The organism is Nostoc sp., assembly GCF_036917435.1.
Lineage (GTDB): Bacteria > Cyanobacteriota > Cyanobacteriia > Cyanobacteriales > Nostocaceae > Nostoc.
This window is the reverse complement of sequence record NZ_JBALDM010000056.1, coordinates 1-190,652: the sequence shown is the minus strand read 5'-3', so window position 1 is coordinate 190,652 and position 190,652 is coordinate 1. Positions and strand designations below refer to the sequence as shown.

148 protein-coding genes, 1 tRNA gene and 4 pseudogenes are annotated in these 190,652 nt (G+C 40.4%); 74 read left to right on the top strand and 79 right to left on the bottom strand.

What is annotated here, in order from left to right; translation table 11 throughout:
* Positions 1–506: 506 nt before the first annotated feature.
* Positions 507–725 carry a hypothetical protein gene (locus tag V7K98_RS27350; RefSeq protein WP_335027699.1) on the top strand — a complete coding sequence of 73 codons (219 nt, stop codon included), beginning with the start codon at positions 507–509 and terminating at the stop codon, positions 723–725.
* A gap of 49 nt (positions 726–774) precedes the next feature.
* Here V7K98_RS27350 and ribD read toward each other — a convergent pair whose 3' ends face one another.
* Together ribD and V7K98_RS27340 are read right to left on the bottom strand one after the other, a co-directional pair.
* Complete coding sequence (ribD, locus tag V7K98_RS27345) at positions 775–1,980, bottom strand: bifunctional diaminohydroxyphosphoribosylaminopyrimidine deaminase/5-amino-6-(5-phosphoribosylamino)uracil reductase RibD (protein ID WP_335027716.1); 1,206 nt, start codon at positions 1,978–1,980, stop codon at positions 775–777.
* A 180-nt stretch (positions 1,981–2,160) separates the two neighbouring features.
* On the bottom strand, positions 2,161–2,760 hold the full coding sequence (locus V7K98_RS27340; RefSeq protein ID WP_335027714.1) for an MBL fold metallo-hydrolase: 600 nt from the start codon (positions 2,758–2,760) through the stop codon (positions 2,161–2,163).
* A gap of 251 nt (positions 2,761–3,011) precedes the next feature.
* Here V7K98_RS27340 and V7K98_RS27335 point away from each other — a divergent pair, with 251 nt between their 5' ends.
* From V7K98_RS27335 to V7K98_RS27325, 3 genes are all read left to right on the top strand, one after another.
* Positions 3,012–4,208, top strand: coding sequence for a pyridoxal phosphate-dependent aminotransferase (locus V7K98_RS27335; protein ID WP_335027697.1), 1,197 nt, complete (start codon positions 3,012–3,014; stop codon positions 4,206–4,208).
* Positions 4,209–4,867: 659 nt separating this feature from the next.
* Positions 4,868–5,809: a ferritin-like domain-containing protein gene (locus V7K98_RS27330; RefSeq protein ID WP_335027695.1), complete on the top strand. Its 942-nt coding sequence runs from the start codon at positions 4,868–4,870 to the stop codon at positions 5,807–5,809.
* A 900-nt stretch (positions 5,810–6,709) separates the two neighbouring features.
* Positions 6,710–8,599, top strand: a complete 1,890-nt coding sequence (locus V7K98_RS27325) for an iron uptake porin (protein WP_335027693.1) — start codon at positions 6,710–6,712, stop codon at positions 8,597–8,599.
* Positions 8,600–8,839: 240 nt separating this feature from the next.
* Here the strand turns inward: V7K98_RS27325 and V7K98_RS27320 are convergent, their stop codons facing one another.
* From V7K98_RS27320 to fni, 8 genes are all read right to left on the bottom strand, one after another.
* Complete coding sequence (locus tag V7K98_RS27320; protein WP_335027691.1) at positions 8,840–9,766, bottom strand: GUN4 domain-containing protein; 927 nt, start codon at positions 9,764–9,766, stop codon at positions 8,840–8,842.
* Between the two features lie 20 nt (positions 9,767–9,786).
* Entirely contained in the window at positions 9,787–10,668 is an 882-nt protein-coding gene (locus V7K98_RS27315; RefSeq protein WP_335027689.1) for a hypothetical protein, read from the bottom strand.
* A gap of 176 nt (positions 10,669–10,844) precedes the next feature.
* Positions 10,845–12,455, bottom strand: a complete 1,611-nt coding sequence (locus V7K98_RS27310) for an NAD(P)/FAD-dependent oxidoreductase (RefSeq protein WP_335027687.1) — start codon at positions 12,453–12,455, stop codon at positions 10,845–10,847.
* A gap of 337 nt (positions 12,456–12,792) precedes the next feature.
* A complete protein-coding gene (locus V7K98_RS27305; RefSeq protein WP_442940449.1) occupies positions 12,793–13,824 on the bottom strand; it encodes a S66 peptidase family protein in 1,032 nt (343 codons plus the stop codon).
* A gap of 73 nt (positions 13,825–13,897) precedes the next feature.
* Positions 13,898–16,339 carry a dynamin-like GTPase family protein gene (locus V7K98_RS27300; RefSeq protein WP_335027686.1) on the bottom strand — a complete coding sequence of 814 codons (2,442 nt, stop codon included), beginning with the start codon at positions 16,337–16,339 and terminating at the stop codon, positions 13,898–13,900.
* Positions 16,340–16,649: 310 nt separating this feature from the next.
* Positions 16,650–18,485, bottom strand: a complete 1,836-nt coding sequence (gene sppA, locus V7K98_RS27295; RefSeq protein ID WP_335027684.1) for a signal peptide peptidase SppA — start codon at positions 18,483–18,485, stop codon at positions 16,650–16,652.
* Positions 18,485–18,610: a hypothetical protein gene (locus V7K98_RS27290; RefSeq protein WP_335027682.1), complete on the bottom strand. Its 126-nt coding sequence runs from the start codon at positions 18,608–18,610 to the stop codon at positions 18,485–18,487. Before V7K98_RS27290 ends, sppA begins: the two co-directional genes overlap by 1 nt.
* Before the next feature lie 35 nt (positions 18,611–18,645).
* Positions 18,646–19,695, bottom strand: coding sequence for a type 2 isopentenyl-diphosphate Delta-isomerase (fni, locus tag V7K98_RS27285; protein WP_335027680.1), 1,050 nt, complete (start codon positions 19,693–19,695; stop codon positions 18,646–18,648).
* 153 nt (positions 19,696–19,848) lie between these two features.
* Between fni and V7K98_RS27280 the strand changes: the two genes are divergently transcribed.
* Together V7K98_RS27280 and V7K98_RS27275 are read left to right on the top strand one after the other, a co-directional pair.
* Complete coding sequence (locus V7K98_RS27280; RefSeq protein ID WP_335027678.1) at positions 19,849–20,436, top strand: Uma2 family endonuclease; 588 nt, start codon at positions 19,849–19,851, stop codon at positions 20,434–20,436.
* Between the two features lie 313 nt (positions 20,437–20,749).
* The gene (locus V7K98_RS27275) at positions 20,750–21,226 is read left to right on the top strand and encodes a hypothetical protein (RefSeq protein ID WP_335027676.1); all 477 of its coding nucleotides are present in this window, start codon (positions 20,750–20,752) and stop codon (positions 21,224–21,226) included.
* Here V7K98_RS27275 and V7K98_RS27270 read toward each other — a convergent pair.
* Positions 21,161–22,675, bottom strand: a complete 1,515-nt coding sequence (locus tag V7K98_RS27270) for a phenylacetate--CoA ligase family protein (RefSeq protein ID WP_335027674.1) — start codon at positions 22,673–22,675, stop codon at positions 21,161–21,163. The genes V7K98_RS27275 and V7K98_RS27270 overlap by 66 nt on opposite strands.
* Before the next feature lie 189 nt (positions 22,676–22,864).
* On the opposite strand from V7K98_RS27270, the gene V7K98_RS27265 reads away from it, so the two are divergent.
* The 3 genes from V7K98_RS27265 to V7K98_RS27255 all read left to right on the top strand — a co-directional run bounded on the left by V7K98_RS27265 (position 22,865) and on the right by V7K98_RS27255 (position 31,025).
* Positions 22,865–24,565, top strand: coding sequence for a serine/threonine-protein kinase (locus V7K98_RS27265; RefSeq protein WP_335027672.1), 1,701 nt, complete (start codon positions 22,865–22,867; stop codon positions 24,563–24,565).
* A 26-nt stretch (positions 24,566–24,591) separates the two neighbouring features.
* The gene (locus tag V7K98_RS27260) at positions 24,592–26,742 is read left to right on the top strand and encodes a serine/threonine-protein kinase (protein ID WP_335027670.1); all 2,151 of its coding nucleotides are present in this window, start codon (positions 24,592–24,594) and stop codon (positions 26,740–26,742) included.
* Positions 26,743–27,350: 608 nt separating this feature from the next.
* On the top strand, positions 27,351–31,025 hold the full coding sequence (locus tag V7K98_RS27255) for a DUF4347 domain-containing protein (protein ID WP_335027668.1): 3,675 nt from the start codon (positions 27,351–27,353) through the stop codon (positions 31,023–31,025).
* A gap of 145 nt (positions 31,026–31,170) precedes the next feature.
* On the opposite strand, the gene V7K98_RS27250 is transcribed toward V7K98_RS27255, so the two are convergent.
* On the bottom strand, positions 31,171–32,373 hold the full coding sequence (locus V7K98_RS27250; RefSeq protein ID WP_335027666.1) for a phosphoglycerate kinase: 1,203 nt from the start codon (positions 32,371–32,373) through the stop codon (positions 31,171–31,173).
* A gap of 89 nt (positions 32,374–32,462) precedes the next feature.
* Here V7K98_RS27250 and V7K98_RS27245 point away from each other — a divergent pair, with 89 nt between their 5' ends.
* Entirely contained in the window at positions 32,463–32,870 is a 408-nt protein-coding gene (locus tag V7K98_RS27245; RefSeq protein ID WP_335027710.1) for a universal stress protein, read from the top strand.
* A 329-nt stretch (positions 32,871–33,199) separates the two neighbouring features.
* Here V7K98_RS27245 and V7K98_RS27240 read toward each other — a convergent pair whose 3' ends face one another.
* Both V7K98_RS27240 and V7K98_RS27235 read right to left on the bottom strand, forming a co-directional pair.
* Positions 33,200–33,910 (bottom strand): GDYXXLXY domain-containing protein, encoded by a 711-nt coding sequence (locus V7K98_RS27240; protein WP_335027663.1) that lies wholly within the window; start codon positions 33,908–33,910, stop codon positions 33,200–33,202.
* 281 nt (positions 33,911–34,191) lie between these two features.
* Positions 34,192–35,613, bottom strand: coding sequence for a DUF2157 domain-containing protein (locus tag V7K98_RS27235; RefSeq protein WP_335027661.1), 1,422 nt, complete (start codon positions 35,611–35,613; stop codon positions 34,192–34,194).
* Positions 35,614–35,832: 219 nt separating this feature from the next.
* On the opposite strand from V7K98_RS27235, the gene V7K98_RS27230 reads away from it, so the two are divergent.
* Both V7K98_RS27230 and V7K98_RS27225 read left to right on the top strand, forming a co-directional pair.
* Positions 35,833–36,792 carry an RsmB/NOP family class I SAM-dependent RNA methyltransferase gene (locus tag V7K98_RS27230; RefSeq protein WP_335027659.1) on the top strand — a complete coding sequence of 320 codons (960 nt, stop codon included), beginning with the start codon at positions 35,833–35,835 and terminating at the stop codon, positions 36,790–36,792.
* A 415-nt stretch (positions 36,793–37,207) separates the two neighbouring features.
* Positions 37,208–37,651: an NUDIX hydrolase gene (locus tag V7K98_RS27225; protein WP_335027657.1), complete on the top strand. Its 444-nt coding sequence runs from the start codon at positions 37,208–37,210 to the stop codon at positions 37,649–37,651.
* Between the two features lie 475 nt (positions 37,652–38,126).
* On the opposite strand, the gene V7K98_RS27220 is transcribed toward V7K98_RS27225, so the two are convergent.
* The 4 genes from V7K98_RS27220 to V7K98_RS27205 form a co-directional block, all read right to left on the bottom strand.
* Positions 38,127–38,918, bottom strand: a complete 792-nt coding sequence (locus V7K98_RS27220; protein WP_335027655.1) for a GH25 family lysozyme — start codon at positions 38,916–38,918, stop codon at positions 38,127–38,129.
* Between the two features lie 101 nt (positions 38,919–39,019).
* Entirely contained in the window at positions 39,020–39,661 is a 642-nt protein-coding gene (locus tag V7K98_RS27215) for a DUF4232 domain-containing protein (protein ID WP_335027653.1), read from the bottom strand.
* 289 nt (positions 39,662–39,950) lie between these two features.
* On the bottom strand, positions 39,951–40,907 hold the full coding sequence (gene pip / locus V7K98_RS27210; RefSeq protein ID WP_335027651.1) for a prolyl aminopeptidase: 957 nt from the start codon (positions 40,905–40,907) through the stop codon (positions 39,951–39,953).
* Between the two features lie 122 nt (positions 40,908–41,029).
* Positions 41,030–42,709, bottom strand: coding sequence for a mechanosensitive ion channel family protein (locus V7K98_RS27205; protein WP_442940448.1), 1,680 nt, complete (start codon positions 42,707–42,709; stop codon positions 41,030–41,032).
* Positions 42,710–43,100: 391 nt separating this feature from the next.
* Here V7K98_RS27205 and ahcY point away from each other — a divergent pair, with 391 nt between their 5' ends.
* The 3 genes from ahcY to V7K98_RS27190 all read left to right on the top strand — a co-directional run bounded on the left by ahcY (position 43,101) and on the right by V7K98_RS27190 (position 45,274).
* Positions 43,101–44,378: an adenosylhomocysteinase gene (gene ahcY / locus V7K98_RS27200; protein WP_335027649.1), complete on the top strand. Its 1,278-nt coding sequence runs from the start codon at positions 43,101–43,103 to the stop codon at positions 44,376–44,378.
* Positions 44,379–44,534: 156 nt separating this feature from the next.
* The gene (locus V7K98_RS27195) at positions 44,535–44,954 is read left to right on the top strand and encodes a XisH family protein (protein WP_335027647.1); all 420 of its coding nucleotides are present in this window, start codon (positions 44,535–44,537) and stop codon (positions 44,952–44,954) included.
* The gene (locus tag V7K98_RS27190; protein ID WP_335027645.1) at positions 44,942–45,274 is read left to right on the top strand and encodes a XisI protein; all 333 of its coding nucleotides are present in this window, start codon (positions 44,942–44,944) and stop codon (positions 45,272–45,274) included. Before V7K98_RS27195 ends, V7K98_RS27190 begins: the two co-directional genes overlap by 13 nt.
* A gap of 213 nt (positions 45,275–45,487) precedes the next feature.
* Here V7K98_RS27190 and V7K98_RS27185 read toward each other — a convergent pair whose 3' ends face one another.
* Positions 45,488–46,483, bottom strand: coding sequence for a hypothetical protein (locus tag V7K98_RS27185; protein WP_335027643.1), 996 nt, complete (start codon positions 46,481–46,483; stop codon positions 45,488–45,490).
* Between the two features lie 107 nt (positions 46,484–46,590).
* Between V7K98_RS27185 and V7K98_RS27180 the strand changes: the two are divergent.
* The 3 genes and pseudogenes from V7K98_RS27180 to V7K98_RS27170 all read left to right on the top strand — a co-directional run bounded on the left by V7K98_RS27180 (position 46,591) and on the right by V7K98_RS27170 (position 47,841).
* Positions 46,591–47,026 (top strand): annotated as a pseudogene (locus V7K98_RS27180) (XisI protein).
* Positions 47,027–47,218: 192 nt separating this feature from the next.
* Positions 47,219–47,458, top strand: coding sequence for a type II toxin-antitoxin system Phd/YefM family antitoxin (locus tag V7K98_RS27175; protein WP_335027640.1), 240 nt, complete (start codon positions 47,219–47,221; stop codon positions 47,456–47,458).
* Entirely contained in the window at positions 47,455–47,841 is a 387-nt protein-coding gene (locus V7K98_RS27170) for a type II toxin-antitoxin system VapC family toxin (protein WP_335027638.1), read from the top strand. Before V7K98_RS27175 ends, V7K98_RS27170 begins: the two co-directional genes overlap by 4 nt.
* Before the next feature lie 190 nt (positions 47,842–48,031).
* Here the strand turns inward: V7K98_RS27170 and V7K98_RS27165 are convergent, their stop codons facing one another.
* On the bottom strand, positions 48,032–49,300 hold the full coding sequence (locus tag V7K98_RS27165; protein WP_335027636.1) for a bifunctional sterol desaturase/short chain dehydrogenase: 1,269 nt from the start codon (positions 49,298–49,300) through the stop codon (positions 48,032–48,034).
* Between the two features lie 264 nt (positions 49,301–49,564).
* Here V7K98_RS27165 and V7K98_RS27160 point away from each other — a divergent pair, with 264 nt between their 5' ends.
* From V7K98_RS27160 to V7K98_RS27135, 6 genes are all read left to right on the top strand, one after another.
* Positions 49,565–49,816 (top strand): hypothetical protein, encoded by a 252-nt coding sequence (locus tag V7K98_RS27160; RefSeq protein ID WP_335027634.1) that lies wholly within the window; start codon positions 49,565–49,567, stop codon positions 49,814–49,816.
* A gap of 272 nt (positions 49,817–50,088) precedes the next feature.
* A complete protein-coding gene (locus tag V7K98_RS27155; RefSeq protein WP_335027632.1) occupies positions 50,089–50,676 on the top strand; it encodes a LemA family protein in 588 nt (195 codons plus the stop codon).
* A gap of 6 nt (positions 50,677–50,682) precedes the next feature.
* Entirely contained in the window at positions 50,683–52,605 is a 1,923-nt protein-coding gene (locus V7K98_RS27150) for a M48 family metallopeptidase (RefSeq protein WP_335027630.1), read from the top strand.
* Positions 52,606–53,050: 445 nt separating this feature from the next.
* On the top strand, positions 53,051–53,770 hold the full coding sequence (locus tag V7K98_RS27145) for a hypothetical protein (protein ID WP_335027628.1): 720 nt from the start codon (positions 53,051–53,053) through the stop codon (positions 53,768–53,770).
* Positions 53,771–54,056: 286 nt separating this feature from the next.
* The gene (locus V7K98_RS27140) at positions 54,057–54,824 is read left to right on the top strand and encodes a DUF1350 family protein (RefSeq protein WP_335027626.1); all 768 of its coding nucleotides are present in this window, start codon (positions 54,057–54,059) and stop codon (positions 54,822–54,824) included.
* A gap of 278 nt (positions 54,825–55,102) precedes the next feature.
* A complete protein-coding gene (locus tag V7K98_RS27135) occupies positions 55,103–56,239 on the top strand; it encodes a SpoIIE family protein phosphatase (RefSeq protein ID WP_335027624.1) in 1,137 nt (378 codons plus the stop codon).
* On the opposite strand, the gene V7K98_RS27130 is transcribed toward V7K98_RS27135, so the two are convergent.
* The 3 genes from V7K98_RS27130 to aat all read right to left on the bottom strand — a co-directional run bounded on the left by V7K98_RS27130 (position 56,240) and on the right by aat (position 59,003).
* The gene (locus V7K98_RS27130; RefSeq protein ID WP_442940450.1) at positions 56,240–56,569 is read right to left on the bottom strand and encodes an STAS domain-containing protein; all 330 of its coding nucleotides are present in this window, start codon (positions 56,567–56,569) and stop codon (positions 56,240–56,242) included. It lies immediately after the preceding gene.
* Between the two features lie 945 nt (positions 56,570–57,514).
* Positions 57,515–58,168, bottom strand: coding sequence for a nucleotide exchange factor GrpE (grpE, locus tag V7K98_RS27125; RefSeq protein WP_335027622.1), 654 nt, complete (start codon positions 58,166–58,168; stop codon positions 57,515–57,517).
* Positions 58,169–58,415: 247 nt separating this feature from the next.
* Positions 58,416–59,003 carry a leucyl/phenylalanyl-tRNA--protein transferase gene (gene aat, locus V7K98_RS27120; protein WP_335027620.1) on the bottom strand — a complete coding sequence of 196 codons (588 nt, stop codon included), beginning with the start codon at positions 59,001–59,003 and terminating at the stop codon, positions 58,416–58,418.
* 112 nt (positions 59,004–59,115) lie between these two features.
* Here aat and V7K98_RS27115 point away from each other — a divergent pair, with 112 nt between their 5' ends.
* Entirely contained in the window at positions 59,116–59,445 is a 330-nt protein-coding gene (locus V7K98_RS27115; RefSeq protein ID WP_335027618.1) for a hypothetical protein, read from the top strand.
* A gap of 69 nt (positions 59,446–59,514) precedes the next feature.
* Here V7K98_RS27115 and rpsN read toward each other — a convergent pair whose 3' ends face one another.
* From rpsN to V7K98_RS27090, 5 genes are all read right to left on the bottom strand, one after another.
* Positions 59,515–59,817: a 30S ribosomal protein S14 gene (gene rpsN, locus V7K98_RS27110; protein WP_012410383.1), complete on the bottom strand. Its 303-nt coding sequence runs from the start codon at positions 59,815–59,817 to the stop codon at positions 59,515–59,517.
* Between the two features lie 76 nt (positions 59,818–59,893).
* On the bottom strand, positions 59,894–60,565 hold the full coding sequence (gene nth, locus V7K98_RS27105) for an endonuclease III (protein WP_335027616.1): 672 nt from the start codon (positions 60,563–60,565) through the stop codon (positions 59,894–59,896).
* A gap of 30 nt (positions 60,566–60,595) precedes the next feature.
* On the bottom strand, positions 60,596–61,696 hold the full coding sequence (rseP, locus tag V7K98_RS27100) for an RIP metalloprotease RseP (RefSeq protein ID WP_335027614.1): 1,101 nt from the start codon (positions 61,694–61,696) through the stop codon (positions 60,596–60,598).
* A 103-nt stretch (positions 61,697–61,799) separates the two neighbouring features.
* Complete coding sequence (gene serS, locus V7K98_RS27095) at positions 61,800–63,080, bottom strand: serine--tRNA ligase (RefSeq protein ID WP_335027612.1); 1,281 nt, start codon at positions 63,078–63,080, stop codon at positions 61,800–61,802.
* 109 nt (positions 63,081–63,189) lie between these two features.
* Positions 63,190–63,768 (bottom strand): DUF3611 family protein, encoded by a 579-nt coding sequence (locus tag V7K98_RS27090; RefSeq protein WP_335027610.1) that lies wholly within the window; start codon positions 63,766–63,768, stop codon positions 63,190–63,192.
* 690 nt (positions 63,769–64,458) lie between these two features.
* Between V7K98_RS27090 and V7K98_RS27085 the strand changes: the two genes are divergently transcribed.
* Both V7K98_RS27085 and V7K98_RS27080 read left to right on the top strand, forming a co-directional pair.
* Positions 64,459–64,806, top strand: a complete 348-nt coding sequence (locus V7K98_RS27085; protein WP_335027608.1) for a PadR family transcriptional regulator — start codon at positions 64,459–64,461, stop codon at positions 64,804–64,806.
* 52 nt (positions 64,807–64,858) lie between these two features.
* Entirely contained in the window at positions 64,859–65,389 is a 531-nt protein-coding gene (locus tag V7K98_RS27080; protein WP_335027606.1) for a cofactor assembly of complex C subunit B, read from the top strand.
* A gap of 439 nt (positions 65,390–65,828) precedes the next feature.
* Here V7K98_RS27080 and V7K98_RS27075 read toward each other — a convergent pair whose 3' ends face one another.
* Positions 65,829–66,146 (bottom strand): DUF3155 domain-containing protein, encoded by a 318-nt coding sequence (locus V7K98_RS27075; protein WP_335027604.1) that lies wholly within the window; start codon positions 66,144–66,146, stop codon positions 65,829–65,831.
* Between the two features lie 286 nt (positions 66,147–66,432).
* Between V7K98_RS27075 and V7K98_RS27070 the strand changes: the two genes are divergently transcribed.
* Positions 66,433–67,776, top strand: a complete 1,344-nt coding sequence (locus tag V7K98_RS27070) for a GAF domain-containing sensor histidine kinase (RefSeq protein WP_335027601.1) — start codon at positions 66,433–66,435, stop codon at positions 67,774–67,776.
* 42 nt (positions 67,777–67,818) lie between these two features.
* Here V7K98_RS27070 and V7K98_RS27065 read toward each other — a convergent pair whose 3' ends face one another.
* The 7 genes from V7K98_RS27065 to V7K98_RS27035 all read right to left on the bottom strand — a co-directional run bounded on the left by V7K98_RS27065 (position 67,819) and on the right by V7K98_RS27035 (position 76,162).
* Complete coding sequence (locus V7K98_RS27065; protein WP_335027599.1) at positions 67,819–69,060, bottom strand: S-layer homology domain-containing protein; 1,242 nt, start codon at positions 69,058–69,060, stop codon at positions 67,819–67,821.
* Positions 69,061–69,431: 371 nt separating this feature from the next.
* Positions 69,432–70,145, bottom strand: coding sequence for a conjugal transfer protein TrbI (locus tag V7K98_RS27060; RefSeq protein ID WP_335027597.1), 714 nt, complete (start codon positions 70,143–70,145; stop codon positions 69,432–69,434).
* 772 nt (positions 70,146–70,917) lie between these two features.
* A complete protein-coding gene (locus V7K98_RS27055; protein ID WP_335027595.1) occupies positions 70,918–71,448 on the bottom strand; it encodes a cysteine hydrolase in 531 nt (176 codons plus the stop codon).
* A 178-nt stretch (positions 71,449–71,626) separates the two neighbouring features.
* Positions 71,627–72,820, bottom strand: coding sequence for a Fic family protein (locus V7K98_RS27050; protein WP_335027593.1), 1,194 nt, complete (start codon positions 72,818–72,820; stop codon positions 71,627–71,629).
* Between the two features lie 154 nt (positions 72,821–72,974).
* On the bottom strand, positions 72,975–73,970 hold the full coding sequence (locus tag V7K98_RS27045; protein WP_335027591.1) for a 2-dehydropantoate 2-reductase: 996 nt from the start codon (positions 73,968–73,970) through the stop codon (positions 72,975–72,977).
* A 50-nt stretch (positions 73,971–74,020) separates the two neighbouring features.
* Entirely contained in the window at positions 74,021–74,890 is an 870-nt protein-coding gene (locus V7K98_RS27040; RefSeq protein WP_335027589.1) for an inositol monophosphatase family protein, read from the bottom strand.
* A 330-nt stretch (positions 74,891–75,220) separates the two neighbouring features.
* On the bottom strand, positions 75,221–76,162 hold the full coding sequence (locus V7K98_RS27035; protein ID WP_335027587.1) for an N-acetylmuramoyl-L-alanine amidase: 942 nt from the start codon (positions 76,160–76,162) through the stop codon (positions 75,221–75,223).
* Positions 76,163–76,738: 576 nt separating this feature from the next.
* Here V7K98_RS27035 and bchH point away from each other — a divergent pair.
* Entirely contained in the window at positions 76,739–80,467 is a 3,729-nt protein-coding gene (gene bchH / locus V7K98_RS27030; RefSeq protein WP_335027585.1) for a magnesium chelatase subunit H, read from the top strand.
* A 684-nt stretch (positions 80,468–81,151) separates the two neighbouring features.
* Positions 81,152–82,009: a lysophospholipid acyltransferase family protein gene (locus V7K98_RS27025; RefSeq protein WP_335027583.1), complete on the top strand. Its 858-nt coding sequence runs from the start codon at positions 81,152–81,154 to the stop codon at positions 82,007–82,009.
* A 47-nt stretch (positions 82,010–82,056) separates the two neighbouring features.
* Here the strand turns inward: V7K98_RS27025 and V7K98_RS27020 are convergent, their stop codons facing one another.
* From V7K98_RS27020 to V7K98_RS26980, 9 genes are all read right to left on the bottom strand, one after another.
* Positions 82,057–82,317, bottom strand: coding sequence for a MoaD/ThiS family protein (locus tag V7K98_RS27020; protein WP_335027581.1), 261 nt, complete (start codon positions 82,315–82,317; stop codon positions 82,057–82,059).
* Positions 82,318–82,624: 307 nt separating this feature from the next.
* The gene (locus V7K98_RS27015) at positions 82,625–85,744 is read right to left on the bottom strand and encodes an MFS transporter (protein WP_335027579.1); all 3,120 of its coding nucleotides are present in this window, start codon (positions 85,742–85,744) and stop codon (positions 82,625–82,627) included.
* A gap of 405 nt (positions 85,745–86,149) precedes the next feature.
* On the bottom strand, positions 86,150–88,207 hold the full coding sequence (locus V7K98_RS27010) for a serine/threonine-protein kinase (protein WP_335027577.1): 2,058 nt from the start codon (positions 88,205–88,207) through the stop codon (positions 86,150–86,152).
* 446 nt (positions 88,208–88,653) lie between these two features.
* Positions 88,654–89,814, bottom strand: a complete 1,161-nt coding sequence (locus tag V7K98_RS27005) for a serine/threonine-protein kinase (RefSeq protein WP_335027575.1) — start codon at positions 89,812–89,814, stop codon at positions 88,654–88,656.
* A 294-nt stretch (positions 89,815–90,108) separates the two neighbouring features.
* On the bottom strand, positions 90,109–92,343 hold the full coding sequence (locus tag V7K98_RS27000; RefSeq protein ID WP_335027572.1) for a glycoside hydrolase: 2,235 nt from the start codon (positions 92,341–92,343) through the stop codon (positions 90,109–90,111).
* 102 nt (positions 92,344–92,445) lie between these two features.
* On the bottom strand, positions 92,446–92,676 hold the full coding sequence (locus tag V7K98_RS26995) for a NifU family protein (protein WP_012408256.1): 231 nt from the start codon (positions 92,674–92,676) through the stop codon (positions 92,446–92,448).
* A 301-nt stretch (positions 92,677–92,977) separates the two neighbouring features.
* Positions 92,978–93,121, bottom strand: coding sequence for a hypothetical protein (locus tag V7K98_RS26990; protein ID WP_335027570.1), 144 nt, complete (start codon positions 93,119–93,121; stop codon positions 92,978–92,980).
* Positions 93,118–94,884 carry a sensor histidine kinase gene (locus V7K98_RS26985; RefSeq protein ID WP_335027568.1) on the bottom strand — a complete coding sequence of 589 codons (1,767 nt, stop codon included), beginning with the start codon at positions 94,882–94,884 and terminating at the stop codon, positions 93,118–93,120. The genes V7K98_RS26990 and V7K98_RS26985 overlap by 4 nt, the downstream gene beginning before the upstream one ends.
* A gap of 184 nt (positions 94,885–95,068) precedes the next feature.
* Entirely contained in the window at positions 95,069–95,305 is a 237-nt protein-coding gene (locus V7K98_RS26980; protein ID WP_335027566.1) for a hypothetical protein, read from the bottom strand.
* A gap of 556 nt (positions 95,306–95,861) precedes the next feature.
* Here V7K98_RS26980 and lepA point away from each other — a divergent pair.
* Positions 95,862–97,673 (top strand): translation elongation factor 4, encoded by a 1,812-nt coding sequence (gene lepA, locus V7K98_RS26975; RefSeq protein ID WP_335027564.1) that lies wholly within the window; start codon positions 95,862–95,864, stop codon positions 97,671–97,673.
* Positions 97,674–97,902: 229 nt separating this feature from the next.
* Here the strand turns inward: lepA and V7K98_RS26970 are convergent, their stop codons facing one another.
* A complete protein-coding gene (locus V7K98_RS26970) occupies positions 97,903–98,451 on the bottom strand; it encodes a phosphate-starvation-inducible PsiE family protein (protein ID WP_335027562.1) in 549 nt (182 codons plus the stop codon).
* A 145-nt stretch (positions 98,452–98,596) separates the two neighbouring features.
* Positions 98,597–99,508, bottom strand: coding sequence for a tetratricopeptide repeat protein (locus tag V7K98_RS26965; protein ID WP_335027559.1), 912 nt, complete (start codon positions 99,506–99,508; stop codon positions 98,597–98,599).
* Between the two features lie 243 nt (positions 99,509–99,751).
* On the opposite strand from V7K98_RS26965, the pseudogene V7K98_RS26960 reads away from it, so the two are divergent.
* Positions 99,752–99,967 (top strand): annotated as a pseudogene (locus tag V7K98_RS26960) (elongation factor G); the annotation flags it as partial.
* A gap of 539 nt (positions 99,968–100,506) precedes the next feature.
* Here the strand turns inward: V7K98_RS26960 and V7K98_RS26955 are convergent.
* The 3 genes from V7K98_RS26955 to murJ all read right to left on the bottom strand — a co-directional run bounded on the left by V7K98_RS26955 (position 100,507) and on the right by murJ (position 103,259).
* Positions 100,507–100,791, bottom strand: coding sequence for a hypothetical protein (locus V7K98_RS26955; protein ID WP_335027557.1), 285 nt, complete (start codon positions 100,789–100,791; stop codon positions 100,507–100,509).
* A 222-nt stretch (positions 100,792–101,013) separates the two neighbouring features.
* The gene (locus V7K98_RS26950) at positions 101,014–101,526 is read right to left on the bottom strand and encodes an outer membrane beta-barrel protein (RefSeq protein ID WP_335027555.1); all 513 of its coding nucleotides are present in this window, start codon (positions 101,524–101,526) and stop codon (positions 101,014–101,016) included.
* 128 nt (positions 101,527–101,654) lie between these two features.
* The gene (murJ, locus tag V7K98_RS26945; protein WP_335027553.1) at positions 101,655–103,259 is read right to left on the bottom strand and encodes a murein biosynthesis integral membrane protein MurJ; all 1,605 of its coding nucleotides are present in this window, start codon (positions 103,257–103,259) and stop codon (positions 101,655–101,657) included.
* A 425-nt stretch (positions 103,260–103,684) separates the two neighbouring features.
* Between murJ and V7K98_RS26940 the strand changes: the two genes are divergently transcribed.
* Together V7K98_RS26940 and gntT are read left to right on the top strand one after the other, a co-directional pair.
* Positions 103,685–106,681 carry a GAF domain-containing sensor histidine kinase gene (locus tag V7K98_RS26940; protein WP_335027551.1) on the top strand — a complete coding sequence of 999 codons (2,997 nt, stop codon included), beginning with the start codon at positions 103,685–103,687 and terminating at the stop codon, positions 106,679–106,681.
* Positions 106,682–106,986: 305 nt separating this feature from the next.
* Positions 106,987–108,336 carry a guanitoxin biosynthesis MATE family efflux transporter GntT gene (gntT, locus tag V7K98_RS26935; RefSeq protein WP_335027549.1) on the top strand — a complete coding sequence of 450 codons (1,350 nt, stop codon included), beginning with the start codon at positions 106,987–106,989 and terminating at the stop codon, positions 108,334–108,336.
* 375 nt (positions 108,337–108,711) lie between these two features.
* Here gntT and V7K98_RS26930 read toward each other — a convergent pair whose 3' ends face one another.
* Positions 108,712–108,963: a hypothetical protein gene (locus V7K98_RS26930; protein WP_335027546.1), complete on the bottom strand. Its 252-nt coding sequence runs from the start codon at positions 108,961–108,963 to the stop codon at positions 108,712–108,714.
* 401 nt (positions 108,964–109,364) lie between these two features.
* On the opposite strand from V7K98_RS26930, the gene V7K98_RS26925 reads away from it, so the two are divergent.
* The 6 genes from V7K98_RS26925 (at position 109,365) to V7K98_RS26900 (ending at position 116,248) form a co-directional block, all read left to right on the top strand.
* A complete protein-coding gene (locus tag V7K98_RS26925) occupies positions 109,365–109,961 on the top strand; it encodes a sigma-70 family RNA polymerase sigma factor (protein WP_335027544.1) in 597 nt (198 codons plus the stop codon).
* Positions 109,958–110,305 (top strand): hypothetical protein, encoded by a 348-nt coding sequence (locus tag V7K98_RS26920; RefSeq protein ID WP_335027542.1) that lies wholly within the window; start codon positions 109,958–109,960, stop codon positions 110,303–110,305. The genes V7K98_RS26925 and V7K98_RS26920 overlap by 4 nt, the downstream gene beginning before the upstream one ends.
* A 12-nt stretch (positions 110,306–110,317) precedes the next feature.
* Positions 110,318–110,788, top strand: a complete 471-nt coding sequence (locus V7K98_RS26915; RefSeq protein WP_335027540.1) for a Spy/CpxP family protein refolding chaperone — start codon at positions 110,318–110,320, stop codon at positions 110,786–110,788.
* Positions 110,789–110,792: 4 nt separating this feature from the next.
* Positions 110,793–112,325, top strand: a complete 1,533-nt coding sequence (locus V7K98_RS26910) for a DUF1800 domain-containing protein (protein ID WP_335027538.1) — start codon at positions 110,793–110,795, stop codon at positions 112,323–112,325.
* A 118-nt stretch (positions 112,326–112,443) separates the two neighbouring features.
* Complete coding sequence (locus V7K98_RS26905; protein WP_335027536.1) at positions 112,444–113,676, top strand: DUF1501 domain-containing protein; 1,233 nt, start codon at positions 112,444–112,446, stop codon at positions 113,674–113,676.
* An 880-nt stretch (positions 113,677–114,556) separates the two neighbouring features.
* Positions 114,557–116,248, top strand: a complete 1,692-nt coding sequence (locus tag V7K98_RS26900) for a M3 family oligoendopeptidase (protein WP_335027534.1) — start codon at positions 114,557–114,559, stop codon at positions 116,246–116,248.
* A gap of 533 nt (positions 116,249–116,781) precedes the next feature.
* On the opposite strand, the gene V7K98_RS26895 is transcribed toward V7K98_RS26900, so the two are convergent.
* From V7K98_RS26895 to V7K98_RS26885, 3 genes are all read right to left on the bottom strand, one after another.
* On the bottom strand, positions 116,782–118,293 hold the full coding sequence (locus tag V7K98_RS26895) for an acyl-CoA synthetase (RefSeq protein ID WP_335027532.1): 1,512 nt from the start codon (positions 118,291–118,293) through the stop codon (positions 116,782–116,784).
* Positions 118,294–118,365: 72 nt separating this feature from the next.
* Positions 118,366–119,346 carry a magnesium transporter CorA family protein gene (locus V7K98_RS26890; protein WP_335027530.1) on the bottom strand — a complete coding sequence of 327 codons (981 nt, stop codon included), beginning with the start codon at positions 119,344–119,346 and terminating at the stop codon, positions 118,366–118,368.
* Positions 119,347–119,360: 14 nt separating this feature from the next.
* Positions 119,361–121,421 carry a tetratricopeptide repeat protein gene (locus V7K98_RS26885; protein ID WP_335027527.1) on the bottom strand — a complete coding sequence of 687 codons (2,061 nt, stop codon included), beginning with the start codon at positions 121,419–121,421 and terminating at the stop codon, positions 119,361–119,363.
* A gap of 346 nt (positions 121,422–121,767) precedes the next feature.
* Between V7K98_RS26885 and V7K98_RS26880 the strand changes: the two genes are divergently transcribed.
* Positions 121,768–122,643 carry a hypothetical protein gene (locus V7K98_RS26880; protein WP_335027525.1) on the top strand — a complete coding sequence of 292 codons (876 nt, stop codon included), beginning with the start codon at positions 121,768–121,770 and terminating at the stop codon, positions 122,641–122,643.
* 32 nt (positions 122,644–122,675) lie between these two features.
* Here V7K98_RS26880 and V7K98_RS26875 read toward each other — a convergent pair whose 3' ends face one another.
* Together V7K98_RS26875 and V7K98_RS26870 are read right to left on the bottom strand one after the other, a co-directional pair.
* On the bottom strand, positions 122,676–124,502 hold the full coding sequence (locus V7K98_RS26875; protein WP_335027523.1) for an aspartate kinase: 1,827 nt from the start codon (positions 124,500–124,502) through the stop codon (positions 122,676–122,678).
* A gap of 122 nt (positions 124,503–124,624) precedes the next feature.
* The gene (locus tag V7K98_RS26870; protein WP_335027521.1) at positions 124,625–125,194 is read right to left on the bottom strand and encodes a Uma2 family endonuclease; all 570 of its coding nucleotides are present in this window, start codon (positions 125,192–125,194) and stop codon (positions 124,625–124,627) included.
* Positions 125,195–125,383: 189 nt separating this feature from the next.
* Between V7K98_RS26870 and V7K98_RS26865 the strand changes: the two genes are divergently transcribed.
* The 3 genes from V7K98_RS26865 (at position 125,384) to V7K98_RS26855 (ending at position 128,447) form a co-directional block, all read left to right on the top strand.
* A complete protein-coding gene (locus tag V7K98_RS26865) occupies positions 125,384–126,703 on the top strand; it encodes a proton extrusion protein PcxA (protein ID WP_335027519.1) in 1,320 nt (439 codons plus the stop codon).
* Between the two features lie 153 nt (positions 126,704–126,856).
* The gene (locus V7K98_RS26860; RefSeq protein WP_335027517.1) at positions 126,857–127,321 is read left to right on the top strand and encodes a hypothetical protein; all 465 of its coding nucleotides are present in this window, start codon (positions 126,857–126,859) and stop codon (positions 127,319–127,321) included.
* Positions 127,322–127,541: 220 nt separating this feature from the next.
* Positions 127,542–128,447, top strand: a complete 906-nt coding sequence (locus V7K98_RS26855; RefSeq protein WP_335027704.1) for a polyphosphate kinase 2 family protein — start codon at positions 127,542–127,544, stop codon at positions 128,445–128,447.
* 81 nt (positions 128,448–128,528) lie between these two features.
* On the opposite strand, the gene V7K98_RS26850 is transcribed toward V7K98_RS26855, so the two are convergent.
* The gene (locus V7K98_RS26850) at positions 128,529–130,166 is read right to left on the bottom strand and encodes an alpha/beta hydrolase (protein ID WP_335027702.1); all 1,638 of its coding nucleotides are present in this window, start codon (positions 130,164–130,166) and stop codon (positions 128,529–128,531) included.
* 669 nt (positions 130,167–130,835) lie between these two features.
* Between V7K98_RS26850 and V7K98_RS26845 the strand changes: the two genes are divergently transcribed.
* The 6 genes from V7K98_RS26845 (at position 130,836) to panP (ending at position 137,620) form a co-directional block, all read left to right on the top strand.
* Positions 130,836–131,714, top strand: a complete 879-nt coding sequence (locus tag V7K98_RS26845; RefSeq protein ID WP_335027515.1) for a condensation domain-containing protein — start codon at positions 130,836–130,838, stop codon at positions 131,712–131,714.
* 52 nt (positions 131,715–131,766) lie between these two features.
* Positions 131,767–132,642: a 3-hydroxyacyl-CoA dehydrogenase family protein gene (locus V7K98_RS26840; RefSeq protein WP_335027513.1), complete on the top strand. Its 876-nt coding sequence runs from the start codon at positions 131,767–131,769 to the stop codon at positions 132,640–132,642.
* A gap of 19 nt (positions 132,643–132,661) precedes the next feature.
* Positions 132,662–132,913 (top strand): acyl carrier protein, encoded by a 252-nt coding sequence (locus V7K98_RS26835; protein ID WP_335027511.1) that lies wholly within the window; start codon positions 132,662–132,664, stop codon positions 132,911–132,913.
* A 188-nt stretch (positions 132,914–133,101) separates the two neighbouring features.
* On the top strand, positions 133,102–134,286 hold the full coding sequence (locus V7K98_RS26830) for an acyl-CoA dehydrogenase family protein (protein WP_335027509.1): 1,185 nt from the start codon (positions 133,102–133,104) through the stop codon (positions 134,284–134,286).
* 3 nt (positions 134,287–134,289) lie between these two features.
* Complete coding sequence (locus tag V7K98_RS26825) at positions 134,290–135,360, top strand: HAD-IIIC family phosphatase (RefSeq protein WP_335027507.1); 1,071 nt, start codon at positions 134,290–134,292, stop codon at positions 135,358–135,360.
* Between the two features lie 604 nt (positions 135,361–135,964).
* A complete protein-coding gene (gene panP, locus V7K98_RS26820; RefSeq protein ID WP_335027505.1) occupies positions 135,965–137,620 on the top strand; it encodes a pyridoxal-dependent aspartate 1-decarboxylase PanP in 1,656 nt (551 codons plus the stop codon).
* Positions 137,621–137,730: 110 nt separating this feature from the next.
* Here panP and V7K98_RS26815 read toward each other — a convergent pair whose 3' ends face one another.
* Complete coding sequence (locus tag V7K98_RS26815; RefSeq protein ID WP_335027503.1) at positions 137,731–139,374, bottom strand: acetolactate synthase large subunit; 1,644 nt, start codon at positions 139,372–139,374, stop codon at positions 137,731–137,733.
* Between the two features lie 129 nt (positions 139,375–139,503).
* On the bottom strand, positions 139,504–140,871 hold the full coding sequence (locus tag V7K98_RS26810; RefSeq protein WP_335027501.1) for an NAD-dependent succinate-semialdehyde dehydrogenase: 1,368 nt from the start codon (positions 140,869–140,871) through the stop codon (positions 139,504–139,506).
* Positions 140,872–141,089: 218 nt separating this feature from the next.
* On the opposite strand from V7K98_RS26810, the gene V7K98_RS26805 reads away from it, so the two are divergent.
* Positions 141,090–141,719 (top strand): Uma2 family endonuclease, encoded by a 630-nt coding sequence (locus V7K98_RS26805; protein ID WP_335027499.1) that lies wholly within the window; start codon positions 141,090–141,092, stop codon positions 141,717–141,719.
* A gap of 100 nt (positions 141,720–141,819) precedes the next feature.
* Here V7K98_RS26805 and V7K98_RS26800 read toward each other — a convergent pair whose 3' ends face one another.
* Together V7K98_RS26800 and V7K98_RS26795 are read right to left on the bottom strand one after the other, a co-directional pair.
* On the bottom strand, positions 141,820–143,460 hold the full coding sequence (locus tag V7K98_RS26800; protein WP_335027497.1) for an adenylate/guanylate cyclase domain-containing protein: 1,641 nt from the start codon (positions 143,458–143,460) through the stop codon (positions 141,820–141,822).
* A 177-nt stretch (positions 143,461–143,637) separates the two neighbouring features.
* Positions 143,638–143,793 (bottom strand): annotated as a pseudogene (locus V7K98_RS26795) (transposase); the annotation flags it as partial.
* Between the two features lie 408 nt (positions 143,794–144,201).
* Here V7K98_RS26795 and V7K98_RS26790 point away from each other — a divergent pair.
* From V7K98_RS26790 to V7K98_RS26780, 3 genes and pseudogenes are all read left to right on the top strand, one after another.
* Positions 144,202–145,323 (top strand): fatty acid desaturase, encoded by a 1,122-nt coding sequence (locus V7K98_RS26790; RefSeq protein ID WP_335027495.1) that lies wholly within the window; start codon positions 144,202–144,204, stop codon positions 145,321–145,323.
* Positions 145,319–145,597 (top strand): annotated as a pseudogene (locus tag V7K98_RS26785) (alpha-glucosidase C-terminal domain-containing protein); the annotation flags it as partial. The gene V7K98_RS26790 and the pseudogene V7K98_RS26785, both read left to right, overlap by 5 nt.
* Before the next feature lie 295 nt (positions 145,598–145,892).
* Positions 145,893–146,948, top strand: a complete 1,056-nt coding sequence (locus V7K98_RS26780) for a 3-deoxy-7-phosphoheptulonate synthase (RefSeq protein ID WP_335027493.1) — start codon at positions 145,893–145,895, stop codon at positions 146,946–146,948.
* Between the two features lie 464 nt (positions 146,949–147,412).
* Here the strand turns inward: V7K98_RS26780 and V7K98_RS26775 are convergent, their stop codons facing one another.
* Entirely contained in the window at positions 147,413–147,916 is a 504-nt protein-coding gene (locus V7K98_RS26775; protein ID WP_335027491.1) for a 2TM domain-containing protein, read from the bottom strand.
* Between the two features lie 327 nt (positions 147,917–148,243).
* Here V7K98_RS26775 and V7K98_RS26770 point away from each other — a divergent pair, with 327 nt between their 5' ends.
* Together V7K98_RS26770 and V7K98_RS26765 are read left to right on the top strand one after the other, a co-directional pair.
* Positions 148,244–148,960 carry an ROK family protein gene (locus V7K98_RS26770; protein WP_335027489.1) on the top strand — a complete coding sequence of 239 codons (717 nt, stop codon included), beginning with the start codon at positions 148,244–148,246 and terminating at the stop codon, positions 148,958–148,960.
* 573 nt (positions 148,961–149,533) lie between these two features.
* Complete coding sequence (locus V7K98_RS26765; protein WP_335027487.1) at positions 149,534–150,088, top strand: peptidoglycan-binding domain-containing protein; 555 nt, start codon at positions 149,534–149,536, stop codon at positions 150,086–150,088.
* Positions 150,089–150,649: 561 nt separating this feature from the next.
* On the opposite strand, the gene V7K98_RS26760 is transcribed toward V7K98_RS26765, so the two are convergent.
* A tRNA-His gene (locus tag V7K98_RS26760) sits at positions 150,650–150,722 on the bottom strand.
* 124 nt (positions 150,723–150,846) lie between these two features.
* Between V7K98_RS26760 and V7K98_RS26755 the strand changes: the two genes are divergently transcribed.
* The 3 genes from V7K98_RS26755 (at position 150,847) to cobA (V7K98_RS26745) (ending at position 153,007) form a co-directional block, all read left to right on the top strand.
* Positions 150,847–151,230 (top strand): DUF4359 domain-containing protein, encoded by a 384-nt coding sequence (locus tag V7K98_RS26755; RefSeq protein WP_335027485.1) that lies wholly within the window; start codon positions 150,847–150,849, stop codon positions 151,228–151,230.
* 263 nt (positions 151,231–151,493) lie between these two features.
* Positions 151,494–152,231: a sirohydrochlorin chelatase gene (locus V7K98_RS26750; RefSeq protein WP_335027483.1), complete on the top strand. Its 738-nt coding sequence runs from the start codon at positions 151,494–151,496 to the stop codon at positions 152,229–152,231.
* Entirely contained in the window at positions 152,228–153,007 is a 780-nt protein-coding gene (gene cobA / locus V7K98_RS26745; RefSeq protein ID WP_335027481.1) for a uroporphyrinogen-III C-methyltransferase, read from the top strand. The genes V7K98_RS26750 and cobA (V7K98_RS26745) overlap by 4 nt, the downstream gene beginning before the upstream one ends.
* A 30-nt stretch (positions 153,008–153,037) precedes the next feature.
* On the opposite strand, the gene V7K98_RS26740 is transcribed toward cobA (V7K98_RS26745), so the two are convergent.
* Positions 153,038–153,661: a hypothetical protein gene (locus V7K98_RS26740; RefSeq protein WP_335027479.1), complete on the bottom strand. Its 624-nt coding sequence runs from the start codon at positions 153,659–153,661 to the stop codon at positions 153,038–153,040.
* Between the two features lie 264 nt (positions 153,662–153,925).
* Here V7K98_RS26740 and V7K98_RS26735 point away from each other — a divergent pair, with 264 nt between their 5' ends.
* The 7 genes from V7K98_RS26735 to V7K98_RS26705 all read left to right on the top strand — a co-directional run bounded on the left by V7K98_RS26735 (position 153,926) and on the right by V7K98_RS26705 (position 162,665).
* Positions 153,926–154,888 (top strand): homogentisate phytyltransferase, encoded by a 963-nt coding sequence (locus V7K98_RS26735; protein ID WP_335027477.1) that lies wholly within the window; start codon positions 153,926–153,928, stop codon positions 154,886–154,888.
* 3 nt (positions 154,889–154,891) lie between these two features.
* Complete coding sequence (locus tag V7K98_RS26730; RefSeq protein WP_335027475.1) at positions 154,892–155,365, top strand: tetratricopeptide repeat protein; 474 nt, start codon at positions 154,892–154,894, stop codon at positions 155,363–155,365.
* Between the two features lie 475 nt (positions 155,366–155,840).
* Positions 155,841–157,976: an ATP-binding protein gene (locus V7K98_RS26725; protein WP_335027472.1), complete on the top strand. Its 2,136-nt coding sequence runs from the start codon at positions 155,841–155,843 to the stop codon at positions 157,974–157,976.
* A gap of 265 nt (positions 157,977–158,241) precedes the next feature.
* Positions 158,242–159,471, top strand: coding sequence for a tetratricopeptide repeat protein (locus V7K98_RS26720; protein ID WP_335027470.1), 1,230 nt, complete (start codon positions 158,242–158,244; stop codon positions 159,469–159,471).
* A gap of 103 nt (positions 159,472–159,574) precedes the next feature.
* Entirely contained in the window at positions 159,575–161,164 is a 1,590-nt protein-coding gene (gene cobA, locus V7K98_RS26715; RefSeq protein ID WP_335027468.1) for a uroporphyrinogen-III C-methyltransferase, read from the top strand.
* Between the two features lie 67 nt (positions 161,165–161,231).
* Positions 161,232–161,828: a dephospho-CoA kinase gene (gene coaE, locus V7K98_RS26710; protein WP_335027466.1), complete on the top strand. Its 597-nt coding sequence runs from the start codon at positions 161,232–161,234 to the stop codon at positions 161,826–161,828.
* Positions 161,829–162,326: 498 nt separating this feature from the next.
* The gene (locus tag V7K98_RS26705) at positions 162,327–162,665 is read left to right on the top strand and encodes a hypothetical protein (protein ID WP_335027463.1); all 339 of its coding nucleotides are present in this window, start codon (positions 162,327–162,329) and stop codon (positions 162,663–162,665) included.
* A gap of 71 nt (positions 162,666–162,736) precedes the next feature.
* On the opposite strand, the gene V7K98_RS26700 is transcribed toward V7K98_RS26705, so the two are convergent.
* The 4 genes from V7K98_RS26700 to V7K98_RS26685 form a co-directional block, all read right to left on the bottom strand.
* Positions 162,737–164,140 (bottom strand): hypothetical protein, encoded by a 1,404-nt coding sequence (locus tag V7K98_RS26700; RefSeq protein ID WP_335027461.1) that lies wholly within the window; start codon positions 164,138–164,140, stop codon positions 162,737–162,739.
* 434 nt (positions 164,141–164,574) lie between these two features.
* Complete coding sequence (locus V7K98_RS26695) at positions 164,575–164,940, bottom strand: DOPA 4,5-dioxygenase family protein (protein ID WP_335027459.1); 366 nt, start codon at positions 164,938–164,940, stop codon at positions 164,575–164,577.
* Between the two features lie 224 nt (positions 164,941–165,164).
* On the bottom strand, positions 165,165–165,701 hold the full coding sequence (locus tag V7K98_RS26690) for a universal stress protein (RefSeq protein WP_335027700.1): 537 nt from the start codon (positions 165,699–165,701) through the stop codon (positions 165,165–165,167).
* A gap of 484 nt (positions 165,702–166,185) precedes the next feature.
* The gene (locus tag V7K98_RS26685) at positions 166,186–167,064 is read right to left on the bottom strand and encodes an aspartoacylase (RefSeq protein ID WP_335027457.1); all 879 of its coding nucleotides are present in this window, start codon (positions 167,062–167,064) and stop codon (positions 166,186–166,188) included.
* A gap of 192 nt (positions 167,065–167,256) precedes the next feature.
* On the opposite strand from V7K98_RS26685, the gene V7K98_RS26680 reads away from it, so the two are divergent.
* Together V7K98_RS26680 and V7K98_RS26675 are read left to right on the top strand one after the other, a co-directional pair.
* The gene (locus tag V7K98_RS26680) at positions 167,257–168,438 is read left to right on the top strand and encodes an AGE family epimerase/isomerase (protein WP_335027455.1); all 1,182 of its coding nucleotides are present in this window, start codon (positions 167,257–167,259) and stop codon (positions 168,436–168,438) included.
* Between the two features lie 167 nt (positions 168,439–168,605).
* Positions 168,606–169,193, top strand: a complete 588-nt coding sequence (locus V7K98_RS26675) for a Uma2 family endonuclease (protein ID WP_335027453.1) — start codon at positions 168,606–168,608, stop codon at positions 169,191–169,193.
* Between the two features lie 351 nt (positions 169,194–169,544).
* Here the strand turns inward: V7K98_RS26675 and V7K98_RS26670 are convergent, their stop codons facing one another.
* From V7K98_RS26670 to V7K98_RS26650, 5 genes are all read right to left on the bottom strand, one after another.
* Positions 169,545–169,925, bottom strand: coding sequence for a type II toxin-antitoxin system HicB family antitoxin (locus V7K98_RS26670; RefSeq protein WP_335027451.1), 381 nt, complete (start codon positions 169,923–169,925; stop codon positions 169,545–169,547).
* A 53-nt stretch (positions 169,926–169,978) separates the two neighbouring features.
* Complete coding sequence (locus V7K98_RS26665; RefSeq protein ID WP_335027449.1) at positions 169,979–170,167, bottom strand: type II toxin-antitoxin system HicA family toxin; 189 nt, start codon at positions 170,165–170,167, stop codon at positions 169,979–169,981.
* Between the two features lie 115 nt (positions 170,168–170,282).
* On the bottom strand, positions 170,283–171,605 hold the full coding sequence (locus V7K98_RS26660) for an ATP-binding protein (RefSeq protein ID WP_335027447.1): 1,323 nt from the start codon (positions 171,603–171,605) through the stop codon (positions 170,283–170,285).
* Positions 171,606–171,706: 101 nt separating this feature from the next.
* Positions 171,707–172,996, bottom strand: a complete 1,290-nt coding sequence (locus tag V7K98_RS26655; RefSeq protein ID WP_335027445.1) for a tellurite resistance TerB C-terminal domain-containing protein — start codon at positions 172,994–172,996, stop codon at positions 171,707–171,709.
* A 142-nt stretch (positions 172,997–173,138) separates the two neighbouring features.
* On the bottom strand, positions 173,139–174,503 hold the full coding sequence (locus V7K98_RS26650; RefSeq protein WP_335027443.1) for an ATP-binding protein: 1,365 nt from the start codon (positions 174,501–174,503) through the stop codon (positions 173,139–173,141).
* Between the two features lie 98 nt (positions 174,504–174,601).
* On the opposite strand from V7K98_RS26650, the gene V7K98_RS26645 reads away from it, so the two are divergent.
* The gene (locus V7K98_RS26645) at positions 174,602–174,922 is read left to right on the top strand and encodes a TMEM14 family protein (protein ID WP_335027441.1); all 321 of its coding nucleotides are present in this window, start codon (positions 174,602–174,604) and stop codon (positions 174,920–174,922) included.
* Between the two features lie 182 nt (positions 174,923–175,104).
* Here the strand turns inward: V7K98_RS26645 and V7K98_RS26640 are convergent, their stop codons facing one another.
* From V7K98_RS26640 to V7K98_RS26630, 3 genes are all read right to left on the bottom strand, one after another.
* Positions 175,105–175,374 (bottom strand): hypothetical protein, encoded by a 270-nt coding sequence (locus V7K98_RS26640; RefSeq protein WP_335027439.1) that lies wholly within the window; start codon positions 175,372–175,374, stop codon positions 175,105–175,107.
* A 34-nt stretch (positions 175,375–175,408) separates the two neighbouring features.
* Entirely contained in the window at positions 175,409–176,272 is an 864-nt protein-coding gene (locus tag V7K98_RS26635; RefSeq protein WP_335027437.1) for a fructosamine kinase family protein, read from the bottom strand.
* Positions 176,273–176,401: 129 nt separating this feature from the next.
* Positions 176,402–177,682 carry a M16 family metallopeptidase gene (locus V7K98_RS26630; RefSeq protein WP_335027435.1) on the bottom strand — a complete coding sequence of 427 codons (1,281 nt, stop codon included), beginning with the start codon at positions 177,680–177,682 and terminating at the stop codon, positions 176,402–176,404.
* Positions 177,683–178,189: 507 nt separating this feature from the next.
* On the opposite strand from V7K98_RS26630, the gene V7K98_RS26625 reads away from it, so the two are divergent.
* The 3 genes from V7K98_RS26625 (at position 178,190) to V7K98_RS26615 (ending at position 183,441) form a co-directional block, all read left to right on the top strand.
* Complete coding sequence (locus tag V7K98_RS26625) at positions 178,190–178,468, top strand: GlsB/YeaQ/YmgE family stress response membrane protein (protein WP_334857385.1); 279 nt, start codon at positions 178,190–178,192, stop codon at positions 178,466–178,468.
* 58 nt (positions 178,469–178,526) lie between these two features.
* The gene (locus V7K98_RS26620; protein ID WP_335027433.1) at positions 178,527–179,432 is read left to right on the top strand and encodes a general stress protein; all 906 of its coding nucleotides are present in this window, start codon (positions 178,527–178,529) and stop codon (positions 179,430–179,432) included.
* 373 nt (positions 179,433–179,805) lie between these two features.
* On the top strand, positions 179,806–183,441 hold the full coding sequence (locus V7K98_RS26615; RefSeq protein ID WP_335027431.1) for a response regulator: 3,636 nt from the start codon (positions 179,806–179,808) through the stop codon (positions 183,439–183,441).
* Here the strand turns inward: V7K98_RS26615 and V7K98_RS26610 are convergent.
* Positions 183,438–184,127 (bottom strand): Uma2 family endonuclease, encoded by a 690-nt coding sequence (locus V7K98_RS26610; protein WP_335027429.1) that lies wholly within the window; start codon positions 184,125–184,127, stop codon positions 183,438–183,440. The two genes, V7K98_RS26615 and V7K98_RS26610, sit on opposite strands and share 4 nt — an antisense overlap.
* 464 nt (positions 184,128–184,591) lie before the next feature.
* Positions 184,592–185,608, bottom strand: coding sequence for a ribose-phosphate pyrophosphokinase (locus tag V7K98_RS26605; RefSeq protein ID WP_335027427.1), 1,017 nt, complete (start codon positions 185,606–185,608; stop codon positions 184,592–184,594).
* Between the two features lie 686 nt (positions 185,609–186,294).
* Between V7K98_RS26605 and V7K98_RS26600 the strand changes: the two genes are divergently transcribed.
* Positions 186,295–188,244: an amino acid transporter gene (locus V7K98_RS26600; protein ID WP_335027425.1), complete on the top strand. Its 1,950-nt coding sequence runs from the start codon at positions 186,295–186,297 to the stop codon at positions 188,242–188,244.
* A gap of 52 nt (positions 188,245–188,296) precedes the next feature.
* Here the strand turns inward: V7K98_RS26600 and V7K98_RS26595 are convergent, their stop codons facing one another.
* A complete protein-coding gene (locus V7K98_RS26595) occupies positions 188,297–189,835 on the bottom strand; it encodes a glycosyltransferase family 39 protein (protein ID WP_335027423.1) in 1,539 nt (512 codons plus the stop codon).
* 218 nt (positions 189,836–190,053) lie between these two features.
* On the opposite strand from V7K98_RS26595, the gene V7K98_RS26590 reads away from it, so the two are divergent.
* Positions 190,054–190,404 (top strand): histidine triad nucleotide-binding protein, encoded by a 351-nt coding sequence (locus V7K98_RS26590; protein ID WP_335027421.1) that lies wholly within the window; start codon positions 190,054–190,056, stop codon positions 190,402–190,404.
* Positions 190,405–190,652: the final 248 nt, after the last annotated feature.

Here is a 190,652-nt window from a genome sequence, read left to right as displayed (position 1 = left end):
AGTTTTAACATCTCAGACAAGACAGGGCTCATAGATAGCGTTAGCTATAAATACTGTCAAATCATCCACAAAAAAGATGGTTTTATGTACCAAGCATAGACACCTTTTGGGGTTAAAACCCCTTGGGTGTGTTTTCCTCCCCGCTTTAAAAAGACGGGGTTCCCAACACTACAAGATATTTTCTTATGGAAAAAGTTTTTACCAAAAAGCTAGGGTTTTGCCGGATAAAGAAAACCAAGTTCTTAATTTTGGATAAAGTCGAGCTAAGAGCCTAATTAAATAGGTAGACTCAAGACGCAGAAAAATCTGTATTTGCCATAACCAATTCCCAAATATAAATTAGGTTTTAAAAACTGAGTTTCAAATTCTTAATCTTCATAAAGTTATAAATACCATTATTAAGTTTTTAATAATACTTGTCTCAGTTTCTACATTAATCTCGTAAATTGCGATCGGAATTGTGTAATCTAAAGACAGCTAATAGCTCATTATTCAATCGAGGTCTGATGACTCCTACAATCATGCGTCAGCTTTGGTCAGTGGTTGAAACCGCCCAAGCCAAGCTCCTCTTACAACTGGATGATGCTAGCTTGGTGCAGTGGTTAGTGAAACAAACCGAAACGCAAGTTTTGTTAGATACTAACGAAACTGACTTTCTTTGCCACTACATTCAATCTCGGCTAGCTCTTATACGTGATATTGCCCATGAACGTCAGTGTTCATAATAGCAGAATCACTATAAATTGATTGATAGTCAAGTGTTATTACTATTGGCTATTGGCTATTGGCTATTGACTTTTGGGGAAAATAACCTTCTACTAAGCAGTCAGAGCCGACTACACGCCAACGAACCCGTTCTAGAGACAACGCCTCAGTCATGGTAGTAAAACCTAAATCGCCCACAGGTGTGGGAGCAATGCTACCACCAATGATTTTCGGCGCAATAAATGCCAGAACTTTTTGCACTGCTCCTTGAGCGATCGCACTAGCAGCTAAAGTACCGCCACATTCCCACAATACGCTACAAAAACCCCGCTCATACAAGTACGCCATTGCCCGATCTGGTGTAAGGGATGTTAATTCCACGACTTCCACCCCAAGTTTTCGCAACAGTTCTTGGAAATCGGGGTTAGCACCCTTTTCTGTCAACACCAAAGTTGGAGCATCCGCAGTTCGCCACAGATGGGCACTTTCCGGCAAGTTAAGATTGCGACTCATCACCACCCGCAGGGGATTATGTGCCTCTAAATTATGGCTAGTTAAATAAGGATTATCTTGTCTGACTGTATTACCACCGACAATTATTGCATCGCAACCCGCCCGCAGTTGATGTACTTCACTGCGGGCCTCTTGACTTGTCACCCAGGCGCTATGACCAGAGGTAGTAGCAATTTTGCCGTCTAAAGTCATGGCATATTTTAAAATTCCCAAGGGTCGTTTGTAGAGAATGCGATGGACAAAAGCTTCATTTAGCTGATAACAAGCTGATTCTTCTACTCCTACCAACACTTCAATCCCCGCCGCCCGTAAACGGGCGATACCACCTCCAGCTACCAATGGATTGGGATCAACCATACCCACTACCACTTTTGCTACTCCAGCTTCGATCAAGCCTTCCGAACAAGGAGGAGTGCGTCCGTAGTGATTGCAAGGTTCAAGTGACACATAGATTGTTGCACCACGAGCGCCAACGCCTGCTGCTTGCAAAGCAAACACTTCTGCGTGAGGCTCACCTGCACGAGGATGAAACCCCTCGCCAACAATTTCGCCATCCTTGACAATCACCGCTCCCACTAACGGATTTGGCGAAGTCCGTCCTAAAGCGCGGCGAGCAAGTTCCAAACACCGCAGCATCATGCGAGAGTCAAAATCAGTTCCGATTTTTTCTTTTATAACTGCTGACTCCACTAAATGTATATTTTCCTGAGTGTAATTTGGTAAGGATGCATCAGCTTGAGCGACCACTGGGGAATTATCCATAATTTTAGGCAACACTGTAAATATTCTGCACGCGATCGCGCAGCCTTTCCACAGAAGAATCGCACTTTGCTCCTGATAATTAACAAGAGAGGGAAAGGAAAAAGCCCAACTTTTCAAGACATACTCGCGTTCCGAGGGCAAAACAGTCTTTCCTTTCCCCTTCTTCTGACTCTCACCCATTTACAGCGTCGCCACAAGTTCCTTTAAGCGATCGCGTCCATCACGAAAGACGGGCCAACCATCCCCCACCAGTACTGCTTCTACTTTACTCAGTTCTGCCAATCTGCGAACAGAGGCAACAGCCTCCTCTCGATTCAGCAGCTTGTCATCTGGCAATATAGTTAAGCTACCGGCTTTGCGTGCCCTGACTAAATCTCCTGTAATCAAAGTTGTCTCCTCCAGTAACAGAGCCAATTCACCGGGAGTTTTCGAGCCTTGGAGTTCAATTACTTTTAACCCAGGTACGAACTCTTCACCATCAGACAGCCAGCGATCGCAAGCTATGGGAAAAGTGTCTTTTTCTGCCATAGGGCCAGCTATCTTAGCATAAGTTTGATCGGCAATTTCTTTACTTGCCCTGACATGCTCAGAATTCGTCAACACAATCCAAACCACACCACCAAGGGATTTCAAATGATTCCAATCATGGTTTGATAGGGCCACTGGGTCAATCAAGATGTTTCCATCTGGGCGAATCCAAGCAATCCCATTGAAATCAATATTTCTTGCCGGATTGAAATTAGACCAGCTATAGAGATCGGGACGGTGCAAAGATTTCATGATGATTCTGGATTGGTACTTCAGTAATTGACTATTAATATCAATAATTAAGTATAGGGCATTGGGCATTGGGCACTGGTTAATTCTTCTCCCTCATCTTCCCCTGCTCCCTCATCTCCTTCATCTCCCTACTCCCCACTCCTTCCTTTTGAGTTTGGAATTTGAGTATACTACGATAAATCTATCTGTATTATGGATTTTATTGAATTAAAAAAAATTCTTGTATAACCGCAATAGAGATCAACGGAGGTATGGGAGTGCGTGAGATTAGGCGTAAGAAAATATCAGCGAAGGCAGACCAGTTTAGCGAGTCGGTGATTCGGGAAATGACGCGGGTGGCATTGCAACATGGTGCAGTAAATTTGGCTCAAGGGTTCCCTGATTTTCCCTGTCCCTTGGAGTTGAAGCAGGCAGCAAAGGATGCAATAGAGGCAGATGTCAACCAGTATGCCATTACTTGGGGCGATCGCCCATTTCGTCAGGCGATCGCTAATAAAGTTCGTTGGTATCTGGGCTTAGATATCGATCCTGAAACTCAAATCACCGTCACCTGTGGCTCCACAGAAGCAATGGCATCTGTAATGCTGGCAACAGTCGATCCTGGTGAGGAAGTAATTGTATTTGAGCCATATTACGAAAATTACAGCCCCGATGCGATTTTAGCTGGTGCTATACCTCGGTATGTGACACTCCATCCTCCCCATTGGACATTTGATGAAGCACAGTTGCGTCAAGCTTTCAATGCCAATACCAAAGCTATTATTATCAACACACCCCACAACCCTACGGGCAAAGTTTTTACCCGTGAAGAACTCACTCTAATTGCTGAACTTTGTCAAAAGTGGGATGTGTTAGCGTTCACAGATGAAATTTACGAACATATTCTCTATGATGGTACTCAACATATTGCCCTAGCGACCCTTCCCGGTATGGAAGAACGCACCATTACCATCAACGGACTATCTAAAACTTACAGCGTCACTGGATGGCGAGTTGGCTACATTTTAGCAAACCCCGAATTAACTAGAGCCATTCGCAAAGTTCATGATTTTCTCACCGTTGGCGCACCTGCACCATTGCAACGAGCCGGAGTTGCCGCCATGCAACTACCACCATCTTATTATCAAGAACTAGCCAAACTTTATCACCAGAAGCGAGACAGCATCTTACAGATTCTCGATCGAGTTGGCATTCCCTACTTCCTTCCCAAAGGAGCCTATTATGTTCTTGCAGATATTTCCAAATTTGGCTACAAAACAGATGTTGAATTCACTTACCATCTAATTAAAAATATTGGTGTTGCTGTAGTTCCAGGTTCCAGCTTTTTCAGCCAACCAGAAAAAGGCCATTCATTGATCAGATTTTGCTTCAGCAAAACACCTGAGACATTACAAACAGCGAGCGATCGCTTACTCAAACTCCAAGCCACCCTACAACCCTTGTTCTAACAATTTCGCCACATTTTCTGCAATTCTCTCTTCTAACTTTGTAAAGTCGTTTTAGAGGTTGTTTTAAACCCAAACTTTCTCTAAGTAAGTGGGTCAAATTAAATATAAAACCTCACCGAACAAGGCAAAAGTAAAAAGTAAAAAGGCACTCATAAAGAAAAAGAGGAGTGGTTTGAAGCCCCTGTCTTGAAAAGTTTCCTACGGCGGGAGACCCGCTTGACAGTTCTTTTCGCTAAATTTATTTATGGAACGAAATAAAAACATTTATTTCGAGACGCATAGCGCAAGAAATAATAAGTCCGTACAAGGCAAAAGTAAAAAGTAAAAAGTAAAAAGGCAAAAGAAATATTGAATTTATCTTTCTTTTTACTTTTTACTTTTATCTTTTTACTTATTTATGCGTCCTTAATCAAATCCCCTGAATTTATTTATGGGGATTATCTTTTTACTTTTTACTTTTTAACCCTGTCTCCGGCTTCCCTCTCCGATACTTTGGAGAGGGATTGAGTGTGAGGTTTGATCTTATATTTAATTACGCCTACCTACTTAACCAACTTTTGCAACCCCATCACATAAAACTGCCTACTTTCACCGACTGACAAAACAAAGTGCGATCGCTTAGGCTATTGGGCATAGAGATAAAATTTGAGTATAAAATTATGCTTAACACCCTCAGCCCAATTGCAGAAGACTTAGCAGGTCAAAGCTATCCCAGTCCTCACTACCTGCAAACACAGCGCCGTATTCGTTCCCTCATAGACAGATATATTGCAGTCGAACAACTACACGATCGCCTTCAAGATTTACCGATACAGTTTGCCAATCCCCAACCGCGTCCTTGGAAACACATCGACTGGCAAACAATCAATCGCAATCAAATTATCGGCTTAGACGCAGAGGTATTTGTATCTATATTGATAGGTGCAATGGATACAGAAGCTCCCATTCGCGGCTATACCCAAACAAGTCGGCAGTATTTGGAAAAATTGCATCCTCAGATGGCTCGATTTGTTGGTGGAACTGTCGGTGAAGATGGCGAACTGCTAGAACTTGGTTTGTGGGAAAAAGAAGAACGTCAGCACACACCCGCATTAATCAAAGTCTACACCCAATTAACAGGCGAGAAAATTACCCCAAAGCTTCGGACTGTTAGAAGCTATCTTCCCACAGATGATCCTTACGAAGACTTATATCGCCACGGTTTACATCGCATTGCGACAGAATACGGTGCAACCTGTCTTTATATTTGGTTGATGGCTCACACCACTGGCGCACTCCAGGATGTTTTAGAGGAACTAGCACAGGATGAAATCAATCATACGACCAAATTCTGGGGGTTTGGAGTCTGGACTTTCCCGGATACTGGGTTGATGCGAATTGGACGCACACTGATTAAGACGCGATCGCAAAACTATGAGCGTAACAACCTCATGCGTACCCTTCGCCGCATGATGGCTACCCTCAACTGGAATGCTTGGTCATTAACTAACAAAACAACTCTCTTCTTCACCTTCGCCTACACAATGCATCGTTTGTGGAGTTGGAACAACACCCTAACACCAGAGTATTTGCAAGATTTATTTGGAATGAATCATCAGTGATAACCAGGACTTACGCAAAAAAGTTCTGAAGTAGCGGTAATTCATGAATTACCGCTACGACAAATCAGGTTTTTGAGACAATTTTGCGTAAGTCCTTTATCAAGCTTTGTTGAGCTACCAGAGTAGCGATCGCCATTTTGGTCAAGTTAAAGCTTCACTGTCAGCTTAGGCGATCTGGAAAATCTCTCTCTAAATTTCTCCCTTCCCACATTGGAAAGGGGGTTAGTTTTTTGTTGGTATGAGCCATAAAGTAAAAGCACCCAAATTACCAGGATGGTATATGAGCGCTAATAAATTAAAACATTATTGAGGATAATCTATCTGCTATGACAGACCGAAGTAACTATAAGAATAGCAGGCGGTGGGTAAATAAACTGCAAGGGTAGTTACAAATGTTTTGTTAAAAATAGTACTTACTGTAAGGTATTGCTTATTTTGCTAAAGTATGATTTGCAAAACTGGTGTGATCCCTACGCTAAACCTGACACTTGGGTTATCTTGAGTGGAATACAGCAAGATAGTGCATTTGTACTATGTACTTACCTGCACCGAAAGCGATCGCAGTCTATTGATTTTTTTGGGTAAATTGTTCTTTGCTAGGTATTGAGCCTCTAATCTCGGCTATTCCTATCATAAAATCAGACAGATATAATTATTATTTTGCCAATAGTAATTATAAAAACTCTCAATATCATTATTTGTTAATTCTTTCCCAAAATAGTATTTACTATAATTTACTACTTGCGATATAAGCTGATTTTTCGGTAAGGCAATTCAGAAAAAATCCTGATATCAAAAATTTAAAGTTAGTAAGATTTTCTGGCTAACTTTAAATTTACTTATCAATCAATTTCAAAATCGCAATTGATTTTTACCATATTATATGTGTTGGGAGTTCTCATGGCAAAATATCTACTAGCTTCTGCTAGTGGGATGGGATTTGTATGCTTAATTGCCGGGTTATCACCTGTGCAAGCCCTTCCTAATTTAGAAATTGCAGATAAAAACGTAGTTGTTAATCAAAATAATGGCAACTATCAAAAAAATGATTCTCATCAAAGCAACTTGAGAAATAATATCTCCAGTGAGTTGCTGATAGTTAATCAGAATCAAACAAATCAAGATTCAGGAGTAGATTCTGCTGTTAAGTTTCAGCAGCAACTGACACCACAATCGGCAAATTCATCTCCATCCTCAGACAAACTTGCACAAGTAACATCCGTATCCCAATTATCTGATGTACAACCGACCGATTGGGCTTTTCAGGCACTGCAATCTTTAGTTGAGCGATATGGTTGCATTGCAGGTTATCCCAATCAAACCTATCGCGGTAATCGGGCGATGACTCGCTATGAATTTGCTGCTGGCTTAAATGCATGTTTAGAGCGAATCAACGAACTGATTGCCACTGCAACTGCTGATTTGGTTAAGAAAGAAGATTTAGCCGCGTTGCAGAAACTACAAGAACAATTTGCGGCGGAATTGACAACATTGCGGGGTCGAGTAGATGCTGTAGAAGCTCGTACCGCAAAACTAGAAGCAAATCAATTTTCTACGACTACTAAACTTAATGGAGAGGTAATTATTGCTGGTGTTGGTGCAACCGGCGGCGCTCGTAATAACAGCGACTCGAATATCATTCTAGTTAATAGAGTGCGCTTAAATCTCACCACTAGCTTTACTGGTAAAGATTTATTAATTACTGGATTGCAAGCTTATAACTTTTTGGGTGGAGCCAATGGACAAGGTAGTCTCCAACAAAGTTTAGGATTAGCTGCACCTCTTTTAAGTTCTAGTAGCGCTCGTACCAGTTTTGAGCCGCAATTTCCAGGGCTAAATGTCAATACTTTGTCGAGTGTTGGCGCGAACAGCATTCAGCTTTACAAATTGCTGTATATCTTTCCCGTCGCTAATAAATTAACCTTGTTTGCCGGAACTGCGGCGGAAACATCAGATGCTTTCCCAGCAATTACACCTTTTTATGGCGAAGGACAAGAGTCAATATCTCGTTTTGCAGGCTTAAACCCTGTGTTACGGGTTTCTGGTGGGACTTCTGGTACTGGTTTAGCATCGGCGGCGGGATTTATTTATAGTATTTCCCCGAATTTGGATTTACGAGCTTTATACGCTAGTGTCAATGCCAATTTACCTCAAAAATCTGCTGATGAGGCACTACCAGGAGTTTCTACGACACCTTTGGGGGGTGGTGTATTTAGTGGAAGCAGTATTGTTGCTGCACAGTTAACCTTCAAGCCTAGTCCTGACTTAGATATTGGTCTAAACTATGCCAATAGTTATCACGAAATCAATATTTTAGGTACTGGATTAATTAGTAGTGATGTTGGTGCTTTAGCTGGTGTTCAGGCTGGGACACCAGTCAAACTTAACTCCTTTGGCGGTACAGTGACATGGCGATTTTCTCCCAAGATAGCCTTATCTGGCTATGGTGCAGCATTATTTGTTGATGCTTCTTCTAATAGTGTGAATGCTTCCACCACCTTTACAAGTTGGATGGTGGGACTTCACTTCAAAGATTTATTCAAGTCAGGGAACAATGCCGGGATTCTTTTTGGTCAGCCGCTTTACCGTAGTGATGCTGGTGGTTCTGCTCAACTTTCCCCCGCAGGCGATAATCGGGCAACTCCTTACCATTTAGAAGGCTATTATCGCTTTCGAGTTAGCGATAATATCAGCATTACTCCTGGTGCGTTTGTTCTCTTTAACCCAGAAGGTAATAGCAACAATGAGACTACAACTGTAGGTGTACTGCGGACTACTTTTACATTTTAACAAGACCTCCAAATAGCCATGCCATCATTTTCAATACCATAACTAGCAAGCGAATATCCTCCTAAAAATAACACTCCTAAAAAGGAGTGTTGAGGATAAAATAATGAGTAATAAATAAGTATAAAGTCGGTGGATGATTATCGAATAGTAATATCATCATTTTGCTCAAAATCTCTTGTGCAAAACTGTTGATACGCCTACTTTGAAGCTGATACTTAGGCTATCTTCAGTGGTAAAGTGTTAGTATCGTGACAGAAAAATTTTTACTCGATGCTCAACCTCACGAAGGTTTCTAGAATCTAAACCCACTAACCGAGATATAGATGGAAAGTGTCCTTTCGGTGCATCTAAGCTGAAAGTATATTCCTCATATTTAATCCATTCATTATTGGCAAGACTTGCTAGCCATCCAACTTTATAAGCAAAGCGCTTACAATCTTTTTTGACTTGCCAAATACGTTGTTGGACGCTGAAACCAAATCTGGCTTCACTATATTGAAGCCAAAGCTTATTAATAATATAGAGGTCATGACGAGGAAATTTTTTAATTTCTCCATCATCTAAAAAACCTTCTGCTTCACGCTCACATATTTTCAGCATAGTAGAGTAAGTTTCTTTATCAGCATCCTGCCATTTTTGTTGTGCTAATAGTTCCTGTAATTTTCTATAATCTATACCAGAAGTATGAGATACAAGAGTTAATTCTGCTGCCAATTGAGATAAATGTAACTGCACATCTGATAAAGATTTAAGAATTGATATTTCCGAATCTGTCTCCAAAGAGTGGGATGGCAATTGAGATATTTGCTTTTTTATTTCTCCTAATTCTTCGATAATTTTATAATTTGACTTTTGTTCATCACTCATAATTTCTTTCAAAGCTTGTAGTTCAGTTTGAGCAGTTAGTGAGGCTTTTTGAGTCTCTGCTAAAGTCATCTGAGCTTCTATTGCCGTTTCTTCAGTATTTGCCAATCTCTCCTGCATAGTCTGAATCTCAGATTTTAATTCTTTTATATCCGTTTGAAAATTTGCAATGGTTGATTCAATATTATGCAAACTATTTATTTTTATCTCTTGCAACTCTTCACGGCTACGCCTGAGTTCTTCAATTGCTTTTTCATAATATCCTAATGGTGTTTTCCAGTTATCATTAGCTGCTTTAAACATAAAAATATATTAATTTTATTTTATTGATTATCTGTTAATAAAATTTGTGGAAAATTATACTCTGATATAACATTGTTTTTGAAATCATAACTATTCATTATGCTACGCCAAAACTTACAAAGTAAACCATATTTTATCCAGTCTTGAATAGCTCGATTTTTTAATTCTGGAGAATTTCTTACTAAAGCAGCCATCATAGCGGCATTTTGTTGTAATTGTCCATAAATCTTTAATACCTCATCAATAGATGTTTTTTCATCTAACTTACTGAGTTCATAGCACTCGCTTAACTCATAAAGCTCAATATCAGAAAATAGACCACCAGGCTTCCATACTATTTTTAGTCTTTGTCTACATTTATCAAGAGGACTAGGTAAACCGTGAACTAAATATTTTTTTAATTCATTCCGAATTAGTTCTAGTTTGCCATCTATCAGTTCAGATATTTTATCAACTATTTGATTAGCATCTTGGAATAACTTATTTTCCAAAGATTCAATTCTTTCCAAACTCTGCTCAATGCTGTTTTGAGACAAACTAATCGCCTGCATTACAGCTAGTGACATTTGATTAATTCTATTTTCTAAGTAAAAATTAGTTTTACTAATAGTCTCTGTAAGGGCTTTCTCACGAATTTTATCTATTTTTTCAAGGTGATTTTTAACTTTATCATCTGCTGTATTTAGCAGATGTTCAATGTCAGTTTTAATCTTACTTTCTAATTCCTCAGTTTTTTCTATTGCATGATTAATATTTTCTTGAGCAATATAATCAAGCTTGTCAGCCAAAGGGTAAAGTTTATCATCAAACAAGTTAGCTATTTCTTTGCTACCCTCTCTCACAACCTCCTTTGCTGCACCCTCAAATTGTTTAACAAGACCTCCAAATAGCCATCCCATCATTTATCCACACCATAACTAGCAAGCAAATATCCTCCTAAAAATAACACTCTTGAAAAAGAGTGTCGAGGATAAAATAATGACTAAATAAAAAAGTAGAAACTCGGTGGACAATTATCGAATAATATTACCGATTTGCCCAAAATATATTACGCAAAACTGGTGTGATGCTTACAGCGCTAAAATACGCTCTTCAAAATACTTAAAGCCACTGCCTCCGCCACCTTAATACCATCGATACCCGCCGAGAGGATTCCACCTGCATATCCTGCACCCTCACCAGCCGGATAAAGACCGACTGTATTTAAACTCTGATAATCCTCTTTGCGTTTAATCCGAATTGGTGATGAGGTGCGGGTTTCTACGCCAGTTAAAACGGCATCGTTCATTGCAAAGCCCTTGATTTGTTTGTCAAAAGCGGGCAGTGCTTCACGGATAGCAGCGATCGCATAATCTGGTAAGCTTTGGCTCAAATCACCCAAATTTACCCCTGGTGTATAGGACGGCTTAACCGTGCCAAATGCTGTAGAGGTGCGATGGTTGAGAAAGTCTCCCACTAACTGCCCTGGAGCCTCATAAGTTCCACCGCCCAATTCAAAAGCCTTTTCTTCCAAGCGCCGTTGAAAGTCAATTCCCGCCAAGGTATTACCCGGAAAATCTTCGGGTGTGATGCCCACAACGATCGCACTATTGGCATTACGCTCATTGCGAGAATATTGGCTCATCCCATTGGTGACAAGTCGCCCCGGTTCTGATGCGGCGGCAACCACCAAACCCCCTGGACACATACAAAAACTATAGACTGAACGACCATTTTGGCAGTGGTGAACCAGTTTATAATCGGCAGCACCTAAAAGCTTATGTCCCGCCTGAGCGCCAAAACGACATTTATCGATGAGAGTTTGGGGATGTTCGACGCGAAAGCCGATGGAAAAAGGTTTAGGCTCGATGTAAACCCCGCGATCGTATAGCATTTGGAAGGTATCGCGGGCGCTGTGTCCTACTGCCAAAACTACATGATCGCTGGCGATATATTCCCCACTGGCAAGGGTGACTCCCCGCACCTGTCCATTTTCGATGTTGATATCTTCCACCCGACTTTCAAAGCGAATTTCACCGCCGAGGGATTCGATTTTAGCACGCATACTTTGGACGATTCCCACCAGTTTGAATGTGCCGATATGCGGTTTGTTAATATAGAGAATTTCTGATGAGGCTCCGGCATTGACGAGTTCGGTTAATACCTTGCGCCCATAATGCTGAGGATCTTTAACTTGACTGTAGAGTTTGCCATCGGAGAATGTACCCGCACCACCTTCGCCAAATTGGGCATTGGATTCTGGGTTGAAGTCTGATTTTTTCTTCCAAAAGCCAAAGGTGTCAGCAGTGCGATCGCGAACTTTTTTCCCACGTTCTAAAATGATTGGGCAGAAACCCATTTGTGCCAGCATCAAACCTGCAAATAAGCCACAAGGCCCAGTACCAATCACGATGGGCCGAATCGCCGAATTGCCAGGTGCTTGCGCCACTGGGCGATAACTCATATCTGGCGTAGCCATCAAATGGGGATCTTTTTTCAGGCGCTTGAGTAGATGAGTTTCTTGAGTTGTTTCTACATCCAGAATATAAACAAGGTTAATCTCTCCTTTTTTACGGGCATCATAGCTACGCTTGAAGATGGAATAACCGATCAATTCTTCGTCCGTGATTTGCAGCTTTTTGAGGATGGCAGACTTAATCTCATCTTCAGGATGATCGAGTGGAAGCTTTACTTCTGTTAGTCGTAACATGGCGAGGAGAAATTCATACTATCTGTCAAAATTTTAATCAAAATGATCGAATTTTAGATTTTACCAGGACTTACGCAAAAAATAGTCCAACTGCTTATTCCCAGATAGGGGCAATTCATGAATTGCCCCTACCGCGTGTAGTTTTGCGTAAGTCCTATTTAGATTTTGGATTGAATATTTAGGGATTTCCAAGAAATAAATTATCTCATCCTGTGGGGTGGGCATCTTGCCCGCCCATGATTACGGGCGGGCAAGATGCCCACCCCACAATAAATAGTTAGATATTTTTTTATTTGGAAGTTCCTAAGTCGAAGTCTAAAATCCAAAATTGTTTGACTTAACCCAGACTGACAGCCGCCTCCAACATTCGTATTGTCCCAAGTTCAGCATCTATTTCCACTTCCACACCGATTGGCAAGGTAAATTTATCTTTAATATGACCAATCATTGAACCATACCAAGCAGGAATCCCTAAAGGAAGTATATGATCTTGCAATACTTTAATTAATGTAAATGATGGTTCATCTCCAAGTTTACAATTAGTGCATTGCCCAAAGATAAAGCCAGAAATTTGATTAAGTATGCCAGCAGTTTTTAACTGCGTCAGCATTCTATCTATCCGGTAAACATCCTCGCCAACTTCTTCCACAAATAAGATGCTTTTGTTCCATGAAGGTAGGTAGGGTGAACCTACCATCGCTGATAGCACTGATAAGTTTCCACCCATAAGTTTACCTCTCGCCTTTCCTGGTGCTATTGTCTCCACCCGAACTTCGCTAGGGTTGAGATTTTGCATAGTCACCGCTTCACCATTAAATAGGATGCGTTTGAAGTAATCCACTGTAAATTGATTCCAGGTAGATGTGGCAACTGGCCCATGAAAAGTAATCATTTGACTACGAGCATTAATTGCTAACAACAGCGTTGTAATATCGCTGTAGCCCATGATAATTTTCGGATGTGAGCGGATTAGCGAGTAGTTTAGTAGCGGTAGAATGCGATTACAGCCCCAACCACCACGCATGGCGATAATTGCTTTGATGGTGCGATCGCTAAACATCAAGTTTACATCCTGGGCGCGATCGCTATCTTTACCCGCTAAATATCCGTAACGATCTAAAATATGCTTTCCTTGCTTGACTTTTAACCCTAATTGTGAAAGTGATTGCTGTGCTGCGTCGATATCTTTAGCGTCAACAATACCCGCAGGGGCGATTAATCCTACAGTATCGCCTACTTGCAGACGTAACGGCTTGCGGATGGTGTTTGGGGGTAGTTTCCCTTCAGCAGTAAATATTGGTATCTGAGTGGCTAAGGTAGCCAGCCCACAGCTTACAAGAAATTGCCGACGTTTGATAAGAATAACCATTGAGTTGCGAATTAAAAAGTTAGATCCCCGACTTCTTAAAGAAGTCGGGGATCTGGACACCGCGAATTTTAAATTAAACCTCTTGTACCACATCTGAATTCACAAATCCATTGTTAGGAAACTTCTCAACAGGATCAAATGAATCATCAATTAGAGGCAAAAAATGGTCATATAATTGCATCGACTGTAAACAACTATTGATATTAGAAGCTGCTGAATTGTATACCGCAATATTTCCCTCAACAACACTCAATAATCGGCGATTATTGGCAATTTTTTCTTCAGCTTCTTGTTGCAGTGTTTTCTCTAAATAAGCCCGCGCCTGTGGATATTGCTGCAAAATCTCATCTGCTTGCTGTTCTGCCATTGGTAACAGCTGAGTTTTGAGTGTTTGGTTGATAGTTTGACGGAAAGATTTACGAATAGTTTGAGAAACTTTTGGTTCAAAATCTAACTTCAATAATTGCCTAATTGCTGGTTCTGCATCTATGATACTTTCAGCGTCGTAACCTTGAGAAGTTTGTGATAAAGTTTGACGAAATTGATATATAGAAAAAGTGCCTTCATCATAAAATCTTGGACTTTCTCGCACGAAGCGATCGCACTCTACACTAGCTGCACTTACTAATGCTTGAGTAACCATTTTTTCTAAGATTCTGATCTCTTGTTCAATGCCGCCATCATTATCTAATAAACGATATAACTGGCGATAATATTCTGACTTGCGAATCTTGTCAATCAATCGCTGGAAATAATTCGCAATTACTTGCTGAGAAGATATAACCAAAATATCTTCTAATTGATTTGCTAAGTAATAAAATGCCTCTACTAAAATAGCAATTAAAGGTGCTGTAGCGTTGCGAGGATGACTGATAGTTGCACGTTGATAAGCAGAAGCTACAGAAAAACTATCTAGTAATTCATCTAGACGGCGAATCATTCGTGATTGCAATTGCTTAAAATCTGTTTCAAAAGCATCGCAAGAATTATTAACTATTTGGTTAACTTCTTCTATGATATGCTCATTAAATTCTCTCCCAATTTGCTGGAGTTGCTGATTTAGCTGTTGCAACTCTTGCGCCTTCATACTCTCAATTTCTTGAGGCTGACTATCTAAATTACGTTGTACACTCTGATAATGTTTTTTCAGTTTAATACAAACATCTTCCAAATCATCAGCAAGATTTTTAAATAATTGCGGACGCTTTTCTTCTGTAAGATAGCGATTAATAGCTGTGCGAAATTCTTCAGTACCACTATCTTGAATTAGCTTTTCTATCAGTTCATTTCCCCAATCTCCTAAAATTCGCACATAATTTTGATTTGGGGTTTCATAGCCGTTAACAGAGACACGAAATTTAGTTGTAGATAGCTTTGCTGAATTGACGCAGTAGTTATTAAAGGCATAGACAAATTGTGGTGTTTCTTCTTTACCATCTAAACCTTTAATACTTTCTGCAAAAACAGAATCTAAACCAAATCTATCTCGTTGACTTGTTTGTTTAATTTGACTGCCGTAAAATCCTAATAATCCACTGGTTTTATAAACCTTGTTTGAATTACCAAATTGCCTACTAATTAAATCGTCTAATCGTTGTCGTAGTTGGGTATTGTACCAAGTCTCATCGATGCGATTGAAAACATAGAAAACGCGATCGCGTACTCCCCCATTTTGGCGCATTAATTCTAAAAGTTCTGTTTCTTCTTTTGTCATGTCACCCGCCGAAGCAGGTTTTAGCACACACACAACCGCCGAAGTATCAGGATGTTGAATTTTAGCATAAGTTAGTTGTGCATCTTTCTCTACTGGGGCATCTATACCAGGTGTGTCTATAATTACATTGCCATCTTCTAGCAAAGGATGATTGCAGTAATATTCTATTCGCTTTAATACTGCACTATTACTACCACGACGGGCATATCCCGCAGCTTCCTTGAGGTTAGAAAAGTTAAATTGTTCCATTGAATATGTAGCATTATTAACCGTGTTGATGCGATCGCGGTTTGCTATATATCCCTCTACCAACAACATTAACGCCTTTGCCTGTTTTGCACGTTCTGATTTACTCTCACCACCTTCCTGCTGAATAATAGTTTCAGAATATTGATGTAGCAAGTTAATTAAATCAGGTTGGTTGATATTAGGTACTGTCTTAAATCCTAGTTGCTGACACAAAGAAACTACTTGTTCCCGAATCTCTACTTCGCTTAAAAATGTTAAAACAACACGTTCTTTATCTACATCTGCATACTCAATTTTGCATTCTGTACCTGTAGCGTGTCCTTCTGCACTGTAAAGTAATTCTCTCTCCAATAGTGCATTGATTAGCATTGATTTTCCAGCACTAAATGCACCTGCAAACACAATCTCAAACTTGGGAGAAATCGCCTTACTTAGGGAAGTTTGTACAGGTGTAATATCTTGAGAATGTAGCGTTGGTTCTTGGTGTAAAAGTTGTAATATCGACTCAACTTGCTCTTTCAAATTTTTGCACTGAAGCGGTAAATCTGACATGTTCAGCATCCTGACAATATTTATGTATATCTTAGTTACATTTATTGTCCTGATGGTTCAGTAATATTTCTGAGATATTTGATGTGGTTTGGCTGCTGGATATCACTTGTAGCGGTTCTCAGTTGAGTGAGGTAGAAGAACCCCACTCCCAACCCCCTCCCCGCAGGCGAGGAGGGGGCTATGACGTACCTTGTATGATTAAGAAACGCTATAACCCACAAATATCATGTCTGCTTAAAAACTTATTAAAATGATTAATCGCATAACATAAAAAATGTAAGGGCAATTCATTAATTGCCCCAACAGAAAATTACTCAATCTTCAAGTTGAAAGGCAAACGGGCATAAACCCCCTGCGGATCGTTCATTTTTTGCAGAATCTCTACTTCCTGTTGCAATTTCTGAAATTCATTGGTGAGAGGATTAGATGGTTTAACTTGCGCCGCCTCAATTCCTAAAGCAGTCCGGGCTTCTTCAGATGCACGTCCAAAAAAGCGTTCTCCAAAACTGTTAGTGCGGGGATATTCTTGCACTTCCCAGTCTTCTCCTAGTTTCGCCTCTTTGACAGCATAAGCGATCGCACTATTCAAGCCGCCAATTTCATCCACCAAACCAATTTCTTTAGCCGCCACACCAGACCAAACCCGTCCTTGGGCAATTTCTGCCACTTTTTGTTCTGGGAGTTTCCGACCTTGAGAAACTTTATTCAGAAACATATTATAAATACGGTTAACACTACGTTGATAAATTGCTAACTCTTGGGGCGATTTCGGACGCGAAACTGTTTGATTATCAGCATAGCGTGCGGTTTTCACCGAATCCCAAGTGATGCCGTTATCGTTAGCCAGCTTTTCACCATTAAATAGCAACCCAAACACACCTATTGAACCTGTAATGGTATTTGGTTCAGCAAAAATGCGGTTTGAGTCGCTAGCAATCCAATAACCGCCAGAGGCAGCTACATCGCCCATTGAGACTACAACAGGTTTGATCTCACGGGTTAATTTCACTTCTCGCTGCATAACTTCGGCTGCGGTAGCGCTTCCACCAGGACTATTAATTCGTAATACAACAGCCTTCACATCCTTATCTTGTCGGAGTTTGTTGAAGATTTTGGCAAAGCGATCGCCTCCTACTTGTCCATCATCGCCTTTCCCATCGACAATTTCACCCTCTGCATAAACAACGGCAATTTCATTTTTTGAGCTACGTTCTACACCCAAAGATTTGCCAGAAACTTCCGCGTAGTTATTTAAGCTAATTTGCCGGAATGTCTTGTCGTTTTTACCGCTATCTGTCAACTTTTTCAGGTCAGTTACGACTTCATCGGGGTATGCGACTCGATCGACCAAACCGTTGGTTTTGGCTTGTGCAGCTTCCAGTAGCGCCTGATTATCTGCGATCGCTTGCAACTGATTAGGTTCAATTTTCCGACTTGCACCCACAGTAGTACGCCATTCTCCCCAAACATCATCTAACAATTTCTGAGTTTGTTCGCGGTTTTCTGGACTCAATTTTTTGAGGATAAAGGGTTCTACAGCGCCTTTAAATTTCCCCACCCGCACAACTTGCACGCCAATACCGTACTTCTGTAATGCACCCGCTAAGAACATTGGTTGTGAACTCAAACCATTTATTTCCATCATTCCCAAAGGATTGAGTACGATGGAATCTGCCACTGAACTCAGGTAATATTCCTTTTTACTCCAATCACTGCCATAAGCCACAATCTTTTTCCCAGAGGCGCGAAACTCTTCCAGCGCCTTCCGAATTTCTTTAAGGGAGGCATAGCCAAGGTTACTAGCTTGACTAGGGCTAGTTGAATCGAGGTAGATCCCAACAATTCGCGGATCGCGTCGCGCCTTTTCCAAAGTTTCTATAACTTTGCGGAGTGCCATCCTTTCGTCATCCACACCTGATAGTGTCTTTTGAAACAGTTCGTCAGAACTAGGTTCGCTATCAGTAATTTTCATCGACAAGTCAAAGACCAACATTGACTTATTTTTCACGTTTGGCCCAGTATCTTTAGAGGAGCTAGCAGCTAATATTAGCAAGAACAGTCCAGTGGTTCCTAGTCCACCGAAAATAATTAGTCCTAATAATGTGCCAACTAAACTAGCAAAAGTTTGTTTGATAAAATTACGCATTATTTATTAGTTATTGGGAATTGGGAATTGGGCATGGGGCATGGGGCATTGGGCATTGGGCATGGGGCATTGGGCATTGGGAATTGGGCATTAACTAATGACAAATGACAAATGACAAATGACAAATGACTAATGACTAATGACTAATGACCTACTTAATTTATTCTATGCGCTGTAAACTGCCAGAGTGCTTTAACTGATACAAGGTGGTGTTGCCAGTGCAGAATAAGACTGTGGTGATTTCGGCGATTAATACTTCAGCCAGTTCCGCTACTGCTGTCTCTGATGTTGCTGCTGCTTGCAAAAAAGGCATTGCTAAACCAGCTATATCTGCTCCCAAGGCGATCGCTGTGGCAATATCCAATCCATGACGCAAACCTCCCGAAGCAATTAAGGGCACATAAGGAGCGATCGCTCTAATTGTTGTAATACACTCTGCTGTCGGTAAACCCCAATCGGCAAACGTCCTCCCTAAGCGACGTTGTAAGGGATTTTCGGCCCGTTCGCTTTCCACTTTTGCCCAAGAAGTACCCCCCGCACCAGCAACATCAATTGCTGCTACTCCGGCCGCAATGAGTTTGCTAGCGATCGCTGCTGAAATGCCGTTACCAACTTCCTTTGCAATCACTGGCACTGATATTTTGCTGCATAAATCAGATATCTTGTCAAGCAAACCACGGAAATTAGTATCACCTTTGGGTTGAATGCACTCTTGTAGAGGATTAATATGTAAAATCAGGGCATCAGCTTCTAAGATATCAACTACCCGCAGACATTCATCTAAGCCATATTTATAGTTAAGTTGCACAGCCCCCAGGTTCGCAAATAGTAGAATATCGGGCGCATACTTGCGGACAGCAAAAGTATCAGCCACCTGGGGTTTTTCTACTGCTATTCGCTGGGAACCAACACCCATTGCAATTTTGTACCGTTGCGCAACTTGGGCCAAACGTTGGTTAATGATTGCAGCTTGTTCTGTTCCACCAGTCATGGAAGAAATTAACAAGGGTGCGCTAAGGTGTTTTCCCAGGAAAGCTGTACTGATATCAATATCGTTGTGGTTCAGTTCGGGTAAGCAAGAATGGGTAAAACGATAACGTTCCAGTCCATTGGTGATTTGATGAGACTGAACATCTTCCTCTAAACAGATCCGAATGTGATCAGCTTTGCGATTCTGAGTTTGTGCAGAGATGTTGGTAGGGGCGTTCACTGGTGAATATAACTAAAAGAGTTTACTTGCGATCGCTATTGTTACATTGTCTGCAATCATATTTTTACGACAAAAATATTTATTTCCCCTTTCTTTAGGGTACGTTACGCTATTGATAACATACTCATTCTCCCATTTTGTGAGTTAATTAATATGGTTTTACAAACAGAAAAGCGCTACTACACCCCAGAAGAATATTTGGAATTAGAAGAGAAGGCTGAATATAAAAATGAATACAAAGATGGAGAAATTATACCCATGACAGGTGGAACAACTAACCACAACAACATTGCAGGTAATTTTTATAAAAGGTTTCCCCTGACAGTGCAAGGACAAAATTATAACATATATATAGGCGATGTTAAATTATCAATACCTCGTTATCGCATTAATACTTATCCTGATGTTATGGTCATCAAAGGTAAGCCTATTTATGAGGGAACAGGTAAAACAATTATTACTAATCCCTTATTAATTGTTGAAGTCTTATCAAATTCAACTAAAAATTATGACAAAACAGACAAGTTTAAATATTATCGTTCTATTCCTGGGTTTCAGGAATATATTATGATTGACCAGTATAGTTTTGCTGTGGAACAATTTGTAAAACAAGCAGAAGGTCAATGGATTTTTAAGGAGTATGAAGGTGAAGAGGCAGTTTTAGCTTTAGATTCTATTGATTTTAAAATTAGCTTGCGAGAAATTTATGAACGAGTTGATTTTGAGTTGATTGAGGAATAAAATAGGAGTTAAAAATTCAAACATTTTAACCATCAATTACCCCCTTGTAGAGACGCGATTTATAGCGTCTTGTATTCGCGTATTTTATGCGTTTTGTAAATTTATCTAAACCCAGTAAATACGATCGCCCCTAGTAAAATAGATATTGTAAACAGAACACAAATGCGATCGTTTTTTTGATCGCCGCGACTCATCGATTAGACGCGATGAATCGCATCTCTACAAGGTAGGAATAATTCCGAGTTTTTTGGGTTGGCAATTACATAAATGCAAGGCAATACTTGCATAAGTTTTTGTATCAATCAAAGTAATCATGAATAATTACGATCCTCAACCAAAAAACAACAAACCTAAATACAAAGGTAAATATCGAATTGATTCAACACGTTTGCCAGCATGGAGTTATGCTAGCAATGCCGGATATTTCGTTACTATTTGTACCGATGGTAAGAAATGCTTTTTCGGTGAGGTTGTGCAGAGTGAAATCCAGTTATCAACAATTGGAGATATTGTTCAGAAATTGTGGTACGAGATTCCTAATCATTTTTCTAATTGTCAGATAGATTCGTTTTGCATCATGCCTAATCATATTCACGGGATTCTGATTATTAATCAAACACAAGAAGACGCGATTCAAAAACAAGAAGAAGACGCGATTCAAAAACAAGAAGAAGACGCGATGAATCGCGTCTTCATCCTGATTCCTGATTCATCGTGTCTTGTACTATTGACGGGTATACCGATGCTTCACCCCAATCGGGAAATATTCGGAATCCCCCATTGGCGCTAATGCAACCTGTGGTGTCTGATATTCTGAGGGAACATAATTAGCAAACTCGCTATTTAGGCGTAGTAGTTGTGAAAGAATAGAAGATGCGATCGCAAGTCTTTGATCTTCACTACCCTCTACCCCTGGTGCTAACTCCACAACCACAGATAAAAATCGGTTCTTATCTGCATCTTCCTTCACCTGCAATACAAATTTACCCGTCACCCATTCTTGAATTACTGGTTGTTCTAATCCCACCGTCACATTTTCTGGATAGATATTTGCACCGAAGTAAGAAACTGTAAAGTTAGAACGGCCGAAGACATAAACGAAAGGTAATTGATGAATACCTCTAGGTGATTGTTGAGTGTCAGAACGCAGATTTTCAAGGGGGTTAAATCCCCATTCTGCTAAAAATTCCAGCATCGCATCATAACTAATTATCCCGCCAGTATCTAAAATGTCATAACGCACTAAGGGAATACCGTTATCTCCTGAAAATAACAATTCGCCATCGTGAACTTCAAAAAAGCGAGTGAAGGGATCGTATTGTACTAGCGTGGGTAAACGCGATTCCCCAAATAAAGCTCTGGCTGCATCAGGATTTTCTGCCAAAAAACGGCGAATGCAGATACTTAACGGCGTTTCATTACCCAAAACTCCTGCATCCGCAGTGCCGTAAAGTGATGCAAAGTCATAGCAAGGATTTTGTGAACCAACTCTTTGGGCAACTAAACTCCGCCATTCTTCACTAAATACTTCTCCCGCCATCACTAATTTAATCTGATATTGCTGCCACTCCACACCACGAGCGATACCAGTATCAATGACATCTTTTAAAAATGGCGGGTATCCCAATAACACCACTTGTTCAAATGCTGAACCTAGTTCTTGAACAACTCGCAAGATTTCTTCTTTGTTGTTACCAGGAGTAATTACAGTGATGGGATAACCTTTGCTAGCAAGATAACGACAACAATTAGTAGTAAACATTCCACCTACCCAAGTACCCAAAGCGAAACAAATTACAGCGAGGGTACGTCTGGTATCTGCATAGAAACCATCGTGAAAAATCTGTTCAAAGCGTGTGGTGATTTGGAGTTCATCTGTGAAAAAACGAGGCCAAAATGTCGGTTTACCACTAGAACCTGATGAAGCAGCTATCATGTCGCACGCTTCTAGTTGCCCATTGCGGCACAAGTCAGCTAAGGGATAACGCAGTATATAATTTTGTTTAGCGATCGCTGGTAGTTTTTGAAACTCCTCTAAGATTTGAATAGTCGCGGGATTAATTCCCCTTTCTGCTAAAAATTCCTTGTAGGCAGGTACACTAGTTGCCACATCATGAAATAAAGTTAAAGCTGCCGAAGTTTGGGTGTTGAGATGCCTTTGCAGTATCGTTTCTAGGGGGGTAGACAAGAAATCTTCAAATGCTTTAATTACTTCCTGCTGTCTTGATTTCGGGTTCATGACGCTTGTTATTTATCCTGAAGTAGAATCAACACCGTTAAAATAATTCGTAATGACGCTCTCTACGAGACGCTAAAAGCGAACAAAGACTCGCTTTCTCGTGTCGCTAATGTAATTTGTAGGATATCCGAAAACGAGGGTATCCGCGTTGTAACTATTCAATAAAACCTTAATTTATCCTTCAGCACCATGCAGCTTTATTGCAGTAAACAACACACAAATAATGGTAGTAGCCGCTTTTGTACCCATTGTGGTGAACCATTACCTCTTGCTGTGGGACAGGTTGTGGATAATCGCTATCAAATTATCCGTCATTTAGGGCAGGGTGGCTTTGGACGCACTTATTTGGCGGAGGATATAAGTCAATCCCATCAAACCTGTGTGCTGAAGGAATTTGCACCCCAAGTACAAGAACAACAAGATTTACAAAAAGCTAAAGAGTTATTTGAGCGAGAAGCAAATGTTCTGAAAAAACTCCATCATCCACAGATTCCGCGTTTTCACGCCTCGCTACAAGTGAAAATAGGCACTAAAGATTTTTTCTTTCTAGTACAAGATTATGTGGATGGTGATAATTATTACCAATTATTAGAACAACGCGAGAGTCAAGGAAAGACTTTTAGTGAAGAAGAAGTAATCACCCTACTGCAACAGATTTTACCTGTATTATCTTACATCCACTCGCAAGATGTAGTTCACCGTGACATCTCTCCCGATAATTTGATTTGGCGGCGTTCTGATAATCTACCAGTGCTGATTGATTTTGGTGGTGTCAAACAATTACCTGCTTCTCAAGGTTTTTGGCGGACTAAGTTGGTTGGAGACAACACATTACTAGGTAAAAAGGGCTACGCACCAGAAGAACAGCTACGGCAGGGTAAAGCATTTTTTAGTAGTGATTTATATTCTTTAGCAGTTACATCGCTGGTATTGCTCACAGGGCAAGAACCACAAAAATTATACGATAGCTATCAGGGAATTTGGGGATGGGGAAAACAAATCAGAGTTAGTCCCCAATTGGAAGCGGTGTTAAAAAAGATGGTGGCTTATAAACCGAGCGATCGCTACCAACGAGCCGAGCAAGTCCTCAGAGATTTACCATCATCAACTGCAACTAAATCACCTGGCAATTATATTACCACCAAGATTAAAACGATGGTAGTTGCTCCGGGAAGACAACGCGCCAGTGCAATTGTGAGTAGATTCCAGAATAGAACGCAAGCTATTGCTAAACCGACATCCTTACCAATTTGGATTCGTCCTTTTGTAATTAGTCTCGGTGGGACAGCTTTAGTTGTCTTAACTGGCGCAGGGACTTTAGCAGTGGTAAATGCAGTCATTCGGGGTGTAACTTCAATTACTATTCCATCAATTTCATTACCGCAAATTCCCCACTTCCCAAATCCGAGCGGTAAACCAGTCAGCGACAAAGGGAAAAATCCTAATCTCCAGGAAATTATCAGTCGTCGCCAACAGCTAGAAATTACTGAAGGATTTTTTATTCCCTTCGTAGATGATTTATTTTATACAAAAAAACCAGAATTAAAGGGACGTAGCCTGACATCTAAACCTGAAGATGCTGGTTTACGAGATGAATGGTCTGGTATTGCTGACAATTTATTGAATAAAATAGAACAGGCTAAACTCAGTACAGAATCTCGTCGAAAATTAGGTAAATATAGTCAAAAAGATTACGATACATGGAGACGACAAGCGCGATCGGGGCAATTCGGGGATTATACAATTGATCAGTTGACCAAAGACACAAATGAAAAATTTGATCGGTTGTTTCCCGATCAAGAGCGTGGAAAACTGAATCAACCAACTTTCGGTCAAATTTGGTATGCGATCGCAGCCGATCAAGTCAGTAAAGTACAATCTGGCAGGTAAGGGAATTGGGAATTGGGAATTGACAAATGACCAAAATATATTGTTATAAAGGACATGAAAATTCCCCAGGTAGTCGCTTTTGTCTCCAGTGTGGTGAAAAATTATTGGATCAACCCATGAGTTATAGTATCCAACCGGGACTAACTTTAGGCGATCGCTATGTGATTGTGCGTCAAATTGGCCAGGGTGGTTTCGGGCGCACTTATTTAGCTGAAGATGTCAACCGTTTCCGCGAACTTTGTGTTTTAAAAGAATTTTCCCCCCAAGTTCAAACCCCTTACGTTGTCCAAAAAGCAGAAGAATTGTTTGAGAGAGAAGCGAGTGTTCTCTATAAATTGCAACATCCCCAAATTCCCCGCTTCCGTGAACTGCTTCGGCTGAACTTAGGGGGCAAAGAATATCTGTTTTTGGTGCAAGATTATGTAGAAGGGGAAACTTATAATTCTTTATTAAATAATCGGTTACAGCAAGGTTTGCGCTTTACAGAAGCTGAAATACGCCAATTGTTGCAGCAAATTTTGCCAGTGTTGGAATATATCCACTCACTAGGAGTAATTCATCGAGATATTTCTCCAGATAACTTAATGCTTCGCACTGTTGACAAATTGCCAGTTTTAATTGATTTTGGCGGTGTCAAACAAGTAGTAGCAACCGTAGCTTCTGAATATTACCAACCCGGCATGGTTGCATCTTCCCCATCACCAACCCTATTAGGTAAGGTAGGATTTGCACCCCCAGAACAGATGCAAACTGGGTTAGTATCTCCCCACAGCGACTTATACGCAATGGCTGCATCAATGTTGGTTTTACTGACAGGGAAACAGGCACAAGAATTAATTGATACCTATAATCTAACCTGGCAGTGGCGACGGGAAGTAAACGTGAGTCCGATTTTGGCACAGGTATTAGATAAAATGCTATCTGCTAGGCCAAGCGATCGCTATCAATCAGTCCGTCAAGTACTCGAAGCCCTCAACCCACCCCCAACTAACTTTCCTCCAACTCAATATCCCACACCACCACAACCCACATCTGCCACCGTCGCCATCTCTCCCCCATCCCCCTCATTTTCCTCATCTCCCTCATCCCCCCCTCCCTCTTCGTGGACACCAACAAAAACCTTCCTCTTAACGGCAGCGATCGCTGGTAGTGTTGGATTAATTTTATGGGGAGTGAATGGCAGTCGCAATAATATCGGGGAAGTTCAACCTACTCCCACAGCTAGCCCAATTCCAACCAATAACCAAGCAACCGATCCTTTAGCGCAATATTCACCAGCAGAACGGCAACGCAAAGAAAGATTAAGCGATCGCCGTCAACAGTTGGGGATTAACTCTAGCTTCTACGTAAACTTGGTAAATCAAGTTTTTTGGGATAAAAACCCCAGCTTAAAAGGACGCACTCTTAGCGATGGCCCTGAAGATGAGGGTTTGCGGGCAGAATGGGATAAAACAGCGTCAGAATTGCTGGAAAAATTAGCGCCACTAAGTTCAAATGCACGCCGACAACTGGGAACTTATACAAGTGCTGAACGCGATCGCTGGAGAGTAGAAGTCAACAAAATTAACGTTGGTAGTCGTTCTTTGTATGATTTGGGAGATGCTGTTTTTTTAAGTGTATTCCCTGAACAGCGTGGTAAAGATTTTCGAGTTCAGCCCATTGGACAAGTTTGGTACGGTTTTGTTAGCGATAAACTTAGTGCGATCGTTGCTGGTAGCGCTTTCCAGAAGCTTCTTTTTGATACCGGCGCTACTGGCAAAACAGTCAACGGTACTCTAGAACCTGGTAGCGGTAAAGTATTCATTGCTGGACTTGCTAAAAATCAATCTCTGGACTTGAAACTAGAAGCAAATTCCCAAGTTTTGTTATCAGTTTATTCACCCTCTGGCAAAATCCAATTTTTAGAAGATTCTAGCAAACGCAGTTTATCAACTAAATTACCAGAAAACGGATTTTACGAGTTTGTTGTGGTTTCCACAGCATCGAAACCATTAGATTATCAACTCACCATCACGGCGGAAAATCCAACGCCAACACCAACGCCAACACCAACGCCAACGCCCACAGAAACTCTCACGCCTACTGCTGAGACAACGCCTACACCTACTCCCAGCGAAAGCCCCACACCGGAATCTACACCGACACCTACTGCTGAGACAACGCCCCAGAAGAATTAAGAATTAGACAAAACCTGACTCTGGTAAACCATAACTGAGAAAGAAGTTACAGGGGTAGAAGCGATCGCTTATTGATGCTCGTTGACTTGATAGCTGTGGTGTAAGATTACTAGCTTTTCACTGAAACCATCAGCAAATTCTGGTGGTGTGACTATTGCATCACTAAATAGCTCCCTCCTCACTTGCTTTTAGGCAGGGTGGTTTCATACAAGCAGAGAAAAACTGAGTTTCAAAGCCTCTCTCCGCTTGTCTGACGACAGGCTAACGCCAACGGGGAGAGATTTGGAGAGGGGTAAAAAGCCACGCTGCAAAACGGGAAATCAAGACTTATGTATTTTTCTTTTTTCGTATGAAACCACCCTGCCTCCTCACTTGCTTTTAGGGGGTTGCGAGTGGGGAAATTGAGTCATTCACTCAAGTAAGAACTGCTATAAAGCCGTAATTTTACTGAACTTTAATTATGAATTTTTTATATATGCTTAGTGCTTAATTATTCAGTATGCCAACAATAGGATTTGCGAGAGGTTAAAGCTATAGCAACCGCTCACCAATCCTATTAACTGCCCTAAATTCTCCAACAACTTTTCAAAACTTAAGTAAGTAGAACTATGAGTCAGTCTCTTGTTTTTATTGACGCAGCTGTTGAAGACAAACAAAGCCTCATCAAAGGAATAGACATCCAGTCAAAAGTATTTATTCTGGATAGTGACAACAGTGGGGTTGAACAAATTAACGAGATTCTGGAAACCCACAGTGAGATTAGTGCCATTCACATTGTCTCCCACGGAAAGTCTGGTGGATTAAAGTTAGGCAATGGCTGGTTAAGCCGCTCCGAATTACAAAGCCATGAAAGTCAGTTCCAGGTTTGGCAAAGTGCGCTTACCGAAGATGCGGATATTTTGCTGTATGGGTGTAATGTCGCTCAAGGTGAGGAAGGAATTGCATTTGTTGAGCAGCTGAGTCAGTTAACAAGAGCAAATGTTGCCGCTTCTAATAACTTAACCGGCAGTGCTGCGGCTGGAGGAGATTGGAACTTAGAAGTCACGACGGGTTTGATTAAGTCGCCTTTGGCATTTTCAAAAGTAGTGCAGTCAGCATACACCGCCGTGCTGATGGCTCCTCCTAACATTGCCCTCTCTCTACCTGGTAGTAGTATTTCTTATACTGAAAACTCCGCCGCAACTGTTTTAGATTTAGGTGCAACTGTCACCGATACTGACTCGCCCAACTTCAATACAGGTAATCTCACAGTTCGCTTTACCAGTGGGGGGACAGCAGATGATCGTTTGAGTATTCGCAATCAAGGTACCGGCGCAACTGAAATTAACCTCGATGGTAGGGAAATTTATTACGGCAACACCAAAATTGGTAACTTTAGTGGCGGCATTGGTACTGACAGTTTAGTAATTAACCTGAATACTAACGCTACCGTAGCAGCAACTCAAGCTTTAGTACGTAATATTACTTTTGCTAACACTTCTCAAAATCCTACCACCGCTAACCGGATCATAGAAATAGTTTTGACCGATGACGCTGGAAGTAAAAGTACATCTGTCACCAAAACAGTCGAAGTGACTGCTGTCAACGATGCACCCAGCTTTGATACTACACTATTTCTCTACGATGGTAGCACTGGTAAAAAACCTGAAGAATCAGATGCAGCTCCAAATGCACCTTGGTTTGCTTATCAAAAGATTCTGCTACCCAATGCTAGTGCCACTACATCCGCTACAGGTGGTGTCACTAATCTTGTAACTAGTAAGACAGCCTATGCTGGTTATACAAACTACGGTATCAGTGGAACATCTTTAAGCGCTAACCCTTTAAATAATCTCTTCCCCACCCTTGATCGAAATGCTGGGTTTGTTGTCTCCTTTGGGTTAAAGGTAAATTCTCAAACTTTAGCTGCAAGTGCCGATAAGAATAGTGATAGCAAACCAGATCGTGCTGGGTTTAGCGTCATTGCTCTGGATAAAGACAAAAAGGGTATTGAATTAGGTTTCCTTACTACCCGGATTTTTGCCCAGGATGACGGCACAACACAAATAAATCCGGCTCTGGAACCTGATACTTCTGCTAATCCATACAAAACCCTATTCACCCAAGCCGAAGGAGTAGATTTCAACACCACTACAAAAGTGGTAAATTACGATTTGGCAGTTTTGGGCGATTACTACACCCTATTTGCTGATGGTGTCGCCCAATTGACAGGTAGAGTACGGGATTACACTGCTTCTGTCGCACCATCTCCCATACCTGATGTCTACGAAAAACCGAATTTCCTCTTCTTGGGAGATGATACACCATCAGCCGGTACGGATAGCAACTTGGCATTTGTCAAAGTTACTACTAGCGGTAATATTCTCAACCAAACCATTAATCAGGATACCGCCACAGATGCAATTCCTTTTAGCATTGGTGACTCGGAAACTGCTGCTAATAATTTGACGGTGACAGCAAGCTCATCCAACCCAAATTTAATCCCCAATAACAGTATTGTAATTAGTGGTACAGGAAGCGATCGCACTGTCAAAGTCACACCTGCTGCGACTAAATATGGTCAAGCTACAATAAGTCTCAATGTCAGTGATGGTAATAAAGTCACTGTTCGCCAGTTTGTTGTTAATGTCAACAATATCAATGACAAGCCGACAGATTTGGCATTAGATAAGACTGATGTCAAAGATAAAGCACCAGCCAATACCGTCATCGGCACATTCAGTACCATCGATCCAGATGAAAACGATCATTTCAAATACAGTTTAGTCGCTGGCGAGGGTGATAGTGATAATAATGCCTTCACCATTAACGGGAATCAACTGCAAATCAATGCGTCCCCTAACTTTGAAGTCAAATCGACTTACGACATCCGGGTGCAGACTCAAGATGATGGTGGACTTACCTACCAGAAGCTATTAACCATCACCATCAACCATGTCAATGAGGCACCCACAGATTTGGCGTTAGATAAGACTGATGTCAAAGATAAAGCACCAGCCAACACCGTCATCGGCACATTCAGTACCATCGATCCAGATGAAAACGATCATTTCAAATACAGCTTATTTGCCGGAAATGACGATACTGATAATAATGCCTTCACCATTGATGGCAATACCCTCAAAATCAACAATTCTCCAGACTTTAAAACTAAGTCTAGTTACAAAATCCGCGTCCGCACTACTGATGATGGTGGTCTCACCTTTGATAAGTTATTGACTATTAATATTAAGAATGGTGATGAAATACCCAGCCGTCTCACTAAACCAAGTGATGATGTCTTCAACATCACTAGTCAGGATGTCAAAACCACACTGCAAATTCAACTCACTGGTAACAGTTCTAAACTGGTGAATGAACTGGCTTTATTTACTGTTGATGATGATAAAGGTACAATTAACGGTATTGCTCCTGGTGCTGAAGGTTATGCCAAAGCTGCCTTAGATCGCTCAGAGGTAATTTTATCTGCGATCGCTAATACCCCTAAAGGCTTTCAACCTAATAATCTGAGTAGACTGCTGGAATTGAATTCTGGTGAAAATTTTAGATTCTTATTAGTCCAAGACGGTAGCCTTGATTCTGTACGCAGTAATCCTAACTCCATCAGTAAATTACTGTTTTCTAGTGTCTCAACCCAAAAAATTGCAGATTTGGGTGACAATAGTTTCTCTCTAGCTTGGAAGAGTGCTTCTGGTAACAGTTCCACAGATTTTAATGATTTAGTGGTGAAAATTACCCAGACAAATCAACCTTTACCTTTGGGTGCGGATCTCCAAGGTAAATATCAAGGACAAGTGATTGATTTGCGAGATGTCAAACAATCAGTGAAAGCTGAATTTAACGTTTACAGAGAGGCGGCTTACAACAATTACGTCGGCTTTTATCAGGTGACTGATGAAAATGGTGGGATCGATACCAATGGCGACGGTAAGGCTGATATTCTCACGGGACAGGCTGGTTATACTCAGGCTGCTATGCGTGGTCGAGTTGCTGGTATTGATTTGAGTGTGAGTAACCAAGGTACTGCTACTTCCACTGGTACTTTCGCACCTGGTTCTATTTTTGCCCCCTTTATCATTGTTAATGGTAGACCTGATGCGGTTTTAAATAACAATTCTAATGCTCCGGCGGTTTATTTCCCATTCTTAGGTGCTAATTCCGATCGGTCGGATCACATTCGCCTCTTAGGAAGTAACACCTTTGGCTTTGAGGATTTGCCAAATGGTGGCGACAAGGATTTCAATGATGTGATTATCAAAGTTAATTTGACAACGACAATTTAAGATTCAATCAATATATTTTTCTTATGTAGAAGGTTAGGGTATTGGGTATTGGGGAAAGGTGACAGGTAACAAGAGATCGGGAATAATTTGCACTTTATTCCGTTCTTCAGTTCCCAGTCCCCAGTCTCCAGTCCCCAGTCCCTAATTAAGCATCATCTAAAGCTGCAATTCCAGGTAATACCTTACCTTCAAGTAACTCCAAACTAGCGCCGCCACCAGTAGAAATGTGGCTCATTTGGTCTGCTAAACCAACCTTTTCCACAGCCGCTACTGAGTCACCACCGCCGATGATGGTGGTTGTGCCAGTTTTGCCGATTTCTGCTAGAGTATGAGCGATCGCTTCCGTACCTGCTGCAAACTTATCAAACTCAAACACACCCATCGGCCCATTCCAAATTACCGTTTTGGTATCTGCAAGGGCATCTTGGAAAAATTTCACCGAGTCTGGACCAATATCCAAACCCATCCAACCATCGGGGATATTCTCAATGCTAACGGTTTGAGAATTGGCATCAGGGGCAAAGTTATCTGCTAACACCACATCGGTGGGCAGCAATAAAGCAACGCCCCGTTCCTTAGCCTTAGCTTCCAAAGACTTCGCTAGTTCTAGCTTGTCTTCTTCCACCAACGACTTACCAACATTCAAACCACGGGCTTTGTAGAAGGTGAAAATCATCCCACCGCCGATAATTAGCTTGTCGCACTTTTCCAGCAGGGTTTCAATCACGCCAATTTTGCTGGAAACCTTGGAACCGCCAATAATTGCCGCCAAAGGACGTTGGGGATTTTCAATAGCGTTTTGCAGATATTGCAATTCCTTCTCAACCAAATATCCAGCCACAGAAGGGCTGAGGAATTTAGTCACACCTTCAGTAGAAGCGTGGGCGCGGTGTGCAGTCCCAAAAGCATCATTTACATAGAAATCAGCATTAGCTGCCAATTTTTTCGCAAATTCTGGATCGTTTTTCTCTTCTTCTGGGTAAAAACGGACATTTTCTAGTAACAGCACTTGGCCATTTTGCAACGCGCCAACTTTAGCTGCAACTTCATCGCCAATGGAATCATTAGTTTTAATGACTTCTTGCCCCAGTAACTCAGACAGACGCTTGGCAACGGGAGTTAGGCGTAATTTGTCATCCACACCCTTGGGACGGCCAAAATGACTTGCGAGAATGACTTTAGCACCCTTCTGCGTCAAATCCTTGATGGTTGGTAGAGCGGCTCGAATGCGAGTATCGTCAGTAATGTTGCCTTGATCGTCCACAGGCACATTAAAGTCAACCCGCACTAAGGCACGTTTCCCAGAGATATCAGCCGAAGATAAACTTGCTAAACTTTTTTTGGACACACCAAACTCTCCTAATTGCCTTTTTGTTATTGTTTTGAAAGTAGAACCATCAAGATTTTACCGGAGTCAGGGGTACCCAAGTGACAGATATATTTAAGACAGTATTATTTCCTATCGATCAAAGCCGGGAAACGCGGGAAGCTGCTGATGTTGTAACCAACGTAGTCAAAAAGTATGGCAGTCGCTTGGTGCTGCTGTCTGTGGTAGAAGAACCGCCAAAAGATGCGCCTAGTGCAGATCCGATGGTGTCACCGGAGGTAGTTGCTAAACTGCTAGAAAATGCCCAATCTTTATTTTCTGGGCAAGGAATTCAATCTGAAATCTTGGAAAGGCAAGGTAAACCAGCTTTTACTATCTGCGATGTCGCTGATGAAATCGGGGCTGATTTAATTATCATGGGCTGTCGGGGGCTAGGCTTGACTGAAGAGGGAGCGGATGATAGTGTTACCACCCGCGTTATTAACCTTTCCCCTTGTCCAGTGCTGATTGTGCCTTAGTAGTGTGTTTTAGAATACTAGTAAATTTGTGGGGCGATCGCTAATAGGACTTACGCATTGACAGGAAAGACCAAGTATAGATGATTTGAAAAACCAGATCCGTCGTAGGGGCAATTCATGAATTGCCCCTACGACACTGATCTATTTACCAAAGAATTGGGTCTAAAGCCCCGTGCTTCACGCAATGCTTTAAAGTAATGAGTAAGGAGTAAGGAGTAATGAGTAATGAGTGGATGAAAAATGGGTATTTACTTATTACTCATTACTCCAGAATCACCGCGCCTTTAGGTCGGTGAGGATGTCAACATCAATGAATAGCCTAAAATAGCCTAAAAGCGATAGTTGCGATCGCGCACCCACATACTAACTGGGACTGCTTTACCCTGTGGATCTACCTTCGCTTTCACCACAATGGGGGGTACTTGTCCTCTGCGGGCGCGTTGAGTTCGCAAATCATTGCTAATTTGCTGGCGTTGGTTTTCTGGGATGTAATATGTTTCCAAGCCGTAGTTAACAGAACCATCTTGATAAACACCTTTTAAGGCTACCTGATTGGCTCTAAGAGTTGTGGGGCGATCGCTACTGACTCGTAACGGTCTCCAAGCTCTAGGAACACCGCTACCAATGGAAAGTTGCTCTTGCAAGGTCACATAAATGTTGGTTCCTTCAGGCAATCTTCTGCCGCTTCCCCGACCTTTGCTGACTAATGTTTGCCAACCAGGTAATCTACTCAAATTTGAGGGACGGGATATATTGTAATCTAGCGCTAAGGTATTACCATTTAATACATTGTTTGGGTCTACAGGTACGGTTTGTAAAATCACTGTCTTACCTGTGACATCTGTATAAACGGCTTGGGCTGGTACTGCCATAATTAACCCTGTTTGCAGCGCCAGGGGAGCTAGTAACCGCCAAAAAGGTAAGGGCTTATTCGATTTTTGTTCAGTAGCAATCAAGTAATCCCGAAAAGTCACTTTACTAGAGAACTCGGCTTCGGGAGACAAGGTTTTATTTTTAGATTCAGAAGAACTATTAGTCATGAGCGTAGTCCTAAAAAGCAAAAGAATTGAAGAGGTTAAAAGTAACGAGATTAGGACTAACGCAGAGAAACTTTAAAAACTTTGAAGCACAGAGATTTCAGAAGAAGTTAGGAGACGCAATTAATCGCGTCTATACAGGAGTTAGGAGTGCAAAAAAATCATCAATATTGAAACTCCATCACTTTATGATTGGGCTTTCCCTGAATTATGACTCCTGTTAGCGATAGCGGGGCGTTTAGCCCATTCTGACTCCTGAATTCTGAATTCTTTCATCCTTTACACTACTTCTTACTTGCAGAGCTAGAGCCACCAGGTAAGCGGCGTTCAAACCAGAGTCCAGCGCTAATTAAAGCGGAACCGCACAAGATGAAGACTAGGGACTTGAAAAGTAAGTCGGTGTCGTACTCTTGCACGCGACTGATAATTTGCAGTGTTACTAACAGCATACCGCCCCAAAAGGAAGTTCTGTTGCTTAATTTCAATCCTTCTTGAATTAGTCCCCAGGCTAATGTTGCTAGAAGTACATTGAAAATAAAAACACCAAGTTCATCAATTCGGCTGACAGTTTGATGCCAAAAAGGTGCTACTGCAATAAAGGTAAGAAAGGTACCAATAACAGCAGTTGTGAAAATCACTTCGCGGCGCGGAGGATTATTTCTTTGACGCAGTAGAAATAACCATTGCAATACCGCCAAGCCACTGAGAATCCCCAAATCGATGATCGGCAGAGACTGGAATAAGTTTGTCACGTTCGTTGGTTGATTATAACCATAATTTGGAGATTCCCAAACCCAACGAAAAGACAGAACGTAAAAGACAACGCCGAAGCTTAACAAAGCTAAATTACGGGCCAGAGATTGAAATAACCTGTAATTTATGGTTGGAAACAGCAGATCGTCATAACTCCAGAATAATGCAGGTGGGAGTGTGAAAGCAAAAGATGCCACCCAAGGGGCTATATCGGCATAATTTAGCAGTGGCAGGGGATTAAGGTTAGCTTGTAAGGAACTAGCAAATACAAAGGCTGCTAGACCAAAAATCCAGCGCGATCGGCAGAAGTAGGCTAAGGGGACAAATACTAGCCATGCCAACAAGGGTAGATGCTGCACTACTAGCCGCGACCAAGTTAACTCTCCGGTTGCGTACCACAAGTCTTCTAATCCCGTCCAATACCCGATTTCCACGAGAATAATTGACAGAATTCCTAAAGAATTTAACGACAAACTGAAGGCCATCACCACAACACCCAACCCCCAGGCGAGAAAAAGTTGGGAAGTTGAACCGGCAATATTGAACATTTGGGCCATCAGCAGTAAATTTGCGCCGAAAATCAAGGCGCTTAAAATGAGCAACCCTTCTCCCAGTAAGCGTTTACTTTTTTGCGGCTTCTTCCCTTCAGGTGTTATCCAGGTGTAAAAACCAGTAATAGCGATCGCAAAAAACAAACTCATCATCAGAATAAATTTGACTTCTCGCGATCCTCCCTGCCAGTTTCCTGATACAAAGGTAATTATGCCTAAGCACAAAAGGATGCTGCCTACAGCGATCGCGATTGCTTTATTGCGATCGCGTGCAGCAGCTTCCAGGTTTTTAAATTGATAACGTTCTGCTATTTGCTCATACAGCGAAGAACTAATTAATCCTTCATCCCTCCATAATTGTGCTTCTTTGCGTAACTTGTGCGGAAAACTATCTAACAACATGACCTTCTCCGGTGCAGTGGGGTAGCTTGGCCATTGCGTTCTGAATGGCGGTCATTATATTTTGAGTATGAAGCCAAAAGCCTTAATTACATTGTTCTTGTGTAACAGTTTGATTTGGATTTTGATACAACCTAATTCGTAATTCGTAATTCGTAATTAGGAAGGTCAGGTTACATCTTGGTTTCCATATAATTTAAAATTGGTACTTTATATATTCAGATGGAAAAACCTTCTAATTTATTACTTAAAGTCTCACGACGTTTGTTCACTAATCTCGATGAACAAGAAAAGTTTATTGAGGCTTTAATGAATCCTCAGTCTTTTTCACCTAGTATTCTTTGGTGTCAAGAAAAGCCTGAAACTTTTTCTTTAGCAGTAGAAACACCAACCTATTGGCAACCAGAATTTATAGATCGTTTATACCTGGGAGAAAAACCTGGTCAGCATCCCTTGCATCAACAAGGGTATTTCTATTGTTTAGATTTCTCTTCAGTATTTGCAGCTACTACTTTATTAGCAATTCCTCAATCAGTGCGTTTAGTTTTTGATATGTGTGCCGCACCAGGAGGTAAAGGTATCTTTGCCTGGAAAGCTTTACAACCTGACTTGCTCATCAGTAATGAAGTAATTGGCAAACGTTTGGGAATGCTAATTTCTAATTTGAAGCGTTGCCAAATCAGTCCTAGTGTAGTGGTTAATAGAGATTCGAGTATATTTGCCGAAATGTTTGATTGCTCTAGCAATTTAGTAATAGTAGATGCTCCTTGTACTGGACAATCTTTACTTGCTAAAGGTGAAAAAGCACCCGGATGTTTTCACCCAACTGCTATTAATAAAAGTGCAAATCGGCAAAAGCGGATTATAGCTAATTCTGCTAAACTTGTTTCCCCACAAGGCTATTTAGCTTATATGACTTGCACATATTCTCCCGAAGAAAATGAGCAAGTTTGTGAATGGTTATTAGAACGCTTTCCCCATTTTCAGGCAATGGAAATTAGTAGTTTAGCTAAATATCAGTCGCATTTAACTACAATGCCTTGTTATCGGATGTTTCCTCAAGATAGGTTAGGTGCCGGTGCATTTACAGTATTATTTCAAAATACTAATGAATATGAGCAAAAAGAAGTGGATTTAAATACAATATCTTCGCTGTATATCTACCAAAATCTAAAAACTTAAGAAGTAAAAAGATAATCCCCATAAATAAATTTTGGGGATTTGATCGGGAAGTACCTTTCACAACATCTAGTGTCTCGTAGATGTAAAGGGGCTTGAAACCATTTTTCTTGATTCATTCTTTAGCTTTTTACTTTTGTCTTATTCGCTCAAGTTAATTAAATTTTAATTAATTTTATATTTCACAACATAGTTTTATTTATTCTCGCCCACTTACTCTTTCGACATTTCTAAGTTCTACCTGCAAATGAGATGACGACATTAATAAAAATTTTTCAATAATTAATTATTATGGATAATTAAATTCTCCTTAATTTTTTCCTAACCTAAATTTAACCAAGATTTATCCGGTATCAGAGTTAGACTTTTTGAAATAAACATTAGACAGAAAAGCTAAATCATACAGGATGCAAATTACATGAGTCGAAAACTCAGCAAAGTGCTTAAACAGTCAGGAGTCATTCCTTATAGAGTGAACAATGGCAAAGTTGAAATCTTGCTAATCACAACCCGTAACCTTCAACACTGGGTGATTCCAAAAGGAGATATTCCTAATGGTATGAGTCCGCCCGCTTCAGCAGCCAAAGAAGCTTGGGAAGAAGCAGGGGTGATTGGACAGGTAGACGCGAATGAACTGGGAACTTACAAGTACCGCAAAGGAGGCAAAATTTACCGAGTCCAGATGTATTTGTTACCAGTTGAGATGCTGAGTGAAGATTATCCAGAAGCTAGTAAAAGAAACCGGCAGTGGGTAGAAGTGGCTACAGCCATTAGATGGATTAAGTTTAATTCACTCAAACGGATACTGAAAGGTTTTTTCGAGGTAAAATCTCACTTTTGTGCATTACAAGATACTAATTAGATATAGAAATTCACCACTAAAAATACTTGTTTGTAGTCAGCGATTTATCATAAAAATTTTACCAGGACTAAAGTCATTACTAGAAACTTTAATTTATTTACATGTAACTACTTATTGAAAACCCCTCAAAGCAACGTGAGTGAATTTCAATAAATACTAATTAAAAAACTGCATTCGCTAGTCAAAATAACTAAACATTAGACGTAAAGTATTACTTAAGTAAGTGGGTCAAATTAAATATAAAACCTCACCCTGCCTCCGGCTTCCCTCTCCTTAGTAAGGAGAGGGATTGAGGGTGAGGTTTCATCTTATATTTAATTACGCCTACCTACTTATGTCTATTCACTATAGCGGTTCCCATTCAGATGCAGTACAACATTAATCGCCAAGTGTTAGGGCACAGCACTGCTGTGCCCATACGGGTGTATCTCACTCAACCGAGAACTGCTATATGCTATAAGTAGACTTATCTGTTCTAAATCCAGAGTAAAGCTATCCAAGTTTTTATACCGACAATTCCATCAGCTTGCAATTTTTTAGATGTTTGGAAACTAACAATTGCATTTTTGACTGAATCAGAAAACTTTCCGTCAATAGCATCGGTATATAATCCAATATCTTTTAATTGCTGTTGTAATTGTTTTACTCTTAGCCCAGAATCTCCTAGCTGCAATCCATTAAATCTATTCAAATCGGCTCGACCACTAACACCAGTTACACCAGAGATATCACCGGCATATTGATGGATTAAGTATTGCTCTTGCCAAGCACTAGGAATACTTGGGTTCTGGGTTCCATAGTGGGCAATCCATAATGGATAATTAGCAAAATCAGATGGATTGCCAAGTTCTTGCCAGAAGCTGGGAAAGGTATAAATGATTGGCTTAATTGGTTTTTTTGTTTGTTGTAAAAGGGCTTTTTCTACCTCTGCTAACCACTGTTTGGCTGCATTAATTACAGCTTGGCTATTTACTTTGTCAGTTACCTCTACATCCAGAACTGGTGGTAAATCTCCGGGTTCTAATTGCCCCAAAGTTTTTAAGAATTCCTTCGCTTGCTGAACCGGATCAGATGTATGGGGGTGAAAAAAATGATAAGCACCCCTAATAATACCTACAGTTTTCATGGTCTGCCAGTGATGAGCAAAAGAAGAGTCTTTAATGCTAACTCCTTCTGTAGCTTTGACAAACGCAAAGGTTTTACCAGAGTTCTTTACAGCCGTCCAATCAACTCTGCCATCTTGATCGGCAACATCAATTCCTTCCATAAAATTTTTAACCTTTTTGATTAGTACAATACCGAACTTATCAGAGGCTTTGATTAAATTTATGCTTTTTCTGGGTCTTTGAGTAAATTACAGAATATTTACTAGGGTTGAGTGTCAAAAAGTCGCACAGTAGTCACTCTGACTTTGCCTGTACAAGGCTTGATTTCTTCTGTGAGGGTTAAGTGCTGGTAAGCATTGGGAGGCGTGATTTCAATCTTACTAGAAATTGGGCAGTTTTCCTCTGGGGAACTGATGTGGTTATATGCTATCTGAAATGAGGCTTGTTTGCCAGGATCTAAAGTTACTTGTTGTCGAGGTTGCTTACTCGAAAAGTAAGTGTCTTTTGAGCGGATAACTTTAACCCTTTCCAAAGGCTGTCCTTTTGCATCCAGTAGTGCCAATCCTGGATAACCGTTGAGGGTGCAAGGGGATGAGGCGTTATTGGTGAAGGCGTAGGTAAGAGCAACATTCCCAACGCCACCTTCTTTGGAGACTTGGCGCACTGACAATTGGCTAGTTTCACAGCGCGTCGGATTCGTGGCAATAGTGGGTTCAGGCGTAGAATTGTCTGTAGTTTTTTCAGTCGGTGTAGGTGTTGAGGTTAACACAGCTTCTTTCGTGGGCTGTTGAGTGATTGTTGGTAAGGCTTGCGTCTGTTTGGTAATAGAGGAGGAACCGACACAGCCAGTTGTTACCGCAGTCAGCAGCAAGAACATACTGCTTTCTATAATTGGAATTCGCATATCTCTTTTTTTGTAGTGAACTACTTACATTGATGCTTCATATACAGTATAAGTTTCCAATTTCACAACCGTTAGCGTTGTTATGTATATATTAGGACTGTAATAAATATCTCCAGTAATTAAATATGTGTTATCCACAACTCTTGTAGAGACGTAGCACTGCTACGTCTCTACATTCATTTTTACCAGATGTCTAATGTACAGGGTGAATATAGCAATCTTATCTGATTTGTGAAAATTCGCGGTGTCCAGATCCCCGACTTCTTGGAGAAGTCGGGGATCTAACTTTTCACGAATGATTTAGGATTGCTATATTATCTGTTGCTTGAATCAAAGCACTGCAAATTCCCGGTTCACTCATCGAATGCCCCGCATCAGGAACCACTATAAATTCGGCTTCCGGCCAAGCGCGATGTAATTCCCAAGCTGATATCATTGGGCAGACCACATCATACCGTCCCTGAACAATTACAGCCGGAATATGGCGGATACGGTCTACATTTAAGAGTAATTGATCTTCTGTTTCCAAAAATCCCTTATTCATAAAATAATGGCATTCAATACGTGCGAAAGCTGAAGCAAATTCACTCTCGCCAAACTTTTGCATGAGTTCTGGGTCTAAAAAAAGTCTACTGGTACTAGCTTCCCAAATTGACCAAGCACGCGCTGCTGTTAATTGAATTTCTAAATCTGGATCGGTCAAGCGTTTGTAATATGCTGCGATCATATCATCACGTTCTGCGATCGCAATTGGTTTGATATATTCTTCCCAAGCATCAGGAAAAATATAGCTAGCACCCTCTTGGTAAAACCATCGCAACTCTTTTTGTCTCAGCATGAATATCCCACGGAGAATTAATGCCGTGCAGTGAGAGGGATAGGTTTGGCTGTAGGCTAATGATAAAGTGCTACCCCAACTACCACCAAAAACCGCCCATTTTTCTATACCTAAATGTTGGCGCAGTTTTTCGATATCACTAACTAAATCCCAAGTGGTGTTTTCGCGTAATTCAGCATGGGGTGTACTTTGACCACAACCACGCTGGTCAAACATCACTATCCGCCATTTTTCTGGGTGGAAATATTGCCGATAAAAAGGTGGACATCCACCACCAGGGCCGCCATGTAGCAAAACGATGGGTTGACCTTGGGGGTTTCCTGACTCTTCAAAATGAATGGTATGAAGTTCAGAAACCTGTAAGTTGCCTTCTCGGTAAGGTTCGATTGCTGGGTAAAGTTCTCGCATGTAGGATATAAGGAATTACGCATTGACAGGAAAGACTAGATATGGATAGATTGAAAAACTACATCATTGGGTTACAAGATCCCCGACTTCTTAAAGAAGTCGGGGATCTGACCACCACATTTCTAATTAGCTTTGCCATTCTGCTGAAAATTTAACAAGTGATCGTCATTGACCCAAATTGCTTGTTGAGGCACAGAAATGGAAATTCCAGCTTTGTCTAGAGCAATTTTCAGACGGCGGCGAAACTCCCGTGCTACATCCCATTGCTTGAGGGGTTGTGTTTTAAACCATACACGAATAATCAAACCGCGATCGCCAAATTGATCTATTCCCAAAACTTGCGGCGGTTCCAAAATTTGACGCTGCCAATGGGATTCTTGATTCATCTCAAAAGCAACTGTTTCAATCAACTTCAAAGCCTCTTCTGTATCGGCTTGATAGGCGATGGGAACCGTTAAATCGGCTCGTGACCAACGACTGGAAAGATTCGCTACAACTTTAATTTCACTATTGGGAATTGTGATTAAGCGCCCTTCCGAATCCCGCACTTGGGTCATCCGCAGATTCAAATTTTCTACTAAACCTCCCACGTCTCCCACACTAATCACATCGCCTAAAGCATACTGGTCTTCTAAAATAATCAGGAAACCATTAATCGCATCTTTAATTAAGTTTTGCGAGGCTAGAGACACTGCAACACCTACTAAACTCGCACCTGCTAGCAAGGGAACGATATCTATCCCCAATGACACCAGCGCTAGTAAGATACCAACTCCTACCCAGATCAGAGTAGCAATACTTTTAGTCACACCAGAAAATGTGGAAACTCGCAGTTGCAGACGTTCAGAACTTTCTGGGGTTAGGAAAGTACCACTAATGACCAGAGTGCTGGTGAAACGTTCAATTAAGGCGTAGGTCAAACGGATCGCTACATAGGTTCCCAGGAACACGACACCTAATCTCAAGGGAAATTGGGCTGCTGTGAGAATTCCTACCTGAAAGGCTCGTGTATAGGGAAATAGACCCAAAATAAAAAAGCTTCCACCTCCCCAAATTCCAGCTTGACTTAACTGAAACAATCGTCTTTTTACTTCTTGAAGATGCTGCTTTTGCTGTTGATTTAGTTGTGTTGTAATTGGTTGATTTGCTGCTGGTGAGATTGGAGAGTTTAGCAGTTCTCTGGGGAGTTGGGAGGGGACAGGATTGACTGAATCTGAATCTTTTTGGGAACGTTTTTGCCAACCATATAGACCCAAACTCATAATCACCATTAACACTCCTGTGCCCGCAGCAATTTTACCTTGGTTGATTAAAGATTGAGTTTGTCTTTCTTGCTTTGCTTCTTGCAAGTCTTCTTGTAACGATTCGGCGACTTGATTTGCTGATGTGGATATATCTACTTGTCGCAGTCCAGCATCCTCAGAGGTAACGGTCATCAGATATTGACCGTTGACATAAATTACTGGTAATTCGTTGACTTTCCGAACTTCTACCTTGACTGCTGTTTTTTGTGGTGATTGAAAGTAATTTTGACCAATTTTATCCAACTTCTTTTGAATATCTTCTGAACGCTCAGGAAAGTTGGTTTTTGATGCAGCTATTTGAAATAATCGGCGACCATCTAAATAAATCCAGCCTGTGACAAGTCTATCATTTGAATCATTACTGACGCTGCTGGGAGCTTGTAACTGAGGTAATAAAGGAATCTGGGCTGTGGCTTTTGGCACAGATACAACGGCTATGGCCATTGAACTGGCGATGCCTACGGCGGGCAAAGCCAACGCCAAAAATTGAAAACGCACTCAAACACCTCCTTCAGTAAAATCTACTAATTCATTACTTCAACTATCCTGCGTAATTACTTTGGATAGATGTACCTATCTAAAGTTGGGGTTTTGCTTTGAGATCATGAAATTTTGATGCTAGTTGATTTTTTATCTATCTTTAGATAGATGACAATTGGCTGATAGTCAGAATTTGAAGCTGAGAAGAGTTTTAGTTTTAGCAAAGATAAAACTAAAAGGAAGAACCTGGCGATGACGTTGACATTATGGTGATCAAACGGCAAGCTAGTTTTGAGGACTGTTGACTAGTGATTTGCTATTATTACAAGCAAAAATTGCCAGTTGTACAATACTCTAGTAGAGTGCGTAAAATTTACGTAGCTTTTTTTATTTTTTGAGGTAACTTTTGATGACCGCAACTTCTCCCCGATTAAAGCACGAGGTTAAAGACCTCGGCCTAGCTGCCTTGGGTAGACAGCGCATTGAATGGGCTGGACGCGAAATGCCAGTTTTGAAGCAAATCCGCGATCGCTTTGCGATCGAAAAGCCATTCGCTGGTTTACGCCTTGTAGCTTGCGCCCACATTACAACAGAAACAGCACACTTGGCGATCGCTCTGAAAGCCGGTGGTGCAGACGCGCTTTTAATTGCTAGTAACCCCTTATCAACTCAAGACGACGTAGCAGCTAGCCTCGTCCTCGATCATGAAATTCCCGTCTTTGCTCAAAAAGGCGAAGATAACGAAACTTATAACCGCCACGTCCAAATAGCTTTAGATCATCGCCCCAACATTATTGTTGATGACGGTAGCGATGTAGTTGCGGCTTTAATCCAACACCGCCAACATCAAATTGCTGATTTGATTGGTAGCACCGAAGAAACCACCACTGGTATCGTGCGGTTACGCGCCATGTTTAGAGAAGGCGTTCTCACCTTCCCCGCAGTCAACGTCAACGACGCTGATACCAAGCACTTCTTTGATAATCGCTATGGTACTGGGCAATCAACCCTAGATGGCATTATCCGCGCCACAAATATTTTGTTGGCTGGGAAGAACGTTGTTGTCGTCGGTTATGGCTGGTGTGGTAAAGGTACAGCCCTCCGCGCCCGTGGGATGGGTGCTAACGTCATCGTCACCGAAATCGACCCCATCAAGGCAATTGAAGCCGTAATGGATGGCTTCCGCGTCTTGCCAATGGCTAAAGCTGCATCTGAAGGTGATATTTTTATCACTGTGACTGGTAACAAGCACGTCATTCGCGGTGAACACTTCGATGTGATGAAAGACGGTGCGATCGTTTGTAACTCTGGTCACTTCGACTTAGAACTTGATTTGAAATACTTGGCTGCACAAGCTAAAGAAGTCAAAGATGTTCGTCCTTTCACTGAAGAGTATAAATTGAAAAATGGTAAATCAGTTGTCGTTCTTGGACAAGGACGCTTGATTAACCTAGCTGCGGCTGAAGGACACCCCAGCGCGGTAATGGATATGAGTTTTGCAAACCAAGCTTTGGCTTGTGAATTCCTGGTGAAGAATAAAGGGAAGTTAGCCCCTGGTTTGCACTCAATTCCGGTTGAAGTCGATCAAGAAATTGCTCGGTTGAAGTTGCAAGCTATTGGTATCACAATTGATAGCTTGACTGCCGATCAAATTGAGTACATCAATTCTTGGACAAGTGGAACTTGATACATTGATTAATTGATTTTTTGGGGGATAGGCTTTTGGGCTTATCCCTTTTTTTGTGTTCGCACATTCGCTGAAGCATTCCCGTAGAGTAAACGCAAGTGCAATAGCTTACTTAAAAAATTAGGTAAGATTATAATTTAGACTATTCTTTTTTATATGTCAGCAAAAGATATTTTTCATAATACTGTGAAAGTAGCCTTAGAAAAAGATGGCTGGAAAATTACACACGATCCCTTGTTCTTTCAACTCACTGAACAAATTAGAATTAAAATAGACATGGGAGCGCAAAAGTTAATTGCGGCTGATAAAGATGAGCAAAAAATAGCAATAGAGGTAAAAAGTTTTATTGGGATGTCAGCAATCTCAGAATTTCATACAGCTGTTGGTCAATTTTTGAACTACAGAGTAGCATTGGAGCAAAAGGACTCTGAACGAGTATTATACTTGGCAATAGCTAAAGATATCTACCAAGAATTTTTTCTGGATTCTTTTATTCAAAGTGTATTAGAACGATATGAAATCAAGTTATTGGTTTTTCATGTCCAAAAACAGGAGGTAGTATTATGGAAAACTTAAATTATCAGGAATTAGTGAAAAAAATCATCTATAAATATGTAAATGAACAACCAAAAGAAGATTTAGAAAATACTGAAATTGTCTTTGATACAGAACGCGATCGCTATTTATTATTATATGTGGGATGGCATGATGAAGAAAGAGTCTATGGATGCCCCATTCATATTAGTATCAAGGATAATAAAATTTGGATTCAGCGCGATTTTACTGAAGAAGGAATAGCTAATCAATTAGTAGAATTAGGTGTGCCAACAACAGATATTGTTTTAGGTTTTAGATCGCCTTATGTCCGGCAGTTTACTGGTTTTGCATCTGTTTAATTTTGCATCTGGTTAAAATTTTTGCATTTTATCCCGATTGTTGAAAGTTGAGTATATCAATACTTGGACTTCGGGAACCGATAATGGATAAGTTGATTTTTTAGGATATGGGCTTTGGGTAATCCCTTTTTTCGTTCGGCATTATGGATTTATTTAACGAACCATAAAAGCACGAAAAACACGAAGTAAGAAGAGAATAAGAAAAGCACAATATCAAGTAAAAACTATTATTTCTTGTAAATCAATCATAGCTTTATCAAGTAATTCTTTTTGTTTTATTTCCCAATTATTAAATCTAATTACAAACCATCCTTCTTTCATCAATTTTCTATCTTGTTGTATATTTTTAGAATATTCTTCTTCATTAGCTAACCAGATTTTTTGATTATGTTTACGAGTAGCATAGTGACTAATATCGTCAATAAAAATGGCAAATCTTTTATTTTTCCAGAAAGCTACAAAGTCAACCCTATAAACATCGTTAATATTCAGAGATGAGGTAGAATTTAAATATTTTTTTGATTGTGAATGCCACTGTATCCAACTTTGAGGTATGAGTACAGGTATATTTTGATTAGCCATATCAAATTTAGTAGCATAATGGAGAAAAAAATTTGTCTCGTATTCAGTTTGATTCATGTCTCTCAAAGCTCTTCTTAAACTTGTATCTGTTGTCCCTAAATGTAAATTGAAATTTTGTGCTAATTTTTGGTAAGTTAAATCAGGATAAACATTAAAGTCTATAATTCCAATACCATTTTTCCATTCAAATTTTAACTTTTGGCTACCTTTGTCAATTTGAACAGCAAACTCTGGTTTGGGTTTGCCAAATGGTAATCCAACAGGAAATTGTGATAGGAATAAACTATTATTAGGAATAATAGGCTGATAAATTACTCTATTTCCGTCAAATTTCAAACCAATGTCTGATAATGTTTTACGAAAATTATTTTTTGTATCATCAGAGAAATGAATAGAAAACAATATTGTTTCTATAACTTGATTCAATTTGGGTATTATTACTGGACTTTCCCAATCTACTGATTTATAATATTGATTTATTAAATCACGCTTATACTCAAAATTTATTGATTCATCTCTGGTAAAGCCTCCACCGGAAAAAATAGTGTCTATTTGCCTCTTACTGAAAAAATCACAGCAAAATTGTTCAAGATAAATTTTTAAACTTATTAAAATTGGATTTGACATAGTGATTATTTAAATTTGCAAAAACATTATTAATTTAAAATATTACTATATTTATACGTTCTTACTTTTGTACTTGTCTTCGACTCAAAACGAGAGGTGGTACTGCAATGGATACCTTAGATAATTATCGCCAAATCATTCAAAAAATATTAAACGAATACGCCCAACTCCCCTACGCTTACGGAGAACTAGAAAGACAACTAATTATAGACCAAACCGCCAACCATTACCTAAGCTGAAAATACTTTAATTTGCATCCTCAAAAAAATAAATCTCTTGTGGGGTGGGCATCTTGCCCGCCCTAGCTGTGCAAATTAAATGCACGACAGCTTACTACTAACACTAGGCTGGGAAAATAATCAACGGGTGCATGGTTGTTTAGTCCATATTGACATTATCAATGATAAAATCTGGATTCAAAGAGACGGTACAGAATACGGTATTGCCAACGAACTTGTTAACGCTGGTATTCCTAAAAATCAAATTGTTCTCGCCTTCCAACCAGTCGATATCAGACAGTATACTGAATTTGCCGTTACTTAATTAAGCCTAAATTTTATGGGCTTGGATAATTTGCTTTAATTCAGGTTTAATTTAGATATTCATGATTTATTTTTCATTAACAGTATTTTATGACTCTGCTCATTAAAAGCTGTTGCTAAATTTGGAATAGTCATTGTCATAACTTCAAACTTTCAAATTGATATACTAAAAATATTCTTAGATAAAAATCTCATGTTAACCGTAACAATTGATGAAATCCAGCGAAATCTAACTAGTTATCTTCAACAAGTAGCAGCAGGGGAAAGTATTATTATCATGCAAGCAGGTAAACCTATTGCAGAAATTAAACCAGTTTCAGCTACTTCTCAACAAATTAGACCTTATGGCTTATGTGCTGGAGAGTTTATTGTTCCAGATGATTTTGATAGTCCTTTACCTGAAGAGATTTTGAATAGTTTTGAGGGTAAATGAAACTATTATTAGATACCCATATTTTTTTATGGTTTATTAGTGGCGATCAAAAATTACCAATTCATTTACAAAATAGTATTCGTGATTTAAATAACGACGTATATTTAAGTTGCGTTTCAGTTTGGGAAGCAACCGTTAAATATCAATTAGGTAAATTACCATTACCAGAATCACCTGAAATCTACCTTATCAAACAGCGTCAGCAGCATCTAATCAGTAGTGTCAACCTAGATGAAAAAAGTGTTGCTCAACTCTTGAATTTACCATTATTACATCGCGATCTTTTTGATAGAATGCTGATTTGTCAAGCTTTAGAACATAATTTAACACTTGTAACTGTAGATCCAGCAATTCGTTCTTACTCGGTTAGTATTTTATGTTAGGGCAATAATTGCTCAAAATCTGGTACAAAATAGTTTTACCAGTTTAAAAGCGTATAAATATAGGCTTTTTTCAACATTAAATAATCAGCACTCACTCAGAACGATGCCTGCGGCGGGCTACACCTACGCAAAACTACACGCACTCAGGGGCAATTCATGAATTGCCCCTACCTGAAAATAAGGGTTTCCGCTATTGTTTACCTAAATCCTGTTCGCTTTTTGCTGTCCGGCTAAAGACTCGATAGTATAGCGAAGTACTAGCTTCCTTCAAGGGAAACAGCAGATAGGTGAGAGGATTTATTGCCACAATAATATTTCGGAAGTCTCGCCGTGCCAAAAATAAAATAGCACGAGCAACTTGCTGTGCAGACATCACTCCATAAGGATTCAGTTGACTCTTAAATGGGCCAAGAATTAACTTGCGAATTACACAATCTCCGTCCAAACGCTTGAGGGTAACTATATCACCTAGCGATCGCTTGCTGAGTTCATAAAGTGGACTCAGCGCTGGAGAAATCTCAGCTTCAGAAGTGTTTACCCAAATTTCCTTCGTTGCTTTTGCCTGTGGCCCTGTTACAGTTGTCACAAATATATCCATCAGCCGTAATGCTGAAAAGGTGTTCACCTCATAAGAGGAATTGATAGCCTCTGGTGTGCGGCTGGCGTAGACATTTATTCCGTGGTTGATAATTAAAATATCTACTTTCTCTAAACTATCCCTTAGTTCGGCTTCATCACCCAACTGCCAGGGAACCACTTTCACCCCAACTTGCTCTACTAATTTTTCTGGATTAGTGGTTAATGCCACGACTTTAGCATTATTCTTTACAAGTTCAGCCGCCAACGCTTGCCCTAACGCTCCTGATGCTCCGGTTAAAGCGATGGTTTTCCCCTTGAGAGATAGTCCTGTACCAATAATTTTATCCACCAGGGGAAAGACACCACTGTAATAAGCATTGACATCATCAAAATGATGCCGCCAATGATAAGAGCGATTCACCCACCAAATAGATGGAATTGTCTCTAAAGGGCCGGGGAGGTGGTTGAAATCTGTATCAATTTTTCCCTGGAAATATCGCACAGACGCGCCATATAAGAAGGTGGAACCATAAACTACTCCCAGCCATAACCCCATCTGTTGGAATATTAAGGCAATGACTACCAATATCACCAGCAGTAGACTGGACTCTAAAATATCGTGATAAAGTTGGGATTCTTGGTAAATTTTCAGGGAAACTATCGATAAATCGCGGCGATAGGCTGCATGGTGCTTGTTGTGCCATTTAGCAAGCCAGTTGACTTGGTGACACAAAGCATGGTATGTGTCTCTCAAGACCTCAGCAAGCAAAAGTGAAAAAAGTCCCCAGCTAACAAACTGCAAGCTGGTATTTAACCAAACCCAATTAGTTTGTAATGCTGCTTCAATTCCCATCAAGTTTTCAGCTAATATTTTTATCATGTTTGTCTATACTCGTTTTTCTCAATCATTTTTCATGATCTAATAAAGGTGCGTTAAGGTCGAGTCTAGAGCATCATATAGCCAGGTTCAATGTAGGTAAAGTGTTTGCTCAATTTATGATGTGCTTTTAGTCAGGCATGAAACGTAATTGATACGGATAAATGAAGCTTTACATAAAATTGCATATTCCGCATGAAAAATTGTACAGGGCAGAATGGTCATAGCTACAATCTTAAAACTAGAAATTATTGGTATTTGAACAGCATGACAGATATAAAAGATTTATCAGAAATAATTGCCAGTAAAGGTGACGATCCACTCATTATGTCAACTGAAAACTTGCAGTCAGAAGAAGACATAGAACTTGAGCGAAAACTACGAGAACTCAAGTTTAAACATGAATTAAGAAAAGATTGGATTTTATTTATTGTCAGGGATGTAGTAATTTTTCCCGCAGCCATCCTTTTTATTTTTGCTGTCAGTGGTTATTCCCTATTTCTTCATATTCATGGGTAAGTTATCTGATTAAAATTTTTAATAAACCGCAGAGACGCAGAGTACGCAGAGAAAGGAGAGATTATAAAGTTCATAAAAATTTAGAATTGTGGAAAATTATTCTCTGTACCTCTGTGGTTATTTAATAAATCCTAGAAATTATCTATATCAGTGCAATTGCGTAACTAATTTTACAGACGACGAAGCCAAGTTACTACAAGTAGACTCATCTTTATATCCACATAAATATTGCTGGATATCAAGTAAGTATCTAATGGAAATAATCTAAAAATATGGGGCTTTTAATATTTTCTGTTGCTTTGGTTGCCATTGTTGCTGCAATTATCATTAATAGCTACAACGATTTAGTCAAATATCGCAATCGGTACAAAAATGCTTATTCTCAAATCGATGTTCAATTGCAGCGCCGCTATGATTTAATTCCCAACTTGGTGGAAACTGCGAAAGGTTATATGAAACATGAACGAGAAACCTTAGAAGCAGTTATTGCCGCCCGGAATTCTGCAATTAATGCTAGCAGTCGTGCCGCACAAAATCCCGGCGATCCCCAATCGATGCAACAGTTGGGTAATGCTGAAGGGGCGCTGACGGGTGCGTTAAGTCGCTTGATGGTACTTTCAGAATCTTATCCTGAATTGAAAGCCGATCGCAGCATGACTCAGGTTATGGAAGAATTATCTTCCACTGAAAACCGGATTGCTTTTGCACGTCAGGCTTTTAATGACGCTGTAACACTTTACAACACCAAGAGCGAATCTTTCCCCAGCAACCTTGTGGCAAATACTTTTAACTTTACTGTTGCAGAATTACTTGCCGAAGCTACTCCAGAAATGAGAAATGCTCCACGTGTGTCTTTTTAGGTGTCTATGAATTTCTTTGAACATCAGGATCGGGCACGCCAAAACACGCAACAATTAATTGGATTATTTTCCCTGTCGATCGCAGTTATGATTATTGCGATTTACATTGCTGCTTTATTTCTATTCCGCATGGCTCCTCGTGTTTGGTGGCATCCAGGGTTATTTATCTCCGTAGCTGGGATTACAATAATTGCGATCGCAGTTGGAAGTTTATATAAGATTGCCTGTCTCCGTGAGGGCGGAAGCGTAATTGCCCAAGAGTTGGGGGGAAGACTCCTAATCCCAGAAATGGCAGATGAACAAGGGCAACAACTATTAAATATTGTCGAGGAAATGGCGATCGCTTCTGGCATTTCTGTCCCACAAGTTTATCTCCTTGAAAGAGAAACCAGCATTAATGCCTTTGCTGCCGGATTTACCCCCAATGATGCTGTAATTGGAGTTACCCGTGGAACTTTGCAACACTTGAGCCGGGATGAGCTACAAGGAGTCATTGGCCACGAATTCAGTCATATTCTCAATGGAGATATGCGGCTAAATTTGCGTTTGGTGGGACTATTACACGGGATTTTGTTCATTTACTTAACCGGGGAGTTGTTGTGGCGCATTCGCGGTACTTACCGCGAAGACAAGGGTTTACCCCTGTGGGCTTTTGGTTTAGCACTGATGGCAATTGGCGGCATCGGATTACTCTGCGGGCGACTGATTAAAGCCGCCGTCTCTCGTCAACGGGAATTTCTCGCCGATGCTTCGGCTGTACAGTTCACTCGCAACCCAAACGGACTTAACGGAGTCTTCCAAAAACTCCAACAGATGGATTCACGGTTGATTTCGCCCGCAGCAGAAGGCGCTAGCCACATGTTTTTTGGCAATGCCCTCAACCCCTCTTTCTGGGAAAATATGTTTTCTACCCACCCGCCCCTAGCAGAACGTATCCGCCGCGTTGGGGGTTTGAACGTCAGCAATTTGGCAGCAATGCCATCTCGCAATCAAATGCGTTCCCCCTCCCAGGAATCCCTAACAATGGGCTTTGCTGGTGGTTCTAGCGCCACGCCAGAACAGTTTATAAACCAGGTGGGAAGCGTTACCCCAGAGCATTTTGCTCATGCTCAAGGGCTGTTATCGCAGTTACCAGAATCTCTACGCTTAGGTGTGCGAGAACAGCAAAGTGCAATGGCGATCGCTTTTGCCCTAGCATTAGATACTGAAAATATCGAGATTAAAGAACGTCAAATTGCTTGGTTACGGGAGGTTCAGCCTACTGAGTTGGTAGATAAAACCTTGGAATTAAGTAGCGAAATTAGCCAGTTAGATCCTAAAATTCGCTTGCCACTTGTAGATTTGACAGTACCCATATTGCGCCAAAATTCTGCCAAAGAATGCCAAAGGCTCTGCAAATGCGTCCACGGTTTAGTTGTAGCCACCGGAAGTTTATCACTGTGGCATTTTGTGTTGCAGTTAATACTTTGGCATCGTCTCCAACCTAGTATAAATCCTACGTCTACTACAACGGTAGAATTCACCTCCATAGAACAAATTTGGCCAGATTGTCTATTAGTACTATCTGTAATTGCCCGCGTTGGACACTCTCAGCCCGATGGCTACACCGATGACATTGCCTATGCTTTTCGTTCTGGAGTTTTTCGACTTCCTAAAGCCGGAGAGCAAGAAAAACCAGAAATACCACTTACCTGTAATTTCACTGAACTGAAGAAGAGTATTGAACGCCTTCGTCTTGCCAGTTCTAAACTCAAGCAAGCTATTGTAGATGCCTGCGCTCATACAGTACTATTAGATAACAAAGTTACACAATCAGAAGCCGATTTGCTCAGAGCGATCGCTATGACGCTAGACTGTCCCATCCCCCCATTTTTAAATCCTCAGCGTAGCGTTTCAAAACAGAAACAATCTTCTCCAAAGAGAAGTTAATGTAAAAAGTGGGATGCAATATAAACAATGACTTAATCACTCAATAGCAATTTTATTTGATTTATTAAGAGTTGCAACCCAAAGAGATCCCCGACTTATTAAAGAAGTCGGGGATCTTGTTTCTGCCCGTTTGATTCAGGATTGCTATACAGCAGATTGCAACAGGCGTGAGGTACAGATCATCGTAGGGGCACAACATGTTGTGCCCCTACCCGTGTACTTCATTTACCTGCAATATGCTGTAACTATCTAAATATTAATGATAGTGCTTTTCTGCTGCTAATGTTTCCAAACATAATTTTTCAAAGTATCATATTGTACAAAAAATCTTGGCATTGCCTAGAAATATTAACTTGCTTAAACAAGTTTAGACAAAATGCCAACATTCCAGAAATTTGATTGCTATATTAGATTAAATAACTATTCTGGCAAGGATTAAAAAGCTGTGCGGGATGATTTACAGGGCTTGGAAATTAGTCAGCATGAACTGCAAAAGCTGACTAATTTACCTGTCAATGTTCGACTTTTAATCATTACAAATACTCTCCAAAAGTTAGCAAAAATATATATCCAAAAAATTAAAAGCTCAGAAGGAGCAACTGTAATTTTTATCGGATTTTCTACATTTGTTTTTGGCTATCTTTTGTTTGATATAATTCTCAAAATATTTGTATCATGGATGACAGTTCCATCCTGGATAGTATTAATTATTTTAGGTCTTTGGGTTGGCGGTTTTACACAAAGCATCTTATATTTAGTATGGAGAAATAAAAGTAAAACTGTCAAAATCAACATGACAAATTCTCTGCAAATTTTATTAGCCGATGTTGAAAGATATAATACTGTTATTAGAGCAATAGATATTAACGATCAAATAGAAGAAGCTGGTAATCCAGAAGTGCTTATAAAGGAAAGGGAGAGTGTTATAGAAGCGCTTAAGCTCACCAAAGCTGATTTAGTTCGCGCTTTGAAGACAGAAAGGATTTTGAGAGAAAATAAGAGCTTTATTCTTAGTAATACAGAACTATTTATCAACAATTTGGCAACTTTAACAGCCATGCAAGTAAATGAACAGGCTACTGAACATGGAAGGTTACTCAATGAAGCATTACAGATTGCATTAGATGTGCAACATGAAATGAAAAGATTAGAGACTCAGCGTTAAAATAATTCGTAATTCGTAATAGAGCCTCCGGCACGCTCCGCGTTAAGCGTTCGCGGAGCGTCTCGTAGAGAAGCTATGCCGCAGCCGCAGGCTTTGCGTAATTCGTAATTAAAAGATAGGTCAGATTAACAGACTTCTTCTCTTCAGATAGCCCCGTTATGGATGGGGATTTAGAGCTTAACCATAACGTAATGATGAATTGTCGATGGCTTTTTCCATAATCTTTCCCACGGTTGCGATCCTCGGTCTAACATAAAGAATATCAAGAAAGCGATCGCTTATCAGCATGGACTGGAAAGAAATCAGAGGTAACTGGGTAATCATTCCCCGAAATCCTATAGGTATCATCCATTTTTTAGGAGGTGCATTTGTTGCCACTGCACCGCACATCACTTATCGTTGGTTACTCGAACAACTAGCAAGTAAAGGCTATGTTGTAATTGCTACGCCTTTCGTCAATACACTGGATCATACTGCGATCGCTAAATCTGTGCTGTTAAATTTTGACCGCACCCTCGAACGCCTACATGATTCTGGGGCATTACGCAAGCTTTACTTCCCCATCTACGGGCTTGGGCACAGTATGGGCTGTAAACTTCACTTGCTGATTGGTAGCCTTTTTAAGGTAGAACGTGCAGGCAATATTTTAATATCCTTCAACAACTACGCCGCCAAAGAAGCTATCCCCCTAGTAGAACAGTTCAATTCTACTTTGAAAATCGAGTTTACACCCTCACCCGTAGAAACAAACAAGCTTGTCCAAGAGCGTTACAATATCCGGCGCAATTTATTAATAAAATTTAGTAATGACACCATCGATCAATCAGCAGCTTTAACCAAAATATTACAAGAACGTTTTGATGATATGGTGACAGCGCAAACCTTACCAGGAACTCACACAACACCTTTAGGTCAAGATATTAAATGGCAAACTGGAACATCTTTCACTCCCTTTGATGCATTAGGGCAATGGTTTAAGCAAGAAGCATACCGCGACTTAAACCAGTTAAAAAGTTCCATTCTCTTGTGGGTGAATCCTCTTTCGCCCCCATAATATTTTATGACTTATTAACGTCATAAAATCGACGAAAAAATGGAAATGATTTAGTAATTATCTCTGTATATAGAGACTTCCAATAAAAAATACTCAACTACTTCTTGTAGGGTGGGCGAGACACCCAACCTTAGCCTAAGTTTCTCATGTTAATCACCCTAAAAGTTTGGATCACTTATTTGTTGGAAATGCCATAGACTATTAACTCATTAACCTACAACATATTTTTATTTTCTATTTTAGAACAAATTATTAATGAGTGTTTAATGCAAATTTCTATGTTTCAAATACTAATTATTGATGATGATTATTCTATAAAGATCCTCTTGAAAAGGATGTTAGAAAAACAGGGTTATGAAGTAGTTACAGCTAGTAGTGGCGAAGAAGGAATAGAAAAAGCGATAGCTTGCCGTCCAGCATTAATTATTTGTGATTGGATCATGCCAGGTTTGACTGGTTTAGAAGTCTGTCAACGAATTAAGGCAGATCCAAAATTTTTTACTACATTTTTTATTTTATTAACATCTTTAGATTCTGTTGCCGATTGCGTCAAAGGTCTAGATGCTGGTGCTGATGACTTTATCTCCAAACCGATCGAGCATAATGAATTACAGGCACGGGTAAGAGCAGGATTACGCCTACATCAGTTAAGTAGAGATTTGCAGGCTCAAAAGTTGCTTTTAGAATCAGAAATGTCAGAAGCAGCAGAATATGTGCGATCGCTCCTGCCTTTTCCTATGACTGAACCCTTTAATATAAATTTCCGATTTATTCCCTCCCGACAACTTGGTGGTGACTGTTTCGATTACTATTGGCTTGATGACGATTGTCTGGCAATTTACTTACTCGATACCGCCGGACATGGACTCAAAGCGACTCTTCCCTCTATTTCAGTGCTGAATCTACTGCGTTCCCGTGCGCTCAAAAGCCTGAATTACTATCAACCTAGTGATGTATTAAAGGCTTTGAATGATACTTTTCAGATGAATTATCAAAATGACAAATACTTTACGATTTGGTACGGAGTTTACAATCGAATCAACCGCCAGTTAGTTTATGCTAGCGCAGGTCATCCACCAGCAGTTTTAATAACCGGCGCATCTCCCAGAAAATCGGAAATCAAACTCTTGAAAACCCCAGGGATGCCAGTTGGGATGTTTCCAGAAGCTAAATATATTGATGAATTTTGCAACATTGAACAATTTAGCAGCCTTTACATTTTTAGTGATGGCGCTTATGAAATCACTAAATCAGATGGCATTCTTTGGAGTTTGGATGCTTTTATTCAGTTACTAGTTAGCTTACAACATCCTGTTGATTGCCAACTCGATCGTGTACTGAGTTATTTGATCGCTCTAAACTCCAAAGATGCTTTTGATGATGATTTATCTATTTTAGAACTTAAGTTTGATTAATTAAGTATTGGATACTAAAATCTGATTAAATTCGTCTTGACTAGGAAATATTTCAAATACTTTATCCATATTAGTCAGTTCAAATAATATTCTGACTTGCTCATTAATTGAGCAGAGAACGAGTTTAGTATCTGCTGCCCGCAAGGTTTTGAAAGCTAATACTAAAGCTCCCAAACCTGAACTATCCATAAATGTTACATCTTTAAAATCAACTAACACGATTTTTGCACCAATTTCTAAAATTTCAGTGATGTTTTGCCGAAATTCTTGTGAAGTTGTAGCGTTTAAATTACCCTTGAGTTTAATAACTTTTACTTGTTCTCTCATAATTATTTCACACTGAATTTTGTAAATGATAGTCTGATTTCGCTATTATATACCCATCATAGAACATTTAAAAATGCTTGCAAAATAAAATATGAGATTTAATACTTAGTAGGTATTGATAATGAATTTGAACAAATAAATAGTAATTGTAAATACTTTTATCTAAATATATTTTTATCACTAGAAAAAGGGCAATTGTAAATCAATAAGTCAGTCAAGATGAAAAAAATATGTATATTTAGATTTGTAAAAAGGTTATAATAAATGACTATTAAGTTGCTACATAATTTGAGTCTTGTTACATAGGTTGATTTTTTAAAGCCGATTTACCTACATCTCATTAATTTAGAGCCATTGATTTAGGGATATAGCGGTTCCCATTCAGATCCAGTACAACATTAATCGCAAAGTGCAAGGGCACAAGGGCACGACACTGCCCATTGGTGTCAACTTAAGCTCAAAGCTTTGTCCCAAAGCCGTTTTACCCCCCCCCTTAATCCCACCGATGTATTGGGGGGAAACAGGAAATCCGGTTCCCTCCCCTTTATAAGGGGAGGGTTAGGGTGGGGTAACGCGGATCGTAATCAGTAGTAAGTGAACTCAACATCCAGTTTTTGCAAGAGTTTCACGTTAAGTTGACACCAATGAACACTGCCGTGCCCCTACTGGTGTATCTCACTCAACCGAGAACCGCTATATACTGATCTACAATCTGAAGTTACTGTTTTTCAGATTATTTCCCAAATATTTTTTATTAATGTCCAATTACTTACATAATTGAAAGAATTTACCTCTGGACTAACGCTATCTGAGAACGTTCTCTCAGGCGATCGCCTCTGCTACTTTAGTATTCCCAATATTTATCATTTCTCAACAGACAGCACAAAAAGTAAAGAGTTATAAATTTATATACAGACGCGATTAATCGCGTCTCTACTCCTAACTCCTTCAAATAGGACTCACTTTTGCTCTGTAAAGTAGCTTCTCACCTTGAAGATAGCCAGTGTAGCGTACCTTGACTGTTTCTCCAGATTGTGAAGTTCCCTCCATCAACTGGTGTAATTGCGGATTATAAGGTAATTCTGCTCCCACAGGTGCGATCGCTTCTACTCCCCACGCCTGTAAAAGTTTTTCTAGGGGTTTCTGCACCAACGGGACTATTTTCACTGCTGCTAGCTGTGGATTCTCCTGGGCTTTTTGTGCTGCTGTTGGCCATTGCAACAACAAAGACTCCAGCAATTGTAAAGTTGACTGCTGGAATTCTTCTACTAATATCTCTCGCTGCTGCTCTACTTGAAGTTGCGATCGCTGGTATTCTGTTTTTAAATCTGCAATTTCTTGCAATAATTCCTGAATTGAGGCTGTTTTATTCTGTAACAACTCTGCGGTTGAAAAAGTTACAACTAATTCACTCAATGGCATCTGTAGTACTAAGGAAAGCTTAAGCAGTACTTCTACCCGCATCTGTTCTAGCTTTCCTTGTCGTAACCGCAAAAGTTGATACTCTGAGACAGCAGCAGCACCACTGAGCGCTTTAAAACTAGAAATACCTACCCGTTGCATTAAACCTTGCAACTTTTGGGTGAAATCAATATTGAGCATTTGGTACTAGGGCGTATTTTCAAACTCGTTGTATCTTAAAAAATAGGCGATCGCAGGTACAGTGTGTTGATGAAAAGTCATTTAGTCTATTTCTGACTTAGGAATAAGAATTAAATAACATACAGGTTTGTGTCCCTCGCTTACCTCACCCTCAATCCCTCTCCTTATAAAGGAGAGGGATCGTGAGACAGGATGAAGTTTTGCATTTTGTTTAATCCACGTTCCTTAGTTATGATATCCGCAGACTTTAGTCTGATGGAATTAGCAGAGAACATCGACGCTGTAATGCTTGCTTGAGTAAAGCTTGATATTCTTCATCCTCAACCCGATAAGCCCCAAACCTCTCCAAATGCGGATTCATCATTTGAGCATCGAAAAATACAAATTTCTTCTGGCGCAACCTTTCCACCAACTTTACCATCGCCACCTTTGAACCTTCGGGAATGCGGTAAAACATCGACTCGCCAATGAAAGCACCGCCAATGACAATGCCTAAAATGCCCCCAGCTAATTCGTCACCTTGCCAAGTTTCAAAACTAAAAGCATAACCACTCTGGTAAAGTAGCCAGTAAATCTTTTGTAATTCTAGTGAAATCCAAGTTGTTTCGCGGTTAGCACAACCAGCCACCACAGCTTGAAAATCCCGATTAATCGCCACACTAAAACGCTCTTGATTCAAGACACGCTGCAAAGACTTGGGGTAGCGAAACCGTTCATCCAAAGGAATAAAAGTCCGATCGCGACTTCCGTACCAATTCAGGCGATCGCGCTCATCAGCCATGAGAAAATAGCCTTGTGCATAACCATCAACAATAGCGGCGACATCATATTGCATAAATAAATAAATATAAAAAAACACTCTTGGAAACGCAATTTGATGCTATCACTCAACCTCAGCGTTCCTCTGCGTTTCCCTCCGCGTCCCTTTGCGTTTAAGATAAATAAAGATGACTCAACCAATTCCACCCATCACCTTACCATCACCTGAAAACCCTCTGCTCGAAGGTGAATGGTTACGAGAGCGCTTACAACGGTGGCTAGATACAGAATTTCTCCCCGAAGCAGTCAACCAAAATATTGCCCGACGAGCCGCACAGATTTTTGTGCGTCAACGGATGGAAGGAGAAAACGACCTTGGTTCTCTGGTAATTGCCATTGTTACAGAGATGCAGTCCTATGATTTTTCCAATAGTTTTTACGGAGAGTTTGCGATCGCTAACGCCGTCAGCGATCTACTCTTAGAAAGTCTGGGAATTGATAAGTGTTGTGGTCAATAATTTTTGTCATTTGTCCTTTGTCATTAGTCCTTTGTTATTTACCAATGACTAATGACTAATGACTCTTAACTACCAGCTAGACTTAACAACTCCAGGCAATAGACCTTCATGCGCCCATTCTCGTAGCACGTTCCGAGAGAGTCCAAAATCGCGGTAAACTCCTCTAGAACGACCAGTCAACCAGCAACGATTGCGGTGGCGGGTAGGCGCACTATTCCGGGGTAGCTGTTGAATCTTCCGGTGGATTTCCAACTTATCCAAAGGAGATGCTGCACTTCTGAACTCTTCCAGAAGGGCTTCCCGCTTGTCAGCATACTTTTCTATCAACCTGGTGCGCTTTTTCTCGCGCTCAATCATGCTCTTTTTTGCCATATATTCTCTAACTTATTTAAAGACACCGTTTTCCATTCTACAGTCTCTCCATCAATTCTGGGGTTACTTGTGTCGCTTAACCTACAACCATCGGCTTATTCGCAGTAGGACATAAATCAGCAAGCTCGCAAGCAACACAAACGGGAGAGCGGGCTTTACAAATAGCACGACCGTGATAAATCAATCGAATTGACCAATTTTCCCAATCAGGTTGTGGCAATAAACCCATTAAATCTTGCTCAATCCGAACGGGGTCTGTATGTTCAGTTAAACCCAAACGTTGGCTGAGGCGCTTGACGTGAGTATCTACTGTCACGCCAGCATTAATACCATAAGCATGAGCCAAAACTACATTTGCTGTCTTCCGCGCCACACCAGGAAGCTTTAACAATTGTTCCATTTGGTTGGGCACAACAGAGTCAAATTCAGTCACAATCATCCGACAGGCAGCTTGAATGTTTTTAGCTTTATTGTGATAAAACCCTGTGGAATGCACCAAGCTTTCTAATTCTACCAAGTCAGCGATCGCTAAACTTGCAGCATCAGGAAACCTACTAAATAAAGCTGGTGTCACCTTATTCACCCGCTCATCAGTACACTGAGCCGAGAGAATCGTTGCCACCAACAATTGCACTGGCGTTGAGTAGTTCAAAGAGCAAGTAGCATCTGGATAAAGACGGTTCAAACGAGTTAAAATCTCTAGGGATCGCACTCTTAAAGGTGAAACTTTCTCTTTTCTACTTCCCACTCCCTACTCCCCACTCCCTACTCCCTATTTTCACTGGAATAACTTTTGTACCCATTCCAATTGGCTAGTTAATTGAGTAGTTTCTTTGACGATCAGAAAAATTCCTAACCCTAAGAGTAACACCAAGCCGGTTTGCATTACACCTTCTTGAATCCGAGCCGGAACAGGCTTACCGCGCAAACCTTCAATCAGCAGAAAAGCCAGTTGTCCCCCATCCAAGGCGGGTAAAGGCAAAATATTGATAATAGCCAAGTTAATGCTGATAATAGCGGCAAAAGACAACAAATTTACAGCATTATCTTCAGCTAATTTTGCACCGATTTTGACAATATTAACTGGCCCAGAAACTTGCCCAGCAGTTTGTTGAAAGTTGGTAATCAACTGTCCAAAACCGGCGAGTGTCCCAACAAATAATTGTTGAAACCTGTTCGCAGCAAGACCGAAAATTTCAAAAGGACTATTAGGACGGCGATAAATTGCTGTCGCATTTGGACTAAGTGCCACCCCAACGACACCTTTGCCATCGGCTGCTAGTTTTGGTGTTAATTTTATGGATTGTTGTTGGTTTTCACGCTGAATTTTCAGTTCGATTTGCTGATTGGGATGAGTTTGAATTTCTTTGGTCAGCAAAGGAGTTGACTTATCAGAAGCCGGGAGTTCTTGACCGTTAACAGCCAGAATAATATCTCCTTCCCGAATCCCTGCTTGATAGGCAACTGATTCTTGATTAACAGGCTGGACAATGACACCAGCTTTATAGTTTAATTCCTTGGGAATGCCGACAATACCCAATTGCAGAACCAATACCAAATAGGCAAATATTAAATTTGCAATCACACCGGCACTGATGACAATTGCCCGGTCTAAAACTGGACGGTTACGCAGCAGATTTGGGTCATTGGGTGGAACATCGCTATCGGGGTCATCATCGGGGAAGCCCACAAAGCCACCCAAGGGAAAGGCGCGGATAGCATATTCGGTTTGTGAACCTTGGTACTTTAAAAGAACTGGGCCAAAACCCAAAGAAAAACGGTTAACAAGAATACCTTGAGAACGGGCTGCAACAAAATGTCCCAACTCGTGTACCAAGATTAAAACAGCCAAGACTGCGATCGCTGCTAAAACTGACATAGAGTAAATTAGTGAAAATATTAAGCTATCGTTATCTTCATTCTAATTGGGTAATGGGCATTGGGCATTGGGCATTGGGCATGGGGCATTAGTAAATGACAAATCACAATACTTCACGTCCTAAATAAGGTTGCAGCGCTTCTGGTATCCTCACTGTCCCATCAGGTTGTTGATAATTCTCTAAAATTGCTGCCATCGTCCTTCCCACAGCCAAACCCGAACCATTCAGGGTATGTACGAACTGAGTACCTTTCTTTCCCGCCTCCTTGAAGCGAATATCAGCCCGTCGCGCCTGAAAATCTATAGTGTTAGAACAGCTAGAAATTTCGCGGTATTTGCCAGAAGAGGGCAACCAAACTTCTAAATCATAGGTTTTGGTAGAGGCAAATCCCAAATCCCCGGTACTTAAATTTACGACTCGATAAGGCAACCGCAACGCCTGTAAAATTGCTTCTGCATTCCCCACCAATTTTTCCAATTCATCAAAAGACGTACTAGGTTCGACAAATTTCACCATTTCCACCTTGTTGAACTGATGCAGGCGAATTAATCCCCGCATATCGCGCCCATAACTACCAGCTTCGCGCCGAAAACAGGGAGTAAAAGCGCAGTGGTAAATAGGCAAATCTTCAGCAGCAAGAATTTCACCTCGATAAAGATTTGTAACCGGAACTTCCGCCGTCGGAATCAGCCACAAGTCATCATCAGCACATTTAAAGCTTTCTTCAGCAAACTTGGGTAACTGACCGGTCGCCGTCAAAGACTCGGTATTAACTAACAACGGCGGACTGACTTCCACATATCCAGCTTGAGTATGGAGAGTCAGCATAAATTGAATTAATGCCCTCTCCAATGCTGCACCAGCACCCACCAAAGCCACAAACCGACTTTGAGCTACTTTTACAGCCCGTTCAACATTGAGAATGCCTAGCTTTTCGCCTATTTCCCAATGAGGGAGAATATTCGGATTTTTGGGAATGTACTCATCACCCCAACGGCGAACTTCTACATTATCTTCCTCATTTTTCCCAAGGGGTGTAGAGTCGCTTGGTAAGTTGGGAAGTGCCAACACAAGTTGAGCAATTTGAGCTTTGAGTTCTTTTTCCTGGGGTTCCAGTTCGCTCAACGTAGCTTTGACAGAGTTCCCCTCATCGCGCAAAGCTTGAATTTCTGGGTCTTGAGGATTAATCCCAGATTTAATCTTTTGACCGACAATTTTACCGATTTCGTTGCTTCGAGCTTGGAGTTGACTGCGCGTCCCCTCTAGTTCTCGTTGTTGCCGATCTAACTGTAGAATCGGTTGAATGTCGTATTTACCACTACGACTATTCAATCGTTCTTGAACTAATTGCGGATTTTCCCGTATTTGCTTAATATCCAGCACAAATTTTTCTCAGTTTCTAGCCTAAAATCTTCCTGTCAATACAGTTAACACATTAAGCATTTAGCATATAGTAATTTTGGTTTGCTGGGGCAACATTCTTATCGTCTACTTAAGGTCGGTTAATACGATTGAGTAGCCAAAGTGACGCTATAACCCCTGCAAAATGGGCTGATACAGTGTTGGTATTTGCCTGTACTACAAGCATATCTAGACCGCTAATAATCCGGGTAGGGTCAAAAAATTGCGTAGTTATCGCTTGCGGAGATATGGATCTTGCTACCAGTGTACCAACGATCGCTTGCGCTCCCAAAAGAGTTACCAGTGTTCCCCCTAAATTCACCCACAGCCCTAAGCGTAATACTTGCACTGTCTCGCTTTTGCGAGGGCGGTTAGTGGGATTGGAAGATTCCAATTGCTTGCCAATTCTAGTGTAACGGTAAGCTAAATAAATACCTCCACCCAAAATAACTAGTCCACAAACTGCTAAAAATACGCCAAAGCCAGTCCCTGGATTATTGCTAGAACTACCAGTTCTTTGATTAAAGACGGCGAACAGCAACACAATTATGCTAGAAACAACGCCTAGTACTAGCTGAATCCAGAAGCTAATCCAACCTGTAAGGCGAAAGGTTTGGGCAATTGCCCGCAAAGAAGATGAAGATGATGGAGCATCGGGAGTCTGTGACATACTAATCACCAATGTGCTGGGCGCTTTCAAAAGACACAAAGACAAGAGAAATCGCCTCACCAAAGACTTGTGTGTACACCGTAGCCCCTTTTAGTGAAAGAGGGGCTGGGGAGTTAGATTTTTGATTAGTGAACCGATACCCTAGTCTTTGCGTCTTCTTTGATAAATTTACTATCACATTTACCAAATTCCACAAGAGATTATCTTGTCCGGCTAATCAGTAATACTTATTACTTAAGTGTATCCACTGTCGTAGCAGCTTTAAACTAGACATATCCCTTAGCTTAAGTTTTTATAATTTGCATTGGGAAAATCACTGTAAAACAAAGTGTTTATTAATTTTTACAGACAAAATTGCGTTTTACCTGTAAAATTTCTTCGGTGGCATTTTATTGCTTAAGCAATTCTAACTAGCTTGGCATCACTTAATACCAAGATAGTGACTTTGCCAATCTCTGTTCGCTCCTCACCACAACCTAACTAGCTAGGTTAAGGGTATATTTTTTGTGCCCTTAAAACTTGCAAACTCGTTTCACAAGTTCACAGGCGTGGGTAATCATTTGGTATTTACGCTTTGGAAATTTAGTCTAAGTAGCATTATATGTATTACTCACTTGGCAGTAGCACTGTATACTGACTACAAGGATTGTAGACCTTACCATAAGGCATTTTTTTAGCCATTCACTAACCATGAAACTTGAGGATATACATCAATTCTTTGAAAATCCTCCGCCAACTTACCTTTGTCAGGAAGTAGCAGTTTGCTACATACTTTCTGTTTTATTACAAGGTGAATCCTACGGAACCGAGTTGATTGAGCAATTAGAAACTGAATATCCAACCTATAGACTTTCAGATACCGTACTTTATAGTGCAATCAAATTTCTGGAAGACCAAAAGGCAATGACTGGATATTGGAAGAAACTGGAAGGACGAGGAAGGCCTAGGCGGATGTACCAAGTTTCTCCAGAATGGCAAGTTCAAGCACAAGATTTAGCTTTTAAATGGCTTAACTACATCAACAGGAGGGCAAAGTAACGAATAATTGATAATGAATAAGTCTCCTCCAGTCAAAGACTAACAATCAGTTATGGACACTGCTATTATGCCATCTACGTTCCTGCTAACCTTGTTGTTATCGGTTGGACTGTTTTTCTTTATTCGTGCCTCGACTAAAGACCGCATACAAACAGTGCAACTGTTATCTGAGCAAGACGAAGCTGCTTTAATGTCTCAATTAAAAGAGTATTTTCGCTCCCGGTCTTATCGAGTGGCAGAGGTAGACCGAGAACAAAACAAAGTGACTTTTGAAGGGAATGTTCGCCCCAGTTGGTTCTTAGCTATATTTTTAACTCTGCTGGCAGCGACTGGGATTGTTTGTCTATCACTAGTCGTATACCTACTTTTTCCTAACCTCAGTACCCCTATTCTGGCTATGGTACTGCTGTCGCCTTTAAGTGGTTTATTCTATTGGAAAAAATCTGGAAGACTTGAGAAGGTATCGCTCAAAGTAGAAACAACTCAGAGCAAACAAACCTCCTCAAGCAAAATCACTGTAGTTGGCCATCGAGATGAACTCAGTGAGTTACAGAGGACTCTACAGATCGAGGCTAGTGAATAATTGTTGGTTTTTAAACTATGATATGCGGACTTTTGACCCGATCTAATCTTTAGGCGATGAAAAGTAGTAAGGAGGAAATCAAGACTCCAGCTTTGTCAATTTTCCCCACAACCTGTGTCGTGGGGAAAAATTTAAATTAATTAACTTAAATTAGTTGACAGAGCTTGGTTGACAGTTTTCCCTATGAGAGCGGAATTTCACTAGCACTTTTGGAGGCGCTTGGCTCTATACTCGCTCCCTTCTATATCATGATACTAGTATCAACCCATGCAACATAGCGTGGTTTGAGACAAGTTTACTTTTCAACTACCTGGATTAGCTTTACTGACAAATCAGCTCCAAACTAAAAAAAAATTAAATTTTGCATAAACTTAGCAATTTTGCCAGTTAATGATAGTCAGGAGCCACATTCAATGCGTAAGATGACCATCTATATGGTTCACCGACTAACTAAAGCAAGAGGTTCTTGAACAGGCGAAGGTTCTAACACCCTCAAGCTAGGAAACAAGAAGTGATTTTCCTCTACGTATTGAGCACCAAACAGTCCCTTTTCTGCCCAGAAATAACGATCTGTGGTGTGTTCATTTCGCTTTACGAGTAGCAATGCTGGTGGCAAAATACCTTCAGCTTGAATGAATCTTCTCGCTGCGGTCACAGGTTTTTCTTCGCCACTCTCGATGCTATATTGAGGCACGTGTTCCAGAATCCTCCGTCCTTCTTGACGACGGCGACTTTTCCTTTTGCGTCTCCTTGCCAATTTATTGTCCTCCTCTTTCAAGCTATAGATTGTAGTTTTAGCTACAAAATCCGTCGTCATTATATAAGTTCTAGTTCAAAATATCAATAGTTTTTAACCTTTTCATGCAAGAAAGTTAACATATTTGAAAATAGATAAAACAAAATCACCTAAGGAAATAATCCTTTGGTACAAACCATCCCTAAGAAGATTTTAGTTAAGCTTTATTGAATAAGTGAGGTAAAAATTAAGTATCCTCTCTTATTATCATGCCTCAAAATCTGTAATCTTGAGCAAGAGCTAAAAAATGTTAATGTCTGCCAGTTCCGATTTTATTGCTCTGTGTCGAGAGCAAATAGCGTTGCTAACCCAAGGGCTGGGAGCAACTTTAAGTATTGTGTACCTGACACAAGAATTGGTAGAGACTCCTTCTGATGAGGCCAAACTGATTCCTGTGGTAATTTACCCAGAAACAGCATTATTACCGCCAGGAGAAGAGATTGCTGAGACGACAGTACACAAGCAACTTCAAGTTGGAAATGTGTTGATATTACCCAACGATCGCAGAAGGTTATTGACAACAGGATCGGAATCTCCAACCTCGTCACAGGACTCTGAGGCATCTCAACCCCATCTCAAAGAGGAATACCTTTTTAGTGGCAACCAAATTGTTTTACCTCTGGTTTATGAGGGTGTGATGATGGGGCTACTGGTGACAGCTAGGCAAGATCGAACATGGAATGAACACGAGGAAAGTCAGATTCAAAGGATAGCCCAAACATTAGCGATCGCTTGTATTTTAGATCAACGGCGGGCATGGTTTGAGCAGCAGTTGCACGAGCAACAAATTCTCCAAGAAAAGCAGAGGGATTTACTGGATAATCTATTGCATCAGTTTCGTAACCCATTAACGGCATTGCGGACTTTTGGGAAACTGTTGTTGAAGCGGTTGCGACCAGGAGACACCAACCGAGATGTGGCAAATAGTATTGTGCGGGAAAGCGATCGCCTCAAAGAATTACTGCAACAATTCGATCAAGTAATTGACTTGACAGAGACAGATTTAGCACCACTACATCTGCCCGAAGAAGTATTTGTGGAAGCAACTATTCAAAAATCCGCTAAACCGCCGCTATTATTGCCGGGAACAGGAGATAAAGCAGTTGACTGTTCGTTAGCAGATATATTAGAACCATTATTAATATCAGCCAAAGCGATCGCCCAAGAGCGAAAGCTAAAAGTAATAACTGAAATTAAACAAAATTCACCCCTAGTACGTGCCAATATCAAAGCATTACGAGAGGTTTTAACTAACATCATCGATAATGCTTTGAAGTATACTCCCACTGGTGGTAAGATTCTGATTCAGGCGAGGCAAGAAAAAGCTAATTTTCAGGGAATTGCGATCAGTGACAACGGGCCTGGCATTCCACCCGAAGATTTAGAACATCTTGGAGAACGGCATTATCGGGGTATACAAGCGCAAACAGAAATCCCCGGCACTGGTTTAGGGTTAGCGATCGCAAAACAATTAATAGAACTTATGCAGGGCGAAATCGAGGTTTTCAGCCCTGCAATCAACTCTCAGCTAACTTCACCCAATGCACCAGGGACTACATTTATTATTTGGTTGCCAGAAGTTCAAAATTAGTCAATGCCCAATGCCCAATGCCCCATTCCCCATTCCCAATAACTATCTTAATGAAACCAATAAGTTTTGATTGATTGTCATTTGTAAATCGGTATTTGGGTCAATTGCCACTAAGTCAACACTATTCTTACCGAAGAACAGACCAACTAATGCACCGATACCAGCGCCACCCAAGACTTCTTCTGTGGCGATCGCGCGATCGCCTGTCACCGCAGATACCGCAGTTGCTGCACCTGCGCCCAATACAGTATCCTTGATAATTGAACCAACGCTAGTACCCTTCTTCACGGTTTCAGTTTTGGTAATCACTTCCGAAGTAGCGTTAAGTTGATACTCTTGTCCACTGTTCAAAACCAATTTTTGGGCAACGAATTGAGAACCGCCTGTAGCAGGCTTTAGTTGACCAATAACTTGACTACCAGCCGGAATCACTACAGATCCGTCTTGAGTAACTACGTTTTGCGATACTGTCAATGTTAAAGGTGCTGTTTCATCCTTTGTAACCAGAATTTTTTCTGCCTTGTCATACTTTACAGGAATAGCAGTCCCTTGAGGAATTGTCACAGCTACAGGCGTTGGGGTACTAGATCCGACAGCCACGACATAAGGCGAGTTAATTGCTGAGGCTTGATTAGAACTAACCAATGCTTGGTAGATAAAAGCTGCTACCTGGGCGCGAGTAGCGGATGCAGTTGGATTCAAGAACTTCACATTAGGATAGTTCACCACAATTTGCTTTTCAGTTGCTGCTGCGATCGGGCTACGGGCATAGCTAGCGATGTTAGAAGCATCGTTGAAGTATTGCAGAGTGGTTTCGGTATTGCCACCAGGAGTATATTCCAGACCGTTAGCGAGGGAAACTAAAACCTGTTGGCGGGGAATAGCTTGGTTAGGTTCAAAGCGATTACCGGGATATCCAGATAAGAAACCAATGGTATAAGCTTGTTGAATGGCACTTGATGCCCAATAATTGCTAGGCACGTCAGCAAAATTAATTGGCGATCGCTGCTGTGATTTTTGGAAAGCTTTGTTGACCATAGCGGCAAATTGAGCGCGTGTCACCGCTTCTTCAGGACGGAAAGTCCCATCAGGAAATCCGGCAATTACACCTCGCTGTGATAATTGTTGAATAAATTGTGATGCCCAATAATTAGATGAAACATCAGAAAAAGTAGTTTGAGCTAAAGATGGTGAAGCTGTAATAAAAGGCGCTACAGTGCCGATTGTGACGCTTAAAGCCATGAGTGCAGCTGTTCTAGATTTGAAACGATTTAAAGTAAACATTAGTTTTTAACTCCGCTACAATTATTTTTATTACTGTTAATTAATTAGACATTGGTTAAAGTACTAGGTTCCCATTAATTTCTGCTTTTGTAAAAAGCATTACTTTTGTCATAGAGTAAAATTAAATAGTTAAAGTTGTAGGAAATCTATCAATATAATTCACACTAATTAATAGTGTAATCAGCCTTTCAACGATTAATAATAATAAGTATTTCCAAAAAAAATGAATGTCTAACAAGACGATATAGAGATATAATAGTTGCTGGAAAATAGATTTTTTAGGGTTAAAATTGAAAGCGATCGCACACTATAGTTAAAGTGGCGATCGCCTATTAGAGGTGATTAAATTCACGACTTGAATTGAGTTAAATCTAGTAGCGAGATTGTGGTACTAAATTCAAATTAGAATTCAGTGTGAGCCTTAAATCCTGTGAAGGTCTGAGGACAAAAGCATTTCCTTGTTTTTTCCGTAACAGAATACTTGCACCCGCACCGGCAGCCCCACCGATAACAGGTTTTAAATCGTCAATTCTGCGGTTTCCAGTCACTAGTGAACCTAAAAGACCAGCACCTGCACCAATAGCTGCATCAGTTAAAACCTGATTAGTGCTGGGCCCCTGTGAAACTTTTTGAGTTGTGGTGTATGTCCGAGAACTTGCATTGATCGATTGACGCTGACCATTGGAAAATTCTAATTCTTGAGCTACAAATCGCACGCCTTTTCCTTTGTTATCATCTGTATCTCTTGAATAGCTATCTAAGTCAACAGATTCTAGCCGTCCAATTACTTTAGTACCAGCAGGAATCAAGACATTTTTATTCCTGTCGATAATGTCATTAGCTATTCTTAAGGTTAGAGATTTACTTTCCCCAGGAGCAATAGTAATTGTCTCTTTCTCATACTTAACAGGAAAAGTAACCCCAGATGGAATGGTAGTGTTTGCATATTGACTATTTCTGTCTTGTCCAATTCTGTATTGTGCATTAGCAGGAGCCAAGCCTAATAAGGGGCTAGCGATGCTTGCAGTAACAGCTATTGCCATAAATGCAGCAGTTCCAGATTTCCATTGATGTAGGCGAGTCATAAGAGGCTTATCCTTTGTGTATGTGATGTATTTAATGACGATGATTCACTGAGTTTGTTTCTGATTGTTTTTGAACCTGTCTATAGGCGTATTCCGAAGATAAAAGTACTTATTCTGATGGGGAGTTTGTGCGATCGCTTAGGCATAAACCGTTCTAGACATCGCTCTTTAGAATTTGTATTCTGCTAATGTGCATTAGTGACATACTCCACACACTCCCCTTTCAGGGTGAGTGTGGGCTTCTCAATGACTCTTCTATGAAGACGTTAATTGAGCTTTAAGGGCGTGTGTCCTTGAATAGAGGGGAATGGGCTAACAGGGAACTCTTACTTTCACTTTAACATCAATAAATGATTAATAAAAACCTGAAACGGCTTATTTATGTTAATGCACAGCATGATTGTTTTGTACACTGCGTAAGTCCTAGTATTAGCCCTTTCAAGGTGGGTAAAAATTTTGCTTAAAAAATCCCTTTATTATCTCTTATCTCTGTGTCGCGCGAGTTGCTACAAGTCGGAGAACCCGCCTAACGCACTGGCAACTCTATTGCCTCTGCGGTTAAATAAATTACTTTTAAACCGCAGAGGCGCAGAGAACACGGAGATAAAAAAGAAATTTTTCGAGTCACCTTGAAAGGGCTAGTTCTAGTATATGTAGTACTTTCGATTGATGCGTTATGCTTCTGGCTAATGCAACGCCAGTTCGCTCAAGTCGGGAAACCCTCCCACACGACTGGCTCCCCTATATATATTTCAAAAATCAAATATTAGTCCTATAACAAGTATTTATTTAGATTCTGCCTATCTAGAGGTTCAATTACAATATTATTTACCCCAATCATCTGACTTAATACTAAAAGACCGGCTTGGTGAAATTTATCGCCTCCAGTTGATGCTGAATAATATTCTAAAACATAAGGAATAATATCGTTCTCAAAAAAATCAACGGCAGTTTTCAAAACACAAGAATCAGTATCTAATCCACAAATAAATACTTTTTGGATATCATTTTTCTTTAGAAAATTAAGTGTCTCTTCGTTACAAGCGGTGTATATAGTTTTATCAAAAATCACTTGAGAGAATGGTTCAATTTCATCCACAATTTTTTGTTCGACTGGTGACATTAAATCGTGCCAATTTAGATATTTGATATAAGGACTGTTGGGTGTATTTATAAATTTTGTGAAAATGACGTGTTCAAAGATATTTTGCTCTAGTAAAGATTTAACCCTTTGTGGAATATGGTTTGTATTTTGAGTGATAAATCCATTTTGAATATCAATGATAAATAGACAGAAGTTCATATAGTAACTACTATGCTTGATTGCTTGGTACTGAAGACATTCAAAAATAGTACTCAAACTTTACGTCAACGGATATTTTCTCTTTAGTTAAAATGCTGAAATTTCAAAATTACCGTTTTTAGTATTTTTTACTCTAATATCGAAAATTAAAAATATTTTAAAAATTCTATCTTTGCTGTTAAGACTCCTTAAAAATAGATAGGTATGGTTCATAAATAAAAGCTCGATTACGTTTATTTCCAGTAACTTCTTCCACGATTCCTATATTACATAATTCCCTGACTAGAATATTAGCGTTAGTATATGATAATTGGGTAAATTCTTGAGCCATTTCTATATTAAAAACTGGCTTGTAATAGAGCTTTTCGAGTAAAGCTATAGCGTTCCCTGCCTTCCGATTTCCCATTTGTTCCATTACTGTTTTACGATGTTCTTCTTTTAAATTAACTATTTGACGAGCAACAGTAGAAGCTTCTTGGGAAACTTCATATACACCTTTTAAAAAAAACTTAAGCCAGCTTTCCCAGTCACCATTATCCCTGATAGATTGGAGATGATTGTAATATTGCAATCGGTATTTTTTGAAGTAATAAGATATATACAGTAAAGGACGTTTTAATATATTTTTTTCACATAATAACAGAGTAATTAGTAAGCGTCCTGTTCTTCCATTGCCGTCTTCAAAAGGGTGAATTGTCTCAAACTGAGCATGAGCTAATCCAATTTTAATTAAAGCTGGCATTGGAGCAGAGTCATGTAAAAACTTCTCAAAATTACTTAAAGCTTCTTGCATATCATGGGGTGGAGGTGGAATATAAGTAGCTTCCTTTAAATTACATCTTCCTTCACCAATCCAATTTTGGCTGCGGCGAAATTCTCCTGAACCCTTTTCAGAACCTCGACCTTCTCTCAATAATTCTTTATGAATTTCACGGATCAATCGCAATGATAAAGGAAAATTATTCTCTAATCTTTCGAGTCCGTGATTAATTGCTGCAATATAGTTGACAACTTCGGTTACATCTTGCGGGTTGTCTGGTTCAACTGTACGGGATTCAAACTCAAGGACATCTATCAAAGAAGCTTGTGTTCCTTCTATCTGACTTGACAACACTGCCTCTTTACGAACATACATAAACACGAATAAGTCGGGATTAGGTAAAGCGTCTGTTGATCCATCTAAACGACCTAATGCTCTATCTGCTTGTGATAAAAGTTCTAACATTTCATCATCAATACATAATTTGGGTATAGGCGGTAAAGGATTAGGTATAAAAGCTTTGTATCCAGTAAGCTGTTCTATGTATCTACCTGCTCTATTGGTATCAATCATATTATCGATTTCATTAACAAGAGACAATTTTTCATCCATATTATCAAATACTCTTAGTATCAGCAATAAGATTTTTTTTGTGTTTATACATGATATAATTACAAGCTTGATATATTTAAATAAACAGCAAGTAAACTGCATGTTCCATCTGTTTTAGTTTTAAATCTGTTAGAAATCAAAGAAAGTTAAACTTTTATCTTTTATTAAATAAACTTCTTTGTTTAGTCACCTCTAGCAGCTTAACGCTGGCATAAATCGCATCAATATAAGGTGTGGGAATTTGAGTCAGTTTTCCCAATTCTGCCACTGCGCCAACGATCGCGTCTATCTCCGTAGCGCGTCTGGCTTCAATATCTTGTAACATCGAGGTTTTATGGGCACCAACATTTTCTGCCCCATTAATTCGCTGTTCTAAAGTGATGCCAAACTTTATACCCAAATTTTCTGCGATCGCTTGAGTTTCAGTCATCATAAGCCTTGCTAGTTCACGGGTAAGAGGATAGCGGCAAATATCCTCCAAAGTAGCACCAGTCAGGGCACTGATCGGATTAAATGCCACATTCCCCCACAATTTGATCCAAATTTCTGTACGAATTTGATTGCGGATTGGTGCTTTGAATCCTGCCTGTTTGAGAGTTTGTGCCAATAATTGGATGCGATCGCTTTTATTACCGTCGATTTCACCAAGAGTAAAGCGATCGCCTTCAATATGCTTAATTACACCTGGTTCAATTATCTCAGTTGCTGGGTAAACAACACAACCGATGGCGCGTTCAGCACCGATACTAGTTTCAATAATTCCATTTGGATCAACAGATTGAATCCGCGTACCTTCATACTCACCACCATGCTGACGAAAGTACCACCAAGGAACGCCATTTTGGGCTGTCACCACCATTGTGTCAGGATTGTAGAGTGCAGGAAGAGAAGGTGCGATCGCAAGTACACTGTGAGCCTTCACAGTTAAAATTACTACATCCTGTGGCCCTGCTGACTGAATATCGCTAGTTGCCAGAGAGGGGGTAGCAATTTGGCTAGAACCGTCTGCCATGAGTAACTTCAGCCCATTTTTTTGAATTGCCTCCAAATGAGAACCACGCGCGATTAACGTCACTGTTTCACCTGCTAGTGCCAGTTTTGCCCCTAAATATCCGCCGATAGCACCCGCGCCAACAATACAGATTTTCATTTTGTCAAAAGAATATGAGTCGTGGAAGACAGTATCCAGTTGCTTTTACCTCAAACAGCTACGCTTTGCATAGCTTTGAGTAAATCCTGATGAATAGATTTTGAGGCAGCTACTATTAATCCAGGCAGGCTGTAGTTTTTACAAGTATGCAGTGGCGGTAAAGTCGAACCATCCAGAGTAGTGACAATCCAACCAGCCTCTTTTGCAATAAAAGCGAGTGCAGCACTATCAATAAACTTACCCGATTTGATGACTGCTCCACTCAAGTCACCACTGAGAATACCATTGAGATTGGGAATTTGAATATCACTAGAGTAATCAGTTGCTATATCGATTACTTTATATCGATCTTTTAGTGAAGCTGCGATCGCATTCATTCCCCATCCCAATAAAATAGCAGGTTTGGCAGATGTTATATCTAACGGAGTACAGGCTTCTAAATTCATCTCCAGCGTCCCTTTAAAAGCACCTTTGCCTCGAAGGGCGTAAAAATAAACATTTTGGGCAGGGGAAATTGCAAGTACTGCTTCAAAATCATCCGAATTTAGAATACTGAGAATAATTTGGTAATTAGAATGTCCATCCATGTAAAACTTCGTGCCATCAATCGGATCGAGTGTGACTAAATAATCACCTTCTGAACCGAGTTCGGTAGCGCGAAAATACTTGGTGTTATGAGAACTTTCATACTCTTCACCAAAAAAGCGAATCTCTGGAAAAGTGCCTAGTAATACTACTTCTATTAAATTTTGAATCGCCACATCTGCATCAGTAAGTGCAGCACTAAAAAAGTTGTTTCCTTGTGCTTTGGCGGGAAGTGCAGCAATTTTTGGTTGCAGAAAATTGGCATAGGCTGCTGCTACTTTGAGATGGGGGAGTAAAGTCTCTAAAATTAGTCGAGTGGTTGGTGTTGTGGACATTGCAGCAAACTCCTTTCAGAAATAATCTTTCTTTGGCAGGGCGATACAATTCTATATCTAAACAGAACTACGGTATTGTTTGGATACAATGATAAGCTGAAAATAATCTAAATTTAATAATCAAATAAAATAAAACTCTTGTGAGGTGGGCATCTTGCCCGCCCTAATTATACATGTCTAAAATGTTTGAAGTAATAAGTAATGGGTATTTACTCATTACTCATTACTCATTTAATAGGTTTGTCATCCAAAGCTTGTAGAGATGCGAAATTTCGCATCTCTACAACCCAGCGCTATGCTAAAGCGCCAACTACCAAGAATATTTATCGATCAACCAATTAATTTCTGCCAGCTAACAGGCCCAAGAATTCCATCAGCATCTAAACCATTTTGCTTTTGAAAGTTCTTGATTATAACCTCTGTTTGAGGCCCGTAAACGCCATCACTCTCAACACCTAAACGGTATTGCAAATATCTAACAACTGCACCACCAGCATGATTTGGTCTGATAATTCGTTTTGCCAAAATTAGATTTATGGCATTCCATGTAGTTGCATCAGCAATTCCAGTTGCCTGAACTGCGACAATAGTCTGAAATTTTTCTACAGCAGATTTGGTGTTAGCCCCAGTGAAGCCATCTTCCACTAATTTGTTACCATTTTTATCGGTTATTTTGAGTCGATTTAAGGCTTTTTGCAGTCTGAGAACAGTTGTATCTACATTCTCCTCTTCATCTGGTACAGGGTTAACAGGAGTAGTTGGCACTTTCCCTGTTAAGCCTTTGACGATCGCATTAGCCATTGCTTCTGCATTAAAAAGATTCATATCTTTTTGCGAATCGATAAAGCAACCTTCTACAAGAATTGCTGGCATATCTGTATTTTTCAGAACATACAAATGGGAACCACTTTTAACCCCACGATTAAAAAAACCCAATTTGACAATTTCATCTAATACAGGTTTAGCAATTTTTCTCCCTGTATCACTAGTTGCATATACTTCTGTACCATTAGCTTGGTTGTTAAAAGCATTAAAATGAATCGAGACGTAAAGGTCTACTTTACTCCCATTAGCTGTAGAACATCTTTTTGAGAGTGAGTCACGAACTGTACTAGCACTACTCGGTCTACATACTACAACTTCATTTCCTAAAGCTCTTAACTTGGCTATAACTCTATTACCTACATCAAGAGTTAAATTATCCTCAAATTTAATCCCACTTGCTCCTGTATCTGGTGGACAATTGTGCCCGCTATCAATTCCAAATTTCATGATTTTATCCTCAAGTTACTTATTTTTTACACTGGTTCAAAACTCTTCCAATTATATAGACAAAGTTTTGTTGATAAATTTGTTGAAGTACTTGTTCGCAATGTCCGCATTATCTTCCGCATTACTACGCTAGCAAACAAAATAAGTTTTTCTGCGAACCTGAACAGCAAATCTTATGTGGTCAAATCAACTAATTCTAAAATATATTTTAACCAAAAACACAACCATTATAATTTATCAAAATCGGGAATAACCCATTAACTTTTGCAATAAATTGCAATACCTCAATAACCTCCATTATTCAGATAATAGCTCTTTGTAAAAGTAGAAAGCCATGATAAATGTACTTAATACACTATGGCGGAAGTTTGCCACCTTTATAAGGAGATTTTGCCCCTTGCCTTGTTCAGCCCTAAATCTTGTGTTTTGGAATCAAAATATCCCAGATGCATTGGCAATGGTAAAGTCTTAACTACCTCAAAGAATTATTGACCGAAATCTGTGGGTAGATATTTAACAATAAGCCTGAAAGCACGTTTAAGATTTAAGTAAAGAAATATTTCGTAGCTTACAGGCATGAAACGCATCGTCTTGGTTGCTGGATTTGAATCGTTCAACGCTGACTTGTACAGGAAAGCAGCTTTTTTGGCTAACTCTCGCTGTCCTGAGTTGGATATTCGGGTATTTAGCGATCGCAATCTTACCAGTCAACGGGCCGAGGTAGAAGCAGCCCTTGATAACGCTGATGTATTTTTCGGCAGCCTCCTATTTGATTATGACCAAGTTGTGTGGTTGCGCGATCGCATTTCCCAAATTCCCATCCGCCTAGTCTTTGAGTCAGCCTTGGAATTGATGAGTTTAACCAAGTTGGGTGATTTTGCCATTGGCGACAAGCCCAAAGGAATGCCCAAACCAGTTAAATTCATCCTCGACAAATTTAGCAACGGCCGAGAAGAAGACAAACTCGCTGGTTACATCAGCTTCTTAAAAATCGGCCCCAAACTACTGAAATACGTCCCAGTGCAAAAAGTCCAAGACTTACGCAACTGGTTAATTATCTATGGTTACTGGAATGCTGGCGGTTCAGAAAACGTCGCTTCATTATTCTGGACACTAGCAGAAAAATATTTAAATTTAAAAGTTGGCGACATTCCCCCATTAGTCGAAACCCCAAATATCGGATTACTCCATCCCGACTATCCAGGATTTTTTGAATCGCCAAAGGCGTACCTGGAATGGTATAAAACCCATTGTAGAGACGCGATGAATCGCGTCTTTCCCAATCGCGTCTCCCCAGTTATCGGAATTCTCCTCTACCGAAAACACGTCATCACCAAACTACCCTACATTCCCCAACTAATTCGCAGTTTTGAAAAAGCTGGGTTAACTCCTTTACCCATTTTCATCAACGGCGTAGAAGGACATGTGGCGGTACGAGATTTGATGACAACAGATCATGAAATTCAGCAACGACAACTAGGTAATATAGAGACAGCCTCACTTTCTAGTGAAGCAGTTAAAGTAGATGCGATCGTTTCTACAATTGGCTTTCCCCTGGTGGGTGGCCCGGCTGGTTCAATGGAAGCTGGCCGTCAAATAGAAGTAGCAAAGCGCATTCTCACTGCCAAAAATGTACCTTATATTGTTGCTGCACCACTATTAATTCAAGATATTCACTCGTGGACGCGCCAAGGTATCGGCGGATTGCAAAGTGTGGTGTTGTACGCCTTACCAGAATTAGATGGGGCTATTGATACCGTTCCTCTCGGTGGTTTGGTGGGCGAAAATATTTATCTTGTTCCCGAACGGGTGCAGCGATTAATTGATAGGGTGAAAAGCTGGGTGAATTTGCGGCAAAAACCTGCTTCGGAACGCAAAATTGCCATTATTTTATATGGGTTTCCCCCAGGTTATGGTGCTGTGGGGACAGCTGCATTATTAAATGTACCGCGTAGTTTGTTGAAGTTTCTCCATGCACTTAAAGAACAAGGTTACACCGTCGGAGATTTACCGGAAGATGGTGAAGAATTGATTCGCTGGGTGAAAGAGGCGGATGAAGCTAATCCTCTTGTGGGGCAGTCGTCTCGCCTGCCCCAAAATGGCGCTCATGTTGCCCACCCCACAAATACTGTTAATGTTCGCACTCTAGAAAAATGGCTGGGATATTTGCAAATTTCCCGCATCAAAAAACAATGGAAATCTCTCACGGGAACTGGTATTAAAACCTATGGCGATGAATTCCAAATTGGTGGTGTGCAATTAGGCAATGTGTGGATAGGTGTACAACCACCTTTAGGAATACAAGGCGACCCCATGCGCTTAATGTTTGAACGAGATTTAACACCTCATCCTCAATATGTAGCTTATTATAAATGGCTGCAAAATGAGTTTCAAGCTGATGCTTTAGTTCACTTTGGAATGCATGGAACGGTGGAATGGTTGCCTGGTTCTCCGTTGGGGAATACGGGTTATTCTTGGTCGGATATTCTGTTAGGAAATCTGCCGAATCTATATATATATGCGGCGAATAATCCTTCTGAATCGATGTTGGCAAAACGTCGCGGTTATGGTGTGTTGATTTCTCATAATGTGCCTCCTTATGGGCGGGCAGGTTTATATAAGGAATTGGTGACGTTGCGAGATTTGATTGCGGAGTATCGGGAAGATTCAGAAAAGAATTATGTGCTGAAGGAAGCGATTTGTAAAAAGATTGTGGACTCTGGGTTGGATGCTGATTGTCCGTTTGAGGATGCGAAAAAGTTGGGGATTGCGTTTACTCCTGAGAATGTTCGGATGTTTAGTGGTAATGCTTTTGATGATTATTTGGTGGTGTTGTATGAATATTTGCAGGTTTTAGAAAATCGGTTGTTTTCTTCGGGGTTGCATACGTTTGGGGAAAGGCCGAGTGAGGAAGAGTTGGAGGCGTATTTGGAGGCTTATTTTGGGGGGGAAGAGGAGGAGAACGAACCGCAGAGGCGCAAAGGACGCGAAGAAGAAGAAAGATTAATTAGGGATTTGTTGATGCAATCTACGGATGAGTTGACGAATTTGTTGAGGGGGTTGAATGGGGAGTATATTCCGCCTGCGCCTGGTGGAGATTTGTTAAGGGATGGGGCTGGGGTGTTGCCGACTGGGAGGAATATTCATGCTTTAGATCCCTATCGGATGCCTTCGCCTGCGGCGTATCAACGGGGACGAGAAATTGCTCAAAAAATTATTGTGCAGCATTTGGATGAATATGGGAAATATCCTGAGACGGTGGCGGTGATGTTATGGGGATTGGATGCGATTAAAACTAAGGGTGAATCTTTGGGGATTCTGTTGGAATTGGTGGGGGCTGAACCTGTTAAAGAAGGAACTGGTAGAGTTGTTCGTTATGAGTTGAAGCCGTTGGCGGAGGTTGGACATCCCCGGATTGATATTTTGGGTAATTTGTCTGGGATTTTTCGAGATAGTTTTGTCAATATTATCGAATTGTTGGATGACTTATTTCAACGGGCGGCTGATGCTGATGAACCTGAAGATCAAAATTTTGTTAGGAAACACGCTTTAGCTTTAAAAGCCCAAGGTGTGGAAAATGCATCGGCGAGGTTGTTTTCTAATCCGGCGGGTGATTTTGGTTCTTTGGTGAACGATCGCGTGGTTGATGGAAATTGGGAATCTGGTGAGGAGTTGGGGAATACTTGGCAAAGTCGCAATGTATTCAGCTACGGGAGAGAGGATAAAGGTCAAGCTAGACCGGAAGTTTTGAATACTTTGTTAAAAACTAGCGATCGCATTGTTCAAGAAATCGATTCGGTAGAATATGGTTTAACGGATATTCAAGAATATTACGCCAATACGGGCGGTCTGAAAAAGGCTGCCGAAAAACAAAGTGGTAAGAAGGTGACAACTAGCTTTGTGGAAAGTTTCTCGAAGGATACTACACCGCGCAATTTAGATGATTTGCTGCGAATGGAGTATCGCACTAAGTTGGTAAATCCCAAATGGGCGCAAGCAATGGCGAATCAAGGTTCTGGTGGTGCTTTTGAAATCTCTCAACGGATGACGGCGTTGATTGGTTGGGGTGGTACTGCCGATTTTACCGATAATTGGGTTTATGACCAAGCGGCTGATACTTATGCGTTAGATGCAGAGATGGCGGATAAATTACGTCAGGCAAATCCTGAAGCTTTTCGCAATATTTTAGGGAGAATGTTAGAAGCGTATGGGCGGGGTTTCTGGGAAGCTGATGGTGATAAGTTAGATAAGTTGCGTCAGTTGTATGAGTTGACAGATGGGGAATTAGAGGGAGTGACAGTTTAGAGAGTTGAGTAAGGATCGTGGAGTGAACTACTCAGACTTGCCTACCTCTGTTGTCTGAGCTTCCCAATTCATTGGGAATAGCCTCAAAAACTCCGTAGTTTTTTTAGTCTGACATTCCCTCCAAGGGCAGGAGTCCTGGTTCCCAAGACCCAAATCTTTCTCTTGCAACATATACCTATTAGCTTGGTTTTCGCTTGCGGCATTGATGGTCAAGACATTAGTTATCTTACCAGAAAATTTTGGGAATTCGTCATACATCTAGAATTTTTTTTTACCGAGTAAAAAATCAATTCCAGATGCAATCCTCATTCCCCGCTCACAATCCCCATCTTAGGAGTACCTTGAAGATGGGGACTTCCGCGATACGTTAAATAAAATGCAAAACTTCATCCTGTCTCTAGTTTCCCTCTCCTTTATAAGCCTACGGTGTACACACAAGTCATCGAATCAGCCAAAATCCCATTTTGTAGGGTGTGTTATGGCGGAGGCTAACGCACCATCCTAGATTTTCGGTGCGTTAGGACTAACGTCCATAACGCACCCTACTAGATTGAAGCTATGTATATTGTGTTTTTCGACTTGTGTGTACACCGTAGCCCTTTGACATACGATAAAAATATGTATTTATTAATAAAATTGGTATAAAGATTGTTTGACCCTTAGCAATCCTGTTAGAATGCATCGATGTCAAAAAAGCAACATCTTTTAAACAAAAAATCCGGTTGGTCTTTGGATGAGCGAGATCCAAAGTTCATAGAATCTCTGATGCCTCTATTGGGCTTTTTCTATCAGCACTATTTTCAAGTTAAAACTAGTGGCTGGGACAATATTTCACCCAAAGAAAAAGTCCTATTTGTCGGTTCGCATAATGGGGGACTCACGGCTCCTGATATGGGAATGGTGATGTACGACTGGTTCAGACGATTTGGTGTAGAGCAGCCAGTTTATGGTTTGATGCATCCCAAGGCTTGGCAGGTTAGCCAACCACTAGCGCAACTAGCCGCCAAGGCCGGAGCAATCATCGCTCATCCGAAAATGGCTTACACTGCTTTGCGCTCTGGGGCTAGTGTGCTAGTTTATCCAGGTGGAGCCGAAGATGTCTTCCGACCACATTATTTGCGTAACAAAATCTACTTTGCAGGGCGACAAGGATTTGTCAAGTTGGCGTTGCGGGAAAATGTGCCGATTGTGCCTGTAATTTCTTGGGGCGCTCACGATACGCTAATTGTACTGGCTGACTTATACAAAATTATGCAGCAACTCCACGAATGGGGAATGCCTTGGCTGCTTGGGATTGATCCGGAAGTTTTTCCTATTTATCTCGGACTCCCTTGGGGATTAGCAATTGGCCCGTTGCCTAACATCCCATTACCTGTACCCATGTATACGCAGGTTTGTTCGCCGATTGTATTTGAACGTTACGGTACTGAAGCCGCTAGCGATCGCTATTATGTCAATGAATGTTATGAATTAGTTCTTAATCAGATGCAGCAAGAGTTAGATAACTTAGTCCAGCTAACTGCTAAATCTAATACCAGATGAGGAGTCATAAATTTATAACTCCTAACTCCTAACTCCTAACTATTTCCCTAGCCGCCACTAACTGGTGGAATCAGTACGACTTCATCACCATCTTGTAATATGGTATCTGGTTCAACAAATATTAAATTAATCCCGAAGCGAGTGATATCTCGCCATTGGGAGAGTTCGGGGTGTTCAGCTATGAGGCGATCGCACACTGCTTTGACTGGCATACTATTGGGAAATTCCAGCACCAGTTCCGAAACCTTAAAGGCTTCTTGATAAGCAGCGAACAATTTAACGTTAATGGTGATTGCAGATTTAGACATACAATATGCTTTGGCAGTACTAGCAAGTACTTTAAGACTTGAAAAGCAGCCTGAACTCTTGGGACTTAGTATACATCACTAAGTAGATCATTTCACAAGTTCATAGCAAAAATTGCCTGACCAAGAAGAATTCAGAAGTCAGAATTCAACTTGATGTTAAGTCAATACGGTTCAGTTAAGCTTAAAAATTTTTTATCAGATATTGTGAAACGCGATTGTTCCTTTTCTTGTCGAACATCAAATTAACGTCCTATAGAAAAGCCTCCCACACCGGGAGGCTTAAGTTTAGCGGAGACAACTTGGTGAACTACTGCGTAACTACAGCGATCGCTCCTCCTAATGCAGAGAAAACGGCTGAGACGGATGCTGTGGCAAACAGCCACCACGCTGCTGTCGCTGCGGCCTTGCGGGTTTCTTCTGCTTGTCGCTGCGCTTGAAGCTTCACCTGTTCTAGGCGGCGTTGAGCTTCATGCTGGATGCGTTCTGCACGTTGCAATACTGTGTTCCTAGCCCGCTCAATTTGGTCAACGATCCGGTTGGCATCTTCTTCTGAGATGTCCTCACGAGAACTCATAATTGCTACTAAGGTATCACGATCGAAAGAAGATAGGCGATCGCGCAGAGCATCAAATCCGGCTTGAGGATCTTCAAAAAATGTGCGGACATCGCGCTTAATACTATCGTAGTTAAGTTCCGGCCGATCCAAAGAGTTTAAATAGTTGCGAATGCGGGCAAAAACCCCGTCAATGGCATCTTGAATGCCTCGTTGGATATTCCGCACTTGTTCTACAAATTGATCCCTGACAGACACAATGCTATCAGCAATCCGTGCTGCTTCTTCATCGGACATATCTTCCCGAATTTTCAGCAGAGCGATAATGGTAGAACGGTCAAAATGGGAAAGGCGATCGCTAAAACTTTCTACCCCAACTCGCGGATCGTGCAAGAGTAGTTGTAAGTCGCGTTTGATACCTTCGGGATTAAGTTCTTCTTTACCAGTTTGGCGTAGATACTCTTCCACATAAGCTTTGAAGGTTTCCGCTCTTTGCTGAGTGCGGGTAGCTAAACGCCGAGGCGCACGCACAAAGTTGCGAATTGAAGTTTGTGTGGAATCAATGATTTCATTGACTTGTTGTTCGCTCAAATCTTGGCGTTGACTGAGCAATTTCACTAGTGTATCTCGGTCTACCTGCGACAACCGCCGACGCAGTGCAACGGCTCCCTCTTTGGGATTTTCAAACAATTTGGTCAAATCTCGCCCAATACCTTCAGGATTCAGTTCTTGTTTACCAGTATTCCGCAGATAATCTGCGATCGTCGTAGTAACAGAGTCGTATTGCTCTTTGGCTTTATCCACTACAGCTTGTGGTGTGTGACGAATGTTATGCCACGACTCCTCAGCCGCATTAATGACTTGATTAACTTGATCTTCACTCAAATCTTGGCGCTGGCTCAACAATTGCACCAAGGTATCGCGGTCAAAGCGAGACAAGCGGGCCCGAATTGAGCTAATTCCAGCTTGGGGATCTTCTAATAGCTTTTTGAAGTCCGCGCGGATGGCATCAGGATTCAGTTCTGATTTTCCTGTGTTACGCAGATATGATTCTACATTCAACCACAGGGTTTCTGCTTGATATTGTGCCTGTTCTGCTAATCCTTTCGATTCTACCAAGACGCGATCGCGCTGTTTTTCCAATTCATCCAGAATGCTGTCTACTTCATATAACTGGACATCATTCCGTTGGAGCAATATCTCCCGAATTTCTTGACGTTCAAGGTGCGCTAGTCGCAATGTCAGGGTTTCGTAATCTGCATCCGGGTCTTGCAAGAGTGGTTTGAAATTCTGCTCAATGCCTTCGTGAGTCAAATCTGTTTTTGGGGCAACAAGCAGATAACTTTCCACTGCGCGTTGCAAGTCTTGAACTATCTCTCTTTCTTCGACACCTGTAACTGTCACCAGCACATCTTTGCGGACAACTTCTAGTTGATTGGCAATGCGCTGAATTTGGGTTTGGGTAAGTAGTCCCCGTTTTTGCAGAATATTAACGAAATCGTTGCGGGATAGGCGTTCTAGTTCTCTGCGGACGATTCCAGGGTCGGCTGCTGGGTCGTAGATGACATCACTAAATTCTTGGGCGATTTTTTCTGGACTTAGTTGCCAAGCATAAGTATTGTAAAGATAGTTTTCGACATCAGACCGAATTGGGCTATAGGGTTGTGATGGTGTTGGCAAACCTAGCTTATCTGCTTGTTGAGTAACTTTATCTTTGGCGGTGGTGAGGCTACCTAAGATTTTTTCCACATCCAAATCAGATAAATCTGCCCGTCCCAATACAATACCAGTTAAGGCAGATAGTCCTTGCTGGAGTGTACTTTGAATTGGCCCAGTAGATGCCTTTTGGTCAGCTTCTTTGGAACCACGTGATTCTGAAACTAATCGATCCAGCTTGGCGTTGAGTTCATCTGTCTTGCTTTGTCCGGCTGGAAGTGATTTTAGATAATCCATCAATTCACCCATCCGGTCTTCGGTGGGTGAATGTTGACTCACTACCTGTTGCCAAACTTTATACAAAGTATCAGCAATGCGGGTAACGTCTTTTTTGGAAAGATCGGTGCGGCTGCTGACTAACTCGATAAACTTTTCGCGGTCGATGTTGCGAATATCTGGAGTCCCTGCGATCGCTTTTAATTGTGGATCGTTGAGTAAATTTTCAAAATCACTCCGAATTTTCGATACATCTAACTCTGGTGGACGCAGCTTATCTAAATAATCTTCTATATTCTCCCGAATACTTCCAGGATCGATGCCGCTTCCTAGTTCTCTACGGACGGCGGCGGCGGCAGCTTCAGCTGTGGCGATAACTTGGTTATTGACAGCTTTAGCGCCCAGTGCGGCGGTAGCTGTGCCCATAATCGCCTGAAAACCGGATGTTGCTGTATTCACCACTGAGCCAATTAAGGAACCCACAGTAGTGGAACTGACCCAAACTAGGAGTAAAAAGTAAGCACCCCAAATCACTAAACCGAGAATCGCTCCCAATGCTGGATCTAAGATTACAAGGCTCAATTTTACTGCCAGAAAACAGGCAATTAATAAGGCGATCGTTACAGTGACTAACGTCCAAATCCCGACTGCTGTGCCGATTTTGCGAATGCTGCCACCCAAACTTCCGGCTTCCCCAGAATCTGAATCCGAGTCAGATGAGTGCCCCAGGTAGGAAATACCGGCTGCAAGAGAGAGATTAGTTAGAACTAATTGAAAAGCAAAGGCTAGGATCACACCAGAGATTAAAGCCACAAAAAAGCGCGGCCCCGAAGTGAGAACCGATGCCTGTGCTGGCGTGATATTTGAGGTATCTACTGAAGTCTGTGCCACCCACAATAGTGGTTTGTACAGTCCCAGCATGATTTCCGTACTTTGGAACATTGTATTTCCTTCTACTAAGTTTAAATTTGGGGAATTAAGATTTTCTTGAGAAGCAACTCTTAGTATTTTTGTCTGTACCTATGGCAATACCTAACTGTTTAGTTCAGAATCGTAGAATTTGGCTGTTTAAAGCATCTCTCCAAAGGCTGAAAAGTATATACAGCAAAAGAGATAAATTTTATTATCTAACGGTAAGAGTAGTTAAAAATTTGGTTAATTATTGGCTGCGAGTCTTGTAATTTGAACTGCTTAATCATAACAATTGATTTTGCGTCATAAGGGCAATTCATGAATTTGTTCTTTCTTGACAGGGTGAGGTTATTCTTTTGTTTTGGGTAATTCGATGACTTGTGTGTACATCGTAACTCCTAAAAGAAGAGGGACATTCCAGTAGAGGAAAGGTTTTTACTGAGACAAATGCCAAATCTTAATGGTGTTGTCCTCACTACCACTGACAAGGGTTTTGCTATCAGGACTAAAGGCTACTGATGTCACAGTATTGGTGTGTCCTGTTAATGTGAGAATTTCTTCTCCTGTGGCTGAATTCCAAAGTTTGATGGTGCGATCGCGGCTACCACTAGCAATAATTTTACCATCGGCACTGAAAGCTACTGTTGTGACTGTGTTGGCGTGTCCCGCCAGTGTGCGAATTTCTTTACCGGTTGCGAGATCCCAAAGTTTGATGGTGCCGCCCCTACGCCCGTCGTAGACATCGCGGCTAGCACTGGCTAAAATTTTCCCATCTGGGCTAATAGCCACAGATGTTACGGTTTGATGATTTCCCTCTAGTGTACGGATTGAGTACCCTTTGGTGAGATTCCAGATTTTGATTGTCTTGTCAAAACTCCCACTGGCAAGAATCACGCTATCGGGGCTAATAGCTACCGATCGCACCCAGAATGTATGTCCTACCAGTGTCCGAATTTGCTCTCCTGTTGCTAAATCCCAAATTTTAATGGTGTTGTCATCACTACCACTAACCAGAGTCTCGCTATCAGCGCTGATTGCTAGGGCATGAACTGAATCAGAATGTCCTGTAAGAGTGCGGATTTGTTTTCCTGTTGCTAAATCCCAAACTTTAATGGTGCTGTCATCGCTGGCACTTACCAGAGTTTTACCATTTGGGCTAATTACTACCGTATTCACCTGCTGAGAATAGGCGTTGAGTGAAGAGATTTGTTTCCCAGTGGCAAGATTCCAAAGTTTGATTGTGCCATTGCCGCCACTGCTGGCAATGGTTTTCCCATCGGGGCTGATGGCGATGGATAAAACCGAGTTTTCATGCCCTTGGAGGGTGTTAGCTAAGGAAACCTTACCCAAAGTAATCTTTGGCGATTCTCCTAAAAGCGCGTCATCTTTGCCAGCATTATTGTGCTGACTCAACCTAGAAACTAAACTGGTTTGGATTCGGCGAAAATGTTTATACCAAGATTCTTGGAATCCGAACAACAGAATCAAAGCACTTACCAAAATTAAAACTCTTAGTAAGGGATAACTTTTTGGTAAAGATGGGGCTTGAGTTGCGGGGATTTTTCCAGACGACTTACCGGCTGGTGGTAGCGCCAGGGTTTGTTTTGGAGTTAAGTCTCTGAGAACTTCATCGGCTGACTGGTAACGTTCATGGAGGTCTTTTTTCAAAAGCTTGTCGATGACAAAATCCAATTCAGGATTTAATGGACTCCGCAAATATTCTCGCCAATTACTCACCCAGGCATAACCAGATTCCATCCACAACTGAAAGGGCGAGTTTCCCGTTAGCAGATGAAAGCAGGTAGCCCCCAAACCGAACAAGTCACTGGCGGGAAAAGCTTTCCCATCTCTAATTTGTTCTAGGGGAGAATAACCATGTGAACCAATGGATGTACCAGATTTCTGCTGAACTTTGGCGGTGAATTGCTTTGAGGAACCAAAATCAATCAGACTCAATCGTCCATCACTTTTATGGCGGATAATATTTTCTGGTTTGATATCCCGATGAATAATTTTGCGATCGTGGATAAATTTTAGAATGGGGAGTAAATCTAGCAAAATAGATTGAATATCCCTAGCGTTATACCCCTTGCGCTGTTGCAACTCCTTTAACAAATTATCCCCATTGATAAACTGCTGCACTAAATATAGGCAGCCGTCTTGCTCAAAGTAAGCTATTAAAGTCGGAATTTGAGGATGTTCCCCAAGGTCTTGTAGTCGCTGCGCTTCTTCGGCAAACAACTCCATCGCCTTTTTTTGTGACCAAGTTCCTTGAAATTTAGGAGCTAATTGCTTGACAACACACCGTTCATTGAGTTTATCGACATCTTCTGATAGATAGGTTCTGCCAAATCCCCCCTCATCTGAAAGGACTCGGATGACACGGAAGCGATTTCTTAAAAGTGACACCAACGGGGTGCTACAACTTTGGCAGAACTTCTTTCCATTGGGATTCAGGGGATTTAGGCAATCGGGATTTAAGCAGCAGATCATGATCTGACAGGCGCGACTGCATGACAACTTAGGCTAAGTTTGCCCCTAACTTTCCCTTAAGAAAATCGACTCTCGCTTACTTGTGGTAGAAAACCCTGTTTTGGGGATTGGGGAATTACTTAATATAGTTAGCGTTTGTAAATAGTAGTCAGTCTTCCTCATTTGTGGAAAACTACGAGAGCCATAAAATTAATTATTCTTCCGATTATATAATAATCTGAATAGAAATATTGTTTTGAACTGCTAGCCCTAGTAATTTTGCTTGTATATTGACAAGCAAGAATTGACTAAGTATTAAGTGAAACCCTGATTGATTAAGCATCACTGACTATCAAATGTAGTCTCAATGCTTACTAGATTTGTTTTTTATATTTTAAATCACTCATAATTAATTGTTAATTTGATACTTGAATCAATCAGGCTTCAACTTAATTTTGCCACCTTGTTTACTTAAGCCTCGCTCTCCATTTCCGAATCGCATTAGCAGTTCTGGCGACTGGTGGTATATATACATCAGGAGTTTCATTGAAAGCTGCGGTAAACTCCATCCCCTTGTTGGTGGTGAGGGATAGCCGCCCTGATACTTGGGGCATTGGGCATTGGGCATTGGGCATTAGAGGCTCTTCCCTATGCCCAAAAACTCTATCCCCTTGTGGGTGGAATTTTTCATTATTTAATTTTTGGCTAGTTAGACAGTTAGCTAAAGTAGGGAAATAACTTGCATAACTTAAAGCTTTGATAACTTCTTCGGCAGTCTTAAACCGATCTTCTAACGTAACCTTCACCATTTTCGCTAAAATCTGGGCAAAACTATCGGTAATATTTAATTCTTTTTGCCAGCATATCTCACCAGTATTTGGGTGGTAGTCAAATTCTAAAGGACTTTTAGCAGTCAACATATAAATACAAGTTACACCCAGTGCATAAATATCACTGGCATAAACTGGACAAAGAGAAAACTGTTCTGGTGGCGCAAATCCTCTAGTTCCAATAAAGTTGGTATTTAGAGTCATTGAGTTTTCACAACTATTAGCTAATTGCTCTTTCACCGCACCAAAATCAATCAGTACTATCCGCCTGTCATACTCACACCGCAATAAATTCTGAGGCTTAATATCCCGATGAATCACATGATGTTTATGAAGATACTCTAATACTGGTAATAATTCTTGTAAAAACTGTTTAACTGAGGCTTCACTTTTTGGCCCACCTCGCCGCACTTCCTGGGACAAAGTTAAACCCGGTATGTATTCTTGAATTAAAAAGAACTCCCCATTTGCCTGAAAATAGTCTAATAGCATGGGAATTTGCGAATGACTACCGAGTTGAGCCAAGGTTCTTGCTTCTTTTTCAAAACGCGCACATGCCTTTTCCCAACTTTTGGGACTAGTCACTTTCGGACATAGCTGTTTAATGACACACAGGGGATTCCCAGGTAATACGGCATCTTTAGCTAAAAAGGTGACACCAAAACCACCTCTACCTAAAATTTGCAATATTTCATAGCGATCGCGAAATAGCTTCTTCAAACCACACATCTGACCAAGTTGAGTTTGCTGTGAAATGCTCTCTTGAGAATTCGTTATTTTCTGAGAAAAGCGATTCATTAGTATAAGATATCTTGCTTTGAAATGTCTCTAATCTTACGACGAATATTCCTGGACAACAGTAAGATTACTGGAACTTTACTAAATCATCATTACTTTTATGATGACTTACGCAAAAAGATACTGAAAGCCTTGATTTCACGTAGGGGTAATTCATGAATTACCCCTACACTTCTTGATACGTAAGTAGGGGCAATTCATCTAGACGCAAAGCGGCTTCCCACAGAGTATTAGTATTGCCCCTACCAGTAGGCATTGAAATCCGAATCGTCATCACACCAAGGGTATTGAATTCTAAGGCACTTCAATAGGAATCAAAGCATTTTCTGGCAAGTAATTGCAAAAACGCCCTTCATCTGCAAGTACCAAAATCAGGCGCAGAGGATAATCTGGGGGAACCTGCAAGTCTGCCCACGGCACAGACAACTCTAAACAACTATTTATTGCTACTTGAGCGCGACTGAAACGAGGCTGCCATTGATAATTGTCTCCAGCTTCTCGAAACTGAATCGATTGCGTTAGCAAATTAATTTCCAGAAGATGGTGAAAAAGATAATTAAGTGGGGCTGCATCTGGTAAATCTGCCAAAGGAACTGGGCTATTAACCATTGTTTTTTCTGGATAGAACCACAGCAAATTCAATTCTGCTGGAAAATCCTGTCCTGGTGCAGCGCCACTTTTAAAGTCCAGCCGTAAATAGAAATTGAGGTGATCCACCCCATACCAAAGTCGCTGGATGACACTGCTATTGTGCATCGTTCCCCGCGCCCCACCGATTTCTATACGTCCGGCTTTATCCCAATCTTGCTCATCACCTTTACCATCGATGACGGGATGAATAAATCCTTGTGGGGTCTGGTTTGTCTGTGCTTCGTGGATTTCCACTGGTTGCTTGAGATAGGGCGGCACAGGTTCATTTAATGCTTTATAAATGCCAAATAGGTGTTCTCGAAATAACTGGTCAAAAATGGCATCTTGATTTGAAGAGTGTCCTGCACCAAACCACCAAAACCAGTCTGAACCCTCTGCGGCATATAGTGCTTCCCATGCTTCTGGGTTGTTTTCTTCCGTCGCTTCGGGATGACTTGCCAGCATTTCCCTAGCTGCTGTCAGGTAATCCCAAGCGCGATTTTTGGCGCGATCGCCGATCCAGGTGGTGAAGCTGCCATCCACCCAAGAACCACTATGTAGTTGCCCTCCGGGAATGGTGGCTGTGGGGGGAAATTCTTCTAGAAATTCGGAGACGGTGACGAGTTTGAGATGGGGTTCATCGCTCAAGCTTTGATATAAAGCTTCTAAGAAGGGTTTGCCGTCTTGGGGATAAAATTCCCAGCAATTCTCCCCATCTAAGGCGATGGTAACTAGCCAAGGTTGATCGCTTTGACTGTCTCTCTGCATTTTGGCGATCGCTTGCAAATGTCCCACTAAGTCTGCTGCTGCCTTTTTTGCGGGCATTGCACTGTAAGTAAAGCCAATCAAATCTGATAATCTGTGGTCACGAAACACAATTGACAAATCACCTTCTGCGGTTTGCAGGCGATATGGTTGGTACAAAAGTTCTGGCTGCTGTACATTCCCTGCGCCATCTCGATGAAAAAAGTGTTTCAGCGTCCACCCTAAGACGGCTTCATCTGAGCATATCCACTTAAATCCTTGGTTAATAATATGTGGAAGGATTGCCGGACTTACTGACTGTTCCGAAGGCCACAAACCACGAGGGATTTGTCCAAAGCGGTCTTGATAAAAGTTCCAAGCTTTCCGCAAGTGACGGGGAATATCTTCTTCCCACTGAAAGCGTTGATTAGGTAGCGTCATATTTGGCACAGCTACCCGACCGGAGTTAGTATCAGCTAGCAAGGGTAAAATTGGGTGAGTGTAAGGCGTGGTAGTAACTTCTAACTGCCCCGACTCCTGCATTTTTCGGTGTTGGGGGATAATGCGGCTGAGGATTTCTCGCTGTTTAGAATAAATGCGCTGGCGATCGCTTAAAGTAAAATTTCGACCCTGCTTTAACCAAGTCGCAATTTCCGGGTCATCCCAAAACAGAGGATCGATCCAAGCCAAATTGTGCCAAGCTAGCAAATCACTATAATCTGGCAATTCCCAATTTGCTAAACACCAAGCTTGCCCCTTATCTTGCCTTTGCTGATACAACTCACTATAGCGAGGATGAGGATCAATCAGCGTATGGTGATTGGCATCAAAAAAGTGTTGGATAATAAATTCGCGCTGTTGCTGGGTGAGTTGTTCATCCGGTGTCAAACAGGCTGTGAGGTAAGGGTCAAAAGCAGTCCCAGCAATATAATCTTCGAGTTGTAATATCAGCGATGGAACTAAATTCACCGTTTGGTGTAACTTAGGATACCGCTCTAAGAGCAATACCAAATCCAAATAATCTTTAGTCCCATGTAAACGTACCCAAGGTAGACGATACTGCTGACTCGGAGATGTCGAAACGTCACTACCAGGAGATTTATACAGAGGTTGATGTTGATGCCAGACAAAAGCGATGTAAAGAGGATGGGACATAGCGAGTAACTAGGGGTTAGGAAATGGGGATTAGGTATTAATGATAAATTATGAATGAAAAAATCCATTCTTTCCCAGTCCCCAATCTCCAGTCCCCAGTCCCTAGACTACTTGTTCAATTTCCGCAATTTCAGGAATCATTTCTTTTAGGCGGCGTTCAATACCCATTCTCAGCGTCATTGCAGAACTGGGACAAGAACCACAAGCACCTTGCAGGCGCAGTTTTACAACAGGCCCATCGAGTTCTACGAGTTCCACATTGCCGCCATCAGACATGAGATAAGGGCGCATTTCATCTAAGACTGTTTCAACGTTGTCAATTGTGAGTTCCATAGTTTTAGACCTGCTAAGTTAATGATTGGCATTGGGAATTGGGCATTGGGCATTGGGCATTGAATAATAATCATTCTTGTGCCATCTGCGCTCTTACTCGTTAACTATTATCCAAAATTTTATTTTCCACGTTGTCTAAACAGAGTTTTCGTGTGAGCCTCCTACTTTACTTTAGCTTTTACGTTCTGCTTTGCAGTCTGACGGAAGACAGGATTTAACGCTCCTCAGTACACGTCACCGTAAAAAGGGGTCAAAAATCTATTTTTTGTAAATTTGAGTAGAGCAAAGCAAAACCCAACATTTAGGCGTTTGTTGTATTTTGTTCATCAACCCAGCCCATAATTATACAATTTTGCGGACTAGGAACAGAATTCTTCCCAATGCCCAATGCCCAATGCCCAATGCCCAATGCCCAATGCCCAATTCCCAATTCCCAATGACTCATTCACCACTATTTATTGAGTCACTATCACTAGATGAAACCATAACTGGCTGTTGATATAGTGGCACTGTAAATGTGACTGTTGAACCAAGTCCTTCACCCAGACTATAAAAATGTACCTCGCCGCCCATTGCCTCTACTAGCTTCTGGGATATTGCCAGTCCTAAACCAGTGCCACCATACTGGCGAGTGCGGGAGCCATCTACCTGAGAGAATAATTGAAACAGTTTATCTTGTTTATCCAAAGAAACACCGATGCCAGTGTCTGCGACACGGACTCTCACCATACCAGGAAATTCTTGACCTTGAAAGTTTGGTTTCGATTTTTTGAGTACTAAATCGGCGCTGACGGTAACACCACCTTCATGAGTAAATTTGATGGCATTACCTAGCAAATTGAGCATAACTTGTAGCAACCGTTGGTAGTTGCTTTGGACAATGATTTCATCGGAGGTAGCAGGCATTTGCATCCGAAAGCTGAGGTTTCTCATTTCTGCTTGGGGACGCATGAAACTTTCTACATCGCTGAATAGCTCATTTAGCTTGACTGGAGCATAAGCTAGCTCCATTTTGCCAGCTTCGATTTTAGCAATGTCCAAAATATCGTTGATGATATTTAGGAGATGTATCGATAAGTGATGAGCTTCTGACAAAAATTGGTTTTGTTCTTCTGGATCATCTGCCATCCCTTCCAAAATGAGCTTTAAAAAGCCAATCATACCGTTGAGGGGGGTACGAATTTCATGGGAGACATTAGCCAGAAACTCGCTTTTGAGGCGTGAAGCTTCTTCGGCTCTTTGACGTGCGACTTCTAATTCTTCATATAAAGTAGCATGTGCGATCGCAGTTCCCAGCTGATCTGCTGCTTCTTTTGCTAGCTCTAATTCCGATTCTGATAATGTGTAGCATTCATCTTGCCAATTCAAAGCAACCAATCCATTAGCTTGATCTTGATAGCAAGTCGCAACCACCAAAGTTTTCTGTCGCCCAGACTCCTTGTATCCAGACACTTCCATCACAACTGGTTCTAGAGTTGTCAAAGCCTGAGCAAAGGCAGGCTCAGAAGCTATATCTATTTCCAAGCCAAGCATTGATTTGAGTTCTAGCTGGCGATATTCAGCTTTCACCTCTACTTTTGAGCTAGAAGGCTGATAAGTACAAATAATACAGCGCTCTAGCCGCAGTGCTTTACCTAAACTGTCAACTGTTTGCTGCCAAATAATATTTAAATCTAATGTCCGGCGAATATTTCTGGTAATGCGAGTTACCAATTTCTGGTGTTGCTGTGAACGTAAAGCCGCCTCTATTTGGGTAGGCGTTTTTGATGCCACACACACTTGTTTTTTGTTGAGTGTCGCTTGCACTAAGCGTCCCATCACTAAAACTGTAGTGGCATTTGTTCCCAAACTCGGCATTACCGGACTAATCACTAAGTCCAACTCAAATAATTCCTGGTGGTAGCTAAACCAACACTGAAACCTTTCTGGCACTAAACTTGTCAAAATTCGGTGCAATCGTTCCAAATAATTAACCTTATCCACTGGGACAAAGGTTTGCGTCTGGTTCAACTCGTCAACTATTTTTTCGGTATTTAACCCCAGAAGTTCGCTGTGCTGCCAATAAAAGGTCAGATAGCGCCCTGCCCCATCTTGTGTATAAACCAACTCGGCTCCGAGAGTTGGTAATGAGCCATCAGTCTTACTGGTAATAGATTCCAGATTTTGGGAAAATACATTAGGCAATTGAGAATTGGCAGTAATAGTCATTAATTGAGTTGGATAGACAAAGGATATCCGACCGTAATTTTACTAAAGCTGCTCAAATTTATGCATAAATTTTTACAGCTTTTTTGTTTTTATTGAGTATTTCTTGGTGTTCTGAAATTCAGCTTGGCAAACTTCACCTTCTTTAACTTGCATTGACAAATGATTGACAAACGACTGATGGAATCTAATCGTTCCATTCACCGCGAGGAGGAACGGGTGTACGCACAGGGGTGCGTGTTAGTTCGTCATCTCTAAGGATTTCACCACGCAACCACTGGCGAATTGCTACTTCAATCACTTTACTTGGATCGTTGGTGAGATGCTGAATTTGCTCTAGTAACTCGGAGTCCAGGCGGACGGCAATTTCTACCTTATCGGCTCGTGTGTTTTCCGCATCGGTAGTTCTCTCTTGCATATTCATAGGTTTGATATACTCTGAATTGGTTTTGTCTAAAGCTTTGTAAAGTAGTTATATCGATCATTTGGGCTAATTCACTGAAAAATCTTCAAGGGGGACAGTTAAATAGTTCCCCGAAATAGCACCAAAGTAACGGCTTTAAGTTTTAAATCGCATTTTTCATATAACTGACTAGACAATGGCTCTAGAATTTTTGCGGACAAATCAGCGATCTTGGCTAATTACGGGTCGCAATTGTCCAAGATACTTACATGATCCCTACATGTACTTATTTACATTTATTGTACGCTCCTAGCTGTTGAATACTAGCAGCGACAAATAGACTTTCATAATATTCTTAAAAGTCCACCTATTTAGATCGAAAGTTAAAGATAAGGTGAAGAGGGGGATTGGGAATTGAGCATTGGGAATTGGGAATTGGGAAGAATTCTTCCCAATTCCCTAGTCTCCAGTCTCCAATACCCGCTAAAAGCAAAGAGCTTCTTGGCTAATAAAGCATTAAAATACATTAAGTAAATTGCTCTTTTAACTTTGGTTGCTGCTAAGGCAAAGATAGTATATGACTGACGTTCCCGCAGTTCGCATTCGCAATTTTTGTATTATTGCTCACATCGACCACGGGAAATCAACCCTCGCCGATCGCTTGCTACAAGCTACTGGCACTGTTGAAGACCGGCAGATGAAGGAACAGTTTCTCGACAACATGGATCTGGAACGGGAGCGCGGCATTACGATTAAGCTGCAAGCTGCCCGGATGAATTACACAGCGAAAGATGGTCAGCAGTATGTGCTGAATCTAATTGATACTCCGGGACACGTGGATTTCTCTTATGAAGTCTCCCGCTCTCTTGTTGCTTGTGAAGGAGCGCTATTAGTCGTAGATGCGTCTCAAGGTGTGGAGGCGCAAACTTTGGCAAATGTCTATTTAGCCTTAGAGAGTAACCTGGAAATTATCCCGGTTTTGAATAAAATTGATTTGCCTGGGGCTGAACCAGAACGGGTAATTGGCGAAATTGAAGAAATTATCGGTTTAGATTGCAGTGGTGCGATTCTGGCTTCTGCTAAAGAAGGAATTGGTATTGATCAGATTTTAGAAGCCGTTGTCGAGCGGATACCGCCACCGCCCAATACCATAAATGAACGCTTACGCGCGTTAATATTTGATAGCTATTACGACAGTTACCGGGGAGTGATTGTGTATTTCCGGGTGATGGATGGCACTGTCAAAAAAGGCGATCGCATCCATTTAATGGCATCCGGTAAAGAATTTGAAATTGATGAGTTAGGTGTCCTTTCTCCGACTCAAAAGCAAGTTGAAGAACTGCACGCCGGGGAAGTAGGCTATTTGGGAGCGTCAATTAGAGCCGTGGCTGATGCACGGGTAGGAGACACAATTACCCTCAGTAAGGCGAAAGCGGAGACACCATTACCAGGTTACGCAGAAGCGAACCCGATGGTTTTTTGCGGGATGTTCCCCATTGATGCTGACCAATTTGAAGATTTGCGGGAAGCCTTAGAAAAGCTGGAACTCAACGACGCAGCGCTGCACTACGAACCAGAAACTTCCAGCGCTATGGGGTTTGGCTTCCGTTGCGGGTTCTTGGGTTTGCTGCACATGGAAATTGTCCAGGAACGCCTAGAGCGAGAGTATAATCTCGATTTGATCATTACGGCCCCCTCAGTGGTTTATAAGGTGATTACCCTCAAAGGAGAAGAACTGTACATTGATAATCCTAGCCGCCTGCCTTCTCCCAACGATCGCGAAAGAATTGAAGAACCCTACGTCAAAGTAGAGATGATTACGCCGGAAACTTATGTCGGCAGCTTGATGGAGTTGTCACAAAATCGCCGTGGCATCTTCAAGGATATGAAATATCTCACCCAAGGACGAACCACACTTACTTATGAGCTTCCCTTAGCGGAAGTTGTAACTGACTTTTTCGATCAAATGAAGTCGCGATCGCGCGGCTACGCCAGTATGGAATATCACATCATTGGCTACCGTGAAAATCCTCTGGTGAAGCTGGATATCATGATTAACGGCGATCCTGTGGATTCCTTGGCGATGATTGTCCATCGAGACAAAGCTTACAACGTCGGGCGGGCAATGGCAGAAAAACTCAAGGAACTAATTCCCCGCCATCAATTTAAAGTCCCAATTCAGGCATCTATTGGCAGTAAAGTTATCGCCAGCGAACATATCCCTGCTTTGCGGAAAGATGTCTTAGCCAAGTGCTACGGTGGTGACATAAGTCGGAAGAAAAAACTTTTGCAGAAGCAAGCAAAAGGTAAAAAGCGGATGAAATCTGTCGGAACTGTGGATGTACCCCAGGAAGCTTTTATGGCAGTACTGCGCTTGGATCAAAGTTGATTCAATTAGTGTGTAATCCTCAGAGATAATTGACGGCTTGCGGCTATATCTCAACCTGAAACAACAGAAAAAACCTGACCCCTCATCTGATTTTTCACGGTAAGTAGGTAGGCGTAATTAAATATAAGATCAAACCTCACCCTCAATCCCTCTCCTTAGTAAGGAGAGGGAAGCCGGAGGCAGGGTTTTATATTTAATTTGACCCACTTAGGAATATTTTCATCGGAATTTAGCCAAGAGGTTGCTTTTCATCACATTGACGTGAATACTGTAATTCCAAATCATTTTGCCGTTCCCTACCTCCTCTAGGCACAACGGGACAAAGCTTACTGTTCGCGCTCATGCAATCCATGTGTGGCGTTTTAGCACAAACTACGAGTAGTCCACCCAGAACAAATAACAAACCACAAATTGCAAGTGTATTAACCCAATAAATTTCCAGCGCACCATGAACTACTATTTCTCGCAGTAAAGATACAATTGTTACCTCAACTGCGACTCCTACAGAAATACTATGTTCTTGCAAATAGACCATTAATAGTCGGAATAACTCGACTAAAATCAACACAAATAGTATCTTTGCAGTCACATGTTTATAGTCTAGTGGCTGGATGAGGGCGATCGCTATTCCCCACAATTGGATCAGCATGACGGCGAATAAACCTAAACACAAAACAATCACAATTAGGTCTTGAAAGGCTTCCATGTTGCGAACAATTGAGTGCCGATCAAGCCAGCGATCGCTAAATAAAAATCGACTTTTCTGGCGCTTTTGCATGTAGGTTCCATTCCAATCGGGACAAGTTCAGACCACACCAGCGAGTCAACCCAATAGTTTTATGTTATAGAATATTAAGTTTTTGTGCCTCCGCGAGGTTGGTAATTTATCAGTCATTAGTCATGGGTTTTAGACAAATGACTATTCATTTTAAATTTTGTGCTTGTTGCAACAATTCCTCGGCATTTTTCGCCCATTGAGGATTACCCTGAGCTTTGTATAAATCTCTAGCGAATTGCAATACTTGTATTGCATCTCCATATTGCTGTAACTGTATAAAAGCTAATCCTGCACCATAATAAGCATTAGGATAGTTAGAGTTAGCTTCGGCTGATTTTCTAAAAGCCTCTAATGCTTCTTGTGATTTGCGTTGCTGAAACCAAATGGAACCAAGATTGTAGTAAGCTTCTGGATATTTTGGATTAATTTTTACTGCCTGATTAAAGGCATCTCTTGCTTGATCTAGTTTACCTTGGTGGAGATAACACATGCCTATATGGTAAGGAGGTTCTGGTGCATTTTTGCTATATTCTATGGCTTTTTTAAAAGATGCGATCGCTTTCTCGCAATCTCCTTGCTGTTCTCGTACCAACCCCAAGTTATAGTGAGCAAATCCTAATTTTGGATCGAGTTCTAGCGATCGCTGCAAATAATCGTTAGCTAACTGTAAATTATTGCCTTCTAACAGCGCACCACCTAAATTAGCAAAAGCTGGAGCAAATTTCGGATCGGCTTGCGTTGCTCGATAAAATGCGTCCGCAGAGGGTTGTAATTGTCCCGTTTGTCGGTATGCTAACCCTAAATTATAGTACGCTGGTGCTAATGTCGGATCTAATTTGGCTGCTTGTTTAAAGGCTGCGATCGCATCTTGTACTTTTCCCGCCTGAATTGCCTGTAAACCTCGGTTCAAGTAGTCTATGGCGGTTTTACCATCAGATTGTGCCAGCTTTGAGGGGAAAGAGGGAGAAAGGGAAAAAGATGGCGATGGAATACTAACAACTAACAAAGTCAAACTTACTAACCCTGCTATGGGATATTTAGAAAATGATAATCTCATTGATTTTCTGATTCGCAACACTTTCAGTTAAATTTACTTCATAAAAAGTTATTTACAAAAATTTTAGATTCGCTATTAAACTTTGCTGAGATTAACTTTTATTAAGATAAATCTTACTACAGGCTACATTTTTTTTACTTCCGATTAAAAGAAGGATAATAAAAAATTAAAGAAGGGGTAGTTTTGACTCCAGAGAACCATTTTTTATTAAATAGAATTCAGGAGTCAGGAGTAGTAATTCCGAATGAGGGGAGAAACGATTGGCAAAGCTGGGATAATTTCTCTGCATACTTGCCACAAGCAGAGATGCAAAATTTTATTGTAGAGTTGCGATCGCTTACTCTTGGTGTTGGTTCCTTCCACTGGGAATATGACCATTTGCAGGAAGTACCGGAAAAGCTTGCTGAACGTGTCATTCACAGCAATGGCAATGGTGGTAACGGCAACGGTAATAAATGATTTTGGATTTGAGATTATTCTTAAAATCTGAGCAACATCACCATAGTCAGCTTTTTTGATTTGCGATCGTTAAAAACCATAAATCCCCAATTTCTTGACATCCTCACCGACCTAAAGGCGCTCTTAAGAAGGAGTAATGAGTAATAAGTAATAAGTAATGAGTAAATACCCATTTTTCATCCACTCATTACTCCTTACTCATTACTTTAAAGCATTGCGTGAAGCACGGGGCTTTAGACCCAATTCTTTGGTAAAAGCGATCGGGGATCTGTTTTATCAATGGTGTTAAGTAAGTGGGTCAAATTAAATATAAAACCTCACCCTGCCTCCGGCTTCCCTCTCCTTACTAAGGAGAGGGATTGAGGGTGAGGTTTGATCTTATTAGGACTTACGCAAAACTACACGCGGTAGGGGCAATTCATGAATTGCCCCTACCAGAAACTCAAGGTTTAGGCTATTTTTTGCGTAAGTCCTGCTTATATTTAATTATGTCTACCTACTTATTGACGAATTCATGAGGACTAGCCAACAGCCCAAGTCTAAGCACTTGGGATGACTCGACAGATGAACGCACAACTGCTTGATGTACCACCAGGTATTCTCAGGTTGGCATAGTCGCCGCTTAGTTGAACATGTGAAGGTGGTTGGTGTAGGGTTGCACAGCATCTTTGAACTGCGGCTTGATACTCTCGCCATTGCTTACGGATTGCAAAACTTGCGGCATCGTTACCTAAATCTGAAAATCTTAGCCCAGCCCGAATTAGCCAAGATTCTACATCAGTTGTTTCACCCAGTATTTCTGGAATGGAATTAATCTTTTCCATGAGTAATATCTTTTATGCATATTTAAAATTCGTTATTTCACTTTAAGAGAAACTATTGATAACAGCCAAATATAATTGGTTATCATAATCATAAATAAAAATGATTAAAAAATTTGTCATATCTGAGTGTGGATGCTCAGATATGACAGAACGAATTACTATTAGGGCTGGTAAACATCATTGCTTTAGTTTGCGAATAAGCTGTTTCCTAGCTCGTAATAACTAGAAACGATAGCCTAATCCAGCTTGGAAGCTGACGGCATCAGCATCACTATTTCTGTAGGCATCAATTCCCCATTTAGTATCACCATAAGCAATGACATTCTTGCTAACTTCTGATTCAATACCAAGGGTGACTACAGGTGAATTCTGATTGCCCAGTGGGGTTTTTTGACCTTCCTCAGTTACAAAAGAATAACCACCACCGAAGTAAACGTTAGTATTTTTAGCGATCGCCGCATCGTAAGTCACGATGGGCATAATTGCGGCAGCATCACCACCATACAGCGCAGAACCGCGCAGTGAAATAGGTGTCTTCGGAACGGCGTATCGTCCTTGAATATTACCGCCAATTTGTGACTCATCGTTTCCTTGTCCGCCACTGGTTGCACCAACTGCAATCCCAGCACCAATATAATTACCGTTTGTACCGGCTGTTTGAGCAGAAGCAATTCCTGCCGAGAGGACAATGGAAGCAATAGCAAGTGCAGAGGCAGCTAATTTTGTAAGTTTCATAGAATTCTTCTCACCAGAGTTAGGTAAAATCAATGTTCTCTAGTACTAGAATCTCTTTTTTTACAAAATGTAACCTCGCACATCTGGTTCACCCAAGTGGCTGAATTATTTCTCACCCACTTGGTTAGTTACTTCTTCAAAAAGCGCTGACGTAGACGAGATATAAAAATATTCACCTCTGGTATTTTCATCCCGAAAGCGATCGCAGCAAACACCGTAATCCCTACGAAACCAGATATGCACAACTGCAACACCAAAATTAATAAACCCGTTTTGCCTAGCAATTGTTGACAACCAAGCAAAGTCCCATAGCTTGCTAGCCCAGCTACCACGCTACCAGCAGCCAAACCCAAAATCGGTAAACCCCACTCACGCCAAGGTAAACCATTGAGTTTGCGATCGAGTAACCACAACAGCATCAACATTGAGCTACAGTTTACACCCACTGTTGCCAACACCAAACCGGGAGCGCCAAAAGGTTCCACAAAAAACCAATCTAGTACAGCATTGAGCAAGATGTTATAAATACTGATGCGAAAAGGTGTCTGTCCATCGCCTAAAGCGTAGAATACGCGCACCAAAACATCACGTCCCAAATACACAAACATCCCAATTCCATAAGCAACTAGCAAGGATGAAACTAGCTTTGTAGCTTCCGGCTTGAAAGCACCGCGCTCATATACCACCTGTACAATAGGTACTGATAATGCCACCATCAGCGCCCCTAACGGTAGCATGGTGAAGGCAGTGAGTAAAAGTCCTTGGCGAATGCGTGATTTTAACTCTGGCCAATTTTCTGGGCCAGCAAGTCTGGCAAATATCGGTAACAGGGGCAGTAAAATGATATTAGAAATAATCCCTAACGGAGTTTGGACTAATAGATTCGCATAGTTAAATCCTGCCGCAGCACCAGGGATAGGACTGGCGAAATAAAGATCAGTGGCAACATTAATTGGCATCATTCCAGAGGAAACTGTCGCCGGAGTCATAATTTTAATGACTTCTTGAACGCCTGGGGATTTAAAATCAAACCGCAGGCGTAATGTGCCTAATCCTAAACGCCACTGGACAATTAGTTGCACTAACCATTGGAGAATTGCTCCTGCCAAAGTTCCCCAAGCTAAGACCATTCCACCAATTAAAGCGTTTTCCGGTTTAATAATATCCTTACCCAGTTGCATCGCTAAGAAACCAAGACCGCCAACAACAGTAATACTTGATAATAAAGGACTAATGGAGAGTAACCAATATTGATTGGCGGTATTGAGAGTACCGAAGCCGATGCCAATTAAACCGGCAAATAAAGCCATCGGTGCCATAATGCGGAGTTGTTGAATGGCGATCGCTCTGGTTGTCTCTTCCAAACCATGACCGACTATATCAACGATCGCATCCGCAAATAAAACTTGAGCAACTGTCACCAACAACAGCATTCCAGCCACCAGTGTTGTCACAGTTTCCACTAGGGGAGCCGCTTCTTCTCGCCGCCGCTTGGCTAAAACGCTGACAACTGCACTGTGTAATGGCCCATTGACACCACCGAGTAATATCAATAGAAAACCAGGGATAATATAGGCGTAGCTATAGGCGGTAGCAGCAGCACCAACACCAAAAGCCGCAGCGATCGCTTGCTGCCGCACTAAACCGAAGACTTTACTAATTAATGTGGCTGCGGCAACAATGCCAGCAATTCCAGCGAAAGAACGAGAGGGTTTTTGGTCTTGTTGTGTCACGAATAATACCCGACAACTCTTGCAGAGTGCATACTTTAAAACATTTAACCTGAAATTCCGTAGTCTGTCAGGTAAATTTTGGCAAATCAGTCATTAGTTTATAGTCTGATGGCAATCATTTTAAGTGCGATGCCTGCGGGGAGCTAAACTAAATTACTGCGATCGCAATGTAAAATCAATAAAATTAGCTCTTAGCACGGGTTTCAGCCCTGACTACAAACCTTAAATTATTGATGTCTTTTATTGTGTACAAGCCAAAATTATTTTTTAACCCATTACGAGGATAGTTCAATAAAGGGGAACTATAACAATAACCATCTTCTGGGAAATAGTTGAACGCTGTAAAAATTTGCAGTTTGTCATATTTTTGACTCATGAAGTTTGGTATGAGGAATTCTTGCATAAAAACGACAAAATCCAGAGCAATGGAACAAAATTCAAATTTCACAGAAAATCAACTTCAAGAGCAACTAGAGCAACAAAAGGCTCTGGCGAGTGTAATTGGAAGAATTCGGGAGTCTCTTGACCTAGAAACGATTTTTCAAACTACCGTTACACAAGTGCGTCAGTTGCTAAATGCCGATCGTGTAGCAGTCTTCCAATTTGACTTGGAAAAAGATTGGGAAGGAGAATTTGTTTCTGAGGATGTTGCCCTTGGCTGGGACTCAGCATTGGCAGTAAAAGTTTACGACCACTGTTTTGAGCAAAAATTTGCTTCTAGTTATCAACAAGGTCAAATACAAGCAGTTGCAGATATTTACAAAGCGGGACTGAGTGATTGTCATATCGCATTTTTGAGTAAATTTCAGATCAAGGCCAACCTCATTGTCCCTTTATCGCGCCAGAAGGAACTGTGGGGGTTGCTTTGCATTCATCAGTGCAGTGAGGCTCGTAACTGGAAAGAATCGGAAATTGAATTTATTCGTCAAATTGCTGACCATCTTGTTGTTGCCATTCAACAAGCGAAGCATCTTCACGAAGTCCAATTACAAGCCGCAAAATTGGCTCAAGTGGTTCAACGTGACCAAGTAATTGCTCAGATTGTCGATAAAATACGCTCACCCCTTAATATTGAAACCATCTTTAAAACAACAACTCAAGAAATACGTCAGTTACTGCAAGCCGATCGAGTTGCCATCTTTAGCTTTAATGCCGATTGGAGTGGTAACTTTCTTGCTGAATCATTTGCTGAAGGTTGGACTCCGTTGGTTGGCATTCAGCCTGCGATCGCTGATACTTATTTACAACAGACGCAAGGCGGGCGTTATGTTAACAACGAGACATTTACAGCCAATGACATTTATCAAGCCGGATTAACAGACTGTCATGTAACCCTGTTGGAGCAATTCCAGGCAAAAGCTTTTGCAACTGCTCCTATTCTTCAAGGAGATCAACTTTGGGGAGTCATTGCTGCTTACCAAAATACTTCACGCAGACAGTGGCAATCTTATGAAGTCGAATCATTGACCAAAATTGGTACACAAATTGGTGTGGCACTGCGACACCATAAGTTGCTGGCACACGCTCAGTACCAAGCAGAGCAACAAAAGACATTAACTAGCGTGATTACTCGAATTCGAGAGTCTCTAGATTTAGATACAATCTTCCAAACTACTGTCACCGAGGCTCGGAAAATGTTGCAAGCAGACCGAGTGACAGTCTTTCGTTTTGATCCTCAAAAAGATTGGGAAGGAGAATTTATTTCTGAGGATTTTGTCCCTGAGTGTAAATCGGTAATGGCAGAAAAAGTTTATGATTATTGCTTCGGGGAAAACTTTGCACCCCTTTACGCTCAAGGTCGAGTAAATGCGATCGCTGATATTTATCAAGCCAAGTTTCCAGGATGCTACGTCCAAATCCTAGAAAAATTTCAAGTGCGGGCAAATATGGTTGCACCTCTATTAAAAAAAGGTGAACTTTGGGGATTACTGTGTATTCACCAATGTACTGCTCCTCGTTATTGGCAACCCTCTGAAATTGAATTTACTAGTCAAATAGCCGAGCAATTGGGAGTCGCATTAAAACAGGATTCTTATTTAAAACAAGTTCAAATACAGGTTGTTCAGTTAGCAGAAGCTACTGAACGTGAGAAAGCAATGGAACGGCAAGAATTGCTAGCTGCAACCATTGATAAAATCCGCCAGTCACTCGATATTAAGACTATTTTTAGAACCACTACTCAAGCTGTGCGAGAATTGCTCGAAGTCGAGCGAGTTGCAATCTACCGCTTCAACGCAGATTGGAGCGGTAAGTTTGTGGCAGATTCCTTTAAGGATGGTTGGAAACCTGTTGCACAAGCCCAACCAATGATTATAAAAACTTTTGAAGATACAGAAGATGATAACAAACTTCCTCGCAACGAAACTTTCGTTCCCATTCGACAAGGCGAGAAATTATGGGGATTATTAGTTGCGTATCAAAATTCGCAACCGCGTTATTGGAAAGAGGAAGAAATAAATTTACTAGCTCAAGTAGCTGTGCAATTTGGAATTGCGATTCAGCAAGCAGAATTACTCGAACAAACCAAACGTCAAACATCAGAACTAACTCAAGCCCTGCAAGAATTAAAACAAACTCAAACTAGGTTAATTCAGGGTGAAAAAATGGCAGGCTTAGGGCAACTACTTGCTGGAGTCGCTCATGAGATCAATAATCCTGTAAGTTTTATTTTTGGCAATCTCATCCATTTAAATGAATATACTCAAGAACTACTAAAGGTAGTGAAACTTTACCGTCAAAATTCCTCCCTATCGTCAACTGTCCAAAAGCAAATTGACAAGACTGATTTAGACTTTCTCATCGAAGATTTACCAAAAACCCTTGAATCGATGAAAGTAGGAACAGAGCGAATTTGTGAGATTGTGCTATCATTGCGAAACTTTTCTCGTACAGATGAGGCTGAATTGAAAGCAGTAGACATTCATGAAGGATTGGATAGTACTTTGCTAATTTTAGGGCATCGGCTCAAAAATAATAATGAACGCCCAGCTATTGAGATTATTAAAGAATATGCTACTTTCCCTTTGCTCGAATGCTATCCCGCGCAACTAAATCAAGTGTTTATGAATCTTCTTAGTAACAGTATTGATGCATTGGAGGAAAAATTTAAAACTATACAGCAAAAGTATTTGCAGTTATCCCAAAGGTGTCCTAGAATACCTTTGACTATCTGGATTAGTACGCAAGCGGTTAATAACCAGATTGTAATTAGAATAGCTGATAATGGTTTGGGGATTCCAGAAGAAGTGCGATCGCACATGTTTGATCCCTTCTTTACTACCAAAGCACCAGGTAAAGGTACGGGCTTAGGATTGTCTATTAGTCATCAAATAGTAGTTGAAAAACATCATGGACAAATTAGATGCTCGTCTAAACCTGGAGAAGGAACAGAATTTTTGATTGAAATTCCCAGTAGTAATTAGAGGTGACTAGTCTTTGATAATTATCACTCATTATTAAGTATGGGACTGAGGAACGATACAGATTTAATTCATACTTTCACATTCTTTGAGAACCAAGTCACGTTAAAGACATTTCCGGCTAAGAGCAATGGTGTCTCAAAAGTTTTGGAATTAGTTTGGTAACGTATGAAGTCATAGAAAAAAATAGCTAATAGCCCCATTTACTCCTTAGTTATTAATATACTGATTGTGAGTGTACTAGGATGCAAAGGTAGGTGTTATCTCCCAGTTAAAATTTATAATATGGGTCAAGAGGTTTGCTAATTTTGTCTATCTTTGTTCAAAGTTCAGTATTCATCCGTCATTTTATCAAACTTGCATCTGTGAATGTTCTTTCAAATCTAATGGTTCCGTTAGCAGGGCTAATAGATGTAATATTTTTAGGGCATTTAACGGAGATTCGTCATTTAGCAGGTGTTGCACTAGCAACAATTTTATTCAATTACATTTATTGGACATTCGGCTTCTTACGCATGGGTACAACTGGAATGGTTGCACAGGCGATAGGACGTAAAGATAACCAATCAGCAGTAGTAATTGGTTTACAGCATGGAATCTTAGCACTGATATTAGGACTCGTAATTCTGATATTTCAACAACCTTTACAAATGTTAGGATTTGCGATTCTAAGTGCTACACCAGAAGTTAAAAGTTCGGGAGTTGATTTCTATAATGCTTTAGTATGGGGTGCTCCAGCAACATTGATTAACTTTGTCTTGATTGGCTGGTTTTTGGGACAAGCACAAAGTAGTAAAGTGTTGTTGCTTTCAGCCATTAGTAATTTTGCCAATGTACTACTTGATTATCTATTTATTGTTCGGTGGGGATGGTCAAGTAGAGGCGCTGGGTTAGCAACAGCCACTAGTCAGTATCTCATGCTAATAGTAGGTACTTTGCTATATTGTCAAACAATTTCATTCAAGCAAATACGAGCTTTAATCGGGGAATTATTTGACTTCTCTGCTTTAAAATCAGCTTTAATGCTGAATGGAGAAATTATTATTCGGACTTTCGTTTTAATTTCGACAATGGCGATGTTTAGCAACCTCAGTTCAATGTTAGGAACTGAAATTCTGGCGGCAAATACCCTTCTGATGCAAGTGGTGAGCTTGGCAGCATATTTCATTGATGGCTTGGCATTCGCTACTGAGAGCTTGGCAGGGATTTATCAAGGTAGTGGAAATATTACTTCTTTAAAGCAACTGTTACAAACTTCTGTAGTCAGTAGCTTGGTTATAGGATTAATGTTTGCTACTGCATTTATTTTTGCCCCAGAATCATTGTTAAGATTGCTGACCAATCATACTGAAATTATCAATAATTTGCGCTCTTATATTCCTTGGTTGTTACCAGTTTTAGGTTTTGGCTCGGTCGCTTATGCGCTAGACGGTTATTTTCTAGGGTTGACTCAAGGTCAGATACTTCGTCAAGCAATGCTTACAGCCACTATAATCGGTTTTATTCCATCAGCAATTATAGCTTGGTATTTCCATAATAGCCATTTACTATGGCTATCAATGTCTTTATTTATGGCAGCAAGAACAATAACTTTGGCATTGTGCGTACCAAAAACATTAAGTAAAAAACAGGGATGTCATACGTCACAAAGAGATTAAATACGGTTATTTTTAGGATAAATTGAGATGAATTTCAAGCTTTACACTTAACTAAATGGCTTAACAGCGCTATTGACGAAGAAATCTTTCACCTATAGAAAACTTACAACACCCTGGCGATTTCTAGCTCTGGATTTGGCGGCACAATGCCCCTGTCGCAATTGTGCAAGGGGATAAAGTTTTTCCTGTGATGCCACAAAAGAAGGGAAGCAGTAACTTCCCTTCTACTCTTTATCGAGCTAGTAGTCTGTCAATAAATAATTGATGGATAAATTCCCTGTAGAGACGGCGATTTATCGCGTCTCTCTAACCGTCAAAATGAATTTGACAGACTACTAGTGTATTAAGTGCTAATCCTTAACTGAGAGTGATTTCTTATCGATAGTCATACTCATGTCTGGAGCGCCATTCCCGTTTCTCATGTTCTCTACGTTGCCATTCACGGCGCTCACGTTCTTCGCGTTCTCTACGTTGCCATGCCAGCCTCCTTTGTTCTCGTTCGCGCCACTCATGTTGGTGATTATTTCCCAAAATTACTTCTACTTGAGCAGATGCACGCTCTGCTAAAACACTTGAAGTTAGTAAAACGCCTAACAAACAAGATGAGATAATTCTTTTCATGTTCATAAAGAGATACCTTTGATTGAACCAGAAATCTATAGTTTTAGACTTCTTTCTTCCACAAAAGGTTCAATTAGGGGAGACGCTTTCAAACAATACTAGCCGTGTTCTTAATTACTCGTTATGTGGCGTGCTTCTGGATTGTGCTTCATACATACAGCGTATTGCAGGTAAATGAAGTACACGGGTAGGGGCACAACATGTTGTGCCTCTACGATGATCTGTACCTCACCAAGTTGCAATCTGCTGTATATAGTAATAAATTACCAAATTTTAAAAAACTTTTCCCAGTCCCCAGTCCCCAGTCCCCAGTATTGAGTCCCAAAGCGGCGAGGAGTTGAACCTTTTTCCCATTCGTTCGGTCTAATAAATACCAGCAACGAAACGGATAGAGGAGAACGCCTCAAGTGTTAGTTGTGCCAGCCGAGGTTTCAAGAGCAAATCAATTGATTGGTGAATCAGAAAGCGAATCTGACAGTTATCTAGTAAAGCAGAGCCTACGGGGTGACACCCAAAGCTACGGTCAGCTTTACCGTCGCCATCAGCAAAGAGTAAGGTCAATCCTTTACAAACTCTGTACTCCTGCCAGCCTGGATGATGTGGTGCAGGAAGTGTTTCTCCTAGCCTGGAAAGGATTGCCCAAGTTTCGCCAAACAGCAAAATTTTCTACCTGGCTGTACCGAATCGCTTGGAACGTGGCTTATGACCAGCGACAGGCAGATGTTAAAAGACGAACTCAATTACAGATTCTGACTGAAAAAGCTCCTACCCAACAGGAAGCCCCAGAGTTGATGAATCTGCATTATCAAGACCTTGTGCAACGGGGACTAGCAAACCTAAGTTTTGACCATCGCACGATATTGGTTTTGCATGATTTGGAAGAAGTACCTCAAAAAGAGATCGCACAAATCCTAGATATTCCCTTGGGAACAGTCAAATCACGTCTATTCCATGCTCGTGCTGCCATGCGTCAATTTCTCCAAAACCAAGGAGTACAGCTATGACTCAGCCACCCGATGATGATTCTGACCTAATTAATTTTTTGCGCCAACATCGCCAAGAAATTCCGCCAGCCTCGCCGGATTTAGAACAACAAATTTTACAACAGGTGAAAGCTTATCCTTTACCACCCTTACGTCACTATTCAAGGTTGAGCTTAGTTATACCTGCTCTCGCTGCTGGATTAGTAGCTGCTATAGTTGGCTACCGTGCCTTTATACCCGCTCAACCGAGTCCGGCTGAACTTGCCACATTGCAAAATTTTATTGAAAGTAATTGGCAAGGTACAGTCAGTAACCAACATCTGGAAAGTGATGTATGGCATTTTACAGACTTAGATACTGAATAGGAGATCGCTTTCATGTTAATCCGTCGTGTTTCCATTTTGGCGATCGCAATGATTGCCGTTAGTAGCACTATTGCTCTGGCCAAGCCAACTTTACTTGCACGCCAAATCATTGCCCAAACCCCCACAAGTGTACCTCGTCCAAATCCTGGTAAATCAGGGGGATGGCTCAAGGATTTGAATTTGACATCCCAGCAACTGCAAAAGATTAAGGAAATTCGTAATCAATCTAAACAGCAGATAACCCAAAAATCCCAAGAGATACGTCAAGGACAACAGGAATTACATGACTTGATAGCAGGGACAGCTACTAAAGAGCAAGTCCGGGGTAAATATAACCAAATTAAGCTTGTAAAGCAACAGCTTGCTGATACCCAATTTGAAAATACCCTTGCTATCCGAGAAATCTTGAACCCAGAGCAACGGCAGAAATTTGCCGAACGTATGTATAAGAAAAATCCTTCACCTCCAGCACGGCAAAATTAACTTTATGACTGTAAAGCCGAAATATTGGATGTTGTTAGTGTTAATCTTACTGGGAGGAATTGCCCCCAGTAATGCAGCTTCCACACCTGTTGACCCAAAAGTATTACATATAATTAATCGCCTCAGCTTTGGCCCTCGTCCGGGAGATGTCCAAAGAGTGGAGTCTATGGGTGTAGAGCGATACATTCAAGAGCAACTCTCACCCGAATCGATTCCTGAACCGCAAAGTCTCACCAGCCAATTAAATCAGCTAAATACTCTCCACTTGAATCCGGTGGAACTCTTAGAATATGGGATGACTAATCTCCCAGGACAAAAACCCACCCAGTTAGAAAGAAAAGCTGCCAACAAAAGGGCTAAACAGGTGCTAGATCGGGCAATCCAGGCGCGATTATTAGAGGCAACTAGCAGTCAGCGACAACTCCAGGAAGTGATGGTGGACTTTTGGTATAACCATTTTAATGTGGATGCTGCTAAAGGACGCGATCGCCTCTGGGTGGGAGCTTATGAACAACAGGCGATTCGACCTTACGCTTTGGGCCGCTTTCGTGACTTGTTGGGGGCAACCGCTCATCATCCAGCTATGCAGTATTATTTAGACAACTTCCAAAATCGGGCTGACAGTCGCCCTGATGCCCAAGGTAATATTCGAGGTTTGAATGAGAACTATGCCCGCGAACTGATGGAGCTACACACTATCGGCGTAGATGGAGGGTATACTCAGCAAGATGTGATTGCTCTGGCGCGGATTTTAAGCGGTTGGGGTTTCAGCCGTCCCGGTCAGCAAATAGATAATAGTTTCGGATTTTACTTTAATCCAAAGCGTCATGATTTTAGCGACAAAGTTTTCTTGGGACACACAATTAAAAGCGGTGGTGAAGCCCAAGGGGAGGAAGCTTTGGATATTTTGGCTCGCAGTCCGGCGACTGCACGCCACATCAGCTATCAGATAGCTCAATATTTTGTCAGCGATGTTCCCCCGACAACTCTAGTAAACAATCTTACACAACGTTATCTTGCCACTGATGGCAATATTCGGGAGGTTCTCAATACCCTATTCCACAGTCGGGAATTTTGGGATGCAAAAAACTTTAATGCCAAGTTTAAAACACCCTATCAATACGCTATCTCTGCGGTACGAGCCATAGGTGTGGAAGTAAATAACACAAGACCTATCTCCAATCTACTGCAACAGTTGGGAATGCCCCTATACGGTTGCCAAACTCCAGATGGTTACAAAAACACAGCAGATGTGTGGTTAAATCCTGATGCAATGAACCGCCGCCTCAGTTTTGCTTTGGCGATCGCTAATGGAAATTTACCCTTATCAAGCATCCCCACAAATATGGAACAGCAGACAATTGGCACAGGGCAAAGACCTTTACAAAAGTCTCCTAGTATTCCTGTAGATGCTTGGCAACTAACCAATACGTTGGGCAATTCGTTTTCAATAAAAACGCAGAAAGCGATCGCCTCTAGTTCCCCTCAAATTCATAGTGCTTTAATTTTGGGCAGTCCAGAATTTATGCATCGTTAGTTACAGAATTGGGGATTGGGGATTGGGCATTGGGCATTGGGCATTGGGAATCAGCCTTACGCTTTGCGATCGCGGTTCGTTAAAAAAATAATTTTCACAACTCATAGTAATTTTAATTATGAAAAGACGTGACTTCTTAATCCAAAGTGGAATTTTTTCGGCTGCCGCGATCGCCGCCGTAAGTAGCAATGCTTGGGTAGCGAGATCCGCTACGCAAAATAGTAACCAGAAGCGCTTGATTGTAATTTTCCTTCGTGGCGCGGTAGACGGTTTAAACATCGTAGTTCCTTACTCAGAAACAGCTTACTATCAAGCCCGACCGCAAATTGCTATTCCGCAACCAGGAAAGGAAGGAGGAGTAATAGATTTAGATGGACGCTTTGGGCTACATCCAGCATTAGCTTCTCTGATACCCCAATGGCAGCAGAACAGTTTGGCATTTGTTCATGCCTGTGGTTCTCCCGATCCAACTCGCTCTCACTTTGATGCCCAACAATATATGGAAAACGCTACCCCTGGCAATAAGCATACTCAGGATGGTTGGATGAATCGTTTACTAGGGGTGATTTCTCAAAAAACACCCATCCAAGCAGTAAGCGTCGGAGAAACAACACCCTGGATTTTTTCTGGACGGATGCCTATAGCTAACATTGCATCAGGGAGAAATGCTAACAGACCTCTGCCAATAGATCGTCCTCAATTAGCAGCAGCATTCGATCGACTTTATAGCAGTAATGATGCTTTAAGTCAGACCTATCGCCAAGGACGAATGGCGCGTCAAGCCATCATGAATGACCTAGATAGTGAAATGAAAATGGCGAATAATGGTGCGCCTTCACCTGATGGCTTCGCCAGCGATGCCCAACGATTAGCGCAACTAATGCTCAAAGACCCCAGAATTGAGTTAGGGTTTATGGCTTTGGGGGGTTGGGATACTCATGTCAATCAAGGTAGCACTGAAGGACAGTTAGCTCGGAACTTAAAAAAATTGGGTTCTGGTTTGGCAGCTTTAGTCAAAGGTTTGGGGAGCGTTTACCAGAATACGACAATTGTCGTGATGTCCGAATTTGGTCGTACAGTCAAGCAAAATGATAACGGTGGTACTGACCACGGTCATGGGAATGTTATGTGGGTTTTGGGCGGTCAAGTTCGCGGTGGTAAAGTTTACGGTGAATGGCCTGGTCTATCTACAGCCCAACTTTACCAAGGTAGAGACTTGGCTATTACCACTGATTTTCGGGATGTTATCTCTGCCGTGTTAGAAGATCATCTACATCTTAATCAAGCAAAATTGAATCAAGTGTTGCCAAATTATGCATCTACTCAGAAAGTGGCATTAATTGTCAAGTAAGCAATTCTGATCGTTAGCCTTGATGAGTCTCCGGTGGCAACCGTGAAACTAGAATAAGTTGGTTGCTGAAGCTGTGTCAGATCGTGAGATTAGCGATCGCTTCCACTGCTAATACCAATTCTGTATGAAGATGCACAGAATATTATTAAACGAACCGCCAAGTACGCCAAGAGCGCCAAGAATAGAGAGTTACTCATTTAGTGCAGCTTCATATTAAATTGGTATAAAAAAAATCCTCTTTCGATAATATGTTTTGGAGTCAGAATAGGTAAATGAGATAATCCCTGAGCAAGTTTGGCAATTTGGCATCTCATATCTTAGGGTTGCAGTTTAAATGGAAATATCAACACAACGGGACAGTGAAGAAGTTGTACGAGGGATAAGGTAAAACTTTCCGCTTCTGCTGTCCCGGCTATGCCAGTTGTTAGTTGAATGCTGTAGAACAGCTCTACATGATTGATACAGCATTCAACTGAGTTCAGTTCCCGCTCTACAACTGGCTAGAAATCAACAAAACCAAATAGAACGGTGAAATTGCCGCAAAGCATTGTAAAGCCGTCGTAAAACGACGAGGTTTCCACTCACATTTTCAGATGAAAGATGTGCAGTATCGGACTTCCAAGTAAAAAAAATATCCCAAAACTGACAAAAAAATCTTCTCTATTTCTCTTCTCTCTGTGTTCTCTGCGCCTCCGTGGTTCGTTCATTTGGATAATTTATTTCTTGGAAGTCCCTATATTCGAGACAATTATTATTTGGTAATAATAGAGTTGGTAAACTGACAATTTTTTGGAAAAACGAAAGTTGACGATTTTCCAAAATCAAAATTTTTTAGAATTCGCGCGATCGCGGAATGTCTTATCACTGAGGAAAATGATTGATGCAAGCTCCAGTAGATTTTGCCGACATCACAGCAGAAACTCCGACGCTTTTGGGCGTAACTGCCGAATACCAAGCTATTCAGGCGCAGTTTAACCAGGCTCAAACCTCACAGCAACGAAAAGCTGCCTTTCAACAGTGGGATGCCTTACGATGCAGACTCAGTACGTGGAAGGAACTCACGCAACTGCACTTTCACCAAGATACGCAAAATCCAGAGTACAAAATTGCCTTAGACTATTGCAGCGAACTTTCACCATCTCTGACTGCCCTTGAAGTAGATATAAAACGGTATCTGATTCACAGCCCCGATCGCGCCGAGTTTGAACAAAGCTTGGGACGGCAAGCCTTTTTGCTGTGGGAAGCAGACATCACGACTTTTGAAAGTGCGATCGCAGCAGATTTAGTTGAAGAATCCCAACTCATCAATGAGTATACCAAACTGATCGCCTCGGCAAAGCTAGAGTTTCGGGGTGAACAAGTAAATTTATCGGGTTTGCAACCCTATATGCAAAGTAAAGAGCGAGATATTCGCTACCAGGCAGAACAGTGTCGCTGGCAGTTTTTTGAGCAGAATCAAGATCGCTTCGATCAACTGTTCGATCAATTGGTCAAACTGCGCGATCGCATGGCAAAAAAATTGGGCGATGAAAACTACATTGCGCTAGGATATCGCCGGATGCGACGGGTGGATTACAACCAAACCGATGTCGAACGCTATCGAGATCAAGTAGTTCAAGAGGTCGTTCCCTTAGCGATGGAGCTAATTCAGCAACAGGCAAAACGGCTCAATCTAGACACCCTGTATTTCTGGGATGAATCCGTCTTTGATGCAGAAGGTAGTCCGGCCCCGATGGGCAATCATGACTGGATGCTGGAACGGGCACAAGAAATGTTTGATGCCTTGAATCCATCGCTGGCAAGCTTTTTTAAAATGATGGTTGAGCAGCATTTACTGGATTTGCAAAACCGTCCCGGAAAAGCAGGAGGCGGATTTTGCACAAGCTTCCCAACATATAATGCTCCATACGTGTTCGCAAATTTCAATGGCACAAAAAACGATGTGCAGGTGTTCGTTCACGAAATCGGTCATGCCTTCCAAATGTGGCGAAGTCGCCATTTGCCAGTTTTCGATTACCTCTGGCCCACCCTAGAATCGTGTGAAATTCACTCCATGAGTTTAGAGTTTCTCACCTATTCGCAAATGGAAAAGTTTTTCGGGGATCAAGCCGAGCGATTTCGGAGACAGCATCTAGCGTGGTCGATTCTATTTCAGCCTTATGGTGTAGCAGTGGATCATTTTCAGCATTTGGTATATGCGAACCCAGAAGCAACGCCGCAAGAACGACATCAAATGTGGCAGCAAATGGAAGCTCGTTATCTGCCTTGGCGTAAATATGGAGATTTGAACTACCTCAACAAAGGTGGACTCTGGCAAGAAAAACAACACATTTACTGTTCGCCCTTTTATTACATTGATTACACCTTGGCGGGGTGTTGCGCCTTGCAGTTTTGGGCCAAAGCAGAAGAAAATTATTCGCAAGCATTGGCGGAGTATATTGGATTATGCGATCGCGGTGGTTCTGCCTCCTTTCGAGAATTAGTGCGATCGGCAAATCTCATTTCTCCCTTTGATGCTGGCGCACTTTCTCAAGTCGTTGAAAAAGTACGTCAGACTTTGAAGGCTGGCTGATTGACCTCAGAATACTTTACGCACTTCTAAATGGGCAAGAATATCTGAGCGATCGCGCCACACATAGTAAAGAGAAATAGAGAGATTTTCGGATCGAGTTTGGGATATTTTTTTATTTGGAAGTCCCTAAAGATATCGCTCTCATCAATTACCCAACTACAAAGCATAAAGAGTTTAGTAGGGTGCGTTATGGACGTTAGTCCTAACGCACCGAAAATCTAAGATGGTGCGTTAGCCTCCGGCATAACACGCCACTACACATACTTAGGAACGTGGATTAAATAAAATGCAAAACTTCATCCTGTCTCTAGCTTCCCTCTCCTTTATAAGAAGAGGGATTGAGGGTGAGGTAAGCGAGGGACATAAACCTGTATGTTATTTAATTCTTATTCCTTAGATTTTTTCAGATGATACTTAGATGTCATCTTAATAAAATCAACAATTGTAAATCAGGTATTGAAAAGTCGAATTCCTTTAGGGTTAAAAAAGTTAGGGAAAAGCGATCGCATAGTCTAGTTCAGCGTTGACGATCGCTACGATCGAAATAACTCAACCACTGTCGGCTTAGTCACTTTCCCCATTGCATTACGCGGTAATTCTTCAACTATCAAAATTTTGGTTGGCACTTTATAAACAGCCAATCGCTCTTTTGCCCAACTCCTAAAAGATTCTAATGTCAAAGGTTGTAACCCTTGCAATACTAATGCAGCACAAACCCGTTCACCCCATTCTATATCTGCAACCCCAACCACTGCACATTCTTGAATATCTGGATGCGATCGCAATACTTCTTCAATTTCTAAAGCTGAAACTTTATATCCTCCGGTTTTGATGATATCCACACTCATCCGTCCCAGAATACGGTAGTTGCTGTTCTCAATTACGGCGGTATCTCCAGTACAAAACCAGCCATCTTGGAAGGCTTTGGTTGTTGCTTCCGGGTTTTGCCAATATTCGAGAAACACTCCAGGCCCTTTAACTTGGATCTCTCCTGGTGTTCCTGTTGGGACTAACTCTCCGTTCTCATCGACTAATCTTACTTCAACTTCAGGCAGAGGCTTTCCTACATATCCAGCCAACCGTTCACCGTGTAAAGGGTTTGATAGTGCCATACCAATTTCCGTCATCCCATATCGCTCAAGCAGAAAATGGCCGCTAATAATCTGCCATTTTTCTAAAACTTGAACTGGTAACGCTGCCGAGCCAGAAACCATCAGACGCATTTTAGCACAGCCTTCTGACATGGTTTTTTGACGTTCTTCAGAGGCATTTTCCCAAGCAGCAATCAGCTTTACATAAATCGTTGGTACTGCCATAAATAGGGTTAAGTCACCCTCACAAATTCGCCTCCAAACGGTTTCGGTATCAAATTTGCTCAACAGATGACACTCCGCCCCAGCCCATAAAGCACACGTCAGTACGTTAATAATTCCATGAATATGATGTAGTGGCAGTATATGTAAAATGCGATCATCCGATGTCCATTCCCAAGCGGTAATTAAGCTAGTCACTTGCGCTTGAATATTTTGATGAGTTGTAACCACACCCTTGGGTTTACCTGTTGTACCGCTAGTGTAGAGAATTAAGGCGCGTCTAGCGATCTCTACCTTTGGGAGGTGAGTAACATTAGATGGGAGGGTTTCTGAGGTAAGGATAAATCGCAAATTTAATGCTTCAGCTAGCGATTCTCCTACGGAGACGCTGCGCGATCGCAGTATACTTTCAAAATTAGGATGAACAACAATAATCGATGCTCCACAATTGGTAATTACATACTCCAATTCTGGGCGCGGATGAGAAATACACAGAGGTACAGCTATGCCACCAGCACGCCAAATTCCCCATTGAGTGGCTACATACTCAAACCCAGGCGGGATAAGAAAGGCGACTCGCTCCTCTTGTAAATCTTCTCTATTCTGAAGAAGAGTTGTTGCTATTTGACTGGAAGTGTGGAGCAAATCTCGATAGGTAAAGGAGCCATCCGTTGTAACAATGGCTATTTTCTCGCTGTGTTCCTCAGCACGAATAATCAATGGTAGAGTCACGTTTATTTACCGATTTAGGGTTGATTTAGTTTGCTTTTCGATAGGTTCCAGATCCCCGATGGGGATCTAGTGCTATAACCAACGTTGTTTTTTAGCATAAGCAATACTAGAAATCACAATGAATACCATCACACTGATTACAGCAGGATAAGCCCAAGGTTGCTCTAATTCCGGCATATATTTGAAGTTCATACCATAAAAACCAGACATGAAAGTAATTGGTAAAAATACCGTCGAGAGGATAGTTAGGCGATTAATTCGTTCACCTGTTTTGCTAGCAATATTATCGCGTTGAATTTCCATTAATTCTGACATCCAGGCTCTCAAAGCTTGATATTCTTGCCATAATTTATCAACTTGATGAGCCAATTCTTCTTGAAATAGTTCTTTTACTGGCTGGCCTATCCATTGTAAATCTTCGTAATCCATAATAGCCATAAGCGATTTAATACTTTGAAAATTACGCCTTCCTGAACGAGTAGATTGCCTCATTGTGGCAATTCTTTGGTAAGTTGATTCATCACCAGAATCATCTAAAACTTCATCTTCTAAATCATCAAGCTTTCTAGAAATATACTCAAATACAGTATGATAATTATGCAAAATTTCTTTGAAAATTAGATAAAAAAGATAGTCAATTCCCCACTTGTTAATATCTAGAGAGTGCTTTTGCAGATTATTAGCTAAAATACTTAAAACTTTTAGTTCAGTGATTTCAAATGTAATTATGAAGTTTTTACCAACTACAATATTGCCACGTGCAACCTCAAATTCATGATTTTTTATTTGAGCAGTTAGAATTTCATAACTATCAAATAAACAATCTTCTACATTTTCATCAATTCCTAAAGGGGAATGGTTGAAAATCATGTTAACACGAGATGGATTGAGTTGAAAGTGCTTGATAATTTTAGCCGTTCCGGTGCGATCGCGGAAATGAACACAGCGCAACCAAATATTCTGGGAAGCATCAATTCTTTTCAGTACCGTATCCACATCCCGATGGGTGAATATTTCCAGGTTATCTGGATGAAAAGTCAGGAGAATTAGCATAATTGAGTCATAGCTCAGTTCTTTTCCATTCTCCCTGATTTAGGACGAGAAGTTTTCACTGGTGCTGAGTTATTTTGCAGAATTGCAATTTCTTTCTGTGCATCTTGATAACTATCTTTTTCGCCTTGCTGCTGGAACAGTTTTGCAGCTTTTTTGAAATCTGCGATCGCTCCCTGTTTATTTTTCTGCTTGGTGCGAATCACACCCCGATTATAATAGGCTAAGGCATTGTTCGCATTAATGGCGATCGCTTGTGAATAATCCTGATTGGCAGATTTTTTATTTCCCAGTTCGAGATAGGCGTTACCACGGTTGTTGTAAGCTGCTATATTATTAGAATCTAGTTTCAGGGCTTCGGTGTAATCTTCAATAGCGCCTTTATAGTCTCCGAAAGAAAAGCGGTGAATACCTCTGTGAATATAAGCAGCAATAAATTTAGGATCAATCTGTAAAATAGTGTTGTAATCTTCAGTAGCTTCGACTTTATTTCCGAGATCGCTGTAAACATCACCTCGATTCAGATATGCTTCTATATATTTGGGATTAATGTTAATTGCGTCTGTATAATCTTTAAGTGCTGCATCTTTTTGTTTATTAATAGATTGTGTTAAACCCCTTTGATAATAAGCTTTGGCATCGCTAGGATTAATCTTAATTACTTTATCAAAATCTTCAATTGCTTCAAGTCTTTGTCTGAGGCGACGGCGGAGAATCCCTCGCTGCAAGTAGGCTTCGGTATACTGAGGCTTAAGTGCGATCGCTTTGCTAAAGTCTCCAATCGCCCCTTTATTATCCTTTGCTTGAACACGGGCTAATCCCCGGCCATAATAAGCATAAGCATCTTGAGAATTTAACTTAATCGCTTGGGTATAGTCTGCGATCGCTTCTTTATATTTACCTAATTCCGAAAAAGCAAATCCTCGGTCAAAATAAGCATTACCATCTTGAGGATTGAGTACAATTGCTTTACTAGAGTCTGCTTGGGCTTGCTCATAATCTCCTAATCGATAATAAGCATCACCTCGCTTATTATAAGCTAAAGCATTTTTTGGATCTAATTCAATAACTTGATTTAAATCTTCAACTGCTCCTTCATAGTTTCCGGCGTTATATTTATTGACTCCTTCTTGATATAATTGTTTTTGAGCATCATTTACAGGTTTTGGCAGCCTCAATTGCCAAACTAGAACCCCAATTGCAATAAAGCTAGCTATCCCTGTCAAAACTAATAATAATTTTTTATGTTCCTGTTTTCGCTGATTGGGATCGACATTTGCGATATTTTTCAAGTCGTCTAAAACTTCGGTTGCATACTGGTAGCGCTTACGATAGTCAAGACGTACCATTCTATTAATAACTTTCGCTAGCTGTCTGTTAATTTTGAGATTTTTGTTCCACCAAACTATTTCACCTGTCAGCCGATTTTTCTGATTTTGCAAATTAGATAAATCGTTTGTGGATAAGCCGAGAAGTGCTGCGATCGCAACTATACCTAAAGCATATATATCACTGTTATATTTTACATTACCATTAATTTGTTCTCTAGGCATATATTCGAGATTATCAATAGTATTAGTTATAGCTTCATTCATAATCCCAAAATCAACTAAAACTAACTTTTTATCTGATTCTCGGCGAATAATATTTTCTGGTTTAATATCCCGATGAATTATGCCATAGCTATGTACGATCGCCAAAATTTCTAATATCTCTGATAAAAGATTAATTACTTGGTCTTCACTCAGAGGTTTCCCCTGGATAATTTCATCAGTTAAAGGATTACCAGGGATGAATTCATGAACTATATAAAATTCTTCATTTTCTTCAAAATAAGCGATTAGTTTCTGAATTTGGTCATGTTCTTGCCCTAGTTTTTCTAAAGTTGCTGTCTTACTAGCAAACAAGCGACGCAGGATAGTTAAAGTTTGAGGATTGCTACTAGAACTAGGTAACTGCCTCACTATAAATTGACTGCTAGAAAGATTAGCATCTTCAACTAGATAGGTTTTTGTTTTTTCCCCATCATTCAGAACTTTTAGTATTCGGTAACGTCCATCTAGTAAATGAATACGCATCAATATAAATTTAGTCTGATAAATTACTTAATTATAGCTTACGTATTATTACTGCTATTTTTGTTAAAAAGCAATATAAAAATTATGTCATTTTGGCAAGTAAAAGTATTAATTATTAGCTAATGCTGCACATTGCTAGTAATATTTATTCATTAAGAGATTGTTACAAGCTTAATCAGCTTAGATATTACAACTTTGTGAGTTTAACAAAACTTGGGAAAACAGTTATACACATAGGGCGGGGATATTTTGATCTGGACTATTCAGCAATCTCACTCATGACACATAATCCTTAAATAAGGTAGAAAAATAGGAGTTTAAGTTATCTAGAACCCCAGATAAAAAATTGAAAATCAACGTATTTGGGCGAAAAAAAGGCTTAGTAGCTACTGGGAAGCGTCAATTGCTCAAGGCGCTCAATTTTCGTGACATAGCTGCTATTAATAGCTTAATTCTAGAGTTGGAAACAATTTTGGGATCGGAAAAGTTAACCGAGCTGATTGTTAATGACCTGATGGTTGAATGCGATTCTGACAGTCACAGTTGGTTTTGTCAAATTTTTCTTGGACAAGCCCAATATGAACAGATGGCAGAAAAAGCTCAAAGTAACGTCTTTAAAATTTTAGTGAGTAAAGGCTTGGAACCGGGCAAAGACTTTAGCTGTGGGCCCGATCGCAGTCTGATTATAAGCGATCGCGCCAAGCTTGTCTTACTTACCCAAGTGCCACAGGAGCATCAGGCAGCATTTGAGTCCCAGTTAGAATCCTCGTTAGTTTTAGATCCAGTCACCGCCATCGAACAGCAGTTAGGGTGTGCATTTTTTGCTAATTTAACTCAGATTGCCATCCAAGAAATGGAGTTATTGAGTAATTCTCAAGGGGCGGCTTATCTAGGAGTGCTGTTAGCTGGATTAGTATCGCGTCATCCTCAACTTAAAGATGTTGATTTTCCCACAAAATTTATTGTCAATGCTCTCCAACGACTATCGCCAGAACGAGCAATGGCAATTTTGAACGATCCAGAGACAAATCCCCAGTTCAATGAAACGATTATCTTTGGGCATTTATTAGCAGCAATGGGAGATAAAGAATATCACCGCATTGCCGAAGAAGAGGGTGGTATCAGTCTTAATCAACTTAAAAAACTTGATTTAGTTTGGTGTGGTGAACGCCGACTTTCAGAACTGGTTGCCATGATGGAAAAATGGGCATTCCCAAAATAGATAATCCGCGATTCAAAATTCAAAATTTAGTTTTATGCTGGCACGACAACTTTTTCACTACCAGCGAGTTCAAAAGCGGTATGAATGACTTGCAAAGCTTTAACACCTTGCTCTTGGGCGACGACACAGCTAATTTTAATTTCTGAGGTGGCAATCATTTGGATATTAATTTCGTGTTGGGCTAGGGCTTCAAACATTTTCGCAGCAACGCCTGGTTGTCCTACCATACCTGCACCGACAATACTCACCTTAGCGATCGCACTATCCAAAACAACTTCACCCCATCCTAACTCTGCCGCGACTTGGGTAAGCATTTTCTTGGCGTTTTCCCCATCTATCCGCGAGACTGTAAAGGCAATATCTCGTCTGGGAACACCATCAATCACTCGACAGCGCTGAGATTGAATAATCATGTCAACGCTGATATTATGCTGTGCTAATAATCCAAACAGCTTTGCTGCCATCCCTGGCCGATCTGGTAATTGACGAATAGCAAGACGTGCTTGATTCAAATCTAAAGCAACACCGCGAACGGGAGGGTGATGGGGGGATGAGGGGGATGAGAGAATTAATTTGTCTCCCCCTACTCCCTCATCTCCCTCTATTTCAAAGGCGGTGCGGAGTGCGGTGACGGCGCGATCGCATTCGGCAGCATTGACTACACAACTTACTTTCACTTCGCTGGTGGAAATCATCTGAATATTCACGCCAGCTTCGGCTAAGGTAGCGAACATCTTTGCAGCCACACCGGGACGGCCAATCATTCCTGCACCAGCGATGCTGACTTTGGCAATGTTATGTTCTAGCATTACCTCGGCTTCGTCAGATTTGGGATTAGATGGATTTCTCAGTGCTGGGGCGATCGCTGCGGCTACTGCTTCTGCCCGTTTTAAAATTGGTGTGGTGACAGTAAAAGCAATGTCATTACTGTTACCTTCATGGATTGACTGAATAATTAAATCTACGTCTACTTTTTGCCGAGAAATTTCGCCGAATAACCTTGCTGCTACCCCTGGTTTATCGGGTACGCGCAATAAAGCTACCTTTGCCTGATCGGTGTCAAATTCTACAGCATCCACCGGACGGGCAATTTCGAGATTAATTAGCGATCGCCCTTGGGGTTTGGCTGATGTCACCCAAGTACCAGGGGCATCTGTCCAACTAGACCTAACTACAAGAGGAACACCATAGTTACGAGCAATTTCCACAGCGCGGGGATGCAACACTTTTGCACCCAAGCTAGCTAGTTCCAACATTTCATCGCAGGTGATGTCATCCATCAATTGGGCTTCGGCAACTAAACGGGGGTCTGTAGTGAGAATCCCTGGAACGTCTGTATAAATTTCACAAAAATTAGCTCCTAATGCGGCTGCGATCGCCACTGCCGAGGTGTCGGAACCACCGCGTCCCAAAGTTGTAATTTCCATTTCCCCGGCGTTGGATGTGCCTTGAAACCCTGCTACAACAACTACTTTACCTTCATTTATATGGCGACTGAGGCGAGTAGTATCAATATGTAAAATCCGAGCGCGGCTGTGTTCGGCTTCAGTAACAATTCCTACCTGAGCGCCAGTCATCGAAATTGCTGGTTGTCCGAGTTCCTGCAAAGCCATGCTGAGTAAGGCGATGGTTACTTGTTCGCCAGTAGAAAGCAGCATATCCATTTCCCGGCGGTTAGGATTGGGAGAAATTTCATTAGCTAGTTTGACGAGTCCATCGGTGGTTTTGCCCATTGCTGAAACCACTACTACCAGAGAGTTTCCAGCTTGGACAGTTTTATAAACACGCCCTGCAACAGCTTGAATGCGTTCCACTGAACCGACAGATGTACCACCGTATTTCTGAACTATGAGCGCCATAACTTTTATGCAATCAATTGTGTCTGTTTTGCTCAATGCCTCCGCCGGGTTAGGAAGCTTTGAACATATCAATAGATATTTAGTTTACTAAAAATTGTGTAGTATACCCAATCATCAATTGATTATTCAAAAACTACATCTTCGTAAAGTGCTGCCATTGTTTCCTCAAAATCCACGCTGTTGAGTCGAAATGATTGATGTTCTGCTGTGTACGATTGCAAAAGCCACAGCCCCTGCTCATTGCGTCGAAAACACTCGACTCGCTGACGTTTGGTATTAATTAATATATACTCTTGCAGACTTTCTAGTGTTTGATAATCAGCGAATTTGTCGCCCCGGTCAAATGCTTCTGTAGAATTAGATAAAACTTCGACAATTAAACAGGGAAATCTTTTATAACCTGGGGTTTCTCGATCTCGTTCATCACAAGTAACCATCACATCAGGATAATAAAAGCGATTTAGAGATTCAATCCGGGCTTTCATGTCAGCGATGTAAACACGACAACCAGAACCTCGGATATGATTACGGAGGAGAGCAAACAAGTTTCCAGCAATGGTAACGTGTGGATCGAGCGCTCCAGCCATTGCGTAGATGTAACCGTCTATATATTCATGCTTGATATTGCTCTGTTCCTCCATTTGAAGGTACTCTTGGGCGGTGAAGTAGTTTTGTTGGGGTGAGGCTATCATGTTGAAACTTCCAAGTTTGAGTGATGCTAATTTCTAGAGTAGCGTTTGCGATCGCTTGTAGATTTACACTTTAAACTAGAGCATAGACACATGCCTCTTTAAGCTCTTTACTCTGTGTCCTCTGTGTCTCTGTGGTTAAAAAATTACTTCGTACTGACGCAAAGCTACACCATAAGGGCAATTCATAAATTGCCCCTACCGGAAAATCAAGGTTTACTGATATATGTAATGAAAAATTCATTTACCAAAACAGCAGAATACCTCCGCCGAAATTTTCAAGAGTATTTGCGATCGCTAAATAATTGGTTTTTAGATACACCACAAAGATCGCTCTTAGAAGCTCAACAAGCAGCCCAGAGAATTAAAAACATCGAAGTAGAACATTTTGGCGGCAAAAAAATCTCGTCAGAATCAGAAAATTATACTGAGAATGTGATGTCTTTCTGGCAAGGATACCTTGACAAGAATTTAACTATTATTAATATCAGGCTTGCAGAGTTCCGGCTTAGTCGGGGAATTATCAATATCTCTAATTCTGCTTTATTAGACAACTTAAAACTTATTGATGAAATTGTAGAAAAATACGCTATTAAAGATGAAATAATTACTAACAGCGCCTTAGTATCCAATCCTCAATCACTACTAACTAACCAGAATAAAATTAGCAAACAGTCAGACTCATCTAATATTAATCTTAATCTTCTGCTTCTAAATCAAAAATCTGGAGTTTTATCTGGGTCTGGTAGCAGAAATATTGATAAAATTAAAAGAGAGTTCTTTCCACAGACAGAAGAAGAGTTTGTCAAAAATTACCGAGTTTCTAAAAATAGGACAAAAATTGCTATTAGATTTTTTATAGCTTTAATTATTATCCCCCTTTTGACTTTTATTTTATCTAAAAATTTATTAGTAATTCCCATATTAGAAAGGGTGAGAGGAGAGAATATATCTCAACTTTTCATCAATTCTGACATGGAAAAAGAAGCTCTCCATGAATTATCCAATTTTCAAGAAATTTTGAGGTTTGAATATTTAATAGATAAATCATTACCACTTTCTTCACAAGGAATAGAAGAAAAATTAAAAGATAAAGCAGTTGAGATAGCTGAGGAATTCCGAACAAAAAGCAATGACGCTATTAGTAATATTGTGTCCGATTTGATATCACTAATTTCTTTTAGTATATTTATTTTTCTGAGCAAAAAAGAAATTGTGGTGGTGAAATCTTTTATAGATAGTATTCTTTATGGACTAAGCGATAGTGCTAAAGCATTTTTAATTATTCTTTTTACAGATATATTTGTAGGATTTCACTCACCAGATGGGTGGGAAGTTCTTCTTCAAGGATTTGCAGAACATTTAGGTTTGCCAGCCAGTAGAAATGCTGTATTTGTATTTATTGCTACATTTCCAGTTATTCTAAACACCATCTTTAAATACTGGATATTCCGTTATCTCAGTCGTTTATCTCCATCAACATTAGCTACATTAAAAGAAATGGACGAGTAATTCTAAACAGAATTCTGAATTCTGTGTGAGTAGAGGATAACGAAGCTATGCCAGAGGCTTTAGGCTACGCTATCTGTTGCACGTCTGAATCCTCAAATCAATTGATTCTGAATTCTTCTTCAAAATTATTTTGACCTTATTCCAAAGCGCACTATGGATTTTGAAAGTAAAGCCAATACCCCAACTTCTACAGACAATATACAGTTTGCTCAACCAACCACTAGCCGTAAGCCATTGCAATTGCTGCGAGATACTGAGGCTTTACTACGCCGCCCAACTGTAGCAACACTGTCGCCGATTTTGCCACGAAAACTGAGCAATAAATTCCAAGCAACCTCATCTTTAGCAGATGAGTCCTTTAAGGAATTGGCAGAAATTGACCTAGATACTATTAGTGATTTTGAACTGCGACCTATCCGAATTCATGTTGGTTTAAGCTTTATTGGTTTTGGGGCGCTGATGATATTAGTGCTGCTGCTGTACTTAAACACCTTGCATCCCGAACTCAGCACTGGTGAGCAGATTCGACAATACTGGTATCAATATGTTTGGTTTGTCAGCTTGGGTGTTGCGGGGATGTTTATGTTGGGGCGGGAAGCGATGCGTCCTAATTCGTAATTATATTTACCGATTTGCGATCGCTACGCTATTGTAACTAAGTTTTATAGAAGGGATTTAAAAAGAGCTATAAAACTTGCTGATGAGAGAAAGGGAGCTAAAATTGCTTAAAAGTTATAAATTTGGAATCAAAATTATTTAATTAAGAAATTATAAGTTTCAGAAATTAGCACTTCACAATATGCTTCGGTATAAGCAGCAGTTAGGAACTTTTATATATATGAATTACGATGCCTTCATTGTTCCACCAGGTTCAAAGATTTCTCTGAAAAAAAACTATGATCCAGCTTATAAAACTGATTTTCATCAAAAAGCTGACGCTGCAATCAAATTACAGACAGATATTGAGCGATTAGCAAATTACCAAAATATTCTCTATGCTCAAAATACATATTCCTTGCTGATTATTTTTCAGGCAATGGATGCTGCTGGTAAAGATAGCACAATTAAACATGTTACCTCTGGCGTAAACCCGCAAGGATTTCAGGTGTTTAGTTTCAAGAGTCCCAGTACGGAAGAATTAGACCATGATTACCTGTGGCGAACAACTAAGGCTTTGCCAGAAAGAGGCCGAATTGGGATATTCAACCGCTCGTATTATGAAGAAACGCTAATAGTTCGTGTCCATCCAGAAATGCTGAGAAAGCAACAACTTCCTGACTTCCCTGATGGAAATAAGATATGGAAACAACGTTTTGAAGAAATTAATAACTTTGAAAAATATTTAGTAGACAATGGTGTGATTGTTCTAAAGTTCTTTCTCAATGTTTCTAAGTCAGAGCAGAAAAAACGCTTTTTAGAACGGATTGAATTGCCTGAAAAGAATTGGAAGTTTTCAGATAGCGATGTCAAAGAAAGAGCTTTTTGGGATGATTATATGAATGCCTATGAAGACATTTTCAATAATACTAGTACAAAATGGGCCCCTTGGTATATTATTCCTGCCGATCGCAAATGGTTTACACGCCTGGTAGTTGCCAATATCATCTGCACAAAATTAGAAGAACTAAATCTGCAATACCCGACAGTTAGTGATGAACATAAGCAGCAACTTTTGGAGGCAAAACGCATTCTAGAGCAGGAAGATGAACAGACAAGTTCAACAGATAAAGACAAAAAAAAGTAAATTAGTTCAATAAATCTCTTGTGGCGTGGGCATCTTGCCCGCCCTAGCTATGCAAATAAAATGCACGACAGCTTAAGCTCATTAAAACGCTTGTTTTAGTTGTTCATCTGTTAGAGAATTAATTAAACTTAACGGTAGTGGTTGTTGACTAATCTTATTCACATAATCTGAACTCAAATAAGAAAGGTAACTTGGCTGTCTGGCGATATAACTTTCAAAAAAGGGAATACTCAAAGCCTTAACATAACGACGTGCCAAAGCTGGACTAGAACCAATTACTTGTGTAGGAATAGGCACAACTGCATTCGGTGATTCTGCAATAGTAGAGAAGTGTGTGCCGCCATTGATTAGCGCTAAATATTTATTTTGAGTTGTTAACCAAATAAAAGGCTGAATTTGCTCTCGTAAAGCAGGGGTAACAGTATCAGCACTGCCAGATACAATCATCACGGGAATTTTAATTTGGCTGAGGCTAGCTTGACCAAAAATACTACTATCAACAGGATTAATTGCAATTACTGCTTTTATCCTTGGATCAGATAAGCTATTATAGCTACTACTTGGTAAATTGATAGCTAAACACTGAAGTAATAGCGAAACATTTAATGTATTTTCAAAAGTTGGACAATTGGCTTGTAGCTGCTGAAAATTAATCTTTGCGCCTGCTAATGCTAATGCTGTATATCCACCAAAGGATTGTCCTACTACACCAACTTCTTCTAGATTTAAACGCCCTCTAAATGTTGAGTTAGACTTTGATAATCGAGTTAGTTCATCTAGTAAATATTTGATATCTAAAGGTCTATCAATAAATTCTCTAGGATTGGTAACTCTATCTGCTGTACCTGCCAATAAAGCTTCTATTTGTTTTGAATTACTGCCAGGATGTTCTGGAACAGCAACTACAAAACCATAAGAAGCGAGATGTTCAGCTAAATATGCAAAACTTGTTCTATCGGAACCCAGTCCATGCGAAATGATAATTATCGAACGAGGCTTTTGGGCAATAGGAAGGTAAATATCGGCTGGAAAACTTCTATTACGGCTTAAGTCATTAAGAACAATAGTTTCCTTAGAAAAACGAAAATTTCCACTTTTTGCTAAGTCTATCAATGGAGCCGGATTAACTATAGCAACAGTTCTTGTTTCTTTTTGGGATTGTTGGTTAATAAGTGCTACTGCATCTTGTGTTTGATTTGCTAAATTCTGTATTGCATTTACAATTTCTAAACTCTGTCTTAAATTAATTGAAATTTCGCTAGCAGGAAATTTATTTAAGATATTTAAAAGAGTAAAATTATTTGAATCTGCGGCGGCTAAAATCAGTGCCGCGCGAATTGCATAAAACCCTGATAATCTAGATTCAGTCTGAATAATTTTACCTAATGTTTTTAATAAACGCTCACCAGTTGGTGTATAAAGAAACTGCGAAACAGCTACTTCGTTTAACTTAATAGGAGTTAGTAAGGTTTGACGCAGTTGAGTTAGTTGTTTTTTGTCTATATACTGACTGTATGCAGCCAACTCATCATCCATTCTGCCAGTTTTAGCATAGGTTTCAAGCGAACTAATTGAGATAGATCGTTCTAAAACACCGTAATTAAATTTTATCCGCTCTGCACCGAAAGCGGGATAAGTAATTAGTACAGGCAGTAATCCTACACTAAAAACCCTCAAAGCCAATTGCCAGACAGTTTGTTTACTTGTAATACGATTCATTACACGATACAGGCTGCTACCTTTTGCAATGCTTACGTTAGACATATTCTTTTCTATGATTCCACGCAGGCGCTCAGATTGCTCACATTTTTCCCTATTTAATACTGGAAATGCTAACAATACTTAGAGGATGTTTGAAAAGTCCTGATTGATGTATGAAATATTTTTTTACCCCACCTTAACCCTCCCGATATGTATTGGAACTAAATTTTCCGGTTTCCCACCTTTCCAAGGGGGGATTAAGGGGGGTAATATTGCGATTAAAATCACAGCCAACCACTTTTCAAACATCCTCTTAGTCTACAGGCTTATCAGCTAAGAAAATCGTTTCAGTGTTAACTACCTATAATTGGTGTGATTTTGCTAAATAGATAATTGATGCAGCTTTAGATACCTATGCCAAAGGTCAGGTTTTAAGGAAAATTTATTTTATCATCTATCTAAAGACATAGATGAGCAGCTATAATAGAAAGTTATGTATAGAGGTTATTTGATAGTAGATGTCTATACATAGTCTATTGCTAAAGCAACTTATTCTCGATAGTGTAATCAAAGGTAAATAAAAGTTAGTCGCAATAACGTAGATATTTATCCGACTAAAATCAATATTTTTCTGCGATCGCAATGAGAGAAAGATCAGAAGTTTATCAGGGTTGCATCTGAGCTATTATGAATAAATTTTCTTATAGCTTCCTAGAGACTTCTCGCAACTGCTCTACAGTTGTTGAAGTGTTGAACCTGAGAAGCTCTACCCAGCCAAATCGAGATGCTTTTACCTTGTTGTTACATGGGGAAGCAGAAAAAATGAAAAATCGGATTGAGGTTGATTTAGAAGTAGAAGTGTCTGTTGCAGACTTCTTTGAAGGCATGAGTCAGCTTAGGCTTGTGACTAAGATTCTTGCTCAACTGACAACAGATGCACTACCGTCAATATCCCAAGGTGTACCGTTAACTTTGGTGGTTGAGGATTTGAGTTGCCCTTCTGATAGCGATCGTAGCCAAGAGGCACAACCTTTGGCTATAAAATTAGCACAGCAGCCTTTCGACTTATCTGCTCAATCGCTTTTGCGGACTAAAATTTTAAAAATAAATGATAAAAATTATCAACTATTAGTCACTCTGTATCATATAATTGCAAATGGTTGGTCTATCAGTATTCTGATTAAAGAACTAGCCACCCTATATGAAGCATTCTCCAAAGGTAAAGTCTCCCCACTGGCTGAATTACCCATTCAGCATAGAGATTTTGTTAATTGGCAACAAAAATGGCTTGATAGCGAACGCATTCAACCGAAACTTGCTTATTGGAAACAAAAGTTAAGTGGTGAACTGACAGGTATTTTTGCGCTGCAATCTATAAAAAATAATCCCGCAGTCAGCCAGATTATTTTGCCCTCTCTCAGATATTCCTACGATAGAAAACCAGACTTAGCATTCTTACTTAAAACATTGGGTAGGCTTTGGTTAGCACGAGTGCAAATAGATTGGGCGGGATTTTATGCACATGAACATCGTTATCTTACTCCTTTACCTGCGTATCTCTTTTAAAAGAAAAACTACCTGAAATACAAGAATATCCAAGTGGAAATTAGTTGAAGTTATGAATATTAAAAAAGTAGGTGTTGTTGGTGCAGGAGTTATGGGAATAGGGGTTGCACAAAACCTTGCTCAAACTGATCATCAAGTTATTCTGGTAGATATTTCAGAAAATATCCTAGATAAAGCTAAACACGAAATCAGGAATAATATCCGCTTTCAGGGTTTTTTCAAAAAAAGCGTAGGCGAAGCGAGCCAAAGACATCGCCAAGAGTCTCCAGATAGGATCATTGAGAAAATAGAGTTTTCAACAAACTATAAATTTTTAGAAAATGTAGATTTTGTTGTAGAAAATACCACCGAAAAATGGGATATTAAAAGAGAAGTATATCCTCTTCTAGATTCTATCTGTCCAGCAGATTGTGTATTCGCTGCTAACACATCAGCAATTCCCATTACTCGAATAGCTTCAGTTACCAAACGTGCTGATAAAGTTGTTGGGATTCACTTTATGAATCCTGTACCCATGAAGCCGATGGTAGAGATGATTCGTGGATATCATACTTCTGAGACAACAATTGAGACAGCAAAGCAAATGCTGACTCAGATGGGTAAAGAATGCATCCTTGTTAATGATTCACCAGGTTTTGTTTCTAACCGCGTGTTGATGTTAACTATTAACGAGGCTGTTTTTCTATTACAAGACCAAGTTGCGACAGCAGAAGATATAGACAAAATCTTTAAAAGCTGTTTCGGTCACAAAATGGGGCCTTTAGAAACAGCAGATTTGATTGGTCTAGATACCATTTTATTTTCTATCGAAGTCTTGCACGAAAACTTTAACGATAGCAAGTACAGACCATCTCCTTTACTCAAAAAAATGGTGGATGCCGGATTGTATGGTAGAAAAAGCGGTCAAGGATTTTACGTATATCAATAAATAAGGAATATCAAGACTCATGAGTGAAATTCAAGCTAAAATAAAAACTTTTCTTTCCAAATTTTTTGGTAATCATGACTTACAGCAAGATGAAGATATTTTTGCTTCGGGTTTTGTAAATTCTATGTTTGCCATGCAACTTGTTTTGTTTGTAGAGCAAGAGTTTAAAATTGCCATTGAAAACGAAGACTTAGAGTTTGAAAATTTTCGCACAATCAACTCTATAGCCAATTTAGTTGAACGTAAAAGTATACTCACAATTCATTCCTAAATGAATAAAAGTTACCATTTATGATGGCAAGCTTAAGAACTATAAAACTTTTCCTGAAAGTAGGTCTAGAGTATCTATGAAGATTGAAACTAGTAAATCAATTTTGAAAACAAAAAATCCTAGTATAAGAGAATTTTTAGATATGCCTGTTTGTTAGCATCACTCGATTTTTTGAAAAAAGTCATATTATGAAACTAGAACTATCTACTCAACAAAAAAACGCTCAATATGAATTTAGAGCTTTTGTGAATGAAGAAATATTTTCTAATGCTGGCGAATGGGATAGGAAAGAGTTTACTCCGCCAGAGATAATTAATAAAATAGCTCAACGTGGTTTTCTCGGTGCTATATTACCCCAAGAATATGGGGGCATAGGAATGGACATAATTACTTATGGTATTCTCAATGAAGAAATAGGACGGGGATGTTCTTCTATTAGGAGTTTGCTGACAGTTCACAACATGGTTGCTCATGCTTTGTGTAAATGGGGTAATAAATCTCAAAAACAATATTGGCTTCCCAAACTTGCATCTGGAGAAATCATCGCAGCTTTTGCATTAAGCGAACCCAATGTAGGTAGCGATGCCAAAAGTGTAGAAACAACAGCAAAACTTGTTGGTGACACTTATATATTGAATGGATATAAAAAATGGATTACTTATGGACAAATAGCAGATATATTTTTAGTATTTGCGAAATGTGAGGGTAAACCGACTGCTTTTGTAGTTGAGAAAAATACTCCAGGCTTTTCAGTTAAACCAATGTCTGGTATTTTAGGTGTTAGGGCTTCAATGTCAGCAGAATTGCAGTTTAATAACTGCCAAATTCCTCAAGAGAATTTAGTCGGTAAATTAGGTTTTGGATTTTCTTACATTGCTGCTTCTGCACTTGATTATGGTAGATATAGCGTGGCATCTGGTTGCGTAGGTATTGCTCAAGCTTGTTTAGAAGCTTGTCTAAAGTATACAAATGAACGCAAACAGTTTGGCGTTTATCTTAAAGAACATCAATTAATCCGTCAAAAGATTACTCAGATGATAACTCAAGTGAAAGCAGCAAGACTATTATGTTATCAAGCTGGCTATCTTAAAGATATTAACGATCCTAACTCGATTACAGAAACTTCTATCGCTAAGTACTTTGCATCCACAGTAGCTACAAAAATAGCAAATGATGCAGTGCAACTTCATGGTGGGAATGGTTGTAGTAGCGAGTACCCCGTTGAGAGATATCTACGAGATTCTAAAATTATGGAAATTATTGAAGGTAGTACTCAAATTCAAGAAATCACTATTGCAGAATCAGGTTATCAAGATTATCTTTTTACAACTGTTACTACTGCTTTAGATAATAAATTAGTCGAGAAAGTTTAAGATATGATTAGTATTCAAGAACAAGACTTAAATAGTAAGCAAAAAGACCAAAAGTTTATTAAATGTGTCGTGTGGGATTTAGATAATACTCTATGGGATGGAGTTTTGCTGGAAGATAAGGAAGTTTCTTTGCGAAAAAATATAATAAATCTTATTCACACATTAGATAATCGTGGTATATTACAATCTATAGCTAGTAAGAATGATGCTGCTACGACAATAGCTAAACTGGAAGAGTTTGGTTTAACAGAGTATTTCTTATATCCTCAAATAAATTGGAATTCTAAGGCTTCTTCTTTACAAGAAATTGCTAAGTTACTTAATATTGGAATGGATGCGATCGCATTTATCGACGATCAATTATTTGAGCTAGAAGAAGTTCAATTTAGCTGCCCACAAATCCTGTGTATAAATGCAGATAAAATAAACTATATCTTAGATATGCCAATCATGAATCCCCGTTTTATTACGGAAGATTCACGAATTAGAAGATTGATGTATATTAGTGATATTGAACGTCAAAATGCTGAGAAAGAATTTGTTGGCGCAACAGACGAATTCTTGGCTACTCTCAACATGAATTTTACTATTTCTTCTGCTCAAGAAGAAGACTTACAGCGTGCAGAAGAATTAACATTACGAACTAACCAGTTAAATACAACTGGTTATACTTACTCTTATGACGAACTCAATCATTTTCGTCAATCAAAGAAGCATAAGCTGCTAATTGCAAGTCTAGAAGATAAGTATGGAAGCTATGGAAAAATCGGTTTAATTCTGATTGAATGCCAGCCTAAATTATGGACAATCAAGCTTTTGCTAATGTCTTGTCGGGTTATGTCGAGAGGAGTGGGGACAATTATGCTCAATCATGTTATGAGTCTGGGTAAAAGCAATAATGTCCGTCTTTTGGCTGAATTTGTACCAAACGATCGCAATCGAATGATGTACATATCTTATAAGTTTGCTGGGTTTAATGAAATTGAGAAGAATGGCAATTCAGTTATTTTTGAAAATAATTTAACTAGAATTCAGGCTGTTCCTGGGTATGTACAATTTCAAGTGATTGATTAGGTTAGACGAACCGCCATATCTACGAGAGGCTTATGCCAACCGATAGCGTTCTGTTACCTTCATGTTTCCCGGAGAAGGTGCGCTGTATGCAGACATGGGCTGTTCCGTAAGCAGATATAAACGATTGCTGGCGTTGCTGAATTAAGGGATGATTCTTGTGGGGTGGGCATCCTGCCCGCCCATGTTGCCCATCTCACAAAAATAGTAAAATCATCCCGCAAATATGCAACGCCCGATTGCTGATATTTGCCAAGTAATACTCCAAGTTGAAAATGTCGGAATTCATGATAACTTCTTTTAACTCAGCCGTCATTTATTGCTATGAGTTTAAGTTCATAGCAAATTGCAAAAAGCATTTCAGAGAGACTTCTCAATGATTTAAATGTTTTAGTATCCTACCATCAGTCACTTAGCTAAATATCTGATTCAATATTCAAGCGAACAACCATCTTTTAGACAACATTATCATCGCCCTAAAAGTAGAAGTGCTTCTGTGTAACAACGCAAACAAGCTAGTAAATAACATCGAGCAGCGACAAACTATAAAGGCGTTTCATTACAACAATGTACTGAAAAATAAACCAAAATTATTCAAGGACGCAAGATGACATTAAGCAAACAAGAATTGTCGAACCAGAACTACTTTTTTGAGCCTGATCAAGCATTACACAATGATATTAAAGAACAAGTAATGCAACTCTTTTCTTCATCGAATCAGGCAATATCTATTGAAGAAAAAATCGAGCAAATCATTAATGGTTTTTCTGAAGATTTTTTAACTACAGTCAATTCTAATAGTCGGGTTGAATTAAATTATTTATTAGGGAATTTTTCTGATAGTAAAATACCTGTTGAACCTGTTAACTTTGAGAACTATCTTCAAGACTTAGGCAACAATGTTGTTGCTCACTCAATCCATACATCCTCACCACGATTTATCGGTCACATGACCTCGGCGCTTCCTTCTTTTGTGCGCCCAATGGCAAAATTGATGACGGCAATGAACCAAAATCCCGTTAAGATAGAAACCGCTAAAGCTCTAAGCTTTTGTGAACGTGAAGCTTTGGCGATGTTGCATCGACTGATTTACAACTTTTCTGATAATTTCTACGCTCAACATATTCAAAATAATCTGAGTACACTAGGAATTTTAGTTTCTGGTGGCACAGTGGCAAATATCACAGCACTTTGGTGTGCCCGAAATGCTTCTTTAGGAGCGAAAGATGAGTTTCTTGGTATAGAAAAAGAAGGTTTAGCCGCAGCCCTTGATTTCTATGGCTACAAAGGAGCGGTGATTATTGGCTCGGAGTTGATGCATTTTTCCTTTGATAAAGCTGCGGATTTGATGGGTATTGGTATGCAGAGTTTAATTAGAATCCCCACTGACAATAAGAATCGAGTTAATATCAAAGCGTTGCGCCAAACTGTTAAAAATTGTCTTGCCAAAAACCTGCTGATTATCTCTATTGTGGGCGTTGCTGGTACTACAGATTCAGGTGGAGTGGATTCCTTAGCTGATATTGCCGAGATTGCACAAGCAGCTAATGTTCATTTTCATGTAGATGCTGCTTGGGGTGGGCCACTCATTTTTTCTGAACAACATCGTCATAAACTTGCTGGCATCGAAAAGGCTGATTCAGTAACTATTGATGGGCATAAACAACTATATCTGCCAATGGGTATTGGTATGGTCTTTCTACGCGATCCTTATATAGCAACAGCTATCGAAAAGCAAGCTAGCTACACCATGCGTAAAGGTTCATTTGATTTAGGTAAACGTGCTTTAGAAGGTTCTAGAGCGGGCATGGCTTTATTTTTACATGCTGGGTTAAATTTACTTGGACTTAAGGGATATGAATTTTTGATTGATGAAGGCATTAGGAAAACTCAATATATGGCAGATAGCATTTCTAATATGCCTGAGTTTGAGTTGTTAGCAATACCTGACACAAATCTGCTTCTATATCGTTACATACCAGAACATTTGAGAGAACGTGTTATCAAAAATGAATTAACAGAAAATGACAACCAAGTAATTAATGATTTTAATGAATATTTACAAAAGCTTCAGCGTCAAACTGGCGATACTTTTATCTCCCGGACGACAAAATCAACCATAAAATCAGGAAGAGAGATTCCTGTTGTTGCTCTGCGTGCAGTGATTGCTAACCCATTAACAAAAGAAGAAGATATTGATGCAGTTTTAAAGGATCAGATTCAAATTGCTGCAAAGATTTCAATTTTAAAAGACTTTTCTTAGCCAACAACTTTAGATAATAATTGTTTGATACCATTTCAGTATGGACATTGCACAGTAGATGACCTCTATTATGCAACGCCATAACTCCTAACTCTTAACTCCTAACTTTATTACACCGCACAACTTAACTCGCCCGCTTTTTGGCTAAAGCGGTGATTTTCCCGATAGTCTACAGGACAATCTATCACTGCGGGTACATTTTGAGCTAGGGCTTCTTTCAGTGTGGGAATCAAATCTAAAGCCGATTCAACTCGGTAGCCTTTTAAACCCATGCTTTCGGCAAATTTGACAAAATCAGGATTGCTAAAATGCACAAAAGCTGAGTTTCCTTTGCCAAATTGATTTTCTTGTTTCCACTCAATTAATCCATAGCCACCATCATTGAAAATTATCGTGACAAAGGGTGTTCCGACACGCAAGGCTGTTTCTAATTCTTGAGAATTCATCATAAAGCCGCCATCGCCTGTTACAGCAACAACTTTGCGGTTGGGATGAACTAGTTTTGCTGCTAAAGCGCCAGGAATGGCAATACCCATAGCCGCGAAGCCATTAGAAATAATACAAGTATTGGGGCTATGGCAATGATAATGACGGGCCATCCACATTTTATGTGCGCCAACATCAGAGATAACGATATCATCTGGGCCCATTACTTGCCGTAAGTCATAAATTAACTTTTGCGGCTTAATCGGAAATCCGTCATCATGGGCATACTGTTCGTAATCAGCCCGAATCTCTGATCTTAAGCTGATAGCAAAGGGATCGGGTTTACCTTGTCTATCTGCTAATTTTAAAATTTCATAGAGAGAATCTGAAATATCTCCCACAACTTCGGCGTTGGGAATATAACTACTATCAATTTCCGATGGACTTACCCCAATATGCACGATAGGAATTTCACCGTTACGATTCCATTTCTTGGGGGAAAACTCAATCAAATCATAGCCGATCGCAATTACTAAATCTGTGTTATCAAAAGCGCAGGTAATGAAATCTCTTTGCTGTAATCCCACTGACCACAAAGCTAATTGATGTGTGTAGGGAATCACACCTTTACCCATGAAGGTATTGGCAACAGGTATATTTAGCAAAGTAGCAAATTGTGTGACTGCATCACTCGCTTGAGCGCGAATTGCCCCATTTCCAACTAAGATTAATGGGTTAACTGCTTGGCAAATTGCGGCTGCGGCTGCCCGAATGCTAGCAAAAGAAGCATAAGTTTTTTCGCTATTATCCTTACGCAAAGGTTTGCCTTCAACGGGCATGGCAGCAATATTTTCTGGCAAATCGATGTGAACTGCGCCAGGTTTTTCCGATTGCGATCGCTTAAATGCTTTCCGCACTACTTCTGGTGTAATACTTGGTCGCACAATCTGCTTATTCCACTTGGTAACAGGTGCAAACATTGCCACCAAATCTAAATATTGATGGGATTCAATATGCATTCTATCTGTTCCAACTTGACCAGTAATCGCCACTAAGGGCGCACCATCGAGGTTAGCATCTGCTACCCCAGTCATCAAGTTAGTTGCTCCAGGGCCAAGAGTAGAAAGACATACTCCAGCTTTTCCTGTTAAGCGTCCATAGACATCGGCCATGAATGCTGCACCCTGTTCATGACGAGTCGTAATAAATTTAATCGAAGAATGTTTTAGCGCTTCCAAAACGTGCAGATTTTCTTCACCAGGGAGTCCAAAAATATATTGCACTCCTTCATTTTCTAGGCACTGCACCAATAATTCTGCTGTATTCATTTTATTTCCTAATTATTGACGATAAATATTTGGGACTGGAAATTGGGCATTGGGCATTGGGCATTGGGAATTTAAGTTTTATTTGCATTACCTATGCCCTATTCCCCATGCCCCATGCCCTACCCATAATCACTTCACCCACACGGTTTTCACATTGACAAACTCATGTATACCCTGGATACTCAATTCTCTGCCATATCCAGAACGCTTGATGCCACCAAAGGGCAACCGAGGATCGGATTTGACCATACTGTTGATAAATACGGCACCAGCTTCGATTTCTTCAACTAAGCGATCGCTCTCTTGGTCATTGGTTGTCCAAGCGCTTGCACCTAATCCAAAGGGGCTGTCATTGGCGAGTTTAATGGCAGCATCAATATCTGGAACCCGGAATAACAAGGCTACCGGGCCAAAAAATTCTTCTTTTGCAATTGGTTCATCAGGCGGGATATCTATGATAATCGTTGGCGGATAAAAGTTCCCTGGACGATCTGATAAAGGATGCCCGCCGGTGAGGACTTTACCACCGCTTTTGGTAGCGGCTTGCACTTGTTGATCTAAATCCTGGAGAATACCAGGAGTTGCCAGTGGGCCTAAATCGGTATCTGGTTGCATAGGATCGCCTACTTTTAGCGCCTCGAATTTTTCTAAAAGCAATTTTTCAAATTTATCTGCGATCGCTTCTGCGACAATAAAACGTTTCGCTGCAATACATGATTGCCCATTATTCAACATTCGTGCTGTAGTAGCTGTGACAACTGCTGTCTCTAAATCAGCACTTTCTAACACGATAAATGGATCGCTTCCTCCTAATTCCAAAACTGTTTTTTTAATTTGTTTGCCGGCGGCGACAGCGAGGGATATACCTGCTGGTTCGCTTCCGGTTAAGGTAGCAGCTTTTACGCGGTCATCAGCCATTAAATCGGCGACTTTGGCAGCACCGATTAATAGAGTTTGAAACGCACCTTCAGGAAAACCTGCACGTCGGATAATATCTTCAATTGCCAAGGCGCACTGCGGCACGTTGGAAGCGTGTTTGAGTAAGCCGACATTTCCCGCCATGAGTGCTGGTGCAGCAAAGCGGAAGACTTGCCAAAAGGGGAAATTCCACGGCATCACCGCAAGAATTGCACCCATTGGTTGATAACGTATAAAACTCTGACTGGCATCAGTTTTTATACTGACATCAGCCAAAAAACTAGGGGCATGTTCGGCATAATAGCGACAGACGACGGCGCATTTTTCAACTTCCGCGATCGCAGCTTTAAATGGTTTACCCATTTCTAAAGTCATTAACTTCGCAAATTCTGCTTTGTCTTGCTCTAAAATATCAGCAGCCTTTTGCAACCATTGCGATCGCTCAGAAAAACTAGTCTGGCGATACTTTTCAAAAGTCTGATTGGCCAAATCCAGTTTAGCGGTAATTTCGGCATCATTGAGTGCCTCAAAGGTTTGACAAGTTTCCCCAGTGGCGGGATTAATGGTGGCGATCGCCATTACCTGACCTCCCGTTAAAAAATAACTTGACTGTTGGCTTCCTAGTGTTACACATATAATTTCAGGATAGCTACCACCCAAATTCTAGTCTTTTAGTTAAAAATTAGCTGCTGAATATTACAATTTTGAAGCTTAAATTGAATTAAATTATACCAAGCTATAAGTATTAACATTGGTGAGTAAAATCGCCAAAATTGGTACAGAAGAGGAATTAAACCATGACTCAACTCTTACCCAAACTAGTTACATTCGACGAATTTGTTGCTAAATATCCAGATAACACAGGTAGACGTTATGAACTATATGATGGAGTAGTAATTCAAATTCCTCAACCACCAGGCGACCATGAAGAGGTAATTGGATTTTTATCTACAAAAATCACTTTAGAATATAGTCGCCTCAGCCTGCCTCATGGCATACCAAAAACAGTATTAGTTAAACCACTTGAAAACGAATCGGCTTACTCATCAGATATTCTACTTCTAAACCTCCCTAATTTAGTTAATGAACCTCGGTGGAAAAAAGAATCAACTGTTACTCAAGCAGCATCTATTTCTTTAGTGGTTGAAGTGGTGAGTACGAATTGGCGTGATGATTATCTGAAAAAATACGCTGACTATGAACAAATGGGAATTCCTGAATATTGGATTATTGATTATGCTGCATTGGGCGGTAGAGAATTTATTGGCAAGCCCAAACAACCTACTATTTTGGTTTGCGCTTTAGAAGAAAGTGAGTATCGCGTTAGTAAATTTCGAGGAGATGACCGTATCCAGTCGCCAACTTTTCCTGACTTGGATTTGACGGCAGAGCAAATTTTTCGGGCTGGCTCGATCATTCAATTTTAGATTTTAGATTTTGGATTGATTTAAGAGATTTTTATTGTCACGGATTTAGATCCCCGACTTCTTCAAGAAGTCGGGGATCTAGGCAACAAAAATACCAAATCTAATGACCAATAATTGTTGGCGCTTGCTGCAAATTTGTCTGATAAATCTTAACTAATCGCTCAATACCTTTGAAACGATAATCTCCCATTTCCTGAAAATCTTCAGGCAGTGAAAGCATTTTATGAGTGGCTTGACTAATGATACATTCACTGGGCGGGCAAACTGCTTCCATCCGAGCCGCAAGATTAATTGTTGCGCCTAATGCCGTATAGTCTACCCTTTGCGAACTACCGACATCTCCCACAACAGCTTTACCGCTATTAATCGCAATCCGTAATTGCAAAGGTTCGTGCCAAAAACCATTGGCATTGAGATGTTCGAGACGAGTCAGCATTCCTTTGGCAGCAGTAACAGCGCGATCGGCGTGATCGGCTTGTGGTTCTGGAGCGCCAAAAAATGCCATAATACAATCGCCAATATATTTATCTAAAGTGCCGCCACAAGTAAACACTTCTTTGAGCATTTCTTCAAATAAATTATTTAATAGTTTAGCGATCGCAGTTGGTGTTAACCGTTCAGAAATTGCTGTAAATCCCACCAAATCTGCAAACAAAATACTAATTTCGCTCTCTGCTGGCGCTAAACGACCACCCGGCAATCCGCCTACAGAAATCAACTGCTGCACAACTGCTGGAGAATGATAGCGTTCTAATCGATGACGAATCATCTCTTCAGTTTTGAGTTTTTCTACTAATAGCCAACGCTGCACACTCGAAGCCACAAGGTTTGCTAAAGCTGAAAAAAAGCTGAGTTCTTCCTCGCCCTCATTTGCCCAATGATAAGAAGAAAGATTGGCATCGGCATAGAGTACGCCCACAACCTTATTTTCATCCCATAAAGGCACCGCCATTGCGCTGCGAATACCTTTGAACAAAATACTCTGTTCACTAGCAAAACGTTCATCCTGATGGGTATCGGCGGTTTGAATGACAACTTTTTGCTCAAATACCTTTTGACAGATACTCCGACTAATCCAACTACCATCAGACGGCAGTTGTTTTTGTTGAGAACTATTTCTGGTGGCAGCATTTACTAACTCTAATTGACCGCAACCATTAACATCAATTAATAATGCCAAGCGATCGATACTATCAAGATAACGAAAAACGACTTGCTGCACCTGAGAAAAAATCTCTTCTATAGATGCCGCAGCACAGAGATTTTTAGCTATATCCACTAAGTCTTTAAGACGGGCAATGGTTTGATCCTTATTATTGATGTTGCCATCCTTACTCTCAGCTGCGATCCATTGCTGTTGTAACTGTTCGACATTGTGCAGGATTGTTCTCTGGTCATTATTTTCCGAACTTCCGGGATACTGAGGTGTCGGTTGGTAAACAGCGCTTGTGATCAGGACTACCAGACTAACATTGCCCAACCAAATGATATCGCCGTGATATAACTCTTGAGGTTCGTTAACAAGATATTTGTTGACTTGCGTCCCGTTTTTGCTGCCCAGATCCTCAATAGTCCACACACCGTCAGCCGTTTTTACTAGGCGTGCATGGTTGCGCGATACTCCAGCAAAAGGTAAGTACAGGTTACATTCCGGCAAACGGCCAATTGTGAATATATCTCGATCAACTGCGATCGTTCTCTCCGTATCTCCCTCTTGTAGGCGTAGCGTCAGTTCAGTCATGAGTGTGATCCATCAAAGCTAGAGGTGCAAGCAACTCTCAAGTAAGTTATACCCTACAGGTTAACCTTCACCTTTTGTTTATGACACTCTTAACTGCATTCCGACAACTATATGTGACAGATATTACACTAATAATTCGTAAAGACGCTCTAAGCCTACTCCTACCCAGAAGCAAGAGTCCCGCCACGGAATACCCGCTCGGTAGTGGTAAAGTACAGCTTCTAAGAACAGTCTATTATCCTTCGCTGCAACTTCTACCGTCTCTTTTCGTCCTGGTAGTAAGTCTTTGATGTGTTCCCACTGGTCATCTTTCAAGGCATAGCGGCATTTCATGATAGCCCTTCTCCCTACTCTCAATTTGACCTCGGCTGTGGAAGTACAACAGAAACAGCAAGAAACAAAGCGATGCCTACCACGGGCTTCGCCTACAATGGTATGGTTGTGCAGTCCAATTACATATTTGGGAAAAAGTAGTGAAAAAACTACCCCTGATTATATTTGTAAACTCAACTTTTGTTAGTTCGTTACTTCTGAATTTATTCGGTTCTACCGTTCCCCTTATGAAAAAAAAGTATTTTAACTGAAAAAAAGAGCTAAAAATCAACAATATTGATTTGGAGTAGCACAAGGTTTTTCGGTGTAGTCGTGCAGTAGTAATGCCACAGACGCGTGTGTATATCTTGCTGAAAATTAAGACAGGCAATACGCGAGTAATAGTCATCTAGGAGAAAGTTTTATTTAATGGAAACCGCAGTGAAAAAGTCGGATTTTGTCCTGAGTCCTTACATGAACAGCAGCGACTTGCGGGCAACTTATCAAATCCTGAATACGGTTGTGCCTTATGTAGTTTTATGGTTTTTAGCATACAAAGCAGCTTCTATTTCTTTTTGGTTGCTTGCGCCCATTATAGTTTTGATGACGCTGTTTTCAGCGCGTTGTTTTTCTTTAATGCATGATTGCGGACACTATTCACTCTTTCGTTCAAAAACGGTTAATCGGATTATCGGTTTTATTCTGGGGGTGATCAACGGAGTTCCTCAATATCCGTGGTCAAGAGGACATGCTTATCACCATAAAACCAACGGTGATTGGCAACGCTATCGCGGGCCTAGTGCATTAATCTCTACCGAGGACTTTGCTCGCCTCAGTCCATCTGCCCAAAGGCGTTATGAACTACTGAGGCACCCATTCATTATCTTTCCGGGAGGTTTTTTCTATGTTGCGATTAAGCCAAGACTTGCCCTGATTGCCGGAACGTATGATTTTATCACTCATCTACTGACTTGTTTACAGCAAGATCCTTTTATGGATTTACGTCGAATCATCTCCTCTCATAAATCTAGAAATTGGTACACTGCGGCCGAGTTTTGGCATCTGTTGTTCAACAACATTTGTGTAGTCGCCATCTGGATTTTTCTGGGGTATTTACTTGGATTTGGTTTTTTCGTGAGCGTTTACTCAATCACGCTAACTTGTGCTGCGGCAATCCTCATCTGCGTCTTCTTTGTTCAGCACAACTTTGATGGCTCTTACGCCCACAAAACCGAAGGGTGGGACTATCTCGAAGGAGCAATTAAGGGCAGCAGTTATCTGGAGTTACCCACCGTTTTAAAGTGGTTTTCCGCCGATATCGGTTATCATAACATTCATCATCTTTGCGACAGAATCCCCAATTACAACCTCCAAGCTTGCCACAATAAAAATATTCATCTGCTTAGGAGTGCAAAAACGCTGCGAATGGCAGATATTCCTGATTGCTTCAAATACATTCTGTGGGATTGTCCCTCCAATCGCCTCACGTCGATAGCATCGTTTCGTCAAGCTACGCAATCCATCGACCTAGAGAGAGCGAACGAGGCGTAAAAGTAATCACGCTCTCTACACAGAAAATATTGATTTTATCCACGAAAATCCAGAGGCAAAAGTATTAGCTTATACTCGTTGGAATGATGAAGGTTCTCGTGTAGTCGTAATAGCAAATTTCTCAGAAAACTTCCTAGCTGAGTATCATGTTCCTAACATTTTTAGCGCTGGTACATGGCACGAGTGGACAGGTAATTATGATGTAGAAGCTGGTGATGATGGTATCATAACTGACCTAGGCCCATACGAAGCCAAAGTGTTTGTTTGGCAGTAATTATATACACTACCACTGAGTCAGTAATCTAATAGCAACAAAAAGGGGGAGATATTCTCCCTTTTTCAGTTATTACTAGGAGTTACCCAAATAATAGCCAAAATCCTTATTCTCAGGTAGGGGCAATTCATGAATTGCCCCTACCCTATGGTGTTTTGCGTAAGTTCTAATTATCTTATTTAGGTACAGTTTAATTAGTAATTTGTCAAGCCAAAAAGAAGCGATTTTAAAATCTCATGGGTTTGTGTTACACTTTTTAGTTGAAGTGCGTATATCAAATTGCCAAAGCATCCCCATGCACAACAAATTATTTAATAATATCGACAACGCTAACATCGAAAACGATCGCATTTTATTAACTCCCAATGAAATTAAATCAAAATTACCTTTAACACAATTAGCCGAACAAAGGGTTTTAGAATACAGACAGGAAATAGAAGCTATCCTAGATTTTCAGGATCGGAGAAAGTTTATAGTAGTTGGGCCATGCTCAATCCACGACACAAAAGCAGCGCTCGAATATTCTGAAAGGTTGAAAGCATTATCCGAGCAAGTTAAGGATAAGCTGCTCGTAATTATGCGAGTGTACTTTGAAAAACCAAGAACAACTGTTGGGTGGAAAGGATTAATTAACGATCCAGATATGGATGATTCTTTTCATGTAGAAAAGGGTTTACTAATTGCACGCGATCTGTTATTAAAAATTACCGAATTGGGATTACCTACGGGTACAGAAGCATTAGATCCAATCATACCTCAATATATTAGTGAACTAATTACATGGTCTGCCATTGGCGCACGGACGACTGAATCACAAACTCACCGCGAAATGGCAAGTGGACTTTCGATGCCTGTGGGTTTTAAAAACGGTACTGATGGCAATATTCAAGTAGCTTTGAATGCCCTACAATCAGCGAGAAACCCACATAATTTTCTGGGAATTAATCAAAACGGACAAGTTAGTGTTTTTCAAACTAAAGGTAATGGCTATGGGCACGTAATTTTAAGGGGTGGTAGTCAACCTAACTTTGATGCAGCAAATGTCAAACTGGTAGAAGAGAAATTAAAACAGGCAAGTTTACCACCAAGAATTGTGATTGACTGCAGCCACGGCAATACCAATAAGGATTACAGATTACAAGGTGCTGTTTTAGAAAATATTATTCAGCAAATAGTGGATGGTAATACATCTATAGTTGGCATGATGTTGGAATCTCACTTGTCTGAAGGTAGTCAAGCAATTACTGGTAAACAAGAAGAATTAAAATATGGTGTTTCTGTAACTGATAAATGTATTAGTTGGGAAGAAACCGAAAAAATTATTTTGGCTGCTCACGAAAAACTTAAATAAATACTAAGTAGGTAGGCGTAATTAAATATAAGATCAAACCTCACCCTCAATCCCTCTCCTTAGTAAGGAGAGGGAAGCCGGAAGCAGGGTGAGGTTTTATATTTAATTTAACCTACTTACTTATGATGTAGGTTTTCAGGTGCTTCACCTAGTTTTATCTGAAAACCACCTCCGTAGGAAGAGAGAAAGAACACTCTAAGGATTGAGGTAATAAGCTGTCGTGCATTTAATTTGCACAGCTAGGGCGGGCAAGATGCCCACCCCACAAGAGATTTATTTTTTTGAGGATGCAAATTAAAGTATTTTCAGCTTATCGATTTTAGCCTAATAATTACTATGCTTCTTCAGATTTGATTTCAGTAGTGTTACATAGCAAATGTTGCGGTAAATATTACCCAGTTTTCCTGCGGAGTTTTTCTTTGAGTTACTAATGTCTATGATGAGTTAGCTGACGCAAAAATCTACTAAGCTTGTAATGCTTTAAACCACTTATTCAAAACTGTGCTGATAGTTTTCTTAATCTGATGATTACGGCTCCACTTCTGAAATGCCATTTCATACTCTTCGCCTTTGACTTTAAAGGTATTCCAGGCATCTAGCCCTACAGGTAATCCGCAGAATAGTAAAATGTAGAGCGACCAAGAAATTCCGCCACCAGCGATTAAATCTATCAGTACCAAAAAGCCATTAAAAATCGTATAATTACTTAGACGTTTTTGAAATCTTCCAATGCGGTAAGCGTCAAAAGCTTTTCGCTGTTGGACTTGACCTTGTTGTACTACCCAATCGCGCTCCGCTAACTTTAAAGTATCAGGTGAAATTTCTAACTCAGCAGCAATTTCTAATATCTGCTCATAAGAAAATTCTGTATCTTTGTCATCAGCTTGACGAGCGATCGCTAAGTGTAAAATTTGTTGGACATCTTCTTGGCTATAAGAGCGGATGCTTTGAGGTTCAAACGCCGTCATAATTCTTTCTCTTAATATTAGTTTTAATAGAAATTTGCTGCCCGATAGATTTTAAGCAGCTACGCCAGTACTATTTCCATTATCTCTACATTAACAAATCTGAATGTTCTCGCGCGTCTAATGTATTGGTTTTTTAACTTGAAATTATGACAGTTATATTTTAAGGCATTGGTAAGGGGAAGCAGTGGGGTAGAGGAGAATAATTATCAATGCCCCATGCCCCATGCCCAATGCCCCTCAATATAAAGACTCTCGAAACATCCGAATATTATTAAATGCAGCAGAGCATAATATCGAAAGAAGAAGCATTAACAAGGATGTAACTCAATGGTTGAAGAAAATGGTTCGATTCGTACCCTATCGGTTGATATTGGTGGTAGTGGCGTTAAGGCTATGGTTTTAGATATTACGGGGACTCCTGTAACAGAAAGGGCGCGTTTAGATACACCTCAACCTGCTACACCGGAGGTTGTAATTAATTCAATTGTTGTGTTAGCTGCATCTCTTGGTGAATTTCATCGCGTTTCGGTCGGTTTTCCCGGTGTAGTGCGCTGTGGAGTCACAGAAACGGCGGCAAACTTACATCCAGATTGGATTGGATTTGATTTGGAAACAGCATTATTAAAACACTTAAACAAGCCTGTACGGGTAATTAATGATGCAGACATGCAAGGGTTCGGTGCGATTGCCGGAAAAGGTGTAGAACTGGTGATTACTTTGGGTACAGGGTTTGGTTCGGCTTTATTTGTGGATGGAAAGCTAGTACCGAATATGGAAATGGGGCATCATCCGTTTCGCAAAGGAGAGACTTTTGAGCAGCAGTTGGGGCGTGCAGAGTTAGAAAAAATTGGTGAAAAAAGATGGAACAGGCGTTTAGAAAAGGCGATCGCATCTTTGCAACATCTCTTCAATTATGATTACCTTTACATTGGTGGTGGTGAAGCTGTGAAAGTGAATTTACAGCTACCGTTAAATCTGAAACTCATCCCCAATATCACTGGCTTATTAGGCGGTATTGCTTTATGGCGAGATGAAAAAAGGTAAAAAGTTTTTTAGCGATGTTTAAGGGTGGGCTACAGCTACGTGCATTTTATTCAGGTTGAGGCGCATCATTTTTTACTAACATTTTTAAATGTTATGAAAATTAACACAGGTCAAGCAAGATAATTGTATACACATTATTTACATTGCCACGATGTAATTTTGTTATACAGTAGTCTTAACTCTAGTTCAAATTCAAGACCGTGCAACAATGTTGTGCGGTTTCATTTTCTTGAGTTCAAAGTATGCGTTTTCCGAAAATACGATGAAAGAGTCATATCAATTTAATGGCAAATTTGTTTGATAGCATTCCCAGATGATCGTATAGTGTGTTATTGTCTAAACCGTTGAATTAGATACTATATCTTACAAGTTGATGGCTTGATTCAAGATAAAAAAGCACAAAGCTAATGATATTAGTCTGATTAGATGGAATTGGAGGTGACTAGATATAAACATGAAAATATTATCTGAAAAACTAGTACATGACTTTTCTATTTAGTCAGGATGTATTATCTCGGACAGCAACAATGTTGTTAGTTAAAAGGAATATTGGTTGAAGTAAAATGAACTACAATGACTGAAATTGGCCTGATGATGACGGGCATATTAACAATAAGACAAGTATTTGGGGCCAATGTGCCACAACAGCAAATAGTTCAGATAGAAAATGACATAAAGCAGTTAAAAGAGAGCGATTTAGAGATAACGGCTCAAGTCACACCACCTGAATTCATGCAGATAGATGGGATTTCTCAGGCTTTTCCCTCAGCGATCGCACTAGAGAAAGAACATATACTTCAGAAAATCAGCAAAAATAATCAGTTCCTAGCTTCTTCTAAATTAGATCAGTCTAAGAAGCATTCCCAGCCTGTAGGTAAAGTCCGTACAAAGGCTACAGTAAGCTTCCAGAAGTTTAGTAGTGAACCTATGCCGACTCTTTATTTCGGTAGCTCTGGTGCTGCTGTTAGAGTCTTACAACGGCTGTTAGTGTCTAACGGTTATGCCGTGAGAGTGGATGGGATTTATGGCGCACTGACAGAGACTGCTGTTAAAGCCTTTCAAAATCAGCAAAATTTAGGAACGGATGGAGTAGTTGGCCAACGAACTTGGCGGGCTTTAACTATTTAGTCATTACTCAAATGAATCTTCTGTCGTTTGAGTAGCTTGATTTATCAGTAAGCGCTCAAAATCTTCTAAGGAAGCTGATGTACCAGTCAGCCATGTTAAGAGCAGAGTTTTTACCTGTTCTCCAGGTAATGTTTCAATATACTCTAAAATTTCCTATCTAATATTGCTTGCTGTCATAAGCATTTAATTTGTGTAGTAGTTCTATGTAAATAAAAATTTTTTGACTAATGATAAGAACCTGTTTAATTAATTTTATATTGCATAATTATAGTTTGATTTATTCATGCCCACTTAACTTATCAAACTTTTTGCACTATCGGCGTTTGCTTAGACATTATAAAAGATAAGCCCAGATTGCACAATTAATTTTGATTGAGCAGGTATATTTGCTTATATACATCAAATTAGTTATAAGATAATCTGATGAATTATACTGGATCTGCGACTCTTTCAAGTCATTAACTTGTAGAAGGCACATACTTGCTAAAGTAATGGTTATGAACATTCAAAACCACAAATTATCTTCTATAAGAATTTATGGATAAATATGAAATTAGATAGGGCGAACGACGGGAATCGAACCCGCGAATGGTGGTACCACAAACCACTGCCTTAACCACTTGGCTACGCTCGCCATTCAACATTTTCGATTATAGCAATAATTTGTCCAACGATCAAGAGTTTTTCTGCAAGGAACGGACTCAGTTGATTTTGAGTCTCTGAAATCTAACAATTACAATGAATTTTACTTGGCAAACATGAAACCCCTAACCCTCATTGCATATACTGGAGCAGCAGCAGGACTCGCCGCCTTGGGTGTGACAATGGCGAAGACTAATCCCAGTCAGGTTGAATATGAAGAATATGCAGTGCAACGGTTAACAAAATACTTAAAAACCGATGTATGCAAAAAAACTACCAATATGATAGAAAATTTAATCCATTTTAATTGTGATAAGTTAGTTGACTCGGCTAACCCACAAATCCAAGGAATTATTGCCAGGACTACAGAAAGACAAAATTACATAATTTTTAGCATTTACCATACAGATTTAAAAATCAATTCTTGGATGCCTTCTTACAAGTTTGAAACAGTGGGAGCTTTCGAGCAATTTTATACTTACACTGCTGAAGAACAATAAAGCAAATTGCAGTGGGTGAATATAAAAGTGATTTAAAATACTTATATTTAGGAATTGATAATAGTTTCAATAATCACCAGAGTAAGTAAGTAGACGTAATTAAATATAAGATCAAATCTCACGCTCAATCCCTCTCCTTAGTAAAGAGAGGGAAGCCGGAGGCAGGTTCAAATTTGATATTTAATTTGAGCAACTTACTTACTTCCACCAGTTTAATTTTAAGTAAAATATAAGTATTAGTAACTAAAGTTCAAACTTTGCCAATGTCGTCTGCCTATCTGCTAGTATCTCACGGAAGTCGCGATCGCCGCCCAGAAGTTGCTATGCAGCAACTAGCAAAGCTGGTATGTCACAAATACGACAATGCATTAAATAGCGAACATCTGGTTGGTATAGCTGCTTTAGAAATGAGTCCTCAGCCTTTACATGAGCAGATTCAACAATTTGCTAAGAGCGCTTTTGGCAATCGGCAACTCTCTCAAAACCAGAATCGCCTTAAAATTGTACCGCTATTTCTGCTGCCGGGAGTCCATGTCATGACAGATATTCCTGCTGAAGTGGCGCTAGCACAACAGGCTCTCGGTGAAGATATTATGATTGAGTTGCAACCATATTTAGGCTCTCACCCCAATTTAGAAAAATTACTGACCAAGCAAATAGCTGCTATAAAAGCTGAAGCATGGATTCTCTTAGCTCATGGTAGCCGTCGCCCAGGTTCCAAAGAAACCGTAGAAGCAATGGCGGCGAGTTTGTCAGCAGTGGCTGCTTATTGGGCTGGGCCTCCTAGTTTAGAATCACGGGTGACAGAGTTGGCAGCTGCTGGTTATAAAAAAATTGCAATTTTGCCATACTTTTTATTCACAGGTGGCATAACCGATGCGATCGCAGCCTCCATAGAGGAGCTAAAATTACAATTTTCTGCGGTGAATTTGCAACTAGCGCAGCCCTTGGGAGCAAGTGCAGAATTAGCCGAGCTAATTTGGGATTTAACGGATAGATGAACCGCACAGAAGAAGAGGAGAACAAGTATTTGGGAAAGGTTTATTTAGTAGGTGCGGGGCCAGGAGATCCGGGACTAATAACCCTGAAGGCGAAAGGTTTATTGGAATGTGCAGATGTCGTTATCTATGATGCCTTAGTGAGTGCGGCAATTTTAGCAATGATTAATCCCCAAGCCGAACAAATTAATGCCGGTAAGCGCAGAGGGAAACATTCGCTGTTCCAAGAAGAAACAACTCAATTGCTGATTGATAAAGCGCAGGCTCATGCAATTGTAGTGCGGTTAAAGGGTGGCGATCCTTTTATTTTTGGTCGCGGTGGCGAAGAGATGGAAGAATTAGTCAACGCTGGCATATCAACTGAAGTTGTGCCCGGTATTACATCGGGGATTGCGGCGGCGGCTTATGCAGGTATTCCTTTGACTCATCGGCTCTATAGCTCATCAGTCACATTTGTAACTGGTCATGAAGCGGCGGGTAAGTATAGACCGAAAGTAAATTGGAATGCGATCGCACACGGTTCCGAAACCATTGTAATTTATATGGGAATTCACAATCTGCCTTATATTGTTGAACAGTTAAGTGCAGCTGGGCTGAAGGTAGAAACACCCATTGCTTTAGTGCGCTGGGGTACGCGCCCAGAACAAGAAGAATTGATTGGTACTTTAGAGACAATTGTAGAACAGGTAGAGCAAACTGGCTTTGGTGCGCCTGCGATCGCAGTTATTGGAGAAGTAGTCAATATGCACAGTATTTTGTCTGCTAGTCGTCCAGTTTAATGCCTGGCGCAAAGGTGAAATCTACTATCCTTAAGTTTCTCGAATCCAAAATGCCAAACCTCCTGCACGTCCACGAGCGGCGATGAAATCTTCTGTTACTAAAAAGAAAGCAAAGAAGGGTAGTTGAGCTATGGACTGGTTGTAGAAATCTTCTGTTTGAGCTTTACCAGAACGAATTGGTCTGCTGTAAAGAACATGACCAAACAGACTGATAATCATCTGGTTAAAGTCAAACGCCAATAAATTTTTCTTACTTATGTATTGTACTGGCCCCGTAAGCTTCAACGAAAATGGGCCCAATTTAACCTGATTACAAATTTCGCCCCTATCTGAATCCTCTTCTAAATTGGCATTAAAGGAAACATGGATTTTTATAAATTTGGGTACATAAAAACCCTTACCTAATATAACTCCTCCCTGTTCTCTGACTTTCTTAGTACCAGTAGCAAAGCAAAGTTGCCATTTACCTAGAAGAGACTCAAAGGGATAAGTTAAGTTTTGGTGCTTGGCAGATTTTTCTGCTTGTAGTAATGAATTTACTAATATTTCAGTACTAGGGCGGGTATCTCTCTGTCGTCGATATCCAGCCGTAGCTTCTGATAGCACGGTAACAAAGTCAAATGTAGTTATAGTAGGTGTCAAATTAGCTGTCATAATTTAACCATTTTTTACTTTCTTTGCTTTTCTGATAGATTGTAACGTTCTGTGGAGTCTCTGAAAGAGGTATTTTTTAATCAGTCGTCAGAGTTTTTGGTATTGAGGATCTTCCATAAGATAGATTCGCTATGCGTAGCTGGCTTTTGAGTAGGGCTACGCAGGATTGTGCTACCGCTACTTAACCTACTAAAGCTCTTGTCAATGACCAAATTCTGTGACAATAGTTAAAATCTGACAATTCATGCAATATCTAAGGTACTCATGAGCCAGAGTTCTCAAAACAGCCCTTTGCCAGGCAAACCTGTTCAATCATATTTCCATTGGTTATACGCTTTCTGGAAATTTTCTCGCCCTCACACGATTATTGGTACAAGTCTGAGTGTGTTGAGTTTGTATTTAATTGCCATTGCTATTAGTAATAATACTGATTCTTTATTTTCTAACTCCCTACTTCCTCTCTTCGGTGCATGGATTGCTTGTATATGTGGCAATATTTACATCGTAGGGCTGAATCAATTAGAAGATGTTGATATTGACAAGATTAATAAACCTCATTTGCCTTTGGCATCAGGTGAGTTTTCTCAACAGACGGGGCAATTAATTGTTGCGTCTACTGGGATTTTGGCTCTAGTTGTGGCGTGGCTAACTGGGCCATTCTTATTTGGGATGGTAGCAATTAGTTTGGCCATTGGTACTGCTTATTCTTTACCACCAATTCGTTTAAAACAGTTTCCATTTTGGGCAGCACTGTGTATTTTTTCGGTACGCGGCACGATTGTTAATTTAGGATTGTATCTGCATTACAGTTGGGCGCTGAAACAAAGCCAAGCAATTCCGCCTGTGGTGTGGGTGCTGACGTTATTTATTTTGGTGTTTACCTTTGCGATCGCAATTTTTAAAGATATCCCCGATATAGAAGGCGATCGCCTCTACAATATTACTACTTTCACCATCAAGCTCGGCCCCCAAGCTGTGTTTAATCTGGCTCTTTGGGTGATAACTGTCTGCTATCTAGGGATAATTCTGGTAGGAGTGCTACACATCGCCTCAGTTAACCCCATCTTTCTGATAACTGCTCATTTAGGGCTGTTGGTTTGGATGTGGTTACGGAGTTTGACGGTAGACTTAGAAGATAAAAGTGCGATCGCTCAATTCTACCAATTTATCTGGAAACTATTTTTTATCGAATATCTGATTTTTCCTATCGCCTGCCTTTTGGCTTAGACAATGCTAGAAACCTTTCCTACCAGTTCTATTATCGCTGCTCTTGTAGTTGTTTTGAGTTTGTCAATCCTGGGCTATTTCGCTTGGAAAACTTTGATTACCTCAGACTTGTTTCAAAAAGGAATCAATCTTGCTCAAGCCAAAGATTACCAAGGTGCAGAAGCCGCATTTCGCAAAGTGATTTCCCTCAACTCAACTAATGATGTAGTGCGCTTATTTTTGGGAGATGTTTTAAACCAGCAAGGACAAGTAGAGGAAGCAACAGAATTATTCCGAGAAGTGATTCGCCGCAGCCCAAAAAATCCCGATGCTTACTTGCGTCTGGCGAATATTCTCATGCAGCAAGAGCGAGAAGAAGAAGCTAAAACTAACCTGCTACAAGCTAAAGATTTATTGCAAAAACAACGCCAACCGGAAAAAGCTAAAAAAATCACTCAACTATTAGATAAAATGAGTATTAAGTCAAGTCAATCTTAGGTTGAGTGAGAATTGCAGAGATTAAATTTTCCTGTTGCGTCTCCTAATTTTTTTACCATTCTCATCATTATTATGGTGAGAATGGTTTTATTTTGGAATTACCAGTCTTTGATATAATTATGTCCGCAATTTTCGTCAGTTTGATCACTCCCTTCATAATCCTGAGAATTACACAAGACGCAGGCAAACAATAGCCTAAACTCAATTTCCCGGTAGGGGCAATTCATCAATTGCCCCTACAGCCGATAGTTTTGCGTAAATCCTATTACAATCTAGAGAGCATCCAAATTTTCCAAAAATTCATATTACTGATGCAAAAACCCTTTACAACTCTCTTACCTTTGTGCCCTTAGCGTTCTTTGCGGTTCGTTACCTCATTCTCTCATTCCTATCTTCAGATAGGATAATAGTAAATTTCCAATTGGCAAACAACTTGGGCTAAAAAAAATTATTGATTCAAAATAATCAAGTGTTTATGTCAGAAATTATATCAGAATTGTGGACTAAATTTCTTACATCAGGATCATTTATTCCACATGGGCATTGTTATCTATGGCAAACGAATTTAGTTTGGTTACACATATTATCTGATGCGTTTATTGCACTAGCTTATTATTCGATTCCAGCTACATTATTTTACTTTGTCCGTAAACGGCAGGATTTGCCCTTTTATTGGATTTTTCTACTTTTTAGTGCATTTATCGTAGCTTGCGGTACCACTCATTTAATAGAAATTTGGACACTTTGGTATCCAACTTATTGGATATCGGGATTTGTCAAAGCAGTAACGGCCATAATATCTGTAATTACAGCAATACAACTTGTGTCTCTAGTTCCACAAGCACTGGCACTTCCTAGCCCTGTTCAAATAGAACAAACAAATCAAGAACTTCAAATACAAATAGTCGAACGCTTACGGGTAGAAAAGGAACTGCGAAAATACCAAAATCATCTAGAAGAAATGGTTGCCGTTCGCACCAATGAAATTACCAAAACTAACGAGCAACTACAAAAAGAAAGCCTTGAACGCCAACGAATTTTAGAAGTTCTTCGACAAAGTGAAGAACGCTACCGTTATCTAGCTGAGGCAATTCCTCAACTTGTATGGACAACTGATGCTAACGGAGAATGTGATTTTTTTAATCAAAATTGGTGCGAATATACTGGGTTAACATTAGAGCAGTCTTTGGGTTCTGGTTGGTTGGCTGCATTGCATCCAGATGATATCCAAAATGCTGATGAAGTGTGGTCTAATGCCGTAAAAAATAGTACTACATATAACAATGAATATCGCTTCAAACGGGCTGCTGATGGTTCCTATCGTTGGCAACTAGCGCGAGGTTTACCACTTAAAGATGAGCAAGGTATTGTAGTAAAGTGGTTTGGAACGTGTACAGATATCCACGAACAAAAACAAATACTTGAAGAACGGGCGCACCTACTGGAATTAGAGCAAATAGCACGAGCTAAAGCAGAAACAGCCAATCGAATTAAAGATGAATTTCTAGCCGTCCTCTCTCATGAATTACGCACTCCATTAAACGCAATTCTCGGCTGGTCAAAGTTGTTGCAAACTCGCACTTTTAGCCAAGCAAAAACATCTGAAGCACTAGCCATAATCGAGCGAAATGCTACTTTACAAGTTCAACTAATTGAAGACTTACTAGATATCTCCAGAATTTTACAGGGTAAACTGACATTAAATATTACAAAGATTAACTTAAAATCTACGATATTGTCGGCACTTGAGACAATGCGTTTAGCGGCAGAAACAAAGTTGATTGAGGTGAATACAGTATTTGAATCGAATGTGGGGCAAGTTATGGGCGACTCGACTCGTTTGCAGCAAGTTGTCTGGAATCTCGTTTCTAATGGTGTCAAATTTACACCCAAGGGAGGAAAGATAGAAGTGCGATTAGAGCAAGCCGATGGTTATGCTCAAATCATAGTTAGCGATACGGGTAAGGGAATTAGCCCTGAGTTTTTGCCTTATGTGTTTGATTATTTTCGCCAAGCAGATAGCACATCTACGAGAAATTTTGGTGGATTAGGACTGGGATTAGCAATTGTGCGTAATATCATCGAAATACATGGCGGCATCATTAAAGCAAAGAGCGAAGGTGAGGGTAAAGGAGCAATATTTACTGTTAGTTTACCACTTCTGCCAGATGAAAGCCTAAGTTTGAAAGATGAGCAAAATGACTCTGCATTCTTAATTCCTAAACCCCTAAGCGGCACTAGGGTTTTAGTTGTCGATGATGATATTGATTCACGAGATTTTATTGCTTTTGTATTAGAGCAAGATGGGGCTTTTGTCATTGCGGTATCTTCCGCTTATGAAGCATTGGAAACTTTAGCACAGGTAAAGCCAGATGTGTTAGTCAGTGATATTGGTATGCCTGATATGGATGGCTATATGTTAATACATAAAGTGAGAGGTTTGACGTTAGAAGAAGGTGGGCAAATTCCTGCAATTGCCTTGACTGCCTTTGCTAGAAATGATGACCAGGAAAAAGCACTAAAAGCTGGGTTTCAAATGCATTTATCTAAGCCTATTAACCCAGAAAAATTAATTGCAGCCATAACTAAAATTATCCAAACAGAAGTGTAATAAATTACATGAGGAATGACTTATTACTGTTAATAAAACCCTATCTATTATGTATAAATGCACAATTATCTAGCAATCCTAAATCATTCGTGAAAAATAATGATTCTGGATATCGATTTAATTTTAGGCGCTGATAAGCGCATCTTCATACATAAATGGTATAACTTGTATCAAGTTAGGTTAATCACTTATAATTCCTACTAGAACCGCACCAAAGCTATGCAACTTGATATTACATATAAACCAAGTAGGTAAGGTAATAAAAATGCTGAAAAACAAGAATGTACTGGTAGCAGCTATTATCTGCTTGTGTTTGAGTAATGGGAATGCTGCCTTTGGTAAAGATATTGGTGTTGTTTTATCAAAAATTCCAGACTCAAATCGAGCAGCACTTCCTAGTAACAAAAATGCAGTTACTTACTTTGAGCAAGGAAGCAATCTCTATAAACAAGGAGATTTCAAAGCAGCAGAGGCGGCTTTTCGGAAAGCGATTGAACTAGAACCCAAATTTGTGCAAGCTTATATTGCTTTGGCAAATACTCTCGACGATCAAGGCAAACCCCAAGAAGCGATCGCACAATACAATAAAGCCATCAGTCTCGATCCTCAAGACTCTGGAGCCTACTTTAATTTGGGTTTGACTTTAGCAAGACAGAATCAGTTAGAACCTGCGATCGCTCAATACAAAAAAGCCCTCAGTCTTGAACCCAAGTATGCAGACGCTCACTATAACTTAGGAAATGCTCTCTACGCTCAAGGTAAGTTAACCGAAGCGATCGCTGAATATACAGCAGCTATTCGCCTCAAACCCAGTTATGCCCCAACTTATACACGTTTAGGAAATGTTCTGTACGCTCAAGGTGAGCTAGAACAAGCAGTTACTCAGTACAAAAAATCCATTAGCTTCGATCCTAAGTATGCAGACGCTCACTATTACTTAGGAAATGCTTTGTACGCTCAAGGTAAGCCGGTAGAAGCGATCGCCAACTATACCGAAGCGATTCGCCTCGATCCGAAAAATTCAGCAGGTTATAATGCCTTGGGAAATACCCTCTACGCGCAAGGCAAACTAGAAGAAGCGATCGCTCAATATAAAAGAGCCATCAGCCTTGAACCCAAGTATGCAGACGCTCATTATAATTTAGCAAGCGCTTTTTACGCTCAAGGCAAGCTTGCAGAAGCGATCGCTGACTATACCGAAGCGATTCGCCTCGATCCCAAACACGCACAAGCTTACACAGGTTTAGCAAATGCGATGGACGATCAAGGTAAACCCCAAGAAGCGATCGCACATTACAAAAAAGCCATTAGCCTTGTACCTAACGATGCCTTCACTTACTATAATTTGGGAATCACTTTAGGCAGAGAACAACAGCTAGAAGAAGCGATCGTTAATCTCAAAAAAGCTAGAGAGTTATTCCAAGCTGAAGAAAACAAGGAAATGGTTAAAGAAGTCGATCAGCTAATCCAAAAAATTAATATCCGAACGAATTGAATTCTGGGAATTGGGCATTGGGCATTGGACATGGGGCATTGGGCATTGGGAATGGAAAGAAATAACCCATGACAAATGACAAATGATAAATGACAAATGACAAATGACAAATATTGAAGAAAGGGGCAAAGTCTACCTTGTCGGTGCTGGGCCTGGAGATGTGGCATATCTGACGGTAAAAGCTTATAATCTGTTGGCTGCTGCTCAGGTTTTAGTCTACGATGCTCTGGTAGATGCTCAATTATTGCAGTGTGTACCACCTGATTGCTTGAAGTTGGATGTTGGAAAACGCGGTGGTAAACCTAGTACAACTCAAGCTGAAATTAATAAGTTATTGGTAAAGCATTGCCAGCAAGGGAAACAAGTTGTACGACTTAAATCAGGCGATCCGTTAATTTTTGGGCGTTGTACTTCTGAAATTGAAGCGTTGAAAGCATCTGGTTGTGATTTTGAACTAGTACCAGGAATTTCTTCAGCCTTTGCAGCACCGTTGTTAGCAGGAATTCCCCTCACAGATCCGGTGTTGAGCCGTTGTTTTGCAGTGCTTACAGCCCATGAGCCAGAGGTTTTAGACTGGGAGGCACTCTCACGGTTAGAGACACTGGTAATTTTGATGGGAGGGCTACATCTGCCAGAGATTGTACATCAACTGGTGCGACACGGGCGATCGCACTTAACACCCATTGCAATCATCCGTTGGGCGGGAACTCCTCGTCAACAAATTTGGATAGCACAACTTGGCAATATTTTAGAACAAACCACCGGATTATCCCTTTCCCCGGCGGTAATTGTTGTTGGCGAAGTTGTTGGGCTACATAAGTACTTACAACCTGAGAAAATAGATTGTCAGGATTCGACTTTAGCCCAAACTCCAATGTTAAATAACCTCTCCACCTCTCTCCAACCCCTTACTGGCAATACAATCTTAGTGACACGTTCCGTTGGGCAGTCGAGTACATTTAGCGATCGCCTCATCGCATTAGGTGCTACAGTCATCGAAATGCCCACCTTAGAAATCGGCCCGCCCTCCAGTTGGGAAGCTTTGGATAATGCGATCGCTAATTTATCTGATTTTGACTGGTTAATTCTCACTTCTACCAATGGCATAGATTACTTTTTTGAAAGATTAATCGCCCAAGGTAAAGATAGCCGTGCCTTAGCAGGTGTCAAAATTGCTGTTGTTGGCGAGAAAACAGCCAATAGTCTCAAACAATATTCTCTCCAAGCAGATTTTATTCCCCCCAACTTTGTTGCCGATTCTTTAATAGAACATTTTCCAGACAAACTCGATGGAAAAAAGATTTTATTCCCTAGAGTTGAAAGCGGCGGAAGAGAAGTTTTAGTTAATGAGTTAACTCTCAAAGGAGCAAAATTAATCGAAGTTGCCGCATATCAATCTTGTTGCCCTAGTGGTATTCCACCTGCGGCAGAATTAGCTCTCCAAAACCGCAAAATAGATGTAATTACCTTTGCCAGTTCTAAAACTGTACAATTTTTCTATCAACTCACTGAAAAAATATTTTCCCACAACTCTGATACAAATCAATTATTAGAGGGTATTTGTATTGCCTCTATCGGCCCTCAAACCTCTAAAACCTGTCATGCTTTATTCGGACGTGTAGATGTAGAAGCCCAAGAATATACTTTAGATGGTTTAACCCAAGCACTAATAACATGGGCAACCAATTCTTAGATAAAGGAGATGAGGGAGAGAACCAATGCCCAATGCCCAATGCCCAATGCCCAATGCCCAATAACAAATGACAAAACGTATAATCGGCTTAACCGGAGGTATTGCCACAGGCAAAACCACTGTTACAAATTATTTAGCTAGCGCTTATAAACTGCCGATTTTGGATGCAGATATTTATGCTAGAGAGGCAGTATCATTAGGTTCGCCTATTCTTGGTGCGATCGCCGGGCGTTACGGCGAACAAATTTTATTACCAGATGGCAGTCTCAACCGCCAAAGGCTAGGGGAAATTATCTTTAATCGTCAAGATGAACGCAACTGGATAGATAATTTGATTCATCCTGATGTGCGCGATCGCTTCCTCAGAGCAATTACCCAATCTTCCTTACAAACACTGGTGTTAGTAGTGCCTCTATTATTTGAAGCAGGAATGACTGATTTGGTTACAGAAATCTGGGTAGTGTGTTGTAACCAAGAGCAACAAATACAAAGATTGATACAACGAAACCATTTTACTAGAGAACAGGCACAAGCCAGGATCAACAGCCAATTACCTATCGAAGAAAAAGTGGCTCATGCAGATGTAGTTTTAGATAACTCTTCCACCCTAGAAGTACTACTTAAGCAGGTAGATGTAGCTTTAAAAAGCACAAGTAAGGACTAGAGCCGATTTATCTTAAAAAATATACATTTATGACATTTTTAATACATAAAATCTTTATCAATTTAAGATTATCTAGTTAAGTAAAAAATCTCATATCTGACTCAATCGTATCCAATAATTCGGTGGTTTTACAGTTGAATCTGCGGTTGATGGTACTGTAAATTTGAGTGGTTATTGGGCAAAAAATATTATGGAGTAAAATTAAACATTAATAATTAAGAATTAAGAAAAATTGATTATAAATTATTGAGCTTCTTTTAAGATTATTTTATTAAGTAGTTTATAAAATAACTACTTGTAATTTATTTTTTGCTACTTCTGGGTGCAGAAATTTAATTAGATATTGGGTGATAAATTGCCTTTACTAGCTGTCAATGAGGTTGATTCCTAACTAGATTGTCCACCTGTTCGATTCTGGATTGGTGACTAAAAGGGATTCAGATTCACCTAGAATCCAGAACTCTTCGTTATAGATTTCTTCTTTGAGAGAACTCACTTATGTCTTTGATCGGGACAGGTATGAACTTAAGTTTTAGTTTTTTAAGCAAGTTCGCTCTAGTTAGCTTTCCAACAAGCGGATTAAAGCAGAAGAATAAAATACACGATTATAGCCAACTAGTTTATGGAAGCGACTATGTATTTGAGCGCATCAATGAAGGGATGATAGGGTATATGACTGGAGTAGGGAAAGGCATTAAACCCTGCGATCGCATTATTTTACGAGAAGGTTGTGAATCTTATCAATATCAAGTTGAAGAAGTTGATTATTATTCAGATCCATCTGATATGTGGATAGCCTTACTTAAGCAAGTACCTATTGATACCAGTTTTGTGTGAAGGTTTTTTCTTTCCCTTCTCCTTTTCCCCTTCCCCTTTTCCCTTTAACCGACAAGTATTGAGATGTGTATCTATTTTAAATCGATCAAAAAATGAGCTATTAAAGTATTCCTTTCATAAGATAGTAAGTAAAGATGCAAAAGATTTGGGTTATCTTTATCAAGATGCATCACTGAACCATCAACTGCTAAATGGTGATGATCTATCCACCGCTCCTGTGAATCAAGTAAAACACTGAAGTAAGGGCTGACATCTGGATGATTTTTTGTTAATTCATCGTAGCTTTGATAAAAAGGAGGTATGCCAATCCCCATCGGCATATATAAGCCTTTAGGATAGTCTTCTACAGGCAATTGAGGAAGCTTTTTAAGATCAATACCACTGATGAATAATCTATTTTGTTCGCTAGTTTTGGTATCTGTGAATACCAACTCAATTTCTTGTAAATTTTGGGCAACACCAATTGGCTTAACGTTCCTTAAAATAGCTTTATCAAATTTTCCTATTCTCCAGTATTGATTTCCCCAAGGCTTATTTTGATCGTAAAATCCTGGTGGTCGAAAGCTAGCAAATTTAATTTCATTTTTAGGATCGTAAAAATCTCTCCATTTTGTGATGTTGGTCGCTAATGTAGTTCTAACTTTTCTACTTTGCTCTCCCGATACAATTATCTTTTCATCAAGTGGAAATTGAGTAGGAACTTCTTTTTGATCAATTACATTTCTCAGAAGATTAGTTTTTACTATTGTGCCACTTGGATCTTGCCAGTGTTCTAACTTCCACCAATCCCGCCAATAAGAAATATTATTAATTTTTTCAAAAACATTTTTATAATGTCCCATCGGGAAGGTAAACCAACTTTGATAATAAAGGGATTTATTACCATCTTCTTTAGTAAAAAGTAAAATTTCCCACAATCCGGCATTTAAACAATTATTAGCCAAAGCGACTTCTACGACGTTTTGCTTTTCAAAACCGTCTCCACCAATAATTTCTATATTTGGTGAATTAGCAGCAAAACTAACCTGTTGCCTGTTCCACTCGCGGTCTGTAAAAGCAATTATTTCTAAACCTCGATCTTTTTTAACCCATTCGGGTGCTTTAGGAACTAATAGCTCTAAATCAACATTTTTTATAATTATTTTTGCCGTTTTTGTATCTGTTGGCTCAAAAACGAAATCGAAATGTGTATCATCTCTCTTAATAAGTGTTAATTTTCTATGAGAATATCTTTGAAAATTTTTGCCTAAAGGCGCAGGATTGACAGGATAATCGACATTAGATAATTCTTGTAGTTTTACACTCATCTGATTATCAGATTTATATCTATATTTAAACCAGAAACCACCCAGTCCCAGCAACCCAAGGCATAGAATAAGGGTACTAAATAAAATCTGTTTCTTCGTAACTTTAAAATTAGCCTTGCCAAATTTGGAACCGCCTGCAAGTTTTTCGTTCGCAGAGATGTTTTTCATCGGAAAAATTTATTTTTATAAGAATGCTGATTAACAGCATAGCATTCTATAAAACGAATTTCTCTTGTAAAAGGTCATGTTAATAAACGTTTATCTCAAATTCAAGGGTTTAATACCCATTAGCTGCGGATGCTGAACTCTACATCTATTTTAAAAAACTGCTCCTATTAGTGAAACTACAAAACAAGCAATTTTCCGCCATAGTTAGCTTAAGTTTTGATCAGGCTTAAGCTTTGGTCAGAGTCTAAGCTCGACTTTATCCATGTTTGCTTTATTTGCGATGCTTACAGAAAGCGAATAAAAGCATCTTTGCATAGGCTTAAACCTTTGTTTATCAAGATATTAGACTTTTTCAATTTCTCCATAATTAGTCACAATAAAAAAGTTTTGCGCCTCAAACTAGAACTTTTACCCAATACAGTGGGCTAGTTCCCTTAATTGGATGAAGTCGAACTAAGCTGTCGAAGAAACTCAATATTCAAATCTAGCTTTTCTCCTAACCATAGAGAATAAACTGCGTGGTCTGTGACAGCATCGCCTGTCTCAGGATGGACTAGAATATCCAATCCCTCACGATTAAGCATTAGCCAAGGAACAACTTTATCAAACTGATTTGGTAAGAAAGCAACTTGATACATCCCTTTTGGATGTGGCCCGATGGGCTTGTCAAACCAGCGTCCCAGTTGCACGTCAAACCTAGCGCCTAATCCTTCACGTACACGCGCAGCTACATCCCGACTTGCAGTATCGAAGTAAACATGAGCATGAAAACCAGCGATCTCGATAGTATCTTCTTTCATAGATCCACTTTGCGCTCTCAACTTTAAATTTTGGGTAGCGGACTTTTCCTTTTTCAATGAAAAAGCGATGTCTACAACGGGGTACGCCTACGCTCAATTTTAGCTCAATATCGTATTTAAAATTTGGCTAGCTGCCGTTTGCAATTACCTGGAGTAGGGGCGCACAGCTAGCTGTGCGCCCCTATATGATTCAAGTTTAAATTGATGGGTAAGCAAGTTAGTAGTTAGTTAATGCTTAAAGTACTTGTAGTTTGTTTGACAGCTTCATCTTTTTTAGAAGCAACTGAAAGATGCACAACATGAACTGAACAAGGAGCATGGTGAAGAACATAGTTACTCACACTACCGAGAAATAGTTCCATTAGCCCAGAATGACCCCGCCGCCCCATAACAATTAGGTCAGCGCCATGACTATGGGCGAAATCGCAAATAATCCGACCAGGATTACCAACATTTTGTGTAAATTCTGTACTTACGCCTGCTGTATTCGCTTGGGCACAAAAAGATTGCAACATCTGGATTCCTAAGTTTTTAAAGATATCCCACTGCTGTTGATATAACTCAAAGCTTTGACTGCTCAATCCTGGATAGTAGTCAAAATTAGACACCATAGGTACGTAAGGGCTACCCTCTTGTTCAGGAGTTAGGACATGCACTAGCATTAAACTAGCTTGTGTTAGCTTTGCTAAACTTAATGCTTCTTCAAAAACCTGTTGTCCTATTTCCGAGCGATCTAATGCAACTAAAATCTTTTTAAACATCATAATAGACCTCCGATTTTATTGGTGATTGGTCTTTACGGTTTCAGATTTCCAAATGCTGGATTGTCAAAAAAGACTAATTCCTCAACTATATTTAGCGACTTTTGGATTTTAAATTTCTTAAAGGTTTTTACCCTATATTTATATATATAGCAAAACAATTTGAGAAACTTGTGAAGAAAATAAGTCTTTATCTTTGATTACGAGGAATTATCCTGTTTCATAAGATACGGTCTTAGCTCAGTATCTATTGTTTTTCCAAAGGCAGTACCTTGATATACTCCAACTATGGATTTATCAGATGGATTCAGTGTCTTCCACTGCCAAAAAGTCATGTAATTCTTCTATACTTACTCAAGTAAAATAAATATCAGGTTCTATTTTATAGATTTATAAAAAAGATGCGATGTCCAATAGCCGCCCGCCGATTTAGTCATTAGTCATTGGTAATAATGCACAACTTCAATCATTGTGGCAACTTGTATTAAACTGCCTCTTGTTGCTTTTGAGTGAGATACATTGCAATTCCTTTCTCGTAGTAAGCAGCTTCATTAATAAAAATAGGATAAACAGTAGATGCTCCTTTATAGAAAATATCTTTTCCTTCAAAAGTCATAAATATTGGATCGCCTGGATTGAGAGGTTCATAATCCCTAAACTGAAGTTGAGGGTGAATCATGGCTTGAATCTTTTTGCAATCGCTTCTAGGATAATCCACCGTCTCAATATATTGATAGAGTGTAAGCTTGCTGTTTGTCTGTGGAATATTACCTTGGTTACACCCATCAAAATAGTCTAAGATTACATAAATAAGTTGCTCTGTTTTCTGAAATAATTCAGCATTTAAAATATTTTGAGCCACAGCACCAACTTCTATCACAAAACCCAATTTGCACAAAGAACGGAGAAAACCACCTTCTTTAGATTGTGGATTCACAAAAACTTTTACCATCGAATTTATTGAAGTCAAATAAGCCCCTAACCGAAGTAAGAAAGGATGCATATCACAAAAAATTAGGCTTAACCCCATGTTGGCAGTTGTGCTATGCAAATCTACAATTACATCCACAAAGGGCTGATTTTGCGGTTGGAGTATCTGTTGGATTGCTCTGGCTCGCGTATCTTCATAACTTGAAAGTTGAATATTTTGTAAGCTTTGATTAGTGAAGCAACGGTTTAAATCTTTGTCAATGTATCGTTTGCCTTCTTCAATAGCTTTAAGATTACCAAGTAATGCCAGAGTTTCAAAACTCGATCTATTGATTAAACTTGGATACTGCTGAAATCTTTTAACTAAATGTACTCCTGTTAACTCATTACCGTGGTTTCCTCCGACGATCGCAACTCGTTCAATCTGACTCATAACAACCTCACTGGCTCCCTTACGGTTATTGAGAATGGTGCATGATACAACATAGAAGTATAACTGCTGCTGACTAAATCTTGTAAAAGACTGACGCAATGCCTACGATGGGCTATTCGGCATCGTTCCATATTCGAGCCAAAATGTGATAAGTGTTAAGCTGTTAGCTTTAGCACAAGGGGGAGGAAACTTATGGAGTCTAATTTTCAAGCGTTGGCTGAACTTTACAAAAACGCCCTCCTCAACGATGTCCTCCCTTTTTGGGAAAAATATTCTCTTGATTGGCAGCAAGGTGGCTATTTCACTTGCCTAGATCGCTACGGCAAAATTTATGATACAGACAAATTCATCTGGCTGCAAAACCGCCAAGTGTGGACTTTTTCTATGCTATACAACCAGTTAGAAAAACGCGAAAACTGGTTAAAAATTGCCAGTAATGGCGCTAATTTTCTCGCTCAACATGGCAGAGATAGTGATGGTAACTGGTACTTTGCCCTTACCAGTGACGGGAAACCACTAGTTGAGCCTTACAATATTTTCTCTGATTGCTTTGCAGCGATGGCATTTAGTAAATATGCACTTGCTGGGGGCGAAGAATGGGCAAAAGATTTAGCGACGCAAGCTTACAACAACGTATTACGCCGCAAGGAAAACCCAAAAGGCAAATATAATAAAACCTATCCCGGCACACGCCCGATGAAATCATTGGCTGTACCGATGATTTTAGCTAACCTAACTCTAGAAATGGAATGGTTGTTACCAAAGGAAACACTAGAGGATGTCTTAGCTGAAACTGTACGCGAAGTGATGACTGACTTTCTCGACCAAGAACGGGGACTAATGTACGAAAATGTTGCCCCTGACGGTTCCCACGTCGATTGTTTTGAAGGAAGGTTAATTAACCCCGGTCATGGTATCGAAGCGATGTGGTTTATCATGGATATCGCCCGTCGTCAAAACGATACCAAAACTATTAATCAAGCCATTGATGTGGTGTTAAACATCCTAAATTTTGCTTGGGATAGCGAGTATGGCGGACTGTATTACTTTATGGATGCAGATGGTCATCCTCCACAACAATTGGAATGGGATCAAAAGTTGTGGTGGGTTCATCTAGAATCTTTAGTTGCATTAGCGATGGGCTATCGTCTAACGGGACGTGAGGTGTGTTGGGAATGGTATCAAAAGATGCACGATTACACCTGGACACACTTTGCTGATTCAGAATATGGTGAGTGGTTTGGCTATCTGAATCGGCGTGGAGAAGTATTGTTGAACCTTAAAGGTGGCAAATGGAAAGGATGTTTTCATGTACCGCGTGCATTGTACCTTTGTTGGCAGCAATTTGATGCGATCGCAACTCCTTTGCAATAGATTTCTTACAAAAATTCATGTTCATAACAACGGCTTCAGCATTGATAACAACAGCTTAAAGAATACTTATGAATGCGTAAGTCCTAGTAACGACGGCTTAAGTTATTGCGATCGCAGTCATTTTAATCTACAAGTAAAGTGGAATCAGTGCATTAAAAGGATGTCTCATGAATGCTGTGACACATAAGCGATTTACCATCGCTGAATACCATCAATTGATTGAACTCGGATTTCTGACAGAGGCCAATCATATTGAATTGATTCGAGGAGAACTGATTGAAATGACAGCAAAGGGAACACCTCATACAGTTTGTAGTTCTATCCTATGCCGTCAATTAGATCGGCTATTAGGCGATCGAGCAGTCATCTGTGGACAAGATCCCATCACCCTTCCTAATCAAAGTGAGCCTGAGCCGGATGTTGTCATTGCAAGAGGAAGAGATGAAGATTATCTCGCTCATCATCCCTATCCCAAAGATATTTTGTTAGTAATCGAAATTTCGGATAAAACCATAGATTACGATCAAATAACCAAGTTGTCTTTGTATGCAGAAGCCGGAATTTCTCATTACTGGATTGTGAATTTGCCAGATAGTCAACTTGAGCATCATAGCCAGCCATATCAAAATGCTCAAAATAAGTTTAGCTATCTCAGCAAGCAGATTTATTTACCGAATCAGTCAGTAGCGATTTCTGGATTTGAAAATGCATTCTTGGACTTGAGTCGCTTGTTTCCACAAGGTACTGGTAAATGATTTTGTGAGTGCAATTGGGTAAACAAGTGTTGTATTCTGCCAAAGATATTAAATTAATACGTTGATGAAAGATACGTTTAAATACTGATGATTTAGGCTTTTTATAGTTGATTTTATACTAAAATACATGAAAAAAATACTGTTAGTATGCACCACCTTGAACTAATTATATTGATTTTGGATTTGTTTCCGAATTATATGGGTTCGGAGAAGCTATTAAAAATGCTAAAAATGCTTGATAATCATTTTAGTGTAATTGATAAGCAGATAAGTGAAATAAAATCCCTCCTGTCTATGCGATAAGCAAGTATTTCTTAGTTTTCTAATACTTTTAAATAAATCTATAAATACTTATGCCGATGAACTCAACAAAAAAACAATATACTGATTAAGACTTACATTTTCCTGTTCAGCCACCTCAGCTAAACGACGATGTAGAGATTTCGGCATCCGTAAAAGTAGCTTACCACTGTAGTTCGCATCTACGCTAGGTAAAGGAATCTCGTCTCCAGCTTCATAAGCTGTTTCAATCCACAATTCTCGTGCCTCGTTGATATTTGCCATTGTCTCTTCTAGACTTTCACCTTGAGTAAGACATCCAGGTAAGTCTCTAATTTGAGCTACATATCCACCCTCTAAATCAGGATAAAGTGTCACAGGATACTGAAGATTTAAATAATATTCTAAAGAAGGTTTTTTAATCTGCTTGTTCTTCTGATTCAGTGTCTTCATTAATCCACTCTTCTAAATTTAATAGCTCAATAATTTGCTGAACATAGACCCCTTTAACTTTCTGCCCACTTTTTTTTGGGTATAGTCACAGTTCTCACTTGGGAGTCTCGAAAACTATGATGGCTACCCTTAGACCTTTTTTCTTCAAAGCCCAAAGCTTCCAAAAGGTAGCGCACATCCTCAAACCGCACTTCTGGAGGTCGCTTGAGAAATTGCTCTACCAGTTTTTTTAACTTGCTCATTGAAGAATAGTATCATATATAGTATTATAAACAAGTTTTTTACTTCTTTCTGGTTTGGTATTTCTAATAAATCAGTAGACGGTGCTAGCATGTATCTTTATCTGTGATTAATAAATCACAAACTAAATTCTGCTGCGCCATCTTCATCAACATCTTTACCCATAGCAGTAGGTTTAAATTTAGAACCATGAATTAATTCACCAAATGCAATTCCCGGATTTTGGTGAAGAATATTCAGCAAACTCATAAAATCTCGTACAATTTCCCCTGGTGTAAGTAATGCTTCTGCACCCAAGCGACTAATAATTTCTTTCACAAACTCCTTCAACTCACGATTTGTCAAAGTCTGTTCATAACCAAAATTGAGTGCATGAATCTCAGCTAAACGTTGCAAAAGCGTCAATATTTCTGCTTCACTCAAAGGATTTAGCCGAATCACTGGCCCTAGATGTTCTTGAACGCCAGATTGTACAACAAAACGACTTTCTTTTGTGCGTCTTTGCCAAGCTTGATCTGCAAAAAGTCCCCGTTTGGGATCTTCTAAAAATTTAGTTGTTCCACCAACAACAATACCAAGATGTTCTGCTTTACATTGCATGGTATCGTTAAACATTGCGAGGAGTCGATTATAATTTTTTTCTCGTGTGACTGTAGTAGATATTTGATATAAATGTACAGCTTCATCAACTAAAATTAAAAGTCCTTTATAGCCAATTTCCGCGACAAATTTAGCAAATAGTTTTATATAGTCATACCAACTATCATCATCAATAATTACCCGAACTCCTAAAGCTGCTTTCGCCTCAACTTTAGTAGTAAATTCTCCACGTAACCAGCGCATCGCCGAATTTTTTAAATCATCATCATCCATTCGATAGCCACGCCAATAAGCGATAATCACGCTACCAAAATCAAAACCATGAACTAAGTCTTCAATATACTGAACTACTTCTCTAATTTTCGCTTCAACTTTGTCATCAAAACCATCGTCATTGGGACGCATTTCAGTTTCTTTAACTACTTCTTGTTGAATTTTATTAATCCATCCTTCTAAAATCGAAACTAAAGCACCACCATCAGGACGAGTTTTTGTAGCTAGGTGGCTCATTAATTCTCGATAGGTAGCGACACCTTCATGGTTACTTCCAGCTAATCGCCGTTCAGGGGATAAATCAGCATCAGCTACTACAAAACCTTGCTCCATAGCGCGGTTACGAATTAGTTGTAATAAAAAACTTTTACCGGAACCGTAGTTACCAATTATAAAGCGAAATGCTGCGACACCTTCGGCAATATCATCAAGATTTTGTAATAGGCTTTTTAGTTCTTGTTCTCGCCCTACTGCTATATATTCAACTCCTACTCTTGGTACTACACCCGCGCCAAGAGAATTGATTAAAGCAGTAGAGATTTTTTTCGAGATTTTGAGCTTTGCCATGTATTACACTTCACTTTATTCTAAACGCATAAGCACGCAGTAAGTAGAGTAGGTAAGGTAGATATTAACCTTAGTACAAATCTTATGACGGCAATAGTAATTTAATTTGACGACGCATGTCTAGGGATGAGACTTTCATGCATTGCAATCATTTTTTTGGCATGATTAATATGCTCAGGGTAAACTTCTGGATTTTCAGAATCTGAGTTAATTATTAATTCACCAATAGTATCATTTGCCCGCTCATTTATAGAATCGATTAAGAGATTTGGCATAGTGATATTTGCTTCGGCAAGTTTTTTAATAGCAGGTTTTGGGTTATCTTGTTCGACTATAGCTTTTAATACTTGTAGTTCGTATCCTGGGAGATTTTCTAAAAAATTAGTCCATTCTTCAGGTAGGTTCTCTGATGTATCAGCTTCCGAAGTATTTACGACTGCTGTAGTTTCCATTATTTCAGAAAAAGGAAACAATTCAGTATCATCTTCTTTAGAATTATCAGGTAAAGGTTCTGAATTAAATGTTTCTAGTTGTTGGAGTAATTCCCATACTTGATTTTGTAATGAATCTCGTTCTTCTTGCAATAATGAAACTTGCCCTTGCAACTGCTGTAATTCAGCTTTGTGTTCTGCTAGTTGGGTTTGCGAAGAATTCAGGATGGCTTGAATATTTTCTATTTCGCTTTTTGTCGCTATCAGCAATTGATTTTTTTGGGTTGTCTCAGCTTCTAATTCTTGAATTGTAATTCGTAGTTGGTATAGTTTTTCTTCTAATTGGGGTTTGAGTCTGCCTAAAAGAGTTACATTACTTTCAAATTCTTGCTTCTCTTGCTGGAGTTCAGAGATTTGACTTTGCAACTGGGCAATTTCAGCACGAGATACATTGCAATTGGACTCTAAACGGCGCTTCTCTGCTGTGAGGACAGAAAAGGCATTGCTCAATTCTGTTTGATTTTTCTGCAAGTTATTTATTTCAGTTTGCAGAGTATTGATTTCAGTTTCTAGCTGTTTTTTTTGTCCGGCACAGGTTCTTAATTCTCGATGTAAACTATCCCTTTGGTTCCGGGCTTCTATAACTTGATTTTGTAGTTGTTGTGACTCTGAATATAATAAATTATGATGTTCTTCAATTTGATTTATTTCTCTGACAACACGAGCTTTCAATCCCTCCATTTCTTTAATTCGCTTGCGGAGAGAACCTAAAACAAACATTTCATAGTTTCTCCGTCGCTTATCTACGAATAATGCTGCCCCGTACATGGTAGATGCAGTAATTACACCTGTGAGAAAGGCTTTATTAAAATCCCAGCTTGGGACGAGACTAAGACCAAAACTCACACTAAAGGCAACTATCCCTAGTATAAATCGATTACTGATCGTTACTGATTGCATATTGCTGGTTTTTAGCGTAGTGAAATTATTATGGTAATTCGTAATTAGAATAGACATAATGCTTTTGAAATATATAGTTTGAGTTACTGGTGCATAATGTTGTATGTGACTAATAAAAAAGTGTAATCATAATTAAATAATTTTAATCAGAAGTCTTGGATGTATTGCGATCTGAATTAAAAAGTCTTAAATCTGCTTTCAAGAAGTCAACAAACTGCCGTGCTGTGCGTCCAGAACGACCGTTGTGGCGAGTTGCCCATTGTAATGCTTGAAATTCCAAATCTTGTTGGGTAATATTAATTTCAGCTTGCATGGCTAGATGTTGTACAATCTTCAGATAAGTTTTCTGGTCGGCTGGTTCAAAGGTCAAGGTTAAACCAAAGCGATCGCTAAACGAAAGTTTCTCCTGCATCGTATCCCAAGCATGGATTTCCTCGTTATCCTTGGGGGTAGGTCTATCCACAAAAAACTCCCGAATCAGGTGGCGGCGATTGGAAGTAGCATATACAACTACATTTTGCGGACGGGCGGTTAAATTACCTTCTAAAACTACCTTGAGGGCTTTAAAGGCATCATCATCTTCTTCAAAGGAAAGATCGTCTACAAAGATGATAAATTTTTGTGACACTCCTCGTAAATGTTCCACGATTTCTGGTAATTCTTTTAAATCAGATTTGGTTACTTCCAACAAGCGGAGATTGCGTTGGGCTTTGCCCTCGCCGGAGGCATCGCTATATTCATTTAACAAAGATTTCACTAAAGAAGATTTGCCAGAACCACGGCTACCGTAAAGTAATACATGGAGTGCCATCTCTCCTGATAATAAAAACTCTGTATTTTTCAACAAAGCATCTTTTTGAGACTCGTAACCTACAAGCGCACTCAGCTTAACCGGATCTGAATACCGAATACCGATAAACTGCCCAGCTTGCCACCTTAAGGCGCGATATTCTGCAAATAAACCAGAGCCGCATTGCCGATAATAAGCCGCCAACTCTTCTACACCATCACCCCAATTATCTAAGTCTTGTAAATATGTAGCGAACTTTGGATCTACTCCTACGAATTCTTGCTCTTTATACCACACTACTGGCGAAATCGGCATCTGAGCTACGCCTTGTATCCACTCGCTTAAAGAAGCGCTGCTACATTCATAGAGGCTTTGCAATATTTGTAAATCGTGCTGTACTGCTGCGACTAAAGCCGGGGGCAATTCTTCAAATTCTCGCACTTCGGCCAGCTTTGTAAAAGGATTCTTAGAGAAGAGAAGTTGAGTAATTAAATAGTCTTCCCAGTTTTGATTTTTAGCAGCCAAAGCGTGGAAGTAACGGCCGTAGGCTTCGAGACAACCCCGTGCATCAGAGTCAGTGTAGCGTATCGCTTGCAACAGTTCCAAAAATGCCATCCCCACTTCGCCTTGGAGAACAGACTGGTACAGTAAAAGTGAGGCCGCTTGACGCTGGAGGTATTGAACTTTTGTATATGAAGAAGTATTTGCTATTGGCATCGCTTAATTATCCATCAATCAACTGTGTGGTATAGCTATTTAGCTATGGTAAATTGTCTACTGACCTTGGCAGTAAAGTCAAAATCTACAGATTAACAATGAATTTAAGTATAATTGCTGCTTTCGCCTACGGCATATTAGCGATCGCTGGTGGCGTTATTGGCTATATTCAAGCTAGAAGTAAGATTTCACTGTTAAGTGGTAGTATTAGCGGCTTATTACTAATACTCGCCGCTTACTTTCAACTCCAAGGGCAAACCTGGGGTTCGATTTTAGCAGTGTTAGTTACTGCTGTTTTAGTGGTAGTGTTTGCAGTTCGACTGGCTAAAACACGCAAGTTTATGCCGGCGGGATTAATGACGATTTTAGGGATGGTGGCTTTGGCGGTGATGGTGAGTCAAATTGCGGCTTTAAGGTAGCATCAGTCTTATAAGTAACAACCACCCTCCTGTTTGTTTGTCGCGCTTAGAATTTACGACGCGCAGCCATCGCATTAACATAACAAGCTATCGCACTAAGGGATTTCCCAAGAAATAAATTATCCAATAAACGAACCACAGAGACGCAGAGGACACAGAGAAAGAGGAAATAGAGAGGGTTTTTACATCAGTTTTGGGATATTTTTTATTTGGAAGTCCCTAACATAACAAGCCGACGCATTAACATAACAAGCCATCGCATTAACATAGCAAGCCATCGCATTAACATAGCAAGCCATCGCATTAACATAGCAAGCCATCGCATTAACATAGCAAGCCATCGCATTAACATAGCAAGCCGACGCATTAACATAACAAGCCGATGCATTAACATAGCAAGCCATTGCATTAACATAACAAGCCGATGCATTGCTATTGCAGGGTATTGCCAAATCTAATTTGCTATAAATTAATGAAATGCTGTAGTTAGCGCAAAATCTGTTCAATCATCCGGTTCGCTTGGGAAGCATAACCGCCGCCAAATAAATTGAAGTGATTCAAAATGTGATATAGGTTATAGAGGGTTTTTCTTTGCTCATAGCCTGGATCTAGGGGAAAGGCTTTGTTATAACCTTTGTAAAAGGCTGCGGGGAACCCACCAAACAATTCTGTCATGGCAATATCAACTTCGCGATCGCCAAAATAAGTTGCTGGATCAAAAATCACGGGTTCTCCTGACGCTGTACACCCGGCATTTCCGCCCCATAAATCGCCATGTACTAAAGAAGGTTGCACCTGGTGATTCGCCAATAGTTCAGGGATAGCTGCTAATAATTTTTCTTGTTGGGGGAAACTCCCTCCCCGTCGCCTTGCCAACTGAAACTGATAACCTAGACGATGTTTAATATAAAATTCTGTCCAGTCTGCTGTCCAAGTATTAACTTGGGGCGTTGAACCAATGGTATTGTTAATTTTCCAACCAAAACCTTGGCTACTGCTAGCTTGATGCATCGCCGCCAACTTGCGCCCCATCTCTTCCCACAAATTGCTGTCACCATTACCAAGTTCTAACCATTCCAGCACAATGTAGCTAGAATTCTCAGCGACACCCCAGCAAATAGGTTTGGGGATACGAATACTAGCTGTTGCTAGCATTTCCTTTAAACCCAATGCCTCAGCCTCAAACATCGCAGCTTGAGATGCTTGATTCAGCTTGACAAAGTAAGCGATCGCACCATTAGAAACAGCATAACCTTGGTTGATACATCCGCCACCAACCGATCGCCGTTGCTGACTCTGAAATTTTTCGCCAGTCACCTGGCTAATATGAGCATCGATTTGAGTCCACATGATTAAATTGGGGATGAGAGATCAGGGGAGGCAGGGGGAGCAGGGAAAGAAGAACTATTGATTAATACTAATACCCAATGCCCAATGCCCAATGCCCAATGCCCCATGCCCCATGCCCATTTTCTTTCTTTACGGCTTAACGACAACCACACCATAAGCATCTGGGGAAAGATACTCTTTGGCTGCTTGCATTAAGTCAGTTGCACTTTGACTTTGAATATATTCTGGGTAATTCAAGGCGGGTTCTAAATCTCCCACCAAGGAATGATAATAACCATACAACCCAGTGCGATCGCTTGGTGTTTCATTGCCAAAAATAAATTTGTTCGCTACTCGCTGCCGCACGCGGGCAATTTCTGATTCTGTGACTAACTCGGTTTGGATTGTGCGAATATGTTTAGCGATCGCATCCTCTACTTCAGCTAAATTTTCTACTGCACATTTAGCTGAAATATAAAATGTCCCTTGCAACTGATTGCTCATATTGCTCACAGAAATTGAAGAAACTAATCCCCGTTCTTCTCGTAAATCCCTCACCAGTCTTGATGTCCGTCCATGTCCCAAAACTCCTGCTAAAACATCCAATCCATAGGTGCGATCTAACTGAACCATTCCTGGAACCCGCCAAAGCATCACTAGTCTTGCTTGCTGGAGACTTTCATCTATAAATTCTCGGCGGACAATTTCTGTAAATGGTGATTCTGTGGGGAGTGGGGAGTGGGGAGTGGGGAGTGGGGAGTGCTGAGTTTTATTAGCTTTTGTAAATCCTTCCGCAACGATCGCAATTAATTCTTCCACAGGCAGGTTGCCCACAGCTACAGCAGTAATTGACTGGGGTTGATACCAACTACTATGAAAATCCCGCATCTGCTGGGGTTGAAGTTGAGAAATTACCGATTCTGGCCCCAATACTGCACGGCGATAAGGTAGCTGACTATAGGCTGTTTCCATTGCCCGTCTAAATATCCGCCGTTGGGGATTATCCTCTGAACGCCTAATTTCTTCTAAAACTACTAATCGCTCCCGTTCAAAAGCATCATCAGGAATACTAGCATTTGTGACTACATCTATTTGTAGTGGAGCAAGTTCGGCAAAATCTTTGGGGGCAGTGGTTATATAGTAATGAGTATAATCTTGGCTAGTTGCGGCATTGGTGACAGCACCCCGTTCTTCAATTCGCCGTTCAAACTCACCGCTAGCTAGTCGTTCTGTTCCCTTAAAAATCATGTGTTCTAAAAAATGAGCCATACCGTTAATGGCATCAGATTCTACAGATGAACCAACTTTAATCCATAAATTGAGGTTTACAGCGTCAACTGGCATTTGCTCCGCGATGATTGTCAAACCATTGGGTAACTGATGCAGGGTTGGGCTATTCAGACGAGTAAATTTTTGCAGGGTTGAAGTCATTGCTACTTGTGTGAGAAGCTACGTTACTTCTTTATCTTATCCGCGACACAAAATCTATATAAAAAGACCTCTTCCTAGTTGTACTACGCAAAACTTGTTCCTCTCCGACTTGGCTACGGTGTATACACAAGTCATCGAATCACCCAAAACAAAAGAAAAACCTCACCCTGTCCTCTCCTTAATCCCTCTCCTTAGTAAGGAGAGGGACAGGTTTTACACATTAAAACCAGGGTGAGGTTTCACCAGCCATTTCCGTTTCTACTAATTCGTCGGTTCTAGAACTAATTTGTGTAAATACTATCGATTCAGTAGATTTATTTACTGGAGGTTCAAATGATTCGATGTTGTTACCATCTTAAATACAACCAAGTTTGCGAATATTCAAATAATATCTAAAGATTTTTGATATTAGTTCTCTAGATAGATCGGGAATTTTATAGCTAAACTTTAAGATGAAATAGTCAAGAACAAACAGAGCGGATTCGATTCTCACAAAGGAGAAATTCAATGACTAACATTATTGCTTGGCTAGTTTTGGGTTTAATTGCAGGTGCGTTAGCTAAGTTATTTTATCCAGGAACCCAAGGTGGCGGTATTCTCTCCACAATTATCTTAGGAATACTTGGAGCCGTAGTCGGTGGTTATTTAGGTCAAGTTTTACTCGGAAGTGGTTCAGCCGCCGCCGCATCCGCCGGAGCTTTTTCTCTTGGAAGCATTTTGTTTGCTGTTTTGGGTGCTATGCTACTGATTTTCCTGTGGGGTTTACTGACTCGTCGAGCCGTGTAATAGCCTCAAATTAGCTGACAGTTTTGGGAATCACTTCTAGCTGCAATAAACCGATAAGATGACATTAGAAAAAAAGCGAATAACCATAGAGGTTTTCGCTAGATGTTCCGATGCACAGTTGGCACTCCAGGAATTAAAAGCTTCTAATTTCCCAATGCATAAGGTTTCTGTAGTTGCCCGTAATGTAAAAGAACAAAGTGATATTGCTGGTGTTGAAGTCAAAGAGCGCACTAGCAATATATCTGCACAAAATGTAGCTGGAGCCTCTAATGGTAGAGCTTTAGGCGATTTTAGTGGCTTATTAGTCGGTCTAGTTATCTGGGTAATTCCTGATATAGGTAAAGTTACACTAGCGGGAGTAGAAGAAACAGCGATCGCTGCTACTTTAAGAGGTGGTTTTGCGAATTTTTTCCTAAGTTTAGGATTTTCTCAAGAGCAAGCACATAATTACAGCAATCTTGTCTATAAAGGTTACTGTTTGCTGATAGTAACGGATATAGAAGTTCAGCTTGCTCAGAAGATTTTTAATAGTCGCGATCTTCAACAAGGGGGTATTAATATGCCATACTTAACCCCCAGTAGCCGCTATAAACATGCTGTTAGTCTTTTTCATACGCGCAAAGATGCAGAAAAAGCGCTTATGGAACTGAGAACTGCTGGCTTTCCTATGGGTCAAGTATCTATAATAGCTAAAAATGCAAACAGCCTAAGTGATATCTTTGAGTTTAATATCAGCAGTTGCCAAGATAATTACACTACATTAGGGATTCCCGATGACACATGCAGATACTATGAGCATCAGGTATCCCTGGGTCATTATCTAATAGTCATCAAAGGCACTGATATCTACATAGCAGGTGCAAGAGCTATTTTAGAGAATAACAATATCCAGTATTTTAGTATATATAGTCAATCTGAACTTGGCACTGCCAGAAGCGATCGCCAAATAACTACAAACTTCTAGTTAAATGTCAGTTAAACTCAAGAGGTTTAAGACATTACTTATAGCGTTTACTAATCATACAAGGTACATCATAGCCCCCTCTCGTTGGCGCAGCCTCTCGTAGAGAAGAGCGGGGAGGGGGTTGGGGGTGGGGTTCAGTACCTACTAAACTGAGAACCGTTATATACTTAATTGTGAATATTTCTCAAATTTTATAGAAAAAGCGTGTTGAGAGGTGTATAAATTACACACTATATAACTAAATACTATCCGAGTGATAATTTGGAGCGTACCAATAATTAGGTAAATTCCAACAAAACTAAATATTTTACATTTGTTTTGGATAGTTAAAACAAAATCACAACATAAATAATTTGAATACCTACCTGCAATAATGTTAAACCGTTTGAAGATTGGAACCAAAATTGGAGTAAGTTTTGCCCTAAGTTTGGCAACTCTGGCCACCATTGGTCTAATCTCCTACCAAAGCACCAATGAGTTAATTGAAACTTCGCGCAAAGAAACCCATACTTACCAGGTGCTAAGTCAGCTTGAAGACCTCAATTTGCAACTGACAAATGCTGAAACTGGGCAACGCGGTTACATTATTACTGGAGAAGACCGCTATTTAGAACCTTATAATACTGCCATTGGAGTACTCAATCAAAGAGTTAAGGAACTTCAGAGGTTAATATCAGATAATCCCAACCAACAAAATCGGCTTGATATTTTGCAGCCACTACTAACCGAGAGAATGGCTGTAATGAAAGATGTCATTGATCTACGGCAAAGCCAAGGCTTGGAACCTGCTCAAAAAGCTATCCTGACAGATCGGGGTAAGCAGTTGATGGATCGGATTCAGAAAGTGATCCAGACGATGAAAACTGAGGAGAATATACTGCTAAAACAGCGCTCTCAGAGAGCAAAAGCGGCTGCACATCAAACGATCGCTACTATTATCTATAGTATTCCTTTATTTTCTTTAGTCTTAGCTTTGATTGGATTCGCCCTGACGAGAGATATCTCAGTCCCTCTGAAGCAAGTTTCTGATTTAGCAGAAAAAATGGCGGATGGAGATTTATCGGTTACTTTACCAGATAGCGATCGCCTAGATGAAATTGGCGTGTTGACGCGCACCTTCAATCAGATGATCGTTAATCTGCGAAACACAACTCAAAGAAATGACGAGCAAAACTGGCTAAAATCTAACTTAGCTGAATTTACCCAAATGCTCCAAGGGCAGCGTAATTTAGAAAATGCGACTAGCTTAATATTGTCTAATTTAGCGCCATTGGTTGGAGCATCGCAGGGCGTTTTTTATGCTATGACCTCTATAGACAACCAGCCAGTGCTGAAATTATTGAGTAGTTATGCTTACAAAAAGCGAAAAAACTTAGCAAACCAGTTTCGCTTAGGCGAGGGATTAGTAGGACAATGCGCTCTAGAAAAACAAAGAATCCTCCTCACAGAAGTTCCTAGTGACTATATCCGCATCAATTCCGGTTTGGGAGAAGCACCACCATTAAATATTATTGTCTTGCCTATACTATTTGAAACAGAGGTAAGTGCTGTAATTGAACTTGCCTCTTTTGGTACTTTCAGCCATCTGCATCTGACATTTTTAGAGCAATTGAGTCAAAATCTGGGTGTATTTTTAAATAACATTGCTTCACAATTACAAACCCAGCAACTACTTGAAGAGTCTATTGCTTTAACAGAAGAACTACAAACCCAGCAAGAAGAACTACAGCAGAGCAATCAACGCCTAGAAGAACAGGCACACGAATTGGAAGAATCACAATTTGTTGTCAAGCAGTCTAACGAAGAATTGCAACAACTAAATGAAGAACTAGAAGAAAAAACAGAATTATTAGAAGTTCAAAATCAAGAAGTTGCTCGCAAGAACCAGGAAGTTGAGCGGGCAAGGCAGTCTTTTGAAGAAAAAGCTGAACAACTGGCCTTATCTTCCAAATATAAGTCAGAATTTCTTGCAAATATGTCCCATGAATTACGGACACCGCTAAACAGTCTGTTAATTTTAGCAAGACTGTTATCAGATAATTCTCTTAACAACTTGACCGACAAACAAGTAGAGTACAGCCGGACTATTTACTCGGCTGGGACTGATTTGCTGGAATTGATCAATGATATTTTAGATTTGGCAAAAATTGAGTCGGGTACTATGTCGCTCAATATTGAGCAAATTGCTTTTGCAGATTTAGAAATGTCTTTAGAGCAGAATTTCCGGCAAGTAGCCCATAATAAAGAACTCAGTTTTACAATTGAACTGGATGATAACTTACCTCTAACAATTTATAACGATTCCAAACGTCTGCAACAAGTGCTGAAAAATCTCCTAGCTAACGCTTTTAAGTTTACTGAACAGGGAAGCATAAAGTTAGAAATTAGGATGTCTTCCGATGCATCCCAAGTTGATAATTCGATGATTGCTTTTGCAGTTAGTGACACAGGTATAGGCATTCCATCTGAAAAACAGAAGATTATTTTCGAGGCATTTCAGCAGGCAGATGGCACAACTAGCCGCAAGTACGGCGGGACTGGCTTGGGTTTGTCCATCAGCCGCGAATTGGCTCAACTTTTGGGAGGGAGAATTGAACTAGTCAGCGAACCAGGGCAAGGAAGCATCTTTACTCTCTACTTGCCCACGCGACAGGAAAAAAATAGTAAAAATACTTTTACACCCCCTGAACCAATCACTATCCGCAAAGCATTAACTATAAAAGAAGTGCCTCTGGTGGAAAACGAATCTATAACTTTGGATACGTCTTCAAGTGTGAAAGTACTTACTAACTTGGCACATGAAATTCCAGACGATCGAGAAATAATTCAACCGGGCGATCGCATTTTGCTAATTATCGAAGATGACGATAAATTTGCCCGCATCTTATTAGATATGGCTCGTCAGCAGGGCTTTAAGACCATTGTTGCCTTACACAGCAAACAAGGTCTAGCACTCGCGCAACAGTTTAAGCCCGATGCAATTATGCTCGATATCCACATGCCAGAAATGGATGGTTGGACGGTGCTAGATCGTCTGAAGCATAAACCCGATACCAGACATATACCAGTACACATACTTTCTGTGGATGAAAGACAGCAACGGGGATTACAACTAGGAGCGATTACTTACCTACAAAAACCTGTTTCTCCAGAGGCACTAACTCAGGTATTGACTGATATTAAAGGTTTTATTGAACGTCAAGTCAGAAATCTCCTGATCGTAGAAGACGATCGCGTACAAGCTCAAAGTATTATCGAACTGATTGGTAATGGTGATGTCCACAGTACAGCAGTGGGTACGGGAGCAGAAGCTCTCTCGATTTTGCGATCGCAACACTTTGATTGTATGGTACTGGATCTTGGTCTGCCTGATATGAGTGGGTTTGCCCTAATTGAGCAAATCAAGCAAGAACCCAGGCTATTGAAACTGCCGATTATTGTTTACACCGGGAAAGAACTCAGCCGCCAAGAAGAAACCCAACTGCGGGGACTAGCAGAGACAATTATTATTAAAAATGTGCGATCGCCAGAGCGGTTGTTAGACGAAACTGCTCTATTTTTGCATCGGGTACAAGCCAATTTGCCCCCACCAAAGCGCCAAATGCTAGAACAGCTACACCAAAACGATCCGGTGCTGGCTAATCGGAAAATTTTGATTGTAGATGATGATCTGCGGAATATTTTTGCCCTCACCAGCTTTTTAGAAAGCTATCAAATGCAAGTGCTGTTTGCCGAAAATGGCAGAGATGGTATAGAAATGTTGCAAACTAATCCTGACATTAATATAGTCTTGATGGATATCATGATGCCAGAAATGGATGGTTATGAAACCACCAGCGCCATCCGCCAGCAACAACAATTCCGTTCCCTACCAATAATTGCTTTAACTGCCAAAGCCATGCCAGGCGATCGCGAAAAGTGCATCGAAGCTGGAGCTTCTGACTATATCACCAAACCTGTAGATACTGAGCAACTGCTTTCACTACTCCGGGTTTGGCTGTATCGTTAATTTCCCATATTCTCATTCAACTTTTGCATAAATTCTTGATGTTCAGTGGCAGCTAAACCTGCTTGTAACACAGATAACACCGTCGCCATTTCTCCTGACAGTAAGGCAGGTAATGGCAACCACAACCCCGGAAATACCTGACTGCGAATAATTCCCTGATCATCGGTTGGTAGCGAAACATACTCGTCTGCTTGCAGCCTAAACCAATCCAACTGATTATCTAATGTTCGCCAGACAATATACTCCTGTACTCCATTCCGTCGATAGGTGCGTTTTTTATCATGTAAATCGATGGCTGCACTGCTTGCTGCTACTTCTATCACCAGTTCAGGTGCGCCTTGGATATAATCATCCTCACTAATCAACGCCTGTCTGCCCGGAATGAATAGTACCGCGTCAGGCTGTGGTTCATTATCGGGATCTAAACGCACTGTGGGTTCAATTCCCAGAACAATTCCTGGGGTTGCCGTTTTATAGTTCCACAACCACCCGATTAAATCTCCATGTGGTTCCCCATGACTTTTAATTCTCAGTGGCGATGCCATGATATATACAACTCCTTCAACCAGTTCAGCTTTTCTTAAATGCGGCATTGCCTGATAGCGACGCTCAAATTCGCAACGAGATAAGCGATCGCCATTTTCCAGAGGTAAAACTGAAATCACTTTTTTAGGAGTTGTAACCATCCCTTTGTCCTCTTTACGCAAATTGTCCAAACTGAATCAAAGTATTCTAATTTGGCAGTGCTGCATCCATTTTACTTCTTAATAATTTTGAGAATAAACTTAGTTAAGCTGAAAATCATCTAAATTGAATAATCAATTGAAGAAGAATTCAGAAGTCAGAATTCAGGAGTCAGAATAAATCAGTCGGGGATTCAGACCGGCGCAGGATTTTGAGCTACTGAACTACCGTTCAGTAGGGGTTTTAAACCCAATTATTCATCCACCAGTCGTACAGAATTCATTCTGAATTCTGACTCCTGACTCCTGAATTCTGTTCGATAAAATAAAACTCTTGTGGGGTGGGCATCTTGCCCGCCCTAATTATACAAATTAAATGCAGAACAGCTTATATAACTAAAAACCCACACTGTAACCGATTAAAAGGGACAGCGTGGGTAATTTATGCCTGTAACGCGAATGACAATTTAGCGGAACATACTACTAACTGAAGTATCTTCATGAATCCGCCAAATAGTCTCTCCTAAAAGATTAGCCACTGACAGCACCACTAGCTGGGAAAAACGATTGGCTTCTGGTATGGGGATCGTATTGGTGACAATAACTTCCTCAAACAAACCACTGGATAATCGCTCCATCGCTGGTGGAGAGAATACCGCATGAGTTGCACAGGCATATACCTGACGCGCTCCCTCTTCACGCAGTAATCGCGCCCCTTCTGCGATCGTGCCACCAGTGTCGATCATGTCATCCACCAACACTGCTGTTTTGCCTTTAACATCACCGATGACATTTAACACTTCTGCAACATTATGTGCCTGACGACGTTTGTCAATAATCGCCAATGGCGCATCACCCAGTTTTTTTGCAAAGGCTCTAGCCCTTGCTACACCGCCAACATCTGGAGAAACAACCACAAGATCGGGCAGCTGTTTGCTGGCTAGATAATCCAGCAATACTGGCGAGCCGTAAACATGATCAAAAGGGATATCGAAATAACCTTGAATTTGCGCCGAGTGCAAATCCATTGCTAAAACGCGGTTGGCTCCTGCTTCGGTGATCAAGTTAGCAACCAGCTTGGCAGTGATTGACTCTCGTCCTGCCGTTTTGCGATCGGCACGAGCATAGCCATAGTAAGGAATTACTGCTGTCACCTGTCGCGCAGAAGCTCGACGACAAGCGTCAACCATAATCAATAATTCCATCAAATGATCGTTTACGGGTTGACAACATGGCTGGATTAAATAGACATCACAACCCCGAATCGATTCTTGGATTTGAACGTAAAGTTCTCCATCCGCAAATCTTTTGCGAATCATTGGCCCCAAGTCCATCCCCAGATAACGAGCAACTTCTTGAGACAGTTGGATATTGGCAGAGCCAGAAAACAGCCGCAGGCGATGATTCTCGGTCAGTCCTGTTGCGGATGGTTGCACTTTGAAAGTTGCAGAACTGAGCACAGCAGATCCTCTATGTGCGTTCATAGTAATATTATCATTAGAGATTTAATAGATTTAACCGAGAAATTGCCTAAAAAACATTTGTGAGTTTTATTGAAGCTTCCATACAAAATTAAAACATGTTCCCATAAAATTATCATTTCTTAACTGTCTAATTTTCTTGGCGAGCAAACTATTGATACGTAAACGGGTATCAATTCCGTCCACTAGGTCTATAGTTCAAGTTTTTTGGTTTGAGGTAAATAATCCCAATCTCTCAAAGATTGGTATGATAGATTGCTTATTCTAAGTACCTAATCTATAAGTTACAGTAAAGCATTTAAGTGATATTGAAGTATGTTGTTAGACAGATGAACACTTGCGACTAAGTATCCAACACGTATCTAATTATATTCTATAATCCTAGCGGTAAATAAGTAAACTGGCAGACTTAATTTTTAGCTTGGAGCCAAAAGCTCACTCCCGATCCTTACTCCGAAAGTCTTAAACCCTTACCCATTGGTCTTATGGGAGCAGATAACGCCGATTCATCTTTTTTCTGTATTTGACTTTTCGTCAATCTTACTGGTCTAGTCTCACTAAATATTTTGTAAATCGGACAGGATGCTTAATCTACAATAATATTGCTATATCTTTGTAGTTAACAATTTTAATAAACCACAAAGCCTTAGAAAAATCACAAAGCCAAGTTTTACAACACACTGTATTTGATGGCTAAATCAATTATTTCAACAAAACGCCTCAGCAGCCAGTTTATCAGCTGGTTACTTGAAGAAAACAGAGGTGATAAGGAAGGATCGTACCGCCGCAAGGAAGAAACACATCGTCAGCATTCTTGGTGGCAGGTTATGTGCTTGACTGGTGTAGATTATTTTTCAACCCTTGGCTATCAACCTGGTATTGCAGCACTGGCCGCTGGCGCTCTTTCTCCTATAGCTACCCTGATTCTAGTTTTGCTGACGCTCTTTGGAGCATTACCAATCTATCGACGCATTGCTGCCGAAAGCCCTCATGGTGAAGGGTCGATCGCAATGTTAGAGCGTTTGCTCCCTTGGTGGCAAGGCAAATTACTTGTGCTGTGCTTACTTGGCTTTGTGGCAACCGACTTTATTATTACCATTACCCTGTCGGCTGCCGATGCTACAGCCCATATCATCGAAAATCCGCTCATCCCAAATTGGTTTCACAGTCAGACGATCGCAATTACCCTACTATTAGTTGCATTACTAGGCGCAGTTTTCTTGAGAGGTTTCCGAGAAGCGATTGGGATTGCAGTAGTGTTGGTGGCAGTTTATCTGCTGTTAAATTTCGTTGTCGTTGGCGTTGGTGTGTCTCAGATTTTAACTCACCCAGGAGCGATCGCTAATTGGCAGACTGCACTTTTTGCCCGCCATTCTAATCCTTTTATCCTAGTTGGTATAGCTCTTTTGATATTTCCCAAGCTAGCGCTAGGATTATCAGGCTTTGAAACTGGCGTAACCGTTATGCCCCTTGTCAAAGGTGGCAGCAATGACACTCCCGAATACTCCAGAGGGCGGATTCGGAATACACGCAAGCTGCTCACCACTGCTGCTTTGATTATGAGCTTCTTTTTGCTCACCACCAGCTTTATAACTACTCTATTGATTCCAGTTGCAGAATTTGCATCTGGGGGCAAAGCTAACGGACGGGCCCTTGCTTATTTAGCACATCTGTATTTAGGCGATGCCTTTGGCACAATTTACGATCTAAGTACTATTTCTATTTTGTGGTTTGCAGGTGCATCTGCAATGGCAGGGCTGCTGAATATTGTGCCTCGCTACCTACCACGCTATGGTATGGCTCCTAATTGGGCACGAGTTACGCGACCTTTAGTTTTAGTCTATATAGCGATCGCTTTTGTTGTCACAATTATCTTCAAAGCAAATGTGGAAGCCCAAGGTGGGGCTTATGCAACCGGTGTGCTTGTATTGATCACCTCAGCAGCCTTTGCCGTAACCTTATCAGCCCACCGTCACAGAGAGAAACGGGCAAGAGTGGTTTTTGCCATTATTACACTGTTATTTTTATATACCACTATTGTCAATATCATCGAAAGACCAGAGGGGATTAGAATTGCTGGGTTTTTCATCGGTGCGATCATTTTTACCTCACTGGTTTCTCGTGTTTGGCGTTCAACGGAACTACGAACAGAGCAAATCGAATTTGACGAACTTGCTGGCCAGTTCCTGGACGAAGAGAGCCAGGGAGCAATCCGACTAATTGCAAATCGGTTGAATACGGGCGATGTTGAAGAATATCTTTTAAAAGAGAAAGAGGTACGCGAAGACAACCACATTCCAGCCGACGATCCAATTCTTTTTCTAGAAATTCAGGTATCAGATGCTTCAGAATTTGCGGATATTATCAAAGTAAGAGGGGTACAAGTTGGCGATTATCGCATTTTACGGGCTGAGAGTGCAGCAGTACCTAATGCGATCGCAGCTTTATTGCTTTACATTCGCGATCATACAGGAAAAATCCCCCATGCCTACTTCGGCTGGGTTGAGGGCAACCCCATACAATACTTACTGCGTTTTATCTTATTTGGAGAGGGCGACATTGCTGTGGTAACTCGTGAAGTACTCCGTCGGGCTGAAAAGGAGCCTCACAAACGTCCTGGCGTTCATGTTGGTGGTTAAGCATCATAAATAATTAAGCCGCCCCAGCAAAAACTTCATAGAAGAAGCGCTTCTATTTTTTCCTCGTGAACCGATATATCTTCATATAATTCCAATCATTCTCACCTTCCAATTTATATAAATCATTCATTTCTACCTTAAAAACATCCTTGTCTTTCCAATAATATTCGCGGTTAAATATCACATAAACTGTATCTGCATTTTTGGTCGCTATATTAACTTGTTCTCCAATATTTTTTTCCTTCATATCTTTTCTAATATAATCTGGTAAATATATGGTCGATGAATCTCCGTAATATCGAAATAATGTATCTTGTCCAAGTAACAATACAGATTTTGCAGATGTATTTCGAGTTTTTATCAGATAGCGAACAGCTGAACGGTAGTCATCTTTTGCATAAGCTGGATTTAAATAATATTGCCAATTGGAATAAAGATTCATCAATAGCAAAGAAACTGTAGCTAACTTTGGAACTTGAGAGGCTATGTAAAGTTGATTTTTACGCTGGTAATTATGTAAAAAAGTTGATGGGATTAGAATAAAAAGTGGTATGCAGAGAAAAAAAGAGTGCCTCGGTAGCAAATTAATTTTAGTCCCCAGGGCAAAAATTAAAAGTAGTAAAAATGAGATAGCCAAAACTGATGTAAAAAAGTAATCAGCCTCTTGATATCTTTTTTTCTTACGCTGTCTTATTAAAGTTCTTACTAAAGCTATAAATATGATACCAGTGGTAATAATAAATATTAGCAAATGAGGCCAGTAGCCAAGTAAAACATTTATCTTTTCCTGATCCCGTAATTTTTCTAATGGTGGTCCGTAGGATGTCCCGACTAATATACCGTAGATCACAAACATAATGTTTGTAATTATCGGTAATCCAGAACGAGTAACTATAGTTGCTGCTGGATTGGATGCAGCAGGTGAAGACAAGTATAACCAAAGCATTGGGGATGCAAAAACTAACGGAGGTATCCACCATCTGATCAATTCTTTTAAGTTTCTATAAACAATTGCATGAGATAAAAAAATAGCTGAACTAAATATAATTGTTAAAATACTAGCAAAACTACCTATGGCAGTAAATATCCCAAAAAGCAATTGTGGAATAATTTTGTTACTCTTATCTACAGTAATTGCATAACTAAAGAAATATATTTGAAGTAAGGTTATAAATATTAATAGTGCATAAGGTCTGGCATCTTGGCTGTAAAATACGCTAAAAGAACTAACTGCTAGAATCGTTGACGACCATAAGGCATGTTTTTTTCCATAGACACGTAAACAAGTAAAAAATATAGTAATTACTGAACCGACTCCTAGCAGAGATGAGAGCGATCTAATCGCAAATTCACTATCTCCAAAAACTGAGCGCCAATAGAACAAGACCAAATAATAAAGCGGTTGATATTTATCACCAGCTTCTATAGTTATAATTTTTAATAAATTTTCTTGAACGCTTCCACCATTAGATAGTTGTAGGCTCCAGCCTTCATCAAACCAAAGACTTTGATTTTGCAACAAAAAGAAACGCAAAAATATACTAATTGTAATAATAATAAAAGCAATAAAATAGTATTTTGACTGTTTCATAAAAAACTCCAAAGCAGTGGTAGACCAAATATGGAACTTTCCAACCATCAAAAACCCACATCATATTAGGTAAGAGATTTTAATTATTGTCTCTACCTTGGCGTGGAATAAATTTAATTTAGGAAAAACTCTATCACATGAAGGAATATTTTTATGCAGATGATCTACTTACTACACGAAAGCTTTAAAATCTCTAGCAAATGAGTAGGTAAATTAGCATGAGTGAAACCATAGAAACAATTTTCAGCAAAATCATTCGTCGGGAAATTCCCGCTGACATTATTTATGAGGATGATTTGGTCTTAGCATTCAAAGACATCCACCCCCAAGCGCCCGTTCATATCCTAGTTATTCCCAAAAAACCCATTCCCACGCTAGCTGATGCCGAACCTCAAGATCATGCTCTGTTAGGGCATCTTTTGTTAACCGCCAAACGTGTTGCAGAAGAAGCTGGATTGAAAAACGGTTATCGAGTTGTCATCAACACTGGTGATGATGGTGGTCAGACAGTCCACCACTTACATCTGCATATTTTGGGAGGACGGCAGTTGGACTGGCCCCCTGGTTAATAAAAGTCGATGAATTGCGTCTAGAGACACAATTCATCACTAAAAACAATCACTGTCATAATCAATACATATATAATATTTCTTTACAAATCTCAATTTTGGTTCTAATGTAATAAACATAAATAAGCAAATGTGCTTATCAAAATCATAAACAACTAACCGCACTTATAAAACCATGACAGCAACGATCCAACGCCGCGAAAGCGCCAACGTATGGGATAGATTCTGTGAGTGGATCACCAGCACCA

Excerpts from the sequence above, each read along its gene's own strand:
- V7K98_RS26950 (WP_335027555.1), bottom strand. The coding sequence starts at position 101,526 with ATGAAACTTACAAAATTAGCTGCCTCTGCACTTGCTATTGCTTCCATT.
- V7K98_RS27035 (WP_335027587.1), bottom strand. The coding sequence starts at position 76,162 with ATGAAATTTGGAATTGATAGCGGGCACAATTGTCCACCAGATACAGGA.
- pip (WP_335027651.1), bottom strand. The coding sequence starts at position 40,907 with ATGCGAGAACTTTACCCAGCAATCGAACCTTACCGAGAAGGCAACTTA.
- V7K98_RS27330 (WP_335027695.1), top strand. The coding sequence starts at position 4,868 with ATGCTTAACACCCTCAGCCCAATTGCAGAAGACTTAGCAGGTCAAAGC.
- V7K98_RS26915 (WP_335027540.1), top strand. The coding sequence starts at position 110,318 with ATGTTAATCCGTCGTGTTTCCATTTTGGCGATCGCAATGATTGCCGTT.
- V7K98_RS26830 (WP_335027509.1), top strand. The coding sequence starts at position 133,102 with ATGAAACTAGAACTATCTACTCAACAAAAAAACGCTCAATATGAATTT.
- V7K98_RS27235 (WP_335027661.1), bottom strand. The coding sequence starts at position 35,613 with ATGTTGTTAGATAGTTTTCCGCACAAGTTACGCAAAGAAGCACAATTA.
- V7K98_RS27045 (WP_335027591.1), bottom strand. The coding sequence starts at position 73,970 with ATGAAAATCTGTATTGTTGGCGCGGGTGCTATCGGCGGATATTTAGGG.
- V7K98_RS27070 (WP_335027601.1), top strand. The coding sequence starts at position 66,433 with ATGTTAATGTCTGCCAGTTCCGATTTTATTGCTCTGTGTCGAGAGCAA.
- V7K98_RS27300 (WP_335027686.1), bottom strand. The coding sequence starts at position 16,339 with ATGTCAGATTTACCGCTTCAGTGCAAAAATTTGAAAGAGCAAGTTGAG.
- V7K98_RS27155 (WP_335027632.1), top strand. The coding sequence starts at position 50,089 with ATGGGGCTTTTAATATTTTCTGTTGCTTTGGTTGCCATTGTTGCTGCA.
- V7K98_RS27140 (WP_335027626.1), top strand. The coding sequence starts at position 54,057 with ATGGACTGGAAAGAAATCAGAGGTAACTGGGTAATCATTCCCCGAAAT.
- V7K98_RS26875 (WP_335027523.1), bottom strand. The coding sequence starts at position 124,502 with ATGGCGCTCATAGTTCAGAAATACGGTGGTACATCTGTCGGTTCAGTG.
- V7K98_RS26665 (WP_335027449.1), bottom strand. The coding sequence starts at position 170,167 with ATGAGCAAGTTAAAAAAACTGGTAGAGCAATTTCTCAAGCGACCTCCA.
- V7K98_RS26870 (WP_335027521.1), bottom strand. The coding sequence starts at position 125,194 with ATGATAGCCTCACCCCAACAAAACTACTTCACCGCCCAAGAGTACCTT.
- V7K98_RS26885 (WP_335027527.1), bottom strand. The coding sequence starts at position 121,421 with ATGCGTATTCATTTACTAGATGGACGTTACCGAATACTAAAAGTTCTG.
- V7K98_RS26675 (WP_335027453.1), top strand. The coding sequence starts at position 168,606 with ATGAATGCTGTGACACATAAGCGATTTACCATCGCTGAATACCATCAA.
- V7K98_RS26685 (WP_335027457.1), bottom strand. The coding sequence starts at position 167,064 with ATGAGTCAGATTGAACGAGTTGCGATCGTCGGAGGAAACCACGGTAAT.
- V7K98_RS26855 (WP_335027704.1), top strand. The coding sequence starts at position 127,542 with ATGAATTACGATGCCTTCATTGTTCCACCAGGTTCAAAGATTTCTCTG.
- V7K98_RS27240 (WP_335027663.1), bottom strand. The coding sequence starts at position 33,910 with ATGACTAATAGTTCTTCTGAATCTAAAAATAAAACCTTGTCTCCCGAA.
- V7K98_RS27135 (WP_335027624.1), top strand. The coding sequence starts at position 55,103 with ATGTTTCAAATACTAATTATTGATGATGATTATTCTATAAAGATCCTC.
- V7K98_RS26680 (WP_335027455.1), top strand. The coding sequence starts at position 167,257 with ATGGAGTCTAATTTTCAAGCGTTGGCTGAACTTTACAAAAACGCCCTC.
- V7K98_RS26780 (WP_335027493.1), top strand. The coding sequence starts at position 145,893 with ATGCACAACAAATTATTTAATAATATCGACAACGCTAACATCGAAAAC.
- V7K98_RS26995 (WP_012408256.1), bottom strand. The coding sequence starts at position 92,676 with ATGGAACTCACAATTGACAACGTTGAAACAGTCTTAGATGAAATGCGC.
- V7K98_RS27350 (WP_335027699.1), top strand. The coding sequence starts at position 507 with ATGACTCCTACAATCATGCGTCAGCTTTGGTCAGTGGTTGAAACCGCC.
- V7K98_RS27230 (WP_335027659.1), top strand. The coding sequence starts at position 35,833 with ATGGAAAAACCTTCTAATTTATTACTTAAAGTCTCACGACGTTTGTTC.
- V7K98_RS26990 (WP_335027570.1), bottom strand. The coding sequence starts at position 93,121 with ATGAGTCATTGGGAATTGGGAATTGGGCATTGGGCATTGGGCATTGGG.
- V7K98_RS27215 (WP_335027653.1), bottom strand. The coding sequence starts at position 39,661 with ATGCGAATTCCAATTATAGAAAGCAGTATGTTCTTGCTGCTGACTGCG.
- V7K98_RS26825 (WP_335027507.1), top strand. The coding sequence starts at position 134,290 with ATGATTAGTATTCAAGAACAAGACTTAAATAGTAAGCAAAAAGACCAA.
- V7K98_RS27040 (WP_335027589.1), bottom strand. The coding sequence starts at position 74,890 with ATGTCCACAACACCAACCACTCGACTAATTTTAGAGACTTTACTCCCC.
- cobA (WP_335027468.1), top strand. The coding sequence starts at position 159,575 with ATGACAAATATTGAAGAAAGGGGCAAAGTCTACCTTGTCGGTGCTGGG.
- V7K98_RS26905 (WP_335027536.1), top strand. The coding sequence starts at position 112,444 with ATGAAAAGACGTGACTTCTTAATCCAAAGTGGAATTTTTTCGGCTGCC.
- bchH (WP_335027585.1), top strand. The coding sequence starts at position 76,739 with ATGAAACGCATCGTCTTGGTTGCTGGATTTGAATCGTTCAACGCTGAC.
- V7K98_RS27265 (WP_335027672.1), top strand. The coding sequence starts at position 22,865 with ATGCAGCTTTATTGCAGTAAACAACACACAAATAATGGTAGTAGCCGC.
- V7K98_RS27085 (WP_335027608.1), top strand. The coding sequence starts at position 64,459 with ATGAAACTTGAGGATATACATCAATTCTTTGAAAATCCTCCGCCAACT.
- V7K98_RS27065 (WP_335027599.1), bottom strand. The coding sequence starts at position 69,060 with ATGTTTACTTTAAATCGTTTCAAATCTAGAACAGCTGCACTCATGGCT.
- V7K98_RS27195 (WP_335027647.1), top strand. The coding sequence starts at position 44,535 with ATGTCAGCAAAAGATATTTTTCATAATACTGTGAAAGTAGCCTTAGAA.
- V7K98_RS26630 (WP_335027435.1), bottom strand. The coding sequence starts at position 177,682 with ATGACTTCAACCCTGCAAAAATTTACTCGTCTGAATAGCCCAACCCTG.
- V7K98_RS26605 (WP_335027427.1), bottom strand. The coding sequence starts at position 185,608 with ATGAACGCACATAGAGGATCTGCTGTGCTCAGTTCTGCAACTTTCAAA.
- cobA (WP_335027481.1), top strand. The coding sequence starts at position 152,228 with ATGAACCGCACAGAAGAAGAGGAGAACAAGTATTTGGGAAAGGTTTAT.
- V7K98_RS26955 (WP_335027557.1), bottom strand. The coding sequence starts at position 100,791 with ATGGAAAAGATTAATTCCATTCCAGAAATACTGGGTGAAACAACTGAT.
- V7K98_RS26695 (WP_335027459.1), bottom strand. The coding sequence starts at position 164,940 with ATGAAAGAAGATACTATCGAGATCGCTGGTTTTCATGCTCATGTTTAC.
- V7K98_RS27275 (WP_335027676.1), top strand. The coding sequence starts at position 20,750 with ATGAATAATTACGATCCTCAACCAAAAAACAACAAACCTAAATACAAA.
- V7K98_RS27325 (WP_335027693.1), top strand. The coding sequence starts at position 6,710 with ATGGCAAAATATCTACTAGCTTCTGCTAGTGGGATGGGATTTGTATGC.
- V7K98_RS26645 (WP_335027441.1), top strand. The coding sequence starts at position 174,602 with ATGAATTTAAGTATAATTGCTGCTTTCGCCTACGGCATATTAGCGATC.
- V7K98_RS27160 (WP_335027634.1), top strand. The coding sequence starts at position 49,565 with ATGACAGATATAAAAGATTTATCAGAAATAATTGCCAGTAAAGGTGAC.
- V7K98_RS27055 (WP_335027595.1), bottom strand. The coding sequence starts at position 71,448 with ATGAACTTCTGTCTATTTATCATTGATATTCAAAATGGATTTATCACT.
- V7K98_RS27320 (WP_335027691.1), bottom strand. The coding sequence starts at position 9,766 with ATGTTTAAAGCAGCTAATGATAACTGGAAAACACCATTAGGATATTAT.
- V7K98_RS26765 (WP_335027487.1), top strand. The coding sequence starts at position 149,534 with ATGACTGAAATTGGCCTGATGATGACGGGCATATTAACAATAAGACAA.
- V7K98_RS27270 (WP_335027674.1), bottom strand. The coding sequence starts at position 22,675 with ATGAACCCGAAATCAAGACAGCAGGAAGTAATTAAAGCATTTGAAGAT.
- V7K98_RS26900 (WP_335027534.1), top strand. The coding sequence starts at position 114,557 with ATGCAAGCTCCAGTAGATTTTGCCGACATCACAGCAGAAACTCCGACG.
- V7K98_RS26810 (WP_335027501.1), bottom strand. The coding sequence starts at position 140,871 with ATGGCGATCGCCACCATTAATCCCGCCACTGGGGAAACTTGTCAAACC.
- V7K98_RS27020 (WP_335027581.1), bottom strand. The coding sequence starts at position 82,317 with ATGTCTAAATCTGCAATCACCATTAACGTTAAATTGTTCGCTGCTTAT.
- V7K98_RS26770 (WP_335027489.1), top strand. The coding sequence starts at position 148,244 with ATGGTTGAAGAAAATGGTTCGATTCGTACCCTATCGGTTGATATTGGT.
- coaE (WP_335027466.1), top strand. The coding sequence starts at position 161,232 with ATGACAAAACGTATAATCGGCTTAACCGGAGGTATTGCCACAGGCAAA.
- V7K98_RS27185 (WP_335027643.1), bottom strand. The coding sequence starts at position 46,483 with ATGTCAAATCCAATTTTAATAAGTTTAAAAATTTATCTTGAACAATTT.
- V7K98_RS26725 (WP_335027472.1), top strand. The coding sequence starts at position 155,841 with ATGTCAGAAATTATATCAGAATTGTGGACTAAATTTCTTACATCAGGA.
- V7K98_RS26720 (WP_335027470.1), top strand. The coding sequence starts at position 158,242 with ATGCTGAAAAACAAGAATGTACTGGTAGCAGCTATTATCTGCTTGTGT.
- V7K98_RS26750 (WP_335027483.1), top strand. The coding sequence starts at position 151,494 with ATGTCGTCTGCCTATCTGCTAGTATCTCACGGAAGTCGCGATCGCCGC.
- V7K98_RS26740 (WP_335027479.1), bottom strand. The coding sequence starts at position 153,661 with ATGACAGCTAATTTGACACCTACTATAACTACATTTGACTTTGTTACC.
- V7K98_RS26845 (WP_335027515.1), top strand. The coding sequence starts at position 130,836 with ATGAATAAATTTTCTTATAGCTTCCTAGAGACTTCTCGCAACTGCTCT.
- V7K98_RS26815 (WP_335027503.1), bottom strand. The coding sequence starts at position 139,374 with ATGAATACAGCAGAATTATTGGTGCAGTGCCTAGAAAATGAAGGAGTG.
- rseP (WP_335027614.1), bottom strand. The coding sequence starts at position 61,696 with ATGTCAGTTTTAGCAGCGATCGCAGTCTTGGCTGTTTTAATCTTGGTA.
- ribD (WP_335027716.1), bottom strand. The coding sequence starts at position 1,980 with ATGGATAATTCCCCAGTGGTCGCTCAAGCTGATGCATCCTTACCAAAT.
- V7K98_RS27170 (WP_335027638.1), top strand. The coding sequence starts at position 47,455 with ATGAAACTATTATTAGATACCCATATTTTTTTATGGTTTATTAGTGGC.
- ahcY (WP_335027649.1), top strand. The coding sequence starts at position 43,101 with ATGACCGCAACTTCTCCCCGATTAAAGCACGAGGTTAAAGACCTCGGC.
- V7K98_RS27165 (WP_335027636.1), bottom strand. The coding sequence starts at position 49,300 with ATGATAAAAATATTAGCTGAAAACTTGATGGGAATTGAAGCAGCATTA.
- V7K98_RS27015 (WP_335027579.1), bottom strand. The coding sequence starts at position 85,744 with ATGTTCCAAAGTACGGAAATCATGCTGGGACTGTACAAACCACTATTG.
- V7K98_RS27220 (WP_335027655.1), bottom strand. The coding sequence starts at position 38,918 with ATGGAAGGAATTGATGTTGCCGATCAAGATGGCAGAGTTGATTGGACG.
- V7K98_RS27225 (WP_335027657.1), top strand. The coding sequence starts at position 37,208 with ATGAGTCGAAAACTCAGCAAAGTGCTTAAACAGTCAGGAGTCATTCCT.
- V7K98_RS26970 (WP_335027562.1), bottom strand. The coding sequence starts at position 98,451 with ATGCAAAAGCGCCAGAAAAGTCGATTTTTATTTAGCGATCGCTGGCTT.
- V7K98_RS27305 (WP_442940449.1), bottom strand. The coding sequence starts at position 13,824 with ATGGTTATTCTTATCAAACGTCGGCAATTTCTTGTAAGCTGTGGGCTG.
- V7K98_RS27005 (WP_335027575.1), bottom strand. The coding sequence starts at position 89,814 with ATGAATCGCTTTTCTCAGAAAATAACGAATTCTCAAGAGAGCATTTCA.
- V7K98_RS27000 (WP_335027572.1), bottom strand. The coding sequence starts at position 92,343 with ATGTCCCATCCTCTTTACATCGCTTTTGTCTGGCATCAACATCAACCT.
- V7K98_RS26890 (WP_335027530.1), bottom strand. The coding sequence starts at position 119,346 with ATGCTAATTCTCCTGACTTTTCATCCAGATAACCTGGAAATATTCACC.
- lepA (WP_335027564.1), top strand. The coding sequence starts at position 95,862 with ATGACTGACGTTCCCGCAGTTCGCATTCGCAATTTTTGTATTATTGCT.
- V7K98_RS27310 (WP_335027687.1), bottom strand. The coding sequence starts at position 12,455 with ATGTTACGACTAACAGAAGTAAAGCTTCCACTCGATCATCCTGAAGAT.
- V7K98_RS27260 (WP_335027670.1), top strand. The coding sequence starts at position 24,592 with ATGACCAAAATATATTGTTATAAAGGACATGAAAATTCCCCAGGTAGT.
- V7K98_RS26860 (WP_335027517.1), top strand. The coding sequence starts at position 126,857 with ATGGATTTTGAAAGTAAAGCCAATACCCCAACTTCTACAGACAATATA.
- V7K98_RS26610 (WP_335027429.1), bottom strand. The coding sequence starts at position 184,127 with ATGGTTACAACTCCTAAAAAAGTGATTTCAGTTTTACCTCTGGAAAAT.
- V7K98_RS26635 (WP_335027437.1), bottom strand. The coding sequence starts at position 176,272 with ATGTGGACTCAAATCGATGCTCATATTAGCCAGGTGACTGGCGAAAAA.
- V7K98_RS26965 (WP_335027559.1), bottom strand. The coding sequence starts at position 99,508 with ATGAGATTATCATTTTCTAAATATCCCATAGCAGGGTTAGTAAGTTTG.
- V7K98_RS27050 (WP_335027593.1), bottom strand. The coding sequence starts at position 72,820 with ATGGATGAAAAATTGTCTCTTGTTAATGAAATCGATAATATGATTGAT.
- V7K98_RS27060 (WP_335027597.1), bottom strand. The coding sequence starts at position 70,145 with ATGACTCGCCTACATCAATGGAAATCTGGAACTGCTGCATTTATGGCA.
- V7K98_RS27025 (WP_335027583.1), top strand. The coding sequence starts at position 81,152 with ATGTCAAAAAAGCAACATCTTTTAAACAAAAAATCCGGTTGGTCTTTG.
- panP (WP_335027505.1), top strand. The coding sequence starts at position 135,965 with ATGACATTAAGCAAACAAGAATTGTCGAACCAGAACTACTTTTTTGAG.
- grpE (WP_335027622.1), bottom strand. The coding sequence starts at position 58,168 with ATGCTCAATATTGATTTCACCCAAAAGTTGCAAGGTTTAATGCAACGG.
- V7K98_RS26615 (WP_335027431.1), top strand. The coding sequence starts at position 179,806 with ATGTTAAACCGTTTGAAGATTGGAACCAAAATTGGAGTAAGTTTTGCC.
- V7K98_RS26595 (WP_335027423.1), bottom strand. The coding sequence starts at position 189,835 with ATGAAACAGTCAAAATACTATTTTATTGCTTTTATTATTATTACAATT.
- V7K98_RS26840 (WP_335027513.1), top strand. The coding sequence starts at position 131,767 with ATGAATATTAAAAAAGTAGGTGTTGTTGGTGCAGGAGTTATGGGAATA.
- V7K98_RS26705 (WP_335027463.1), top strand. The coding sequence starts at position 162,327 with ATGTCTTTGATCGGGACAGGTATGAACTTAAGTTTTAGTTTTTTAAGC.
- V7K98_RS27190 (WP_335027645.1), top strand. The coding sequence starts at position 44,942 with ATGGAAAACTTAAATTATCAGGAATTAGTGAAAAAAATCATCTATAAA.
- V7K98_RS27115 (WP_335027618.1), top strand. The coding sequence starts at position 59,116 with ATGACTCAACCAATTCCACCCATCACCTTACCATCACCTGAAAACCCT.
- V7K98_RS26805 (WP_335027499.1), top strand. The coding sequence starts at position 141,090 with ATGACTCAACTCTTACCCAAACTAGTTACATTCGACGAATTTGTTGCT.
- rpsN (WP_012410383.1), bottom strand. The coding sequence starts at position 59,817 with ATGGCAAAAAAGAGCATGATTGAGCGCGAGAAAAAGCGCACCAGGTTG.
- V7K98_RS26930 (WP_335027546.1), bottom strand. The coding sequence starts at position 108,963 with ATGAACATGAAAAGAATTATCTCATCTTGTTTGTTAGGCGTTTTACTA.
- V7K98_RS26650 (WP_335027443.1), bottom strand. The coding sequence starts at position 174,503 with ATGCCAATAGCAAATACTTCTTCATATACAAAAGTTCAATACCTCCAG.
- V7K98_RS26850 (WP_335027702.1), bottom strand. The coding sequence starts at position 130,166 with ATGAATCGTATTACAAGTAAACAAACTGTCTGGCAATTGGCTTTGAGG.
- sppA (WP_335027684.1), bottom strand. The coding sequence starts at position 18,485 with ATGCGTAATTTTATCAAACAAACTTTTGCTAGTTTAGTTGGCACATTA.
- V7K98_RS27090 (WP_335027610.1), bottom strand. The coding sequence starts at position 63,768 with ATGTCACAGACTCCCGATGCTCCATCATCTTCATCTTCTTTGCGGGCA.
- V7K98_RS26920 (WP_335027542.1), top strand. The coding sequence starts at position 109,958 with ATGACTCAGCCACCCGATGATGATTCTGACCTAATTAATTTTTTGCGC.
- V7K98_RS26980 (WP_335027566.1), bottom strand. The coding sequence starts at position 95,305 with ATGAATATGCAAGAGAGAACTACCGATGCGGAAAACACACGAGCCGAT.
- V7K98_RS26625 (WP_334857385.1), top strand. The coding sequence starts at position 178,190 with ATGACTAACATTATTGCTTGGCTAGTTTTGGGTTTAATTGCAGGTGCG.
- V7K98_RS26735 (WP_335027477.1), top strand. The coding sequence starts at position 153,926 with ATGAGCCAGAGTTCTCAAAACAGCCCTTTGCCAGGCAAACCTGTTCAA.
- V7K98_RS27255 (WP_335027668.1), top strand. The coding sequence starts at position 27,351 with ATGAGTCAGTCTCTTGTTTTTATTGACGCAGCTGTTGAAGACAAACAA.
- aat (WP_335027620.1), bottom strand. The coding sequence starts at position 59,003 with ATGCAATATGATGTCGCCGCTATTGTTGATGGTTATGCACAAGGCTAT.
- V7K98_RS27010 (WP_335027577.1), bottom strand. The coding sequence starts at position 88,207 with ATGATCTGCTGCTTAAATCCCGATTGCCTAAATCCCCTGAATCCCAAT.
- V7K98_RS27335 (WP_335027697.1), top strand. The coding sequence starts at position 3,012 with ATGGGAGTGCGTGAGATTAGGCGTAAGAAAATATCAGCGAAGGCAGAC.
- V7K98_RS26985 (WP_335027568.1), bottom strand. The coding sequence starts at position 94,884 with ATGACTATTACTGCCAATTCTCAATTGCCTAATGTATTTTCCCAAAAT.
- V7K98_RS26910 (WP_335027538.1), top strand. The coding sequence starts at position 110,793 with ATGACTGTAAAGCCGAAATATTGGATGTTGTTAGTGTTAATCTTACTG.
- V7K98_RS26835 (WP_335027511.1), top strand. The coding sequence starts at position 132,662 with ATGAGTGAAATTCAAGCTAAAATAAAAACTTTTCTTTCCAAATTTTTT.
- V7K98_RS26730 (WP_335027475.1), top strand. The coding sequence starts at position 154,892 with ATGCTAGAAACCTTTCCTACCAGTTCTATTATCGCTGCTCTTGTAGTT.
- V7K98_RS26790 (WP_335027495.1), top strand. The coding sequence starts at position 144,202 with ATGGAAACCGCAGTGAAAAAGTCGGATTTTGTCCTGAGTCCTTACATG.
- V7K98_RS26620 (WP_335027433.1), top strand. The coding sequence starts at position 178,527 with ATGACATTAGAAAAAAAGCGAATAACCATAGAGGTTTTCGCTAGATGT.
- V7K98_RS26600 (WP_335027425.1), top strand. The coding sequence starts at position 186,295 with ATGGCTAAATCAATTATTTCAACAAAACGCCTCAGCAGCCAGTTTATC.
- V7K98_RS27150 (WP_335027630.1), top strand. The coding sequence starts at position 50,683 with ATGAATTTCTTTGAACATCAGGATCGGGCACGCCAAAACACGCAACAA.
- V7K98_RS26590 (WP_335027421.1), top strand. The coding sequence starts at position 190,054 with ATGAGTGAAACCATAGAAACAATTTTCAGCAAAATCATTCGTCGGGAA.
- V7K98_RS26940 (WP_335027551.1), top strand. The coding sequence starts at position 103,685 with ATGGAACAAAATTCAAATTTCACAGAAAATCAACTTCAAGAGCAACTA.
- V7K98_RS27080 (WP_335027606.1), top strand. The coding sequence starts at position 64,859 with ATGGACACTGCTATTATGCCATCTACGTTCCTGCTAACCTTGTTGTTA.
- V7K98_RS26775 (WP_335027491.1), bottom strand. The coding sequence starts at position 147,916 with ATGACGGCGTTTGAACCTCAAAGCATCCGCTCTTATAGCCAAGAAGAT.
- V7K98_RS27340 (WP_335027714.1), bottom strand. The coding sequence starts at position 2,760 with ATGAAATCTTTGCACCGTCCCGATCTCTATAGCTGGTCTAATTTCAAT.
- V7K98_RS26660 (WP_335027447.1), bottom strand. The coding sequence starts at position 171,605 with ATGGCAAAGCTCAAAATCTCGAAAAAAATCTCTACTGCTTTAATCAAT.
- V7K98_RS26800 (WP_335027497.1), bottom strand. The coding sequence starts at position 143,460 with ATGACTGAACTGACGCTACGCCTACAAGAGGGAGATACGGAGAGAACG.
- V7K98_RS27280 (WP_335027678.1), top strand. The coding sequence starts at position 19,849 with ATGGTTTTACAAACAGAAAAGCGCTACTACACCCCAGAAGAATATTTG.
- V7K98_RS26670 (WP_335027451.1), bottom strand. The coding sequence starts at position 169,925 with ATGAAGACACTGAATCAGAAGAACAAGCAGATTAAAAAACCTTCTTTA.
- V7K98_RS26655 (WP_335027445.1), bottom strand. The coding sequence starts at position 172,996 with ATGCAATCAGTAACGATCAGTAATCGATTTATACTAGGGATAGTTGCC.
- V7K98_RS27175 (WP_335027640.1), top strand. The coding sequence starts at position 47,219 with ATGTTAACCGTAACAATTGATGAAATCCAGCGAAATCTAACTAGTTAT.
- V7K98_RS26690 (WP_335027700.1), bottom strand. The coding sequence starts at position 165,701 with ATGTTTAAAAAGATTTTAGTTGCATTAGATCGCTCGGAAATAGGACAA.
- V7K98_RS26700 (WP_335027461.1), bottom strand. The coding sequence starts at position 164,140 with ATGAAAAACATCTCTGCGAACGAAAAACTTGCAGGCGGTTCCAAATTT.
- V7K98_RS27315 (WP_335027689.1), bottom strand. The coding sequence starts at position 10,668 with ATGATGGGATGGCTATTTGGAGGTCTTGTTAAACAATTTGAGGGTGCA.
- V7K98_RS26755 (WP_335027485.1), top strand. The coding sequence starts at position 150,847 with ATGAAACCCCTAACCCTCATTGCATATACTGGAGCAGCAGCAGGACTC.